Genomic DNA, 230,686 nt, shown 5'->3' with positions numbered 1-230,686 from the left:
GTGGCTGTGGCCGTCTTCGTGCTGCAGGCCTTCGCCGTTCAGCGTGGTCCGGCCAGCGGTGCCGCCGATCAGGAAGCCACGGGTACGGCTGTCGCCAGCGGCCCAGGCCAGGTCGCCGATACGCTGGAAGCCGAACATCGAGTAGAAGATGTAGAACGGCAGCATCGGCTGGTTGTGGCTGGAGTACGAAGTACCGGCGGCAATGAAGGAGCTCATGGCGCCCGCTTCGTTGATGCCTTCCTCGAGGATCTGGCCTTTCTTGTCTTCGCGGTAGAACATCACCTGGTCTTTATCGACTGGCTCGTAGAGCTGGCCGACGGACGAGTAGATGCCCAACTGACGGAACATGCCTTCCATACCGAAGGTACGGGCTTCGTCCGGAATGATCGGAACGATGCGCGAGCCGATTTCCTTGTCCTTGACCAGTTGCGCGAGGATCCGCACGAAAGCCATGGTGGTGGAGATTTCACGGTCGCCCGAGCCGTCCAGGATCGCCTTGAGGGTGTCCAGTGGCGGAGTCGGAACGCTGAAGCTCTTGGCGCGACGCTGTGGCACGAAACCGCCCAGTGCGGCACGGCGCTCGGCCAGGTAACGGGCTTCGGCACTGCCTTCTTCAGGTTTGAAGAACGGCAGGTTTTCCAGCTCGCTGTCCTTCACCGGAATGTCGAAGCGATCGCGGAACAGCTTCAGGCTGTCGACATCGACTTTCTTGGTGTTGTGCGCAGTGTTCTTCGCTTCGCCGGCACCGGTGCCATAACCCTTGATGGTCTTGGCCAGGATGACGGTCGGCTGTTCTTTGTGGTTGACCGCCTGGTGGTACGCTGCGTAGACCTTGTACGGGTCGTGGCCGCCACGGTTGAGTTTCCAGATCTCGTCGTCGGACAGATCGGCAACCATGGCCTTGAGTTCAGGGGTATTGAAGAAGTGCTCGCGGACGAACGCGCCGTCCTTGGCCTTGTAGTTCTGGTATTCGCCGTCGATGACTTCGTCCATGCGACGTTGCAGGATACCGTCGACGTCCTTGGCCAGCAGTGGGTCCCAGAAACGGCCCCAGATGACCTTGTTGACGTTCCACTGGGCGCCACGGAACACGCCTTCGAGTTCCTGGATGATCTTGCCGTTGCCGCGAACCGGGCCGTCGAGGCGCTGCAGGTTGCAGTTGATGACGAAGATCAGGTTGTCCAGCTTCTCGCGGCCGGCCAGGGAGATCGCCCCCAGGGATTCCGGCTCGTCGCACTCGCCGTCGCCCATGAAACACCAGACTTTCTGCTTGCCTGGCTGGATGAAGCCGCGGGCTTCCAGGTACTTCATGAAGCGCGCCTGGTAGATCGCCTGGATCGGGCCCAGACCCATCGAAACGGTCGGGAACTGCCAGAAGTCAGGCATCAGCCAAGGGTGCGGGTACGAAGACAGGCCGTTGCCGTCCACTTCCTGGCGGAAGTTGTTCATCTGATCTTCGGAGATACGACCTTCCATGAACGCACGGGCGTAGACGCCTGGCGATGCGTGACCCTGGAAGTAGATCAGGTCGCCGCCGTGTTCGTCGGTCGGGGCCTGGAAGAAGTAGTTGAAGCCGATGTCATACAGCGTCGCGCTGGAAGCGAAGCTGGAGATGTGACCGCCCAGGTCAGAATCTTTCAGGTTGGTGCGCATGACCATGGCCAACGCGTTCCAGCGTACCAGCGAGCGAATGCGGCGTTCCATGAACAGGTCGCCAGGCATGCGTGCTTCGTGGGTAACGGGGATCGTGTTGCGGTACGGCGTGGTGATGGCGTAGGGCAGTTGCGAACCGCTGCGGGTTGCGAGTTCGCCCATACGGGTCATCAGATAATGAGCACGGTCTTCGCCTTCTTTGTCGAGAACCGATTCCAGGGCGTCCAGCCATTCCTGGGTTTCGACGGGATCGAGGTCTTGCATGGCTTGCTCCAGGGCGGAAAGGCTACCAGAATCGGTTGCCTGAGTTTGCGACTGGCCTTGTGGGCAGACGGTATAAAATTCTTGGATTGCCGAAGGTTGTTTCGGCGGCGTGTAGTTTTACTACAAATCGTCGGCTGTTTCAGCCTCTCGGATGTATAGACGAGTAGTAAAACTACACATGAAAGGCTTTTGGCCCCTCGTTTCGTTGTGAGAATAATCGTTACTGTTGGTCTTTTGCTAACTCGAACAGGTAAAAACTTGATGGCGACTGCCAATAAAATCAGATTTTCAGCTATTTATCATCTTTGTTCGACAGTCAATCAGGTAGTGGCTTTTGAAAAAACACTACATCCAGCCTTTCCTGCGCCGATCAAGGATAGACCATGAGCCTGCCTCTGCTTGCCGAAATCCCGGCAATTCTCCAGTCATTGGTCAGCCGTGCCGAGCAGTCGTTCCGTGCGGCAGTTGCCTTGGTGGGCGACGATCTCGAGCTGTCCACCTGGACGCCTGATCGCTGGGAGGAGTTCCATCGCGTCGCGGCCGCCAGTGATTTTGTCATCGAGCAGAGCCTCCGTGAACCGTCGATGCTACTGGAACTGGTGCGCGGTGGCGAACTGGACCGCAGCCTGGCCGCCGGCGAAATGTGCGCGCAGATCGGTGCGGCGGTGCAGGCCGCCGAAAGTGAGGATGAACTGGGGCGCGTCCTGCGCCGCCAGCGTACCCGCCAGCAGGTGCGGATCATCTGGCGCGACCTGAACCGCAAGGCCGACCTCGTCCAGACTTGCCGCGATCTTTCGGACATGGCCGATGCCTGCATCGACCAAGCCTACCGATGGCTGTACCAGCGTCTCTGCCAGCAATTCGGCACGCCCACCGGCCGGCGCAGCGGCGCCCCGCAGCACATGGTCATCCTGGGCATGGGCAAGCTGGGCGCGGTGGAGTTGAACCTGTCGTCGGACATCGACCTGATCTTCGCCTATCCCGAGGGCGGTGAAACCGTTGGCGTGAAGCGGCCGTTGGATAACCAGGAATTCTTCATCCGCGTTGGTCAGCGCCTGATCAAGGCCCTGGACCTGATAACCGTCGACGGTTTCGTGTTCCGCGTCGACATGCGTTTGCGCCCCTACGGCTCGGCCGGTGCGCTGGTGCTGAGCTTCAACGCCCTGGAGCAGTATTACCAGGATCAGGGGCGCGACTGGGAACGCTACGCGATGATCAAGGCGCGGGTGGTGGCGGGCGACCAGGTGGCGGGTGCGCAGTTGCTCGACATGCTGCGTCCGTTCGTTTATCGCCGTTACCTGGATTTTTCCGCCATCGAAGCGCTGCGCACCATGAAGCAACTGATCCAGCAGGAAGTGCGGCGCAAAGGCATGGCCGACAACATCAAGTTGGGGGCGGGCGGTATCCGTGAAGTGGAGTTCATTGCCCAGGCGTTCCAGTTGATCCATGGCGGGCGCGACCTGAGCCTGCAACAGCGCCCGTTGCTGAAAGTGCTGGGCACCCTGGAAGGCCAAGGTTATCTACCTGCCAAAGTGATCGACGAGCTGCGTCAGGGCTATGAATTCCTGCGGTACACCGAGCATGCGATCCAGGCCATCGCCGACCGCCAGACCCAGATGTTGCCGGACAGCCCCCAGGATCAGGCGCGCATTGCATTCATGCTGGGCTTTGCCGACTGGCGGGCGTTCCACGAGCAATTGATGTATTGGCGTGGGCGCGTGGCCTGGCATTTTGGTCAGGTCATCGCTGATCCGGATGAAGAAGAGGGCAGCGAAAGCGAAGTGGTGGTGGGCGGTGAGTGGTTGCCGTTATGGGAAGACAGCCAGGACGAAGAGGCCGCGTGCCGCCAGTTGGAGGAGGGTGGTTTCGTCGATGCGCCCAAGGCGCTGAAGGCCCTGGCCGTCCTGCGCACCAGTCCGCAATTGCGCGCCATGCAGCGCCTGGGGCGTGAACGTCTGGATGCATTCATTCCGCGCCTGCTGGCCCAGGCGGTGGAACATGCCGATCCAAACCTGGTGCTTGAACGGGTATTGCCCTTGGTGGAGGCAGTGGCCCGTCGTTCGGCCTATCTGGTGCTGTTGACGGAAAACCCCGGCGCCCTGCGGCGCTTGCTGACGCTGTGCGCGGCGAGCCCGTGGATCGCCGAGCAGATCACCCGTTTCCCCTTGCTGCTGGATGAGTTGCTCAATGAAGGTCGTCTGTTCAAGCCGCCGTTGGCGCCGGAATTGGCGGCGGAGTTGCGCGAGCGCCTGACGCGGATTCCCGAGGATGACCTGGAGCAACAGATGGAGGCCCTGCGGCATTTCAAACTGGCGCACCGGTTGCGGGTGGCTGCGTCGGAAATCGCCGGCAGCCTGCCGTTGATGAAGGTCAGCGATTACCTGACCTGGCTGGCCGAGGCGATTCTCGAACAAGTCCTGGCCCTGGCCTGGCGCCAGACGGCGGCCAAGCATGGCGTACCGTCGCGCACGGACGGCAGCCTGTGCGATCCCGGCTTCATTATTGTCGGTTATGGGAAAGTCGGCGGTCTGGAATTGGGGCATGGTTCCGATCTGGACCTGGTGTTCATCCACGACGGCGACCCCCAGGCGGAAACCGACGGGGCCAAGCCCATCGACGGTGCGCAGTTCTTCACCCGGCTGGGTCAGCGGATCATCCATTTGCTGACGGCCCAGACCAACTCCGGTCAGCTATATGAAGTGGACATGCGCCTGCGGCCGTCCGGGGCGTCGGGGTTGCTGGTCAGTTCCCTTGGGGCATTTGCCCGATATCAGGAGAATGAAGCCTGGACCTGGGAGCACCAGGCACTGGTGCGGGCCCGGGTATTGGTGGGCAGCCAGGATGTGGGCCAGGCCTTCGAGAAAGTCCGGGCCCAGGTGCTGGGGCGCAAACGCGACCTGCCGACGTTGCGCCAGGAGGTCAGCGAGATGCGGGCCAAGATGCGCGATAACCTGGGTAGCAAGGCCACGGCCGCCGGGACCGCACCAAACGCTTTCGAGGCCACGGCACCCTTCGATCTCAAGCAGGATGCCGGAGGTATCGTCGATATTGAATTTATGGTGCAATACGCCGCCCTGGCGTGGTCCGAGGAACACCCATCGCTGGCGCGCTACACCGATAACATCCGTATCCTGGAGGGGTTGCAAGAGGTTGGCCTGATGCCGCCCGAAGATGCCACCCTGCTGCGCGAGGCCTATAAAGCCTACCGCTCCGCCGCCCACCGCCAGGCCTTGCAGAAAGAGGCCGGGGTAATTACCGGCGACCAGTTTGTGGATGAGCGCCGACAGGTATTGCGGATCTGGCGTGAGCTGGGATTGAGCTGAGTATTGAATGTGGGAGCGAGCCTGCTCGCGAAAGCGGAGTGTCAGGCGGCATTGATGTTGACGGTGCCGGCCTCATCGCGAGCAGGCTCGCTCCCACACTGGATTTGTGGTGTTTGATGTATTTGGGGTAGATGAAGACCCCTGTGGGAGCGAGCCTGCTCGCGAAGGCGGAGTGTCAGGCGGCATTGATGTTGACTGTGCCGGCCTCATCGCGAGCAGGCTCGCTCCCACAATGGATTTGTGATGTGTTGTAGATTGAAGGCAGAAGGCAACGACCTGGGCCACAGTGATTCTCGAGGCGGGGAGGCGTAGGCCTCCCCGTATCGTTTTTGGAAAACACATGAATATTCTGATCGTTGGGCCCAGTTGGGTCGGTGACATGGTGATGGCGCAGACACTGTTCCAGTGTCTGAAGCAGCTCCACCCGCAATGCGAGATCGACGTCCTGGCCCCCGAGTGGAGCCGACCGATCCTGGAACGCATGCCGCAAGTACGCAAGGCCTTGAGCTTTCCGCTCGGTCACGGTGTGCTGGAGCTGGCGACCCGCAGGCGCATCGGTAAGTCCCTGGCCGGTCAGTATGACCAGGCGATCCTGTTGCCCAACTCGTTGAAGTCCGCATTGGTGCCGTTCTTCGCCGGCATCCCCAAGCGTACCGGCTGGCGCGGCGAGTTCCGCTATGGCCTGCTCAACGATGTGCGTACGCTGGACAAAGACCGCTATCCGTTGATGATCGAGCGTTTCATGGCCCTGGCCTACGCGCCGGGTACCGAGTTGCCCAAGCCCTATCCGCGCCCCGACTTGCAGATCGACCCGGTGACCCGCGAAGCGGCGCTGGCCAAGTTCGGCCTGAGCCTGGACCGCCCGGTGTTGGCGCTGTGCCCCGGTGCCGAGTTCGGCGAATCCAAGCGTTGGCCGGCGGATCATTACGCCCAGGTGGCCGAAGCGAAGATCCGCGAAGGTTGGCAAGTCTGGCTGTTCGGTTCGAAAAACGATCACTCGGTGGGCGAAGACATCCGCTCGCGGCTGATTCCGGGCCTGCGGGAAGAGTCGGTAAACCTCAGCGGTAACACGTCTCTGGCGGAGGCCATCGACCTGTTGTCCTGCGCCGATTCGGTGGTGTCCAACGATTCCGGGCTGATGCACGTAGCCGCTGCCCTGAACCGCCCGTTGGTTGCCGTTTACGGCTCCACCTCGCCGGGCTTTACGCCGCCACTGGCTGACAAGGTCGAAGTCGTGCGCCTGGGCATCGAGTGCAGCCCGTGCTTCGACCGTACCTGCCGCTTCGGTCATTACAACTGTCTGCGTCAGCTCATGCCGCCGTCGGTGAACGATGCCCTGGCACGTTTGCAGGGCACCCCCGTGGAGGTCCAGTAAGTTGCGGGTATTGCTGATCAAGACCTCTTCGCTGGGCGATGTGGTCCACACGCTGCCGGCGTTGACCGACGCGGCGCGGGCGATTCCCGGTATCCGTTTCGATTGGGTGGTGGAAGAAGGTTTCGCCGAGATTCCGACCTGGCACCCGGCCGTGGGCAAGGTCATCCCGGTGGCGATCCGTCGTTGGCGCAAGAACCTCTGGCAAACCATCAAGAGCGGCGAGTGGCGACGCTTCAAGCAGAGCATGCGCGCCGAACGGTATGACCTAGTGATTGATGCCCAGGGCCTGCTGAAAAGTGCCTGGCTGACCCGCTACGTCAAGGCTCCGGTGGCCGGTCTGGATAAAAATTCGGCCCGTGAGCCCCTGGCGGCGCGCTTCTATTCCCGTCGCCTGGCGGTGGCGCGCGGTCAGCATGCGGTTGAGCGCGTGCGACAATTGTTCGCCGTGGCGCTGGGCTATGACTTACCCCAGACCCTGGGCAACTACGGCTTGAACGTCGATCGTCTGGTGGAGCTGCCGCGCGCCTATCCTTATGTGGTATTCCTGCATGGCACGACTTGGGAATCCAAACACTGGCCGGAGTTGTATTGGCGCCAGCTCACCGAGCGCATGGGCCAGTTCGGCGTGGTGGTGAAGTTGCCGTGGGGCAGTCCGCTGGAAAAAGCCCGGGCCGAACGTATCGCCAAAGGGCTGCGCAATGCCCTGGTGTTGCCGAAACTGAACCTGGGCGGGATGGGCAAGGTACTGGCCGGGGCCCAGGCTTGTGTGGCGGTTGATACTGGCCTCGGTCACCTGGCTGCCGCCTTGGACGTGCCGACTATCTCGCTGCTCGGTCCCACCAACCCGGTGTTGACCGGCGCCTATGGCAAGGGCCAGATCCATCTCGCCAGCGATTTCCCCTGTGCGCCCTGCATGCAGAAACAATGCACTTATCCGCCGACCGCCGAAGATGCCCGTCGGTTTGACCTGAAACGCGAGCAGCCCTTGTGCTTTACGCGACTGAACCCCGAGCGTGTTGCCAGCCACCTGAGCACGTTATTGGCTGAGGAGCCGCGCTGATGCAATTGGCTTTTGTCCTTTATAAATACTTTCCCTTCGGCGGCCTGCAGCGTGACTTCATGCGCATCGCCTTGGAATGCCAGCGGCGTGGTCATCAGATCCGTGTCTACACGCTGATTTGGGAAGGTGACGTCCCGCCGGGTTTTGAAGTGCTGGTGGCGCCGGTCAAGGCGCTGTTCAATCACCGTCGCAACGAGAAACTCAGTGCATGGATGGAAGCGGACCTGGCCAAGCGCCCGGTAGACCGTTTGATCGGCTTCAACAAGATGCCCGGCCTGGACGTGTATTACGCCGCCGACGGCTGTTTTGAAGACAAGGCGCAGACCCTGCGCAATTCCTTGTATCGACGCTGGGGGCGCTACCGGCATTTTGCCGAGTACGAGCGAGCGGTGTTCGCCAGGGACGCCAAGACAGACGTGCTGATGATTTCCGAAGTCCAGCAGCCGCTGTTCATCAAGCATTACGGCACGCCGCTGGAGCGCTTTCACCTGTTGCCGCCGGGCATTGCCCAGGACCGCCGCCGACCCGCCGATGCCGACGCGATTCGTGCCGAGTTCCGTGCCGAGTTCGAGCTGGCCGATGACGATCTTCTATTGGTGCAGATCGGGTCCGGGTTCAAGACCAAGGGCGTGGATCGCAGCCTCAAGGCGCTCGCCGCGCTGCCTGCCGAACTGAAAAAACGTACCCGGCTGTTTGTAATCGGCCAGGACGACCCCAAAGTATTCCAATTGCAGAGCGCCGCGTTGGGGCTCGGTGACAATGTTCGATTCCTCAAGGGGCGCAGCGATATCCCGCGTTTCCTCCTGGGGGCCGACCTGTTGATCCATCCGGCGTACAACGAGAATACCGGCACCGTGCTGCTCGAAGCGCTGGTGGCCGGGTTGCCGGTACTGGTCAGCGCGGTGTGCGGGTACGCCCATTACATCACCGAGGCCGACAGTGGGCTGGTGCTGGACGAACCGTTCGAACAGGCGCAGCTCACCGAATACCTGGAGCGGATGCTGAGTGATGCCGATGCGCGGGCGGCCTGGAGCCGCAATGGTCTGGCGTTCGCTGAAACGGCCGACCTCTACAGCATGCCGCAGCACGCGGCCGATGTGATATTGGCGGAGCACCCGTAATGAAATTGATGCTGGCCGAACCGTTCAAGAGCCTTTGGGCCGGGCGCGATGCGTTCGTCGAAGTCGAGGCGCTCAAGGGCGAGGTCTATCGTGAACTGGAAGCCCGGCGCACCTTGCGCACCGAGGTGGACGGTCGCGGCTTTTTCGTGAAGATCCACCGTGGCATCGGTTGGGGCGAGATCGTCAAGAACCTGGTCACCGCCAAGCTGCCGGTCCTCGGTGCGGGGCAGGAGTGGAAAGCCATCCAGCGCCTGCAGGAAGTCGGCGTGCCGACCATGACTGCCGTTGCGTATGGCGAAAAGGGCCAGAATCCGGCGGACCAGCACTCCTTCATCGTCACCGAAGAGCTGGCGCCGACCATCAGTCTCGAAGACTTCAGCATCGACTGGGTCAAGCATCCGCCGCAACCGGCGCTCAAGCGGGCCCTGATCGCCGAAGTGGCGCGCATGACCGGCATGATGCACCGTGCCGGGGTCAACCATCGCGACTGCTACATCTGCCATTTTCTGCTGCACACCGACAAACCGGTGACCCCTCAGGACTTCAAGCTCTCGGTGATCGACCTGCACCGCGCCCAGACCCGTCCGGCCATCACCACCCGCTGGCGCAACAAGGACCTGGCTGCGCTGTATTTCTCGGCGCTGGACATTGGCCTGACCCGTCGCGACAAGCTGCGCTTTTTGAAGGGCTACTTTCAGCAGCCGCTGCGCCGGATCCTTGCGCAAGAGGCTGCACTGTTGAGCTGGCTCGACGCCAAGGCCAACAAGCTCTATGCCCGCAAACAGCGGTACGGGGATGCGCTCTGATGTCGGGTTGGAAACTGGAACCGGCCTACGCCGAGCTGGCGGAGGATTTCGGCAGCCTCGACGCGGTGTTTGCCCTGCAAGGGGAGCGCTTGACCCGTGACCCGCTGTCGGAGGTGATCCGCGTGCAGCGCAATGGCGTGAACTATTACGTCAAGCGCTACGTTGGGGCCGGCAAGGGCCTGCGCCGTTACTTGGGCAAGCCGCGGGTCAAGTCCGAGTGGCAGAACCTCAAGCGCTTCGCCAAGTGGGGCATCCCCACGGCCGAGATCGTGGCCTGGGGTCTGGAGCGTCACGGTGCGGCCTATGCCCGGGGGGCGATGATCACCCGCGAACTGCCCCACACCGAAGACCTCTCGGCCCTGGCAGACCGTCACGACCCGCGACTGGCCGATCGCGCCTGGGTCGATGGGGTGAGCCGGCAACTGGCTGGCTACACGAGGACCATGCACGAGCATCGTTTCACCCATAACGATCTGAAGTGGCGCAATCTGCTGATCAACGACCAGTCGCGGCTGTTCCTGATCGACTGTCCGAACGGTGATTTCTGGCGTGGCTTCTGGCTCAAGTACCGCGTCACCAAGGACCTGGCGTGCCTGGACAAAGTCGCCAAGTATCACTTGTCGGCCACCCAGCGCCTGCGTTTCTACCTGCAATATCGCCAACGCGACCGACTTGATACGTGCGACAAGAAACGCATCCGTCACGTGGTGAGATTTTTCGAGGGGCGTGAATGACTGATTTCCTGGCCGGTGAAGACCGGCCATTGCTGGAGCGTCACGGTCTGGACAGTTTCGAGGCCCTGTGGGCGCGGCAACTGGACGCAGTGGACGAACCCAACACGTCGGGAGACGGCTGGAGCAGCGTGTTCCGGCTAGAGTTGGAAGGGCGGGGCTATTATCTCAAGCGCCAGAGCAATTACCTGACGCGGACCTTGTCCCACCCCTTCGGTGAGCCGAGTTTTTCCCGGGAGTTTCGCAACATCAGCCGTTATCGCCAGTTGGGGATTCCGGCCCTGCAAGCGGTGTTCTACGGCCAGCGCAAGATCGACGGCGAAGTGCGGGCGATCCTGTTGACGCGGGCCCTGGATGGCTGGGATGACCTGGATTCGCTGTTGCAGGACTGGCCGGCGCTGACGATGGCGCAACGTTCGACCATCCTGAAAGCCTGCGGTCTGTTGGCGCGGCGGCTGCATGGCATGCATCAGGTCCATGGTTGCTTTTATCCCAAGCACATCTTTCTGCAAGCGACTGCCGACGGCTATCAGGCGCAGTTGATCGACCTGGAGAAGACCCGCCCGCTGCTGTTCGGTCAGCGCGACAGGGTCAAGGATCTTGAGCCTTTGATGCGTCGCGCCTCAGTCTGGAATGAAGGCGAAGTCCGCCAGTTACTGGCTACCTACCTGGACCAGCCGCCGGACGCCGCCCTGGTCGATCGCTGGCTGGACCGCCTGACCGCTCGGCGCAGCCACAAGGAAGCCCGTTGATGCATTTGTCCGAATTGAAAAGCGCCGGTCGCAGTCCCGGCCTGCCCATGAGCCTGGAGCTGGCCGATGCCGCCGGTCCGGCTCAATTGCAGCTGCTGTCACTGTTACGGGTGTTGCCGGGGCAGCGTTATGTCGGCGCAGGCGTCTGGCGCGGCCGGCCGGTGCTGGCCAAACTGCTGGTCGGTAGCAAAGCGGCCCGGCATTTCCAGCGCGAACTGCAAGGCGTGCGCCTGTTGGCCGAACAGGGCTTGACGACGCCGTTGTTGTTGGCCGACGGCCTGAAGGACGGCGAGGGCGGTTGGTTGCTGTTCGAGTTCCTCGAAGGCGCTGAAAGCCTGGGGGATGCCTGGAAACAGGTCGAGCACCTGCCTCTGCTGGCCGACGAGCAAACGGCGGTGCTGGCCGAGGCCTTGGGAGCCATTGCACAACTGCATGGCAAAGGCTTGTGGCAGGAAGACCTGCACTTGGACAACCTGCTTCGCCACGACGGTAAGCTCTATTTGATCGACGGTGCCGGCATCCGTACCGAGACGCCGGGGCAACCCTTGTCGCGACAGAAAGTGCTGGAAAATCTTGGGGTGTTTTTCGCCCAGTTACCCAAGTCCATCGAGCCGTTCACCGAAGAGTTGCTGGTGCATTATCTGCTGAGCAACGCCGAACACGCGCTGCCCATGGAAGCGCTGCAAAAGCAGATCGACAAGGTGCAGGCCTGGCGACTGAACGACTTCATGGAAAAGGTCGGGCGCGAATGCAGTCTGTTCAACGTGCAGCGTGGGGCGTTCGGTCTGCGAGCGATCCGGCGCGACGAAGAGGCGGCCATGGTGCCAGTGCTGGAGCGGGCGGATGCCTTGCTGGATCAGGGCCACTTGTACAAGACCGGGGGGGCGGCGAGTGTCGGCAAAGTCGAGGTCGACGGTCGTACCCTGGTCATCAAGCGCTACAACATCAAAAACTTCGCCCATTGGCTCAAGCGCTTCTGGCGTCCGAGCCGTGCCTGGCACTCCTGGCGCGAGGGCCATCGCCTGGCATTTCTCGGCATCGCCACCCCCAAACCCCTGGCATTGCTGGAGAAGCGTTTCCTGTGGCTGCGTCGTGGTGCCTACCTGGTGACCGAGCATCTGTCGGGGCCGGACATCATCGAGCGTTTTGCTCCTTACGTGGAAAGCGGTGATGCACCGGAATCCGAGTTGCTGGCGCTGGACCGATTGTTCGCCGACCTGATCCGCGAACGCATCAGCCATGGCGACTTCAAGGGACACAACCTGTTCTGGCAGCATGATCGCTGGGCACTGATCGACCTGGATTCCATGTGCCAGCACCGCACCCTCGCGAGCTTCGCCCCTGCCTATGCCCGGGATCGGGCGCGATTCATGCGCAACTGGCCTGAGGGCAGTGCGTTGTATCGGGTGATAAATGGTCGACTACCAAAGATACGAGAATGAGTGAAGTTGGGCTGTGAAGATATGTCTTTGCCTGGGCTGACATCAACTTGGAGTTGTTTTTTGAATTTTCAGGGCGCTGCTTTTTTGCTTCAAAGTGTTACCTGTGGGGCATGTGCGATTCATAATCGAAGAATGGTTGCTGCGAAACGCTCGCAGCAGCCAAGGATGAAATAGGCGGCAAAGATATCAGGCATTGATCGAATGCCGTTTTTGAACGCATTGACGAGGGAGTGGCTGGAAAACATGGGCTACTTCTGGTCTTCTTAAAGATCTATCGTAAAGCAACTGATCCATCAATTCAGGTCCCACTCTAAATAGCTGCTCCCGTGGTCAGGCTCACAGGCATGAGATTCGGTAGCCGTCCCGCCAATAACTGATCGCATCGGTGGTCATGATTGGGGGGCTTGGTATCAGTAAGGTTGTCCTGTTGTGTTGGGTTTGTCCGGTTTTCAAACTTGCTACTGTCAATGTCGACAGTGGCGACGGACGGCTTTTCAAGTCTCGACATGGATATAAGAGTTAAAATATTTTTAACTATTGGAGCGCTGGTTGGGGTATATGAAGGGGGCGCCTTGAACGAAATGAATCAGTGGGCGATCTTATCTGTTGTACATCCAGGTAACCTGAATGGTCGGGTCATTTTTTAATGAGTGTGATGGACGGGGCCTTGCCGAACATGCTCACATCCTGTTTTTGCGGGCTAACGGACTGGCACCTAAAATCGTCAGCAACCCGTTGCAGGGCACACGGCCGGTGGTATTCAAATACTTACCGGTCTGTCTTCGCCGCTAGCGGCTTACCGACGCTTTTACGCTATAATCCCGCCCTTTAGCTGCCTAGCGCCCCGGCGAGTGGCACATCAATTTTTCGCGGCGCTTTTCGCCCGTATGCAGATATAAGAGGCTAGACCCTGTGGCATTGACGATTCTTGGCCTGTCCGGCGCCCTCAGCCATGATCCTTCCGCAGCGCTGTACATAGACGGAAAGCTGATCGCGGCGGCCGAGGAAGAGCGCTTCGTACGCGATAAGCATGCAAAGAACCGCATGCCCTATGAGTCGGCGAAGTTCTGCCTGGAGCAAGCTGGCATCAAGCCATCCGATGTCGATGTGGTAGCGATCCCGTTCGCGCCGATCAGCCTGTTCGGCGAAGCGCGCTGGCACTACGCCAAGCGCTACTGGTATGCCCCGGACCGTGCTCTCGACGCGATCCTGATGGGCAACCGTCGCTACAAGCGCTATCGCCGCAAGATCGTCTGGTGCCTGGAGCAACTGGGCTTCGATCCCAAGAAGATCAAGATCGAGCCGGTCGAGCACCACCTGGCCCACGCTTCCAGCGCCTATCACTGCTCGGGCTTCCAGGAAAAAACCGCGATCCTGGGCATCGACGGCAAGGGCGAGTACGCCACGACCTTCTTCGGCTACGGCGAAAACGGCAAGATCCACAAGATCAAGGAATTTTTCGACCCGGACTCACTGGGCGGCCTGTACGGTGCGATCACTGAATTCCTTGGCTTTGAAATGCTCGACGGCGAATTCAAGGTCATGGGCATGGCGCCCTACGGCGATGCCAGCAAGTACGATTTCTCGCGCCTGGCCTCGTTCGAGAACGGCCAGTTGGTGATCAACACCGACTACGCCAACGTGATCGGCCTGCGCCGCTATAAAGAGAAGGGCAAGGGCTTCTACTTCTCGCCGAAGCTGATCGAATGGCTCGGCCCCAAGCGCGAAGGCGATATCGCCGACGAGCCGTACATCCATTACGCGGCCAGCATGCAGGCGCTGTTCGAGAAACTTGCGCTGCAGATGATCGACCACTACCTGGGCGACGTGCTCAAGGAAACCGGCAAGCTGGCTTTTGCTGGCGGTTGCGCGTTGAACGTCAAGCTGAACCAGAAGATCATCGCCCGTGACGACGTCAAGGAGCTGTTCGTGCAACCGGCTTCCGGCGACGCCGGTACAGCCGTGGGCGCGGCCGCTTATGTGTCCCATGCCCGTGGCGTGCCCGTGGAGAAGATGGAACACGTCTACCTCGGCCCGGCCTACAGCAACGAAGACGTGATCGCCGCCTGTGCCCGTCATCCGAGCAAACCGGCGTGGCGCAAGATCGACAACACCCCTGAGCGCATTGCCAAAATCATGGTCGACGGTAACCCGGTGGCCTGGTTCCAGGGGCGCATGGAGTTTGGCCCACGAGCCTTGGGTGGTCGTTCGATCATCGGTTGCCCGAGCGCCAGCGGCGTTGCGGATCGCATCAACGAACAAATCAAGTTCCGCGAGCGCTGGAGGCCTTTCTGCCCGTCGATGCTCGACACCGTGGCGCCCCAGATGATCAAGGTCGATCATCCCGCCCCCTTCATGACCTTCACATTCGAAGTGGCCGAAGAGTGGAAAACCCGTGTCCCGGAAGTCGTCCACGAAGACGGTACTTCCCGGGCCCAGGTGCTCAAGCGCGAATACAATCCGCGCTACTACGACATGATGAAAGCTTTGGAAGTCCTGACAGGCAATGGTGTGTCCCTGAATACCTCACTCAACCGCCGCGGCGAACCGATGATCTGTTCGCCGACCGACGCGCTGAACATGTTCTATGGCTCCGATCTGCAGTACCTGATCATGGAAGACATTCTGGTGATCAAAGACGGCGTAGACGCTTATGACACGCTCGGCTGAGCGACATGTGCTGCAGTTCTGCCACGGTTATGACGGGCCGTTCCTCGACTGTGCCCGTCAATACGCCAGCCTGTTCTCGGGTACCGGCTATCGCGTGACCACGGTGTTTCTCACCGGGGTCGCCGATGCCGAGGTCGCTGCTGGTTGCGCCTCGGACGAGGTGCTGTTCATGGAGTACAGCTCCAGTGCCGTGAGAGGCCTGAAGCTGGGCGCCATTGGCGATCTGCGCAAGATCGCCGCTTCGCGCAATTTCAGTTTCTGTATTGCCCACCGTTTCAAGCCTATCTACATCGCCCTGCTCGGCACTGGGCTGCGGGTGATTGGCGTGCACCATGCCTTCGGCGATTACCGACGGCGTACTCGCCGGCTGTTCGCCCATGTTTTCCGCAAGCGCCTGAGCTTGCTCGGGGTCTCCGATGCGGTGCGCGACGACATGCGCCACTGTCTGCCGAATTGGCCGGTGGGCCGGATCCAGACTCTCTACAACCGCATCGACCTGGAAGCCGCTGAGGCTGGCCTGGTGTCCCGGGACGAGGCGCGGCATACCTTGGGGCTGGACGCGAACGCCTGGATCGTCGGCAACGTCGGCCGACTGCATCCGGACAAGGGACAGGCCACGTTGTTGCGGGGGTTTGCCGCGGCACTGGCGTATTTGCCCGACCACAGTCAACTGGCCATTCTCGGCCAGGGGCGTCTGGAGCAGGACCTGCGGGAGCTGGCGCTGGAACTGGGGATCGCCGACCGCGTGCTGTTTCTCGGCCTGGTGCCTGAGGCGCGCCGTTACTTTCGGGCTTTCGACGTGTTCGTCCTGAGTTCCGATCACGAACCGTTCGGCATGGTGTTGCTCGAAGCAATGGCCGCCGGCGTGCCGTTGCTGGCCACGGCCTGTGGCGGGGCGAAGGAAGTGGTCGAAGGCGTGGGTATTCTGTTTCCGCTGGGCGACGCCGAGCACCTGGCTCAGGGGCTGCAGCACCTGGCGGTCATGGATGATCTGCAGCGGCGTCAATGCGCCGAGCTGATGCTTGACCGCCTGCGTGAACGCTTCTCCGATCGTGCGGTGCGCGAGGCATTCTGGCGTTTGCCCCAAGTCACCGAACTGGCGCCGAGGGCTTGATGCTCAATCGATTCCAAGGTTGGCGTGAGCGCGGCTGGATGGCAACAGACGCTTCGGCTTATGCCCAGGCCTGGCAGCGCTTTGGTGGCAGTGTGGCGACCCATCCCCTGGTGATCGAGCGCCTGGCGGCCCTGGCCGGTATTCCCGTGCGTTACCTGGCATACGAACATCAGGGTGAGCTGAAGGCGGCCATTGCGACCTGGGGCCGGGATTTGGCGCTGTCCAAGGATGTGCTCAAGCGCAGCGGCAAGAAAGGCTTGTTCGACCTGGGCAATGCCGAGCTGATCCTGCCGGCGGCGCCCGATGCACAGGCGCCGTTGCGTCATCGCGGACGTTATCTGTCGGCCCTCAACGAAGGGCGTTTCAGCGGCCTGAAGGTTCAGCAGGAACAGCTGGCCATGGCGCGTACGCCGGAAGAGCTGTCCAAGAAGTTTCGCTACAACCAGCGTCGCGAGCTGCGTTTGCTGGAAGAGGCCGGTGGAGTGGTGCGCTCGGTCGATGAGTTTTCCAGCGCGGAACTGGCGTCGATCTACTGCGACCTGTTCCTGCGCCGTTGGGGTTTTGCGGCGACCGGTGCCGAGCGCATGGGCGAGGTGATCGAGCTGCTGCGCGAACTGCTGATCGGTTCGGTGATCTTTCTCAACGATGCCCCGATCGCTATTCAATTGGTGTATCGGGTCGAAGCGCCGGAGTGGATCAGCGTCGAGTACATCAATGGCGGCGTGGACCCGCAAACCCGCGAATTCAGCCCCGGTAGCGTGCTGAGTTTTCTCAATACCCAAAGCGCCTGGGAGCATGCCCGTGCCGCTGGCAAGCCGTTGCGTTTTTCGTTCGGCCGGGCGGACCGGGAATACAAGGACCGTTGGTGCAACCCTGTGCCGGTTTTTACCGTATGAGCCCACCGATGAATCGCAAACAGCAGTTGCTCAAGCGCCACCGTCGCAACAAGCGGGCAGGGTTGTTACTCGCCCTGATGGTGCTGGCCCTGCTCGGCGTGCTGGTAGCCTGGTGGTTGCCGTTGGTCCTGGCGGTAGTGGGCTGGGTCGCCCACGAAGCCTGGTTCGCAGATCATTTGTTCTACTCGCCCAGGGACGACTACCAATACAGCTTCCCGCCTTTCACCCAGCAACCTAAGGTGCATCTGGATGCCGGTCGGCTGCGGCTCGATGACGGGGTAATCCTGGACGATGGCGCGACGCTGGTTCTCGCGTTGCAGGTCAAGAGCCGGTGGTTGGGGCGTTTCATCGACCCGGTCGTCGAGCTGTTGGGTGGAGACCTCCCGGATCGACAAACCTTCGAGCGCGGCGTCAACGGCCTGCGCTACCTGAACCTCAGCGAGCAGGGGGCGACGCTATCCCGGGGCGAGCTGCGGCTGCGCGGGCGCTTCTGCCGTTTGCTGGGCGAGCCGACGCTCTGGTCCTTCAGCTCGCCGGAGGTGCAACAACAGCGGGTGATGGTCATCGCCCCTCATGCCGACGATGCGGAACTGGCGGCTTATGGGTTGTACAGCCGAGCCGACGAAGCGTGGATCGTGACACTGACCGCAGGCGAAATCGAAGCTGAACATTATCAGCAGATGGGGCTGGATCGCGTCGAGGCGGCGCGGCTCAAGGGCCGTCTGCGGGCTTGGGACAGCATCGCCGTACCGCGCTGGGCTGGGGTGCCGCAAGGCCATTGCATGCAATTGGGGTACTTCTGCCTCCAGTTGGCGGCCATGCAAGCCGCGCCCACCCAGCCTCAGGGGTCTCGTGAGGCAGACCTGAGCGATACACGGCCGTTCCGCCGGTTCAATCCTTTTGCCCTGCCCGGCGATGTCGATGGCGCACCGACCTGGAACAACCTGGTGGCCGACTTGCGCGCGTTGCTGCTGATGGCGCGTCCTGAAGTCATTGTGTTGCCGCATCCGACCCTGGATCCGCACCCTGACCATCTTTGCGCCCATCATGCCGTCCTGCAAGCCCTCGAAGGCCTGGAGTGGCAACCCGGCACATTGTTGGGTTACGCCAATCACCTGCACGATAATGACCGCTGGCCCATGGGTGATGCCGGTACGGGCATTGCGTTGCCGCCGTGTTTCGACCCGGACCGGCCGATGCATCCTGTCAGCCTGCCGTTGGCGCTGGCCGGCCAGCGCGACAAGGCCATGGCGTTGGGCATGATGCATGATCTGCAGCCGCGAGCGCCCTTCAAGCGTCGCCTGCGCCGTGCCATCCAGCGGCTGTTGGCGGGGCGCAAGGGCGCCGTGTATGGCGAGAATGAATTCTTTCGTAAAACGGTCAGGCGTCACGAACTTTTCTGGCTTTTGAAACGCTCTGAAGTACACATGAAGCCGAAATGACCCAAGTGGACTCCAGTGTCCTCGCCCAGATGGATGTGAGCTTGTCGTGATCAATTCTTGCCCGAGTATTCTTTTTATCATTCCGTATTTCGGGCGTTGGCCTTTCTGGATGCCTTTGTTTCTGGAAAGTTGTCGGCGTAACCCCGATATTGACTGGCTGTTATTCAGTGATTGTGGCGTGCCGCAGAATCTCCCTTCTAATGTGACTGTCGAGACCATCACATTCGAGGCGTACTGCCAGTTGGTTTCCGAGCGGCTACATATCGAGTTCAGGCCAACGCAGGCTTATAAGCTGTGTGATATCAAGCCTGCCCTTGGCTATATCCATGCGGATCGCCTCGAAGGTTACGATTTCTGGGGCTTTGGCGACATCGACCTGGTGTACGGTGACCTTCGGCAATACTTTACGGCCGAGCGCCTGGCGGCCCATGACTTGTTTTCAACCCATGAGCGACGCGTTGCGGGGCATCTGTGCCTGATACGCAACGTTGCGAGCATGCGTGAGGCGTTCAAGCTGATTAAGAGTTGGCAACATCGCTTCATGGATGATCAGCACCATGCCTTGGACGAAGGGGCATTCAGCCGTATTTTCATGTGGAGAAAGAACTTTCCCGAACCGCTGTTTTCCTTGGTCGGCAAGTTCAATCCATGGCGTCGACGCAGTGAGTTCACCGAGGCATTCAGCACGCCGGGCGGGTGCATAAAATGGCACGACGGTACTGAGGATTTTCCCCTTCGCTGGTTCTGGCGCAATGGTCGCCTGACCAATGATCGGGATGAGGACCGAGCGTTCCCCTATTTTCATTTCGTCTGCTGGAAACGTAACGACTGGTCGGCGCTGCCCGAGCCAGATCCTGTTTGGATGCGAAGGCTGGCGACAGAGTCGGCCTGGATGATCGACGCCACAGGTTTCCATCAAGGAGCACTATGAGCCCGCGTTTGAAAGTGCTGCAGTTGCAGCCGGACTACAACGTAAAGCAGCATGATTTCGCCGATCTGGCGGAGCAGATCGTCAAGGCCCTTCCGCGTGAGCGCTACGAGGTAACGGCGGCTTTTCTGCGCGGTCGCCCAGGGCCTGGCGAGGCGGTCAGTCGGGCCGATCGATCGGTTTATTTCGAGTTTTCGGACAAGTCACTCAAGGGCATACGCCTTCGTGCGATGTGGCGGCTGTACCAGTTCTGCCGCGCGGAAAAATTCGATGTCGTGGTGTGCAACCGCTTCAAGCCCGTCAACATGATGCTGCAGCTCAATCGATGGTTGAAAATCCCGTTGTGTATCGGCATTGCCCACGGGTTCGGAGAGTATGATCGGTTCTATCGCCGTCGCCAGACGCAGCGACAGGTGGACCAACACTGGCGGTTCGTCGGCGTATCGCCGGCCGTCAAGCAGTATCTCCTGGATTGTCATTGTGGATTCACCGAGTCCAATACTTACGCCATCACCAATGCCATCGATATCCAGCAGGCGGAAGCTTTGCAGCATTCACGCGAGCGCGCTCGCGAGATGCTGGGTATCGGCCCTTCGGTGAGACTGGTTGGCGCCTTGGGGCGATTGGTGCCCGTCAAAGGACATACCTACTTGCTGCAGGCTTTTGCCGCACTCAAGGACAAATACCCCACCACGCAGCTGGCAATCATCGGTGCCGGGCGTGAAGAGTCCCGTCTGGCCGCGCAGATCAAGCAATTGGGCCTGGCTGATCGCGCGCATCTGCTCGGTTTCAAGGAAAACGCCCTTCAATATGTCAGGGCCTTCGATATCTGGACCATGCCCTCCCTGGCCGAGGGCCTGGGCCTGGCGCTGCTGGAAGGAATGAGCGGACATCTACCGGTGATCGCTTCTGATGTGCCTGCAATGTTGCCATTGATTCAAGGTGCCGGAGGCTTGGCGGTAAAGCCTGGTGATGTGCCGAGTCTGATAACGGCGCTCGATACCTATCTGGGACTGTCGGATGCCGAACTCAAGGCCTGTGGCGAGCGAGCTTATCGCTACCTTGTTGAACAGCACGATATTGAAGTGTTCCGTCGGAAATACCTTGAGTTGATCGAGACCGGCCTGAATGAGACCTGTAAGGAGCAGCCATGAGTGCCGCACAGCCTGTCGTCACCGTGATCATCGCGTCCTACAACCATGGTCGCTACATTGAAGAATGCATTCTCAGTGTGCTGGGACAGACCTATCCGAACATCGAGTTGATGGTGATTGATGACGGCTCCACCGATGACAGCGTTGAACGTATCCAGCGTCTGCAGGCGGCCCATGGCTTCGACTTCCGGGTCCAGCAGAACCAGGGGTTGACCAATACGCTTAACGGAGCGATTGCACGCGCCACAGGCAGCCTGATTGTGCCATTTGGTTCCGACGACATCATGCTGCCCGAGCGAATTGCCACTCAAGTGGCCTACATGGATGGCAAGCCTGAAGTCGGCATTTGTGCAGGCAACATCGAGTTGATTGATGCCGAAGGGAATCTGTACCCTGAGAACCGCCAGAACCGCGACGTACCTTTTCGACGGCTCGATTTCGAAGATATGTTCATGGAGCGCAAGCCTTATCCGCCGGCACCGACCCTAATGATACGTCGCGAAGCGCTGGAGAAGGTTGGAGGGTTCGATCCGGAAATTCGCCTTGAAGATCTGTTGATTGAGCTGAAGGTGACCCGGGCCGGGTATTACATTGATGGCCTGAGTGTATTGATGGCGCGCTATCGCAAGCACGCTACCAACTCCTACAAGAATCATCGGTTCATGACCGATAGCATTCTGCGTACCTACGCCTTGTTCAGCGATCATCCGCTTTATGAACAAGTGCGCTACAAGTTCCTTAATTCCATGTTCCTGAAAATGTCGAACCGCGACCACGTGTTCGCTCGTGAACTACTGAGGCAGGTTCCTTTCAGGGCTTGGAACAAAAAAACCTGGCGTGGCCTGGGGCGCATGTTTTTTTGTCCGCTGGAAAAGCACTGAACCGCGCTCAAAGGGTCCGAGATGGCTGATATCGTCGTTCAATGTCGAACGACGGGATCATCACGCCCGGGCCGTTCTGTCTCTCGACAGAATGCGTTTTTGCAGGTCATCGACCGCCGGCTTCGAGGCGATCATGGCGTAACCATCAAGCAGCGCATCAAGGTGTTGCTCAAAAAGCCAGCCGTAATCCTCCGTATAGCGCTGCATATGGCGCAAGTTGCGCTGGCGAAGCGCGAGCCTGAGCGAAGACGGATATACGTACATGTCGGCAATATCGATCAGGCCGAATTCGCCGTTTTCCAGGACCAGTACATTGCCCATATGCAGGGATCGGAAGTAAACGCCTCGTTCATGCAATTGCGCGAGGAATCTTCCAAAGCCCTGGACCAGGGAGTGGCGTTGCGCAGGCGTCGCAGCGTCTTTCATCGCTTGGCGAACGGTCATTCCTGGCAAGGGGACGTAGTGCACTGCACTGCTGCCGTCGTTCAAATGGTACAGCGCGAGTATCGTCGGGCTCTGGATGCCCAGGTTTCGCAACAACTGACTGTTGACGATAAAGCGTTCGGAATAAGGATTGAAGCCGCCCGAGGTGTACCAACGACGTGCTCGGAACAGTTTGAGGAAATCTCCCCCGGACAAACGCAGGACCTTTGGGCCAAGCCCATCGGATTCAATCACCTGAGCACCCGCCGAGAGCGTTTCCAAGGCTTGCGGAGTCAACCTTTCCACAGGAGTATCCAGCAGGCGTCTGGCGCGGTAATTGATACTCAGGGCAGCGATCAGGGCCAGTGGAATCCACAGCAGGAACCAATGCTCCTTCGGCCTGGACAGGATGCCTCCGCCCTCTGTGAGCGCTGCGCTCATGCCGTATACCAGCCAAGTGGAGGCCACGATAAACAAGGGATGATTCCGGTAACGCCAACTGCTCAATAATCCCCAGGCCTGGAAGAAAATCCATGGTACCAGCCCGACGATTCCGACGTAGTACAACACGCCAAGGGCAAAGTTATGGGGTTCGGAGAGCATGTAGCCCAAGCCTGGATCAACCTCAAAGTCCGCCCCGTAACCGTGCCCAATCCAGGGATGCTGGGCGATCATTTGTAGGGCTATCTGCCAGATTTCCAGGCGAAATGAGTCTCCACGGGCAAAAATCATACTGTTGAACCATACGCTTGCGATGATTGCGCCCAGAGCTAGAAGCCCGAACAACGCCATCGAGCGACGATTCCAACACAGGATACCTATCCAGATAATGGCTGCGGTCAATGCGACCAAGGGCGTTCTTGAGCCAGTAGCGGCGACGGCTGCCAGCATGACTAGGGTGGCAGGCACAGAAAGCCAGAGTATCTGGCGATTTCTCCAGAGCATGCCCAGACTGATCCAGTAAACGCAAAAGAACCCGTACAGGTGAGAGCTGAGCAGCGGATTGTCGAGGGCGCCGGAGCCGATCAAGCGCATTCCCGGCTCATATATCCTGGCAAACATGTACAAATTATAGAGCGAGGCGACCAGGGCTATCGTCGCTGCGCCGAACAACAGAGGGTGAAGCAGGTCGCCGCGATAGCGCACCAGTAGATGACACCCGGCAAACAGTAGCAGGGTATGCAGTACTGTTTTGATCGGGCGCCCGATACTGTCGATCTCGGGCCCCCACGACAAGCTGATCAGCGCCCAGCTGACGAAAACGACCAGAGCGACGAAAATCGGCTCACGGGCCAGTTCTTTTAGCATGCTTGGCCTGAGGCACAAGGCTATCAGGGCAGGTATGCTGAACAACCCATAGAATAATTTATGGTGCTGGCTGCGCCCCGGCACAAAGAACAAGGCGCACAAAAGCAGCAGGAAGCCAAGCGGAAGAATCCACAGGCAGATGAAATCGAAAACCCTATGGGCGGGGGCGTAGTGCTTGGATAGCATGCTCAGGAATTCATTTTCGTAATCAAGTGGACCATTCACGGTGATGGCTATGGAGTATTTCGTAGCGGCGTAACAATAACAGCCTTACCGGTTTGCCAGAACACCGAAGAAGCTGTGTTAAAGTCAGCGACCTTTTTATCGACATTCGCGTGATATGGCCGATTCCAGTTCCCCAGCAAGCCCCTCAAGCTTGAAAGTCTATTTCCGCCTGCTCGGCTACGTGAAGCCTTACATCGGCTTGTTCGGGTTGAGTATCGTCGGGTTCCTGATTTTCGCGTCTACCCAGCCCATGCTTGGCTATATCCTCAAGTATTTCGTCGATGGCCTGTCCAATCCGAACGCGGTGCTGTTTCCGACGGTGCCATACCTGCGGGACCTGCAGTTATTACAGGCGGTGCCGCTGCTGATCATTTTGATTGCTGCCTGGCAGGGGTTGGGTTCGTATCTGGGCAACTATTTCCTGGCCAAGGTTTCGCTGGGACTGGTGCATGATCTGCGGGTGCAGCTATTCAACAACCTGCTCACGTTGCCCAATCGCTATTTCGACAAACATAACTCGGGTCATCTGATTTCCCGCATCACTTTCAACGTGACGATGGTAACCGGGGCGGCAACAGATGCGATCAAGGTCGTTATCCGTGAAGGCATGACGGTAGTTTTCCTGTTCGCCTCGCTGTTGTTCATGAACTGGCGCCTCACCCTGGTGATGGTGGCGATCTTGCCGCTGATTGCGGTCATGGTCCGCACCGCGAGCAAGAAATTTCGCAAGCAGAGCAAAAAAATCCAGGCGGCGATGGGGGATGTGACACATGTCGCCTCCGAGACCATCCAGAGCTATCGCGTGGTGCGCAGTTTCGGAGGTGAGGTCTATGAGCAGAAGCGCTTCCTCGAGGCCAGCCAGGGCAACACCGACAAACAGTTGCGAATGACGCGTACCGGAGCTATCTACACGCCATTGCTGCAACTGGTGATCTACAGTGCGATGGCCGCGCTGATGTTCTTGGTCCTGTTTCTGCGCGGCGATGCTTCGGCGGGCGACATGGTGGCCTACATTACCTTGGCTGGTCTGCTACCCAAGCCCATCCGCCAGTTGTCGGAAGTCAGCTCCACAATCCAGAAAGGCGTCGCCGGTGCGGAAAGTATTTTCGAACAACTGGATGTCACGCCGGAAACCGACACCGGTACCGTAGAGCGTGATGCCGTTAGCGGGCGGCTCGATGTGCGCCATTTGAGCTTCACCTACCCGGATACCGACAGGCAGGTGCTCGATGACATCAGCTTTTCGGTGGAACCAGGACAAATGGTTGCGCTTGTGGGGCGCTCGGGCAGCGGCAAGTCCACCCTGGCCAACCTGATCCCTCGCTTCTATCACCACAATGACGGTGAGATCCTGCTCGATGGCGTTGAAATCGAGCAGTACAAATTGTTGAACCTACGCCGTCATATTGCTCAGGTGACCCAGCACGTAACGCTGTTCAGCGACACGGTTGCCAACAATATTGCCTATGGCGACCTGGCCGGTGCGCCGCGCGTCGATATCGAGAGGGCAGCGCAAGACGCTTATGCCATGGACTTCATCAGGCAATTGCCTCAAGGCCTGGATACCCAGGTCGGTGAAAACGGTGTGCTGCTTTCCGGTGGTCAGCGTCAACGTCTGGCTATCGCCAGGGCTCTCTTGAAAAATGCTCCGCTGTTGATTCTCGACGAGGCTACTTCGGCCCTGGATACCGAGTCCGAGCGGCATATCCAGTCCGCACTGGATCAGGTCATGAAGGGCCGGACGACCTTGGTGATTGCCCACCGGTTGTCGACCATCGAAAAAGCCGACCTGATCCTGGTGATGGATCAGGGGCGCATCGTCGAACGTGGGACTCACGGCGAACTGCTGGCGCAGAACGGCTATTACGCACGCTTGAACGCCATGGGGCTGGATGTTCCGGGTCAGGATATTGCCTGAGCTGCAGGCTCGCTTTGACAGAGGGGGGCGTTTGAACCTCGTCTGGCTGGCCGTACGCAGCCTTGTGGGAAGCTATGCTTAGGGCGGGCCGTCAACTGATCCGGTGATCCGGCGGGTCCGCTCAAGTGACCATGAGATGCACGGCTATGGATGAGACGTCAAAGGTATGAAGCAACATTCACGGATACGCTCCCTTGCGTCAGCTGTCACGCCCCAGGATCGGGCCTTCATCAAAGCCCAGCGACCACGTTGCATCTGGCTGACCGGACTCTCGGGGGCGGGCAAGTCGACCCTGGCCAACGCCCTGGAAGTGCAGCTCAACCAGCGAGGCTTGCATACGTCGCTGCTGGACGGCGATAACTTGCGCCAGGGGCTGTGTCGAGGGTTGGGCATGGATGCCGAGTCCCGTAAGGAAAATATCCGGCGCATCGCTGAGGTGGCGCGCCTGATGGTCGATGCGGGGTTGATCGTCATCGTTGCCGCAATTTCTCCCTTTCGCGCAGACCGGGAAGCGGCCCGACAATTATTCTCCCAGGGCACCTTTGTGGAGGTTTATGTGAGCACGCCTTTCGGGGTTTGTGCCGAGCGCGATCCCAAGGGGCTGTACCGCGAAGCCCGTGCTGGGCGGATCAAGAATTTTACCGGGATCGACAGCCCTTACGAAGTTCCGCTTGAACCTGACTGCGAAATCAATACCGATGAGGTCGAGCTGGCTCAGGCTTGTCAGCGTCTATTGACCTTGCTGCTGGGCTGATCGAGCACGCGCACCGGGATCCTATTGCAGTCACGGATAAGTCTTCGTTCAACCCTGTGCTAATATCGCGCCCCTGTTCATTTTGTATGTGGGATGCTCCATGAAGTTGTCCATGCCGCGATTCGATCAAGCCCCTGTACTGGTGGTCGGCGATGTCATGCTCGACCGCTATTGGCATGGCGGTACCTCGCGGATCTCTCCTGAGGCGCCAGTGCCGGTGGTGAAGGTCGAGCACATTGAGGATCGTCCCGGCGGAGCCGCCAACGTTGCTCTGAACATCGCCGCCCTCGGCGCCCCGGCCTCCCTCGTGGGCGTGACCGGGGACGACGAGGCCGCCGACAGCCTGAGTAACAGTCTCAAGGGCGCGGGCGTGAGGGCGAAACTCCAACGCGTTGCGCACCAACCGACCATCGTCAAGCTGCGGGTCATGAGCAGGCACCAGCAACTTCTGCGGATCGATTTCGAAGAGCCTTTTGCCACCGACCCCCTGGCGCTGGTCGCTGATGTTGAAAGCCTGCTTGAAGGCGTCAAGGTGCTGGTGTTGTCGGACTACGGTAAAGGTGCCTTGAAAAACCACCGAGCGTTGATCGAGGCGGCCCGTGCCCGAAACATTCCGGTCCTGGCCGATCCCAAGGGAAAGGACTTTTCCATCTATCGTGGCGCCAGTTTGATCACCCCGAACCTCAGCGAGTTTGAAACCATCGTCGGCGGTTGCGCCGATGAGCACGAGCTGGTGAGCAAGGGCGCGCAGCTTATGCAGGAACTTGACTTGGGCGCGTTACTGGTGACCCGGGGCGAGCATGGCATGACCCTCCTGCGCCCTGGTAATCCTGCGTTGCACCTGCCAGCCCGCGCTCGAGAAGTATTCGACGTAACGGGCGCTGGTGACACCGTGATCTCGACCCTGGCTGCTGCCATCGCTGCCGGTGAGGAACTGCCCCACGCGGTGGCCCTGGCGAATCTGGCTGCGGGCATCGTTGTTGGCAAGCTTGGCACGGCCGCCATCAGCGCCCCCGAGCTGCGTCGCGCCATTCAACGCGAGGAAGGTTCCGAGCGCGGTGTGCTGGGCTTGGAACAACTGTTGCTGGCGGTTGACGACGCCCGTGCCCACAATGAAAAAATCGTTTTCACCAACGGCTGCTTTGACATCCTGCATGCCGGCCACGTGACCTACCTCGAACAGGCCAGGGCCCAGGGCGATCGCCTGATCGTAGCGGTCAATGACGATGCGTCGGTGAGCCGCCTAAAGGGGCCGGGCCGCCCGATCAATAGTGTGGACCGGCGAATGGCAGTCCTGGCCGGCCTTGGTGCGGTGGACTGGGTCATCAGCTTCAGCGAGGGTACACCGGAAAGCCTGCTGCGCCAGGTCAAGCCCGATGTGCTGGTAAAGGGCGGTGACTACGGGATCGATCAGGTCGTGGGGGCTGACATCGTCGCGGCTTATGGCGGTACCGTGAAGGTCTTGGGGTTGGTAGAAAACAGTTCGACTACGGCCATCGTCGAGAAGATTCGCGGTCGTTGAATTAAACCTGGATTCACCCCCGGAAGGCGCGAGCGGAGCGTCTGTCCACTCTGGACGATAGCCCCCGTCCATCCCCCTACCTTATTTTGTTTGTGGTCGATTAGTATGAAAGTCATGCTCTTGGTGATGGATGAACAGCGTGTGATCCTTGATCGCCTCTATGAGGTGGCACGGGAGAATTGCGACGACTGCGTCATCTATCGCTTGAGTAAACAGCAGCAGATGAATCTCGGCCCATTCCTGGCGTCGGTTAATTACCAGGACTTCGATCGGGTAGTGATTTTCTCGCGGGTCAAGCGTCTGGTCCGGCAGTTGAGCGTATTGAAGTGCATTCCGGGTCTGATCTTCCTCGAGCATGATGCTTATCAGAACTATATGCGCGAAAGTAAATACAGAAGCGTCTACTCACGTTTGTATCGTCGGTTGCCAAGTTGTCGTGCGTTGGTATCGGGTGCTGTAGTTGCCCGCCGGATGCAGGCCGAGGACATCGATGCGGTGTTCGTATCCAAGGGTTATGACGAACAGATGCTGCACAACACGGGCAGCGTTCGCGATATTCCCGTCGGGTTCCTCGGAAGTCTCAAGAGCACCGAATATGCCCAGCGTAAAACCTTGCTCGAGTCTCTGGCCAGGCGTACTGGCATGCTCGTGACGCGTACCGCATCGGGTCGCGAGTACCTGGAAACCCTCAATCGCATCAAGATCTTCGTCAGCGCCGACCTGGGCATGGGGGAGTTCATGATCAAGAACTTCGAGGCCATGGCCTGCGGGTGTGTGCTATTGGCCTGGAGCCAGGGTGAAGAGGATAAGTTGCTCGGTTTCGAGGACATGGAGAACGTGGTGTTCTACCATTCCGAGGGCGAAGCGGTGCAGAAGCTGGAGTTGCTGCAGCGTGAGCCGGAACTGGCGGCGCGGATCGCCAGCAAGGGCCAGGCCTTCGCCGAAAGCCGCTATTCATTCGCTCGCGTCGGGCAGGATCTGGCTGCAGAAATCCAGCGAGAGATGCGCCCTTGGCAGCCGCCCTCGGCGCTCATCCGCTGGTGGGTCAAGCTTCGCTATGGTATGCGGGTGCCGGGGTAGACGACATGGACAAGCGCGCTGCTCAATCCGGCGAGATGGCCCTTGACCGGCTGCCTGGTGGCGATCAGTCGGTATTCGACGCGATCCCTCAGGCATTGAAGGATTGCCTGGGCAAAGCATCACGAGTGCTGCTGGTGGCGAACAATCCGGCGATCACGGCGGCGGACTTCCAGGCGCTCGGTATCGGTAGTGACGATGTAGTCGTGACGTTCAACACCTGCCTGAACTCGGCGCTGCTCAACCGACAGAGCGTCAATGTGTTGGTGCATGGTTTCAACGCCCCCGATGCGTATTTCTTTGGTCTGCCGTACAAGCCCGAAGTGCAGCAATTATTCGAGCTGGCCGTGGCGCGCTGCTTCACGATGTTGGTGGGGTGCACGGCGCCCATGTCGCCGCTGCCGGGTGTCACCCTATATCGCGAGCGCATTCCGCTGCCTCCGTTGTGGAACTACCCGGTCGACAGGCCTGGCGGCAAGCGCTATGTCGGTCCTTCGACAGGCTTCAATGCGCTAGTGGTCTTTGATTGGTTGCGTGGGCATGCAGGCTATACCTATCAGTTGATGACCCTGGGTTTCTCCAACGAAGCAGGAAAACTCTGGGGCGGACACGCCTGGGATTATGAGCGGCAATGGCTGCTGGAAGCTGACGTGACGGTCGTGCCGTTGCAACGTAGCCGTTGGTGGCATCGGTGGTTCCGCCGTCGCTGAGTTCGGCGGGTCACGTCGAACCAGCTGATGCGCCGCTGCGGGCATTTTCTTCTTTATGGTCGGGACAGAACGCGTGTTGAAAGTTGCGGTGGCATTTTTTGGTATCCCGAGAAACTCGGCGATTTGCTTTCCCTCCATCCGGGAGAACGTCCTGGGGCAGATCCCCGCGGGAAGCGAAGTGCAGTGTTTCTACCACCTGTACAAAATCGATGAAGTGCACAACCCGCGTTCTGGCGAGCGGGGCGAGCTAAGTACCGACAATTATGCGCCGTTCAGCACCATGACCGGCCAGCTCCATTCCACCGAGGGGGTTCTGGAGCGTTGGGACTTCGAACGGGTCAAGGCCCTGGGCGACACCTGGGCAGACGAGTACGCTTCGCTCAGGAACCTGATCTATCAGCTCAACTCCCTGCACACCGTGACGGAAATGATGGAGTCGTTCGATCCGGATTTTGTCGTGTTCGTACGTCCCGACAATTTTTACCACACGGCGCTTCCGGCTTACGTGTTCGATCATTCTGTTGCCCGCAGGGCGAATGCCTATATCCCCGATTGGCAATGGTGGGGCGGTTTGAATGATCGTTTTTCGATCTGTGGGCGTGATGCCTACCGTGCCTACGGCAAGCGTATCGAGCACATTTTCGATTTTTGCCAGGCAACAGGCAGGAAGCTGCATTCCGAACGACTGCTCAAATATGCCCTGCAGCAGTCAGGGGTCAAGGTTTGCACCCTGCCAACCACCGCGTCACGAGTGCGAATCGACGGCGCCTTCGCCGAGGAATCGTTCTCGCCCAAGCGGGGCATGGGCAAGCGTGAAAATCGCTATTTCCATCTACTTGCCCGCTGGCGTACCTATATCGATAAACGACGTTCGGCGTGACGCTATTTTTGCAGCGTCCCGCGAACCATGCGCATGAGGCCCAGGGCCTTCTTGCGTAGTTTGGTCAGACCCTGGCGATGGGGAGGAGGGGAGGTCAGACCTTGCTGCGCGGTCCAGTCCTTCCAGCGGATGCGCTCTTCGCGAACCACCCAGCCTTCCTGGCTGGCGAAGCTTTCGGCCAGATGCAGGCCGCGTGTGCCGGCCGGAACCAGTTGATCGCGTTTGAGTGTGTAGAGCTCACCCGTTGGCTTGCCGTCTTCAAGGGGCATCAGGTAAAGGTCCGGCCGCTTGCGGTCCAGGCGCGCCACCAGTTGGTCGCCCTCCAGGCGTTCATCGACGTGAAACAGACTCAGTGACTTGGCTTCCTTGGGCACTTCCAGGCGCAAATCGTAGATCAGTTGCAGTGACGCCGTTGGCAGGTGCACATAAGCCCTTGGCCGCTCAATCAATTGCAGATTGGCGCTGCGTACCGGACGGGCCGAGCCCGACAGCGGTGTCAGCCGAAACGGCAATGCCTCGCGATAGTGCAAGGCCGTGGCATAGGGCGCTGGCAGCCAAGTGTCGTTGAATCGCCCGCCGAGCCAGCCTTCAGGGGTTTCCAGCAGGCATTCTTCGGCAATTTCACTGATGGCGGTGAGTAACGGCAGGTTCAGTTCGTGGGCCGGGACATAACCGGATATCAGCTTGAGCACCACGTCGCCGCGATCCTGCCGACGCTGGCGCACCAACACCCAATAGTCGCGGTTCTGCCACTGCAGGGTCAGGCGCACCGAGACCCCCAGGTTCGCCAGCTCCAGGGAAAAACGTTCGGCATCGGCCACCGTCACGGGGCGGCGGCGTTGCAAGGTCTGGGCGAAGTTCAGCGGCATCCCGACGCTCTGGTAAGTCAGGCCTTCGGGGGTCGCTTCGACGAACAGCGGCAGGGTCTTGAAGTTGCTCGGGTTCTTCCTGATGAGCGTGCGCGGCATATCGGCTCCTGCTAAAAACCGCGTGAAGCGGCGTCAGTTTTTACGTAGGACCTTGGCTACGGTCGCGACGTTATGGGCGAGGTGCAGCGGATTGATGGTGCCGACAATAGCACTGGCGATCCCTGGGTGCTCAAACAACAGCTCGAAGCTGGCCTGGACTGGGTCCACGCCTGGGCTCAGGCAGGCGTGACCACTGGCGAGGGCTTTCTTCACCAGGATGGCTTTGCCGTGCTCGGTAGCGTAGTCAATGACAGCGGTTTCGCTTCGTTCGTTCAGATTGTAGGTAACCATGGCGCAATCGCCCTGCTCGAGGGCCTTCAGGCCACCCTCGACTGTTTTGCCGGAGAAACCGAAGCCACCGATCTTGCCCTCGCGCTTGAGCGCCGCCAGGGTCGGGTAGACCTCGCTGCCGTTGAGTATCGCCAGGTCATTGCCGTCGGAGTGCACCAGTACCAGGTCGATATAGTCGGTCTCCAGGCGCTTGAGGCTGCGCTCCACTGAGAAACGGGTGTGGGCGGCACTGAAGTCGTGGCGCGACTGCCCGTCACTGAACTCTTCGCCGACCTTGCTGACAATCACCCAGTCCTGGCGCTGACCGCGCAACAGCGGGCCAAGGCGTTCTTCGCTGCGGCCATAAGCCGGCGCGGTGTCGATGAGGTTGATGCCCAGGTCACGCGCCAGCTTGAGTAGCATGCGTGCTTCGTCGTCATCGGGAATGCGGAAACCGCTGGGGTACTTGACCCCCTGGTCGCGACCAAGCTTGACGGTGCCCAGGCCCAGGGGAGAAACCTTCGGGCCGTGGGTGCCCAGGGAGCGATAGAAATCGTGCAGGGTCGGCTGGCTCATGGCAGCAACTGCTCCCACGCCGGCACGCCCATGGGCGGTTTCGGCAGGTCCAGTAGCGGGGCCGGGTGGCTGGGGGTGATACCGCTTTGTTGCAGTGCGGCAATCACCCGGTCGGAAAAGTCCGGGGCCAGGGCCAGCTTGGTCGGCCAGCCTACCAACAGGCGATCCTGCTCGGCGAGGAAAGCGTTGTCCGGGCGGGTCAGACCCGATTGCAGGGGTTCGGCGCGATCGACCCGCAAGGTGGCCCATTGTGCGGTGGTGAGGTCGACCCAGGGCAGCAATTGTCCGAGTTCCTTTTGCGCGGTGGCGATCTGCGCGGCGGGTTCGCGGGCCACGCCATCGGCTTCGGCGATGTCGCCGCCCAGGTACCAGACCCATTGGCCATCGGCGGCCGGGTGAGTGGTGACGGTGATGCGCGGCTTCGGCCCGCCCCCCAGGCAATGGGCATACAGCGGCTTGAGGCTCGGTCCCTTGACCAGCACCATGTGCAAGGGCCGACGCTGCATGGCCGGCTGGTCCAGGCCCAAGGCAGCGAGCAGGTCGGCGGTACCGGCCCCGGCACTGAGGACAATGCGCTGGGCACGGATCTCGCGACCGTCCACCTTCAGACCCACCAGTTCGCCGGCTTCGCGCAGCGGTTCGATGTGCTGGCCGGCGAGCAGGCTGTCGCCGGCCAGTTCCGCCAGGCGTTCGATCAGGCTGGGGACATCCACCACCAGTTCGGCCAGGCGATAGACCTTGCCTTTGAAACGCTTGTCCTGCAGGGCCGGTGGCAGTTGCTCACCCTTGACCTGATCGACCCGCCCGCGCACGGCCTTGCTGGCGAAAAAGCTGGTGAGATTGCCGGCCAGGGTGCCAGGAGACCACAGGTAATGGGCTTCGGACAGCAGGCGCACGCCGGACAGGTCCAGCTCGCCGTCGCCACCGAGCGCTTCACGCCAACGGCGCGGCATGTCAGCGATGGCTTCCGAGGCGCCGGTCAGGGCACCATGCAGCGCATATTTGGCGCCGCCATGGATGATGCCCTGGGATTTGACGCTCTGCCCACCGCCGAGGCTGGCACTTTCCACCAGCACGGTCGAATAGCCCAGGCGACGCAGGCGTGCATTCAGCCAGAGGCCGGCGACTCCTGCGCCGACAATCAGCACGTCGGTGGAAATTACGGATGGCATGCAGCGACCTCAGTGTTCAAGACGAAGGCGCAGTATACAGACTCGATGAACTGAGTTTGGCCACCCATTCAGGGGCAGCCGCCAAAACTGTGGCGAGGGAGATCCCCTGTGGCGAGGGGATTCATCCCCGCTGGGCTGCGCAGCAGCCCCAAGACCTGATAGCGCGGTGTGCCAGGTAGTTTGAAGGGGGGCGCTGCGCACCCCAGCGGGGCGGTGCGACGTTTCGCTAAATCCCCTCGCCACAATCGTATTTCATGCAGAGGTGTTTCGTGTTTCTTAGTGACCAGCAGTCTTGGAGAACAGCTGGATCACCACAACCCCCAGCACAATCAGCGCCATCCCCAGCATTGCCGGCACGTCGAGCTTCTGCCCGTAGATGAACAGCGCCGCGACGCTGACCATGACGATGCCCATCCCGGCCCAGACCGCATACGCCACGCCTACCGGGACGCTGCGCACCACCAGGGTCAACATCCAGAAAGCGATGCCGTAGCCCGCGATCACCAGTATCAGGGGCAGGGGTGTGCTCAAGCCTTTCACCGCTTTCATCGAAACGGTGGCAATCACTTCGGCGCAGATGGCGATAGCGAGGTAGTAGTAAGCGTTCATGGGCGTAACCTCTTTGACTGTTGCGTCTTTCGATGTCGCCATTCTAGTGCGCGGCTAGATGCGGTAAAGTCATTACCTATCTGTTAATGAGATAGGTTGGGTCATGAACGTTGAGTGGAATCTTGAGCAATTGCGACTGTTCGTGGGCGTCGCCGAACAGCGTTCGTTCTCCGCCGTGGCCCGGGATCAACGCAAGGCCCAATCGGCCGTCAGCAGCGCGATTGCCTTGCTGGAGGCGGATTTAGGCGTCAGCCTGTTCGAGCGCAGCAGCGGCCGTCAGCCGAAGCTCACGGATGCCGGCGAGGCATTGCTGGAGGAAGCGCGGGAGGTGTTGCGCCAGTGTGAGCGCCTCAATGGCCGGGCCCTGGCCTTGATGCGCGGGCAGGAGGCGTCGCTGCGCCTGGCTCAGGACGAGGCCATGCCCTATCAACCGGTCATCGACAGCCTGGCGGCGTTGGCCGAGCAATTCCCCACCCTTGAGGTGCAACTGGCCAGTGCCGCCCAGGGCGATGTGGCGCGCAAACTGGTGGAGCGTCGCGCTGACCTGGGCTTGTTGTTCTACCACGACCAGATCCCCGAAGCGCTGGAGCGCCGAGTGTTGGGCAGCGTCGAGATGGTCACGGTGTGTAGCAAAGGGCATCCGTTGGCCAACCACGACTACGTGTCCTGTCGGGAAATGGCCCGGCACCGGCAGTTGCTGATGGCGACCCAGTCCAGTGTCTATCCCGGCAGCGAGCAGGCCAGCCCGCAGGTCTGGCGTGCCGACAGCTTTTACGTCCTGGCCGAATGGCTGAGAAGTGGCCTGGGCTGGGCCTGGCTGCCGCGGCATGTGGTGCAATATCCGGCGTACCTGGGCGACATGGTCGAACTCAACAGCGAATGGACCCCGCCGGCCCTGGTGGTGGAGCTGGTCTGGCGTCGCGACGAACCCTTGGGCCCGGCTGCGCGCTGGCTGGCGGAACGTTTTGCCGTGCAGTTGCAGGCGATCGGCTGAAAAACCGATAAACTCCGCCGCCATGAACAGAACTCTCTATAGCGCATTGTTTTACCTGGGGCTGCCATTGGTGGCGATTCGGCTGTGGTTGCGGGCGCGCAAGGCGCCGGCGTATGCCCGGCGCATCGGCGAGCGGTTTTCCTGGGGCCTGCCGGTCATGGCCCAGGGAGGCATCTGGGTCCATGCGGTGTCGGTGGGCGAAAGCATCGCTGCCGCGCCGATGATTCGCGCCCTGTTGCAGCGTTATCCACAGTTGCCGATCACGGTGACCTGCATGACGCCCACCGGCTCGGAGCGGATCCAGGCGTTATTCGCCAATGAGCCGCGTATTCAGCATTGTTATTTGCCCTACGACTTGCCGTGCGCTGCCAGTCGTTTTCTTGATCGGGTGCGACCGACGCTGGCGGTGATCATGGAAACCGAGCTGTGGCCCAACCACATCCATCAATGCGCCAAGCGCGGTATTCCCGTGGCCTTGGCGAATGCGCGTTTGTCGGAGCGTTCGGCCCGGGGCTATGCCCGTTTCCCCAAACTCACCCGGCCGATGCTGGCCGAGATGAGCCTGTTTGCCGTCCAGACCGAAGCCGAGGCCGAACGTTTCCGCCAGTTGGGCGCCCGGGCCGAGACCGTCGAGGTCACCGGTTCCATCAAGTACGACCTGACCATCGACCCGCAACTGCTCGAACGCGCCAGTGCCCTGCGCAGCCAATGGCAGGCGACAGATCGCCCGGTCTGGATCGCTGCGAGCACCCATGAGGGCGAAGACGAGGTGGTGCTGGCCGCGCACCGTCGGCTACTCGACAGTTACCCTGATGCGTTGCTGATCCTGGTGCCGCGTCATCCCGAGCGTTTCGACACGGTGCACCGGTTGTGTGAAAGCGAAGGCTTTGCCACGGTCCGGCGTTCCAGCGCGCAGCCCGTTACCGCGCAAGTCTCGGTGTTGCTGGGCGACACCATGGGCGAGCTGCTGTTCCTCTACGCGTTGGCCGATAGCGCGTTCGTGGGCGGCAGCCTGGTGCCCAACGGCGGCCACAATCTGCTGGAGCCGGCGGCGCTGTCGAAGCCGGTGCTCAGTGGGCCGCACCTGTTCAACTTCCTCGAAATCGCCGCGCAACTGCGCAGCGCCGGGGCGTTGCAGGAAGTCGAAGATGCCGAGAGCCTGGCCTGGGCGATACAACGCCTGTTCGAACTGCCCCGGGATGCGCAGCGCATGGCCGAGGCGGGGTTGAAGGTGATGCGCACCAATCAGGGCGCGTTGCAGCGGTTGCTGGAGGGGTTGGGGCGGTTGATCTCCGAACGGTGATCATTGCTCTTGTGGCGAGGAGATTTATCTGTGGCGAGGGGATTTAGCGAAACGTCGCACCGCCCCGCTGGGGTGCGAAGCGCCCCCCCTTCAAACTACCTCACACACCGCGCTGGCAGGTTTTGGGGCTGCTGCGCAGCCCAGCGGGGATAAATCCCCTCGCCACAAGGGTTACTGTTGCTTACTGCGCCGGCCGCGAACGCAATTGCTGCTCCGCCGCCTGCGCCAGGTCTGGCGGCAGGAAGTCCCTGTCCGGGTTGTAGTCGGGCTTGAGGTAGCGTGACAGGTCCTGCAGGTCGGCGGGGCTGAGGGTGCCGGCGGCCTGCTTGAGGCGCAGGTTGTCGAGGATGTAGTCGTAGCGGGCGTTGTTGTAGTTGCGCACCGAGGTGTACAGCTGGCGCTGGGCATCCAGCACATCGACGATGTTGCGAGTCCCCACCTGATAACCGATCTCCGTGGCCTCTACCGCGCTCTGGTTGGAGATGATCGACTGGCGCCGGGCCTGGACCTGTTCCACGTCGGTATTCACCGCGCGGTGCAGGTTGCGGGTGTTCTCCACCACCTGCCGGCGCAGGCCTTCGCGCTGCTGCTCGGTCTGGGTGAGTTGCGAGTAGGACTCGCGCACCTGGGAGCTGGTCAGCCCGCCACTGTAGATCGGGATACTCAACTGCAGGCCGATGGTGCGCTGCTCGGCATCGCCACCGTAACGCTGGCCGGTCGGGCTCGGGTTGGTAAAGCCGAGGCCGTCGTTGTCGCCTTTCTTGTACTGGGCTATCGCGTCGAGCGTGGGTGCATGACCGGCTTTGCGTTGACGCAAGGTGTCTTCGGCGGCGTCGACGGCGTAGTTGCTGGCCAGCAGGTTGAGGTTCTGCTTGGCCGCGGTGTCGACCCAGGCCTTGGCATCATTCGGCACCGGCGGCAGGATCGGCAGCGTGTGGACGATGCCCTGGATCGAGTTGTACTGGCGGTTGGTCAGGGTGATCAATGCTTCGAACGCATCCTCGACCTGGCGCTGGGCAAGGATCCGGTTGGCGCGGGCAGTGTCGTAGCTGGCCTGGGATTGCAGCACGTCGGTCTTGTCCGACAGGCCCACGTCGAAGCGCTCGTTGGACTGGTCGAGTTGACGTTTGAAAGCCGCCTCCTCGGCCTTGGTCGAGGCCAGGTTGTCCTGGCTGCGCAGTACGTTGAAATAGCTCTCGGCGCTCTGCAGGATCATGTTCTGCTCGGTGGCCGACAGTTGCAGCGACGCTTGTTCGTTGACGGATTTTGCCGCCTGCAACTGGAACCAGCGGTCGGCCCGGAAAATGGGCTGGGACAACGTGGCCTGGTAAACCGTGGCGCTGCGGGTGGCGGTCAGCGCCGGTTGGTCGAGCTCGGTACGGGTGTTGTTCAGGTCGGCACCGGCCGACAGGTTGGGCAACAACCCGGCACGGGCCTGGGGCACCACTTCTTTCTGGGCACCGTACTGGGCGCGGGCAGCGGCCAGATCGGCGTTGTTATCCACCGCTTCCTGGTACACGCTCACCAGATCGGTCCGGGTGGATAAGGGCGCTTCGGCAGCCCAGGCCATTCCATTGGACGCACAAGACACGGCAAGGGCCAGTGAGAGTTTGCGCAGCATGAGGCGATCCCTACTTCTCAAATGATTGCGCACAAGAGGCGCGGCGTAGCGAGTGTAGTTGCGCACGGGCACGGCAACAATCCTGTATATGCGCCATTCATCACGCCTTTTGCTGCGGTGATGGCGTTCTGCGGTGGTTGTGTCTAGACTGGCCGGGTTCTTGTCGGGGTGCCTTGCTATGAGGCTGAGATCGAATAATTTCGGATCCCGTTGAACCTGATCAGGTTAAGGCCTGCGTAGGGAACAAGATTTCTCGTCACCCGGCGAGTCCTCTTGTGCTTCGTCCGGGATGTTGTTCGACCCTCGAACACACTCGTGCATCAAGCACAGCGTCCGCACTGTCGTGCAGGATTGCGTCCATTCGCTACAGGTTCGCTCCGACAAAAATCCACTGCCTGGATGTGTGTCTGGAGAACCCGTGATGACGACAAAATCAAAAAACGCGATCAACCTCAGTGATTCGGCCCAGGTCGATCAGCAATCGGTTCAGCCTTTTACCCGCTCGCAAAAAATCTATGTCCAGGGCAGCCGCCCGGATATCCGCGTGCCGATGCGCGAAATCAGCCTCGACGTGACGCCGACCGACTTCGGCGGCGAAATCAACGCGCCGGTGACGGTGTATGACACCTCGGGCCCGTACACTGACCCGAACGTGATCATCGATGTGCGCAAAGGCCTGGCCGACGTGCGTTCGCCCTGGATCGAGGCCCGTGGCGACACCGAGCGCCTGGCCGGCCTGAGCTCCAACTTCGGCCAGGAGCGCCTGGCCGACCCGGAGCTGACCAAGCTGCGCTTCGCCCACGTGAACAATCCACGTCGCGCCAAGCCCGGTGCCAACGTCAGCCAGATGCACTACGCGCGCAAAGGCATCATCACCGCCGAGATGGAATACGTCGCCATCCGCGAAAACATGAAGCTGGAAGTGGCCCGCGCCGCTGGCCTGCTGGACCAGCAACACGCCGGCCACAGCTTCGGCGCCAGCGTACCGAAGATCATCACGCCGGAATTCGTCCGTGACGAAATCGCCCGGGGCCGCGCGATCATCCCGGCCAACATCAACCACACCGAACTGGAACCGATGATCATCGGCCGTAACTTCCTGGTGAAGATCAACGGCAACATCGGCAACAGCGCGCTGGGTTCGTCCATCGAAGAAGAAGTGGCGAAGCTGACCTGGGGCATTCGTTGGGGTTCGGACACGGTGATGGACCTGTCCACCGGCAAGCACATCCACGAAACCCGCGAGTGGATCATCCGCAACTCGCCAGTGCCCATCGGCACCGTGCCGATCTACCAGGCCCTGGAAAAAGTCGGCGGCGTGGCCGAAGACCTCACCTGGGAGTTGTTCCGCGACACGCTGATCGAACAGGCCGAGCAGGGCGTCGACTACTTCACCATCCACGCTGGCGTGCTGCTGCGCTATGTACCGATGACCGCCAAGCGCGTCACCGGCATCGTCAGCCGTGGCGGTTCGATCATGGCCAAGTGGTGCCTGGCGCACCACAAGGAAAACTTCCTCTACACCCATTTCGAAGACATCTGCGAAATCATGAAGGCCTACGACGTCAGCTTCTCGCTGGGCGATGGCCTGCGTCCGGGCTCGATTGCCGACGCCAACGACGAAGCGCAGTTCGGTGAGCTGGAAACCCTCGGCGAGCTGACCAAGATCGCCTGGAAGCACGACGTGCAATGCATGATCGAAGGCCCGGGCCACGTGCCGATGCAACTGATCAAGGAGAACATGGACAAGCAGCTGGAGTGCTGCGACGAGGCGCCGTTCTACACCCTCGGTCCGCTGACCACCGACATTGCGCCGGGCTACGACCACATCACCTCCGGTATCGGTGCGGCGATGATCGGCTGGTTCGGCTGCGCCATGCTTTGCTACGTGACCCCGAAAGAACACCTGGGGTTGCCGAACAAGGATGACGTGAAGACCGGGATCATCACCTACAAGATCGCCGCCCACGCGGCCGACCTTGCCAAAGGCCATCCAGGTGCGCAGATCCGCGATAACGCCCTGAGCAAGGCGCGCTTCGAGTTCCGCTGGGAAGACCAGTTCAACCTCGGCCTGGACCCGGACACCGCTCGCTCGTACCACGACGAAACCCTGCCGAAGGACTCGGCCAAGGTCGCGCATTTCTGCTCGATGTGCGGGCCGAAGTTCTGCTCGATGAAGATTACCCAGGAAGTCCGCGAGTACGCGGCCAACCAGCGCATCGAGGCGGTGGATGTGGACGTCGCCCAAGGGATGGCGGAGCAGGCTGAGCGGTTCAAGCAGGAAGGCAGTCAGCTTTACAAGAAAGTGTGATCCGAGCTGATGGCGGCGGTGTTTTCACCGCCGCCATCGCGAGCAGGCTCGCTCCCACAGTGGATCGCGGTGTGCACAAATCCTGTGCCTGCCGCCGGCCCCTTGTGGGAGCGAGCCTGCTCGCGATAGCGGTCGCTAAAACAACAAATATCTCTCTGAGACAACCCCCTTGAACATCCAACCCAGCACCTACTCCCCCGACATCGCCGTCCCCACGGACAAACGTGTCTTCGGCGCGCGCGATCTCTTCTCCCTGTGGTTCTCCCTCGGCATCGGCCTGATGGTCTTGCAGGTCGGGGCCTTGCTGGCGCCGGGCCTGGGCCTGAGCGGTTCGTTGCTGGCGATTTTCCTCGGCACGCTGGTGGGCGTCCTGCTGCTAGCGGCCGTCGGGGTGATCGGCAGCGACACCGGCCTGTCGGCCATGGCCGCCCTCAAGCTCAGCCTGGGCAGCAAGGGCGCGAGCGTACCGGCGGTGTTGAATCTGCTGCAGCTGATCGGCTGGGGCTCGTTCGAGATCATCGTCATGCGCGACGCCGCCAGCCTGCTGGGCGCCCGGGCTTTCAGCGAAGGCAGCCTCGGGGCGAATCCGCTGCTGTGGACCTTGTTCTTCGGCGTCCTGGCCACCTTGCTCGCGGTGAGCGGGCCGCTGACCTTCGTGCGCAAAGTGTTGCGCAAGTGGGGCATCTGGCTGCTGCTGGCGGCGTGCACCTGGTTGACCTGGAACCTGTTCGCCAAGGCCGACCTGGCGGCGCTGTGGGCCCAGGCCGGCGACGGCTCGATGCCCTTGGCCGTGGGCTTCGATATCGCGATTGCCATGCCGTTGTCCTGGCTGCCGCTGATTGCCGACTATTCGCGCTTCGGCAAACGCGCCAGGAATGTCTTCGGTGGCACGGCGCTGGGGTTCTTCATCGGTAACTTCTGGCTGATGAGCCTGGGTGTCGCCTACACCCTGGCGTTCGCGCCGAGCGGTGAAGTCAACGCGCTGTTGCTGGCCCTGGCGGGCGCGGGATTGGGCATTCCCCTGCTGCTGATTCTGCTGGACGAGTCGGAAAACGCATTCGCCGACATCCATTCCGCAGCGGTGTCCAGCGGCATGTTGTCGGGGTTGAAGGTCGAGCATCTGGCGTTGGCGATCGGCGTCATCTGCACCCTGGTCGCCTGTTTCGCGCCGTTGGCGCAGTACCAGAATTTCCTGCTGCTGATCGGCTCGGTGTTCGCGCCGCTGTTCGGCGTGGTGCTGGTGGACCACTTCATCCTGCGTAAACGCCGCAGCCAGGTGGTATCCACTTCCTTGCGCTGGCCGGCGCTATTGGCCTGGCTGGGCGGGGTGAGCACTTACCACTTGCTGGCCAATTTCTACCCGGATATCGGCGCAACCCTGCCGTCACTGGTCCTGGCAGGGCTGCTGCAACTGTTGCTGGGCCGGGCTTTCAGCTACGGCCGGGAAACAGCTCGGGCTTGAGAATGCCATTGAGGCGCGGGTAAGCGATCTTCAGTTCGATGTGGCCCAGGGCGTAAGGTGCAATGGTGCTGGTTTCGTACTTGAGGATCACCCCGCCGTAGGTCAGCGCCACGTTCTGGGTTTTCTGGAAATGCCACTGCTTCAGGAACTCCGGCTCCTGATCCAGCTTGGTGCTGATCAGCCAGCTGTTATGAGCCACCTGAGCCGCTTTCCAGAAGGCTTCTTCCTGGCCCGGCAGCAGCATGTCCGACAGCGCCAGTACCTTGTGCTGCTGGCGCGAATAATTGATGAAACCGCGCCCCGGCGTGCCATGGGCGCCGCCGGTGTCCAGGTAACTGGACAGTTCGATGATCACCAGGCCGTCATGTTGCTCACGTACCTTGGCCTGCAAGTAGCTGCTGGTGCGCGGCGGGGCGCTGCGCAAGAACTGCTCGCGATACGCCGCCAGTGTAGGCGCCACCGGGGTGTCGGGTGTGGTGCGGGTCATTTGCAGCAGGCGCTTTTCGACGATACCGTCCAGGGCGGGTTCGGCCGGAAAGTGCACGGTGTCGATGTTCACCAAGGGGCAGTCGGCGCTGGCGCAGCCTGGTTGCAATTGCTCCGAGGCATCGCGGGTGGTGTCCAGTGGCGTGCGGTAGTTGGGTTGGAACAGGCTTTGGCAGGCACCCAGTGTCAGGGCAATGGCGGCCAGCGAAGCAATTCTGAAAAGCGACATGAGCGTCCTTCATGAAACAGGGAAAGGCAAAAAGTTACCCGCTTCGACTGTCAGCAGGGCAATCAGTTCGCCACTAAACTCATTAGAATTCTTTCACCTTCCGCCGTCCATCCCGATGATAGGAAAGGGGCTGCATCAAAGGGTACGGGCGCGTTAGGATGGCGCGAAGCCGAGGTAGGAACCTCGAATCGATTGCTCCAGACGAGGACTGCCATGACTGATTTCGCCAACGCCACACCGACCACCGTGGACATTATCAAGCGCGACAGCTGCTACCAGGGTTTCTACAAACTCGATCGCATCCGGCTGCGCCATGAATTGTTCGCCGGCGGCATGAGCCGTGAAATCAGCCGTGAGTTGTTCGTGCGCCATGACGCAGTGTGCGTCTTGCCCTACGACCCGCAGCGCGACGAGGTGGTGTTGATCGAGCAGTTTCGTGTCGGTGCCATGGGCAAGACCCCCAACCCTTGGCTGGTGGAGCTGGTGGCGGGCCTGATCGACAAGGACGAGCAACCGGAAGAAGTTGCTCATCGCGAAGCGCAGGAGGAAGCTGGGCTGGACTTCGCCGCGCTTTGGCCGATGACCAAATATTTTCCATCGCCGGGCGGCAGCGATGAATTCGTACATCTTTACCTGGGGCGTTGCGACAGCACGGGGGCCAGCGGCCTGCATGGGCTTGTGGAGGAAGCCGAAGACATTCGCGTGAAAGCCTGGGCTTTCGAGGATGCCTTGCAGGCGGTACGCGACGGGCGAATCTGCAATGCGGCCAGCATCATTGCCTTGCAATGGCTGGCCTTGAATCGCGATGAAGTGAGGGGGCTATGGTCTTAAGCAAGCTGCGCGATCGCTATCGCGTCGATCTGGTCGGGCTGCAAGCCGCCTGCGAGGCAAACTACGCCCGCCTGATGCGCTTGTTGCCGGACATGCGCAACGACCCGGCACCGCGCCGCATCGCCGTGACCCACGGCGACCAGATGCTCGGGGTGCTGGCGCTCGAAGTGCTGCAGACCTGTCCGTACACCACCACCTTGCAAGTGCGCCAGGAACACAGCCTGCCCTGGCTGCCGGTGCCGCAGCTGGAGGTTCAGGTCTATCACGATGCGCGCATGGCCGAAGTGGTGAGCGCCGAACATGCTAGACGCTTTCGTGGCATCTATCCTTACCCCAATGCCTCGATGCACCAGCCGGACGAAAAGGCCCAGTTGAATCTGTTCCTGGGTGAGTGGCTGAGTCATTGCCTGGCGCTGGGTCACGAGTTCGAAGTGGTTCGCTAGTGCAGTGCGCTGTCTGTGAACCGGTTCCGGTTCGCGGGTTTCCCCTTTCGATCAACCCCAGCATAATTGCGACTTCATCCAATGGCGTGATCGCGCCTGGGAGCGAGCGATTTGCCGAGCGTATCCACCCTGACCGCCGCCGATCCGGTGTTGCTGGTCCAACTGTCCGACAGCCACCTGTTCGCCGAGGCCGACGGCTCGCTGCTGGGCATGAACACCCGCGACAGCCTGCGGGCGGTCATTGACCTGGTCCTGAAGCAGCAGCCGAACATCGACCTGATGCTTGCCACCGGGGATTTGTCCCAGGACGGGACGCTGCAATCCTATGAAGCGTTCCACCAGATGAGCGCTCGGATCGATGCGCCGGCGCGTTGGATTCCGGGTAACCATGATGAGCCGCAGGTGATGCTCCAGGCAGCGGTCCAGAGCATGCTGCTCGATCCTGTGGTCGACATCGGGAATTGGCGCATCACCCTGCTGGACTCTGCGGTGCCGGGTTCGGTGCCGGGGTTCCTGGCGCCGGAGCAGTTGATCCTGTTGGCCAATGCTTTGAGCGAGGCGCCGGAGCGGCATCATCTGGTGTGTCTGCATCATCATCCGGTGTCGATCGGGTGTGAGTGGATGGCGCCCATTGGGTTGCGCAATCCAGATGCGCTGTTTGCGGTGTTGGATCGGTTTCCGCAGGTGCGGGGGGTGCTTTGGGGGCATGTGCACCAGGAGGTCGATCAGGTGCGTGAGGGGGTGCGTTTGTTGGCTTCGCCTTCTACCTGTATTCAGTTTGAGCCTGGGTCTGTGGATTTTGCGGTGGGTGAGCAGGCGCCGGGGTATCGGTGGTTGCGGCTTCTGCCGGATGGGCGGTTGGAGACGGGGGTTGAGCGGGTGGTTGGGTTTGAGTTTGTGGTTGATTATGGGGCTGAGGGGTATTGAGCTGTTGACTGAGTACATATCCGTTGCTGCGGTAACGGCTACTTACGGTTCCGCCCTTACGGCGGGTTACTTTTGGCAAACGCCCCAAAAGTAACCAAAAAGGCTTGGCCCCACCACTCGGCACCTCGCCCAGGCGAGGTGTTCCCTCACTCCGGCATTGCTCCGTGGGCCCGCCGCGAAGGGCCATCCATGGCCCAGCGCGGCTAACCCGGCATCCATGCCGGGTTGCCCACTACGCAATACCTGCGTTCGGCCGTCGTGGTTAACGGGGCCCAAAGATCAAAAGCAAAGCAAAGCAAAAGCAAAAGCAACGGCGAGGCGGCCTTGTGGCCGGCCTGTTCTTGCGGCTGACCTTGGTCCCCTGTGGGAGCGGGCTTGCCCGCGAAGGCGTCCTGAAGGCCGACCTGTCTCTTGGGCCATACCTCGTCCCCCTGTGGGAGCGAGCCTGCTCGCGATGGCGGCTTTACAGTCGACCTAAATCTGTGGGAATGGTCGGACATTCAGGTGGAATTTTCCGACGAGTTCTGGCGGTTGCCGGGTGGGAAGGGTTCTCGCTAACCTTTTTCGGTCGCTGCAATCAGCGACCGGGCCTGGAAAACCCGAAGAGTAAAAGGCGTAACAGTGCACCACGTGAGATACTGCCGTGCTTTAGCTGTGCAGTTCTGCGTTATGGCGGCTGTGCGTGGGAGACTTTCGAGTCTGCCGGGTTTTCCTTTTACCTCGGTTTTTCCAGCCCTCGCATAGCTGCCACCTCTCGACTGGAAAACGAGACGTGGCGGTTCCACTTGGTAAAAGGAACCTCACCATGTTCAAAGTTACCCCCAATCCCCCAAAAACCGATCCCACCGCACCCCACACCGGCCTCGACGCCAAAAAACTCGACGAAGCCGCCGAACGCGCCCTCAACTTCTACCTCGCCCCAGAACCCCAGGCCAAAAAGAAACCATCCCCCGGCCAGCTATTCACCGTCGTCGAAGACCTGGACAGCGAAACCCTCCTGGCCAACCTCAGCGAAACCCTGGCCTCGGCCAATGCGATGCTCAACGACCTGGCCTTCAACCTCGAAGGCTCCAACCGGCATATAGCCTTCGGCGTCCAGCAGATGGTCGAACTCAGTGAGCTGCTGGCAAACCGAGCACTTGACGTCGTCGATCCCCGATAAGTCAGCACTCCCTGTGGCGAGATCTAGCGAAACGTCGCTTTTTGCTTTTGCTTTTGCTTTTGCTCTGTTTTTGATCTGAAGGCCCCATTAACCACGCTGGCCGAACGCAGGCATTGCGTAGTGGGTAACCCGGCATGGATGCCGGGTTAGCCGCGCTGGGCCATGGATGGCCCTTCGCGGCGGCCCACGGAGCAATGCCGGAGTGAGGGCACACCGAGCGTAGGCGAGGTGCCGAGTGGTGGGGCACAGACCTTTGGTTACTTTGGGGCGTTTGCCAAAGTAACCCGCTGTAAAAGCGGAACCGTAAGCCGCCGTTACCGCAGCAATGGATATGTACCCAATAAGGCCGCCATCGCGAGCAGGCTCGCTCCCACAAAAAGCAGGTATAAATACCTTGTACGGAAAGCATGTCCCCCAAACACCCCCAATCTCCCTGTAAACTCCGGCCTTTGCCCTCAAACCCAGGGAGTTGGCATGTCGGCTTCGATCCTCTACATCCACGGCTTCAACAGCGCCCCAGCCTCAACCAAGGCCCGTCAACTCATCGACGTGATGACCCGCCTGGGCCTGGGCGATCAGCTGCAGGTGCCAGCCCTGCACCACCACCCCCGCGAAGCCATGGCCCAATTGGAACAAGCAATTGCGCAACTGGGACGGCCGCTGCTGGTCGGCAGCTCGCTCGGCGGCTACTATGCGACTCACTTGGCCGAGCGCCACGGCCTCAAGGCGCTGTTGATCAACCCTGCGGTCAGCCCCCATCGGATGTTCGACGGCTACCTGGGCACGCAAAAGAATTTATACACCGATGAAACCTGGGAATTGACCCACGACCACGTCACGGCCCTGGCTGCATTGGAAGTGCCGGCGCCCCAGGATCCACAGCGGTATCAGGTATGGTTGCAAACCGGTGACGAAACGCTGGATTATCGCCACGCCCAGCAGTACTACCGTGCCTGTGCCTTGCGCATCCAGGCCGGCGGCGACCACAGTTTCCAGGGGTTTGCCCAACAGTTGCCGGCGCTGTTGAGTTTTGCCGGCATTGGCGCCGATTTGTACCAGGCGATCGACTTCACCTCGCTGTGAGCCATCGCCCCTTTTTCATTCGAACACTGACGACGAGACCCCATGGCCACTCCCAGCGCTAGCTCCTATAACGCAGACGCCATCGAAGTCCTCTCGGGCCTCGACCCGGTGCGCAAGCGTCCCGGCATGTACACCGACACCAGTCGGCCGAACCACCTCGCCCAGGAAGTCATCGACAACAGTGTCGACGAAGCCTTGGCCGGGCACGCCAAATCGGTGCAGGTCATCCTGCACGCCGACCATTCGCTGGAGGTCAGCGATGACGGCCGTGGCATGCCGGTGGACATTCACCCCGAAGAGGGGGTGTCGGGCGTCGAGCTGATTCTCACCAAGCTCCACGCGGGCGGTAAGTTTTCCAACAAGAACTACCAGTTCTCCGGCGGTCTGCACGGGGTGGGTATTTCCGTGGTCAACGCCTTGTCGACCCAGGTTCGGGTGCGGGTCAAGCGTGACGGCAACGAATACCAGATGACGTTCGCCGACGGCTACAAGGCCACCGAGCTGGAAGTGGTCGGCAGCGTCGGCAAGCGCAACACCGGCACCAGCGTGTATTTCGCGCCGGATCCGAAGTATTTCGACTCACCGAAATTTTCCGTCAGCCGCCTCAAGCATGTGCTCAAGGCCAAGGCCGTGTTGTGCCCGGGGCTGTCGGTCAGCTTCGAGGACAAGGCCACCGGCGAGAAAGTCGAGTGGCATTACGAAGATGGCCTGCGCTCTTACCTGGTGGACGCGGTCAGTGGTTTTGAGCGCCTGCCCGACGAACCGTTCTGCGGCAGCCTGGCCGGCAACAAAGAGGCGGTCGACTGGGCGCTGTTGTGGTTGCCCGAGGGGGGCGAGAGCGTCCAGGAAAGCTACGTCAACCTGATTCCCACGGCCCAGGGCGGTACCCACGTCAACGGGTTGCGCCAGGGCCTGCTCGATGCGATGCGTGAGTTCTGCGAATTCCGCAACCTGCTGCCCCGTGGGGTGAAGCTGGCGCCGGAGGACGTGTGGGAGCGCATTGCCTTCGTGCTGTCGATGAAGATGCAGGAGCCGCAGTTCTCCGGGCAAACCAAGGAGCGCTTGTCGTCCCGTGAAGCGGCGGCGTTTGTGTCCGGTGTGGTCAAGGATGCGTTCAGCCTGTGGCTCAATGCCAACCCGGAAACCGGTCTGGCCCTGGCGGAGTTGGCGATCAGCAACGCCGGCCGTCGTCTCAAGGCCAGCAAGAAGGTCGAGCGCAAGCGCATCACCCAGGGGCCGGCGTTGCCGGGCAAGCTCGCCGATTGCGCGGGGCAGGACCCTATGCGTTCCGAGCTGTTCCTGGTGGAAGGTGATTCTGCCGGTGGCTCGGCCAAGCAGGCTCGAGACAAGGAATTCCAGGCGATCCTGCCGTTGCGGGGCAAGATCCTCAACACCTGGGAAGTGGACGGCAGCGAAGTACTGGCCAGCCAGGAAGTGCACAACATCGCCGTGGCCATCGGGGTCGATCCGGGCGCGGAGGACATGAGCCAGTTGCGTTACGGCAAGATCTGCATCCTCGCTGACGCCGACTCCGACGGCCTGCACATCGCCACCTTGCTGTGCGCCTTGTTCGTCCAGCATTTCCGTCCGCTGGTGGACGCCGGTCACGTCTACGTCGCGATGCCGCCGCTGTATCGCATCGATTTGGGCAAGGAAATCTACTACGCCTTGGACGAGGCCGAGCGAGACGGCATCCTTGACCGGTTGGTGGCCGAGAAGAAGCGCGGCAAGCCACAGGTCACCCGATTCAAGGGTCTGGGCGAGATGAACCCGCCGCAGCTGCGCGAAACCACCATGGACCCGAACACCCGTCGCCTGGTACAGCTGACCCTGGACGATTTCGCCGCGACGTCGGAAATGATGGACATGCTGCTGGCGAAGAAACGTGCCGGCGATCGCAAGTCCTGGCTCGAGTCCAAGGGCGATCTGGCCGAGGTGTTGGCCTGATGCGCAACGGTTTCGCCCTGGCGCTGTTGCTGTGGGCGGGGGCCGTGTTCGCTGGGCCTGCACCGGAATTGAAGTTGCTGTCCGAGCACGCTGTCGACGGCATGCGCGGCGGCAATCTGTCCGGGCTGGCCCTCTGCGGCGATGAGATGTGGACGGTGTCGGATCGCGACGATGACCGCATTTATCGCCTCGACACCTCCGGTGATGGGGCCTGGCCTGCCCAGGCGTTGATCATCGACGTGCCGCAGGCGCCGGACAGCGGTTTGCCCTGGGGGCTGAGGTCGCGTACCTGGGCGGCGTCGTTCCTGCGCGGTGGCGAGCTGGATTTCGAAGGCATCAGCTGCGACAGCGCTGGCAATCGCTATGTGGTCAGCGAATCCCATGCCGCCGTGCTGCAGGTGCCGCCGCTGGGCGAAGTGTCCTGGTTGAAGATTGCGCCGACAATGATCCGCGAGGCCCGTGCCAGCGGTATGTTGCTGCATTTCAATGCATTGTTTGAAGGCCTGGCGGTGAACCCGGCCGGCGACCGGCTGTGGCTGGCGGCGGAACGGGAGCGACGTGGTGTGCTGTTGATCAAGCGTCAGCAAACGGTGTGGGACTGTGATGGTCATTGTGTGCTGTTGAGCGAAGCCGGGCAGGAAATGCAGCCAGCGCAGTTTCCCAATGCCAAGGCGGTATCTCGGGATTTTGCCGACCTGTCCCTGTTCGACGGCAAGCTGTTCACCCTGGAGCGCAACGCCTTTCAGATCTGCCGCCGCGACCCCCAGACCGCTGAAGTCGAGCGCTGCTGGTCGTTTGCCGCCGAGGCCTTGCAGGACAATCGTCGCTATTCCCAGGCCTACGGGCTGGCCGAGGCCCTGGTAGTGGACGCCAAGGGCGCCTGGGTTGGCCTGGACAACAATGACGGGCCGCGGGCCGACGGCGAAGAACGGCCGATCATCTGGCGCTTCGCTGCACCCGATGGTGGCTGGAGCGCCTCGCCATGAGCCGGCCACCCCTGAACCTATTTGAATCTACCCAGCGCGATGGCAGCATGCCGTTGCGCCAGACAACGAACTGATGAGGCCCGCATGAGCGACATTCTTGCAGACAGCTTGGACGGCGTAGAGCGCCGATCGCTGGCTGACTTCACCGAAAATGCCTACCTCAATTACTCCATGTACGTGATCATGGACCGCGCCCTGCCGCACATTGGCGACGGCTTGAAGCCGGTCCAGCGGCGGATCGTCTATGCCATGAGTGAGTTGGGACTGGACGCCGATTCCAAGCACAAGAAGTCGGCGCGGACCGTCGGTGACGTGCTCGGCAAGTTCCACCCCCACGGCGATTCGGCCTGCTACGAAGCCATGGTGCTGATGGCCCAGCCGTTCAGCTACCGCTACACCTTGGTGGATGGCCAGGGTAACTGGGGGGCGCCAGACGATCCCAAGTCGTTCGCGGCCATGCGTTACACCGAGGCGCGGCTGTCGCGTTATTCCGAGGTGCTGCTCAGCGAGCTGGGTCAGGGCACGGCGGACTGGGGGCCGAACTTCGATGGCACCCTCGATGAACCTCTGGTTTTGCCGGCACGTTTGCCGAATATCCTCCTCAATGGTACCACCGGCATCGCCGTGGGCATGGCCACTGACGTACCGCCCCACAACCTGCGGGAAGTGGCCACGGCGTGCGTGCGTCTGCTGGACGAGCCGAAAGCCACGGTGGAGCAGCTCTGCGAGCACATCCAGGGCCCGGACTATCCGACCGAAGCGGAAATCATCACCCCGCGCGCCGATTTGCTGAAAATCTACGAGAGCGGCCGCGGTTCGGTGCGCATGCGCGCCGTGTATCACATCGAAGACGGCGACATCATCGTCACCGCGCTGCCACACCAGGTCTCCGGGGCCAAGGTGCTGGAGCAGATTGCCGCGATGATGCAGGCAAAACCTTCGAAAGCGCCGCAAGTGGCCGACTTGCGTGACGAGTCGGACCATGAGAACCCATGCCGCATCGTGATCATTCCAGTCAACAGCCGGGTCGACCACGACGCGTTGATGCAGCACCTGTTCGCCAGCACCGATCTGGAGTCTAGCTACCGGGTCAACATCAACATCATTGGCTTGGACGGCAAGCCGCAGTTGAAGAACCTGCGGGCGCTGTTGGTGGAATGGCTGGAATTCCGTGTCAAAACGGTGCGCAGACGTCTGCAGTTCCGCCTGGACAAGGTCGAGCGGCGCCTGCACCTGTTGGACGGTTTGCTGATTGCTTACCTCAACCTGGACGAAGTGATCCACATCATCCGCACCGAGGAGCATCCGAAGGCGAGCCTGATCGAGCGTTTTGCCTTGAGTGAAATCCAGGCCGACTACATCCTCGACACCCGCCTGCGGCAATTGGCGCGGCTGGAAGAGATGAAATTGCGTGCCGAGCAGGATGAATTGCTCAAGGAACAGGCCAAGCTGCTCGCCTTGCTGGGTAGCGAGGCCAAGCTCAAGAAGCTGGTGCGCACCGAGCTGCTCAAGGACGCCGAAACCTATGGCGACGACCGTCGTTCGCCAATCGTGGAACGTGCCGAAGCCAAGGCACTCAGCGAACACGATCTGCTGCCGAACGAGAAAGTGACCGTCGTGCTGTCGGAAAAAGGCTGGGTGCGCTCTGCAAAGGGTCACGACATCGACGCGGCAGGGCTTTCCTACAAGGCCGGGGACGGTTTCAAGGCTCTGGCACCAGGGCGCTCGAACCAGTTTGCGGTGTTTATCGACTCCACCGGGCGCAGTTATTCGGTGGCGGCTCATACCCTGCCATCGGCTCGCGGCCAGGGAGAACCGCTGACCGGTCGTCTGACGCCACCACCGGGTGCAACTTTTGAGTGCGTGCTGATGCCTGATGATGACGGGCTGTACGTTATTGCGTCGGACGCCGGCTACGGGTTCGTCGTCAAGGGTGAGGATCTGCAAGCCAAGAACAAGGCGGGCAAGGCGTTGTTGAGCCTGCCAAACAACGCCAAGGTCATTGCGCCGCGCCCGGTCTTCGACCGCGATAACAACTGGCTTGCTTCGGTGACGACCGAAGGGAGGCTGCTGGTGTTCAAAATCAGCGATCTGCCACAATTAGGTAAAGGTAAAGGGAATAAGATCATCGGGATTTCTGGCGAACGGGTCGCCAGCCGTGAGGAATATGTCACGGATATTGCAGTGTTGCCGGAGGGTGCCACGCTTGTGCTGCAAGCTGGAAAGCGTACGCTCTCACTCAAAGCAGACGATCTTGAGCATTACAAAGGTGAACGTGGTCGGCGGGGCAACAAGCTTCCAAGGGGTTTTCAGCGGGTCGATGCACTGCTCGTCGAAAACCTCAATTAAGCGTGCTAGACAGCTCGGTCTGCGATTAAAAGCCGCAGATCGATGCTTTCGCGCTGGAGTCGGAACGCATATTCACGGATGATAGGCCCTTTCAAGCGCCGGCGTGGCCGAGCGTTCTTCATAATGACCGAGTACTTTTTCACTGTGGTAAGCCTTGTGGCCGCCACCTGGATGGAACGATGACTGCTCTGCGCCTTCCTATTCTATGGCTCGCCGGCCTGCTTGGCCTGGCGGGTTGCAGCGTCCATCAACCAGTGTCGCTGTATCAGCTCGACAGTGGCAACCCGGCCCAACCTGCGCAAAGCACAGGCATGGCTGTATTGCTGGGCCCGGTGTCGATCGCCGACTACCTGCAACGCGAAACCCTGCTGCAACGCCAACCTGACGGTAGCCTGCAGGCTGCCACTGACGGTCGCTGGGCCGGCAGCCTCTCCTCGGACATCGACCAGTTGCTGCTGCGCCAAGTGGCCGGGCACCTGGACAGCCAGCGCGTGGTATTGGCGCCGGCCACCCAGGGTTTCACCCCGGATGTCCAGGTGCTGCTGTCGATCACCCGCCTGGATTCGGGCGAAGCGCAACCGGCGGTGCTCGATGCTCAATGGCGGTTGATCGACCGTCGCGGCAAAGTTCGTGAGAACCGCATCGTTCATCTGCAGGAGCAACATACCGGCGGTACTGCTGCACAGGTCCAGGCTCAGGGCGTTCTGCTGCAGCGTTTGGCCGAGCAGCTGTCTGTCGCGCTCAAACCATTGGCCAACCAGCCTCCGCTGGTCGAGGCCGCACCGCGCAAGTCGGCACCTGCCCAGGCCAAGCCTGTGGAACCGGAGAAGTCGCCAAAGATCCCGATGGCCTTGCCGATTCGTACCGACATGGAAGTGTTCAGGTTCTGATCACCAGACTGGATGCAAGACAAAGCCCGCATTGATGCGGGCTTTGTTGTTTCTGCGGGATAGAACTTTGGCGCCTGGGCTGGCCTCATCGCGAGCAGGCTCGCTCCCACAGGTCCAGAACCACAGATATCCCTCACAGGTTCAGCGCTGTCCTTGTGGGAGCGAGCCTGCTCGCGATGAGGCCAGCGAAGGCCACAAAAAAGCCCGCAGACAATCACTCATCTGCGGGCTCAGTCATTCCAGCGATCGGGACTCAGGCCTGGCGCTCATGCATACGCGCCAGCTGCCGCTCCAGCATCGAAGGGTACGGCTCCATCAAGCGCTCCACGCAGCATGCGCCTTCGGGGCTGGCGATGGGGCGGATGCGGGTGCGCTGGCGAATCAGGGCATCGTCGTTGATCTTGCGCTCCACCAGCAGCAGGTTGCGGCTGTGTTGCGACAAGGCCAGGGCGTCCTGGGCGGTTTCGGTCAGCAGCAGGTCGATCTGGCTCAGGCCGAACAGGCCGTCGCCCAGGGTCAGGCCCAATTGCAGTTGCAGGGTGATGCCGCTGTCGGCGACTTCGATCTGTAATTGATGACCCAGGGCCCGCAGCAGTTCACCGCAGCAAATGGCGTTGGTCAGGTAATCGTCGCCGCTGTCTTCGGTATGGAACAGCATCAGGGTGCTGCCGTCGTTCAGGGTGTGCAACTCGCCCTGGTAGAGCGAGGCGGCCTGGTCGAGGCAATCGCGGTAGCGTTCGAGCAGTTCCTTCAGGCGGGCCTGGGGCAGGCGACGCAGTTGGTCCTGGGCGCCCAATTGCACGGCCAGCACGGCGCTGTGCTGTGGCTGGTTCGAGGCGGCAGGCCTGGCGAGCGGTTGCGGTTGCCCGGCAATCGACTCGTCTCGCAGGTCGGCGAAGGCGTCGTCATCTTCTTCGTCTTCAACCGCCCGTACCACATGGCGAGGCGCGGGCCTGGACGTCGGCATCGGCTGGCTTTCGTCGAAGCCGGGATCGCGCAGGTTGCGCACCTCGAACTCCGGTTCGGCCTCATCGTCGACGTAGTCGATGTCCTCGGGCTCCGGCACGGGCGCAGGTTCCGGTGCGAAGCTGGCGTGCAGCTGCCGCGCCAGATCGCCGATTTCGTCCTGGCGCTGGGTGGCCGGGGTGTGTTCGTCGATGTCTCGCAGCCAGACCCGTAGCTGCAGGAGTGGCGTGGAGAGGTGCCGCCCCAGGCGCAGGCTCAAGGCCAGCGCCAGTGCCAGCAGTATCGCGCTGAGGATGCCCATGCTTTGCAGGCTGATGGTCATCGGTTGCTGGAACTGGTCCATGTCCAGGCTGATGCGCAGTTGTCCGGCGGTCACGTCCTGGAAGGTGATCTTGCTCTGGTACATGCCGCCGGACTCGCCCAGCAGGCCCGGCTTGGGACGCTGGCCGGCCTCGGCGAGGATGCGGTTGTCCACGCTGTAGATGGCGGCGTGGGCCACCAGCTTGTTCTTGGTCAGGTTGTTGAGCAGCACGTTGAGGCTGAGGATGTCGTTGGACACCAGCAGCTCGGTGGCGGACGTGGCGGTCTGGGTGGTCAGGCTTTCCCCCAGGGCATCGGCCTGCTCGTGCATCGCCTGCTTGAATTGCAGGCCCATTACACAGGCATAGATGACCAGGGCCAGGGCGACCAGGATCACGTTATGGCTGGCAATGCGCAATGCAATCGGCACGCGACGATGGCGCAGTGCACGGAAGATCAGCAGGAAGAAGTTGTCGGTTTTGACTGGCGTGGGCCGGTTCACTGAGCTCGGCTCTTTGTCCGTGAAATTGACGCGCAGTATAGCGACAGCCCCATGACCGGCAAAGCACTGGCGGTGCCCGATGGTCACTGAAAGTGGGTAGAATGCGGTTTTTTTCCACCTGCGGGGGTGCGCCTTGCGCGAAATCGTCCTGATAAACATCACTGGCAGCGACCGTCCGGGTCTGACTGCGGCCATTACCGGCGTTCTGGCCCAGGGTGGTGTGAACATTCTCGACATCGGTCAGGCGGTGATCCACGACACGCTGTCGTTTGGCATCCTGGTTGAAATCCCGGACGCCGAACAGAGCAAGTCGGTGCTCAAAGACATCCTGTTCACCGCTTACAAGCTCGATCAACAGGTCCGTTTCACGCCGGTGTCCGAAGCGGACTACCAGCACTGGGTGGCTGGCCAGGGCAAGAAGCGTCACATCGTTACCCTGTTGACCCGCAAGGTCACCGCCGAGCAATTGCAGCGCGTCAGTTCGATCACCGCCCAATACGGCCTGAACATCGATCACATCGACCGCTTGTCCGGGCGCATGCCGCTGGACACCCCGGCGGACAAGGGCAAGGGTTGCATCGAGTTTTCCGTGCGCGGCGAGCCGGCTGATCCCCAGGCGTTGCGTGCCGAGTTCCTGAGCGTGGCCCAGGAACTGAACGTCGACATCGCATTCCAGGAAGACTCGCTGTTCCGGCGTAATCGGCGCCTGGCGGTGTTCGACATGGATTCGACCTTGATCGAAGCCGAAGTCATTGATGAATTGGCCAAGGCTGCCGGCGTGGGCGACAAGGTGTCGGCCATCACCGAGCGGGCCATGGCCGGCGAGCTGGACTTCCGCGCCAGTTTCAAGGAGCGCCTGGCGTTGCTGCAAGGCCTGGACGTCAGCGTGCTGGACGCCATCGGCGCCTCCCTGCGTCTGACGGAAGGTGCCGAAACTTTGTTCGCCGAACTCAAGCGCCTGGGCTACAAGACGGCGATCCTGTCCGGTGGCTTTACCTACTTCGCCAAGCAGTTGCAGGCCAAGCTCGGCATCGACTACGTGTTCGCCAACGAGCTGGAAGTGGTGGACGGCAAGGTCACCGGCGTGGCCGTCGAACCTATCGTCGATGCCCAGCGCAAAGCGGACTTGCTACGGGAACTGGCCGAAAAAGAAGGCCTGCGCCTGGAGCAGACCATCGCCGTGGGTGACGGTGCCAACGACCTGCCGATGCTGGCGATAGCGGGCCTGGGCGTGGCATTCCGGGCCAAGCCGCTGGTCAAGCAATCGGCCAGGCAGGCGATCTCCACCCTGGGGCTGGATGGGGTGTTGTACCTGCTCGGTTTCAGGGATCGCGACGGGCAGCTCTGAACCAGGGCCTGTGACTTCTTTCTTTTGTGGCGAGGGGATTTAGCGAAACGTCGCCCCGCCCCGCTGGGCTGCGCAGCAGCCCCAATTTAGGTACACGGTCAACCTGGCGCACCGAGGACTCAGGCTTTAGGGCTGCTGGGCAGCCCAGCGGGGATAAATCCCCTCGCCACAAAGTTGCTTGGTTGTCTGTTAAAGCGACTTCCACAACGAATCGAAATCCCCTTCCTGATCACCGCCACCCCCGGTGGGGCCGGCATCCTCCTGATGATAGGCAAACTGGTTGAAGCTGTGGGTGCTGGTCACCCGCCGGTCCAGGCCCGCCCGGAGCTCCCGGCCGTTGGTGTTGATCAGGACTTGCTGACCTTCCTGGAACGGTAGGCGCGGGGCGATCATTGTCGCGGGAAGTTCGATGGCGCTGATCTCTGGCAACAATAACCCTCGCAGGTAATGGCTGGATTCGTTCTTCTCCCGGAGCAATTGCACGCCGCAAGGCTGGGCATAGGGGGCGACCAGCTCGATGCCCATCTGCATGGCACCGCCGCGAACCTGGCGGATCCAGCGTACCACCGCGACACTCCAGGCTTGATCATTGGTGTCCCGAATGCCGATCATTTCCCCGGCCTGAAGTTGTTCCGGTACATCTTTCGGCCAGCCCAGGCAGTAACCGCCGGGGCTGTGATTGACGATTGGCAGTTCGTAGGTGGGAAAGTGATGCTGGTTATCCGACCCTCCACCCTCTTCGTCGGCCGGGTTGACCGGGTATTCGATCTCTTCGTAGGGCAGCATGTCGCTGTCCCCCGTGGGTGCGGCATCGAAGGCTTGCTTCCAGGTATCGTTGGTCTTGCTGGCCGAGGCTTCGAAGCGGGCCTTGCGGGTGACGGGGGCCTTCAGGATTTCGCTGAAGGAGCGTTCGCCGCCTAGGTAGTAGTGCAATGCACTCATGCCTACGCAAATGGTCAACGTGCCATTGCCTTCGGTGCGCTGGAAGCTGCGTTCGACGGCTTCACCCCAGGCGGCTTGCAGATGCTGCAAAGTATCGGTGCTCATGCCGCCAGGTACCGGCAGGGTGTTCTCGGCAGGCCGCTCCAGATGAGTGGTGATCGCGCGCACCAGCGGTTCGAGGTCGACACCCAGCAGGCCCGGTTGTTGCTCGGCCCTGAACTTGGAACGGTAGCGCGGCCCGACATCCAGCTCCGGCGCAACGGCGAACAGGCTGGCGGCGGTGCTGGTCGGGTCCAGCTTGATCCGCTGGCTCCAGGCTTCCAGCACTTCGGCCAGTCGTGCGATCTGGCCCTGACGCAGTTGGTTGCTGCGTGCTGCGCCCAGCAGCAGGGCCACGACGTAGGTTTGCTCGGCGCTCAGTTGCTGGACCTGGCTGACCAAGTCGTCGCCGATACTCTGGTGTTGCAACCGGTACTGGCAGGCGATCCGGTACAGCTGGTGCAGATCGAGCCATAGACCTTCCGGCACCGGGCTGTACAACTCGGTGGCGCGCAGCAGCGGACCGTTGAGGGCATGTATCGCCCGTTGCAGTGCGGTGCTCAGCAGGCGGGCCCGGTCCTTGGTGAACTTCGGTGCGATGCGCGCCACGATCTGCTTGTAGCCCATTGCCAGGTGACTTTGCAGGGCCTGGCACAGGTTGACGATCTTGCGCGAGCGCTCATCGAGCACGATGGCCTGTTGCAGGAAGTGCCGCTCCAGGTGCTTGCAGACGTAATACACCTCGGGTCGCAGCAGTTCGAGCAGTTGCAGGCGATTCTCGCTGGGGGTGAGCAGCAGGTTGAGTTCGCCGATGGCCTGGTACAACAGGCGAGCCGTTTCGCCGATGTTGGCCTTGGGCAAGTTGGCAATCCAGCGCTTGAGATCCCGTGGCGTAGCCTCGCAGAACGACAGGCGTGATTGCGTCGGAGTGGAAACGCGCAACAGTGGGAGAGGGCTGGTCTCATTCATGCCGTGGACGGCTCCGGCTGGAAATGAAAGGGATGTTTCCAACTCTAGCAGGTGTGGCCGAAAGAAGTGCCCGATCTGTAGGAGCGGGCTTACTCGCGAGGGCGGTGGATCAGTTATTACAGAGGTGACTGGCCTGACGCTATCGCGAGCAGGCTCGCTCCCACAGAGGATCAAGGCTGCACAGACGACCCGCAAGCGCCACGAAACAATTGTGGGAGCGAGCCTGCTCGCGATGATGGCGGATCAGTCGGTATGGATCTGACTGACCTGACGCTATCACGAGCAGGCTCGCTCCCACAGGGGATCAAGGCTGAACAGAGGACCCGCAAGCGCCACGAAACAATTGTGGGAGCGAGCCTGCTCGCGATGATGGCGGATCAGTCGGTATGGATCTGACTGACCTGACGCTATCACGAGCAGGCCCGCTCCCACAGGGAGGGCAGTGGCCTTAGGCCTTGGGCAGTGCCAGGCCCTGGCCCATCCGCACCGGCGAGCCGGCCACCAGTTCCTCGGCCCATTTCACCTGGTCTGGCCCGAACAGCACGATGGCGGTCGAGCCCAGTTTGAAGCGGCCCAGTTCGGCGCCTTTTTCCAGGTGGATCGGCGCGCGGGCGGCTTCGTCGTAGCGGAAGGTCTTCAGTTCGCGCTTGGGTGGCGTGACCAGCCCGGCCCAGACGGTTTCGATGGAGGCCACGATCATCGCGCCCACCAGCACCACGGCCATCGGCCCGCGCTCGGTGTCGAAGATACACGCCACGCGTTCGTTGCGGGCGAACAGCTCTGGAACGTTCTCGGCGGTGGTCTGGTTGACCGAGAAAATACGGCCCGGAATGTAGACCATCTCCCGCAAGGTGCCGGCCAGCGGCATATGCACGCGGTGATAGTCCTTGGGAGACAGGTAGATGGTCGCAAAATCGCCGCCCATGAACGGTGCGGCGTTGGCCGAGTCGCCACCCAGCAGTTCCAGCACGCTGAAGCTGTGGCCCTTGGCCTGGAAGACACGGCCGTGCTCGATGGGGCCGAGCTGACTGACGGCGCCGTCGGCAGGGCTGAGGATCGCGCCCGGTGTTTCATCCAGTGGCCGCGCGCCTTCTTTCAGGGCCCGGGTGAAGAACGCGTTGAAGTGTTCGTAGGCGGTCAGGTCTTCCACCAGGGCTTGGGACATATCCACTTGATAACGCTTGGCGAACCACTGGGTGAACGCATTCTTGAACCAGCGTACGCGGCATTCGGCAATACAGCCGGCCAGCCGTGACAGCAGGTGGTGGGGCAGCAGGTACTGAGTGATGATGAACAAACGGTTTTTCATTAAATGTCCTTAGGAACCTTCAAATCTCGATCGGGGTGTCGGGGTGGTTGCCCCATTCGCCCCAGGAACCGGCGTAGCCCTTGACCCGTGGGTAACCCAGCGCCTTGGCCACCAGATAGGTGAAGCCGGAGCGGTGGTGAGTCTGGCAGTGGGTGATGACCTCTTTGTCGGGCGTGATGCCCAGTTGTTCGAGGATCTGCGGCATGTCCTGGCGGATACGCAGGCTGCGCGTCTTGTCCATGCCGGCAGTCCATTCGAAATTGACCGCGCCGGGAATGTGACCGCCCCTGGCCGCCACGACTTTCTCGCCGGAATATTCCAGCGGGCCGCGTGCATCCCAGATCGCCAGGTCGGCGGCACCGAGGCGGCTTTGCAGGTATTCGCGGGTGGCGGTGGGTTCGTCCCGCAGCGTCAGTTGCACAGGGGCGCCGACGGCGGTCGGTACATCGGTGCTCACCGGCAGGCTTTCGTCCAGCCACGACAGCAGGCCGCCGTCGAGGTAGTGGTACTTCGAGTGGCCGATCACGTCCAGCAGCCAGATAAAGCGTCCGGCCCAGCCGCCACCTTCGTCGTCATAGACCACGTAGACCGCATCCGGGTTGTGCCCGAGTTCGCCGAACAGTGCCTCGAGATCGGCTTTGGCCGGCAACAGCCCCGGTGCTGGCGGCTGACCCAACTGCGTGCGCTTGGGATCGACAAAGCGTGCGCCAGGAATGTGGCCGGTGCTGTAGCGCGCGGCGCTGGTCAGGTCCACCAGAATCAGTTCGCGGGCGTCGAGACGCGGGAGCAGATCGCTTGGCTCGATCACCAGCGGCAAGCCAGAGAAGTCAGGCATGTCAGGTCTCCAAGGGCGCAAAAGGAAGGGATTGTAGCAAGTTCAGCGGCCACGGTTGGTAAAGGTGTGCAGGGCCCGTTCGATGCACTGAACGGTCCTGCCGAAGGCTTGCACCGTTATATCCGCAAAGGGCCCGCCGCCCTGGTCCACGGCCACCAGCATGATCACCCGGCCATTGCAGGTCAGGGAGCGCAACAGCATGTGCTCGCCCTTGAACAGGGCGCGCAGGCCCGGCGGCAGCAGGGCCGAGAACTGTGCATTGTTCTCCGGGTTCAGGCGAACCTGTGCCTGCTGCGCCAGCAAGCGCTGCAACACTTTGCTCTGGTTGATGGAGAAACTCATGGCCGCTGCCTCAGGGGGCAGGCCGGCGATCTGGTGCACGCGTACGCTGGTCTGGCTGCGGTCGGCCATCAGGATCATCACCCGGCGCATGCCGCACGCCACCAGTGCGTCTCGTGCCGAGGTGGTCAGGTGCATGGCGTTGCTGAAGGGGCTTGGTTCTACCAACAGCGCAGCGCATCGTTTGCGCCACAGGGTCAGGTCTTCGGTGCTCGGTTGGGCGACGGAGGGCCCTGCAATCTGGACCCGACGGCTGCCCGGAGGCCAGAGCAGCGCCACGGCCGGGTGCCAGAGGTCTGGCATGGCATGGTGGCGGGCGCTATGGGCGGCCTGTTGGTGCAACTGTTGCTGAAGCTCATCCATGGGCATCTGCAGGTACAGGCTGGTGAGGTACTGCCAGCGGATGCTGTGGGGGCAGTCCCAGGCCTGGTGAGCCGAAAGTGCCAGGCCATTGGCCAGTAGCACGGTGTTGGCTGGCTGGTTGAGCCAGCGGCGCAGGGTCGGGTCATCGTCCAGGCGATTCTGCTGGCGCAGCGGGTGTTCACTGTCCCGGGCGATGCGCAGCACCTTCACCAACTCACGGCGCTCGTTGAGCAGCAGGCGGTAGCCTTGCGCCACCCAGATCGGCAAGCGCCAGGCTTCCACCACGGCGAGACAGATCTTCAGCAGGCTGACGCCGAACAATTCGCGTTCCACCTTGCTGGCCGACTGGCCTTGGTGGATCACCCGCATTTCCCATTCTCCCAGCAACCGCGGGTGCGTCAGGGCCAGGGGCCAGAGCGGCGACAAGAACAACAGGCTGCCCCAGTGGATGTCCTGCCACAGCCGTGCCAGGCGGCTGGCAAAAAAACCATTGGCCTGCTGCGTGGCGTGCTGGCTGATCAGCTGCAACTGGCGCAGGGCGACGGGTATCTCCTGCTCCGGCAGCGAGGGCAGGCGGGCGAGCAATTCCTCGGTGCGCTTGAGGCCGAGGCGGTTGATGGCCACTTCGAGGTTTTCCGCCGGTTCGGTGAGGCTGCCATGGGTGTGATGGTTGGCTTCGCGGATGACGCTCAGGGCCAGGGCAGGGCTGTCCTGCATGAGCTCTGCGATGTCGCGCAACGAGCGGCGGCTGTCGGCAATGGCCTTGCAGACCTGGTCATGACTGGCCTGGGGTACCGGCAAATGCACGCCCTCGAGCAGCTTTACCCAGCCTTCGAGCGTGGTCGGTCGTGGGGTTGGAACCTTCGTTTCGTTAGCCATGGCTGGACGTGATCATCACATGCTGCAACGGGGCAAACTGGCTTTTCGCCAGAACTGGCTATAGTCTGGCGCAGTTTTGCCGATAAGTAGAAGAAGAGATTTTCCAGCTTCCGAATATGACCTTGAACCCGACTTAAATAAGTACTTTCAATCTATGGCTAAAATTATCGGCATCATTGTCGTGTTCGCGAGCGTACTCGGCGGATACGTGCTCTCCCATGGCAAGATTGCCGCCCTGATCCAGCCCTTCGAGGTGATGATCATCGGTGGCGCGGCCCTTGGCGCATTCCTGCAGGCCAACCCCGGCTATATGACGATGCACGTGCTCAAGAAGTCCCTGGGCATGTTCAGTTCGCGCTTCAGCCACACCTTCTATCTCGAGGTGTTGGGACTGATCTACGAGATCCTGAACAAGAGCCGCCGCGAAGGCATGATGGCGATCGAGGGTGATATCGAAGACGCCGCCGCCAGCCCGATCTTCGCCAAGTATCCTGCGGTGCTCAAGGACACCCGCATGACGGCGTTCATCTGTGATTACCTGCGCATCATGTCGTCCGGCAACATGGCCCCCCATGAGCTCGAAGGCCTGTTCGACATGGAACTGTACAGCCTCAAGGAAGACCTGGAGCATCCGTCCCACGCCGTGACCGGCATCGCCGACGCCATGCCCGGCTTCGGTATCGTCGCCGCGGTACTGGGTATCGTGGTGACCATGGCTTCCCTGGGTGATGGCGACCAGAAGTCCATCGGCCTGCACGTGGGTGCGGCACTGGTCGGTACCTTCTTCGGTATCCTGGCCGCGTATGGTTTCTTCGGCCCTCTGGCCCATTCTCTGGCCCATGATGCCAAGGAAGAACTCAACACCTACGAGGCCATCAAGGCCTCGCTCGTGGCCTCGGCCTCGGGCATGCCGCCTTCGCTGGCGGTAGAGTTCGGCCGCAAGGTCCTGTACCCGGCGCACCGTCCAAGCTTTGCCGAGCTGGAACAAGCGGTTCGCGGTCGTTAAGTTATGGAAAATAACCAGCCGATCATCATCAAGCGTGTCAAGCGCATAGCCGCTGGACACCACGGGGGCGCCTGGAAAATCGCCTTCGCCGACTTCGCGACGGCGATGATGGCGTTCTTCCTGGTGCTGTGGCTGCTGTCCACCGCGACCCCGGAACAGAAGATCGCCATCGCCGGTTACTTCAAGGATCCGGTTGGCTTCACTGAAAGCGGTACGCCCTACATCATCGACCTGGGCGGCTCACCGACCCTGGCGCCCGAGACGACCCTCAACCCCGAGGTCAAATCCCAGCCGCAGCCCGACAAGGTAACGGTGGATTCCGAGCAGGTCGAAGGCATGGCCGAGCAGGTCGAGCGCGAGCGCCTTGAGTTGCTGCTGCAAGAGTTGCAGAACAAGGTCGACGAGAACCCGCAGCTGCAGAAGTTCAAGGATCAGATCCTGTTCGAAATCACGCCGAATGGCTTGCGCATCCAGATCACGGATGCCGAGAACCGGCCGATGTTCGATTCCGGCAGCGCCCGCCTGAAGCCTTATTTCGAGGACATCCTGCTGGCCATGGCCGACACCATCAAGGCGGTGCCGAACAAGATCAGCATCAGTGGTCATACCGACGCCAAGCCGTATATCGGCAAGGGTGATTTCGGCAACTGGGAACTCTCGGCCAACCGCGCCAACGCGGCACGTCGCGCCCTGGTGGCCGGCAGTTATCCGGACGAGCAGGTGGCACGGGTGGTCGGTTACGCCTCCTCGGCGTTGTTCGACCGCAAGGACCCTTTCAACCCGGTCAACCGGCGTATCGATATCGTGGTGTTGACCAAGAAGGCCCAGAAGGCCATCGAAGGTTCGCAGACCGACGACCCGGCACCCGATCCGGTCCAAGGCCAGGGTGCCCCGGGCGAAGCACCGGCGACGCCGCCGGATGCTGCGGCCGATCCGAATGCCTTGCCGGCCGATCAGCAACCGGTGCCGGCCCACGAGTTGCGCGAACGTCTGAACCTGTTCGACGACGCCGCGCCGAAACCGCCGGGAACGCCTGCGCAGTGATTGGGCTCGTGGGAGCAAAGCTTGCTCGCGATGCAGGCGACACGATTCAGCTGCAAGACCGAGTCAACGTTCATCGCGGGCAAGCCTTGCTCCCACAGGCGGGAGCAAGCTCCCTCGCCACAACAGTGTTCGGCCGTTCAATCGCCCTGAATCAATAACTGCTTTCCGGCAAGCTGGCGATGATCGAGCGATAGCTGTTCATCCGTTGCTGCTGCACGCGGCCGTCTTCCAGTGCCTTGAGCAAGGCGCAGCCGGGTTCGCGGTCGTGCTTGCAGTCGCGGAAGCGGCAGGTGCCGATCAGGTCGTTGAACTCGATGAACCCGGCCTCCACGTCGGCCCGGCTGACGTGGCCCAGGCCGAATTCACGGATGCCGGGCGAATCGATCAGCTCACCGCCGCCGGGGAAGTGGAACAACCGCGCGGTGGTGGTGGTGTGGGTACCCTGGCCGGACAGCTCGGACAGCGGCCCGACACGGGTTTCGACCTCCGGCAGCAGGCTGTTGACCAGCGAAGACTTGCCGACACCGGACTGGCCGACGAACACGCTGATGCGCCCGTCCAACTGCCGTTGCAGTTGTTCCATGCCATTGCCATGGTGGGCGGAGACTTCCAGCACCGGGTAACCCAGTTGTCGATAGACCGCCAGCAAGGCATTCAGCGCCGGGGCATTCTGCTCATCGATCAGGTCGAACTTGTTGAGCAGCAACAACGGGCGGATACCGGCATGCTCGGCCGCCACCAGATAACGGTCGATCAGGTTGGCATGGGGCTCTGGCAGCGGGGCGAACACGATGACGATCATGTCGACGTTGGCTGCCACGGGTTTGAGCTGGCCCCGGCTGTCCGGACGACACAGCTCGGTGTGGCGCGGCAACTGTGCCACGATCACGCCAATACCCTGGTTACCGGCACGCCAGACCACCTGGTCGCCGGTGACCAGCGCCGGCAGGTTCGCGCGCAGGTGGCAACGGAAGACCTGGCCGGCCAATTCGCCTTCACGGGCCTCGACCTCGACCTGCACCCCGAAGTGCGCGATCACCAGGCCGGTCTGTTCAGGGCCCAGGTCGCCGCCTTCCAGGGCTTGCACCGCACTGGATTCGCGTTTGGCGGCGCGGGCGGCGCGCTCGCCCTGGATCTTTTCGATGCGCCAGTTCTGACGACGATTGAGTTGGCGTTTGGCCATGGGTGTTCCGTATGAAAAAATGCGGCGAATAGGTAAAACGGCGGCGAGTTTAGCACGCCCGGAGGTCTGCCTAGGCTAAACTGCGCAGCTACTCCGAGGAGCCCTTCGTATGCAAAATTCGCAGAACCTGATCTGGATCGACCTGGAAATGACCGGTCTGAACCCCGACACCGACGTCATTATCGAAATGGCCACCATCGTCACCGACAGTGACCTCAACACCTTGGCCGAAGGCCCGGTGATCGCGATCCATCATAGCGACGAGATCTTGGCTGGCATGGACGAGTGGAACACCCGCCAGCACGGCGGCTCGGGCCTGACCCAGCGGGTACGCGAGAGCAAGATCAGCATGGCCGAGGCCGAGGCCCAGACCATCGCCTTTCTCGAGCAGTGGGTACCAAAGGGCAAATCACCGATCTGCGGTAACAGCATCTGCCAGGACCGGCGTTTCCTCTATACCCACATGAAATCCCTGGAAAGCTATTTCCACTACCGCAACCTGGACGTCTCCACCCTCAAGGAACTGGCCGCCCGCTGGGCGCCTGAAGTGCGTGACAGCTTCCAGAAGGGCGGCAGCCACCTGGCCTTGGACGACATTCGCGAGTCCATTGCCGAGCTGCAGCATTACCGCAAGCATTTCATCAAGTTCTGATCGTGCTGTGGCGCGGGATTCGTGGGAGCAAGGCTTGCCCGCGATGAACGATGACGCGGTCCAGCAGTGAGTGGTGTTGCCTGCATCGCGAGCAAGCTTTGCTCCCACGGATCCCCTCGCCACAAGTTTGTATGTGGCAGGGGAAGCGGTCGCCCTCTTTTGGTGCTGCTCCGAACTGGCTAGACTGCGCGCCTTCCTGCAAGGACCGTCATCATGTTGTTGATGCTTTATCTGATCGCCATTACCGCCGAAGCCATGACCGGCGCCCTGTCTGCCGGGCGGCGGGGCATGGACTGGTTTGGCGTGGTGCTCATCGCCTGCATCACGGCGCTGGGTGGCGGTTCGGTGCGCGACGTCTTGCTCGGGCATTACCCGCTGACTTGGGTCAAGCACCCGGAATACCTGGTGCTGACCACGGCGGCGGCGATGCTGACGGTGTTCCTGGCGCGCTGGATGCGTCATCTGCGCTCGTTGTTCCTGGTGCTCGACGCCGCGGGCCTGGTGGCATTCACGCTGATCGGCTGCATGACGGCCCTGGAAATGGGCCATGGCATGTTGGTGGCGTCGGTCAGTGGGGTGATTACCGGCGTGTTTGGCGGGATCCTGCGGGACATCTTCTGTAACGATATTCCGCTGATCTTCCGTCGCGAGCTGTATGCCAGCGTCTCGTTTGCCGCCGCATGGTGTTATCTGCTGTGCGTCTACCTGGCCTTGCCCAGTGAACAGGCCGTGCTCATCACCTTGTTTGGCGGTTTCCTGCTGCGGCTCCTGGCGATCCGCTTCCACTGGGAAATGCCGAAGTTCGTCTATAACGACGAGGTCTGACGCTGCGCATGCTGGCGCAGCGCCCACTCCACATGCTCACGCACCAGGTCGGAGGGGTGATCGCGCCGTGCCTCCAGCGCCTGCAGCACCGGAATGGTTGAAGGGGCATTGCCCAGGCCGACCGCCAGGTTGCGCAACCATCGCTCATAGCCGGCGCGGCGCAGCGGTGAGCCTTCGGTGCTCTTGAGGAAGGTTTCCTCGTCCCACAGGAACAGCTCGGCCAGCCCGGCATTGTCCAGGTTGTGTCGTGGCTTGAAATCATTCTCTCCGGACGGCCGGGCGAAACGGTTCCATGGACAAACGATCTGACAGTCGTCACAGCCGAACACCCGGTTGCCGATCAAAGAGCGCAGTTCTTCAGGAATGGCGCTTTTCAGCTCGATGGTCAGGTAGGAGATGCAGCGGCGGGCGTCCAGTACGTAGGGGCCGATGAATGCGTTGGTCGGACAGATGTCCAGGCACGCCGTGCATTTGCCACAGTGTTCGCTGGCGTGGGGCGGATCCACCGGCAGTGGCAGGTCGACAAACAGTTCGCTCAGGAAGAAATAACTGCCGGCCTTGCGGTTCAGCACCAGGGTGTTCTTGCCGATCCAGCCGAGCCCGGCCTGTTCGGCGATGGCTTTCTCCAGGACCGGTGCGCTGTCGACAAAAGCGCGGTAGCCGAAGGGGCCGATGACCGCCTGGATTTTTTCTGCCAGTTGCTGCACGCGTTTACGGATCAATTTGTGGTAATCGCGGCCCAACGCATAGCGCGAGACGTAGGCTTTTTCCGGTTGGCCGAGCATCTGCGCCATGTGCGTGTCGCCCGGCAGGTAGTCCATGCGCAGGGACACCACCCGCAGCGTGCCCGGCACCAGCTCCTCGGGGTGCGAGCGCTTGCTGCCGTGGGCGCCCATGTAGTCCATTTCGCCGTGGTAGCCCGCTTCGAGCCAGCGCTGCAGGTGTTGCTCATGCTCGCCAAGGTCCAGTCCGCTGATGCCGACTTGCTGGAAACCCAGCTCGCGGCCCCAGTCCTTGATGGATTGGGCGAGGGCGGGAAGATCGGTGGGAATGGCAGGCATGAGGCGAGAGAAACCGGAGCTGAGATGCGTATAATTCTGCCAGACATCGGAGCCCGAAGACGCATGCCGCACACTAAAGATGATTTTCCCGACGCACTGTACAGTGCCGCGCAGGTCCGGGCCCTCGACGCACAGCTGATTGCGGCGGGCACCACCGGCTTCGAGTTGATGCAACGAGCGGCCCGCGCCACCTGGCGAGCGATCGTCCGACGCTGGCCTGATGCCGGCGAACTGACCGTACTCGCCGGCCACGGCAACAACGCCGGCGACGGTTACCTGGTGGCCACCCTGGCCCGGCGTGCCGGTTGGTCGGTGCGGGTCCTGACGGTGGGCGAGCCCCGTCGTCTGCTGGGAGACGCTGCCAACGCCCATGCCGAAGCCGTTGCGGTCGGTGTGCCGGTGGAACCTTGGTCCGACGAATCCGAATTGCGTGGCGTGCTACTGGATGCTTTGCTCGGTACGGGCTTGAGCGGCGAAGTGCGCGAGCCTTATATCCGGGCCATCGATACGATCAACGTCAGTGACCTTCCGGTCGCCGCGGTGGATATCCCCTCGGGGCTGTGTGCCGATACCGGCCGGGTGTTGGGCACCGCGGTGACTGCCGATTTGACCGTGACCTTCATTGGCCTGAAGCTGGGCCTGTTCACCGGCGATGCCGCGGACCGTGTCGGTGAATTGGTCTTCAACGATCTCCACGCCGATCCTGACATCGTTGAAGCGACACCGATCAGTGCCCGATTGCTCTTACCCCATAATCTTCCGCGTCTGACACCTCGCCTCCTTGCTTCCCACAAAGGTTCGTTCGGGCATGTCCTGTTGATCGGCGGCGACCGTGGGTTTGGCGGCGCTATCCAGATGAGTGCCGAAAGCGCCCTGCGTTGCGGTGCGGGCATGGTGTCCATGGCGACCCGCAGTGAGCATGTCTGCGCTGCGTTGACCCGTTTGCCGGAAGTCATGGTGCAGGGCACTCATTCGGCGAACCAATTGATGGGGTTACTCAAGCAGGCTGGTGTATTGGTGGTCGGGCCCGGGTTGGGCCAGGCGGCCTGGGGCCGCAGTCTGTTGTCGGCGGCGGCCAATGCGCCGTTGCCGCAGGTGTGGGACGCCGATGCATTGAATCTGCTGAGTGTCGGAGCGGTCAGACTGCCCGAAGGCTGTGTGATCACGCCGCATCCGGGCGAGGCAGCACGGCTTTTAGAGATTTCCACTGCCCAGGTGCAGGCCGATCGCCCGGCGGCTGCCCAGGCGTTGAGCAAAAAATATACAGCGACGGTGATTCTCAAAGGTGCCGGCAGTCTGATTGCCAGCCCGGACGGTCGCCTGGCTGTCTGCGGTCAGGGCCATCCAGCGATGGCTGCTGCTGGCCTGGGGGACGTGCTGGCCGGGGTGGTCGGTGCCTTGCTCGCCCAGGGGCTGGAGGGCTTCGAGGCAGCGTGCCTGGCGGTGTGGCTGCACGCCAACGCCGGTGCGCAAGCCGGTCGTTCGGGCCGGGGGCTGGCGGCGACCGATCTGATCCCGGCCATTCGTCAGTTGTTGGAGGAGCAATCACCTTGTCTGAAGTAACCCTGTACATGGCTGACGAACAAGCCATGACGGCATTCGGTGCCCGTATCGCGAGTATCACGGCGGGCCACGGCCTGGTTTTCCTGGTCGGCGACCTCGGCGCGGGGAAGACCACCTTGTCCCGGGGCATCATTCGCGGCCTCGGACACGTCGGCGCGGTGAAAAGCCCTACCTTCACATTGGTCGAGCCCTACGAGATCGGCGACATTCGCGCCTTCCATTTCGACCTGTATCGGTTGGTGGACCCCGAAGAACTGGAATTCCTCGGTATCCGCGATTATTTCGAAGATGACGCCTTGTGCCTGATCGAATGGCCCGACAAGGGTGCAGGCTTTTTGCCAAAGCCTGACCTGACCATTACCATTGGCGCGCAGAACGGCGGGCGTTCGCTGAAACTGACACCGCAAGGCTCGCGAGGCGAGTCGTGGTGTGCCGCGTTGGCACTGGAAAACTAATTGATGATGGGGTTTGGTATGCGCTTTCGCGCGGTGGTTGCTGTCGTAGGACTGTTGCTTACGGCACTGGCCGTCGATGCTGTGGCTGAGACAAAGGTCAACAGCGTTCGCCTTTGGCGTGCGCCGGACAATACTCGGCTGGTGTTCGACCTGACAGGGCCGGTGCAGCACAGCGTATTCACCCTGACGGCCCCGGATCGCCTGGTGATCGACATCAATGGCGCATCCCTTGGCGCGCCGCTGAACGTGGCCACCGCCAACACGCCGATTACCGCGATGCGTTCGGCCCAGCGTACGCCGACCGACCTGAGGGTGGTCATCGACCTGAAAAAAGCCGTGACCCCGAAAAGTTTCACCCTGGCCCCGAATGCCCAGTACGGCAACCGGCTGGTGGTGGACCTGTTCGACAACCCGGCCGACGCCGCGCCGCCCCCACCGGCGCCGACCAATGTCGCCACGGTGCCGGCGGTGCCGGTCACGCCGACCGAACCTGCGATCAAGCTGCCACCGGCCCCGGCCGGCAAGCGCGACATCATTGTGGTGATCGACGCCGGTCACGGTGGCGAAGACCCGGGTGCCTCCGGCTCGCGGGGTCAGCATGAAAAAGACGTGGTGCTGTCCATCGCCCGCGAGCTGCAGCGCCAGGTCAACGGCATGAAAGGCTTCCGTGCCGAACTGACCCGTACCGGCGACTACTTCATTCCGTTGCGCGGTCGCACCGAAATCGCCCGCAAGAAGGGCGCTGACCTGTTCGTTTCCATTCACGCCGACGCGGCCCCTTCGGCGGCGGCTTTCGGTGCTTCGGTGTTCGCCCTGTCCGACCGTGGCGCGACTTCCGAGACCGCCCGTTGGCTGGCCGACAGCGAAAACCGTTCCGACCTGATCGGCGGTGCCGGCAATGTCAGCCTCGATGACAAGGACCGGATGTTGGCCGGTGTGTTGCTCGATTTGTCCATGACCGCCTCGCTGACGTCGAGCCTGAACGTCGGCCAGAAGGTCTTGAGCAACATTGGCCGTGTCACGCCCCTGCACAAGCAGCGCGTCGAACAGGCCGGGTTCATGGTGCTCAAGTCCCCGGACATCCCGTCGATCCTGGTGGAGACCGGCTTCATCTCGAACTCCAACGAGGCCTCCAAGCTGTCCTCGTCCAGCCATCAGCAAGCGCTCGCCCGTTCCATCAGCAGCGGCGTGCGCCAGTTCTTCCAGCAGAATCCACCGCCGGGCACCTACATTGCCTGGTTGCGCGATTCCGGCAAGATCGCCCAGGGGCCGCGGGACCATCGGGTCAGCGCCGGCGAAACCCTGGCGATGATCGCCGTGCGCTACCAGGTGTCGCCCGCGACCCTGCGCAGTGTCAACAACCTCAAGAGCGATGAGCTGAAGATCGGCCAGACCCTGACCATTCCCGGCAACGAAGTGGCGTCCAAGCAATGAGCGATGAAGTGATCGGCAGTAACGCGCGCATCGAACTGCTCAGCCCCCGGCTGGCGAACCAGATCGCCGCCGGTGAGGTGGTGGAGCGCCCGGCGTCGGTCATCAAGGAATTGCTGGAGAACAGCCTCGACTCCGGGGCCAAGCGCATCGATGTGGATGTCGAGCAGGGTGGCGTCAAGTTGCTGCGGGTGCGCGATGACGGTGGCGGTATTTCTTCCGACGACCTGCCGCTGGCCCTGGCGCGTCACGCCACCAGCAAGATCCGCGACCTGGAAGACCTCGAGCGGGTCATGAGCCTGGGGTTTCGTGGCGAAGCGCTGGCCTCCATCAGTTCGGTGTCGCGCCTGACACTCACCTCCCGTACCCGTGATGCCGAGCAGGCCTGGCAGGTCGAGACCGAAGGTCGGGACATGGCGTCCCGCGTCCAGCCCGCGGCCCATCCGGTGGGCACTTCGGTGGAAGTGCGCGACCTGTTCTTCAATACCCCGGCCCGCCGCAAGTTCCTCAAGGCCGAAAAGACCGAATTCGATCATCTTCAGGAAGTCATCAAGCGCCTGGCCCTGGCGCGTTTTGATGTAGCGTTCCATTTGCGCCATAACGGCAAGACCATCCTCAGCCTGCACGAGGCCCGTGACGATGCGGCCCGGGCCCGCCGTGTAGGAGCGGTGTGCGGCGCAGGCTTCCTGGAGCAGGCATTGCCCATCGAGGTGGAGCGCAATGGCCTGCACCTGTGGGGTTGGGTCGGGTTGCCGACCTTTTCCCGCAGCCAGGCGGACTTGCAATATTTCTACGTGAATGGCCGGGCGGTGCGCGACAAATTGGTGGCCCATGCGGTGCGCCAGGCCTATCGCGACGTGTTGTTCAACGGCCGGCACCCGACCTTCGTGCTGTTTTTCGAAGTCGACCCGGCGGTGGTGGACGTCAACGTGCACCCGACCAAGCACGAAGTGCGCTTCCGCGATGGGCGCATGGTGCACGATTTCCTCTACGGCACCTTGCACCGCGCCTTGGGCGACGTGCGCCCGGAAGACCAGCTCGCGGCGCCCGCTGCGGTGGCGGGGATGGTGCGTCCAACCGGCCTGGACGCCGGCGAATTCGGGCCCCAGGGTGAAATGAGCCTGGCGGCCAATGCCTTGCTCGAACAACCACAGGCCCAGCCGACCTATAGCAGAGCAGGCTCCGGTGCTGGCAGCGGCTATCAGTACCAGTACACGCCGCGCCCGCAATCGAACGTACCGGCGGCGGAGGCCCAGGCGGCCTATCGAGAGTTCTTCAAGCCTTTGCCGGAGACCGGGGCGGCGGCATTGCCCGACGGCCAGGGGGATATCCCGCCGCTGGGCTATGCCCTGGCGCAGCTCAAAGGCATCTATATCCTTTCGGAAAATGCCCAGGGCCTGGTCCTGGTGGACATGCACGCGGCCCACGAGCGGATCATGTATGAACGGCTGAAGATTGCCATGGCCAGCGAAGGCCTGAGCGGCCAGCCATTGTTGGTGCCCGAATCCCTGGCGGTCAGCCAGCGCGAAGCCGATTGCGCCGAAGAGCACGTGAGCTGGTTCCAGCGCCTGGGCTTCGAGCTGCAACGCCTGGGCCCTGAAACCCTGGCGATCCGACAGATCCCGGCGTTGCTGAAGCAGGCCGAGGCCAATCGACTGGTCAGTGACGTGCTGGCAGATCTGATGGAGTACGGCACCAGCGACCGTATCCAGGCGCACCTGAACGAATTGCTCGGCACCATGGCCTGCCACGGCGCGATCCGCGCCAACCGACGCCTGGCCCTGCCGGAAATGAACGGTTTGCTGCGGGACATGGAAAACACCGAGCGCAGTGGCCAATGCAACCATGGCCGGCCGACCTGGACCCAATTGGGGCTGGACGACCTGGACAAACTGTTCCTGCGTGGTCGTTGATGAGCCAGCTACCCCCCGCGATTTTCCTGATGGGGCCGACCGCCGCTGGCAAGACCGACCTGGCCATCGAGCTGACCAAGGTCCTGCCTTGCGAGTTGATCAGCGTCGATTCGGCACTGGTCTACCGGGGCATGGACATCGGCACGGCCAAACCGTCAAAAGAGCTGCTGGCGGAATTCCCGCATCGGCTGATCGACATCCTGGACCCGGCCGAAGCCTACTCGGCTGCGGATTTTCGCCGTGATGCCCTCCAGGCCATGGCCGACATCACCGCGCGGGGCAATATCCCGCTGCTGGTGGGCGGGACGATGCTGTATTACAAAGCCTTGATCGATGGGCTGGCCGACATGCCGGCGGCCGATCCCGAGGTGCGCGCGCAAATTGAAGAAGAGGCCGGGCGCCTTGGCTGGCAGGCCCTGCACGAGCAATTGGCGGTCATCGACCCGGAGTCGGCGGCGCGAATTCACCCCAACGATCCGCAGCGCCTGAGCCGGGCCCTGGAGGTTTACCGGGTCAGCGGCCAGAGCATGACGGCCCTGCGCCAGCGACAATCTGCGCAAAGTACTGAAGCAGCCGCTTCGGGACTGCAACAATTACCCTATACTGTCGCGAATCTGGCCATCGCCCCGGCGAACCGGCAAGTGCTGCACCGTCGAATTGAACAAAGATTCACATTGATGTTGGAACAGGGGTTCATCGACGAGGTCGTAGCCCTGCGTGAGCGAAGTGACCTGCATGCCGGGTTGCCGTCTATACGTGCGGTGGGTTATCGACAAGTCTGGGATTACCTGGACGGCAAGCTGACGTCAGCCGAGATGCAGGAGCGTGGGATCATTGCCACGCGCCAGTTGGCGAAGCGCCAGTTCACCTGGTTGCGCAGCTGGACTGACTTGCATTGGCTCGACAGCCTTGATTGCGACAATCTGCCACGCGCCTTGAAATACCTGGGGACCGTCTCCATATTGAGCTGAGTCCTTGCAATTTGCCGTCTATCCTTGGGGGTGTGACGGCCGAAGCCATCTGATTCCGATTTTTATTATTGATCCTTAAAGGAGTGCGGCACATGTCAAAAGGGCATTCGCTACAAGACCCTTACTTGAACACTTTACGTAAAGAGAAAGTTGGGGTGTCCATCTATCTGGTCAACGGGATCAAACTGCAAGGCACGATCGAGTCTTTCGACCAGTTCGTCATCCTTCTGAAAAACACCGTCAGCCAGATGGTCTACAAGCACGCTATCTCGACAGTCGTGCCGGTTCGTCCAATTCGTCTGCCAAGCGCAACCGAATCCGAAGGCGGTGACGCTGAACCGGGTAACGCCTGATAGGAGTCTCCTTTGTTCTTTGAGCGCCACGGTGGTGGTGAGCGGGCCATTCTCGTTCACCTGGATGGACAGGACCCTGAGGCGCGCGAAGACCCGCAGGAGTTTCAGGAGTTGGCACTTTCGGCCGGCGCCGAGACCGTCGCGTTTTTCAACGTGCCGCGTCATCGGCCAACCGCCAAATTCCTGATCGGCAGCGGCAAGGTCGAGGAGTTGCGCGACCTGGTCAAGGCCGAAGAAGCCGATCTGGTGATCTTCAATCACATCCTCACGCCCAGTCAGGAACGTAACCTCGAACGCGTATTCGAGTGTCGCGTGATCGACCGTACGGGCCTGATTCTCGATATCTTCGCCCAGCGCGCCCGTACCCATGAAGGCAAGCTCCAGGTCGAACTGGCCCAGCTCGAGCACATGAGCACGCGGCTGGTGCGTGGCTGGACTCACCTTGAGCGGCAGAAGGGCGGTATCGGTCTGCGCGGTCCGGGTGAAACCCAGCTGGAAACCGACCGGCGCCTGTTGCGGATTCGCCTGCGCCAGATCAAGGGGCGCCTGGAAAAGGTCCGCAGCCAGCGCGAGCAGTCGCGGCGCGGCCGCAAGCGCGCGGACATCCCGACGGTTTCCCTAGTGGGCTATACCAACGCCGGCAAATCGACGCTGTTCAATAACGTGACCCAGTCGGACGTCTATGCCGCCGACCAGTTGTTCGCCACGCTCGACCCGACCTTGCGCCGGCTCGACCTGGACGACCTCGGGCCGATCGTGCTGGCCGACACCGTGGGCTTCATCCGTCACCTGCCGCATAAACTGGTCGAGGCTTTCCGAGCTACGCTCGAAGAGTCGAGCAACTCCGACCTGCTGCTGCATGTGATCGATGCCGCCGAGCCGGACCGGATGCTGCAGATCGAGCAGGTCATGGTGGTGCTCGGCGAGATTGGAGCCCAGGACTTGCCGATCCTGGAGGTATACAACAAACTCGATTTGCTCGAAGGCGTGGAGCCGCAGATCCAGCGCGATGCCGATGGCAAGCCGCAGCGGGTCTGGTTGTCGGCCCGGGACGGTACTGGCCTCGAGCTGCTCGAGCAGGCCGTGGCGGAGCTGTTGGGCAGCGACCTGTTTGTCGGCACCCTGAAGCTGCCGCAACGGTTCGCCCGCCTGCGTGCCCAGTTCTTCGAGCTGGGCGCGGTGCAAAAAGAAGAACATGACGAAGAAGGCACTTGCCTGCTGGCGGTTCGCCTGCCGCGGTCGGAGCTGAATCGGCTGGTCAGTCGTGAAGGGCTGAAACCGATGGAGTTCATCGAGCAACACACTTTGCAATAAAAGCCTGAGAAAGCTGTGTCAGGCATTCTGTAGCATTGGCCGGCGCGCCGTGGGTGCGTCTTTGCTTTATCAGATGGAGAGCGCTATGGCTTGGAATGAGCCGGGTGGCAACTCGAATAACCAGGATCCCTGGGGCGGCAAGCGTCGTAACAACGGCGACCGCAAGGGGCCACCGGATCTCGACGAGGCCTTCCGCAAGCTGCAGGAAAGCCTGAACGGTTTGTTCGGTGGCGGTAAGAAACGCGGTGACGACGGCAGTGGTCGTCCGGGCAAGGGCGGCGGTTTCGGCCTGCTCGGCATCGGTCTGGTCGTGCTCGCGGCGATCTGGCTGTACAGCGCGGTCTATGTCGTGGACGAGCAGGAGCAGGCCGTGGTGCTGCGCTTCGGCAAGTACTACGAAACCGTCGGCCCGGGCCTGAACATCTATTTCCCGCCGATCGATCAGAAGTACATGGAAAACGTCACGCGTGAGCGTGCCTACACCAAGCAGGGCCAGATGCTCACGGAAGACGAAAACATCGTCGAAGTGCCGCTGACCGTGCAGTACAAGATCACCAACCTGCAAGACTTCGTACTGAATGTCGACCAGCCGGAAGTCAGCCTGCAGCATGCCACCGAGAGTGCGCTGCGCCATGTGGTGGGTTCCACCGCCATGGACCAGGTGCTGACCGAGGGCCGTGAGTTGATGGCCAGCGAAATCAAGGAGCGCCTGCAGCGGTTCCTCGACACCTATCGCACCGGCATCACCGTCACCCAGGTCAACGTGCAGAGCGCCGCGGCGCCGCGTGAGGTCCAGGAAGCCTTCGACGATGTGATCCGCGCCCGTGAAGACGAGCAGCGTTCGCGCAACCAGGCCGAAACCTATGCCAACGGCGTTGTGCCGGAAGCCCGTGGCCAGGCCCAGCGCATCATCGAGGATGCCAACGGTTACCGCGACGAAGTGGTCTCCCGTGCCAAGGGTGAGGCCGATCGCTTCACCAAGCTGGTGGCCGAGTATCGCAAGGCCCCTGAGGTGACCCGCGAGCGTCTGTACCTGGACACCATGCAGGAAGTCTTCAGCAACACCAGCAAGGTCCTCGTGACCGGCAACAAGAACGGCCAGAGCAATCTGCTGTACCTACCGCTGGACAAGATGGTCGAGAGCGGTCGCAACACCAGCACGCCGCCGGCCAGCACGTCGTCTTCCAGCAATGAAGCGAATGCTCGCGCTGCGGTGGAGCAGCAACAGCAAGCACGTACCAGGGAGAGTCGCTGATGAGCAATAAATCGCTGATCGCCCTTATTGTTGGCGTCGTCGTAGCGATCGCTGCCTGGAACTGCTTCTACATCGTGTCCCAGACCGAGCGTGCGGTGTTGCTGCAGTTCGGTCGCGTGGTCGAGACGGATGTCCAGCCAGGGCTGCATGTGAAAGTGCCGTACGTCAACAAGGTGCGCAAGTTCGACGCGCGCCTGATGACGTTGGATGCACCGACGCAACGCTTCCTGACACTGGAAAAGAAAGCGGTCATGGTCGATGCCTATGCCAAGTGGCGCGTGAAGGATGCCGAGCGCTTCTACACGGCCACCTCGGGTCTCAAGCAGATCGCCGACGAACGCCTGTCCCGCCGCCTGGAGTCGGGTTTGCGTGACCAGTTCGGTAAGCGCACCCTGCATGAAGTGGTGTCCGGTGAGCGTGATGCGCTCATGGCCGACATTACCCGTTCGCTGAACACCATGGCGGAAAAGGAACTGGGTATTGAAGTGGTCGATGTCCGGGTCAAGGCCATCGATCTGCCAAAGGAAGTGAACCGCAGCGTGTTCGAGCGGATGAGCACCGAGCGCGAGCGTGAAGCCCGCGAGCATCGCGCGAAGGGTAACGAGCTGGCCGAAGGCATCCGTGCCGACGCCGATCGTCAGCGTCGCGTGTTGCTGGCAGAAGCCTATCGTGAATCGGAAGAAGTTCGCGGTGACGGCGATGCCCAGGCTGCGGCGATCTATGCCAAGGCCTATGGCCAGGACCAGGAGTTCTACGCGTTCTACCGTAGCCTGCATGCCTACCGTGAAAGCTTCGCGCACAAATCCGACGTGTTGGTCCTGGACCCGAGCAGCGACTTTTTCCGCTACCTGGAAAAGGCCAAGCCTTGATGCAACGTTGACCTGAGACACTCCGCCCGGCGGCTAAAACGTCTGGCGGGGTGATCCTTTGGGAAAACGGGTGTATGATGCGGCAGCCGGGAAATTCCCGGCTTTTTTGCGTCTGCACGTTCGATTGCGGTTTTGGTTGCAGGCGTCGGGTCGAACGACTCGACAGGTTTTTCGAGGAAAGTGCTGGACGAGGCCGTTTCCGGGCCATTCGTCACGTCGCCCTTGCGCGCTTTTTGCGCAGAGCGTGGGCGCTTTCTGCTTCACTCAAGGCTTGCCCGAAGGCTGGCCGCCCGGACCATAGGGGAATGGCGTAATGGCAACGGTAGACCGCTGGCTGCTGCCAGATGGCATCGAAGAAGTACTGCCACCGGAAGCTGCGCGTATCGAAGTAGCGCGTCGGCAGGTGTTGGATCTGTTCCAGAGCTGGGGCTACGAGTTCGTCGTCACCCCGCATATCGAGTACCTGGAATCCCTGCTGACCGGCGCGGGCCAGGACCTGGATCTGCGCACCTTCAAGGTCGTCGACCCGCAGTCGGGCCGGCAGATGGGTTTTCGTGCCGACATCACGCCCCAGGTAGCGCGTATCGACGCCCATACCCTGCGCCGTGAAGGTCCCAGTCGCCTGTGCTACGCCGGCAGTGTGCTGCACGCCCAGCCGCGCGCCCTGTCGTCCTCGCGCAGCCCGATCCAGCTGGGGGCCGAGTTGTACGGCGATGCCAGCCCGAGCAGCGACGTGGAAGTCATCAGCCTGATGTTGGCCATGCTGCAACTGGCGGACGTGCCGGATGTCCACATGGATCTGGGCCACGTTGGCATCTATCGTGGCCTGGCCCGTGCGGCCGGTCTGTCCGGTGAAGTGGAGCAACAATTGTTCGATGCCTTGCAGCGCAAGGCCATCGATGAAGTCATCAGCCTGACCGAAGGCTTGCCGGCCGACCTGTCCGACATGCTGCGGGCGTTGGTGGATCTGTGTGGCGGCCGTGAAGTACTGGCGGCAGCGCGTGATCGCCTGGCTCATGCGCCAGCGCCTGTACTGGCGGCGCTGGACGACCTGCTGGCAATCGCCGAGCGTCTGTCGGTGCGCTTCCCTGAGTTGCCGTTGTATTTCGACCTGGGCGAGTTGCGCGGCTACCACTACCACACCGGCGTGGTGTTCGCCGTGTTCGTCCCTGGCGTGGGCCAGTCCATCGCCCAGGGCGGTCGTTACGACGATATCGGCGCCGACTTCGGTCGTGCCCGTCCGGCGACCGGTTTCTCTACCGATCTGAAAACCCTGGTGACCCTGGGGCGTGCTGAAATCGAGCTACCGTCCGGCGGTATCTGGATGCCTGACAGTACGGATGCGGCACTCTGGCAGGCTGTCTGCCAGTTGCGCAGCGAGGGTCAGCGTGTCGTCCAGGCCTTGCCTGGGCAGCCTTTGGCCGCCGCCCGTGAAGCGGACTGCGACCGGCAATTGATTCAGCAGAACGGGCTTTGGCAAGTATTGCCGCTGGCTTCTTGAGTTTTCCCGCCGGCCGCGGCCGGCACCAAGTTTGCGCGAATGAGGACAAGTGTTATGGGTAAGAATGTCGTAGTCCTGGGCACCCAATGGGGTGATGAGGGCAAAGGCAAGATCGTTGATCTGCTGACCGAACATGCTGCCGCCGTAGTGCGCTACCAGGGTGGCCACAACGCCGGTCACACGTTGGTGATCGACGGTGAAAAAACCGTTCTGCACCTGATTCCGTCGGGCGTGCTGCGCGAAGGCGTGCAGTGCCTGATCGGTAACGGTGTCGTGGTTGCCCCCGACGCTCTGCTGCGGGAAATCGTCAAGCTGGAAGAGAAAGGCGTACCGGTGCGCGAGCGCCTGCGTATCAGCCCGTCCTGCCCGCTGATCCTGTCCTACCACGTTGCGCTGGACCAGGCCCGTGAAAAGGCCCGTGGCGAGATGAAGATCGGCACCACCGGTCGCGGCATCGGCCCGGCCTACGAAGACAAGGTGGCCCGTCGTGGCCTGCGCATCGGTGATCTGTTCCACCGCGAGCGTTTCGCCGCCAAGCTGGGCGAGTTGCTGGACTACCACAACTTCGTCCTGGTCAATTACTACAAAGAGCCGGCCATCGACTTCCAGAAGACCCTGGACGAGTGCATGGAATACGCCGAGCTGCTCAAGCCGATGATGCTCGACGTCACCGCCGAGCTGCACGAGCTGCGTCGCGCGGGCAAGGACATCATGTTCGAAGGCGCCCAGGGTTCGCTGCTGGACATCGACCACGGTACCTACCCGTACGTCACCAGCTCCAACACCACCGCCGGCGGCATCGCCACGGGTTCGGGTTTCGGTCCGATGTACGTGGACTACATCCTCGGCATCACCAAGGCCTACACCACTCGCGTGGGCTCGGGTCCGTTCCCGACCGAGCTGTTCGACGACGTCGGTGCTTTCCTGGCCAAGCGTGGTCATGAGTTCGGTGCCACCACCGGTCGTGCCCGTCGTTGCGGCTGGTTCGATGCCGTCATCCTGCGTCGCGCCATCGACGTCAACAGCATCTCGGGCCTGTGCCTGACCAAGCTGGACGTGCTGGACGGCCTGGAAACCATCAACATCTGCGTAGGCTACAAGAACCAGGACGGCGCGGTCATCGACGCACCGACCGATGCTGACAGCTACATCGGCCTGGAGCCAGTGTACGAGCAGATGCCGGGCTGGACCGAGTCGACCGTGGGCGTCAAGGCCCTGGAAGAGCTGCCTGTGGCTGCCCGCAACTACATCAAGCGCCTCGAAGAGCTGGTCGGTGCGCCGATCGACATTATTTCGACGGGGCCGGACCGCAACGAAACCATCGTTCTGCGTCATCCGTTCGCCTGATAAGTTACTGATGTAAAAGACAAAGGACCCTGATTTGGGTCCTTTGTCGTTTCTGCCTGCCGACGGCACAACACTTGCTACGCAACTCCATTACTGGCATCTCTTGACGAGTGCCATCAATTTAATGGCGTTCGTAGAGGGATTTTCCGTGTCGGCCGTTCTCTCACTGTTACAAAGCCGTTTACTACGGCCTGTGTTCGTTACCCTTGGTATCGCCCTTTTGGTGCAGGTGTTGGTGGCGGTTGCGCTGACCCGCAGCACGGTCACGGCGCTTGAAAGCGACTTGGGCACACGCCTGGGGGCTGACAGCCAGAAGCTCTCCGGTGAGCTGGAGCAGGCTGGGCGGGAGGTCACGTCGAGCCTGGACAGCTTGTCTGCCAATACCCGTCAGCGATTGAATGCAGGTCTGTCCGCGCGCCTGAAAGATGAGCAGTCGCAATTGCGGACGACGCTGGAAAAAGCGCTCAAGGACTCCGCCAATGATATGGCGCAGCTCCTGGCTTCCGTTGCGCCCCGCGCCATGTGGGACAGCGACATACCGACACTCTCCGAATTCGCCCGTCGGGCCCAGCGCAACCCCAACGTATTGTTCGTCATCTATGACGACGCCAACGGTGAGCACCTGACCCGCTACCTGAACCGGGATAACGCGATCAACAAGGCCTTGCTGGAGAAGGGCAAGGGCGAGCGGGCCTTGGACAAGGTGCTGGACGCTGCGAAGACCGATCCGTCGGTGTACTACCTTGAGGCATCGATCAATCCCAATGGGGTGGAAATCGGTAAGGTATTGATGGGGGTCTCCACCGCTTCGGTGGAGTCCGATCTGAAGGCGCTGGACCAGCGCTTCTCGGCATTGATCGCCAGCAGTGACCAGTTGGTCGGTGACAGCCTCAAGGGGGCCGCCGCCGACAGTGCCGCTGCCATGCGCGGTCGTCTGCAGTCGGCACAGACCACAGCTACGCAGATGCAGACCAACACTTCCAGTACGGTGCAGGAAGCGGCAAGTACCTTGCGCTGGCGGATCGGCCTCGGCCTGGCGCTGGTCGGCTTCGGCGTGCTGCTGTTGTTGGCCGTGGTGCTGGGGCGTCGGGTGGTCAATCGCTTGAAGCTGCTGATCGCGGCCATGAACGATCTGGCGGCGGGCGAGGGTGACCTGACCAAGCGTGTGCAGATCAACAGCAAGGATGAAATTGGCGACATGGCCTCGGCGGTCAATCGCTTTGTGGATAAGTTGCAGCCCATCGTGCGGGAGGCGGGCGATGTCGCCCAGCGCACCGGCGTGGAGATCGGTGCAATGACCTTGCGCAACTCCGGTGCCGATGCGGCGGCCGGGATGCAGCGCGATGAGGTGGCTGAGAGCTTGCGTGCGCTGTCGCAAATGGCTGACGAAGCACAGTCGGAAAGCCAGGCGATGCAGGCGGCCTTGCAGCAGGTGGTGGAGATCCGTCAGGCCACCGATGAAAACACCCGTACCTCGGCCAAGGTCAGCGGTCTGATCGAGGCGCTGGCCGGGCAGGTTGATACCGGGGCGAAGGTGATCGAACGACTGGCGCAGCAGAGCGAACAGATCGAAGTGGTGCTGACGGTCATTCACGGCATCGCCGAGCAGACCAACCTGCTGGCCTTGAACGCGGCCATCGAAGCGGCGCGGGCCGGGGAGACCGGGCGTGGTTTTGCGGTGGTGGCGGACGAAGTGCGGGCGCTGGCGAGCAAGACCCAGAGTTCGACCGGTGACATCCAGGCCCATATCGTGGCGTTGCAGCAGGGCGCTCGCGAGGCGGTGGCTGCGATCGGCCAGGCGGGGCGGCAGGCCAGTGAGGGGCTGCTGGTGCTGCGCGACAGTGCTCGTTTGCAGCAGTCGGTGCAGGCGTCCGTAGAGCAAGTGCATGCGGCCATTGGTCTGGCGACTCAGGCGGCGGCTCATCAGGCCCAGGGGGCGCAGGCGGTGCGTGGGCGGGTCGAGACCATTCACGTCCAGGCCGAGAAAGCGGCTCAAGCCGTGGTCGAGACGACGGCGAGCGGCAAGGTGCTGGATAATCTGGCGGCGCAGTTGAAGGCGAGTCTGGGGCAGTTCAGGGCCTGACAGCCGACCAGCCTTTTGAGCGTGCGCGTTTCCCTGTGGGAGCGAGCCTGCTCGCGATGGCGGCCTGACAGCCGCCTCATCCCTTGCGGCCTGCCGCTTCAGGAATTCCCAGTCAAAAACGCAAAAAACCCGCTTTCGCGGGTTTCTGTGAGATTCAAGGCCTTGTCTTGAAGCTTGAATTGGTGCCCAGAAGAAGACTCGAACTTCCACGACCTTGCGGTCACCAGCACCTGAAGCTGGCGTGTCTACCAATTTCACCATCTGGGCAGCATCTTCAGCGTTGCCGCTGTTGATGTGGCGCACTATACGGAGCGCGTTTTGATCTGTAAACCCCTGTTTTTGTTTTAGTAATTGCGAAAGCGGATTTCAGGAGGGTAGAAATGCAAAAACCCGCTTTCGCGGGTTTTTGGGAGAGCCTGCAGATCATTGATCTGTCGCTCGAAATTGGTGCCCAGAAGAAGACTCGAACTTCCACGACCTTGCGGTCACCAGCACCTGAAGCTGGCGTGTCTACCAATTTCACCATCTGGGCAGTATCGGCAACGTGTGTGCGTCGTCGATGGCGCGCACTATACGGAGCGTGTTTTTAACTGTAAACCCCTCTTGATAAAAAAAACGGGAAATTTCACGAGTGGTGTCTTTTCCTGCTTGATGAACGGGGTAAAAGACATTTAGAAAGGGCTTCGGATGCCTGAAATTTCCCGTTTCATTACGCCTATGCCAAACTAACCCGCATATAGACAAGGTGAAAACTCTCTAATGGCCGATTGGCAGTCCCTCGATCCCGAGGCCGCTCGTGAAGCGGAAAAATATGAAAACCCTATTCCCAGCCGCGAACTGATCCTGGCGCATCTCGCCGACCGGGGTTCGCCTGCCAGCCGTGAAGAGCTGGTCGAAGAGTTCGGGCTGACGACCGAAGATCAACTCGAAGCCCTGCGCCGCCGTCTGCGAGCCATGGAGCGCGATGCTCAATTGATCTACACCCGGCGCGGAACCTACGCGCCGGTGGACAAGCTCGACCTGATCCTGGGGCGTATCGCCGGTCACCGCGATGGCTTCGGCTTCCTGATTCCCGATGACGGCAGCGACGACCTGTTCATGAGCCCGGCGCAGATGCGCCTGGTGTTCGACGGTGACCGGGCGTTGGCCCGTGTGTCTGGCCTGGACCGCCGCGGTCGCCGTGAAGGCGTGATCGTCGAAGTGGTCTCCCGTGCCCACGAAAGCATCGTCGGCCGTTACTTTGAAGAGGGCGGCATCGGCTTTGTTGTCGCGGACAACCCGAAGATCCAGCAGGAAGTGTTGGTCACCCCGGGCCGCAACGCCAACGCCAAGGTCGGTCAGTTCGTCGAGGTGAAGATCACCCACTGGCCAACCCCGCGCTTCCAGCCGCAAGGCGATGTGGTGGAAGTGGTCGGCAACTACATGGCGCCGGGCATGGAAATCGACGTTGCCCTGCGTACCTATGACATTCCCCACGTCTGGCCTGAAGCGGTCCTGAAAGAAGCCGCCAAGCTCAAGCCGGAAGTGGAGGAAAAGGACAAAGAGAAGCGCATCGACCTGCGTCACCTGCCGTTCGTCACCATCGATGGTGAGGATGCGCGGGACTTCGACGACGCGGTCTATTGCGAAGCCCGGCCGGGCAAGCTGCGCCTGTTCTCCGGCGGCTGGAAGTTGTACGTCGCGATTGCCGACGTTTCCAGCTACGTGAAGCTCGGTTCGGCACTGGATGCCGAAGCCCAGGTGCGTGGCAACTCGGTGTACTTCCCCGAGCGCGTCGTGCCGATGTTGCCCGAGCAACTGTCCAACGGCTTGTGCTCGCTCAATCCCCATGTCGACCGCCTGGCCATGGTCTGCGAGATGACCATCTCCAAGTCCGGCGAGATGACTGACTACTGCTTCTACGAAGCGGTGATCCATTCCCACGCCCGCCTGACCTACAACAAGGTCAGCGCAATGCTGGAAACGCCGAAGCTCGCCGAGTCGCGCAAGTTGCGCGGGGAGTACAACGAGGTGCTGCCGGATCTCAAGCAGCTCTATGCGTTGTACAAGGTGCTGCTGGGCGCGCGTCATGTGCGTGGCGCCATCGATTTTGAAACCCAGGAAACCCGGATTATCTTCGGTTCCGAGCGCAAGATCGCCGAAATCCGTCCGACCGTGCGCAACGATGCGCACAAGTTGATCGAGGAATGCATGCTGGCGGCCAACGTGGCCACCGCCGAATTCCTGAAGAAGCACGAAATCCCTGCGCTGTACCGGGTCCACGACGGTCCGCCGCCGGAGCGCCTGGAGAAACTGCGCGCCTTCCTCGGTGAGCTCGGCCTGTCCCTGCACAAGGGTAAGGAAGGTCCGTCGCCCAAGGATTACCAGGCGTTGCTGGCCAGTATCAAGGATCGTCCGGATTTCCACCTGATCCAGACCGTCATGCTGCGCTCCTTGAGCCAGGCGGTGTACAGCGCCGATAACCAAGGCCACTTCGGCCTGAATTACGAGGCCTATACCCACTTCACCTCGCCGATCCGTCGCTACCCCGACCTGCTCACGCACCGGGCCATCCGCAGCGTGATCCATTCGAAGATGAACACCCCGCACGTCAAGCGTGCCGGTGCGATGACCATCCCCAAGGCGCGCATCTATCCGTACGACGAGGCGGCCCTGGAGCAGTTGGGCGAGCAGTGCTCGATGAGCGAACGTCGCGCCGACGAAGCGACTCGCGACGTGGTGAACTGGCTCAAGTGCGAGTACATGAAGGATCGCGTGGGTGAGTCGTTCCCAGGCGTGATCACCGCCGTGACCGGTTTCGGCCTGTTCGTCGAGCTGACCGATATCTACGTCGAAGGCCTGGTGCATGTCACCGCGCTGCCGGGCGATTACTACCACTTCGACCCTGTGCATCACCGTCTGGCGGGCGAGCGCACCGGGCGCAGTTTCCGTCTGGGCGATACCGTCGAAGTGCGGGTGATGCGCGTCGATCTCGACGAGCGCAAGATCGACTTCGAGATGGCGGAAAAGACCATCGACGCGCCGATCGGACGCAAGAAGCGCGGTGCCGAAACGTCTGCACCTTCGGCCAAGGCCGCAGCTGAGCCGGCCTCGACCAAGTCCGGTCGTCGTGGCCCGGCCAAGGAAAAAGCCAGTGAAGCCTATCGCCCGAGCGATGCCGCGGCGAAAAATGCCGAAGTGCGCAAGAGTCGTGAAATGAAGCAGGCATTGCTGGCCGAAGCCAAGAAAGGTGGTAAGGCCGCGTCGGGAGGAAAGACCGGGCGGTCGGCCCCCGAAAGCGCAAGCAGCAAACCGAGCAAACACCGTAAAGGCCCGTCGAAAGCGGGCTCGGCCCCGGCTAAAAGTGGCGGCGCCCGTAAACCCAAGGCCAAGTCATGAGTCAGTTGGAAAAAATCTACGGCGTGCATGCCGTGGAAGCGCTGTTGCGTCATCACCCCAAGCGGGTCAAGCAGATCTGGCTGGCGGAAAGCCGCAGTGAGCCCCGGGTCCAGACCCTGGTCGAGCTGGCCAACGAAAATCGCGTCGCGGTCGGCCAGGCCGAACGGCGTGAGATGGACGCTTGGGTCGAAGGCGTGCACCAGGGCGTCGTGGCCGAGGTGAGTCCGAGCCAGGTCTGGGGCGAGGCGATGCTCGAGGAATTGCTTGATCGCACCGAAGGCGCGCCTTTGCTGCTGGTGCTGGACGGCGTGACCGATCCTCACAACCTCGGCGCCTGCCTGCGTTCGGCGGATGCGGCCGGGGCATTGGCGGTGATCGTTCCCAAGGACAAGTCGGCAACCTTGACGCCGGCCGTACGCAAAGTCGCCTGTGGCGCCGCGGAAGTGATTCCGCTGGTGGCCGTGACCAACCTGGCGCGCACCCTGGAAAAACTCCAGCAGCGTGGCTTGTGGGTGGTCGGCACGGCAGGCGAGGCCGAACAGGACCTGTATCAGCAGGACCTCACCGGCCCGACGATCCTGATCATGGGAGCAGAAGGCAAAGGCATGCGTCGCCTGACCCGCGAACATTGCGACTATCTGGTCAAGCTGCCGATGGCCGGCAGCGTCAGCAGCCTCAACGTCTCGGTCGCGACCGGCGTGTGCCTGTTCGAGGCACTGCGTCAGCGTAGCGTCAAGGCTGCCGCCAAAAAGTAAGGCATAGGCAAGTCCTGTGGGAGCGAGCCTGCTCGCGATAGCGATGTATCAGTCGGCATTCGTGCTGGATGACCCACCGCTATCGCGAGCAGGCTCGCTCCCACATTGTTATGTGTTGTAGTGGTTGTTCAAATAATCACCAATTGCCTTGCGCCTGTCTCGACCCTTCTCTACAATTGCGCCCCTTGCTGTGATGGCAGGCACTTATGTGTCTAGCGTCCACAAGTCCATAAGTGTCATTCACTCCTTGTCTGACCGTTTTTAAGCGGCAGGCTACAACCCGTAAGGAGCATTCATGCGTCATTACGAAATCATCTTTTTGGTCCACCCGGATCAAAGCGAGCAAGTCGGCGGCATGGTTGAGCGTTACACCAAGCTGATCGAAGAAGACGGCGGCAAAATCCACCGCCTGGAAGACTGGGGCCGTCGTCAACTGGCCTACGCAATCAACAATGTTCACAAGGCTCACTACGTGATGCTGAACGTTGAGTGCACCGGCAAGGCCCTGGCCGAGCTGGAAGACAACTTCCGCTACAACGATGCAGTGATCCGTAACCTGGTCATCCGTCGCGAAGAAGCCGTTACCGGCCAATCCGAGATGCTCAAGGCTGAAGAAAACCGCAGTGAGCGCCGTGAGCGTCGCGACCGTCCTGAGCACTCTGACAGCGCCGATGGCGATGACAGCGATAGCGACAGCGACAACAGCGATAACGCTGACGAGTAATCCACGGACCTTTTAAGGAGCCAATCACATGGCACGTTTCTTCCGTCGTCGTAAATTCTGCCGCTTCACCGCTGAAGACGTGAAAGAGATCGATTACAAAGATCTCAACACTCTGAAAGCCTACGTATCCGAGACCGGCAAAATCGTTCCAAGCCGCATCACCGGTACCAAAGCTCGTTATCAGCGTCAGCTGGCCACCGCTATCAAGCGCGCCCGCTTCCTGGCCCTGCTGGCCTACACCGACAGCCACGGCCGCTGAGACCGGGCAGTCGACAAGTAGCAAAGGATTGAATGCATGCGCGCCATAGCTGAGTTCATCATGCGCGGCCGTATGCAGGCCACTCTGGTAGTGGCCGGATGTGCGGCATTGCCGTTGTTGTATTGGTTGGGTGCTGCCGCCGGGAGCCTTGTGCTCCTGCGGCGCGGATTGAGGGACGCCTCTAGCGTTCTTGCTCTGGGACTGCTGCCGGCCTTGCTCTGGTGGTTGTACGCCTCGGACCCGCGGGCACTGATGGTGCTTCTGGGGTCTTCGGCGCTGGCGTTGGTGTTGCGCGCCAGCGAATCCTGGAACCGCGTGCTGCTGGTCAGCATAGCGATAGGGGTGGTGTTTTCAGTGGTGCTCGGGGTGGCTTTCGCGCCCCAGATCGAGATGCTGTCGCAGGCTTTGGTAAAAATCCTGCCCGAGGCCCTCGGTGATCTCTACCGGCAGATGTCGGCAGAGGAGCAGGCGCGTTTCGCGTCCCTGATCGCACCGGTCCTGACCGGCCTGATTGCGGCCTTGTTGCAAATCGTCAGTGTGCTGAGCCTGATTGTCGGGCGCTACTGGCAGGCGTTGTTGTACAACCCGGGTGGTTTTGGTCGCGAATTTCGCGCCATCCGTTTCCCGCTTGGGCTGGCGATGTTGCTGCTGGCGGGCATGCTTCTGGGACCGAACTTCGGTCCGCAGATGGCCATGCTCACGCCGTTGTGCAGCGTACCGCTGGTCTTCGCTGCCCTGGCCCTGATTCACGGGCTGGTGGCGCAAAAGCGACTGGCCAGGTTCTGGCTGGTGGGGTTGTACGTCACGTTGTTGCTGTTCATGCAGCTGATCTATCCGTTGCTGGTGGTCCTGGCCATCGTCGACAGCCTGATTGATTTTCGCGGTCGTATGGCGTCGAAAGACGCCGACAGCGCGAACGGTGAAGGTTAAAAGTTAGAGGATTTTCACATGCAACTGATCCTTCTGGAAAAAATCGCCAACCTGGGCAACCTGGGCGACAAAGTAAACGTTAAGGCCGGTTACGGCCGTAACTACCTGCTGCCTTTCGGCAAGGCTACCGCTGCGACCGCTGCCAACCTGGCTGCGTTCGAAGAGCGTCGCGCCGAGCTGGAAAAAGCCGCCGCAGACCGTAAGGCATCGGCTGAAAGCCGTGCTGCCCAACTGGCCGAGCTGGAAGTGACCATCACTGCCACCGCTGGCGACGAAGGCAAGCTGTTCGGTTCGATCGGTACTCACGACATCGCTGACGCACTGACCGCCTCCGGCGTTGAAGTTGCGAAGAGCGAAGTTCGTCTGCCGAACGGCACCATCCGCAACGTAGGCGAATTCGACGTGGCCGTGCACCTGCACGCCGAAGTTGAAGCCACCGTACGCGTTGTCGTGGTAGCAGCCTAAGCTTTGTACGAAAAGTCGCCGAGCGGCGATCAGGCAAGGCGAAAACAGGCGAGGAAGCGGAGTTTACTGGTTGTAAATGAGCATTCCGAGCCTGTTTTCAACGCAGCATGATCGACGCGCAGGCACTTTAATACCTGTCGGCTGGCACCCTTGGGTGCTAGCCGGTAACATCGGGCACGATCCTGTTTACAGGTCGTGCCCTTTGTCTTTCTGCAATTCCTGATTTTCATAACCCCCTGGGTTTCCCAAAGAATCAAGTGGCCATGAACGAAATCACCGCTCCCGAGCAATACGATCTGCAAACCGCTGCCCTGAAGGTGCCGCCGCATTCCATCGAGGCCGAGCAGGCCGTGCTCGGTGGTCTGATGCTGGACAACAACGCCTGGGAACGCGTGCTCGATCAAGTCTCCGACGGCGATTTCTACCGACATGACCACCGCCTGATCTTCCGTGCGATCGCCAAGCTGGCCGATCAGAACATGCCGATCGACGTGGTCACCCTGTCCGAGCAACTGGACAAGGAAGGCCAGACCTCCCAGGTCGGCGGCCTCGGCTACCTGGGTGAGTTGGCGAAAAACACGCCGTCCGTCGCCAACATCAAGGCCTATGCGCAGATTGTCCGCCAGCGGGCGACGTTGCGTCAGTTGATCGGTATCAGCAACGAAATCGCTGACAGCGCCTTCAACCCCGAAGGCCGTACCGCCGAAGAGATCCTCGACGAAGCCGAACGGCAGATCTTCCAGATCGCCGAAGCCCGGCCGAAAACCGGCGGTCCGGTGGGGGTCAACGAGTTGCTGACCAAGGCCATCGACCGTATCGACACCCTGTTCAACACCGACAATGCCATCACCGGCTTGTCGACCGGCTACACCGACCTCGACGAGAAGACCAGTGGCCTGCAACCGGCCGACCTGATCATCGTCGCCGGCCGTCCTTCCATGGGTAAGACCACCTTTGCGATGAACCTGGTGGAAAACGCCGTGCTGCGCAGCGACAAGGCGGTGCTGGTGTATTCCCTCGAGATGCCAGGTGAATCGCTGATCATGCGTATGCTGTCGTCCCTGGGGCGTATCGATCAGACCAAGGTCCGTTCCGGCCAACTGGAAGATGACGACTGGCCGCGCCTGACCTCGGCGGTCAACCTGCTCAACGACCGCAAGCTGTTCATCGATGACACCGCCGGCATCAGCCCGTCGGAAATGCGCGCCCGGACCCGCCGCCTGGTGCGCGAGCACGGTGATATTGCGCTGATCATGATCGACTACCTGCAGTTGATGCAGATCCCGGGCTCCAGTGGTGACAACCGAACCAACGAGATTTCCGAAATCTCCCGTTCCCTCAAGGCCCTGGCCAAGGAGTTCAACTGCCCGGTCGTGGCCTTGTCCCAGTTGAACCGCTCCCTGGAACAACGTCCCAACAAGCGTCCGGTGAACTCCGACTTGCGGGAATCCGGAGCGATCGAGCAGGACGCCGACGTCATCATGTTCGTGTACCGCGACGAGGTGTATCACCCCGAGACGGAGCACAAGGGCATTGCCGAAATCATCATCGGCAAGCAGCGGAACGGCCCGATCGGCTTTATCCGCCTGGCGTTCATCGGTAAGTACACGCGGTTCGAGAACCTGGCGCCGGGCAGCTACAACTTCGATGATGATGAGTAAGTTCGTCGTTGCCTGATCTGGCCTCATCGCGAGCAGGCTCGCTCCCACACGAGATTGCATTGCCCTGTGGGAGCGAGTCTGCTCCGGGCGGCGATCCGACGATGGGCCGCTGCCGATTTCCGACCATGGCCGTCGGAATTGGCTATTTTTTGTGCTATATTCCGCCCCCGCGATTTTTCATCTTTTATACCGGTCATCGACATGCAAGCAGCCAAGCCGTTATTTGACTATCCCAAGTACTGGGCCGAATGTTTCGGCCCGGCGCCGTTCCTGCCCATGAGCAGGGAGGAGATGGATCAGCTCGGCTGGGATTCGTGCGACATCATCATCGTGACCGGTGATGCTTATGTCGATCACCCGTCGTTCGGCATGGCCATTATCGGCCGGCTGCTGGAAGCCCAGGGCTTTCGCGTCGGGATCATTGCCCAGCCGAACTGGCAGTCCAAAGACGACTTCATGAAACTCGGCGAGCCGAACCTGTTCTTCGGCGTCGCGGCCGGCAACATGGACTCGATGATCAACCGCTACACCGCCGACAAGAAAATCCGTTCCGATGACGCTTACACGCCGGGCGGTCTGGCGGGCAAGCGGCCGGACCGTGCGAGCCTGGTCTACAGCCAGCGCTGCAAGGAAGCCTACAAGCATGTACCCATCGTGCTGGGCGGCATCGAGGCGTCCCTGCGCCGCATCGCCCATTACGATTACTGGCAGGACCGGGTGCGCAACTCGATCCTGATCGACGCCAGCGCCGACATCCTGCTCTATGGCAACGCCGAGCGGGCGATTGTCGAGGTTGCCCAGCGCCTGTCCTACGGCCACAAGATCGAAGACATCACCGATGTGCGCGGCACCGCGTTCATCCGTCGCGACACGCCGCAAGGCTGGTATGAGGTGGACTCCACCCGTATCGACCGTCCGGGCAAGATCGACAAGATCATCAATCCGTATGTGAACACCCAGGACACCGCGGCCTGCGCCATCGAACAGGAAAAAGGGCCGGTTGAGGACCCGAGCGAAGCCAAGGTCGTGCAGATCCTGGCGAGCCCGAAAATGACCCGTGACAAGACCGTGATCCGCCTGCCGTCGGTGGAGAAGGTCCGTAACGACGCGGTGCTGTATGCCCACGCCAACCGCGTGCTTCACCTGGAAACCAACCCAGGCAATGCCCGGGCCTTGGTGCAGAAACACGGTGAGGTCGATGTCTGGTTCAACCCGCCGCCCATTCCGATGACCACTGAGGAAATGGACTACGTGTTTGGCATGCCTTACGCACGTGTTCCGCACCCGGCGTACGGCAAGGAAAAGATTCCGGCTTACGAGATGATCCGTTTCTCGGTGAACATCATGCGCGGCTGCTTCGGCGGCTGTACGTTCTGCTCCATCACCGAGCACGAAGGCCGGATCATCCAGAACCGTTCCGAAGAGTCGATCATTCGCGAGATCGAGGAGATCCGCGACAAGGTCCCGGGGTTCACCGGGGTGATTTCCGACCTCGGCGGCCCGACCGCGAACATGTACCGCATCGCCTGCAAGAGCCCGGAGATCGAATCCGCGTGCCGCAAGCCGTCCTGCGTGTTCCCTGGCATCTGCCCGAACCTGAACACCGACCATTCCTCGCTGATCCAGCTGTACCGCAGCGCCCGCGCGTTGCCTGGGGTGAAGAAGATCCTGATCGCCTCCGGCCTGCGTTACGACCTGGCCGTCGAGTCGCCGGAGTACGTCAAGGAGCTGGTGACCCACCACGTCGGCGGTTACCTGAAGATTGCCCCGGAGCACACCGAGGAAGGCCCGCTCAACCAGATGATGAAACCGGGTATCGGCACTTATGACCGGTTCAAGCGGATGTTCGAGAAGTACACCAAGGAAGCCGGGAAAGAGCAGTACCTGATTCCGTACTTCATCGCCGCTCACCCGGGCACCACCGACGAAGACATGATGAACCTGGCGCTGTGGCTCAAGGGCAACGGTTTCCGGGCTGATCAGGTGCAGGCGTTCTATCCGTCGCCGATGGCCACCGCCACGGCCATGTACCACTCGGGCAAGAACCCGCTGCGCAAGGTCACCTACAAGAGCGACGGGGTGACCATCGTCAAGAGCGAAGAGCAGCGCCGCCTGCACAAGGCCTTCCTGCGCTATCACGACCCCAAGGGCTGGCCGATGCTGCGTGAGGCGTTGACCCGCATGGGCCGTGCCGACCTGATCGGGCCGGGCAAGCACCAGTTGATCCCGCTGCACCAGCCGGCGACTGACAGCTACCAGAGTGCCCGTCGCAAGAACTCGACGCCGGCCGGCAGCCATAAGGTGGGCAAGGACACCACCCGGATCCTGACCCAGCACACCGGCCTGCCGCCACGTGCCAGCGACGGCGGCAACTCGTGGGACAAGCGCGAGCAGGCCAAGGCCGCCGCGTTCGCCCGCAACCAGCAGGCGGCCAAGGAGCGCAAGGACGCCGCCAAGGGCAAAGGGCCGAAGCCGGCGCGCAAGCCGGTCGTGCCGCGCTGATCGCCCAAACCCTGTCGCAAACGCCAGCCTAAGTGCTGGCGTTTTGCTTTCTAGCGGCAGTGCTACTCCTTTGCTATCGTGGCGCCCGCCACCGTTCAGTGCTGCCCACAACTTGACTTATAGACTCCAAGGACGACCCATGAGCACCCCGTTACCCGGCATCGGCATGGACTACAGCCCCTCCCAGTTCATGGCCCGCCAACGCATCGAAAGCCAGATCAACCTGCCAAAACTGTTCGCTGCCATTGACGCCGATCCCGGCATTGTCGGCGCTGGCGTGGTGTATATCGATGCAGAGTTCAACGTGGTGACCCTGCGGGAATTCAAGCCGATCTGCAGCATCAAGCCCAAGCGGATCATTTTGCGCGAGGCGCAGAAGTACATAACGCCGGAGCAGTTCGCCCAACAGGTGCAGAGCAATCCTCGCGAATCGCGCCTGGTCATGGAAGCGGTAAACACTACTCTGTCCTGTGCGGGTGCGTTGATCAGTTGGTCGGTGATCGCCAGCGGAACGCTGCTGATCCCCTTCAGTGCCGGTGCCAGTGGCGTCATGGTCGCAGTTGCCTGGACGGCGGCGGGGGCCAGCAGTCTGCAATGCGTCAACGGCCTTGCTCGCACCACGCTTGAAGTTGCCAAACCCGAAGTGAACGACTGGCTGGACAGCGAAGGCTGGTACCAGAATGTCTCGATAGGTCTGGATGCGGCTTCGCTGGTGGGCGTGGGGGCTTCGGCATTGACGACGATCAAATTGGTGCGGGTCGCCAAAGCGTCGACGGGCAAGACCATGCGGGAAGTCCTGAGGGGGTTGAACAGGCAGGAACGGGCCAAGTTGACCAAAGAGCTGCTGAGCATCAACGATCCGCGCCTGACGTCAAAGATGCTCAAGCTGAAGCAGCTTGCGGGCTCCTTGCCCAAGCGATATACGACCGCAGAACTCAGGCACGGCACCATCACCCAGATCAAGGACTCCCTCGGGGCCGCTATCGGGCTGACCGGGAGTGCGTTATCGGGCAATGTCAAAACCATTGCCATTGGTCTGTATGAAGAGTTCGATGAATGAACAAGGAACTGACGCTCCGGGTGTTCTTCCAGCGGCACTTCCTTGCCTTCATCGCGGCCATCTTCACCGCCTACCTTTCCGTTGCCTTGGCGCTTGCGCTGGCGTTTGTCACCTATTTCCGAGCATGGCCGCTGGAGGACAGCGGCATCTACATCATGCTGGCTGGTGCCGTGGTCACCCTGCTGGTGGCCCACGGTAACCTGATGGTCCTGTGGGGACGACCGCGCTGGGTGTGGCTGCTGGTGGGGGTGTTTGTTGCCTGCCTGGCGTTTGTGCTGCCGATGATTTACTTCGCCCCTCATCAAGTGCTTTATGGGCTGGCTGTGTTGTTTCCGCTATTGGGCTTGCTGTTGCTCAACAGCAAACGCCACCGTGAAATGCGCAGCAAACTGGTCGAAATTCGCCATCAGCGTGAACGCCTCTCTCAAGCGATAAAGACCTCACGCTCGCGCCGCTGAGTCGATTCGCTACGATCCCCGCCACATTTATGTGCACCTCTGTGCACGGGAAGTCGGGCATCGTTCCGTTTTAGTGCTCTACTGCCTTGAGTAGACGAAGAAAGTGTCCGGCCAGCCTGCATGGCATAAGTCTTGCGCCGCTTTCTATTCCGCCCAGGTTTGCAGGAGGCACGCCGTGTCGATCCATGTCGCATTGCATCACGTCACGCATTACCGTTACGACCGTGCCGTCGAGCTCGGCCCGCAGATCGTTCGCTTGCGCCCCGCGCCCCACAGCCGTACGCGGATTCTTTCCTATGCATTGAAAGTTTCGCCTGAGCAGCACTTCATCAACTGGCAGCAGGATCCCCAAGGCAATTACCTGGCGCGCCTGGTGTTCCCCGAAAAAACCAAAGAGCTGCGGATCGAGGTCGATCTGCTGGCGGAAATGGCGGTGTTCAATCCGTTCGACTTTTTCCTCGAACCCTACGCCGAAAAGATTCCATTCACCTACGGGGCCGATGAGAAACACGAGCTGATGCCGTACCTGGAGACGTTGCCGCTGACGCCGAAACTCAAGGCGTACCTGGATGGCATCGACCGCACGCCGCTGCCGGCGGTGGATTTTCTGGTGGCGCTCAACCAGCGCCTGCACGACGACATCAGCTATTTGATCCGCATGGAGCCCGGTGTCCAGACCCCGGAACACACCCTGGAACAGGCGTCCGGTTCCTGCCGCGACTCGGCCTGGTTGCTGGTGCAACTGTTACGTCACCTGGGCCTGGCCGCGCGGTTCGTCTCCGGTTACCTGATCCAATTGACCGCCGATGTGAAAAGCCTCGACGGTCCGTCCGGTACCGAAGTGGACTTCACCGACCTGCATGCCTGGTGCGAGGTCTACCTGCCCGGCGCCGGCTGGATCGGCCTGGATGCGACGTCCGGCCTGTTTGCCGGCGAAGGGCATATTCCGCTGGCGTGCAGTCCTGATCCTTCATCGGCGGCGCCGATCACGGGCCTGGTGGAGCCGTGCGAATGTGAATTCAGCCACGAAATGTCCGTGGAGCGGGTATGGGAAGCGCCGCGGGTGACCAAGCCCTACACCGAAGAGCAATGGCTGGCGATCCAGGCATTGGGCCGGCAAATCGACGCTGACCTGCTGGAAGGCGATGTTCGGCTGACCATGGGCGGCGAGCCGACCTTCGTCTCCATCGATGACCCTGACGGCGCCGAGTGGAATACCGCAGCGCTCGGCCCGGACAAGCGTCGGCTCTCCGCCGAGTTGTTCCAGCGCATGCGCAAGCACTACGCGCCCCAGGGGCTGGTGCATTTCGGCCAGGGCAAGTGGTACCCCGGCGAACAGTTACCGCGCTGGTCCCTCAACTGCTACTGGCGGCGTGACGGCGTGCCGATCTGGCATAACAGCAGTTTGATCGCGGACGAGCAGCAGGATTACGGTGCCGATGGCGAGATGGCCGGGCGTTTTCTGACTAGCGTCGCTGAACGTTTGAACATTCCCGCGCGCTTCGTGTTTCCGGCCTACGAAGACAACTTCTATTACCTCTGGCGCGAAGGCGCGTTGCCTTCGAATGTCAGCGCCCAGGACCCACGCCTGGACGATGCCCTGGAGCGGGCGCGGTTGCACAAGGTTTTCAGCCAGGGCCTGGACAAAGTGATCGGCCAGGTCTTGCCACTGGCCCGCACCGCCAAGGGCGATCAATGGCAGAGCGGTCGCTGGTACCTGAGGGATAACCACTGCCGATTGGTGCCGGGGGATTCGCCCCTGGGCTATCGCTTGCCGCTGGCGTCCCAGCCGTGGGTGACGGCAGCCGAGTATCCATTCATTCACCCGACCGACCCTAATCAGGATTTACCTGAGCTGCCCGGCGCCGAAAAGCTGGCCCGTCACGGCGAGGCGCTGATCGAAGAGGATCGCGTGCCGGAAATCGACGTGTCCGCCGACTGGCTGACCCGCACCGCATTCTGTGCCGAGGCCCGCGAAGGTCGGCTGTATCTGTTCATGCCGCCGCTGGAGCGGGTCGAGGATTACCTTGAACTGGTCAGTGCCATCGAGGCCACCGCCGAGGAGCTGCAGTGCCCGGTGTTGTTGGAGGGCTACGAGCCGCCGAGCGATCCACGGCTGGGTAACTTCCGCATCACGCCCGATCCGGGCGTGATTGAAGTGAACGTGCAGCCGTCGGCGTCTTGGGATGAATTGGTCGAGCGCACCGAATTCCTCTACGAGCAGGCACGGCAAACCCGGCTGACCACCGAGAAGTTCATGATCGATGGTCGGCATACCGGCACGGGCGGCGGTAACCACTTCGTCCTCGGCGGTGCGACGCCGGCTGACTCACCGTTCCTGCGACGCCCCGATCTGCTGCGCAGCCTGATCAGCTACTGGCATAACCATCCGTCGTTGTCCTATCTGTTTTCCGGATTGTTCATCGGCCCGACGTCCCAGGCGCCCCGGGTGGACGAAGCGCGTAACGATGCGCTGTACGAACTGGAAATCGCCTTTGCGCAGATGCCGGAGCCAGGCGAGGCATGCCCACCCTGGTTGGTTGACCGGTTGTTGCGCAACCTGTTGATCGACGTGACCGGCAACACTCATCGTGCCGAATTCTGCATCGACAAGCTGTATTCGCCGGACGGCGCGACAGGGCGTCTCGGCTTGCTGGAATTGCGCGCCTTTGAAATGCCTCCCCACGCCCGCATGAGCCTGGCCCAGCAATTACTATTGCGGGCGCTGGTGGCGCGGTTCTGGCGCGAACCTTATGCGCCGGCCAAACTGGCGCGCTGGGGCACCGAGCTGCATGACCGGTTCCTGTTGCCCCACTTCATCGAGCAGGACTTCGCCGATGTCATCGAAGAACTGAATACCGCCGGTTACCCGCTGCGGGCCGAGTGGTTCGCCGCGCACCTGGAGTTCCGCTTCCCGAAAGTGGGCGATTACGCGGCGGGCGGTATCGAGCTGCAATTGCGCCAGGCCCTGGAACCCTGGCATGTGCTGGGCGAGGAGGGCGCAGTCGGTGGCACCGTGCGCTATGTGGATTCATCCCTGGAGCGCTTGCAGGTCAAGCTCAACGGCCTGGCCCCGCAACGGTATCTGCTGACGTGCAACGGTGTGCCGGTGCCGCTGCAACCCACCGGCCGGGTCGGAGAGTTTGTCGCCGGGGTGCGTTTCCGTGCCTGGCAGCCCGCCAGTTGCCTGCAGCCAACCATCCCGGTCCACGCGCCGCTGGTCTTCGATCTGCTCGACACCTGGATGCAGCGTTCCGTGGGCGGTTGCCAGTACCACGTGGCACACCCGGGCGGGCGCAACTACGACAGCCTGCCGGTGAATGCCAACGAGGCCGAGAGCCGGCGGATGGCGCGTTTCTTCCGTCTGGGACACACTCCTGGGAAACTGCCGATACCCAATCTGGAGGTGGCTGACGAGTTCCCACTGACACTCGACCTGCGGCGTTTTCAGGGGGCCCTGAACAAAGGAAACTGAAGAGGTTTACCTGTGGCGAGGGGATTTTCTGTGGCGAGGGGATTTATTGTGGCGAGGGGATTTATCCCCGTTGGGGCGAAGCCCCCCCATAATTGATGCCCGCTACACCGCAGTGCCTGGATTGGGGCTGCTGCGCAGCCCAGCGGGGATAAATCCCCTCGCCACAGAAAACCTCCTCCCACCAGAGGTACTGCGTCGGTCAAACCGTTCACATGCCAAGCCATGACATCTATCCGGGCATCATGCCCTTGCGCTAGTCTCACCTTTCACTGCCGTCTGCCGAGCTTTCCATGCCTGACCTGCTTGACCGTTACCCGCTGACAACGGGCACCTATCACGAACTGCTGGACGACAGCGGTGCGGTACGCCCGCACTGGCGGCGGCTGTTCGACCAGTTGCAGCGCAGCACGCCGGCCCAGTTGATGCAGCGTCAGGCCTTGCTGGCGCGACAGATCCAGGAAAATGGCGTCACCTATAACGTCTATGCCGATCCGAAGGGCGCCGACCGGCCGTGGGAGCTGGACTTGCTGCCCCACGTCGTCGATGCGCAGGAATGGAAGCAGCTGTCGGCCGGTATTGCCCAGCGCGCACGGTTGCTCAACGCGGTGTTGGCCGACCTCTACGGGCCGCAACGACTAATCAGCGAAGGTCTGCTGCCGGCGGAGCTGGTGTTCGGACACAACAACTTCCTCTGGCCCAGCCAAGGCATCAGCCCGCCGGACGGGATTTTCCTGCATTTGTATGCCGTGGATCTGGCGCGAGCGCCCGATGGACGCTGGTGGGTCACGGCGGATCGGACCCAGGCCCCCTCCGGGGCCGGTTATGCGCTGGAAAACCGCATGATCGTCTCCCGTGCCTTTCCGGATCTCTATCGCGACCTGAAGGTCCAGCACCTGTCCGGTTTCTTTCGCACCTTGCAGGAAACCCTTGCCCGGCAGGCCCCCAGCGATGGGGAGCCGCCGCTGGTGGTGTTGTTGACGCCGGGGCGTTTCAACGAAAGCTATTTCGAACACCTCTATCTGGCGCGCCAGCTTGGCTACCCGTTGGTGGAGGGGGGCGACCTGACCGTTCGCGACGCCACGGTCTACCTCAAGACCCTCAGCGGGCTCCGTCGGGTCCACGCGATCATGCGCCGGCTCGATGATGATTTTTGCGATCCGCTGGAGCTGCGTACGGATTCGGCCCTGGGTGTGCCGGGCCTGCTGGAGGCGGTGCGCCAGGGCCGGGTGCTGGTGGCCAACGCCTTGGGTAGCGGCGTGCTGGAATCGCCAGGCTTGTTGGGGTTCCTGCCGAAGATCTGCCAGTTCCTGTTCGGCGAAGACCTGTTGCTCCCCTCCATCGCCACCTGGTGGTGCGGCGAGCCACCGGTGCTGGCCCAGGCCCTGGAAAAGCTGCCACAGCTGTTGATCAAGCCGGCGTTCCCTTCCCAGAGCTTCAGGCCGGTGTTCGGCCGTGACCTGAGCGAGGAGCAGCGCGACCGTCTGGCGGCGCGGATCCAGGCGCGGCCCTACGCGTATGTGGCCCAGGAGCTGGCGCAGCTGTCCCAGGCCCCGGTCTGGCAAGCCGAGGACGGGCTATTGCAGCCACGGGCCATTGGCATGCGCGTGTATGCGGTGTCCGGTGAGGACGATTACCGGGTGCTGCCGGGCGGCTTGACCCGCGTGGCGGCCGAGGCCGACGCCGAAGTGGTGTCGATGCAGCGCGGCGGCGCCAGCAAGGACACTTGGGTGCTGGGAGAACAGGCACCTGGCAGTGAACAATGGAAGGCCCAGCGTACCGTGGGCGTTCACGACCTGGTTCGGCGGGATCCGTACTTGCCATCCCGGGTGGTGGAAAACCTGTTCTGGTTCGGCCGTTATTGTGAACGCTGTGACGATAGCGCGCGCCTGCTGCGGATCATGCTGGCGCGTTATGTCGATGGCGACGATCCGCAGGCCCTGCAATCGGCGGTGTCCCTTGGTGAAAGCCTGATGCTGCTGCCCGAGGAGGGCGAACTGCCGGAGCGTCTGCTGGTCGCGTTGCTGGGCGACGATTGGTCGTTCAGCCTGCGCTCCAACCTGCAGCGCCTGCAGTGGGCGGCCTCGCAGGTGCGGGGCAAATTGTCCCGAGAGAACTGGCAGGCGCTGGTGGAGCTTCAGCGCGAGGCGCTGGAGCTGGAAACCGACGAAGCGGATTTCGGCGAGCTGCTGGATTTCCTCAACCGGCTGGTGATGTCCCTGGCGGCGCTTTCCGGCTTCGCCCTGGACGACATGACCCGCGACGAGGGGTGGCGCTTCCTGATGATCGGTCGGCGCCTGGAGCGCCTGCAATTTCTCAGCAGCAGTCTGGCCGCGTTCCTGCGAGGCGAGGCGGTGTTCGATCAGGCCGGGCTGGAATGGCTGCTGGAACTGGGCAACAGCAGCATCACCTACCGCTCGCGTTACCTGGCGGTCGCCCAGTTGATCCCGGTGCTCGACCTGTTGCTGCTGGACGAGCAGAACCCCCATGCGGTGCTTTTCCAGTTGAAACTGGTGACCCGTACCCTCAAGCGCCTGAACGATGACTTTGGCGCGCCCAGGGAAACCGCGTTGCCGGAGTTGGTGACGCGCCTGTCGCGCTTTGACCTGCGTTGCCTGGAGAATCCACTGTTTGGCGAAGCCAGCCTGCGCGCAGCGCTTGATGGCCTGGCCGATCTGTTGCAGGAAGTGGCCGATGTCAGCGGCCAGGTGTCGGATCGCCTGGCCTTGCGTCATTTTGCCCACGTCGATGACGTCAGCCAACGCACGGTGTCCGTATGATGAGCGCCCGCTACCAGATTCTCCACGACACCCACTACCACTATGACAGCCCGGTGTCCCTGGCCCAGCAGCTTGCTCACTTGTGGCCGCGGTCCTGTGATTGGCAGCGTTGCACCGATCAGCAGCTATTGATCAGCCCTGAGCCGACGACCCGTCGGGATGAACTGGATGTCTTCGGTAATCCACTGACCCGGCTGGCATTCGAACGGCCCCATGACGAGTTGTTGGTCAACGCCCGCCTGAGCATCGAGGTCCTGGCCCGCCCCGCGCTGGATTTCAACCTGTCGCCGGCCTGGGAGGCGACCTGCCAGGCACTGACCTACAGCAGCCGGCCGCTGTCCGAGGCGGTGCTGGGTGCGTGTCGCTACCGTTTCGAGTCACCCTACGTGCACCTCAAGCGCAGCTTCGTCGAGTTTTCCGAAAGCTGCTTCCCGCCGGGACGCCCGTTGATGTTGTGCATTCGGGCGTTGATGGAGAAGATTTTCGACGAGTTCACGTTCGATGCCGAGGCAACCCAGGTGGCGACGCCGCTGGTGGAGGTGCTGGAGCGACGGCGGGGCGTCTGCCAGGACTTTGCCCACCTGATGCTGGCCTGCGTGCGCTCCCGTGGGTTGGCGGCGCGCTACATCAGCGGCTACCTGCTGACCCAGCCACCGCCCGGCCAGCCTCGGCTGATTGGCGCCGATGCGTCCCATGCCTGGATCTCGGTGTTTTGCCCGGAGCTGGGCTGGGTGGATTTCGACCCGACCAACAACGTACAGCCCGCCCTGGAGCACATCACCCTGGCCTGGGGCCGGGACTTCTCCGACGTGTCGCCGTTGCGTGGGGTGATCCTGGGGGGCGGTAATCACGATCCCGAGGTTCGCGTGACAGTGATGCCGCTGGAGTAATACAGGGTTTGGTCTGAGGGAAGGCTGCGGGAGCATGGCTTGTCCTGTGGGAGCAAAGCTTGCTCTGTGGGAGCAATGCTCCCACAGGAACTGCGTGCTTCCATGGGGGCCACATGGTTCATAGGCGCTGTGATTTATTGGAGGGCGATATGTTCCCGGTTTCCATCAAAGGCGTGCTGCAATCCCCCGAAGGCCTGATCGTGCTCATGCTCAACGAGCGGGATGAGTGGGAATTGCCCGGCGGGCGAATCGAATTGGGCGAAACGGCACCGCAATGCCTGGCCCGGGAAATCATCGAGGAACTCGCGGTGGAGGTGAGCGTAGGGGAACCGCTGGATTCCTATCTGTTCGAGGTCATCCCCGGCAAACACGTATTCATCTCCACTTACCGCTGCCAATTGGTGGGCGGCTTCGTGCCGATCGTCAGCCATGAACACAAGGAGATCGGACTTTTCGAGCCGGGCCAGCTACCGGCCAACCTGCCCGAAGGTTATCGCGCCTCGATTGCCAAAGCCTTGCGCGGGTGAGGGCCCCAGAGCCCTCACGCCGGTTCTCAGAGGGTTTTCTGCTCAGCCCATTTCGGCTGTACCGAGGGTTGCCATTCATCCAGCGCATCGAGCAGGTCATGCGCTGACTCGCTCACTTGCAGCATGTCGCGATGGGCTGCACGGACGAAACCTTCGTCGACGATATGGTCGAGGAAAGCGGTGAGTTTGCTGTAGAAACCATTCACTTCCAGCAGGCCCAGCGGCTTGCCGTGGTAGCCGAGCTGACCCCAGGTCCAGACTTCGAACAATTCCTCCAGGGTGCCGAGGCCGCCGGGGAGGGCGATGAAGGCGTCGCTGAGTTCGGCCATGCGCGCCTTGCGGGCATGCATACCGTCCACCACCTCCAGGCGGGTCAGGCCGCCGTGGCCGATTTCCTTGTCCTTCAGGCTTTGCGGAATGATGCCGATGACCTCGCCCCCGGCCGCCAGGGCCGCGTCGGCAACGATGCCCATCAGGCCGACGGCGCCGCCGCCATAGACCAGGGTGAGCTTGCGTTCGGCCAATGCTCGCCCCAGGGCTTGCGCCGCTTCACGGTAGGCGGGATTGGAGCCGGTGCTGGCGCCGCAAAATACACAAACAGACGCGATGGACATGCTTTACTCCAGAGTCGGTAACCGCTGCAGAGTAAAGCCTGGCCGCTGCCGTGTGCAAAGGGCGCAAGGGCATCAAGCCTCGCGTGCAGGTTTTTCGTAGGTGCCGCTGGCGCCGCAGGCGTAGGCGGCGAGCAGGCTGCATAACAGGCTGTTGAGGTTCATGACAGGCGCTCCATTGAGGTGATGAGGCCGATCATAGGCGGACATCGTGCGTCTGGCCGGTTGATTGTATCCATCAGGCTGATAGCCTTAAGTTGTATACAATTTTTGATTCAGGTCATAGGAACTTGTCTGAAATTAGGGCAGTCTTCCCCTTTGAAGGAATTTTCTAACCATGCCTTGGAGATTCATGATGTTTGCCAAACTTGTAGCAGTATCCCTGTTGACACTGGCTAGCAGCCAACTGATGGCAGCGGAGTGCAAGACCACCATCGACTCGACTGATCAGATGTCCTTCAGCACCAAGGCCATCGAGATCGACAAGAGCTGCAAGACCTTCACCGTTGAGCTGACCCATTCGGGCAGCTTGCCAAAAAATGTCATGGGCCATAACTGGGTGTTGAGCAAAGAGGCTGACATGCAGCCGATTGCGACCGATGGCCTGGGCGCCGGGATCGACAAGAACTACCTCAAGGAAGGTGATGCACGGATCATCGCCCACACCAAGATCATCGGCGCCAATGAGAAAGATTCGGTGACCTTTGACGTATCGAAGCTCGATGCCGCCGAGAAGTACGGTTTCTTCTGCTCGTTCCCTGGCCACATCTCGATGATGAAAGGCACCGTGACGCTGAAGTAATCCTTCAAGCACAAAAAAGCGCCCCGTGCAGGGTAATGCCAGTCAGTTAAGGATCAAACGGTACAACCCTGTGGGAGCAAAGCTTGCTCGCGATAGCGACAGATCAGTCAACATTGTTGCTGACTGACTTACCGTAATCGCGAGCAAGCTTTGCTCCCACAGGCTTTTCGGATCGGCTATGGGGCGTACGGCAACACCCGCTTGTGCTCGGTCTTGCGATAGGTCTCGCAGATGATCCGGGCCGCTTCTTCGCGAATTGTCTGGCCGTGCAGGAAAGCATCGATTTCCCCATAGGTCACGCCGTGAGCGGCCTCGTCGGGTTTGCCCGGGGAGAGGTCCTCGAGGTCGGCGGTGGGGACTTTTTCCACCAGCGATTCCGGCGCTCCGAAGTCACGGGCGATGGCCCTGACCTGATTCTTCACCAGGCCGCTCAGGGGCGCCAGGTCACAGGCGCCGTCACCGAACTTGGTGAAGAAACCCATCACGGCTTCAGCCGCATGATCGGTACCGACCACCAGGCCTTGCTCGGCACCGGCGATGGCGTACTGCGCCACCATGCGCATCCGCGCCTTTGAATTACCCAGCACGAAATCCCGCGAGCCTGGCGTCTTGCCTTCGAATGCCAGGATTTCATTGGCCAGGGCCTTGACCGCCGGGCCGATGTTGACGGTGTGGCGTTCGTCCGGCTCGATGAAGTCCACGCAGGCTTGTGCTTCGTGCTCATCGAACTGGGTTTCGTACGGCAGGCGCACGGCGATGAACTTGTAGGCCGGGTTACCGGTTTTTTCCCGCAACTCGCGCATGGCGCGCTGGGCCAGCAGGCCGGCAGTCAACGAATCGACCCCGCCACTGATCCCCAGCACCAGGCTCTTGAGTCCGGAATTGACGAGGCAGTCCTGGATGAAGCTAACCCGGCGAGCGATTTCGGCCTTGAGGGCGGCCTCATCGGCGAACGGTGGCTGGACCTTGAGCTGTTCAGCAATCTCACGCTGTACGGCTTGCATGAATTCACTCCTTGCTTGATATGCCAGAAAGGGTGGCAGGTACTTGGAAAACGTGTCGCATGTAGGCGACGAAATTCGGATCCTTGCAGTGGGTCTTGCCGGGCTCGTCTGAAATCTTGGCCACGGGTTGCCCGTCACAGCTGATCATTTTAAGCACAATACTCATGGGCTCGACGCCCGGGATGTCGCAGGTCAGGTTAGTGCCAATACCGAAGCTGACATTGATGCGACCACGCAACGCACGGAAAATCTCCAGGCATTTGGGCAAGGTCAGACTGTCGGAGAACACCAGGGTCTTGCTCATCGGGTCGATCCCCAGCTTGTGGTAGTGGGCGATGGCTTTCTCGGCCCAGGTCACCGGGTCACCCGAATCATGGCGCAGGCCGTCGAACAGCTTGGCGAAGAACAGATCGAAGTCCTTCAGGAAGGCGTCCATGGTGATGCAGTCGGTCAGCGCGATCCCCAGCAGGCCCCGGTACTCGCGCACCCAGCAATCGAGGGCGGCGATCTGGCTGTCGATCAGCCGCGGGCCCAGTTGCTGGTGGGCCATGATCCACTCATGGGCCATGGTGCCCAGGGGTTTCATGTCCAGTTCCCGGGACAAATGCACATTGCTGGTGCCGACGAAGCGCCCTGGGAAATCGTGCTTGAGCACGTTCACCACTTCTTCCTGGGTGCGGTAGGAGAACCGGCGGCGGGTACCGAAGTCCGCCACTTGCAGCTCGGACAATTCCTCGCTGCTGGCGTTGGCGCTCAGCCAGTCGAACTTGCGATACAACTGCTCCCGTGCCTGCTCCAGGATCACCTCGCGGTAGCGATAGCGATTGCGCACTTCGCTGACAATGGCCAGTAGCGGCACTTCGAACAGGATCACATGCAGCCACGGCCCGCGCAGGCGGATGAACAGCTCACCATTTTCGATGCCGGTGTACACGTAGCGCAGGTTGAAGCGAAACAGGCCCAGGAAGCGCAGGAAATCCGGCTTCAGGAAGCTGATGCGCTCCAGGAAACCCAGCTGATCGGCGCTCAGGTTGAGCTCGGCCAGGCGTTCGATCTGGAAGCGGATCTCTGCCAGATAAGGGCGCAGGTCTTCGCTGTTGCGGCAACGAAACTCCCATTCGACTTCGACGTTGGGGTAGTTGTGCAGGACTGCCTGCATCATCGTCAACTTGTAGAAGTCGGTGTCGAGCAGGTTCTGCACGATGCGATCGGCAAACACACTCTCGCTCATGACGGGTATCTCCAGACAGTTCGCTGCAGCGGGCAGCGTCGGACAGCGGTTTGTGATGAAGGGGCTAGTGGCGCATAACCTTTGGGGTGATTGCCAGTGTTTTTTGGACACGGAGCTTTTGTGGCGAGGGGATTTATCCCCGCTGGGCTGCAAGGCAGCCCTGAAACCGGGCAACTCGGTATATCAGGCAGATTGAGTTGTCAGTATTGGGGCTGCTTTGCAGCCCAGCGGGGATAAATCCCCTCGCCACAGGGCTTTGTGTCGGTAGCTCTTACTGTGGTGCATCAGGATTAGCCATCTGCTCCAACATCCACTCCACAAAGTATCTGACCTTGGGCACCTCTGCCGAATGCTCAGGATAAGCCATGTAATAGGCGTTGGTGCTGGGCATGGCGTGCTGCCATGGAATGATCAGCTTGCCGTCTGCCAGTTCTTCCTCCACCAGAAAGCGCGGCAGCAGGGCGACGCCGCAACCGACCTGGGCGGCGCGGATGCACATGTAGAACGTTTCGAAGCGCGGCCCGTGGTAGCTGTGTTCGGTGTGAAAGCCTTGGTCGGCGAACCAGTCATGCCAGGCCTGGGGGCGTGATGCGTTCTGCAACAGCACCAGGTCGGCCAGTTGCGTCGGGTCGGTAAAGGGGGTATCCGGCAGGCAGCCCGGCGCGCAGACCGGCACCAGTTCTTCGCCGAACAGTTCCAGGGATTCGGTGCCAGGTCGAGAACCCTGGCCGAAGTAGAACGCCATGTCGCTGCGCCCTTGCAGCAAATCGTCGGGCTCCTGCTCGCTGCACAGGTCCAAGTGGATCTTCGGATGCCGCAGGCGCCAGCCTTTGAGGCGCGGCACCAGCCAACGTGCACCGAAGGTCGGCGGCGTGGAGACTCGCAGGACTTCCGTGTCGCCACCGTAGGAGCGCAGGTAATGGGTGGACATTTCGACCTGGGTGAGAATTTTCCGCACTTCCCCCAGGTACAAGTCGCCGGCCGGCGTCAGTTGCAAGCGCCGACGCACGCGGCGGAACAGCAGGTGCTGCAAGAGCTCCTCGAGCTGCGCGACCTGCTTGCTGACGGCGCTTTGGGTCAGATGCAATTCTTCGGCGGCACGGGTGAAGCTCAGGTGACGGGTCACCGCTTCAAAACATTGCAGCGCCGTAATCGACGGTAAATAGCGTTTATTGAGCATCGGTGAGGCCTATTTGCGGTGGCTCGATGTATCCGTTCACGGGCAGCATGAATAAACGGAATGATATCTCGCTTAAAGGTCGTTTGTTGGCAAGACTCGGGCCAGCTACAACTACAGTCCTGATCAGCCGTGATCGTCCGGCTGCCGTTTTTTGTCTTTCGCTTGAGGAATTGACCATGGTTGCTGCATTGCTTGATCGCCTGGGGGTAGCCCCGGCCCTGTACCAGAACGGCACACAGCCGGTGCATTCGCCTATCGACGGCAGTCGTATCGGCGCGGTGAATTGGGAAGGCGCGGCCGAAGTCGAGCAGCAGGTCAGCCGTGCTCAACATGCTTTCGATCTGTGGCGCCAGGTCCCAGCCCCGCGTCGCGGCGAGCTGGTGCGCCAGTTTGGTGACCTGCTACGTGAATACAAGGCCGATCTCGGCGAGCTGGTGTCATGGGAAGCCGGCAAGATTACCCAGGAAGGCCTGGGTGAAGTGCAGGAGATGATCGACATCTGCGATTTCGCCGTCGGCCTGTCCCGTCAACTGTATGGCCTGACCATCGCCTCCGAGCGCCCGGGTCACCACATGCGTGAAACCTGGCATCCGCTGGGCGTGGTCGGGGTGATCAGTGCGTTCAACTTCCCTGTCGCGGTCTGGGCCTGGAACACCACGCTGGCTCTGGTGTGCGGCGATTCGGTGATCTGGAAACCTTCGGAAAAGACCCCGCTCACCGCCCTGGCGTGCCAGGCGCTGTTCGAGCGTGCATTGAAGAACTTCAGCGATGCGCCGGAATATCTGTGCCAAGTGATCATCGGCGGTCGCGATGCCGGTGAGGCGTTGGTAGATGACCCGCGCGTGGCATTGATCAGCGCCACCGGCAGCACCCGCATGGGTCGGGAAGTGGCGCCGAAAGTCGCCGCGCGCTTTGCCCGCAGCATCCTCGAACTGGGTGGCAACAACGCGATGATCCTGGCGCCGAGTGCCGACCTGGACATGGCCGTGCGCGCCATCCTGTTCAGTGCCGTCGGTACCGCCGGCCAGCGTTGCACTACCCTGCGCCGCCTGATCGCCCATGAGTCGGTGAAAGAAGAAATCGTCACCCGCCTCAAGGCCGCCTATTCGAAAGTGCGCATCGGCCATCCGCTGGAGGGCAACCTGGTCGGGCCGCTGATCGACAAGCACAGCTTCGACAACATGCAGGACGCCCTCGAGCAGGCCTTGAGCGAAGGTGGTCGCGTATTCGGCGGCCAGCGCCAGCTCGAAGACCAGTTCCCGAATGCCTATTACGTGTCGCCGGCCATCGTCGAGATGCCGGAGCAGAGCGACGTGGTCCGCCACGAAACCTTCGCCCCGATCCTGTATGTGATCGGCTACAAGGACTTCGCCGAGGCCCTGCACCTGAACAACGCCGTGCCCCAAGGCCTGTCGTCCTGCATCTTCACCACGGACGTGCGTGAAGCCGAGCAGTTCATGTCCGCGGTGGGCAGCGATTGTGGCATCGCCAACGTCAACATCGGCCCGAGCGGCGCGGAAATCGGCGGCGCCTTCGGCGGTGAGAAGGAAACCGGCGGCGGTCGCGAATCCGGCTCCGACTCGTGGCGCGCCTACATGCGTCGCCAGACCAACACCGTCAACTACTCGCTGGAGTTGCCGTTGGCCCAGGGGATTACGTTCGACTGAGGTTGAGTGAAGCGGATCTTCCTTTCATGAAGATCCCTGTGGGAGCGAGCCTGCTCGCGATGGCGGTCGATCAATCGACATCAGTGTTGAATGAGCGTCGCCATCGCGAGCAGGCTCGCTCCCACCCTTGAAAGGTGTGATGGTTGGGTTTCATTTCCGGAGTCTGGCAATGCCGTTACGCGAAGAATGTCTGTGGGAAAAACTGACGCCGCAAAGGCCTGAAAACACTGCGCTCACCGGTGAGGTCACGGTGGACGTCTGCGTGATTGGCGCAGGCTTTACCGGGTTGTCGGCGGCGGTGCATTTACTGGAACAAGGCAAGCGCGTCGCGGTGCTGGAGGCTCATCGGACCGGACACGGCGGTTCGGGGCGCAATGTCGGGCTGGTGAACGCGGGCCTGTGGATTCCGCCGGACGATATCGAGGCCGGCTTCGGCGAAGCCGTCGGCAGCCAGCTCAATCGCATGCTGGGCGCAGCTCCAGCGTTGGTGTTCAGCCTTGTCGACAAGTACAACATCGATTGCCAGTTGCGCCGCGAAGGCACGCTGCACATGGCCCATAACGCCCGGGGCGAGGCGGACCTGCGCAGTCGTGAAGAACAATGGAAACGCCGTGGCGCCCCGGTGGAGCTGCTTACCGGCCAAGCCTGCGTCGAAGCCACAGGCACGTCGAAAATCGCTGCGGCTTTGTTGGATCGACGCGCCGGTACGCTCAATCCTATGGCCTATGTCAGCGGATTGGCCAAGGCGGCGGCGGACCTGGGCGGACAACTGTTTGACCACTCCCCCGTGACCCGCCTGGAACGCCAGGGCCAGCGCTGGTCGGTACAGACGGCCCAGGGTTCGGTACTGGCCGAGCAGGTGGTGATCGCCTCCAATGCCTACACCGAAGGCGAATGGACCGAGCTGCGGCGCAATTTCTTCCCCGGCTATTACTACCAGGTGGCTTCCGTCCCGTTGACCGACGAGGCGGCACAACGCATCTTGCCTGGCGGCCAGGGGTCGTGGGACACCCGTCAGGTGTTGAGCAGCATTCGCCGCGACAAGGACGGTCGTTTGTTGCTGGGCAGCCTGGGCAATGGCAACCGCAAGCCCACCTGGTTCCTCAAGGCCTGGGCGGATCGGGTACAGCAGCACTACTTCCCGTATCTCAAGTCGGTGGAATGGGAGTCCACCTGGACCGGTTGCATCGCCTTCACCCCCGACCATCTGATGCGCCTGTTCGAGCCGGCGCCCGGATTGGTGGCGGTCACCGGCTACAACGGGCGGGGCGTGACCACCGGTACGGTGGTGGGCAAGGCCTTTGCCGATTACCTGTGCCATGGCGACGCGAAAGCGTTACCGATTCCCTTTGCGCCGATGCAACCCGTGACCGGGGCGGGGGTGCGCAGCTGCTTGTATGAGGCGGGCTTCTCGCTGTATCACGCGGGCCAGTGCCTGCGGATCGTCATTTGAGTGTGGAAAAATGTTGCCGGAACCGGCGTTTTCCGGCGAAGCGTCTAGCCTGTAATGGTGCGGGTTGTAGCAGTTGTGCACCGACAGTGTGCAGTTCGGTGACGCAGGTTGTTACAGGCTGGTTGCACGTACTTTCCTGCGATGGTTGCAATGATGGCTCAAAGAGGGTTGTACTCGGCTAGGCAAAAGGTTGCACCTCGTGCGATTTAGACGGTTGCACGCCCTGTGAAAAAGGGCCCGAAACAGTCGAAATAACAATAAAGCAGCGACTTTTTTCAGAATAAAAAACCGATGGCACGGCCCTTGCTCTGAGCTTTTCAGTGAAGTCGCAGTGCCAACTAAAAAAAACCTTGGAGCACCACCTCATGTCCCAGACGTTTTACAAGAAAGGCTTTCTGGCCCTCGCCGTTACAGCAGCGATGGGTGTTTCCGCGTTTGCCCATGCAGACTTCAAGATCGGTGTAGCGGGTCCCATGACTGGTGCCAACGCAGCGTTTGGCGAGCAGTACATGAAAGGGGCGCAGGCGGCGGCGGACGAAATCAACGCCAAGGGCGGCGTGAACGGCGAGAAGATCGTGCTGGTGAAAGGTGACGACGCCTGCGAGCCGAAGCAGGCCGTGGCCGTGGCCAACCGCTTCGTCGACCAGGACAAGGTGAACGCCGTGGTCGGTCACTTCTGCTCCTCGTCGACCATCCCGGCTTCCGAAGTCTATGGTGACGCCGACATCATGGCCATCACCCCAGGTTCCACCAACCCGGCCGTTACCGAGCGTGGCCTGAACGCGATGTTCCGTATGTGCGGTCGTGACGACCAGCAGGGCATTGTCGCCGGCGACTACATTGTCGACGTGCTCAAGGGCAAGAAAGTCGTGGTGTTGCACGACAAGGACACCTACGGCCAGGGCCTGGCGGATGCCACCAAGGCCCAGCTGACCAAGCGCGGCGTGACCCCGGTACTGTACGAAGGCCTGACCCGTGGTGAGAAAGACTTCAGCGCCGTGGTCACCAAGATCCGTGCCGCTGGTGCCGACGTGGTCTACTTCGGCGGCCTGCACCCGGAAGCCGGCCCGCTGGTTCGCCAACTGCGTGAGCAAGGCCTCAAGGACGTGAAATTCATGTCCGACGACGGCATCGTGACCGACGAACTGGTGACCACCGCCGGCGGCGCGCAATACGTCGATGGCGTGTACATGACCTTCGGTGCCGACCCACGCCTGCTGCCAGACAGCAAGTCCGTGGTCGACGCATTCCGTGCCAAGGGCACCGAGCCGGAAGGCTACACCCTGTATGCCTACGCTTCCGTCCAGACCCTGGCGGCCGCTTTCAACGGTGCCAAGTCGAGCAAGACCGACGCTGCGGCCGAGTGGCTCAAGACCAACCCGGTCCAGACCGTAATGGGCAAGAAGGAATGGGACAAGAAGGGTGACCTGAAGGTCTCCGACTACGTGGTCTACCAGTGGGACAAGGACGGCAAATACCATCAGTTGGAAAAACAGAAGTGATTTGAAGGGATAACGGCGTGTGGCGAGGGAGCGTGCTCCTTCGCCACGCAACCCGTGATCGCCCTTCCCGGGCTGGTATCAGCCAGGACCCACCTGTCTTTTCTCCCGAAAGCTGTGCGCCCACCGTGTAGCCTCGGCGGCTGAACCCCGGTCCGTCGCTGCGGTGCGCGTGCAGTCTTTCAAATGCGTGAGATTGCGTTATGGATGGTATTTTCCTGCAGCAACTGATCAATGGCCTGACCCTCGGGTCGGTCTATGGTCTGATCGCCATCGGCTACACAATGGTCTACGGCATCATCGGCATGATCAACTTCGCCCACGGCGAGGTTTACATGATTTCCGCGTACCTCGCGGCAATCAGTCTGGCTCTGCTGGCTTACTTCGGTATTGAATCCTTTCCGCTAATGATCCTCGGCACCCTTGTGTTCACGGTTGTGGTCACCGGGGTATACGGCTGGGTCATCGAACGCGTCGCCTACAAACCGCTGCGCAACTCCACCCGCCTGGCACCGCTCATCAGTGCCATCGGCATTTCGCTGATCCTGCAGAACTATGCACAGATCAGCCAGGGCGCTCGCCAACAGGGTGTGCCGACACTGCTTGAAGGCGCCATGCGCGTCGACATCGGCACCGGCTTCGTCCAGCTCACCTACACCAAGATCTTCATCCTGGTCGCCGCGTTCGCCGGGATGGCCTTGCTGACCTACATCATCAAGTACACCAAGCTGGGGCGCATGTGCCGTGCCACCCAGCAAGATCGCAAGATGGCCTCGATCCTGGGGATCAACACCGACCGGGTGATTTCCTACGTGTTCATCATCGGCGCGGCCATGGCGGCCCTGGCCGGTGTGCTGATCACCATGAATTACGGCACGTTCGACTTCTATGCCGGCTTCATCATCGGCATCAAGGCGTTCACCGCAGCGGTCCTCGGTGGCATCGGTTCCCTGCCTGGGGCGATGCTCGGCGGGATCATCCTCGGGATCTCCGAGTCGCTGTTCTCCGGACTGATCAACTCCGACTATAAAGACGTGTTCAGTTTCTCCCTGCTGGTGATGATCCTGATTTTTCGTCCCCAAGGCCTGTTGGGTCGCCCACTCGTGGCGAAGGTATAAGTATGTCTGCTGCCAATAAACCGATTGATATCAAACAGAGCGTCATTGACGCGATCCTGGCGGGCCTGATCTCGCTGATCGTATTCGGGCCGATTGTCGGCGTGGTGCTCGACGGCTACAGCTTCAACCTGCAACCGGCCCGCGTCGGCTGGCTGGTGGCGATCGTGATGATCGGGCGCTTTGCCTTGAGCCTGTTCCTGCAAACGTCCAAGGGCCTGAAGGTGCTCCAGGGCTTTGAAAACCCGGGTTCCGGCGTGCACGTCCTGCCACCGGACTACAAGTCGCGCCTGCGCTGGATCATCCCGGCGCTGATCGTGATTGCCATCGTGTTTCCGTTTTTCGCCAACAAATACGTGCTCACGGTAGTCATCCTCGGGCTGATCTACGTGCTGCTCGGCCTGGGCCTGAACATCGTGGTCGGCCTGGCGGGCCTGCTCGACCTGGGTTATGTGGCGTTCTACGCCATCGGTGCCTATGGCCTGGCGCTGGGCTATCAGTACCTGGGACTGGGTTTCTGGACCGTGCTGCCACTGGCGGCGCTTGCGGCAGCGCTGGCGGGATGCATATTGGGCTTCCCGGTGTTGCGAATGCACGGCGACTACCTGGCGATCGTGACCCTGGGCTTCGGTGAAATCATCCGACTGGTGCTCAATAACTGGCTGTCGTTCACCGGCGGGCCAAACGGCATGCCCGTGCCGTCGCCGACCTTCCTCGGTCTGGAGTTCGGTCGCAAGGCCAAGGATGGAGGGGTGCCATTCCACGAGTTCTTCGGCATCGACTACAACCCGAACCTGAAATTCCTGTTCATCTACATCGTGTTGTTCATCGTTGTGCTGCTGGTGCTCTACATCAAGCACAGGTTGACGCGCATGCCGGTCGGGCGCGCCTGGGAAGCCCTGCGTGAAGACGAGATCGCCTGCCGTTCCATGGGCCTGAATCACGTACTGGTCAAGCTTTCGGCGTTCACCCTCGGTGCATCCACCGCCGGCCTGGCCGGGGTGTTCTTCGCCAGCTACCAGGGGTTCGTCAACCCGTCGTCGTTCACATTCTTCGAATCGGCGCTGATCCTGGCGATCGTGGTCCTGGGCGGCATGGGCTCGACAGTGGGCGTGGTGATCGCGGCATTCGTACTCACCATTACGCCAGAGCTGCTGCGCAGCTTCTCCGAATACCGCGTGCTGCTGTTCGGTGTGCTGATGGTGTTGATGATGATCTGGCGACCTCGCGGCCTGATCCGCATCAGCCGTACCGGTGTGAGGCCGCGTAAAGGTGTCATAGCGCATGAGGGAGGGCAGCGCCATGAGTGAAGTCGTACTCCAGGTCGAAAACCTGATGATGCAATTCGGTGGCATCAAGGCCCTCAGCGATGTCAGCCTGCAGGTCAAGCGCAACTCGATCTTCGCCCTGATCGGCCCCAATGGCGCGGGCAAGACCACGGTGTTCAACTGCCTGACCGGTTTCTACAAAGCCTCCGGCGGCAAGATCGAACTCAACGTGCGCGGCGAGCGGACCAACGTCATCAAACTGTTGGGCGAAGCGTTTCGCCCCACCGACTTCGTCTCGCCGAAATCCTTCGCCAGCCGGCTGTACTACAAGATGTTCGGGGGGACCCACCTGGTGAACCGCGCCGGCCTGGCCCGTACCTTCCAGAACATTCGCCTGTTCCGGGAAATGTCGGTGCTGGAAAACCTCCTGGTGGCCCAGCACATGTGGGTCAACCGCAGTCTGGTGGCCGGCATCCTCAACACCAAGGGTTATCGCAAGGCCGAAAGCGACGCACTGGATCATGCCTTCTACTGGCTCGAAGTCGTGGACCTGGTGGACTGTGCCAACCGCCTGGCGGGTGAGCTTTCCTATGGTCAGCAGCGCCGCCTGGAAATTGCCCGGGCCATGTGCACCCGTCCGCAGGTCATCTGCCTCGACGAACCGGCCGCCGGCCTCAACCCTCAGGAAACCGAAGCGCTGAGCGCGATGATCCGACTGCTGCGCGACGAGCACGATCTGACCGTGGTGCTGATCGAACACGACATGGGCATGGTAATGAGCATTTCCGACCACATCGTGGTGCTGGACCACGGCAACGTGATCGCCGAGGGCGGCCCGGAGGCGATTCGCAACGATCCGAAGGTGATCGCGGCCTACCTGGGTGCCGATGAAGAGGAACTGGTATGAGTGAACCGATCCTCGAACTCAAGGAGCTGGACGTGTTCTACGGGCCGATCCAGGCCCTGAAGAAAGTCTCGATGCACATTGGCAAAGGCGAGACGGTGAGCCTGATCGGCTCCAATGGCGCTGGCAAGTCCACGCTGCTGATGTCGATCTTCGGCCAGCCGCGCGCAGCCAGTGGGCAGATCATCTACCAGGGTGTGGACATCACCCATAAGTCGTCCCACTACATCGCGTCCAACGGCATCGCCCAGTCGCCGGAAGGCCGGCGGGTGTTCCCCGACATGACCGTCGAGGAGAACCTGCTGATGGGCACCATCCCCATCGGCGACAAGTACGCCAGCGAAGACATGCAGCGCATGTTCGAACTGTTCCCGCGGCTCAAGGAGCGGCGCAACCAGCGGGCCATGACCATGTCGGGTGGCGAGCAGCAAATGCTCGCCATTGCCCGGGCGTTGATGAGCCGGCCGAAGTTGTTGCTGCTCGATGAGCCGAGCCTGGGGCTGGCGCCAATCGTGGTGAAACAGATCTTCGCCACCCTGAGGGAACTGGCGTCCACCGGGATGACCATCTTCCTGGTGGAGCAGAACGCCAACCACGCCCTCAGGTTGTCGGACCGGGCCTATGTGATGGTCAACGGCGAAATCCGCCTGACCGGCACCGGCAAGGAGCTGCTCGCCAACGAAGAGGTGCGCAACGCGTACCTGGGCGGGCACTGACGCCGATATGGCAATAAAGAAACCGGCGAGTGATCGCCGGTTTTTTTATCTCTCCTGAACATCACCAACCCCTGTGGGAGCGAGCCTGCTCGCGATAGCGATGGAACAGTCGGCATCTCTGTGCCTGATCCACCGCTATCGCGAGCAGGGGAAATTCATGTGGCCGAAGAATTGTGGACAACAATCCTCAACCCTTAGCAAACCGCGACATAAAGTCGCCGCAAACAGTTGTTTTGTTACGGTTTTGACTTGTCCCCGTTTGCTGTGGAACCGGCTGTGGGTAACGTGGGAGTAGCTGGCTGGACGCCTTTAAATACGTGGCTTGCAGGCCGGCGATCGTTTTTTGATCAGGCATTTTCAGGCGAGCATGAGTCTAGGTTGTCAACACTTTTTTAAGCGCGGGATAGGCCGGAAAATCTGTGGGCAATCCTGTGGATAAGTCTGTGACTAAACTCTGGAAAGACCGCTCTGAGGGCCGTGGTTACTGGCTTCGAGCCATCGCCCCTATGGATCGTGGTTTATAGCAGAGAATCCGATCTGCACAAGCTCACATGCAGGGTCAAGGGAAAAAATTTTCCAGATGCCTCGCAAAGCCTTATGCACAGCGGGCTGGAGCGTTTTCACTTGCCCCCGATTACTGTGGACGTGCCTGTGGATAAGGTGCGGGCAACAGGCTGCACCCCCTATCCTGCAAGGGTTGGCGCGGTTTGATCATTTTATGATCAGTCCGACCCGAATCAACATCCACGGTGGGCAGTTGCCGCTCGCGGTCGGGCCGGGCATGCTGTGGGCCGATCCCATTCAATGGCTGCCTCAAGCCCATTCAAGGAGAACATGATGTCCAACACCCTGTTTATCACCGGGGCGACGTCCGGATTTGGCGAAGCCTGTGCCCGTCGTTTTGCCGAGGCCGGTTGGAAACTGGTGCTGACCGGGCGCCGTGAAGAGCGCCTCAGTGCACTGTGTGCCGAGCTGTCGAAACAAACCGAAGTCCATGGCCTGGTATTGGATGTGCGCGACCGCACGGCCATGGAGGAGGCAATCGCCAATCTGCCGCCGTCCTTCGCTACATTGCGTGGCTTGATCAACAACGCTGGACTCGCCCTGGGGGTCGATCCGGCGCCCAAGTGCGACCTCGACGATTGGGACACGATGGTCGACACCAACGTCAAAGGGCTGCTCTACAGCACGCGCCTGCTGCTGCCGCGCCTGATTGCCCATGGCCGCGGTGCAGGGATCATCAACCTGGGCTCCATCGCCGGCAACTACCCCTACCCGGGTAGCCACGTGTATGGCGCGACCAAGGCGTTCGTCAAACAGTTCTCGCTGAACCTGCGTTGTGACTTGCAGGGTACGGGTGTGCGGGTCAGCAACATCGAGCCAGGGCTGTGTGAGAGCGAGTTCTCACTGGTGCGCTTCGGCGGTGACCAGGAACGCTACAACGCGACCTATGCCGGGGCCGAGCCGATCCAGCCGCAGGACATTGCCGAAACCATTTATTGGGTGCTCAACACGCCAGCCCACATCAACATCAACAGCCTGGAACTGATGCCGGTAAGCCAGACCTGGGCCGGATTTGCCATTGAGAGAAATCACAAGGGATAGGACCGCGTTATCGTTCATCGCGGGCAAGCCTTGCTCCCACGGAAAGCTCAGTACCGTGGGAACAAGCTTTGCTCCGGGAATGACTCGAACCTGTGGGAGCAAGGCTTGCCCGCGATAGCAATTGACCGGTCAGCCCAGGTAATCGGCCAAGCCGCGATAGCAGGTCATCAGGTGATAGGGGGTGGTGGAGGGCATGTCCCGACGGCTGACGACGCCGTCGGCATCAAGGCATTCGTTCCACCCCTTGGCATGCAGGAAATGCTGTTGCAGAGCCTGTAGCTGACGCAGCAACACGTCCTGGCTTCCCGGGCGCAGGGTGAGGGCGCGCAGGTATTCGGCCTGGGCCCAGATGCGCTGGGTGGCGTCGCGCGCGATAGCGTCCGGCGCCGGGCCCAGCATGGCGCATACCGCGCCGGACTGCAGGTTCACGCCTTGTTGCTCGGTATAGCCGAAGCTTTGTTCCAGGGCCGCATGCAACTTGCCGCCCTGCAGCAGGGGAGACGAGGCCAGCAGGAAATACCACTCGAACTGGTGTCCCGGCTCAAACCAGTTATCCACAGCCTTGAGCGGTTTCTCCATCATCACGCCCAGCTTCGGTTCAATGAAACGCTTGAACATTCCATCACACAGGCTCAGCAATGCCTGGCGAGTGCTGGCGTCTTCGCGAACCGAGAGGGTGGCGAGGAAGGCTTCGGCCAGGTGCATCAGGGGGTTCTGCAACGGGCCGGATCCGAGCGTTGACCAGTCGCGCTTGAGACCGGCCTCGTAGAGACCGTCGCCAGTGGCAAAGCGCCGGGCAATGACTTCCAGGGCAGCGTTGAGCACCGATTCCACCAGCGGCTCGCGAACTTTGCCCCAGTAGTGGGCGCAGGCAAACAGGATGAAGGCGTGGGTGTAGAGGTCTTTGCCGGTGTCCAGCGGGGTGCCTTGCGGGTCGATGCTGTAGAACCAGCCGCCGTGTTCGGCATCGTGGAAGTGCCGCTGCAGCGAGCGGAACAGCGCCGCGGCCCGTTCTTCGGCCCCTGTCACTTCGCCGATCAGACTGGCGAACACATACAACTGTCTGGCGCAGGCCATCGCGCGGTAACGCTGGGGCGGCAACGGCGTGTGGGTGGCATCCAGGGATTCGTAGGGCAGTGCCAATTCGGCATTCCAGCCCGGGCCCTGCCACATGGGCACGATCACCTCGTGAAAATGCTGGCGCACTGTTGCGAACAGGGCGATCAATTCAGGCGAAGGAGCGGGGCGGGAAGCATCGGGCATGGGCGGACGTCGTCACGGCAGGGGCGATTGCGCGACATGGTAGCAGAGTGACCGACTTCAGATAGGTAGCGCTTGCAAGTCTGCCATCGCGAGCAGGCTCGCTCCCACAGTTGTTGGGCGTACGCCGTTCATGTGGGAGCGAGCCTGCTCGCGATGAGGCCCGTACGGGCACTAATAAATCAACCCGCCAACAACCAGACCCCAACCCCCGCCGAAGCCGCCCCCGCCAGTCGCACCAAAGGCGCTGCGGCTCGCGGCAACGCGCGAACCAGGGCGAAACCTGCGCCATGCAGCGCCGCTGTCGCTGCGACGAACCCGGCCGCATACGCCCATGGGCTCGACATGTCCGGCAGCTCCAACCCATGGGCCACGCCATGGAACAGCGCAAACAATGCCGTCGCGACAACCGCCAGGCTCAATGGCGGACGCACGGCCAGCGCCACCGCCAGGCCCAGGGCCAGCACCGAGGCGGCAATCCCGCTTTCCAGTGCCGGCAACTGCAGGCCTTCGAAACCGAACAAGCCACCGATCAGCATGGTGCCGATGAACGTGCATGGCAGCGCCCAACGTGCGGTGCCTTGTTGTTGTGCCGCCCACAAGCCGACTGCGAGCATGGCGAGCAAATGATCCAGGCCGCCGACAGGGTGCCCGAGGCCGGCGATCAGGCCATTGTCGCCATGGCCGGGGTGGGCGAAGGCCAGGGTCGGGGCCAACAGCAGGGCGAGGGCGCCGAGAATGCGTTTGAGTGTCATGAAAAGGCTTCCTTGTTGAGAGTTCGAAAAATCAGGCCGCAGTCAGCAGGCCCTGGCGCTCGATGAACGCGATGATTTCGTCCAGGCCCTGGCCAGTTTTCTGATTGCTGAACACGAATGGCTTGCCGTTGCGCATCCGCCGGGTGTCGCTGTCCATCATCTCCAGGGAGGCGCCTACCAGTGGTGCCAGGTCGATTTTATTGATCACCAGCAAGTCGGACTTGCAGATGCCCGGCCCGCCCTTGCGGGGCAACTTGTCCCCGGCCGATACATCGATCACGTAGAGGGTCAGGTCCGACAGTTCCGGACTGAAGGTCGCCGAGAGGTTGTCGCCGCCGGACTCCACCAGGATCAGATCCAGCCCCGGGAAGCGCCGGTTCAACTGGTCTACCGCTTCGAGGTTGATCGAGGCGTCTTCGCGAATGGCTGTGTGCGGGCAACCACCGGTTTCGACACCAATGATCCGCTCCGGCGCCAGGGCTTCGTTGCGGACCAGGAAGTCGGCGTCTTCGCGGGTGTAGATATCGTTGGTGACCACCGCCAGGTTGTAGCGCTCGCGCAGGGCCAGGCACAGGGCCAGGGTCAGGGCGGTCTTGCCAGAGCCCACCGGGCCGCCGATGCCGACGCGCAGGGGTTGTGTGTTCATGTTGGTCTCCTAGGAACGGAACAGACGGCTGTACTGGCGCTCATGGGCCATACACGCCAGGGACAGGCCAAACGCGGCGCTGCCGTAATGCTCGGGGTTGATGTTCGAGGCGTTGTGCTGGGCCTGTTGCAGCAGCGGCAGCAGTTCGCTGGTCAGGCGCTGGGCGGCTTGCTGGCCGAGGGGAAGGGTTTTCATCAGCACCGCCAGTTGGTTTTCCAGCCAGCTCCACAGCCAGGCGGCGAGCGCGTCCTGGGGCGCGATGTCCCAGGCGCGGGCGGCCAGGGCCCAGCCCAGGGCCAGGTGTGGTTCGCTACGTTGCTCGAGAAATTGTCGGGCGGCACCGTCGAGTTCCGGCAGGCCGCCGAGCAGTTGCTGCAACGAATAGCCCATCTGCCGGCTCTCCTGATACAGCTCGCGGGTTTCCCGGCTGGCGCGGTGTGCTTCGTAGTGTTGCTCCAGGGTGGCCCAATCGTCAGCCGCGGCGGCGGTGCAATGGGCGAGCAGCAGGGGCGCTTCGAAGCGTGCCAGGTTCAGCAGCAATTGATCGCCGATCCATCGGCGTGCGTCGTCGGCGGTCTTGACCAGGCCGTTATCCACCGCCATCTCCAGCCCTTGGGAATAGCTGTAGCCGCCGATGGGCAACTGCGGGCTGGCCAGACGCAACAGCGCCCAGGCCGGGTTCATGTGCGCACGCCGAACTGGTGCAGGCGCGGTGCGTAGTTGAAGTCTTCGTCGCCGTGCCGTGAATGGTGATGGCCGCCGCCATAGGCGCCGTGTTCCGGTTGGAAGGGGGCTTCGATGGGGGTGACGCTGGCGCCCAATTGTTCGAGCATCGCCTTGAGCACGTAATCGTCCAGCAGGCGCAACCAGCCATCGCCCACTTGCAGGGCCACATGGCGATTGCCCAGGTGATAGGCCGCACGCGTCAGCTCGAAGCCATTGGCGCAGGTGACATGCAGCAGTTGTTCGGGGCGGGCGCAGACGCGCACGATACGTCCGTCTTCGGCCTGGAGGTATTCGCCGTCGTAAAGCGGCGGCTGGCCCCGCTCCAAAAACAATCCCACATCTTCGCCCTCGGCACTGAAACAGCGCAGGCGACTTTTGCTGCGGGCATCAAAAGTCAGATGAAGCTCCGCATCCCAGCGGGGTTGAGTGTCGATTCTGCGGTGAATCACCAGCATCGGAGTGCTTCCAGCAATGAACGGTGCTGTGTTTAGAGCAAGGGGCTTGCCAATCGAAGATGGTGTAGGAAATGGGCGTGGGATGCTTGGCGCAGCCTTTCAGGTCGCTCCGAACCAGTGCGCGCGACGAGAGGTGCGCACTGTTTTGTAGCGTTCGGCGGACCTGTGGGAGCGAGCCTGCTCGCGATGGCGGCGCATCAGACACATAGAGGTTGACTGATCCACCGCCATCGCGAGCAGGCTCGCTCCCACAGGGGGATTACTCTGTGCTGCCCAACCCTTGCCAATGCTTGAGGCCGATAAAGATAAACCGCAGTTGCTGGGTGATCTTCGCCTGAGGCGTGAGGTGGTCGGGGGGCGCTTCGGCGGGAGGGTCGATGATGTCGGGCAGGGTGGCGAACACGCTCTTGACGATGAGATCGGCCATTACGCTCAGCCCGGCCAGATCCAGATGCTGCAGTTTCGGCATCAACGCGAGGTCGGCGGCCAGGTCAGAGCTGATGGCTTCGCGCAGTTGTGCGACGGCCTGGCGTACTGGAAGGGAGCCGCCGTACTGTTCGCGGGCTAGAAACAGAAACTGCGATCGGTTGGCTTGCACCACGTCGAGGAAAATTCGCACCGACGCGTCGATGATGCCGCCCATGACGAATTCATTGTGACGCACCAGCCGGATGGTTTCGCGGAAGGTCTGGCCCACTTCGCTGACCAGCGCCAGGCCCAGTTGGTCCATATCGTCGAAATGTCGATAGAAACCGGTGGGTACAATGCCCGCTGTCTTGGCCACTTCGCGCAGGCTCAGGCTGCCGAACCCCCGGCCGGACTCCATCAAATGACGGGCCGCATCCATCAGGGCAATTCGGGTTTGTTGTTTCTGTTCGGCGCGGGGCAGCATCGCAGGACTGACTTCCGAGTCATGGGAGCGACGCACTTTAGCAAATCGGCTTTGCCGACGTCGAACGGTAGAGGGGGATTACGCGGGGACGCGGGGTGCATGAAAAGCAAAAGCCCGATTGCAGGAATCGGGCTTTTTTCCGGGCCACCATGGGCTCAGCTCACTTTGCTGTTGCGTTCGAGGGCTCGCTCACTGCCGTCTTCAACCAGGCCTTTTTCTTCCAGACGCTGGCGACCGCCTTCAGCGAGTTGGCCCTGAGGGGTGTTGTTGTAGCCATCTTCAGCGAGTTGGCCCTGAGGGGTATTGTTGTAGCCATCTTCGGCGAGTTGGCCCTGAGGGGTGTTGTTGTAGCCATCTTCGGCGAGTTGGCCCTGAGGGGTGTTGTTGTAGCCATCTTCGGCGAGTTGGCCCTGAGGGGTGTTGTTGTAGCCGTCTTCGGCGAGCTGGCCCTGAGGGGTGTTGTTGTAGCCGTCTTCGGCGAGCTGGCCCTGAGGGGTGTTGTTGTAGCCGTCTTCAGCGAGTTGGCCTTGGCGGGTTTGGTTATAACCGTCTTCGGCAACAGTCTGGCTATACACGGAGTGGCTGTCCTTGACCTGTGGTGTAGCCTGTTCGGAAGCTGGCAGGGCGAAAGCGGTGGAGGCCAGCAGTGAAAGGGAAAGACTCATCAGTAATTGGCGTTTCATGATCGTTGCTCCTCGGGAGGGCTAAAAAGTGGGTACGAGGGCAATGCTACTCTCGATAAGTCGATATAAAAGTTCCTAAACGCAATGGTAATAATCAACGGAATTGATTGTTCTATGGGAAGGCTCTAGAACGGGCGTTTCCGAGGGGCGGTTTTGCACCATGGTGGGTATTTCGTACCCATCGGCGCCACGCAAATGTGCGGGGGCGGTAACAACTTGCTGGCGGATCGGTCAGGTTTTTCGCCCTGTAGGGTAAACCTGTTGCTCGTTTCACCAGTCTCACTCATATAACGAACCGACTACAGGTTCGGTTTTCAGGTGTTGCGGTACGGACGCCGATTTGTCATCAGGAGCCTTGTGCATGACACGCACTTCAAAAATCCTTGCCTGGAGCTTGGCCAGCCTTGCTGTCCTGCTGGCCGTGTTGGTGCTGGTCATCGTGTTCTTCGATTGGAACCGGATCAAGCCGACGCTCAACGCCAAGGTCTCCGAGGAACTGCATCGCCCGTTTGCCATCAACGGCAACCTGGCCGTGGTCTGGCAACGTGAGCCCGAAGAGGGCGGCTGGCGGGCCTGGGTACCGTGGCCCCATGTGGTAGCCGAGGATTTGAGCCTGGGCAACCCCGATTGGTTGAAGAAACCGCAGATGGCCACGCTCAAGCGTGTCGAGTTGCGGATATCCCCCCTGGCCCTGCTGGCTCGGCGAGTGACGATTCCCCGGATCGACCTGACCGAACCCGACGCCAACCTGCAACGCCTGGCTGATGGACGTGCCAACTGGACCTTCCAGTTCGATCCGAAGGACCCGGACGCCAAACCGTCGAGCTGGGTGATGGACATCGGCGCCATCGGCTTCGACAAGGGGCACGTCACGCTTGACGACCAGACCTTGAAGACCCGACTCGACCTGCTGATCGACCCGCTGGGGAAATCCATTCCATTCAAGGATATCGTCGGCGAAAAGGCCGCGAAAAAGGTTCAGGACCAGGGCGCGACGCCTCAGGACTATGGGTTCGCCTTCAAGGTCGACGGGCAGTATCACGGACAGGACCTCAGTGGTTCCGGCAAGGTCGGCGGTCTGCTGGCCTTGCAGAATGCATCGCAACCCTTTCCCTTGCAGGCCCAGATCAAGACCGCCAATACTCGTGTCGAACTGGCCGGCACCCTCACCGACCCGATGAATCTCGGCGCCCTGGACCTGCGGCTGAAACTGGCCGGCACCAGCCTTGCTCATCTGTACCCACTGACCGGCGTGACCTTGCCGGATTCGCCGCCCTATGAAACTGACGGTCATCTGATCGCCAAGCTCCATGAGCCGGACGGGGCGCTGTTTCGCTATGAGGCATTCAACGGAAAGATCGGCGACAGCGACATCCACGGTGACTTGGCCTACGTCGCCAGCCAGCCACGGCCAAAACTCAGTGGCACGCTGGTATCCAATCAGCTGTTGTTCAGCGATCTGGCGCCGCTGATCGGCGCCGATTCCAACACCGAACAGAAGGCCCGCGGCAGCGCCAGCAAGCAGCCATCGGAAAAGGTGCTGCCCGTGGAGGAGTTCCGCACCGAGCGCTGGAGCGCGATGGACGCCGATGTGGAGTTCACCGGCAAGCGCATCGTCCACAGTGCGCAGTTGCCGTTCACCGACCTCTACACGCACCTGGTGCTCAACGACGGACAATTGAGCCTTGAGCCCCTGCGTTTCGGCGTCGCCGGTGGCCGACTCGATGCGCAGATCCGCCTCAACGGGCAGGCCCATCCCCTGGAGGGCCAAGCGAAGTTGACGGCGCGAGGATTCAAGCTCAAGCAGCTATTCCCCGGCTTCGAACCGATGAAAACCAGTTTCGGCGAGCTCAACGGCGATGCCGATATCAGCGGGCGCGGCAATTCGGTCGCGGCGTTGCTGGGTACTTCCAACGGTACGCTGAAAATGCTCATCAACGACGGTGCCATCAGCCGCGAGCTGATGGAGCTGGCAGGGTTGAACGTGGGTAACTACGTGATGGGGAAAATCTTTGGCGACAAGGAGGTGAAGATCAACTGTGCAGCGGCGGACTTCGACATCAAGACCGGCCTGGCAACCACCCGCCTGTTCGTATTCGACACGGAAAACGCAATTATCTACATCGACGGCACGGCGAACATGGCCACGGAGCAACTGGACCTGACCATTTCTCCGGAATCCAAGGGCTGGCGGCTGATTTCCCTGCGCTCGCCCTTGTATGTGCGGGGCAAGTTCGCCAAGCCCTCCGCCGGGGTCAAGGCCGTGCCGCTGATGTTGCGCGGTGCCGGGATGGTGGCGCTGGGTGTGATCGCCGCGCCGGCGGCCGGCTTGCTGGCCCTGGTGGCCCCCAGCGGTGGCGAGCCGAACCAGTGTGCGCCGCTGCTGGAGCAGATGAAGGCGGGCAAGGCGCCGGTGACGGTCAAGCCGACACGGTAATTCGGAGATTTGCGGTGAGGCGGCTGGTCTCATCGCGAGCAGGCTCGCTCCCACATTGAGGGTGTACACCTATCGAATGTGGGAGCGAGCCTGCTCGCGATGGGGTCTTACAAGTCGGCCAGAATATCGGCCATGTCATCGGCGTGTTCTTCTTCCTGGGCCAGGATGTCCTCGAAGATACGCCGGGTGGTCGGGTCCTTATCGCCCATGTACTGGATGATTTCCCGGTAGCTGTCGATGGCGATCCGCTCGGCCACCAGGTCCTCGTAGACCATTTCCTTGAGGGTGTTGCCTGCCACGTATTGTGCGTGGGAGTTGCGGGTCAACAGATCGGGGTTGAACTCCGGCTCGCCGCCCAGTTGCACGATGCGCTCGGCCAGTTTGTCGGCATGTTCGGCTTCCTGGTTGGCGTGTTCGAGGAATTCGCTGGCCGCCACGCTGGCCTTGAGGCCGGTGGCCATGAAGTAATGGCGCTTGTAACGCAGTACGCACACCAGCTCAGTGGCCAGTGCTTCGTTGAGCAGGCGCACGACTTCCTGTCGATCGGCGTTGTAGCCCTCGGTCACCGCGCCGTTCTGCACGTTTTGCCGCGCACGTTCGCGCAGGGTCGTCACATCGGATAAGTGCATGTCGCTCATCTCGTTCTCCTGGAGGCTGATCCGGTTGGGGGGCGTCGCGCTCTCGAGGCGCGATCGCTTACAAGGTTGGGAGTGATGAGCGAGGCAAAAGTTTTATGGGATGTGTCAGCTCTTACAATGATGACCAGGCGTCATGAAGGGCGCCTAGACTGCTCTTCAACCCCATCATCGATCACAAGGACGTCCATATATGTCGCAACGCTGCGCCACTCGCTACCCGCTGGTGCTGGTCCCTGGCATGCTCGGGTTCATCCGCCTGGTGTTGTATCCATACTGGTATGGGATCGTTTCGGCGTTGCGCCGGGGTGGCGCGGTGGTGGTGGCGGTGAAGGTCTCGCCGCTGCATTCGTCCGAGGTGCGCGGCGAACAATTGCTGGCGCGGATCGAGGAGGTCCTGCGGCAAACCGGCGCGGCCAAGGTCAACCTGATCGGCCACAGCCAGGGCGCCCTCAGTGCCCGTTATGCGGCGGCCCGGCGCCCGGACCTGGTGGCCTCCGTCACGTCGGTGGCCGGTCCCAACCACGGTTCCGAACTGGCCGACTACCTGCTGGCCCACTATCCGCCGAACAGTGCCAAGGGGCGCATGCTCAGCGCGGTGCTGCGGTTGATCAACGCGCTGATGAGCCTGCTCGAAACCGGCTATCGCGGGCCGAAGCTGCCGGTGGACCTCCATGCTTCCCATGAATCCCTCACCACTGCCGGAGTGGCGCGCTTCAATGAGCGTTATCCACAGGGGTTGCCTGAAACCTGGGGCGGGCAGGGGGCTGAAGAGGTCGACGGCGTGCGTTATTACTCCTGGTCCGGGATCCTGCAACCCGGCAAGACGGACAAGGGGCGCAACCTCTTCGATGGCACGAACCGCAGTTGCCGCCTGTTCGCCCGGACTTTCGTACGTGAGGCGGGGCAGTGCGATGGCATGGTCGGACGCTTTAGCTCGCACCTGGGTACGGTCATCGGTGATGACTACCCACTCGACCATTTCGATATCGTCAATCAGTCCTTGGGGCTGGTGGGCAAGGGGGCCGAGCCGATCCGGTTGTTTGTCGAGCATGCAGAGCGCTTGAAAGCGGCCGGTGTCTAGGCTCTGTACGAAGAACCTTGATGCTCGTTCATGCTGCGTTGAAAACAGCCTCGCCTGACCTTCGTCTCAAGACTTTTCGTACAGAGCCTAGGGCTGCGTTGTCTACACTGGATTCATCGCCGTCACGGTCGTGCGGCATTCAGGAGAAAACGTCATGAAGATGTTGCGTGTCCCTTTGTTGATGATCGGTTTGCTGCTGTGTTCCCAAGGCTTCGCTGCGACGGCCCAACAGACCAAGATGACCACCTGCAACGCCGATGCCACCGCCAAGGCGCTCAAGGGCAATGAGCGCAAGGCCTTCATGAGCACCTGCCTGAAGACCAAGCCGCCTGAAGTACGGGCAACGCCGCAGGAGCGCATGAAAACCTGCAACGCCGACGCGACCACCAAGGCGCTCAAGGGCGACGAGCGTAAAGCGTTCATGAGCAATTGCCTGAAGAACAAGTAACGCAGTGTCTGTCGCGAGTTTCTGTGGGAGCATGGCTTGCCCGCGATGCAGGCGCCTCGGTTTACGTTGAGACCGAGGTGACCCTGTCGCGGGCAAGCCATGCTCCCACAGGGCCCTCACGGCTACTGCAAAATCCCCTGAACCCCGACCAAAGTCGGCCGATACAATCCCTAGTGCTGTCGGCGGAAGGCTGGCAGACTGCCGATCCTTTCACGCCGTTTTTGGTTCTGAGGCTGTATGCCAACGTTTTCTCAGCGTCATGTGTTGTTGGTGATCAGTTGGGTGATCATTTTTGGTGGGTTGCTGCTGGTGTTGCCGCTACGCCTGTTGCCAAGCCTGATGGCCGGGCTGCTGGTGTTCGAGCTGGTCAACATGCTCACCCCACAGTTGCAGCGATTGATCGAAGGCCGACGTGCCCGCTGGCTCGCGGTAGCGTTGCTGGGCACCCTGGTGGTCAGTGTGCTGTCGTTGATCTTCGCCGGTGCAATCAGCTTCCTGCTGCATGAAGCGGAAAACCCCGGTGCATCCCTGGACAAGTTCATGGCCGTGGTCGACCGCGCCCGCGGACAGTTGCCCCCCTTCATCGACGCCTACCTGCCGGCCAGCGCCGCCGAGTTCCGGGTAGCGATTGGCGACTGGATGAGCAAGCACCTGAGCGACTTGCAACTGGTGGGCAAGGACGCGGCGCACATGTTCGTGACATTGCTGATCGGCATGGTGCTGGGGGCGATCATTGCCTTGCAGCGCGTCCCCGACCTGACCAAGCGCAAGCCCCTGGCCGCCGCACTGTTCGATCGCCTGAGCCTGTTGGTCAAGGCGTTCCGCAACATTGTCTTCGCCCAGATCAAGATTTCCCTGCTCAACACCTTCTTCACCGGGATTTTCCTGGCGGTGGTGCTGCCGCTGTTCGGCATCAAGCTGCCGCTGACCAAGACCCTGATCGTGATGACCTTCCTGCTGGGTTTGCTGCCGGTCATCGGCAACCTGATGTCCAATACTCTGATCACCATTGTCGGCCTGTCGCTATCGATCTGGGTTGCCGTGGCGGCACTGGGTTACCTGATCGTGATCCACAAGCTCGAATACTTCCTCAACGCCCGCATCGTGGGTGGACAGATCAGCGCCAAGTCCTGGGAACTGCTCATGGCGATGCTGGTGTTCGAAGCGGCGTTCGGCCTGCCGGGGGTGGTGGCGGGGCCGATTTACTATGCGTATCTCAAGAGCGAGTTGAAGCAGTTGGGGATGGTCTGATTCCGGGAATGCATTGTCTGATCCGGTCCCTTCGCGAGCAGGCTCGCTCCCACAGGTGACCGAGTCTCTTCAGCAAGCACCCGGTGCAATGTGGGAGCGAGCCTGCTCGCGAAGGCCGCCCCGCAATATCAGGTCAGGCCTGGGTCCCGTAGCGCTTCATCGCCTCGATCGCCAACCCGCTGCCAATGCTCCCGAAGATGTTCCCTTCCACATGCCGCGCCTTGGGCAGCATGGCCGAGACGCTGTTGCGCAGGGCCGGGATGCCACTGGAGCCGCCGGTGAAGAACACCGTGTCGACCTGATCGACGCCAACGTTGGCGTCGCTGAGCATTTGCGTGACGCTGGCGCGAACCCGCTCCAGCAGACCGTCGATAGCCGATTCGAACAATGCGCGGCTCAGGTCCACGCTCAAGCCCGGTTCGATCCGGTCCAGGGCCACGTGGCGCTGGTCGGCGTGGGTCAGCTGGATCTTGGTTTCTTCCACTTCCATCGCCAGCCAATGCCCGGCGCGCTGTTCGATCAACTTGAACAGTCGGTCGATGCCGCCGGTGTCTTCGATGTCGTAGCGCATGCTGTTCAGGGCCAGGGTGGATTTCTGCGCGTACACCGCGTTGATGGTGTGCCAGGTCGCCAGGTTCATGTGGTGGCTGGTGGGCATGTAGGCGCCGCTTTTCATCCGGCTGCCATAGCCGAACAGGGGCATCAGGCCCTGTAGGCTCAGTTGCTTGTCGAAGTCGGTCCCACCGATGTGCACGCCGCCGGTGGCGAGGATGTCGGCGTGGCGGTTGTCGTGGTTGCGGCGTTCGGGAGACAGGCGTACCAGGGAGAAGTCCGAAGTACCGCCGCCGATGTCGACGATCAGCACCAGCTCTTCTTTTTCGATGGTCGATTCATAATCGAATGCCGCAGCGATGGGTTCGTACTGGAACGAGACCTCCTTGAAGCCGATGGCGCGAGCCACCTCCACCAAAGTGTTTTCGGCCTCCTGGTCCGCCAGCTCATCGTCATCGACGAAAAACACCGGGCGGCCCAGCACCACTTCCTCGAACTCCCGACCAGCGGTCGCCTCGGCGCGTTTCTTCAACTGGCCGATGAACAGGCCGAGCAAGTCCTTGAATGGCATCGCCGTGCCCAGCACGCTGGTGTCGTGCTTGATCAGCTTGGAACCGAGCAGGCTCTTGAGCGAGCGCATCAGCCGGCCTTCGTAGCCTTCCAGGTATTCGTGCAGGGCCAGTCGGCCGTAGACCGGGCGGCGCTCCTCCAGATTGAAAAATACCACCGAGGGCAGGGTGATCTTGTCGTCCTCCAGCGCGATCAGCGTTTCCATGCCGGGGCGCAGCCAGCCGACGGTGGAGTTGGACGTGCCGAAGTCGATGCCGCAGGCACGGGCTGGGGATGCGTTTTTCATGTCTTTCAGGTTCCGGTCGAAAAAACGGCCGCGCAGTGTATGCCAGTGCGGCGCGGATTCGAAGGCCGGTTATCCGCTAATTCGCACTCTCAGCCTTGAAAGACAGCGTTGGACCCCCAAACTTGTCGGCATGAGACTGGCAGCCACAGGGCGGACACAAGAACCGCCACCGGTTGCCGATAAACTTCTGAAGCGCCGCCAGGTCCCAATCTTGAGATGGATCAACCCGGTGCCCGCTGATCGGGGCATGCTGTGGACGGTGGTGCGACATCGATAACGGGTGGTGATGCTTAGATGGACTTCAAAGACTATTACAAGATCCTGGGTGTGGAACCGACGGCTGACGACAGCACGATCAAGGCTGCCTATCGCAAACTCGCGCGCAAATACCACCCGGATGTCAGCAAGGAAAAAGACGCCGAGACCAAATTCAAGGATGTCTCCGAAGCCTATGAAGCGCTGAAAAGCGCCGACAAACGCGCCGAGTACGACGATCTGCGTCGATATGGCCAGCACGGCCAGCCGTTCCAGGGGCCGCCGGGCTGGCAGAGCCGCGGTGGTTTCGGGGGCCAGGATACCGGGGATTTTTCAGACTTCTTCAGTTCGATCTTCGGCAATCGCGGGCCAGGATTCGGGGGCGCACAGTCAGGTCGCAGCGCCGGCCGTCGGGGGCAGGACGTGGAGATGGAATTACCGATTTTCCTGGAAGAAGCCTTGTCGAATGAGTCGAAAAAGGTCAGCTTCCAGGTGCCGCAGTACAACGCGGCGGGCCAGCACGTCAGCAACACCAGCAAAAGCCTGAACGTGAAGATCCCGTCAGGCGTGACCGACGGCGAGCGGATCCGCCTCAAGGGCCAAGGCGCGCCGGGTATTGGTGGCGGGGCCAATGGCGACTTGTACCTGACCATTCGCTTTGCCCCGCACCCCAAATTCGATGTCGAAGGCCAGGACCTGATCATCACCCTGCCGCTGGCGCCCTGGGAGTTGGCGCTGGGCACCGAGGTGGCCGTCCCGACCCTCACCGGCAAGATCAACCTCAAGGTCCCGGCCGGCAGCCAGAACGGCCAGCGCATGCGCGCCAAGGGTCATGGCCTGCGCAACAAGGCCGGTGAGCGCGGCTACCTGTTCATCCAGCTCAAGGCCGTGATGCCCAAGTCCAACGACGAAGCGGTCAAGGCTTTGTGGGCAGAGCTGGCGAAGAAAGCCGCATTCGATCCACGGGAGAATTTCTGACGGCGGGGCCTTTGCCAGCCCTGCCCTATCAAGGTATTGGGAGAAGCACACCATGAGCAACCCGATCATTGAACTGAGCCTGACGGAGTTCTGCGAGGCCGCCGCGTTGCAGGATGTCCATGTGATAGAAATCGTCGCCCATGGCATCCTCGAACCCCACGGCGCGGCCCCGACGGACTGGCGGTTCACCGACTACGAGCTGGTCCTGGCCCGTCGTGCCGCCAAGCTGCGCCGCGAGCTTGAACTGGAATGGGAAGGCGTCGCCCTGGCGCTGGATCTGTTGGAAGAAGTGCAACAACTGCGCACCGAGAACCGCATGCTCAAGCAGCGGTTGGGGCGGTTGGTGGAGTGATGCAGTTCATTGGGCGAAGGGAGCAGGCTTTGTGTGGGAGCAAGGCCTGGTGTTGGAGCAAGGCTTGGTGTTGGAGCAAGGCTTGCCCGCGATGAATACAACGCGGTTTCCCTGATGTCGAGTTGCTTGTATCGCGAGCAAGCTATGCTCCCACGGAGTTTCTTCGCCACTCAGTCAAAACAGAAAATACCGCTGCGCCATCGGCAGCGACTCGGCCGGTTCGCACCACAGCAACACACCGTCGGCCTTGACCTGATAGGTCTGTGGATCGACGTCGATGTCCGGCAGGTAGTCGTTGTGGATCAGGTCGGTTTTCTGCACACCCCGGCAACCCTTGGCCACCGCGATTCTTTTCTTCAGGCCTAACTGTTCCGGCAGGCCCGCATCGGCGGCCGCCTGGCTGATGAAGGTCAGGCTGGTGGCATGTCGCGAGCCGCCGAAGCTTGCGAACATCGGTCGGTAGTGCACCGGTTGCGGTGTCGGGATCGAGGCGTTGGCGTCGCCCATCAGGCTCGCGGCAATCGCTCCGCCCTTGAGGATCAGCGTCGGCTTGACGCCGAAGAACGCCGGGCGCCACAGCACCAGGTCGGCCCACTTGCCCACTTCGATGGAGCCCACTTCATGGCTGATGCCATGGGTGATCGCCGGGTTGATGGTGTATTTGGCGATGTAGCGCTTGATGCGGAAGTTGTCGTTGCCTTCGCCGTCGCCGGGCAGGGCGCCGCGTTGTTTCTTCATTTTGTCCGCAGTCTGCCAGGTGCGCAGGATGACCTCGCCGACGCGGCCCATGGCCTGGCTGTCGGAGCTGATCATCGAGAACGCGCCGAGGTCATGGAGGATGTCTTCGGCGGCGATGGTTTCGCGGCGGATTCGGCTTTCTGCGAACGCCACGTCTTCGGCGATGCTTGGGTCCAGGTGGTGACAGACCATCAGCATATCCAGGTGTTCGTCGATGGTGTTGCGGGTGAACGGCCGGGTCGGGTTGGTAGAGCTGGGCAACACGTTAGGGAAACCACAGGCCTTGATGATGTCCGGCGCATGACCGCCGCCGGCGCCTTCGGTGTGGTAGGTGTGGATGGTACGCCCCTTGAAGGCGCCCAGGGTGGTTTCCACGAAGCCGGACTCGTTGAGGGTGTCGGTATGGATCGCCACCTGCACGTCGTACTGGTCGGCCACGTTCAGGCAGTTGTCGATGGCTGCCGGGGTGGTGCCCCAGTCTTCGTGCAGCTTCAGGCCGATGGCGCCGGCCTTGACCTGTTCGATCAAGGGCTCCGGTAGGCTGGCATTACCCTTGCCGGTGAGGCCGATGTTCATCGGGAAGGCGTCGGCGGCCTGGAGCATGCGCGCCAGGTGCCATGGGCCGGAGGTGCAGGTGGTGGCGTTGGTACCGGTGGCTGGGCCTGTGCCGCCGCCGATCATGGTGGTGACGCCGCTCATCAAGGCCTCTTCGATCTGCTGTGGGCAGATGAAGTGGATGTGGGTGTCGACGCCGCCAGCCGTGAGAATCATGCCTTCGCCGGCAATCACTTCGGTGCTGGCGCCGATGGCGATGGTCACATCGGGTTGGATGTCCGGGTTGCCAGCCTTGCCGATGGCCGCGATGCGTCCGTCCTTGAGGCCGACGTCGGCCTTGACGATGCCCCAGTGGTCGATGATCAGCGCGTTGGTGATCAACGTGTCCACCACCTCCGCGGCCAGCAGCTGGCCCTGGCCCATGCCGTCGCGAATCACCTTGCCGCCGCCAAATTTCACTTCTTCACCGTAGGTGGTGAAGTCCTTTTCCACTTCGATCCACAGCTCGGTATCGGCCAGGCGGACCTTGTCACCGACGGTGGGGCCGAACATGTCGGCGTAGGCTTGTCTCGAGATCTTCATGTGCTTTCCTGATCGTTCCCATGCTCTGCGTGGGAATGCCGCCATGGACGCTCTGCGTCCGCTTGTGGGACGCGGAGCGTCCCGAGATGCATTCCCACGCAGAGCGTGGGAACGAACTGCGACCTAGAGGTCGCCCATGACCCGCCCGGCAAACCCGAACACCCGGCGATGCCCGGCCAGGTCCACCAGTTCCACCTCGCGGCTCTGGCCCGGCTCGAAGCGCACGGCGGTGCCGGCCGGGATGTTCAGGCGCATGCCGCGGCTGGCGGCGCGGTCGAAGGTCAGGGCGTCGTTGGTTTCGAAGAAGTGATAGTGCGAGCCGACCTGGATCGGCCGGTCGCCGCTGTTGGCGACGGTCAGCGTCACGGTACGGCGGCCGACGTTGAGTTCGATGTCGCCGGGCTGGACCTGGTATTGGCCTGGAATCATTGCGGTTGTCCCAAAAGCTTGTAGTAGATGGCGGTCGGGGTGTACGTCCCGTCCGGGCTCTGGCAGTAGTCGGGCAGTTCACCGACACGGGTGTAGCCCATGGCGCGGTAGAACGCCTCGGCCTCGGAGCCGGCCTCGGTGTCGAGGTACAACAGGCCACGCTTGTGCTGGCGGGCGCCGAGCTCCAGGGCACTCATCAGCTGCTGGCCCAGGCCCCGCCGGCGGGCCTCGCCTCGGACCAGCAGTTTCTGCACTTCGGCGCGGTTCAGGCCGTTGGGCTTCTGACATAGGGCAAGCTGGACGCTGGCCTGCACCTGTTCGTCCTTGACCACGACCCACAACAACAGACTGCCCTGATTGAGGCTGGTCTGGACTTCGTCGAAGTAGGCGCGGGCCTGGACCGCATCGAGATCGGCCATGAAGCCGACACTGGCGCCGTACCCCACGGCGTCGAGCAACAGATCAATCAGGCCTTGGCGGTAATGCGCAAAGCTTTCGGCGTGGACTCGACGCAACTGGGCGGCGTTCATCTGATGTCACTCCTTGTTGGAAACAGGCGCAGGTGCCCCGGGATTGAGGATCAACTGCATGAAAGTCAGGTCCAGCCAGCGACCGAACTTGGTCCCCACCTGGGGCATCTGCCCGGTGATGACGAAACCGGCCCGCTCGTGCAAACGAATCGAAGCCGCGTTGCCGCTTTCAATGGCGGCGACCATGACGTGTTTGCCACACGCCTTTGCGCGCTCGATCAACACCGTCATCAACCGTGGGCCGAGGCCATTGCCACGCTGGTCGCTGCGCACGTACACCGAATGCTCCACGGTGTGCCGGAAGCCGTCGAAGGGGCGCCAGTCGCCGAAGGCAGCATAGCCGAGTACATGTTCTTCGCCGTCGACGATCACCAGCACCGGGTAGCCCTGGGACTGCCGTGCATCGAACCATGCCTGGCGGTTGCCCAGGTCCACGGCCTGTTCGTTCCAGATCGCCGTGGTGTTGAGCACCGCGTCGTTGTAGATGTCGCGGATGGCGGGCAAGTCCGCCGGGAGCGCGTCACGAATCCGATACGTCATGGCACGGTCCTCAGGCGATCGGCTGATGGACGGTGACCAGCTTGGTGCCGTCGGGAAAGGTTGCCTCGACCTGGATCTCCGGGATCATTTCCGGGATGCCTTCCATCACCTGTTCGCGACTCAGCAGGGTGGTGCCGTAATGCATCAACTCGGCCACGGTCTGACCGTCGCGGGCGCCTTCGAGCAGGGCCGCGGAAATGTAGGCCATGGCCTCCGGGTAATTGAGTTTCAAGCCGCGGGCCAGTCGCCGCTCGGCGACGAGGCCGGCGGTGAAGATCAACAGCTTGTCTTTTTCGCGTGGGGTCAGGTCCATGTGCAATCCATAAGAGGCAGATAAATAATTCGCGCTAAGCTCAACCCTTGGATGGGAACCCGTGGGAGCAAAGCTTGCTGGCGATAAACGATAACGCGGTCTTTTTCTGTGTCGAGGCGCCTGCATCGCGAGCAAGCTTTGCTCCCACAGAACTCAGTACTCCCACAGAAAAGCAATTCAGGTACTCCAGATTCTCGGTGGCACGGCTTCTCGCCCCAACACCGCCGGGCGCAGCAGTCGCCACAACTCAACCAGCCACCCCCGCGCGAGCAAGGCCTCGCTCGCCAGGCACCGCGCCACGACCAGCCCCGGCAACTGCGTCAGGTCCCCACGCACCGCGTGGCCCAGGGAGCGACACTGCTCCAGCAGTTCACTGTCGATCTCGCCCGTCACCAGCAGCGTCGCAAACACCGGGTCGCCGCCCAGCCCGATGGGTGAGTCCAGTAAACCGTCGCCACCGACGATGCGCTGGCGCTCATGCCACAACAACTGTCCGTCGCGGCGAATGTCCAGCCGCGATTGAAAGTGTCCCAGGTCGAAGCGCTCGCCGCTGGCGGGGCGGCCGAGGGCAACCATGTCCCAATAAAACAGGCGCCCGTCGCCCTGCAAGTCGATGGACGTGCCGAGTTCGGCCTGGGCGGCGCTGAAAACAATGGTCTCCTGGGGCAACCACTCCAGTGTCGCCCCGGCTGCCACGCTCAGGCTCAGTTGCTGACAGGCAGGCGCCGTGGCGCGGTACCACTTGGCCGCGCCGGGGCTGGTCAGCTGTGCCCAGGCGCCGGGGCCGACGTGAGCCGAGATCGCCAATCGGTCACCGCCAGCAATGCCCCCAGGCGGGTGGACAATGATGTGTTGGCACACCTCGGGCCCTTCGGCATACAAATGTTTTTGCACCCGCAGCGGGCCTTTATGGCGGCGTTGTACCGGGCGCGTGCTGTCGCCAAAGCGGGCGTAGGCCAGCTCCAGCTCGGCGTGCCAGCAGGGCGTGAACAGGGCAGGTGCAGAGAGAGGTAGATTCATGATTTCTGATTATTGTCCGGACGCTACAGACTAGATCGTAACCAGTCCGCGCACACCCTCGGCTTCCATGTTTTCTCCGCGCCCCTGCTGCACGATCTCGCCCCGGGACATCACCAGGTATTGATCGGCCAGCTCGGCGGCGAAGTCGTAGAACTGCTCCACCAGCAAAATCGCCATGTCGCCCCGGGCCGCCAGTTGCTTGATGACCGCGCCGATTTCCTTGATGACCGACGGCTGGATGCCTTCGGTGGGCTCGTCGAGAATCAACAGGCGTGGGCGACTGGCCAACGCCCGGCCAATGGCGAGCTGCTGTTGCTGGCCGCCGGACAGGTCACCGCCACGGCGCTGTTTCATTTGCAGCAGCACCGGGAACAACTCGTAGATGAACGCCGGAACTTCCCGCGCCTCGGATGCGGGAAAACGCGACAGGCCCATCAGCAGGTTTTCTTCCACCGTCAGCCGTCCGAAAATCTCCCGACCCTGGGGCACATAGGCGATGCCGGCGTGAACCCGCTGATGTGGCTTGAACGCGGTGATGGTTTTGCCTTCCCAATTCACTGCCCCTTCCCTGGCCGGCAGCAGGCCCATCAGGCATTTGAGCAGGGTGGTCTTGCCCACGCCATTGCGACCTAGCAGGCAGGTTACTTCGCCGACCTTCACGTCAAACGACAGGCCCCGCAGGATGTGACTACCGCCGTAGTATTGGTGGAGCTTGTCGACTTGCAGCATGGTTTGAATTCCCCTCAAATCCTCTGTGGAGCAATGGCTTTCTGTGGGAGCAAAGCTTGCTCGCGATAGCAGCACCTCGGTCCAGCAGAAGACCGCGTTATCGTTCGTCGCGAGCAAGCTTTGCTCCCACAGGCCCTATCCCATAGAGGTAATGTGTTCACAGCTCTACCGACCGAGATACACCTCGATCACCCGCTCATTGTCCTGGACCTGCTCCAACGACCCTTCGGCCAGCACACTGCCCTGGTGCAGCACGGTAACGTGGTCGGCGATGGTGCCGACGAAGCCCATGTCATGTTCCACCACCATCAGCGAATGCTTGCCCGCCAGGGATTTGAACAGCTCGGCGGTGAAGTCGGTTTCGGCGTCGGTCATGCCCGCCACGGGTTCGTCGAGCAATAGCAATTGCGGGTCTTGCACCAGCAGCATGCCGATCTCCAGGAACTGCTTCTGTCCGTGGGACAGCAGCCCGGCCGCGCGATTGACCGATGGCGTGAGGCGGATGGTCTCCAGCACTTCATTGATACGGTCGTGCTGCTCGCCGGTCAGCTTCGCCCGCAGGCTGGCCCATACCGACTTGTCGGTTTTCAACGCCAGTTCCAGGTTCTCGAACACGCTCAGGGCTTCGAACACTGTGGGCTTCTGGAACTTGCGGCCGATACCGGCCTGGGCGATCTGCACTTCGCTCATGCCGGTCAGGTCGAGGGTCTCGCCGAACCAGGCGTTGCCGTGGCTGGGGCGGGTCTTGCCGGTGATCACGTCCATCAGCGTGGTCTTGCCCGCGCCGTTGGGGCCGATGATGCAACGCAGTTCGCCCACGCCGATGTACAGGTTCAGATCGTTCAGGGCCTTGAAACCGTCGAAGCTGACGCTGATGTCTTCCAGGGTCAGGATCGTGCCGTGACGGGTATTCAGGCCTTCGCCGGCGGCCCGGCCGAGGCCGATGGCGTCGCGGCTGCTGCCGGCGTCCTTGTTGGGTTCGGTTGGAAAAAAAGCTGGCTCGAGCATGAATTCGGCACTCGCTGTGATTCTCATTGTTCGCCTCGTTTCTTCAGCAGGCCCACCACGCCCTTGGGCAGGTATAGGGTCACCACGATGAACAGCGCGCCCAGGAAAAACAGCCAGTACTCCGGGAAGGCCACGGTGAACCAGCTCTTCATGCCGTTGACCACGCCGGCGCCCAGCAGCGGCCCGATCAGTGTGCCGCGCCCGCCGAGCGCCACCCATACGGCGGCCTCGATGGAGTTGGTCGGTGACATTTCGCTGGGGTTGATGATGCCCACCTGTGGCACATACAACGCCCCGGCCAGACCGCACAGGACCGCGCTCAAGACCCAGACGAACAGCTTGAAGCCCCGGGGATCGTAACCGCAGAACATCAGGCGGTTTTCCGCGTCCCGCAGGGCGGTCAGCACCCGGCCGAACTTGCTGCGGGCCAGTCGCCAGCCGATGAACAGGCTCGCCACCAGCAACAGCACAGTGAGCAGGAACAGCACGGCTCGGGTGCCGGGTTCGGTGATGCCGAAACCCAGGATCGAGCGGAAATTGGTGAAGCCGTTGTTGCCGCCGAAGCCGGTTTCGTTGCGGAAGAACAGCAGCATTCCGGCGAATGTCAGGGCCTGGGTCATGATTGAGAAATACACGCCCTTGATCCGCGAACGAAAGGCGAAGAAACCGAACATCAACGCCAGCAGCCCCGGCGCCAGGACCACCAGGCACAAGGCCCAGAGAAAACTGTCAGTGCCGGTCCAGTACCAGGGCAATTCGGTCCACGACAGGAACGTCATGAACGCCGGCAAGCCATCACCGGCCGCCTGGCGCATCAGGTACATGCCCATGGCGTAGCCGCCCAGGGCGAAGAACAGGCCATGGCCCAGGGACAGCAAGCCGGCGTAGCCCCAGACCAGGTCCAGCGCCAGGGCAACGATGGCGTAGCAGAGAATCTTGCCCACCAGCGTCAGGGTGTAGGCCGAGACATGCAGTGGATGGTCCGCCGCCAGCAACGACAGCAGTGGCAGGCTCAACAGTACGGCCAGGATCAGTGCACCGACGGCGAGGGTGACTTTAGGCCCGGCCTTTTGCGTGGCCGTGAGCATCAGGGGCTGGTTCATCAGTCGATTACCCGTCCTTTGAGCGCGAAGAGGCCTTGCGGACGCTTCTGGATGAACAGAATGATCAGCGCGAGGATGAGGATCTTGCCGAGCACGGCGCCGATCTGCGGTTCGAGAATCTTGTTGGCGATGCCCAGTCCGAACGCGGCGGATACGCTACCGGCCAACTGGCCGACGCCGCCGAGCACCACCACCAGGAACGAATCGATGATGTAGCTCTGGCCCAGGTCCGGGCCGACGTTGCCGATCTGGCTCAGGGCCACGCCGCCCAGCCCGGCAATGCCCGAACCGAGGCCGAAGGCGAGCATGTCCACGCGCCCGGTGGGTACCCCGCAGCAGGCCGCCATGTTGCGGTTCTGGGTGACGGCCCGCACGTTCAGGCCCAGGCGGGTCTTGTTCAGCAACAACCAGGTCAGCAACACCACGAACAGTGCGAAGGCGATGATGACGATGCGGTTGTACGGCAGCACCAGGTTCGGCAACACCTGGATCCCCCCCGACAGCCAGGCCGGGTTGGCCACTTCGACGTTCTGCGCGCCGAATACCAGGCGCACCAGTTGGATCAGCATCAGGCTGATGCCCCAGGTGGCGAGCAGGGTTTCCAGTGGCCGTCCGTAGAGATGGCGGATCACCGTGCGTTCCAGGGCCATGCCGATGGCGGCGGTGATGAAAAATGCCACCGGCAGGGCGATCAGCGGGTAGAACTCGATGGCGTTCGGCGCGAAGCGCTGGAACAGCATCTGCACGACGTATGTGGAATAGGCGCCGAGCATCAGCATCTCGCCGTGGGCCATGTTGATCACCCCCAGCAGGCCGAAGGTGATGGCCAGGCCGAGGGCCGCGAGCAACAGGATCGAGCCCAGGGACATGCCGCTGAACGCCTGGCCCAGCAGCTCGCCCACCAGCAGTTTGCGCTTGACCTGGGCGAGACTGGTCTCGGCGGCGGTGCGCACGCCCGCATCGGTTTCGGCGCCAGGTTCGAGCACGCCTTCGAGACGGGTGCGGGCCAGCGGGTCGCCGGTTTCCCCCAGCAACCGGACGGCCGCCAGGCGCACGCTTGGATTGGCGTCCACCAATTGCAGGTTTGCCAGGGCCAGGCTCAGGGCGGCGTGGACATCTTCGTCTTGCTCGCCGGCCAGCTGCCGGTCGAGAAAAGCCAGCTGCGCCGGGCGCGCGCTTTTTTGCAGCTGTTGCGCTGCGCCCAGGCGCATGCGGGGATCACTGGCAAGCAGTTGGTGACTGGCGAGGGCGGTTTCGATCAGCCCCCGCAAGCGATTGTTCAGGCGCAAGGTCTTGGGCTGGCCGTCGACGGTCAACTGGCCTTGCTGCAAAGCGTTGAGCAGTTCGACACGCCCGGGCTCGGGCTGCGCCGCCCAGGTTTCCAGCAGTTTGGCCTGCAGGGTCGGGTTGGCGGCGACGAAGTCTTCGGCGTCGCCCGCGTGGGCGCCCAGTGGCAGTAACATCACCAGGGCGAGAATCAGACGGTAAAGGGCGGTGGGCATATGCTCGGCCTTGCGCAGTGCTTTTTGTGGGAGCGAGCCTGCTCGCGATAGCGGCGTACCCGTCACGTTTGCGCTGACTGATCCAGCGCTATCGCGAGCAGGCTCGCTCCCACAGGAGTCGTGTGTCGGTCCCGGGATCCGGGGCCGACACCCATGGGCTCAGTTACCCTTCACCGCATAGTCGGGCTTCTTGTCGTTGCCGGCGATGAACGGGCTCCACGGCTGGGCGCGGACCGGACCCTCGGTTTGCCAGACCACGTTGAACTGACCATCGGCCTGGATCTCGCCGATCATCACCGGCTTGTGCAGGTGGTGGTTGGTCTTGTCCATGGTCAGGGTGTAGCCCGACGGCGCGGCGAAGGTCTGGCCGGCCAGGGCTTCGCGAACCTTGTCGACGTCGGTGGACTTGGCCTTTTCTGCCGCTTGGGCCCACATGTGGATACCGACATAGGTGGCTTCCATCGGGTCGTTGGTCACGGCCTTGTCGGCGCCCGGCAGGTTCTTGGCCTTGGCGTAGGCTTTCCAGGCATCGACGAATTTCTTGTTCGCCGGGTTATCCACGGATTCGAAGTAGTTCCATGCCGCCAGGTTGCCCACCAGCGGTTTGGTGTCGATGCCACGCAGCTCTTCTTCGCCCACCGAGAACGCCACCACCGGTACGTCGGTGGCTTTCAGGCCCTGGTTGGCCAGTTCCTTGTAGAACGGCACGTTGGAGTCGCCGTTGACCGTGGAGATGACCGCGGTCTTGCCGCCGGCAGAGAACTTCTTGATGCTCGCCACGATGGTCTGGTAATCGCTGTGGCCGAACGGGGTATAGACCTCTTCGATGTCCTTGTCCGCCACACCCTTGGAGTGCAGGAACGCCCGGAGGATCTTGTTGGTGGTGCGCGGGTAGACGTAGTCGGTGCCCAGCAGGAAATAGCGCTTGGCGCTGCCACCTTCTTCGCTCATCAGGTATTCCACTGCCGGAATCGCCTGCTGGTTCGGCGCGGCGCCGGTGTAGAACACGTTAGGCGACATCTCTTCGCCTTCGTATTGCACCGGGTAGAACAGCAGGCCATTGAGTTCTTCGAACACCGGCAGCACGGATTTGCGCGACACCGACGTCCAGCAGCCGAACACCACGGCGACCTTGTCCTGGGTCAGCAACTGCCGGCCTTTTTCCGCAAACAGTGGCCAGTTCGAGGCCGGGTCCACGACCACCGCTTCGAGCTGCTTGCCGTTCACACCGCCCTTGGCATTGATTTCGTCGATGGTCATCAGCGCCATGTCCTTGAGGGACGTCTCGGAAATCGCCATGGTCCCGGACAGCGAATGCAGGATGCCGACCTTGATGGTCTCGGCGGCCTGGACGGTCCAGGCCATGCCCATCGCGGCAATGCTGGCCGAGAGGGTAAAAGCCTTGATCAAGCTACGACGTTTCATGGTGCGATCTCCGTGAATTGGTGTTTTTTTCGAGGGCAGATGCAGACGCTGAACAGGGCTTTTGCAAGGGGTGTGCCCGGTCGTGGCAAGGCCGGGAAATGTGGGGGCGATGCGCTGGGGAGCGCAGGGCAACGCACCACGAGCGACCGTCGCTTGTGCGCTGGTGCGATCAGATGCGCCACATCGGTGCGCAGAAATCGCAGGCCTCGAATGCCTTGATGTGGGGGCGAGCCTGCTCGCGATAGCGGTGGGTCAGCCAGAGACGATGAGACTGATCCACCGCTATCGCGAGCAGGCTCGCTCCCACAAGGAGGCTACTGTGGACAGAGGATTCTGGGGCTCAGCGCCGGCGCATCAGGCCGATGAAAAACAGCCCGCCAATGGCTGCCGTCGCCACGCCAATCGGCAGGTCCTCCGGTGCGATCAGGGTCCGGGCGGCCACGTCCACCCACACCAGGAACAGGCTGCCCAGCAGTACACAGGCCGGCAGCAAGCGACGATGCTCGGCACCCACCAGGCGCCGGGCGATGTGCGGCACCATCAGCCCGACGAAACCGATCGAACCGCTGATGGAGACCAGCACGCCGGTCATCAGCGACGCGATCAGGAAGATCCACAACCGCACCTTCGCCGCGTTCAGGCCCAGGGTCACCGCGGTCTGTTCGCCCGCCATCAGGGCGTTCAACGGCCGAGCCATGCCCAGCAGCAGGACCAGTCCCAGCAGGACACTGGCGGCGGGCACCGCCAGCAGTTCCCAGCGCGCCAGGCCCAGGCCGCCGAGCATCCAGAACATCACCGCGGAGCTGGCGCGATGGTCACCCAGGAACAGCAGCAGGTTGGCCGCCGCCATCATCACGAATGACACCGCCACGCCGCACAGCAACAGACGATCGCTTTCCAGGCGACCCTGGCGGCTGGCGATCGCCAGCACCAACAGCATGCTCAGCAGCGCGCCGATGAACGCGGCGAGGGGCAGGGTCAGCAGGCCGACGATTTCCCCGACATGCAGCACCACGATGACCGCCCCGAGGGTCGCGCCGGAGGTGACCCCGAGCAGGTGCGGATCGGCCAGTGGGTTGCGGGTGACCGCTTGCAGCACCGCGCCGATCAATGCCAGCCCGGCGCCCACCAGCGCGCCGAGCAGCAGGCGCGGCACGCGGATCAGCCAGACGATGTGTTCCTGGCCGGCCGTCCAATGGACCTCTCCCATACCGAAGGCCTTGTTCAACAAAATATCCCAGACCACGGCCACCGGTACCCGCGCCGGCCCGAAGCCCAGGGACACCACGCACGACAGCAGCATCAGCGCGCCGAGGAAGATCAGCAGTCCGGCATAGCGACGAGGGTTCATCGGTGCTGGAAACCCTGCGCCAGGGTTTGTACCGCCAGCACGTTGTCGATGCCCGGTGTGGCCTGGACGTAGGGAATCACGATGAAGCGTCGGTGCCTGATCGCATCCACTGATTGCAAGGCCGGATTGCTCAGCAGGAATTGCTGTTTCTGCTCGGCGCTGACTTCGCCGTAATCGACGATCACGATGACCTCGGGGTTGCGCTCGACCACGTTCTCCCAGTTCACCCGGGTCCAGCTGGTTTCAACGTCGTCCAGGATATTGCGCCCGCCCGCCGCGTCGATCAGGGCCTGGGGCATGCCCAGCCGGCCGGAAGTCATGGCCCGGTCTTCACCGCTGTCGTAGAGGAACACCCGGGGCCGATTGGCTGGCAGGTCTTTGCGGACTTCGGCCACCTGGGCCTGCATCGCGGCGATCAGTGCATCGGCGCGATCCTGGACGTCGAAAATCTTCCCGAGATTGCGCAGGTCGTTGTAGGTGTCCTCCAGCGAAGCCGCCGGGCGTTTCATCACGAACGCACAGGATTCGGTCAGTTCGTAGACAGGGATACCCAGCGGTTGCAGGGTCTGTGGCGTCAGGTCACCGCCCACCCGCATGCCGTAGTCCCAGCCGGCGAAGAAGAAGTCCACGTTGGCGTTGAGCAGGGTTTCCACCGAGGGGTATTTGGCCGCCAGTTCCGGCAGGCCATCGAGAATCTTCGCCATCTCCGGCGTCACCGATTTCCAGCCGCTGATGCCGCTGTAGCCGACCATGCGCGATTTGAGCCCGAGGGCGAGCATCATCTGGGTCATGTTGATGTCGTGACTGACGGCATGCCGGGGTGCTTCGTTGAACACCACCTGGCGGTTGCAGCTCTGGATCGTCAATGGATAGCGGGTGGCTTCGGCCAGGGCGTGGGCGCTGCACAGCAGCAGCGGCAGGAGCAGCAGGGAACGCAGGGTCATGGTTGGGTTATCCAGGTGATTCGTGGGTAGCCAGCGAGGGGATGTTCATCCACCAGGGCTTCGACGCCGAAGACGTCGTGCAGCAGCGTGGTGGTCAGTACATCCTTGGGGGCACCGCTGGCGACGATGCGGCCGTGTTCGATGACATAGAGTCGGTCACAGAAGGCGGCAGCCAGGTTCAGGTCGTGGATGCTGGCGAGGGTGCCGATCCCCAGGCGCTTGATCAGTTGCAGCAGTTCGAGTTGATAGCGCGGGTCGAGGTGATTGGTCGGTTCGTCGAGGATCAGCAGTTGCGGTTGCTGAGCCAGGGCCCGGGCCAGGATCACCCGCTGTTTTTCACCGCCCGAGAGGGTGGCGAAGGCATGTTCGCCGAAGCCTTGCAGCCCTGCCGCTTCCAGGGCCTGGATGACCAGGCGCCGGTCCTCGTGGTTATCGCCATCGAACAGGCCTTTGTGAGGCGTGCGGCCCATGGCGACCACTTCCTCGACCGTCAGGCCAAAGGCGTCGGGAAATTCCTGCAGTACCACGGCGATACGTTGCGCGCACCAGCGTGATGACTGGCGCCAGACGTTGTGGTGGTCGAGTTTCACCTCACCGCTCTCCGGCGGGTTGAACCGATAGGCGCAACGCAGCAGGCTGGTCTTGCCACTGCCGTTGGGCCCGATCAACCCGACGAACTCCCCGGCCGCCACCTGCAACGTGGCGTCACGCAGTTGGAACTGGTGATGGCAGTGACCATGGCCCAGGGGTGTCCAGGCGAGGTGGGAGAGGGTCAGCGAGGTCATGCGGGTACTCAAATGATCGGGTTAAGACACAATCCCTGTGGGAGTGAGCCTGCTCGCGATAGCCGTGGATCAGGCGCCTCTGTGCTGGCTGATCCAGCGCTATCGCGAGCAGGCTCGCTCCCACATTTGCGGGTTTTGTCTACAGTTCGGCAGCGGGCGCGATTGTAGAGGTTTCGCGCCGCCTTCCGTTAACGCACTGTCTTCAACTTGAAGATGAAGCCACTTCAGCCTGGCGGTTGAAACGGGTGAAGAGCCGATCGAACAGCCACACCACCACCAGCGACGCCCCCACCAAGGGAAACACCACGGCCAGGGTCAGCATGATGACCACCCCGGTTTTCCACGTTGGCAGGTCGTGACGCAGGGGCGGTACGCCGAACTTGCCCTGTGGCCGGCGCTTCCACCACATCACCATGCCGCTCACCGCGCTGAGCAGGATCATCAGGCAGATCAGCAGCACGACGATCTGGTTCGCCGGGCCGAACATCTTGCCTTCGTGCAACATGACGCCGGTTTCGGTGGCGCGGGCGACGACGCTGTAATCGGCCCAGCGCACATCGGCCAGGACCTTGCCGGTGTACTGGTCCACGTGAAGAGTCGCGTCATTGCGCGGATCGTCGGCGAACACGGCAATGGTAAACACTCCCGTGGCTGTGGTCGGCAGGGTGATGCTGTAGCCCGGCGTGACCTTGTGTTCGGCGGCGATGTCCTGCACCGCTTGCAGGCGGATGGTCGGCGCCGCGGGGCCCTCGTGCATGCCACCGTGGGCCATGTGTTCGGCATGATCGCCGGACATCGGCATCGGTGTGTTCTCCACGGCCCAAGGCACGGTCTGGCGGTGGGCGTTGTTGAGGCTGCCGGCTTCGACGTCGGACTTGGGCATGTCGTTCCACATCGCAGCCGGGAAGCGATTCCAGAGCTCGGCGTACTGCTTGCCCCAGAAGCCGGTCCAGGTCATGCCGCTGAGCAGCATCACCAGCAGCAACGCCGCGCCCCAGAAGCCGACGACCACATGCAGGTCGCGCCAGAACAGCCGACCGCGAGCGTTCCAGCGCGGCCACAGGACCCCGGCCGAGGATTGCCCGCGGGGCCACCACAGGTACAGCCCCGACACCACCAGCACCACGCCCCAGCCGGCGGCCATTTCCACCAGCCGATCACCGACGGTGCCGATCAGCAGTTCGCCGTGGATGGCCCTGGCCATGGCTTGCAGGTTGTTCTTGGCGTCCTGTTCGCCGAGGACGTCACCGTGATAGGGATCGATGAAGACGTTCAGCTCCCGACCCTTGTCGATCACCACGAACTGCGCGCTGCGCTCGGCGTCGGCCGGTGGCAGGTACTGTTTGACCCGCGCTTCGGGGTAGGCCCGGCGGATCTGTTGGAGCAAGTCGTCCGCGGCCATCGTGTGATGACCGGCCGGTACGTTCAGCAGGCTGCCGTACATCAGTGGATCGAGTTGCGGTTTGAACAGGTAAATGATGCCGGTCAAGGCCAGCATCACCATGAACGGCGCGACGAACAGCCCGGCATAGAAATGCCAGCGCCAGGCCAGGTTGTAGAAATTCGGTTTCGGTTGGCTCATCGAAAAGCGCTCCGCTTGGCAAATGTGTTTGTTATGTAGTCGCTGTGCGACCGAGCGCGGGCAAGCCTTGCTCCCACAGGGTTGGGTAGTGCCTGTGGGAGCGAGGCTTGCCCGCGATGTTGTCAGAAACTCATGTCCACCTTGGTCCAGAGCGTGCGCCCCGGTTCGTTGATGGCTTGGGGATCACTGGCCGGATAGCCGAATCCGGCGTTGCCGGCCAGGTTCAAGTGTTCCGCGTAGGCTTTGCCGAACAGGTTGTCGACGCCGCTGCTGACCTTCCAATGCGTGTTGATGCGATAGGCGCCGTTGAGGGAGAAGACCCCGAAGCCCGAGCTCGTGCCGTAGTCCTTGCCCACCACGTTGCCCCTGTTCTCATCGACCCGGTGCTGCGCCGCCACCACGCGCCACAAGGCTCCGGCGCTCCAGCGGTCGGCGCTGTAGGTCAGGCCCAGGCGCGCATCCAGCGGCGGCATCTGTGCCAGGGCACTGCCGTCGCTGCTGTTCTTGCCCCAGGCATAGGCCAGGGTGGCGTCGGCCTTCCAGCGTTCAGTCAGTTGGTAGGCCGCCCCCAATTCGCCGCCCATGATCCGTGCGTCGATGTTTTCGGCCCGAGAGGTACTGCCCATCATGCCGGGCGTGTAGTCGAACAGGATGTAGTCGCGCACCTGCCCGACATAACCCGAGGCCCAGGCTTCGAGGGTTTCGGTCTTGTACTGCAGGCCGAAGTCGAGCTGGGTGGTTTTTTCCGGCTTGATCGAATCGAAGGCATTCAGCGAGCCGGTGGGTCCTTTATCCGGCGAGAACAGCTCCCAGTAGTCAGGGAAGCGTTGCGCGTGGCCCAGGCCGGCATAAACCGTCGTGGGACTGTCGGCCAGATCGTGCTCGTAGCGGACGAAACCGCTGGGCAGGGTATCGGCGCGGGTCTCGTCGGCAGTGGGGTTGGGCTGGACCATCATGCCGGAGCCGACGCTCTGCCGGTAATCCTTGGCCGAGGCCCGGTCGAGGCGGGCGCCGGTAACCAACCTGTCGCGGTCGGCGGCGTACCAGGTCAGTTCACCAAAGACACCGTAGTTGTGAAAGTCGGCGTCCTTGGTGCGCGGCAGTTCCTTGTAGGTATCGATCCCCATGCTGCTGCGTTGGCGATGTTCGTTGGTCTGGGCATCCAGGCCGCTGATCAATTGCACATCGGCCCAGCGCCAGGTGGCCTTGATGCGTGCGCCAAGCGTGCGTCGGTCGACGTTGGACGCCATGGGCCCGGCCATCATCCCGGTGCCCGAAGGCGTGCGCAGCGTGTAGTTGTCCATCACGTGGTCGGCGTAGTTGTAGTAGACCTGTGCCTCGATCTTATCCAGCACTTCGCCGAGGTTCGACCGTTCGAAACGCAGCCCTAGGCTTTCACGCTTGAACTGTGCGCCGTCCATGCCTCGCCCGGCATAGCGCGCCTCGCCGTCGCCCTTGCCGGCGGTCAGCTCCAGCAGCGTATCGGTATCCGGCGTCCAGCCAAGGGTGACGTCACCGTTCCACTTGTCGTAGCGCGACGGCACCGTGTCGTTATTGCCATCGCGGTAATCGTCCGAATGAGCGGTGTTGCCGATCACTCTTACGTAGCCCAACGACCCGCCCGCAGCAGCATCCAGCACTTTGTCGAAACGACCGTTGGAGCCGGCCAGCACACTGGCATTGACCCTCGTGCCCAGTTCTCCGAACTGTTCCGGCTTGCGGTCGAACAGGATGGTTCCGGCCGAGGCGCCGGGGCCCCACAGCACGGTTTGCGGGCCCTTGATCACCGTGAGCTGATCGTAGGTCTCCGGTGAGAGGTAGGAGGTGGGCGCATCCATCCGGCCGGGGCAGGCGCCCAGCAGCGTGCTGCCGTTGGTGAGGATATTCAGCCGCGAGCCGAACATGCCTCGCAGCACCGGATCGCCATTGGTGCCGCCGTTGCGCACCAGGGCGAAGCCGGGAATGGTCTTGAGGTAGTCACCGCCGTCACTGGCCGGGACCGGTTGGCGCGGGTCCTTGGGGTTGGTGACCACGGTCAGAGGGGAGCTGGGCGCGATGGCGGTGATGACCGTCGGGCTCAGTTCCTCGACTTGGCTTTCATGATGGTCGTGCTCATCGGCCAGCGCTTGAGACGTGAGCAACAGGCCGCACACGGCGGCGACGGCAGGGTGAAAACGCACCCGTGCCTCATTTGGAGGGCAACTGGCCTGGGCAGTGCCCAAAGCGATGCCGGCAGGAAACCTGGACATGATGATTCCATCGAACAAACGTAGGCGACACGGTCGGGCAGCCTGGGGCTGTCTTGTGCGACCGGGTTGGTAAGTGTCGGGTTTACGCGTCGAGGGGCGGTGCGCGGGGACGGGCGCCCGGGAAGAAGGCCGGCCGGGCATGGCCCAGACGTGGTGAAGGGCTGGTGAAGGTGTTGGCCGTCGGGGAGTCGAAAACGGCGAGGGACTGCCCTCCGGGCAAGGCCGGGCAGTTGAACAGCAGGCTGCAATAGCCGCATTTTTCCCACAGCGCGTGGTGCTCGTTCTGGGGCGGGCAGTGTTCGGCTGCCGTTGCCTCATCTCCGGCGTGAGCACCTGCGGACATGTCCATGCTCATGTCCATATCCATGGTCATAGGCATGGACGAAGACATGCGTTGATCCATCGGCATCGACTGAGAAATCAGTGGACCGATAAAGATCATCAGCATGGCGAACAGGCTGATCCAGCTGCCGCGTGCCAGTCTCATCGGCTGGCGGCGGGGCATGTCAGGCCTGGCGCGGAGAAGACCCATGGCCGGCTATCAGTGCATGTGGGCTTCGGTCAGGGTGCCGTCGGGGGCTTTTTTCTGCACCGCTACGTCGACCGTGACATCCCCGGCTTTCTCGAAATGCAGGGTCATGGCGAAGCGCTTGCCGTCGCTCAGCAGGCTACGGTCCTTCAGGTCCAGCAGCATGACGTGGTAAGCCATGGGGGCAAAAGTGACGGTAGCGCCAGGAGCAATCGCAACCACAGGCACGGGCTGCATCTTCATCAGGTCGTCCTGCTTCACGTGTTCGTGGAGCTCGGCCTTGCCGGCAATCGGAGTGTCGACGCTAAGCAGTTTGTCCGCCGTTGCCCCGGTGTTGTGGATCACGAAATACGCGGCCACGGTGGGCGCGTTGGGCGGCAATTCCTGGGACCAGGGATGGGCGATTTCGAGGTCGCCAACCTTGTACTGATGAGCGTGAGCGAAGCCGACGGGAAGCAGCAGGGCAGCCAGCAGGATGAGTCTGTTCAACATGGGTGATTCTCCGGAACGATTCAGGACGCAATTGTTTTTATGCGGTGGGAATCAGACCAGAGGCGAGGCGCGGGGGTTGAGACTCGGCCATTGTTGGCGTGGCGTGGGGCTGTCGAACGCCAGGTGGACAAGGCCGTGATGGGCAGGCTGTGGAGTCAGATACAGCCGCGGAGCCTGTCCAGTGAGCGCCACCAACGACGCCGAGCCTGCGCAGCACCAGCAATGCTGCATGGTCGAATGGTCGTCGTTGCGGGGCGTGCCCTGTTCGAGCTTGCCCAGGGAAATCGCCACCAGCTTCGTGCCACTGGAGGAGCAGAAACTGCCCCACAACAGCTGCTCGACCGGCGAGTTTTTCTGCACTGCCCCGCTGCCGGAAAGCGGCATGGCAAGCATGTTGAACAGCACTGCGAAGCAGGCGATCCAGGCAAATGCAAGCCGTTGTCGGGACATGGGCGAATCCGCTCGGTTGGGCGATCAGGTGGCGGTATTTAGCCTGATCGCAGGCTGGAAGTAAAAAAGCCATGTGCGGTGTAGGGTCGCAGGGCTGGGGTTAACAATAGCAACAGATCGCCAGATGAGCGCTGTCGTGGCGAGATATCAGTCGACGTTCAATTGGTCACCATCCGCATCGAGGGCAATTGGCGTCATGTCTTTTGCTCGAGCGATATCGTCGAGAGCCGCTCGTACCAGTACGCCGTCGCCATCGTCCTCGTCGAAACAGGCATCCAGATACGGAGTCATTTCCTCAGGCGTTTTGAGATAAATAGCAGCATCGAAGCGTGTGAATGTTCCGGTCATTGAGGGCGCCTCCTCCAACAGTAGCTGAGCAAACTCAGGGTCACGCCTGGTGCGTTCGACAATCGTGTGTTTGTAGTTTCGTGTGAGGGCCATGGGACTACCTTCAAAGACTCCAATAGCTGGTGAGTATTTGTGGCGAGAAGATTTATTCCCCGTTGGGCTGAGTAGACACTGTGGGAGCAAGGCTTGCCCGCGATGAAGCCGACGCGGTTTATCTTGGAACCGAGTCGCGTTCATCGCGGGCAAGCCTTGCTCCCACAAAGCGCAGTGGTGTGACGTTTCGCTAAACCCTCCTCGCCACCGCAACGGCTTCGCGACTAAACGAAGGGAGGCGGCTGTACGCAGGTTAGTCGACCGGGGAGTTCAGCATTACCGGCGCGCCCGAGGGCGCCCTGCGCACAACCACCATCAAGTGCAGGTTGAATACCTGACTGGACGGAGCTTATGAACCAGCTGAAAGCCACGGGCGACTAAACTCGATCACTGAGGGGCAGTGACGGAGTCCAAGCTACCGATGCGCTCCCAGGTCCACAAGCCGGCGGATTCTGGCGCAGTTGTAGGCAGCGGCGCAAGGCGATGTAGTCTGGGTTCGTAGTCTCAGTGCGGCCGGATCGTGAAGGTCGGTAGAGTTACATCGACAGCGCCGACAACATCTCATCCAGCGTCCAGAATTCCCGATCCACCCCCGCCAACACCGGCCGCCTCAACACCAACACCGGCACCCCACGCTCCCGCGCCACCTCCAGTTTCGGCTCGGTCGCGGTGCTGCCACTGTTCTTGCTGACCAGCACATCGATCTGCCGCCGCTCGAACAGCGCCCGTTCGCCGTCGATATGGAACGGCCCTCGCGCGCCGATGACTTCGCAGCGTTCGTTGCCGGGGTACACGTCCAGGGCGCGCAGGGTCCAGAATTGCTCCGGGGGAATTTCATGCAGATGTTGCAGTGGTTCGCGGCCGAGGGTGAAGAGGGGGCGGTGGAAGGGTTTCAGGGCCTGGATCAGTTCGGCCCAGTCGGCCACTTCGCGCCAGTCATCGCCATGGCGGGGCTGCCAGGCCGGGCGGCGCAGGGCCCAGCAGGGGACGCCACAGGCGCGGGCGGCGCGGGCGGCGTTCTGGCTGATCTGGGCGGCGTAGGGGTGGGTGGCGTCCAACAGCAGGCTGATGCCCTGGTCGCGGATGAATTGCGCCAGGCCCTCAGCGCCGCCGTAGCCGCCGACGCGTACCTGGCAGGTCAGGTCAGTGGGGACACGGCCTACGCCCGCCAGGCTGTAGATGTGTTCAGGGCCGAGTGTGCGTGCGATGGCCAAGGCTTCGGTGACGCCGCCCAGCAGCAGGATGCGTTTCATGTAAAGGCTCCGGCGTGGCCGACGATCCCGCCTTGGCGGTCGATGGCGAAGACTTCGACTTGAACCTGGGGCGGCACGACGCTACGGGCGAAGGCCAGGGCGTGCTCGCACACCGCATCGCCGAGGGCGATGCCTGCGGCACTGGCCATCGCCAGGGCCTGTTGGCTGGTGTTGGCCTCGCGGATACCTTTCTGCAAGACTTCGCCGGCGCCGATTGCGGCGGCCCAGTCGGCCAGTTGTGGCAGGTCGATGCTCGAATGGCGGCTGTGCAGGTCCATGTGACCGGCGGCGAGTTTGCTGATCTTGCCAAAGCCGCCGCAGAGGCTGAGCTTGTCCACTGGAACCTTGCGCACATGCTTGAGCACGGCCCCGACGAAGTCGCCCATTTCGATCAAGGCGATTTCCGGCAGGTTGTAGACCCGGCGCATGGTGTCTTCGCTGGCATTGCCGGTACAGGCCGCGATGTGCAGGTAACCGTTGGTTTTCGCCACGTCGATGCCTTGATGGATCGAGGCAATGTAGGCCGCGCAGGAGAAGGGCCGGACAATGCCGCTGGTGCCGAGGATCGACAGTCCGCCGAGGATGCCCAGGCGTGGGTTCATGGTCTTCAAGGCCAGGGCTTCACCGCCCTCGACGTTGACCGTGACTTCGAAACCGCCGGTATAGCCGGTTTCTTCGGCCAGCCGGTCCAGGTGATCGCCGATCATTTTGCGCGGCACCGGGTTGATCGCCGGCTCACCGACCGCCAGCACCAGGCCCGGTCGCGTCACTGTGCCGACGCCGCGCCCGGCAATGAAGCGCACCCCCGGTTCGGCGGTCAGCCGCACCTGGGAAAACAGCAACGCACCGTGGGTCACGTCGGGGTCGTCGCCGGCGTCCTTGATCGTCCCGGCCTCGGCGCCCTGGCCGGTCAACCGGCAGAACTCCAGGCGCATCTGCACCTGTTTGCCCTTGGGCAACACGATCTCCACGGCATCGGCGCAATGACCTTGCAGCAACAGGCGCGCCGCCGCCAGGCTGGTGGCCGTGGCGCAGCTGCCGGTGGTCAGGCCGCTGCGCAGGGGCGCGGGTTGTTCGGCGGTTTCGTCACGCATCGAGGGGCTTTACCAGGTCCAGCAGGGTAATCGGCAACGCCTGGCGCCAGGTGTCGAACTCGCCCAATGGTTGGGCCTGGGCAATGTGGATGCGGGTCAGTTCGCCGCCATGGAGTTCGCGCCAGTTCATGAGCGTCATCTCGCTTTGCAGGGTCACGGCATTGGCGACCAGCCGACCGCCGGGCTTGAGTTGGGCCCAGCAGGCTTCCAGCACGCCTTCACGGGTAACGCCGCCGCCAATGAATACGGCGTCCGGTCGCTCCAGTCCCTCAAGGGCCTGGGGCGCTCGTCCGCGAATCAGTTGCAGGCCGGGCACGCCGAGGGTATCGCGGTTACGTTCGATCAACCCTTGGCGGCCTTCGTCGGCTTCGATGGCCAGGGCTCGGCAGGCCGGGTGCGCGCGCATCCATTCGATGCCGATGGAGCCGCTGCCTGCGCCAACGTCCCAGAGCAATTCGCCGGGCATCGGGGCGAGACGGGCCAGGGTGATGGCGCGCACATCGCGCTTGGTCAATTGGCCGTCATGTTCGAACGCGGTGTCCGGCAAACCGGCCAGGCGTGACAGGCGCAACGCCGCAGGGTCGGCCCGGCACTCGACGGCGATCAGGTTCAGGTCGGTGACGTCTGGCTCGGACCAGTGTGCTGCGCAGCCTTCGATCCGCCGTTCTGCCGGGCCGCCAAGGTGTTCCAGCACAGTCATGGGGCTGGGGCCGAACCCGCGCTCGCGCAGCAATGACGCCACTGCACCGGGACTGTGGCGGTCATTGCTCAGCAACAACAACCGGACGCCTGTGGATAAATGGGCATTGAGCGCTGCCAGAGGACGCGCCACCAGCGACACCGTGACCACCTCCTGCAGCGGCCAACCCATGCGCGCCGCCGCCAACGAACATGACGATGGGGCCGGGATGACCAGCATCTGGTCGCTTGGCAGGTGTTTGGCGAGGCTGGCGCCGACGCCATAGAACATGGGGTCGCCGCTGGCCAGCACACACACCGGCTCGCCCCGTCGCGCCAACAGTGGTTCCAGGGAAAACGGGCTTGGCCACAGCTCCCGTTCGCCGCGGATGCACACCGGCAATAACGCCAGTTGGCGAGCGCTGCCGAGAATGCGCGTCGCTCGCAACAGGGCATGGCGAGCCGTTCGGCCCAGACCCTTGAAGCCGTCTTCGCCGATGCCCACTACGGTCAGCCAGGGGGTCATCTCTGTTCCTCGAATGGGTAGGGTTGCTCGACGGGCACATCAGTCCCGCGAACCGGGCCGCCATCATACCGCGCCGGTGGGAGCAAGGCTTGCCCGCGATGGCAGTGTTCCGTTCAACATCATCATCACAGACGGCCCGCTATCGCGAGCAGGCTCGCTCCCACATTTGAGTGAGGTTGCCCCCTTAATTTGTGCCAGCCGCGGATCCTTTGTGGGAGCAAGGCTTGTCCGCGATGGCGGTGCCCATTCAACATCACCGTCACAGACAGACCGCTATCGCGAGCAGGCTCGCTCCCACATTTGAATGAGGTTGCCCACTTAATTTGTGCCAGCCGCGGATCCTCTGTGGGAGCAAGGCTTGCCCGCGATGGCGGTGCCCATTCAACATCACCGTCACAGACAGACCGCTATCGCGAGCAGGCTCGCTCCCACATTTGAATGAGGTTGCCCACTTAATTTGTGCCAGCCGCAGATTCCCTGTGGGAGCGAGCCTGCTCGCGATGGCGTCGGACCATTCAGCCCCACCTTGCCAGCCAGACCGCTATCACCAGCCAGCTCGCGCCTCGCATTCCTGGCGACGCTGCACATAATCCGACGGGCAAGCTTTTCATGCCCCCCGGCAAAGCAGGCATAATGGCGGTCCTTCGCCGATGCTGACCGGTTTTCCCTTGAACGAACGTCCATCCTCCAACGCCATACGCCCCTCGGGTTGCCCGGGGTTGCTGCGTGTCGTCCAGGCGCTGGACGGGGGCATCTGCCGGATCAAGCTCGATGGCGGTGCGATCCAGGCGGATCAGGCCGAAGCCGTGGCGTTGGCGGCCGAGCGGTTCGCCGGTGGCGTGATCGAGGCGACCAACCGAGCCAATCTGCAGATCCGCGGGATCGGCCCTGAGCACGCCGCGTTGATCGAGTCATTGCTGGCCGCCGGACTCGGCCCGCACACGCCGGCCGGCGACGATGTGCGCAACCTGATGCTCAGCCCCACGGCCGGCATCGACCGGCAGATGCTGCTGGACACCCGCCCGTTGGCTGCGCAGATCCTGCTCAGCCTGCAGACCCACGAACGATTCCATGAACTGTCGGCCAAGTTCGCCGTGCAACTGGACGGCGGCGAGGCGCTGGCGATGCTCGATCATCACCATGACCTGTGGTTGTCGGCGTTCATGCGTCACGGCGAGCCCTGGCTGGCGTTCGGGTTGGCGGGCTCGCCCCTGGATGAGCCGGCAGGCGCGGTCCCCCTGGCCGAAGGACATGGGTTGGTGCTGGCGGTGCTGGAGCTGTTTCTCGACCTGGCCCGCCCAGACCAGACACGCATGCGTCACCTGCTGGCAGAGCTTCCTGACACTGGATTCAGCCAGCCACTGGCCCGCCGGGTCTCGCTGCAACCGTGTTCCGGTTGGCAGCGCGAGGGGGCCATCGATGGATTGCACCTCGGCATCCAACCCCAACATGACGAACGTGTCTACGTGGGCGCCGCGGCGCCCCTTGGCCGACTCGACGCCGTCATGCTGCGAGGCCTGGCGCAACTGGCCCGGGAGAAGGGTGACAGCAGCCTTCGTTTCACCCCATGGCAAAGCCTGTTGTTGCCCAACGTACACCGCGAGGACGCGGATGAAGTGCTGGCGCGGCTCGAAGGGTTGGGCCTGCTGTGTTCGGCGGAACAACCGTTGGCACATCTCATCGCCTGCACGGGCTCCAGTGGCTGCGGCAAGGCGCTGGCCGACACCAAGGCCGATGCCCGGCGCCTGGCCGACGTGCTGCAACGCCAGGGCCACGGGATGAAAGTCCATTTATCCGGGTGCCCGCGCTCATGCGCGGCGGCCCATATCGCGCCCGCCACCTTGCTGGCGGTCGCTCCCGGTCGTTACGACCTCTATTTTCGCGATGCCACGCAGCCAGGTTTTGGCGCGTTGCAGGCGCACAATCTGACTATTGAAGCGGTCGGCCAATGGCTCGACGCTCGCCCCCGGAGCCCCCTTTGATGCTTGATTACATCCGCGACGGTCAGGAGATCTATCGCAACTCCTTCGCGATCATTCGCGCCGAGGCCAACCTGGCGCGCATTCCGGCCGATCTGGAAAAACTCGCGGTACGGGTCATCCACGCCTGCGGCATGGTCGAGGCGGTCGATGGGCTGCAGTTTTCCGAGGGCGCGGGCACGGCCGGGCGTCAGGCCCTGGCTGCCGGTGCGCCGATCCTGTGCGATGCACGGATGGTCAGCGAAGGCGTGACCCGTGCACGCTTGCCGGCCAACAACCCGGTGATCTGTACCTTGCGCGACGAGAGCGTGCCGCAGTTGGCCCGCGACTTGGGCAACACCCGTTCGGCGGCGGCCCTGGAGCTGTGGCGCCCACATCTGGAAGGCAGCGTCGTGGTGATCGGCAATGCGCCCACCGCGCTGTTCTACCTGCTGGAAATGCTCGACGCCGGCGCCCCGAAACCCGCGTTGATCCTGGGCTTCCCCGTGGGGTTTGTCGGCGCCGCCGAGTCCAAGGCAATGTTGGCGGCCAACAGCCGTGGCGTGCCGTTCGTGATCATGCAAGGCCGACTCGGCGGTAGCGCCATGGCTGCGGCTGCCGTCAATGCCCTCGCTACGGAGATTGAATGATGCAGCAGCGTGGACGTCTGATCGGCCTCGGCGTGGGCCCCGGTGACCCGGAACTGATTACCCTCAAGGCCTTGCGCCTGCTGCGCGAGTCCCCCGTGGTGGCGTACTTCGTCGCCAAGGGCAAGAAGGGCAACGCCTTCGGGATCATCGAAATGCACCTGCAAGAAGCGCAGACGCTGATGCCGCTGGTGTATCCGGTCACCACCGAAGTGCTGCCGGCGCCGCTGTCCTATGAGCAGGTGATCGCCGACTTCTACGACACCGCCGCCGAACAGGTGGCCGTGCATCTGGATGCCGGTCGCGACGTGGCCGTGATCTGCGAGGGCGATCCGTTCTTCTACGGTTCGTATATGTACCTGCACGATCGCCTGGCCGAGCACTACGACGCCGAAGTCATTCCCGGCGTCTGCTCGATGCTGGGCGGTGCCTCGGTGCTCGGCGCGCCGCTGGTGTACCGCAACCAGAGCCTGTCGGTGCTCTCCGGTGTGCTGCCCCATGACGAACTCAAGCGCCGGCTGGCCGATGCCGATGCGGCAGTGATCATGAAGCTGGGGCGCAATTTCCCCAAGGTCCGCCAGGTGCTCGGGGAACTGGGCCTGGATGGCCGGGCGTTGTACGTCGAACGGGCGACCATGGCCAACCAGAAAATCGTGCCGCTGGATGAAGTCGAGCCAATGTCCTCGCCGTATTTCTCGTTGATCATCGTGCCGGGCGAACGGTGGCAGGGATGACGTTCAAGGCACCGGCAATCGTCATCCTCGGCCCGGGCAGCCTCGCAACGGCCCGGCGGGTCCAGCAGTGCTATCCCGATGCCTTGATCCACGGCCTGGCCGGGCGGGTCGAGGGCGTGGACCGTCACTACCTGGAGTTCGGCGCGACGCTGCGCGAGCTCTATCAGCAGGACACCCCCATCATCGCCCTGTGCGCGGCGGGCATCGTCATCCGCACCCTGGCGCCGCTGTTGCTGGAAAAAGGCGTCGAGCCCGCCGTGCTGGCGGTGGCCGAAGACGGCAGTGCCGTGGTGCCATTGCTCGGTGGCCTGGGCGGGGTCAACGTCATGGCCCGGGACATCGCGACCGCCCTGCAAGTCGCCCCGGCGATCACCACCAGCGGCGAATTGCGTTTCGGCACTTGCCTGCTCAATCCGCCGAGTGGCTACCGTCTCGACGATCTGGAGCAGGGCAAGCGCTTCGTCTCCGATCTGCTGGCCGGTGAGCCGGTGCGCATCGAAGGGGCCGCGCCGTGGCTGGATCAGGCGCACTTGCCCCAGGACCAACAGGCGCGCCTGGCCATCCGTATCGACAGCGCTGCCGGTGTGCCCGCCGTTGATGAGTTGCGTATCTATCCACGCAATGTAGCCGTGGCGCTGGACGTCGGGATGACGGACATAGCGGTCGCCATTGGCGATGCCCTGGGTCAGGCCGGCCTCGCGGTGCAGTCACTGGCCTGCCTGGTGGCGGCGGACAGCGACATGACCCGTCCGGAGTTACACGAAGCCGCTGCGGGCCTGGGCGTGCCGCTGCGCTTCGCTTGCGCCAGCGGCGACATCGCCGGATGGTTGAGCGAGACCCTCGGCCAGCCGGCCTCGATTCGGCTCATGGGCAGCCTGGCCATCGCGGTGACCGAACAGCCCCTGGATCCGCAACGGATCGGCCGTCCACGGGGGCGCCTGGCGGTGATCGGCCTGGGCCCGGGGGCAGCCGAGTTGATGGTGCCGGCGGTGCGCGCCGAACTCGACCGCGCCAACGACGTGCTGGGCTACGAAACTTACGTGCGCATGGCCGGGCCGTTCCGGGCCGATCAGGTGCAACACTGCACCGACAACCGCGAAGAGCTGCAACGCGCCCGCCATGCTTTCGAACTGGCGGCCCAGGGACGCTCCGTGGTGGTGGTGTCGTCCGGCGATCCGGGGGTGTTCGCCATGGCCGCGGCGGTGCTGGAAGCGCTGCATGAGTCGACGAATGCCCATTGGCACGCTGTCGACCTGCAGATCCTGCCAGGCGTCTCGGCTTCCCTGGCCACGGCTGCCCAGGCCGGCGCGCCGCTGGGTCATGACTTCTGCGTGCTGTCGCTGTCGGACAACCTCAAGCCCTGGTCGATCATCGAGAAGCGCCTGGATCTGGCGGCACAAGCGGATCTCGCGCTGGCCTTCTACAACCCAATCTCCCGTTCCCGGCCCTGGCAACTGGGACGGGCGCTGGAGATCGTCGCCCAGCATCGAACCGCGCAGACGCCGGTGGTCCTGGGGCGTGACATCGGCCGTCCGGGCCAGACCCTGCGCGTCACGACGCTGGGGCAGTTGACCCCGGACCAGGTCGACATGCGCACCATGGTCCTGGTCGGGTCTTCGACCACCTGCGTGTTTCCCCGTGCCGACGGCGGCGAGTGGGTGTACACGCCGCGCTGGTATGGCAACAAACCGCTCTGATACAACCCGGCAGTCCGCTCGGGCTGCCGTCGTTTCTCGAAACTGCTAGTAGCCTGTGTGGCTAATTCGTTTACTCAAATTAACCGTACAGGCCACTAGTTGCTGATGGTCTTTGGTTATATATGGCCGGTCTTTGCTCTCAAGTTGCAGGTATGCTGCGCCTGTAACATGAAGTTTGTTTTTATTTGGAAATTTATTGGATTGCTTATTAGTTGAGCCGTAACCGGGTGCTAGGTTACTTTTATTCGCGCTTATCGAGAGCGTTGCATTCTTTAAAGTTTAATGCCCAGGTGCCTGGATGCACGGGTGGGCTGTCGTTGCCTGAAAATGGCTTCGGCTATTCATATATGATAAATGGAAGTGTTGTTATGAGTGAGAGCGGGTTTTCATCGACGGCGGGTTATGTCGATTTCAAGGGTGTACTGAAACTAAAGGATCTTGAACAGGCGTTAGCGCCCTACAAGGGCGATGATCAATATGATGCGGTGCTCCGATATTACTCCGGCTGTATCGCCGTGCAGGATGCATCATACCTGTTGGAACCGCTGGGGCTGCTCAAGCAGGCGTTGACGGTATTGCAGGGCAGTCGTCGGCGCCGTGCGGCAGAACTGACGCCAACTGGCGGCTCCATTGCTGGGGATCTGGCGCACATTCAAAACCAGGTAGAGGATTTTGAAGCGCGCCTGCAAAACAGTCTCGATCAATTGAAAGTAGCGGCCACGGAAGTACCGAAAAAATTGCACTTTGCCTGGCTCGGCGGAGGTATTGGCAGTATTCAGCGCGACTACATCAATATCTGGAAGCACGTGATGGGCGCTGCCGACCATCAACTTTATCTTTGGTATGACAGTGATGCACTGCTGGCCTATGAAACCAACCGGATTATTGTCGAAGCCGCCAAGGCGGATGCCATGTCCAACGGTGGGAAGGGCAGTACCGATGCATCTGAATTGGGTGACCTTTATGAAGAACGTGCCATCGTCCTCAAGCAACAGATGTATGCCCATATCAAGAAGGCGGTGGAAAACGGCGGCAGTGCCGATGCTGCGAGAGTGGACCTGCTGGTTCGAGCTTATGGCCAGGACAAGGCGCGACTCGATACCCTGAAGGCCGATAACCGGCGCAGCCTCCAGGCATTGGCCGAAGGGAACTTGGCGCTGCGTGATCTGGCCCGGGGTGAAGGGCTTCAACTGAAGGATATCTACGAACGCGAGATCAGCCTGCGTGGCAATTTTGCCTCAGCCTCCGATGTCGTGCGCGCCGAGGCGCTGCTCATGGAGGGCGGCCGATATGCCGACGTCGACTGTCTGCCACCCTTGCTGGAGAAACTGGGGTCAGTCGATATTCGCGGGTTCAAGACCGATGCGCTTCTGGGCACGCTGCAGCTGCTGCTTGATCGCAATCCCGACTGGATGCCGGGTCGCCAGGCCTTGCGCAACCAGTACATGGACTACCTGGAGCAGATTCCATTGGAAAGTCGTGAGGCTCTCAAGAGCTTCGCGGACAGCAAACCCGAGTTGGAGCGCGTTTTTCGCATGCCGGTGGAGCGCTTGGCTCGCCCATACGAGCTGCGCGCCGTTGTGGTACGGAACTCGCTGAGCAACGCATTTCTGATGGCCCACCCGGGGTCGGCGATGCTCAAGGCCGTGCTCGATCGTTTCAGGCTCAACTATGAAATCGTCGATGCCACTGCCCGCCTGGCCGATGAGCAGAACGTCGCCTTTACCGATGTCGACGCCATGGCTCATGTTGCAAAGCAGGCGGCGACCCAGGTGTTTGGTGCTTTGCATGAGTTGCCACCGGAAGTGGAAATGACCACGTCTTTGCTGGTTCAGGCTGCCGCCACCTACTACAGCGATGGAATCCGCCCCCAGAGCGAAGTGACGATCTACCTGACCGGACCTGGCGCCATGCTCGAGGGCATGGCGGCCCACCTGAGGGCGCATTTCACGCCTCGAACGGCTGAACGGTGGCGAGCGGAAGCCGCCATCCCGGCGGTCACCAGCGTTAACCTGGCCACCGAGGAAGAGCAGGACCATTCCTGGAAAGAGAACGAAAGTGACACCACCCAGTGGCTCGACAACGAGAAAAAGCGCTGGAAGGAAGGCCGCTTCAAGGCCCGTTATGCCGGTGACATGGCAGAGCTGCTCAAGTACCGCTCGCTGCAGTTCGACGAAGGCTGGCCGCTGCTGGAAGGGCGTCATGTGTTATCCACCGAGCTGCTGCAGCGTCTGGCTGATGAGCTGGGCGACACCTTCATGAGCACGATGAATCGCAGTCATACCGGCGTGGTGACTTTCGATAAGGCCATCGTGTTGAGTTTTGCAGAGCGCCAGTCGATCCGCGACCAGAGCGCGAAGTTGCTGCCCCCGGCCTCCTTGAGCGATGCGCAGACCCAGCGCTTGTCTATCGCTGAACTGTTGGGCCGTCTGGCCAAGGGCAGTTTCGAAGTGGCTCAACTGAGCCCGTTGCAACGCCTGCTGGTAGGGGCGTTGATCGGCGCGCAGGCGCTGGATAACCGCAGCTTCGAGGCGGCTCGCCCACAATTGGACAACCTGGCCAACAACCTCGACGAGCGCGGCATCGCGGGCAACTACGCGACGATCGAGCGTGTCCTGTTCAAGCTTCAGGCGCCGGCTTTCCAGGCCGGGTTGGCCGACCCGAGCGGTGAGCCGCCCGGGCATTCCGAAACCGCCCTGGGCTTGAAGAAGCAGGCGCTGGAGCAGCCCCTGACACTGCGCCAGTGGGGGCGGCACGTTGCCCGGATCCAGCAGGTGGCGAAGCTTGAGTACCGTGACCGGATCACCGAGCGCCTGGCGACTGTCCTGGACGGCTTCGAGGCCGACACGATCAAGCTTGTCCCCCAGGATTTGCTGCTTCAGGGCGAAGGTGACAGGGTGGGTGGGCGCTGTTATCCACTGGCCCTGGTCATGGCGGCGGCCATGACATCGGGGAAGGCGGCGGTCAACACCCTGCGCGAACGCTTCTACCTGGGTGCCATCGAGCCTGAGGCAGGCGATTGCGTGACGTTTCTGCAAGGTGTGGAAGCGTTGCGTGAAGTGCAGCTCAGTGACGTCGGCAATGCCTTGGGGCGCTCGGATCTGAAGCGGGTCGTAGAGACGCTGCAAGCCAGGACAACCACCGGCACGTTGATGCTCAATTCCGACAACCACGCCATGCTGGTGGCCAGGACCTTCGACGGTGAGTGCAGCACCTATCACTTCTACGATCCGAATTTCGGCGTCTTCGAGTTCGAGCATGCCACTCGATTCAGGCAGGCGCTGGAGCGGTTCTTTATCCAGCAGGAAATGGCCGTTCACTATGCGGCGTATGGGGAGGCGGCCCGTCCGACGTTCGAGCTGATCGAGCTGGACGGTGAGCGCGTTTCGAAAGCCTCATTGCCCGGTTCGATCCGGGTCTCGGAACTGCTGCAACCGGGTGCCTTGCCTGGACATTCGCAACCCCCAGTCAGCCAGCGCTGGGCCAGTGCCCGCGGGCAATCGCTCATGAACAATTCTCGACTCGGCAGCAGTCTGTTGGCCCTGGATGGTCACTGGTGGGGACAACGCATTGCGGAGGTCACGACCCAACTCCGGCAGCAGAACCAATTGGCGCCGCAACTTGTGCCGTTGTTCGAAACCCTGGAAATCACCTCGGACGGGTCGTATCGGATCAACCTGATCGATCCGAAAAAACCCGGGCAACTGGTGCGGGTCATGTCCGACGACCATCGACTCCTGCGAATCAAGAACTACCTCTCGGAGCGTTTTCTGGCCTTGGCCAACAAACCCTTGGTCCCGAGCGAGCCTGCCGAAGTGGGCAGCGTTCACACCCTCAATGCCGGTTTCAGCATACAGGCGCTGATGTCCGCGTTGACTGAGCGGGAAGGGCCGGACCGTCCTCTGTCCCTGGCGGTGCGGCTGCATGTCTATGTCAATTACGCACAACTGGTGCATGGCAACGTAACCGATGTGGCAGGCTTGGTAGGCCTGGTCCGGCAGGCGTTGGCGGAAGAGAAGTTGATTGCCCGCACGGTTGCGCCAGTGGTCAAGGCGGCGGTGGGTTCCAGCGTGAGCGAGGCGACCGGAGGCGTGCTGCAACTGGCGAATGTCGGGTTCGATATCTATCAGTTGTTGACCGCGTCCAATGAGATCGAACGTACCCGGTTCGGCACTCAACTGGCTTTCGATTCGGCCGGGCTGATGTTGTCGGCGGGAGCGCTCACGGTCGGCGCCACCACTGCCGGAGCGTTTCTTGGCGGGGCTGCCGTGATCCTGGGCGGCTTGGCGGTAGGGGTGACGGCCGTGGCCCAGGGGTTCGCCGCCATTGCCGAAGAGGCCAGGCAGGTCGGGCTGTTCTTCGACGAACTGACCAAGGCCCATCTCCAGGCCTACCGGTTTGACGCTCGCAGCGACGCCTGGTTGCCACGTCCGTCACTGATTGTCGGCACGTTGGATCTGGTCCGCGGCGAACTCGCCCTGGACAGCCCGAGGCTGTATCCGTTGCGGGATCATTTCGGCGTGCCGACGTTCGATGACGATTATGACCGGGCGATCGATATCCGTTGGGAGCTGCGCCTGACCGAGCGAGTCAAGTTCACCCCGTCCGCCGGCCAGGCCATCGTACTGCCTTGCGTGCCGAGAACCTGTTACCGCTATGAGTACAAGGCGCTGCCATTCGCGGGGTTGCGCCATGACACCGGGTTCGACACGGCACGGCGACTGGAGAAAAAGAAGGCGGATGGTGGATGGCTGTTCCTGTTTTCGTTCTATTCGTTTCCGAGCGACTACATCCTGTACCGCATGCTCCCGGATTACCGGCCAACCGTGATCGACGTGTTGCTCGATGAGACCGAGCGTTCGCTGGTGGTGCCGGTGCTCCCAACGGTGTGGCACGGAAAAGTCAGCTACCGGATCCGAGGCGCGGGCAAGCGTTGCGCAGTGGGCCTCAATCCCGGCGTGAGCCTCACACTCGAGTCGTTGAACCGACAGCGCTCGGGTTGGGTGCTGGATGCGCCCTGGGCCACTGAGGGCGATATCCGGATCGAGCGCTACGCGAAACTGTTCGTGGGCGCCGTCCAGGTGAGCTTCACGGGAACGGGCTTTCATGACGTGCTGCTGCGGATCGCTGGCAACCAGGTGTTCCAAGTCGAGCTGAGCGAACGCAAACTCACGCTTATCGAGCAGGACGTGCCTGCGGGCATGGATCGACAGGCGTTGCAGCCACACCTCAAGCGCCTGGCGCAAGGTCACCGCCTGGCGATGCCCTACACGCCGGTCCACCGCTACCTGATTCCCTTCGAGAAGCCCGACGAGCCCCGTTACGTCACGGCCTGGTATGACGCGAAGGAGGACCGTTTCCTGTACATCCGTAACGAGATCCCCGGTACCGATGACGCACTGCTGGGGGCGGTGGCAGGCGACAGTGCCTATTTCCATGAACCGGAGGGCCTGATCATCTGGCAGGTCGATGCGAACACTGGACTGTTGAGCCATCGCTATTGGCTACGGGGCGCAAAGAATGCGGCGACCAGCATCCGCAGCGTCGAGGCCGACGCCCAGGGGGTGATTCATGTCGCACAGCAAATCACCCGTGCGGACCAGACCCGCGATGTGCTGGTCTATGTCATCCATGATGGGCAATTGCTGCTGAGTTCGGTGACTCGGGAGGAAGGGCCGGCGCTGGAATCGGTCTTCAGTGCCAGCGAAACACTGGCCGACTGGAGCCAGGTTCTGGGCAGCGGTTACCCCTCTACACCGTATGTCGATAATGAGGCGACTTACGCCACCGTCGATTGGCAGCCGGCCCCCTTTGTGTCGGTCTGCTGGAAAATCGACGCGCAGTGGCGGGACATGGCCTGGGTTCGCCGCAGTGACCAACTGATCATCCGCCCCGCGCCGAAACACAACCATCTGCGTGGCTGGCCGGACTCGATCAAGAACATGACGGATCTGACGTTGCTCACGCCGGAGGACGGCAGCGATGTGTTCATCGTGTACGACAGGCTCAGAAAGGAACTGTGCCGTCGGCGACGGACCCTGGTGGCCGGTAAGTGGCAGTGGTCGAGCAAGTGGAAGCAGTACGAGAAGTTGGAAAATATCATCGCCATCGACGGAGGCTACCTGGTGCTGACTTCCAATGGGTTGTTCTACACCCTCACGGACCAGGGTGAACTGAGCCTGGGGGGCATGAACGCGCCCTGGTTCAAGAATCGGGCGCATTGGTGGTCTGCATTGGAGCCGCTGGCCCGACGACACGACACCGAGCGTCTGGCCCTTGTCGGCCTGACCAGCTTCAGCGGTGACGCGACGTTGTGTGCCTGGTACATCGGCAGCAGGCTGCTGCTGGCTGAACCGGGGCATGGGAAGGAAATGCGCCTGCTGAGCGTCACTCCGGATGGCGAGGCGGCCTGGCTGTTCGATGTATCCGAGGGGGAAGTCCATCGTCAGGCGTTCATCGATCCGCAGCAGCTTGAGTCGGTCTTTGGACTGGGCACGCAAGTGTTGCAGGCCGACGCGTTACCCAAGGCGCAGCGTGAATGGGCACCCTGGCGATTTGTCGAGGTGACGGTCGACGGTATCGGACTGCGTGGCGTGACGCCCGAAGGTGTCGTGGTTTCGTTGCGGAGTCGGGAGCCAGCGTTGATCACGGGTGTGACTCGTGAGTGGGTCATTGCCCAGGATGGCCGGAAGCAGGAGATGCTCGAGCAATTGGCGAACCAGCCGTTTCGTAACGCGTTGCTGACTGTGGAGGATCCTGGCGACCTGCAATGGTTCGTCACTGAGCGTAAGCGCTTGATTCGGGTGCCCAGGACCGAGGTTCCAGGGGCCTTCGATTTACTGGGGACCCAGCGGCAGGACAACGTGCTGCTTCATGAGCACAGTAATGGCAAGTTGTTGAGCTACCCGGCCATGGTAGAGGCGGGGCCCCTCGGTTACGTCCGGCGTGATGGCGAGGTACTGGTTGTCGGCGGGGAAAAGATGAAGATCGACGATCTGCTACCGGACGATGTCACGACCTTGGTCCTGTGCCTGGGGCAGGGAAGCGTGAGTTACCGGCTGACGAAGGCGGCCTGGTTGAGGCTCGAATCGGTCGTCCTCAACTGCCGGCCCTCCCTGGACGGCGTGTCTGCAGAACCTGGCAAGTTGATCTGGGAGCTGGATGACCCAGACCGGTTGTTGCTGAGCATTGTCGATGAGCACTTGGTGATCATTGATCCTGATAGTGGACACAGTGTGATTATTCGTGAGGTGTATGCCAGCGATATCAACTTGCGGGGTGAGGTCTTGCTCAGTTTCGAGGGGCATCGACGTTATGCCGTTTCAAAGTTGATACGGCGCTTGGACGCCCAGCCGAATCCCCGCAATAGCATCTTGCTGAAAGATCTGCTGAGCGTTTCGAAGAAGTTGGAAAGTAATGCGGTGGATTAATCAGGTCGCTCAATAAAGCGGAGCCGATTATTGAACGCTCATGGGGCGATTCCTTTTCAAGTTGAATCGCCTCATGAGATGTTCGTCCAGCTTCTTCTTTATGAGGGTTCTTTTATTGTTCAAATGAATCCTGTCCAGTTTGAAGAATGCCTGTTGCTGGATGATTTTTGCCGAGCGCTTTTCCCAGTCCCAAAATAGAAAGTTGTGTTTTTTTATATCCACGCTCAGTTCGAGCTTGTAGACGGCGATATGGACGTCGTTCCGCGAGTCGTAGCGGGCCGGGATGATCTGAAACGTTTCGCCGTGCCGGGTTTCCTTGTCGAAGGACAGCATCGCCGGCTGATCGGCTTTCAGGGCATCGAGGGTATCGATCATTGCGTTCGCCTGCCGTGAATCCTTCATGGCCTGGGCGCCCTGAACCAGGAAGTCCGCCACCGAGCCGGAGACGAGGTGCCGGGTACGGGTGAAGATGGTGTCGTCATACAGCGACCAGCCGAGGAAATTCAACGTGCGTACATACTCTTCGAACCAGCCTTTCGAATCGGTATAGCGGTGATGACCAAGGTCGGCTGAGCGGGTGGCAATGTTATTGCAGTCCGCGATGTCGTTGTGATCCTGCAGGGAAAGTGTCTCGATATAGGAGAGCAGGTTAGGACCTGTGACCAGGCCGGTCAGCGATGGGTTGTTCATGGGTGAGTCTCCGTAGAAGTTGTCTTTTATAAATACAATGGTGGTCGGTGGATTCAAGTAAGTAAATGAGTTGATTTAAATCAGAATGTTGTTGGGAGGCCGAGGCCAGGAAGGCTACATATGTTGTAATGGGCCTGAAGTTGCAGTTTTACTAAAGGGTAAATTAGATTGCAGCTTGTCCGCAGGAGCGGTCATTACATAACCAAGGAAGTTATATGGAACAGTTTGAAAGTGAAGTGAGTATTGAACAGAGCATTGAGCTGATCGGCGCGCGCATCAACAGGCGCAAGGCGCTGGTTTCTCCCAGTCTGCGTGTGCGTCGATCCGCAGCACTACTGGACAGCCCGACCAGGGATCTGGACGCGCTGATGTTGGGAAACGCGCTGGTAGGCTACGGCAGCAACATGTCGCTCACCAACATGGCGATCATGGAGAATCTGATGACCATGGCCATCATGGAGGCCAACTTTGAAGTGCCGGGCGGCAAGAACACCTTGGCGTGGTACGACGCATTTATCCGGTGCCTGCATGACCTCGGATGTTTCGTGGCCGATGACGGCTATGCCCGCTACTCCGAGAGTTCCCAGCGCGTGGACATGGACTTCGTGATCAGCGATATCGTCAAGGGGATCATCGATGGCGTGAAGGCCAGTGTCCCGGCAGCATCGGTGCTCGGTGCTGTGGTGAACACCACGATCGACGGGCTGAAGCAGGATAAGCAAACCATCAATCTGTTCAACAGCCAGGTCAAGACACCCGAGGGCGCTCGCCTCTCCGTCATTCCCTGCGAGCAGTTGGCCAACGGCATCCTGATCGCATCGTCCGCCTCGATCAGGCAGACCGGCACTTCGAATAACGGCGGTGTCCTTTTCGTGAACTGGCAATCGTCGGCGCGGGACATCTTTCGCGGTAAATCCTTCGTGACGTTCAACCCGGCTCGTTACGAAGAGTTCAGGTCGGACATCGAGGAGTACCTGGGGGAACATCGCAGGGAAGTGCTGCGAAAGCGCTTCAACCGCCGCAAGCAAGGCTGACAGGTCAGTGGTGTTATGGCACCAGGTAGCCTTTCACGCCGGTAAAGATGATCTGTGCCGCCAACGCACAGACGAATAAGCCCATCAGGCGGCTGACGATCTGCAAGCCCTGGTCACCCAGGATCCGTTCGATGCGGCTGGACAGGTAGAGCACGACACCGACGGTGAAGCTGGCCAGGGCGATGCTGATGATAGCCATGAGTTTGTCGTCCCAGTGCGGCTGGCTCACGCCCATCACCAGCAGCGCGCCGATGGTGCCGGGGCCGACAGTCAACGGAATGGTCAGCGGGACGATGGTTACGTCCTGCTGGACATTGTCGGTCTGCACAGCCGACTTGCCTTGGGCCATGCCCAGCGCCGAAATGAACAGCACGCTGCCAGCGCCGATACGGAACGCATCCACGGTGATGCCGAACACAGTGAAAATCACCCGCCCGAACAAATACAGCAGGACGCTGGAGATCAGTGTTGCGATCGCGACCTTCCAGGCCAGGCGTCGCTGCTCCTTGCGCGAATAGCCACGGGTCAGGCCGATAAAGCACGACAATACGAAGAAGGGGCTGTAGAGCACCAGCATCTTCAGGTAAACGCTGAACAGCACATGGAGCATGGTCGGGGCTCAAGGCGGAGAAAGAGGACGGAAGTCTATCAGGCAGTGTGACGTCTGTCGGCTCAGGACGTTTGCGCCGTGCGGTTCTGTTGTTCGCGTTGGGCCACCCAGTGCTCGATCAGCTCGCGCAGTTGCGACAACTCCACCGGTTTGGCCATGTGGCCGTCCATCCCGGCCTGACGGGCCCGCTCCTTGTGCTCGGCCAGGATGTGGGCCGTGAGCGCCACGATGGGCGTGCGGGTTCGCTGGTTACCCATTTCCCAGGCTCGCAGCTGCTGGGTGGCGGAAAATCCATCGAGGATCGGCATTTCGCAATCCATCAGGACCAGGTCGTAGCGCCGTTCCTTCATGGCCTTGAGGGCTTCCTCACCGTTGCTGGCGGTGTCGGGTTGCAGGTTGAGCTTGCCGAGCATGCCGCGGATGACTTTGGTGGAAATGCTGTTGTCTTCGGCCACCAGGATGCGGAAGTCGCTGGGGACTTTCACCGGCACGGCGGGACCGGCATTCAATGGGACATTGGGGGCATGGCCTTTGTTGCGCTGGTTCAGTTCGTCCGCGAGGGTGGTCTTGAGGGTATAGCCGGCCACCGGCTTGGCGAGGATGCGCTTGACCCCGCTGTTGCGCGCCACGATCTTGCTCGGTGCGTTGCTGATGCCGGTGAGCATGATCAACAGGATGTCGTGGTTCAGGCTTGGGTCTTCCTTGATCTTGGCCGCCAGCTGCATGCCGGTCATGCCAGGCATGTTCTGGTCCAGCAGCACCACGTCGAAATAATCCCGCAGGTGGGCCTTGGTGCGCAGCAGCGCCAGGGCTTCCTTGCCCGATGGCACCGCGCTGACATTCAAGCCCCAGGCGCTGCATTGCTGCACCAGCACCTTGCGGCAGGTCTCATTGTCATCGACGACCAGCACCCGCGCGCCTTGCAACGGACTGTCGAGATCGGAGGTCGGGTGCTCCAGGCGATCCGGATCCAACGGCAGGGTCAGCCACAAGGTGCTGCCCTGGTTGCTTCCACTCTTGATGCCGAACTCGCCGTGCATCAGCATGATCAACTGGCGGGCGATGACCAGGCCCAGGTTGCCGCCCAAGCGCGTGGCCGACAGGAAGTTCTTGCTGTGCAGCTCGGCGTGCATGAGCGTGTCGCGCTCTTCGGCGTCCATGGGCACGCCGCTGTCTTGTACGGCAATGCGCAGGCGCGGTTCGCTGCTGCGCTCGTCAAGGGCCACGACGATCAGCACCTCGCCTTCGTCGGTCTTCTTCAAGGCGTTTTCCAACAGGCTCAGCAACGCCTGGCGCAGCCGCGTCGGGTCACCGCTGATCACCCGCGGTACCTGGGGCTGGATGAAACTGATCAGTTCGACATTCTGCTGCTCGGCCTTGGCGCGGAAGATGCTCAGGCAATCCTCGATCAAGGCATTGAGATCGAACTGCACATCGTCCAGTTCGATCTGACCGGATTCGAGCCGGGAAATGTCGAGGATCTCATTGATCAGCGTCAGCAGCTCGTTGCCGGCGCTGTGGATGGTCTGCACGTAGTCGCGCTGCTTGACCGACAGCGGCGTACCCAGCAGCAGCTCGGTCATGCCCAGCACGCCGTTCATCGGGGTACGGATCTCGTGGCTGATCTTGGCCAGGAATTCCGCCTTGGCATTGATCTCGGCATTGCTCGCCGCCAGGTCGCGACTGATGCTGAAACGGCTTTCGTTGATGGAGCGCTGGCGTTCGCCCAGGGCGACGCTCATCAGCAGGCCGCTGATGCAGATGAACACCAGCAGCGTGACGATCAGGCCTTGGGGCGCGACTTCCGTGAGGCCTTGCAGGGCGGGCAGGATGATCAGCGTACCCAGGTTGAAAACCACCATGGCCGCGACAAACAGCCGTGCGGGGCGGTAGCCCTTCTGCCAGTGCCAGGCGCTGACGAACAGCATGCTCAGGCCGGCCAAGGCCACCAGCGCATAGGTCATGATGTTGAGCGGCAGGGTGTTGACGAACAACAGCAACAGACTGCACAGCATGATGAACACGATGCCCCCCAGCAGCAGCCGGTTCAGCGGGTGTGGTCCCAGGGGGGCAAAAAAGCGGTAGGCGAGCATCAGGCCGCATGGCGCGGTCAGCAGCAGGGCCAGATAAGCACCAGGAGTCTGCACCGCCGGCCAGTCGGGTAACCAGCCCCCCGCCAGGTTCAGCAGCAATGCCAGGCTGAGCATCAGCAGCCCCTCACAAGCCGCCAACCACAGGCAACTGCGTGAGCGGGTGTAGGCGTAGCGGGTGAGGTTGTGCAGGATCAGCATGGCGATGCAGCCGAACAACCAGCCATAGATCAGGGTCTGGTTCTGATCCGCCGCGGCCACGATTGCCGGCTGCAGGGTGATGTGCGGGCGCAGCTCATGCCGGGATGCCAGTCGCAGGTAGACGTCCAGCGGTTTATCGCTGCGGGGCAGGGCCAGCATGAAATCGCTGCTGGGCACCGAATGCTCGCTGCGGGGCAGGGCATTGCCGGTGATCTGTTGATCGATCAGGGCGTCGCCGTCCAGCACATAGAGATTCAAGCGCGACAGGTCGGGCGCAAAGATGCGCAGGATCTGCTCATGCTTGTCGGGTGCCAGCCGGAAGCGCAGCCACAGCGCGCCATCAGGCTCGGCGGCGCGGATACGGTCGAGGTCGATGGGGCTGAATTGGTTGGTGTAGCGGGCGGAGCGGATGTCGCTCAGCTTCAGGTCGCCCTGTTCGTCGAGCAATACCGCCCAGCCACTGCCTGGCGCGGCCTGGGCCGAAAGCATGCAGAGCAGCGTAAGCAGGGTGACGGTAAAGCCTATGGCAATCCTGAGCCAGCGCACGGCGAAATCCCTTCTTAGGTTGATGCCAGATTATAACTATGCGCGGCGCCCGGACAGACAGGCAAGGGCCACGGAGCCCTGCCTGGCTGAAAGGCCGGGTTATTCCAGATTTTCGCCACGCTCGCGGGCAATGGCACGATAACCAATGTCCTTACGGTAGAAGCAACCTTCCCAATCGATCTCGGCGGCAAGCTTGTAGGCCTGCTGCTGAGCGGCGTCGACACTGGCTCCCATGGCGGTGGCGCACAGCACGCGACCGCCGGCGGTGACGACCTGGCCGTCCTTCAGCGCGGTCCCGGCGTGGAAAACCTTGCCTTCCAACTGGGCCGCGGCCTCCAGGCCACGGATCGCGCTGCCCTTGGCGTAGTCGCTCGGGTAGCCGCCGGCCGCCAATACGACACCAACGCTTGGGCGCGGATCCCACTGCGCTTCGACCTTGTCCAGCGCCTGGGCCAACGCGGCTTCGACCAGCAGGACCAGGCTCGATTGCAGGCGCAACATCACCGGCTGGGTCTCAGGATCGCCGAAACGGCAGTTGAATTCGATGACTTTTGGGTTACCAGCCTTGTCGATCATCAGGCCAGCATAGAGGAAACCCGTGTAAACGTTGCCTTCCTCAGCCATTCCGCGCACGGTTGGCCAGATCACCTGGTCCATGACACGCTGGTGCACCTGGGCGGTGACGACTGGGGCCGGGGAATAGGCACCCATGCCGCCGGTGTTCGGGCCGCTGTCGCCGTCGCCGACGCGCTTGTGGTCCTGGCTGGTGGCCATCGGCAAGACGTTCTTGCCGTCCACCATGACGATGAAGCTGGCTTCTTCGCCGTCGAGGAATTCTTCGATCACGACCCGAGAGCCGGCGTCACCGAAGGCATTGCCGGCCAGCATGTCGCGCACGGCGTCTTCGGCTTCGGCCAGGGTCATGGCCACGATCACGCCTTTACCGGCCGCCAGGCCATCGGCCTTGATCACGATAGGGGCGCCTTTCTCCCGCAGGTAGGCCAGGGCCGGCTCGATTTCGGTGAAATTCTGGTAGTCGGCGGTCGGAATCTTGTGCCGGGCCAGGAAATCCTTGGTGAAGGCTTTCGAGCCTTCCAACTGTGCGGCGCCGGCGGTCGGACCGAAGCAGTCCAGGCCACGGGAGCGGAACAGGTCGACGACACCGGCGACCAACGGCACTTCCGGACCGACGATGGTCAGCGAGACATTCTTCTCGGCGAAGTCGGCCAATTGTTCCAGGGCCAGCACGTCGATGGCGACGTTCTCGCACTTGGCTTCGATGGCGGTACCGGCATTGCCCGGCGCCACGAAAACCTTCTCCACGCGCGGATCCTGGGCCACTTTCCAGGCCAGGGCGTGTTCACGGCCACCGCTGCCAATGATCAAAACATTCATTTCAAAAACCTCGGATGACGCTGATTCTGTATGCAGCGCTGAAGCTGCTCTTCTGTGGAAGCGAGCCTGTGTGGGAGCAAGGCTTGCCCGCGATGCAGGCAACTCGGTTTATCAGGCGCACCGAGGTGATGCTATCGCGGGCAAGCCTTGCTCCCACACAAACTCAGCTTCCACATCGATCGATGTTAGTGACGGAAATGGCGCATGCCCGTAAAGACCATCGCGATGCCTGCTTCGTCGGCGGCGGCAATCACTTCATTGTCACGCATCGAACCACCCGGTTGGATGACGGCGGTGATGCCGACCTTGGCCGCGTTGTCGATACCGTCGCGGAACGGGAAGAACGCATCGGACGCCATGACCGCGCCCTGGACCTGCAGGCCGGCGTGCTCGGCTTTGATGGCGGCGATACGGGCCGAGTTCACGCGGCTCATCTGGCCGGCGCCGACACCGATGGTCTGGCGGTTCTTGGCGTAGACGATGGCGTTGGACTTGACGTACTTGGCGACTTTCCAGGCGAAGATCAGGTCGTTGATTTCCTGCTCGCTCGGGGCGCGCTGGGTCACGACTTTCAGGTCGGCGCTGCCGATCATGCCGATGTCGCGGCTCTGTACCAGCAGGCCGCCGTTGACGCGCTTGTAGTCCCAGGCCGGAGCACGGTCGGCCGACCATTGGCCGCAGGCCAGCAGGCGCACGTTGGCCTTGGCGGCCACGATGGCGCGAGCTTCTTCGCTGACCGAAGGCGCGATGATCACTTCGACGAACTGACGCTCGACGATGGCTTTGGCGGTCTCGGCATCCAGTTCACGGTTGAAGGCGATGATGCCACCGAAGGCCGATTCGGTGTCGGTGGCGTAGGCCAGCTCGTAGGCCTGGCGGATACCGCCCTCGGCGTCCGGGCTCACGGCCACGCCGCACGGGTTGGCGTGCTTGACGATCACGCAGGCCGGCTTGACGAAGCTCTTCACGCACTCCAGCGCGGCGTCGGTGTCGGCCACGTTGTTGAACGACAGTTCCTTGCCTTGCAGCTGGGTGGCGGTGGCGATGCCGACTTCGGCAGGCTTGGCTTCCACGTAGAACGCCGCGCTCTGGTGCGGGTTCTCGCCATAGCGCATTTCCTGGGCCTTGACGAACTGGGTGTTGAAGGTGCGCGGGAATTCGCTGCGGCCTTCGGTCGACAGGGTTTCAGCGGCCTGGTTCACGGTGCCCATGTAGTTGGCGATCATGCCGTCGTAGGCGGCGGTGTGTTCGAAGGCCTTGAGCATCAGGTCGAAACGCTGGGCGTAAGTCAGGCCGCCGGCCTTGAGGTTTTCCAGCACATTGGCGTAGTCGCTGGCGTTGACCACGATGGCCACGTCTTTGTGGTTCTTGGCCGCCGAGCGGACCATGGTCGGGCCGCCGATGTCGATGTTCTCGATGGCGGTCGGCAGGTCGCAGCCCGGCTTGTTGATGGTGGCTTCGAACGGGTAGAGGTTGACCGCCACCAGGTCGATCGGCTTGATGCCGTGTTCGTTCATGATGGCGTCGTCGATGCCGCGACGGCCCAGGATCCCACCGTGGATTTTCGGGTGCAGGGTCTTGACCCGACCGTCCATCATTTCCGCAAAACCGGTGTAGTCCGCGACTTCCACTGCGGCGACGCCATTGTCCTGCAGCAGCTTGAAGGTCCCGCCGGTGGAGAGGATCTCGACACCCAGCTGTTGCAGCTCGCGGGCGAATTCGAGGATCCCGGTCTTGTCGGAGACGCTGATCAAGGCGCGGCGGATCGGCAGGCGGGTGGTCTGGTCGGTCATTTCAATTTCCATCAAAAGCAAGGGAAGTCAGCAAAAAAGGCGACCGTTTTTTATGCGGGCGCCTTTCTGGTTTGATTGAATGCTTACAGCAGATCGTACTGCTTGAGTTTCTTGCGCAGGGTACCGCGGTTCAGGCCCAGCATCTCGCTGGCCTTGGTCTGGTTGCCCTTGACGTAGTTCATCACGCTTTCGAGCAGTGGCGCCTCGACTTCGGAAAGCACCAGGTTGTACACATCCGTGACGGCAGCGCCCTCAAGGTGGGCGAAATAATTGTGCAGCGCCTTCTCGACACTCCCGCGAAGGGTCTGACCCTCTTCGCTAGGCGTATTGAGGTGCTGTTTCAAATTCACGTTGTCGCTCACGGGTGTTATTCCACTCACTAAAGTCTCGGTCATCATCGTCATGCGGCCACCCCTTCGTCCCCTGTCAGGCTCTTGTAACGTTCAGCGAAGAAGGCCTGAACGTCGGCGCATTGTGCTTGCGTACCATCCAAACGATTGAAGCGGGCGCGAAACTCCCTGGCGCCCGGCAGGGTTGCGAGATACCAGCCCACATGCTTGCGCGCGATGCGTACGCCCATGACTTCTCCGTAGAAGGCATGCAGCGCGGCCAGATGCTCCAGCAGAATTCGTTCCACCTCGGACATTTGCGGCGCAGCGAGCTTTTCGCCAGTGCGCAGGAAGTGTTCGATCTCACGGAAAATCCAGGGCCGCCCCTGGGCGGCCCGGCCGATCAACAGGCCGTCGGCACCGGTTGCGTCCAGCACATACTGGGCCTTCTCTGGCGAGTCGACATCGCCATTGGCAAACACCGGTATCGACACCGCCTGCTTGATCGCGGCGATGGTGTCGTACTCGGCCTCGCCGGTGTACAGGTCGGCACGGGTGCGGCCATGGACCGCCAACGCCGTGATTCCCGCCTGTTCGGCGATCTTCGCCACCGTCAGGCCATTCCTGTTCTCCCGGTCCCACCCGGTGCGGATCTTCAAGGTCACCGGCACATCGACTGCGGCGACGACCGCCTGCAGGATCTCGGTAACCAGGGCCTCATCCTTCAACAGCGCCGAGCCGGCAGCCTTGTTGCAGACCTTCTTTGCCGGGCAGCCCATGTTGATGTCGATGATCTGTGCCCCCAGCGCCACATTGGCCCGGGCCGCCTCTGCCAGCATCTGTGCATCGCCACCGGCGATCTGTACCGAGCGGGGCTCGGGATCGCCTTCGTGGATCATGCGCAGACGCGACTTGCGGGTGTTCCACAGGCTCATGTCGCTGGTGACCATTTCCGAAACCACAAGACCGGCGCCCAGCCGTTTGCATAACTGACGAAAGGGCTGATCGGTGACGCCCGCCATGGGGGCGAGAACCAGACCGTTCTGCAGTGTGTATGGGCCGATGCGTACCGCCGACATAGGACTTCCCTGAAGTGGGGCCGGATCATGAGACTTCGAAAAAGGGTTGGCATGATACCCGCTCTCGATGACTGGATAAAGATCGAATTGGATAAAATCTGAACAGCTATTTTGTTATCGCCAGCGGTTTGGTCCGGCTGGGGTGGGTCAGAAAGCTGCCGTCAATCGACTGGCCCCCGGTGGCTTCACTCGGGCGAGTGGAAGCTCAAACTGTAGTTCACCGCTTTGGGGCCCGGATCCAGAATGTCCAGGGCGATATGAATAGGGGTCTGCGGCGGCATTTCCCCCAGGCCTTCCAGATCGCCGCCCAGGTATTCTCCGGGCTTGAAGCGACGGCTGGCGATCAAGTGCCCGTTAAGGTCGGCGAAGCGCAGTTCCAGCAGCGGAAAAGGCTGGGAGAAGGGCGCACGATTGTAGATGATCGCGTCCACCACCAGGGCGCCGCTGAAGTCCGGATGACTGCGCACCACCAGGTTGCTGCTCTTGATCTTGGCGATGTCGACTTTGGATGGCACGTCGCAGCCAATGGTCGGGCAAATCTGCAGGAACCACGGGCGGTACTGGTCCTGGCGGGCCAGTTCGTCGAAATGATAGGCGATGTACTGGCCTGCCAAGGCCCCGGCGGCGAGCAGGATCAACAGGCTCCACAGCAGGCGCCGCCCCCAGGGCGAGCGGCGCTTGCGCCAGTCCAGTTGCAACGGATCGTCGTCAAGGTCCTGAAGGACTTCGGCGCGTATTCCAGGCTCCTGGCGTTCGCGTTTCCTGCGGGACTGGACCGGCTCTTCGTCGGCGTCGTCGATATCGTCGGTGGCGGACAGGCGCTCGAGGCGTTCGTCGGGCTCATCGTCCGGCGCCAGGTGCAGCGGCGCGCCAGGTTCATCGTCCGGGTCCAGTGGTTCCAGCGTCAGAGGTAGGGACAGGGACGGCTCGGTGCGTGGTGGCCGGACGGGCTCATGGGGCGCGAACGGTTCGATAGGGACTTGGGCCACTGCTTCCGCGCGCTCAGCGGGAGACTCGCTGTACAGGCTGTCGGACCAGGGTTCCTGCTCGTCGGAAAGGTGGTCCCGCTGTGCGCTCAGGTTATCTTCGCGGCGTCGGCCGAAGGAGTCCGGTGCCCGTTTGTCGCGTCGCTCCAGGCGAGCCAGTTCCTTGTCCAGGTCATCCAGGTCCAGCTCCGCGGCGGTCCACTGCTTCTGGCTGATCGCCCGGGGCGGTGCTTCGACGACGGCAGGCCGAATGGGCGCGGGAGGGGCGGGAGCGGGTTCCCTGGCTGTCCGTTGTTCCAGCAGTTGCCGTGCGGCATTGAAGACTTGCAGGCACGAGCCGCAGCGAACCACCCCGCGGGCCACGCTCAATTGAGCATGGCTGACGCGAAAACTGGTGTGGCAATGCGGGCACTGGGTGACGAAACTGTCGGTCATGCGGCTATCCGGTGGATACAAGCGGCCATTCTAGCGCCGACGGCCGGTGATGCGCACCCAGCCATCACGATTGGCAATAGGGTCCAGGTCAAAGTCGGCGGCATAAGCGGCGGCGACTTCCTCGCCCTGTTCGGCCAGGATGCCCGACAGCGCCAGTCGTCCACCCGGCTTGACCAGGCCCGACAGTTGCGGCGCCAGGGAGACCAACGGTCCGGCGAGGATATTGGCCACCAATACGTCGGCCTGGACCTGGGGCAGGTCCTGCGGCAGATAGAGTGGGAACAGTGCTTCGGCAATGTTATTGCGCCCGGCGTTGTCGCGGGACGCTTCCAGGGCCTGGACGTCGATGTCGGTGCCGACCGCTTCCTTGGCGCCCAGCAGCAGCGCGGCAATGGCCAGGATGCCCGACCCGCAGCCGAAGTCGAGTACGTCGCAGCCCTTGAGATCCTGACCGTCGAGCCATTCCAGGCACAGCGCGGTGGTCGGGTGGGTGCCGGTGCCGAACGCCAGGCCCGGGTCCAATAGCAGGTTGACGGCGTCCGGCTCCGGCGCCGCGTGCCAGCTCGGAACGATCCACAGCCGCTGGCCAAAGCGCATCGGCTGGAAATTGTCCATCCAGCTGCGTTCCCAATCCTGGTCTTCGATCACTTCGCTGTGATGTTCGGGCAACGGGCTGCCGGTCAGCAGTTCCAGATGGGCCAGAACGCTGGCCGCTTCGGTGCCACCTTCGAACAAGGCCAGCAGATGGGTGTGGGACCACAGCGGGGTGGTGTTCAGTTCCGGCTCGAAGATCGGCTGGTCTTCGGCGTCCATGAAGGTGACCGATACGGCGCCTACTTCAAGAAACGCATCTTCGTAGGTTTCGGCTTGTTCCGGGCTGATGGCCAGACGTACTTGCAGCCAAGGCATGGCGGGCACCTTTGGAAATAAATCTACAGGAAGCAGGCTTAGTGACCTGCGTGGCTAATTTGAGTAGCCGAATTAGCCACGCAGGTCACTAGGCTGCGAAAGCTGCGCAGTGTACGCCAGGTCGCCGTCAAAGTGGATAAGCCCGGTGGCCCGTGGCAGGCCGCGGCTGCCGTCCGGCGTGGTGTTTCGATATATATATGTATGACATGGAGGTGTTGTACGGCGGATAAGGTGAGGGTCCACACAACAGGGAGGAACGTGATGGACAACACTGCCGAGGGGCAAAGCAAGGTGAAGGGCGCAGGACCGGTATCTGTTCCGCAAGCGGAAACCGCACACGCCGTTCTGGAAAGACTGACACGCTGGAAGGCCGTTATCGACACGCGACTACAAACCCAGATGACCTTGCTGGAGGTGCTGGAGGAGTATCTGTTGGTCGAACTGCGTACCCGTTACCGGGAAGGCAACATCGATCCGTATTTCATCGGCACCCTGCTGGACACCGTGCTGCAACGGATGATCGATGACAGGCCGATTGCGCCTGACGAGGAATACGACGTGGCGTTCCGTTGGCCTGGCGGGCCCGACTCGGGTTTTACGGACGAGCGTCGGGAGGTCATTGTCCAGGTGGTGGAGTCCGTCGCCTGGGGGGGCATTCAGCACTACAAGGACTACCTGCGTCGTTATTGGCGGATGACTGCTGGTGACGCCTCGCTCGAGGGCGTGGTCCAGCGCAAACTTAATGAACACATGGCGGCCATCGACAGGATTTTTCAGCCTGACCAGCTGGCAGGCCTGGACGTCGAGGCGCTGCGGGAGCGCATCGAAACGCTCCAGGATGCCTGGCGTCGCGTAAGTGAAGCGACTGCGCTGGCCACTGAGCAGGAGCGCCGGGATCTCGATGCGTTGGCACGCTTGCAACTGCCTCATTGGCTGCGGGTGTTGGATGAACCCGGGCGAGCATCGCTACGGCTGCTTCAGGAGCGGACTCAGCAGGCGCAGGCGCTGGTCGATGAGTTGCTCGATGGCGTGGGCTCGTTGCGGGCCTTCGCCCGGCAACAGGCCAAGGCGTATATCAGGCATGAGCTGGACATGGACGTCGAGCCGGACAATGTTCGGGTGACGTTGCAATGGAGAGCGGTCGTTGATCAGCCCATACAACGTTACAGCCTGAGTGACCTGCTGGTGGCGGGGCCGGTAAGGTCGGATGCCGTGTCGGTACTGTTGGTGGAAAACGGCGCGATGCTGCGCAATCAGCCCCTTTCATCGGCGTTCGTCAGCCGTTTGTTGGCGGATGTGGATGCGCCTGCCGGGTACTTGCAAGCGCTGACCGATCGATATGGTCGGGCTGATCTGAAGCCCGCCATGTTCGATTGGCTGACGGCCCGACTGCAGCAAAGCGCATTCATTGCGCGTTGCGCGGGTCATCTGAAGGCGGTCAATCATGACGCGGTCAAAGCCCTCTGGGACGGCGAGGCGTCGGTCCTGTCCGCCAGCCCGCTGCATGTCACCGGCCTGGCACTGCCAAACGGCTTGCGATGCGCCGATCTGCTGCTGTTTTTCCGCGACGACATGCAGGGTGACCTATTGCTGTATGCGCCCGCCAAGCCCGATGGCCAGGAGTGGATCGAGTTGCCGTCGCTGTGGGCCGTGAGTGTGGAAATCGGCGCATGGACCCGAAATGAGGCAGGGCGCGAATACCTGGTGCAGCAGCTGTCCCCGAATGATCGCGATGTGGCTCGGGAATACTTTGCCCGTGTGATGGACAAGCCGATTTCATGGGACATGGGCAAGGATCTAAGGGCCGGAGCGACGGGATTCAGGGCGTGCCTGGAAGACGCCGTGGCCATGGGGTTGGCCCATAACCTGGCGCAGGTGCAGTTGGACGAGTCGCCTCGCTGGTACGCTGCACTGCCGCTTGATTCCCGTCGAAACATCAGCAGTTTGAGTCAGGAGCTCCTGCTGCATCAGCGGGCATTCAACGAGCTGCTTGCGGACTTCGAAGTCTTCGTGGACTTCGCCAAGCGCACCGTCGCCCAGGCGATCACGCCTTACCTGCGCAGCAGGGGCGTACTTGAGTCGGTGGATCCCGCGACGATCCTCATCGACTACAGCCCGGGGCTCGCGGGCCGTAACACGAAGACCGCGAGCCTGCTGGATCTGGTCATCCATGGATACGACGATAACTCGGGTATCGACGACCCTCGCAAAGGTGTGCGTTCCTCTGTCGGGCAGGACCTGGGGCAGGTCCGCAGTGCCGAGCTGGCGCTCTATATCCGACGGGCTTATGTGGGCGAGCGCTATGGGGCAGAGACCCGCGCCAGGTTCCTCGACGTCGATTCGCCTGCCTACATCAAGCGCCGCAATACCTACCGCCACATGCTGCTGATCCGAATGGACCGTGACCTGCGCGTCGCGAAGGGGATGGGCCTGTTGAACGATTCGGAATTCTGGTGGCTCACCCGGCAAGTCACCCTGCTGGGTGAGTTGGTGGCAGTGTCGGGCCCTGAATATCCGGGGACGCTGGTGAGGCGCGAGGGCGTGGTCAGGTTTACTGTCGATGGGCATGTCGTATTGGGCGTTTACGTTTTCACCTACTTCGATCCGAAACGTGCATCCTGGCTGTACACGCCAGACGCGCCGGACGGCGTTACCTTTCGCCGGTATCGGGATTTTTCCGGAGGGGTCGCTGCACGACTGCATGATTATGTCGTGGGGCGGGTGGCGCTCACGGCCAGGGAAAAGGTAAGGCGTTCGCTGGTGGCCCTGGCGACGACGAGTGCTCGCGTCGATGCGTTGCGCGAACTCAATCGGGTGATCGACATCCGGGCCGAGTTCGATGCCTATATCGAGCGCAGCATCACTGATGTGGAGGATGTCACCACCAGCCGTATCGAAGTGATCGAGGGCCAGGTCATCAAGGGCCTACTCTTTGCGTCTGCGCCGGTATGCATGGTGTATCCCCCTTTTGTCCTGCTGCTGGATATCGCCCTCATTACCGTCAGTTCCGGGCAGGCCATCGAGGCGCATGTCCAGGGCGACACGGAAAGCGCGCTGTGGCATTGGATGTTCGCGACCTGGGGAGCGTTGTTCGCCGCGTTTGGGCTACAGATCGTGGGCGCTGTCAGGCGTCTGGGGCAGGTGGTGAAGCCTGCATCGTTGTCGGCCCGGCGCTTGAGGCATGCAGCCCCCGCCGCCAAAGAGACTGATCCAACGCTACGACCCATACGCTTCAAGGCGCATCAGTCCATCAGGAAAGTGCCTGCAAATCTGGTGGAGGTGACTGAGGAGGGCATTTTCAAGGGCACCTGGCGTAGCCCGTCCAGTGTTTCACAGCCGCGGGACACCTACTTTATCAAGCATAAAGGCAGGTACTACCAAGTGAAGAAACATCCCTCTCTTGACGGTCTGCGCCTGGTGGATGCCAGGAATCCCGGGGCGCTTTATCAAGAGCCCCTGCGCAGGATGTCGAATGGCAAGTGGGTCTACGATAAGCCGGGCTTGCTGGGTGGAAACGGCGAGGTGGCTTATCTTGGGCGAGTGGATGACTTGCGGGCGGCGTTTCCTGGGCATGTCTTCCCGGATGTCTCAAGGGGCGCGTTGCAGGGCGAGGCGGTAGTGGCGAGGTTCAGCGAGGCCGTCGCAGACAATTATCTGTTCTCCCTGAACGCGCAGACCTGCGTGATCGCTTCGCTGCACAACCCGACCACCGGAATGGGCGCTGTCATTCACTTTGATCACAATATCCGCGCGCTGATCGAACGCTGTCTGCGGGACATAACGCAGCGTCTGGGCGGAGTGGCTAAGGATATCCGTGCCACCCTGGTGGGTGGGGATTGGCTGACTGGCACTGACATCGGCGGGCGGGTCAGGTCGGCGATGCGGCGCCAGGGCCTGCAACCCACGTGGGATTACTGGTCGTACTCTTCTTGTTTTGGCAGTACCTATGGTGTCGCGCTGGACCTGCGCAGTGGTGTGACGTCGGTGTTCAAGACAGGGCGCGGCCAAGTCGAACGCTACTACATACCGGTGCTGGCGCGAGCGAAAAAGAGCTCCGATCCGGTGTCGGTACGGGCACGGGGGTTCATGAGGCGCGTGCGAAACGAGCCCCTGGTCGCCAATCCCAGCGGTGCCATCAGCACTGGGCAGGGGAGGCCGGTGACTTCGGCGCAGATCGAAGCGCAAGCTTTCTCGACGGTGCTGCTGAGCTGATCGGTCGGCAGGCAAAAAAAGACCCCGGCCAACGGACCGGGGTCTTTTTACATCACTTGGGACATCAAGCCTCGTGGGCCAGTTTGTGCTCCAGGTAATGGATGTTGACGCCGCCTTCGCAGAAGCCTTTGTCACGTACCAGATCGCGGTGCAGCGGGATGTTGGTCTTGATCCCGTCAACCACGATTTCTTCCAGCGCATTGCGCATACGCGCCATGGCTTCATCGCGGGTCGCCCCGTAGGTGATCAGCTTGCCGATCAACGAGTCGTAGTTCGGCGGAACGGCATAACCGCTGTACAGGTGCGAGTCGACGCGAACGCCATTGCCGCCCGGTGCATGGAAGTGCTTGACCGTGCCTGGGCTTGGCATGAAGGTTTTCGGGTCTTCGGCATTGATCCGGCATTCCAGCGCGTGACCGCGGATGACCACGTCATCCTGGGTGAACGACAGCTTGTTGCCGGCGGCGATGCTGAGCATCTCCTTGACGATGTCGATACCGGTGACCATTTCCGAAACCGGGTGCTCCACCTGAACACGGGTGTTCATTTCGATGAAGTAGAAGCGACCGTTCTCGTACAGGAACTCGAAGGTACCGGCACCGCGGTAGCCGATGTCGATGCAGGCCTTGACGCAACGAGCCAGGACTTCCTGGCGGGCCTTCTCGTCGATGCCCGGTGCCGGCGCTTCTTCGAGGACCTTCTGGTGACGACGTTGCAGCGAGCAATCGCGGTCGCCCAGATGGATGGCCTGGCCTTGGCCGTCGGACAGCACCTGGACTTCGACGTGGCGTGGGTTGGTCAGGAATTTTTCCAGGTAGACCATCGGGTTGCCGAACGCCGCGCCTGCTTCGGAGCGGGTCAGTTTCGCCGAGGAAATCAGGTCTTCTTCCTTGTGTACCACGCGCATGCCGCGACCACCGCCGCCGCCGGCGGCCTTGATGATCACCGGGTAACCGACTTCGCGACCGATGCGCAGAGCGGTTTCTTCGTCTTCAGGCAGCGGGCCGTCGGAACCCGGAACGGTCGGTACGCCGGCTGCGATCATGGCGTGCTTGGCCGAAACCTTGTCGCCCATCAGGCGGATGGTCTCGGCTTTCGGGCCGATGAAGGCAAAACCGGAATTCTCGACCTGTTCGGCGAAGTCGGCGTTTTCCGCCAGGAACCCGTAGCCTGGGTGAATGGCGGTGGCGCCGGTCACTTCGGCAGCGGCAATGATCGCCGGGATGTGCAGGTAGGAGTGCGCGGCAGAAGCCGGGCCGATGCAGACGGACTCGTCTGCCAGGCCCAGGTGCATCAGCTCTTTGTCGGCCTTGGAGTAAACGGCGACGGTCTTGATGCCCATCTCTTTGCAGGCACGCAGGATCCGCAGAGCGATCTCACCGCGGTTCGCGATCAGGACTTTTTCCAGCTTCGCAGTCATCAAAGGCTCTCCGCGGTTCAAACGATGGTGAACAGCGGTTGGTCGTACTCAACCGGCTGGCCGTCTTCAACGAGGATGGACTCGATCACACCGCTGGTTTCAGCTTCGATGTGGTTCATCATCTTCATGGCTTCGACGATGCACAGGGTGTCGCCTTTCTTCACGGTCTGGCCCACTTCAACGAAGGACGGCGAGGTTGGCGAAGACTTGCGATAGAAAGTACCTACCATCGGCGAACGGGCCACGGTGCCGTTGAGCGCTGGAGCGGCGGCAGCGGCTGGAGCAGCGGCGGCGGCAGCAGGTGCGGCTGGCGCTGGAGCGGCGGCCGGAGCCTGCATCGGTGCCGGAGCGTAGAACTGCTGGGCTGGCGTCTTGCTGTGGCGGCTGATACGTACGGACTCTTCGCCTTCCTTGATCTCAAGCTCGTCGATGCCGGACTCTTCCAGCAATTCGATCAGTTTCTTAACTTTACGGATATCCATGAATCATCAACTCCCAAGGGTCGGTCAGGGGCGTTTAACGCTTGTTGTTCAAGCTGTTGCCTGTTTTTCAAGCTGCTCTAGGGCGGCCTCCAGGGCCAGTCGGTAACCGCTGGCGCCAAGGCCGCAGATCACTCCCACCGCTACATCGGAGAAGTAAGAGTGATGGCGGAAAGGTTCGCGTTTGTGCACGTTGGACAAATGCACTTCGATGAATGGGATGCTCACCGCCAGCAACGCGTCACGTAATGCGATACTTGTATGTGTAAAAGCTGCTGGATTGATCAAAATGAAGTCCACGCCTTCGCCACGGGCGGCATGAATGCGGTCGATCAATTCATATTCGGCATTGCTTTGCAGATAGAGCAAATGATGGCCTGCGGCGCGGGCTCGCTGCTCCAGGTCCTGGTTGATCTGGGCCAGTGTCACGGCCCCATAGACGCCCGGTTCACGGGTGCCCAGCAGGTTCAGGTTGGGTCCGTGCAGGACCAAAAGGGTCGCCATCTGCTGTTCCTTGTTATCTGTGAGCAGGTATCAGAACCCGGCGACTATGCCGCAAAGCCTTAATGACTGTCCAGTTCTCGGCAATAGCCAGCACGATGAGCGATGTTTGCGAGAAATTTGTGACCATGTCTAAAGATCCGGTCACCCATGCCGGCGCAGACCATCCTGAACCTGTGGAGGCACCCCGGACTAGGGTGGGAGCGAGCCTGCTCGCGAAGACGGCGGTACATCCAACATCCATGCAAGCTGACCCACCGCTTTCGCGAGCAAGCCCGCTCCCACACGGGGTTGTCGCTGGCAATCAAACACGAAACGCTTGTACTGCCGTATGCAGGCGCCCACCCAGCACCAGCAGATTTTCGCCCTGTTCCCGTCCCTGGCCGATACGCAGCAGGTTTTCCCCACCCAGTTGGTGAATCCGCTCGCTGTGATCGCGGATTTCGCTGACGGCACCGCTCTGTTGGGCGGTGACTTCGGCGATGCGCACGGCGGTGTCGGCGATGGTCTGGATGGCATCGACGATTTTATCCAGCGCGCCGTCGGCCGCTTGTGCCTGGTTGGCGGTGGCTTCGGCGTGTTCGACTTGGGCGCGCATGCCATCGACTGACTGGCGCGCGGCCAATTGCAGACGAGCGATCAAGGTCTGGATTTCGGCCGTGGCCCCTGCCGTGCGTTGGGCCAGGGAACGGACCTCCTCGGCCACGACCGCAAAACCCCGGCCCATCTCCCCGGCGCGGGCGGCTTCGATGGCGGCGTTGAGGGCCAGCAGGTTGGTCTGGTCGGCAATCGAGCGAATCACCGTCAGCACGCCGCCGATGGTGGCCGATTCTTCGGCCAGTTGTTCGATCATCTGCGCGTTGCCTTGTACTTCGCCCACCAGTGCGTGCAGTCCGGTGAGACTCAGGCCGATGACTCTCTGCCCTTGTTCCACGGCATGCCCGGCGCTGCGGCTGGCGTCGGCGGCCTGGCTGGCATCGCCGGCCACTTGCTGAATGGTCGCTTCAAGCTCGCCCAGGGAGTCGCGGATCAGCGCCGTGTCGTCGGCCTGATACTCCGCGCCGCTGTGCATCTCCGCGCTGAGTTCGGCCAGGGTCCGGCTGCTGCCAGCGACCTGTTCGGCGTTCAGGTGAATGGTCCCCACCAGGTCCGCCAGATAGGCTCGCAGCCGATTGAGTGACGCTTCGATGTCCTGCAGCTCGCGGTTGCTGGCGCCTACATGGATATCTCGGCTGAAGTCGCCTTCGGCCCAGGTCGACAGGGCCGGCGCCAGATGCGTCAGGGTCCGGGCCAGGCGTCGTTGCAAGGTGTCGATGAGTAGTGCGATCAACAGAATCAAGCCGATCATCACACCCTGGATCAAGCGGACCTCGCCCTGGATCTGCCCGTGTTGGGCACGCACCACGGGCTCCAGGGCATCGATCGCCTGCTGCACATCCGCGGTTTTCACATGGGTGGCATTGCTCAGTTCGGTGCGCTTCTGGATCAGTTCGCGGGTGCGCGCCAGCTCCGCAGGGTAGCGTCCGAGCAGGCTGTTGAGCTCGCGCTTGAGAGCGATGCCGGCGTCTTCGGCGACGGCTTTTTCCTGATTTTCCAGACCCATCAGCGCGGCGAAATCGTCGCCAGCGGAATCGCTGCTGGCTGTCACGCCCAACAGCGGCAGGCGGTCCAGTTGTTCGGCCTGCGCGCGGATGCTTGCCAGTTCCCGCTCGACATCGGCGGCCAATTCGCTGCGCCCGCTGCTGACCAGCTTGTCCCGCGCAAGGGACAGTCGCCCCAAGTGCTGCGATGCGCTGAACAACAAAGGCAGGTAACTCGGGGCCCCGTTGGCATATTGGGCGAGCTGGTCCAGGTTGGCGCCCAGTTCACGTTCGGCCTGCAACAGCAGGGCCTGGGGGTCGCCGGCCAGCTTGCCGGCGGCCAGCAGGTCGGTCTTGCTGAAGTCATCCAGGCTCGACAGGCTCGGCCTGAGCGTGTGGGCCAGTTGCCCAGGGAACTGATCCAGTTCTGTCTGCAGAGTGTCGAGGGCCTGGCTGGCGGCGCTGAGGCGCAAGGCGTCGCCGCTGGCCAGGTAATCCTCGATGTTGCGCGTGACCTCGCCCTGAAATTGCCGTGACAGACCCAGGTAGCGCTCCATCAACAGATAAGGACGTTCCAGGGCGGCCTGGGACCACCAGAGCGTGGCGCCCAGGCCCAGGCACACGGCCAATAAAAGCAGGGTATTGAGGTTGGTCAGCAGTTTCAGGCGCATCGAAGGTCTACCGGGGGCAGAATCGTAAGTGCCTGAATTTATTGCGCTTGAGTTACAGGTTTATGACTGTGTCAGTCGTTTCTGAAGAAAAAGTGGCACTTTGCCTTGCGCTTTGTACCCGGTTGCGACCGGCATGCTTGGCGCGATACAGCGCTTCATCCGCCTCGCTGGCCATCATCAGGCTGTCGGCGTCCTCGCTCATCTCCACCAGGCCGGCACTGAACGTGCACCACAGGTCATGGGGCTGGGCCGGATAGTGGATTTCGGCAAAGCGTTGGCGGATTTCATCCAGCACCGCGCAGGCGTCGTTGATGTTGGTGTCCGGCATGACAATGGCGAATTCTTCGCCGCCATAACGGCCGATGAAATCGGTCTTGCGCAGGCGCTGCTTGAGAAACAGCGCCAGGCTCTTGATCACCCGGTCGCCCATGGGGTGGCCGTGGCTGTCGTTGACCCGTTTGAAATGGTCGATATCCAGCATGGCGAAGCTCAGGGGCTTGCCTTCGCGGCGGGCGCGGAAGCAGCAGTCTTCGAGCAGTTGCAGGATATGGGTGTGGTTGTACAGGCCGGTGAGGCTGTCACGCACCATCCGCGCCTTGAGGTTACGGGCCCGGGCCGCACGGTTGCGCACCGTAGTGATCAGGTGGCGAGGCTTGATCGGCTTGGTCAGGAAGTCATCGCCACCCTCGCTCATGGCATCGAGCTGCTTGTCCAGGTCATCCTCGGCGGACAAGTAGATGATCGGTACGCTGACGTAGCGGTCATTGTGGCGGATCACCTTCGCCAGCTCCGTACCGGTGCAGGCGGGCATGTACATGTCGAGAATGATCAGGTCCGGCTGGAAATCGGCCAGCTCGGCCATGGCCTGGATCGGATCGATCAGCGTGCGGGTCACGATGCCGGCACTGTTGAGCAGGCGCTCGGTGTGCAAGGCCTGGGCGCGAGAGTCATCGATGATCAGCACTTTATAGGGTTCGTACTGGGCGACGCAGGTCAGCACCTCGATCTTTTCCAGCAGGCTCGAGGCCTCGAGGGTGCCGGTAAGGAACTCCTGTCCGCCGGCGCGCACGGCCGCCAGACGTGTCGGGGTATCGGTCTCCAGCAGGCTGAAGAACAACAGGGGCAAGGGCTGTTCCAGGCCTTGCTGGGCTTCGGCCGCCAGTTTCAGGCCGATGCCGGGGCCACTGAAATCCACATCCATGACAATCGCCGCCGGCAAACGCTCGATCATCGAGGCGCGGAATGCCGCGACACTCTCCAATGCCTGGGCGCTGAGGCCGAAGAACTCCAGTTGCTTGGCCAGCCGCTCGGCGCGGTCATGGTCTTGCAGCAACACATAGATGGGTTTGCGCAACGGCGGCAGGAAGGTTTGTTCGAGCTGGTCCCCATGGCGCAGGCCGGTACGGGACAGGCGCTGCATCAGGCGATTGATTTCGGTGATCAGTTGGCTGCTCAACCGCCCGCGATTGGCGTCCACCGCTTGCAGTGACTGGCTGATGCCCTGGGCCAGTTGGGAATGCTCGGGCTGTTCGAAGCGCTCGGCGAAACGCAGCAGGCGCAGATTGGCTTCGCTGAGCTCCGACAGATCGGTGCTGGACCACTCACTGCGTTGCAGGCGCTGCCATATCTCCAGGATCTGACGAGCCTGATGAATTACCCGCTGGGCAAAGTGGTGCTTGAGGCGCTCACGGCTGGGGTCTTCTGGCTCGGTCATATCCTGACTACTAGGTTAGTGGTCTGTGTGCATGCTGAGGTCGACTGGTGGCTCTATGCTAGCACCTCTTTTCATGCCCATGAGTGTCGTGCGTCAATAATCTGCCCAATAGCGACATTCAGTTTGTGACCGGTCGGTTTCGTAGGCCGATTGCCGCGCTTCCTTTATAGTTGCCATCCGACTGCTCCGCCTGGGCCGGAATGATCTGAGCAGGATTTATCGCGTTTCAAATCAGGCACGATGGCGTAGGGTTGTGGTCGAACCGTGAACTCAAGTGATTGAAGGAACATCGCCATGCTGGACTGGAAAAACCGCGCGGGCAGCGCACCTGAACGTGCCGCCGAGCCGAAATCGGACACCCGCAGCTACCTGGGTGGGCTGTTTTTCAGCCGCGCGCTGGCCACGCTGATCGGCCTCTACCTGCTGGTGACCATTGCCATCGGCTGGTACTGGAGCCAGGAGCCCGCCCTGTTTCCCGTGCAGCAGAATGCCCAGGCGGCGGCCGAGAGGGACGGCCGGCAAATGGTGGTCGGCTATACCACCGTCGAGACGCTCAAGACCGTGGCTGGGACCCTGCTGACCAAGCCGGGCGGCTACATCTCCAACGACCGTTTTCCGCCAGGCCTGTGGATGGACAACATGCCAAGCTGGGAATATGGCGTGCTGGTGCAGGTCCGCGACCTGAGTCGTGCCTTGCGCAAGGACTTCGCCCGTTCCCAGTCCCAGTCCGCCGAGGACGCCGACCTGGCCAAGGCCGAGCCGCGTTTCAACTTCGATAACCGCAGCTGGGTGCTGCCCTCCAGCGAATCGGAGTATCAGGAAGGCATCAATTCCCTGAGCCGCTATCAGGCGCGCCTGTCCGATCCCGCTCAGAAAAGCGCGTTGTTCTACGCCCGCGCCGACAACCTGAACAACTGGCTGGGCGACGTCGGTACTCGTCTGGGTTCGCTGTCCCAGCGCCTGTCGGCCAGTGTCGGCCGGGTCAAGCTCAACACCTCGCTGAAAACCGAAGTCCCGGCTCCGGGCCAGGTACCGCAGGTGGATGAAGAAGTCGTCGAGACCCCGTGGTTGCAGATCGATAACGTATTCTACGAAGCGCGCGGCCAGGCCTGGGCCTTGTCCCACCTGTTGCGCGCCATTGAAGTGGACTTCGCCGATGTGTTGGCGAAGAAGAACGCCACGGTCAGCGTGCGGCAGATCATTCGTGAGCTGGAGGCCTCCCAGGAACCGGTCTGGAGCCCGATGATTCTCAATGGCAGCGGCTTCGGTGTATTGGCGAACCACTCCCTGGTCATGGCCAACTACATCTCCCGGGCCAACGCGGCGGTGATCGACTTGCGGCAATTGCTGAACCAGGGCTGATCCATGAGCGAAAGTCACCGGGAGGCCGCTCACCGAGTGGCCTCGGATGCCGAGCTGATCGCTTGGGTCGATGAACACGACAACCTGCTTGGCAGCCTGGTGCGTTCGGACCTGCGCGAGCGTGGCCTGATCGGGCGTGGCACCTACATCATGCTGTTCAACTCGGCGGGTGAACTGTGCGTCCACCGCCGAACCCTGAGCAAGGCGATCTATCCGGGCTTCTGGGACGTGGCGGCGGGCGGGATGGTGCAGGCCGACGAGACCTATGCCGAGTCGGCGGCCCGTGAGCTGGAAGAGGAACTGGGGGTGAGCGGTGTGCCACTCACCGCCCATGACCATTTTTACTTCGAAGACCCTGGCAGTCGCCTGTGGTGCTCGGCGTTTTCGGCGGTGTGGGACGGCCCCCTGGTATTGCAGCCCGAAGAGGTGCTCGAAGCGCGTTTCATGCCGATCGAACAGGTACTGGATGAAATCCGGTACAAACCTTATTGCCCGGACTCGTTGGCGGCGCTTGAGCGTTATCTGCGTGGTGTCGCAAAGAAGCTGTAAATTGGCGCGGATTGGCCCTTAGCAAGTCTGCTTTTTGCCGTTACACTGCGCGACTTTTCAAGCTGAACCGACGTCTGCGGTTCAGTAGCGCTGCCCCTGCCTGAGTGGGGCTTCGCGGTCGAGGCACTCCCCGACCAGTCTTTGTCCTCCCGAGAGGATTGCCGGTGGCCAAAAAAGCCGCATCCTTCGCCGCCCTGGGCGGCCTGGTATTTTCTACCGACGCCGGTCGTCATTGCCCCGATTGCCGTCAGCCGGTGGATGCCTGCATCTGCAAACAGACCGTCATCCCTGCCGGTGACGGTGTGGCCCGTGTGCGCCGTGAAAGCAAAGGGCGCGGCGGCAAGACGGTGACCACGATCACCGGCGTGCCGTTGGCCGAAGACGCGCTCAAGGAACTGGCCACCACGTTGAAGAAACGCTGTGGCACCGGTGGCGCGTTGAAAGACGGCGTCATCGAGATCCAGGGTGATCACGTCGAGCTGTTGCTGGCGGAACTGGTCAAGCACGGCTTCAAGGCAAAAAAATCCGGCGGCTAGCAGCCTCTGTGAAAACCACTCCGGCTTGATCCGAACCCGATGTTCGAGGTCGCCCATAGGGTTTTCACAGAGCCTGTTCTGAACGGGTTTCTAAACTCAGCGTTGCAGGCAGGGTCTACCCTGCTTGCAGGCAAATCGTCATTTCCATTCTCTAGACTGCGCCAGCCTCCGACCGGATGGTGCATTTTGACTTCTTTATAGGGGACTTCGATGTCCGTACGACGCACACGCAAAGACGATGGCAGCCAATGGACAGTTGCGGACAGCCGCAGTGTTTACGGGATTCGCCATTGGGGGGCCGGGTATTTCGCGATCAATGACGCCGGTCGCGTCGAAGTTCGTCCGAACGGTCCCGATAGTTCGCCCATCGATCTGTTCGAACAGGTCGATCAACTGCGCCAGAGCGGTCTGTCGTTGCCCTTGCTGGTGCGCTTCCCCGATATCCTGCAAGACCGCGTACGCCAGCTCACCGGTGCGTTCGACAGCAACATCGCGCGCCTGGAGTATCAGAGTCAGTACACCGCACTCTACCCGATCAAGGTCAACCAGCAGGAAGCGGTGATCGAGAACATCATCGCCACCCAGAACGTCTCCATCGGCCTGGAAGCCGGCTCCAAGCCCGAGCTGCTGGCGGTGCTGGCCCTGGCGCCGAAGGGCGGGACCATCGTCTGCAACGGTTACAAGGACCGTGAGTTCATCCGCCTGGCGCTGATGGGCCAGAAGCTGGGCCACAACGTCTTCATCGTGATCGAGAAAGAATCCGAAGTCGGCCTGGTGATCGAAGAAGCTGCTTCGCTCAAGGTCAAGCCACAGGTTGGCTTGCGGGTGCGCCTGTCCTCCCTGGCGTCGAGCAAATGGGCCGACACCGGTGGCGAGAAGTCCAAGTTCGGCTTGTCCGCTGCACAGTTGCTGTCGGTGGTCGAGCGTTTCCGCGCTGCTGGCCTGGACCAGGGCATTCGCCTGCTGCACTTCCACATGGGCTCGCAGATCGCCAACCTGGCGGACTACCAGCACGGCTTCAAGGAAGCGATCCGTTACTACGGCGAACTGCGCAACCTCGGCCTGCCGGTGGATCACATCGACGTCGGCGGTGGCCTGGGCGTGGACTACGACGGTACACATTCGCGCAACGCCAGTTCGATCAACTACGACATGGACGATTACGCCGGTGTCGTGGTCGGTATGCTCAAGGAATTCTGCGATGCCCAGAGCCTGCCGCATCCGCACATCTTTTCGGAAAGCGGTCGCTCCCTGACCGCGCACCACGCGATGCTGGTGGTGCAGGTGACCGACGTGGAGCGACACGTCGACGACATGCCGGTGATCGACAACAAGCAGGAGCTGCCTGAAACCGTGCAGTGGCTGGTTGACCTGTTGGGCCCGACCGATATCGAGATGGTCACCGAAACCTACTGGCGCGCCACCCACTACATGAGCGACGTGGCCACCCAGTACGCCGACGGCAAGCTGACCCTGGCGGAAAAAGCCCTGGCCGAGCAGTGCTACTTCGCCGTGTGCCGTCGCCTGCACAACTCGTTGAAGGCCCGCCAGCGTTCCCATCGCCAAGTGCTGGATGAACTCAACGACAAGCTCGCCGACAAGTACATCTGCAACTTCTCGGTGTTCCAGAGCCTGCCGGATACCTGGGCCATCGGCCAGGTGCTGCCGATCCTGCCGCTGCACCGTCTCGACGAGGAGCCGATGCGCCGCGCCGTGTTGCAGGACCTGACCTGCGACTCCGACGGCAAGATCAAGCAGTACGTCGACGAGCAGAGCATCGAGACCAGCCTGCCGGTCCATGCGCTCAATCCCGGAGAGGACTACCTGCTGGGGATCTTCCTGGTCGGCGCCTACCAGGAAATCCTTGGCGACATGCACAACCTGTTCGGTGATACCGACTCGGTGAACATCTACCAGAACGCCGACGGCAGCGTGTACCACGCCGGTATCGAAACCCACGACACCATCGAGGACATGCTGCGCTACGTGCACCTGTCGCCAGAGGAGTTGATGACCCACTACCGCGACAAATGTGCCAGCGCCCGTATCAGCGCCGCCGAGCGCACCCAGTTCCTCGATGCCCTGCGCCTGGGATTGACGCGTTCGTCGTACTTGTCGTCCTGATGCGCAGATGAAAGCCGTTTGAGCACGGGGCTCTGCGGCTGATGCCAGTCAGTTAAGGATCAAACGGCACAAACCCTGTGGGAGCAAAGCTTGCTCCCACAGGTTTGTGGCTTGACTGATCGGCATCAGGGCTCTGTGGCAGCTCTTTGATCGATCGACATCGCCCTCCGGGGCTGTCAGAAAATTCATCGCGCATTGCGAGTTTTTTCAGATAGTTCCGGAGGGCGTTCTTATTTGTGCCGCTGTTAATTCCGAGCGTTGGGTCATTTCCTCAATACTGTCCTCATTTCATGTAGTCCCTTTCCTAACTTGTACTTGGGCTCTCTACTCCGCCATGGCTCTCAGCGAGAATCCCCGGCCGCCCCTCCTGTAGAGATACGCCGATGTCCGATCCAGCCAACGAGCCATCATTTCGTCTGGAGATAGCCGGTCTGCCCGAACCCTTTGTCGTGTCGGCCTTCATGGGTAGCGAAGCCATCAGCGAGCCTTTTGCCTATGAGGTGGAGTTGTCGCCCGGCGACACGCCGCCGGACCTGGCGGGCTTGTTATACCGCAGCGTCTGGCTGAGTTTCGGGGAGGCGGGCGGGGAGATTCACGGGCAGCTTCTCGCGCTTGTGCAGCAGCGTCCCGACGCCGGCTGTCGCCTGCGTATCGGGCCGAAGCTGGCTGGCCTGGCGCAGCGCTTCAACCAGCGGGTACTGAGCGACTGCACGGTGCCGCAGATCATCCGCCAGGTGCTCAAGGGCCATGGCATCGGCGGCCGCCAGCTGTGCCTGGACTTGAAGGGGGATTACCCTCCGCAGGATTTCTGTACCCAGTACCGCGAGTCGGATCTGCAATTTCTCCAGCGGGTGTGCGCCCAGGCGGGCATTCACTTCTATTTCGAACAGGCTCGGGACGGGCGCTGCCTGGTGTTCGCCGATAACGCGGGCGGCTTTTCTCCAGTTGACGAGGTTGCCTACGGGACGGCTCCGGGTGTTCAGGCTTTCAACGTGCAAACCACGGCCTCGGGGGAACAGCTCGCCCAAGGCAGCAGTGACCTGATGGGGTTGTACAGCGGGCAGGTACTGTTGCTCACGGCGCATCCTTTTAGCGATTGGAACCAGCGCTGGCTGCTGACAAAGGTCGAGCATCGCGCGGATGCCTGGGGGTATGGCAACCATTTCCAGGCCGTTCCCTGGGGGTTGCCATTCGTGGCGACCGGGCTCCCTGCCAAGCCGCGCATGGTGGGCCGGCAGCGTGGATGGGTCGTGGAAGTGGACGAACCGGCGTTGCAGATGGCCGGGCGCGTGGCGGTGCAGTTCGATTGGGTGTATCAGGGCGAGGGGGCCAGCCCCAGTCATTGTTGGCTGCCGTTGGCGCCCGAGTTGGCCGCCTGCGCGATGGGCACCTTCGGTGCGGGCACCGAGGTGTTGGTGAGTTTCTGCGAGGGCGACCCGGATCGCCCCATGATCAGCGCGCTCCTTGATACGCCGGCTACTGCGGTAATGGCCGATGCGGCGCCGTCGGACGCGACGACTCACGAAGCACCCTGGCCGTCCGGAGCCGATCCAGCGTTGTTGTCCGCGATCCAGGCGGCCGAGCCGCTGGTGTTGCTTTGCCTGCTGCCCGGCGGGGGCAGCTTCAGTGCCTGTGACCAACCGGTATGTACCTGCCGGCTGGTTACCCGGCGCGACGTGGGTGCCGCGCCATGAGCGCTGCATCTCTGTCCGGAACCACGCCTCAGTGGTTGCTGCTCGACCTACCCGGCGTTCCCAAGGCGGCGCAGCGACTACAAGAGCAGTTTGCAGAAGCGCGGTGCTTTGCCTTGTTCGAAGACACCGAATGGCATGGGCTCAAGGAGCACGGCCCGCTGCTGGTGGACTTGCAGCAATCCCCAGCGCTGGCGAGCCTGTGTCATGTCGACGCGGGTGCCTGGCCGGGACTGTTGTTGGTGAGCGAGTCACCGCCTACGCAATTGCTGGCGCATCTGCGACGCATGCTGACGGTGACCGTGGGTCCTCACTACAAGGCGTTGTTGAGCTATTACAACCCTCACACCGCCAGCTATTTCTTCGACGGCTGCGACCCAGGGGAGCTCAGTTGCTGGCTAGGGCCCATTCGCTTGCTGCGTTGGTTCGGCGGCACCTGGGCCGACCGGGCCATCGGCAGCCAGGGCTGGCAGCAACTGTCCAATCCGGGGTTGCCCGTGGCGCCACTGGAGAACGAGCACAGCCTCAGCGATCGACAGCAGCGCAAATTGCAGCAATGCCTGCTGGAGCGTCATGCCTGGCATTGGTCCCGTGCCACCGGGCGTGATTATCGCGCGCTCTGGGATTGCCTGGAGCAGGGCTTGAAACTGGGGTTTACCGAACGGGAAGTGCTCGACGGCTGGCTGTGGCTGCGCCTGCAATACCCCGACGCCCGGCCAACACCAGCGCTGGCCGGCGGCTCTCAGCGCGAGCGGCTCGAGCATCTGCGGCGGTTGTGGCAAGGCGATGAAGAATAAAGCATCACTCGGCGCGGACTGCGAGCCAGCGGTCCTGCCGATCCAGGTGCCAGGCGAAACCACCGAGGGTCAGGCTGCGCAACGCCATGAACAACAGGAAGGTGATCCACAGGCCATGGTTGCCCAACCCTTGCAGCGCCCAGGCAAAGGGCAGCACCAGCAAGAGGGTCAGTAACATGCCGTTGCGCATTTCCCGGGCGCGGGTGGCCCCGATGAACAAGCCATCGAGCACATAGCTCCAGACCGCAATCAGTGGCAGGGCGGCGAGGTAAGGCAGGTAGCGGTAGGCGGTCTCGCGCACATCGGGGATGTCGGTCTGCATGTTGATGAACAGGTGCCCGGCGAGCAGGAACAACAGCGCAAACCCGATGCTTGCAATCAGCGACCAACCGCAGGCCACTACCAGTGAGCGACGTAGCGCCAAACGGTCGCGAGCGCCAATGGCGTGTCCGCACAGCGCTTCGACGGCGTGGGCGAGGCCGTCCAGGGCATGGGCCGTCAGCAACAGCCCGTTGAGCAGCAGCGCGTTGGCCGCAACGGTTGCGTCCCCCAGGCGCGCGCCTTGTACGGTGATCAGGAAAAACACCGACTGCAGGGCCAGGCTGCGAATGAAAATGTCCCGGTTCACCGCCAACAGCGGCCGCCAGCTCTGCCACAGCCCCAGAGTCGCCCAGACAATCTGTCCGGGCCAGGCCCGCAGGGTTTTGTGGGCCAGGGCCAGGCCGACCAGTGCCCCGGTCCATTCGGCGATCACCGAGGCCCGGGCCGAACCGGCCACGCCCCAGTCCAGGCCGAGCACGAACCACAGGTTCAGGACGATGTTCACCAGATTGGTGGTCAGCAAAATCGCCAGCGGTGCCCGGGCATTCTGGGCCCCGAGAAACCAGCCCACCAGCGCATAGCTGGCCAGCGCCGCCGGAAGGCCGAAGAGCCGTGTGTAGAAGAAATCCCGGGTCAACTGGTTGAGTTCGGCGGACGGCTGCATGAAATGCAACGCCACGTTACTCAATGGCACCCCGACGATTCCGAGCGCCACAGCCAACCCTATCGCCAGCAGCAGGCCTTGCAACAACACTTGCCGCAATGCCGCGCCATCACCCCGTCCGGCCGCCTGGGCCGCGAACCCGGTGGTGCCCATGCGCAGGAAACCCACGGCCCAGGCCAGCACCGTATACAAACTCGCCCCGACCGCCACCGCACCCAACTGATGGGCATGGGGCAAATGGCCGATGACGGTACTGTCCACCAATGCCACCAGCGGCACGGAAATGTTCGAAAGAATCATCGGCGCGGCCAACGCCCAGACCCGACGATGGGTGAGACGGTCGCGCCAGTCGGCGAGCAGGTTGGACATGGGGGCTCCTTGGTGGAGCGCCATTGTAGCGGGTTCTCTGAGTGATCGTTTCCAGTGCGTGCCGAACACGCGAGATGCTCCGAATTCAGTGTGGCGAGGGGATTTATCCCCGCTCGGCTGCGCAGCAGTCGTAAACCCGGCTGACGCGGTTTACCTGATGCACCGCAGAGCCTGGTTTTGGGGCTGCTGTGCAGCCCAGCGGGGATAAATCCCCTCGCCACAAAGGTGATGTGTTGCTTCGGTTAGCGTGGGTCGACGTTGTCCAGCGCCCGGTTGGCCAGTAAGCCACCCAGCTCGATTAGCTGCTGGATGCCCAGGGCAACGTGGCGTCGCGAACCATCTAGATCGAAGGCCAGGTCACAGGCCATGGCGTTGGCCGAGGCCAGGGTTTCGCTGAGGTTGGCGAGCAGGCATTCGGTGTCGATGCCGTTCGCAACGGTGAACAGTTGGTCTGGTTGGGCTTCAGGCGGTTCGGGCTTGAGGTAGAAGTCGAGGGCGCGTTTGGCGGCTTTGTCAAAGGCTGTCGAGTCGGTGGGGTCGTTGGAGGATGCGGGATTGGTGGCCGGTGGGTTGGGGGTGACCTTGAACATGGTGAATCTCCTTGATGAGTGGAGCCGTCATCCTTCGCTGCTAAACGAGTTGGGTGGCGGCTGTACGCGGGTTAGCAGACCAGGCATCAAGGAACCCGGCGCACCGAAGTGCCCCACGCATAGCCGCCATAGTGCTGACAATCCGATGCGGATTGGCTGTTCTGATGGCGACACTGGCGTGCCTTGATGTTATCCGAGCTGCTAAACCCGATCGCTGATTTGTCAGCGACGGAGAAACAATAGAACCCGGCCCCAAGGCGCACAAGCCGGCGGATTCTGGCGTAGTTGTAGGCAGCGGCGCAAGGCGGTGTAGCCAGGACCTACACCTGAAGGAATGGAATAAACAGAGGGCTTTTGTGGCGAGGGGATTTATCCCCGTGGGACTCTGTAGGAGCTGTCGAGCGGAGATAAATCCCCTCGCCACAGAGACGCGCGATTCTAGTGAATGATCCAACTCAACAACCACAACCCCAACACCAGCCAGATGATCCCCAGCACAATCGAGGCACGCATGAAGGCGCGGATCGCCGAGTACAGCAACATCAGCCCGAGGATCAGCGCGATGATGCTGATGATCGAGGTGTCCATGCCCAGCGCCCGTGACAGGCCGTCGACAAAGTTGCCGCCGGCGTTGGCCAGGGTGTTGAACAGGCCGCTCAGCAGGTCGACGATGAAACGGATTATCGAGCCGAGTGCCTGGCCGAGCCATTCGAAAAAGCTTTCTACATGCATGTTTGCATCCTGATGGAAGAGAATCGAGTCGAGCCTTGGGTTCCTGATTGTAGGAGCTGTTGGCGCCGCGATCGTTCGATTATGAGGCAAATTGCCGCTTCGTATCGAGACGCTTGCCTTCCCCCGTCATCCCCCGGAAGCTATGGGCATCCAGGAGAGCCCGATGAACCTTGTTGAACTGACTGAACGCCTGCACGCCATTCGTGATCGCAACGATTGGCGGCCATTCCACAGCCCGAAAAACCTTGCCATGGCCGCCAGTGTGGAGATGGCCGAGCTGGTGGAGATTTTCCAGTGGTTGACCGAGGACCAGTCGCGCCAGCTGCCGGCCGACAAACTGGCCCACGCCGGGCAGGAAGTTGGAGACATCGTCTTGTACCTGTTGCTGCTGTGCAGCGAATTGGGCTTGGACATGGACGCCGTGGTGCGCAGCAAACTGGCCGACAGCGAGCGGCGGTTCGGCCAATGAGCGACCGTCATTTCGATCAGTTGGCCACGCGCTTTGCCGAAAAAATCTATGGCGGGGCCAAGGGCGCGATCCGCCTGGCGGTGCTCCAGGCCGACCTGCTTGAAGTATTGCCGGAACGCCCGTTGCGTGTGCTCGACATCGGCGCCGGCCTGGGCCATATGTCGTTGTGGCTGGCCGAGCGCGGTCATCAGGTCACCCTGGCGGAACCGGCCGCGCCCATGCTCGAAGGCGCCCGCCAGCGGTTTGCCGACGCCGGCCAGGAGGCAACCTTCATCCAGGCGCCGTGGCAGGCACTGCCGGGCCAGCTCACCGAGCCGTACGACCTGGTGCTGTGTCATGCGGTGTTGGAGTGGCTGGCGGAGCCTCACACGATCCTGCCGGTGCTGCATCAACTCACGGCGCCCGGCGGCTGGCTGTCGCTGGCGTTCTACAACCGCGACGCGCTGGTTTATCGCAACTTGCTCAAGGGGCATTTCCGCAAGCTGCGCAACAACGACATGGCCGGTGAAAAACAGAGCCTGACGCCGCAACAACCTCTTGATCCGCGCGAGTTGGCGGCGCAACTTGAGGGGGTGTGGCAGGTCGAAAGCCAGAGTGGCGTGCGGGTTTTTCACGACTACATGCCGGTAGAGTTCCAGAGCCGGGTAGAGCTGGCGCAGTTGCTGGACATGGAGCTGGCCCACCGTCGCCATCCCGCGTTTGCCGGGCTGGGACGTTATCTGCACTGGATCTGCCGTCCCCTCTGATCGGAGAGCGAAATGCAAGGCCGTACAGGGTTACTGATGTTATGTCTGGCGCTGGCGGCCTGCCAGGGTCCCAACCCCTATGTCGCCACCTCCAGGCCGCTGCCGCCGGCCCCGCCCGAGGCCGCCACGGTGTTCGACCGTAGCGCATACCCGGCGGCACCCCGTGACTATGGGCGCTATCGCAGTTGGGCCTGGCTCAACGGACGCCTGCCGGCGGGTACCGCGTGGGCGGACTCGGCTCAGGTGGCCGAGGCGGTGAGCAACGCCCTGGACCAGCGCGGCCTGCGTCCGCTGCATGACAACCGACCGGCCGACCTGTTCGTCAGCGCCGACCTGCGACTGGAGACCCGCCTGCGCCAGGTTCGGGAAGATTATGATTCAGGCTACTACGGCGGCTACAACCGCTACGGTCCTGGCTACGGCATGTACAACACCGTGCCGGTCGTGCGCACGTACCAGGAGCAGGTCGTGGTGGTTCGCGTCGACCTGTTCGATGCCCGCAACGGTCAACCGGTATGGAGTGCCAGTGCCGAAACCCCTCAGGCTGGCCGTCCGGGCGATAACACCGATGCCATTCGCGAGGCGGTGGAAAAAGCCATGTCGGCCTATCCGCCCAGTTGATTACGCAACAGGAGAAGCGTGATGTTCCGTCGTCTTGCTCTACTGGGCCTTGCCCTGCTGCTCGGTGCCTGTGCGACCAACCAGGTCAATCATGATTTCGATACCAGCCGCGACTTTGCAGCCTATCGAAGCTGGAGCTGGAAAGAGCCGGCGTTGCAATACCGCCCCGATGATCCGCGGATCAGGAGTGACCTGACAGAACAGCGCATCCGTCAGGCCGTAGCCGATCAACTCGACCAGCGCGGCCTGCGCCCTGCCGCCGGAGGGCACGGCGATGTCCTGGTCCAGGCCTACCTGATCGTCGAGGATCGCCAGCAACAAGTGACCACCAACTATGGCGGCGGTTGGGGCGGGCCCTGGAATGGTTACTGGGGTGGACCGATGTACAACGAAACCCGCAACGTCAGCTACAAGGTCGCCACGGTGCAGATCGATTTGCTCGATGGCAAGGACGGCAAGCTGGTCTGGCGTGGCAGCGACGAGCAACTGCTCAGCAGCTCCCCCAACCCCGCTGACCGCGACAGCGCGGTGCGTGAGACGGTCGGGCGTATCCTGTCCAATTATCCGCCGCGGTGACCACCGCTATCGCGAGCAGGCTCGCTCCCACAGGAGATTTGTGTCGAGCACAGATGTTTGGTCACCGCAGATCCAATGTGGGAGCGAGCCTGCTCGCGATGACGGCAGTCCAGTCAACATGGATGCTGGCTGAGCCACCGCCTGGCTCAGGCAATCGGTCGCCAGCTTCCTACCATGTGCTCCAGATCTCCCGACCCCACCAACCGCAAATCCCCACTGGACCCCGCCGCGCTCGCCAGCAGCGTCACTTCGCTGGGCAGGCGTACCGGCTTCTTGAAGGTCACCGCGATTTCAAGGTTGGCTTCGGGCAGGTGATCGTCCAATGCCGCCAGGGTCCGGGCTTTGTTCCACAGGCCATGGGCAATGGCAGTGGGGAAACCGAACATTCGCGCACTGATGGCACTCAGGTGGATAGGGTTGTAGTCGCCGGACACCTTGGCGTATTGCCGGCCGATATCCGCAGGGGCTGTCCAGCGCGTGACTTCGGTCAGCGCCGGAGCCATCTGCGGTGGCGGCTCCACCAGCACACCCTCAAGTTGCACGCCCTTGCAGAGCATTTCGCTCTCGGCTTCCCACAACGGCCCCAGTTGATCCTCGATGCGGGTCACGAGGTTGAACACCGCGCCCTTGGGGTGAGGCTGCAGTTGTTCGACATTGACACTGGCCCGTACCTGGCTGACGCCACCCATGGGGCGGAGCACGCGGATGCGGTTGCTCAGGTGGATCAACCCCAGCAGTGGGAACGGGAAGTCCCGGGCGGTGAGCAATTGCATCTGCAGGGCGAACGCCAGTACATGGGGGTAGGTCGGTGGCAGCAGACCGTTGTCGACAAAACCACAAACCTTGCGATAAGCCGCCAGGCGCTGCTGATCCACCTGGAGCATCTGGCGCAACCCAGTCTCCGGCAAGGTCTTGCCGGTGATCTTGCGACGTGTCGCGGCTTTCGCGTAGAGCCCCGACATACTCGGCGCGCTGCTGACCTCATGCCATTGGATCGTCATGGTCAGGCTCCCAAGAGGCTTTGTCCGCAGACCCGCAGGGCCTGCCCGGTGACGGCCCCGGTGCCCGGCTGCGCGAGCCAGGCCACGGCTTCGGCGACGTCCTGGGGCAAGCCACCCTGGCCCAGGGAGCTCATGCGCCGTCCGGCTTCGCGCAGGGCGAAGGGGATTTCGGCGGTCATGCGGGTCTCAATGAAGCCGGGGGCCACGGCGTTGATGCTGATGCCCCGCGTCTGCAACAGCGGCGCCCAGGCCTGGGCCAGGCCGATCAGCCCCGCTTTGCTGGCGGCGTAGTTGGTCTGGCCGCGATTGCCGGCGATACCGCTGATGGAAGCCAGCAGAACGACTCGGCCATTGTCCCGCAGGGTGCCGCTGTCGAGCAGGGCCTTGGTCAGCACCTGCGGTGCGTTGAGGTTGACCGCCAGCACCGCATCCCAGAACTCCGGCGTCATGTTGGCGAGGGTCTTGTCCCGGGTGATGCCGGCGTTATGCACCACGATGTCGACGCCGTCTGGCAGGTGTTCGATCAACTGGCTGGCGGCGTCTTCGGCGCAGATGTCCAGGGTCACGGCGCGCCCGCCCAGGCGTGCGGCAAGGGCTTCGAGATCGGCCTTGGCCTGGGGAACGTCCAGCAGGATCACGTCGGCACCGTCACGGGCCAGGGTTTCGGCGATGGAGGCGCCAATTCCGCGGGCCGCGCCGGTGACCAGCGCCTTGAGCCCGGTGAGTGGTCGCGTCCAGTCCTGGACCTGGGTCTGGCATGCATTGAGGCGAATGACCTGCCCGGAAACGAAGGCGCTCTTGGGCGACAGGAAGAACCGCAGCGCTCCCTCCAGCTGGGTTTCGGCGCCGTCACCGACGTACAACAGTTGCAAGGTCCCGCCATGGCGCAACTCCTTGGCCAGGGAGCGGCTGAAGCCCTCCAGCGCTCGCTGGGCACTGGCGGCGAAGGGATCCGTGAGACTTTCCGGGGCTCGACCGAGGATGACGACATGGGCGCTGCGGTCGAGATTCTTCATCAACGGCTGGAAAAATTCCCGCAGCTGCTTGAGCTGATCGGCCTGGGTCAGATGGCTGGCGTCATACACCACGGCCTTGATTTTCGGGCCGTGGCCGGGGATCCACTCGGTGGCCAGGGTCGGTTCGGCGCCGTAGACGAAAATCGCGTCGGTCAGGCGCTTGGCGAACGCACCGATCGGTTCGATCAGCGGCCCGCCGCCCAGCAACAGCGCGCCCTCGATTGGCCGCAGCCGCCCGGCCTGCCAGCGTTCCAGACGTACCGGCGATGGCAGGCCGAGGGCTCCGACCAGGCGCAGGCCAATGGGCGAATTGGCGAAGTCGATATAACGGTCAGACATGGAACGTACTCCGGCGGATGAGCTCCCAAGTGTGGACCATGATCGGCAATCAGTCGTTCGATTGGCGAGATAAAGCCTAAGCTTGTGCGCAGGTAGTATTTTTTTCGGGATCGCCAGCGCATTGCAATCTACTCGGGGAGTTCTTCATGACACAGCTACGCCGCGTCGCGATCATCGGTGGTAACCGCATTCCTTTTGCCCGTTCCAATGGGGCTTATGCCAGCGCCAGCAACCAGGCACTGCTGACGGCTGCCCTTGAGGGGCTGATCGAGCGCTATAACCTGCATGGTCTGCACATCGGCGAAGTGGCCGCCGGCGCGGTGCTCAAGCATTCCCGGGAGATGAACCTGAGCCGTGAATGCGTGCTCGGCTCGCGGCTGGCACCCACCACTCCTGCCTATGACGTGCAACAGGCCTGCGGCACGGGACTGGAGACCGTGCTGCTGGTGGCCAACAAGATTGCCCTGGGCCAGATCGACAGCGCGATTGCCGGCGGCGTGGACACCACCTCGGACGCGCCCATCGCCGTCAACGAAGGACTGCGCCGGATCCTGCTGCAAGCCAATCGCGCCAAGACCACTGCCGAAAAGCTCAAGGTATTCCTGCAACTGCGTCCCCAACACCTCGTCCCCGAACTGCCGCGCATCAACGAGCCGCGCACCGGCCTGAACATGGGGCAGCACTGCGAGCTGATGGCCCAGACCTGGCAGATTCCCCGGGAGGAACAGGACCAACTGGCCCTGGAAAGCCATCAGAAAATGGCAGCGTCCTACGCCGAAGGCTGGCAGAACGATCTGATGACGCCGTTTCTCGGCCTGACCCGGGACAACAACCTGCGCCCGGACCTGACCCTGGAAAAACTTGCCTCGCTCAAACCGGCCTTCGAAAAGAGCGCCAAGGGCACGATGACCGCCGGCAACTCCACGCCACTGACCGACGGCGCGTCGTTGGTGCTGCTGGGCAGCGAGGAATGGGCCAAGGCGCGGGGGTTACCGATTCTGGCGTACCTGCGTGACGGCCAGACCGCGGCGGTGGATTTCGTCAATGGCGCCGAAGGACTGCTAATGGCGCCGGTCTATGCCGTGCCCCGGCTGCTGGCGCGCAACGGGCTGACGCTGCAGGACTTCGATTACTACGAAATCCATGAAGCATTCGCCGCCCAGGTGCTATGCACGCTCAAGGCCTGGGAGGATGCGGACTACTGCAAGACCCATCTGGGCCTCGACGCGCCGTTGGGCGCGATAGATCGCAGCCGGTTGAATGTGAAAGGCAGCTCTCTGGCCGCCGGTCACCCGTTTGCCGCCACGGGTGGGCGTATCGTGGCCAATCTTGCCAAGTTGCTCGATGCCGCAGGGCGGGGCCGGGGGCTGATCTCCATCTGCGCGGCCGCCGGCCAGGGTGTGACGGCGATTATCGAGCGTTGAGCAGCGTTTCGTTCTGCCGGGTGACCGACGCTCGCTGACGGCTGGCGTACCGCTCGGCCAGGATCGAGCAGACGATCAACTGCATCGGGTGGTAGATCATGATCGGCAGCAGGATCAGCCCCAGGCCTGGGTTGTTGCCGAAGATCAGCGCCGCCATCGGCACCCCGGCGGCCAGGGATTTCTTGCTGGCACAGAACACCGCGGCGATTTCATCGGCGTTGTCGAACCCCAGGGTACGGGCGGTGCGGGTGGTCATCCAGAGGATGATTGCCAGCAGCACGGCGCTGCCGAGCACGGCACTGAGCAGCACACCGTTGCCTTGCTGTTGCCAGATCCCGGACACCATGGAATTGCAGAACGCTGCGTAGACCAGCAGCAGGATCACCAGCTTGTCGATGATGCTGGTGTAGCGTTTGTAGCGGCCGAAAAAACCGGCCAGCCAGCGCCGCAGAAACTGCCCGAGTACCAGCGGCAGCAGCAACATCAGGCACAGATCGAGCAGGGTCGAACCCAGGTCGATACCACCATCGCCGCGACCGACCACGAGACTGACCAGCAGCGGTGTCAGGAATACCCCCAGCACGCTGGACAGGCTCGCGTTGAGAATCGCCGCTGGCACGTTACCCCCTGCACTGCCGGTGAGAGCCACCGAGGAGGAAATGGTCGAGGGCAGGGCACACAGGTAAAAGAACCCCAGCATCAGCAGTGACGGCACATGACTGCCCAGCAGCTTGTTGCTGGCGAGCCAGATCAAGGGGAACACGACGAAGGTAAACACCTGCACCATCACGTGCAGCCGGGTGTTCTTCAGGCCGTGCCGGATCTGTTCGCCGGACAGGTTGACCCCGTGCAGGAAAAACACCACGAAGATGCCGATATTGACGACCCACTCGGCATGCATGGCGCCGCCGGTGGCGCCAAAGCCCGGGAAGAAATACGCCAGCAATGTGGCGAGCAACATGCCGCACAGGAACCAGTCGGTCACCATGCGCTTGAGGTGTCTGAAAATAGCCATAGGGCACCGCAGGTTGTCAGAAGAGGTGACTTAGCCTAACGTCGGTCCTGACAGTCGTCTTGCGACATAAGGCCAATCAATGCCGACTAACGGACATCAGCAGCTCGAACGTCGTATTCCTGACCTGACGCAACTGCCCAGGCCGTTGTATGCCCGTGTCGAGAGCTTGAGCGCCGGTTCGTGGACCCAGGCCCATCGGCATGACTGGGTGCAGTTTTCCTACGCCATCAGTGGCGTTCTCGGCGTGCACACCGCCGCCGGCAGTTTCTTCGCGCCGCCGCAGTGGGGCATCTGGATCCCGGCGGACCTGGAGCATCAGGTCGTGACATCGATGCGGGCGGAAATGCGCAGCCTGTATATCCACCGCGACAGTTGCCCATGGGCCGATGATCGCTGCCGGGTGCTGGAGGTCACGCCGCTGGCCCGGGAGTTGATCAAGGCGTTTTGTCAGTGGCCGGCCGATTATCCACAGGGCGATACGCAAGAGGCACGGCTGGTGCAGGTGTTGCTGGATCAGTTGGCGTTGCTGCCGGAAGTGGGCTTCTCCCTGCCGTTGCCACGGCACGATCGGCTGCTGGGGTTGTGTAACGAGTTGATCGAACAACCTGAGCGGAACGTTACCCTGCAAATGTGGGCCGAACGAATGGGCACCTCGGAAAAAACCCTGATGCGCCTGTTCCAGCGTGAAACCGGCCTGAGCTTTCGTGCCTGGCGTCAGCGCATGCGGTTGCTGTCGTCACTGAGATTGCTGGAGGATGGCGAGAGCGTGACCGGTGCGGCGCTGTCGTGTGGGTACGATTCCACGTCGGCTTTTATCGCGGCGTTCAAGGGGATGTTCGGGGTTACGCCGGGGGAGTTGTTCAAGCCCTGAATCCGCTCACCGGGTTTCAGCCCGGCGTAAATTTTGTCGCAAATACAGACGCATCCAAATGCCAACGGCGTCGCGGCTGTCAGCTATGATTCGGCTTGGTCGATTATCGGCACAGTGTGTGCATCGAAGGTTCATAGGTCGGCAACCCCTCCCCGTGGAGGAAGGATTGCCGTATAACGGCTGTCATTCGCGTGTTTGGTCATAAAGGACCCAGAATAAAAGCTGATGAAGACTCCAAAACGCATTGAACCCCTGATCGAAGACGGTCTGGTCGACGAAGTGCTGCGCCCACTCATGAGTGGTAAAGAAGCAGCTGTTTATGTGGTGCGCAGCGGCAATGAGCTGCGTTGCGCCAAGGTCTACAAGGAGGCGAACAAGCGAAGTTTTCGTCAGGCGGCCGAGTATCAGGAAGGCCGCAAGGTCCGCAACAGTCGCCAGGCCCGCGCCATGGCGAAAGGCTCGAAGTTCGGGCGCAAGGAGACCGAGGATGCCTGGCAGAACGCCGAAGTGGCGGCGCTGTTCCGCCTGGCCAACGCGGGTGTGCGAGTGCCCAAACCGTACGACTTCCTCGAAGGCGTGCTGCTGATGGAGCTGGTGGCCGACGAGTACGGCGATGCCGCACCGCGCTTGAACGATGTGGTGCTGGAGCCGGATCAGGCCCGTGAATACCACGCGTTCCTGATCTCCCAGATCGTGCTGATGTTGTGTACCGGTCTGGTGCACGGAGACCTGTCGGAGTTCAACGTGCTGCTCACCCCGACAGGTCCGGTTATCATCGATCTGCCACAGGCCGTGGATGCGGCCGGTAACAACCATGCCTTCAGCATGCTGGAGCGGGACGTGGGCAACATGGCTTCCTACTTCGGCCGGTTTGCACCGGAGCTCAAGCGCACTCGGTATGCGAAGGAGATGTGGGCGCTATACGAGTCGGGCACCTTGCATCCGGCCAGCGTGTTGACCGGCGAGTTCGACGAGTCGGAAGAACTGGCGGATGTCGGCGGGATCATGCGCGAGATCGAGGCCGCTCGCCTCGACGAGGAACGGCGCCAGGCCGTACGCGCGGCGGACGACGCTCCCCCCGGCAAAACCGAAGAACCGCCTCCGCCCTGGATGCAATAATCGGTTGACCCGAAACCCGGCCAAGGCCGGGTTTTTTGTGAGCCCACCATGGGGCTCGGCGGTGTCGACGGACTATCGGTTTGCCACAGGCCCTGTGGGAGCGGGCTTGCCCGCGAAAGCGGCGGGTCAGTTGGCATGGATGTTGACTGTGCCGCCGTCTTCGCGAGCAGGCTCGCTCCCACCCTGATCTGGGGCTAGCACACCATCGATACTCACCACAGTCCCTTGTGGGAGCGAGCCTGCTCGCGATAGCGGTGGGTCAGCTTGCATGGATGTTGACTGTACCGCCGCCATCGCGAGCAGGCTCGCTCCCACCCTGATCTGGGGCTGGCACACCATCGATACTCACCACAGTCCCTTGTGGGAGCGAGCCTGCTCGCGATAGCGGTGGGTCAGCTTGCATGGGTGTTGACTGTGCCGCCGTCTTCGCGAGCAAGCCCGCTCCCACCCCGGATCTTGGGTGAATAGAACATCCGTGTTCACCGCCAATTCCTGTGGGAGCTGGGTGTCAGGCGTTGGCCGTTTCCTTGCAACACCCCGACGCCAGTTCCTTGAGGATCGGGCAGTCCGGGCGGTGGTCGCCGTGGCAGTGTTCCACCAGGTCCTGGAGGGTGTCGCGCAGTTCGGCCAGTTCGCGGATTTTCTGGTTCAGTTCGTCGATGTGTTGCCGGGCCAGGGCCTTGACGTCGGCGCTGGCCCGTTGCCGGTCCTGCCAGAGGGTCAGCAGCTTGCCGACCTCTTCCAGGGAAAAGCCCAGGTCCCGGGAGCGCTTGATGAAGGCCAGTGTGTGCAGGTCATCGGCGCCGTAGATCCGGTAGCCGCTGTCGGTGCGATGGGCCGCCTTGAGCAATCCGATGGATTCGTAGTAGCGGATCATCTTCGCGCTCAGCCCGCTCTGGCGCGCCGCTTGGCCGATGTTCATCGTTTGTCCTCCAGGTGCTCGGGGGTCCAGAATTTCAACAATAACGCATTGCTCACCACGCTGACGCTCGACAACGCCATGGCCGCGCCGGCCAGCACCGGGTTGAGCAGGCCGAAGGCCGCCAACGGGATGCCGATCAAGTTATAGACGAATGCCCAGAACAGATTCTGACGGATCTTGGCGTAGGTCTTGCGGCTGATGTCCAGTGCGGCCGGCACCAGTCGCGGGTCGCCGCGCATGAGGGTGATGCCGGCGGCGTGCATCGCCACGTCGGTGCCGCCACCCATGGCGATGCCGATGTCCGCGGCGGCCAGGGCCGGGGCGTCGTTGATACCGTCCCCGACCATCGCCACCACGGCGTTTTTCTTCAGTTCAAGGACAATGGCGGACTTGTCCCCTGGCAGCACTTCGGCGTGCACGTTGACGATTCCCAAGGCCTGGGACACCACCTGGGCGCTGCCCCGGTTGTCGCCAGTGAGCAAGTGGCTGGCGATGTGGCGCTCATCCAAGGCTTGCACGGTCGCGAGAGCGCCAGATTTGAGGGTGTCGCCGAAAGCGAACAGGCCCAGCACCCGCGGCGTCGCGCCTTGTTCAAGCAGCCAGGACAAGGTCCGGCCTTCAGCTTCCCAGGCCTGCGCCGATTCGGCCAGCGAACCGGCGTCCAGGTCCGACTCATCCAGCAGGCGCCGATTGCCCAGGGCCAGGCGGCGTCCATCGAAGTTGCCGGCAATGCCGCGTCCGGGCAGGGCCTGGCTGTCGCTGACATCCGGCACGTTCAGGCCATGCTCGGCGCAGGCATCCAGCACGGCTTTGGCGAGGGGGTGCTCACTGCCGCGTTGCAGGGCGCCGGCGATTTGCAACAGCCTGGCTTCGTCACCGTCCAGGGCTTTTGAATGAGCGATGCGCGGCGTGCCGGAGGTCAGGGTTCCGGTCTTGTCGAACACCACCGTATCCACTTCATGGGCGCGTTCCAGTGCCTCGGCGTCCTTGATCAGGATCCCGTGGCGCGCCGCCACGCCCGTGCCGGCCATGATCGCCGTGGGGGTCGCCAGGCCCAGGGCGCAGGGACAGGCGATCACCAGTACGGCGACGGCGTTGATCAGCGCGGTTTCCAGCGGCGCACCGTAAAGCCACCAGCCGATCAGCGTCGCCAAGGCCAGCATCAGCACCACCGGTACAAAGACCTGGCTGACTTTATCAACCAGTTTCTGGATTGGAGCCTTGGCCGCCTGGGCGTCTTCCACCAGGCGGATGATGCGCGCCAGGACTGTTTCGGCGCCGAGGGCCTGGGTACGCACCAGCAGGCGTCCTTCGCCGTTGATGGCGCCACCGGTGACCTTGTCGCCGGGCTGTTTGGGCACCGGCAGGCTCTCGCCGCTGATCAGCGCTTCGTCGGCGTGGCTCTGGCCCTCCAGCACTTCGCCGTCCACCGGAAAGCGCTCACCGGGCTTGACCAGCACCAGATCGTTTACGCGCAGGGCACTGATGGCGACATCCCTTTCCTCGCCATCGACCACCTGGGTCGCCCGCTCCGGCCGCAAGGCTTCGAGGGCGCGAATGGCGCTGGCGGTCTGGCGCTTGGCGCGGCTTTCCAGGTATTTGCCCAGCAAGACCAGGGCAATCACCACCGCCGACGCTTCGAAATACAGGTGCGGCATGCTGCCGGGGCGGGCAATGACCCATTCATACAGGCTCAAGCCGTAGCCGGCGCTGGTGCCCAGGGCCACCAGCAGGTCCATGTTGCCGGCCCCGGCCCGCACGGCTTTGAAGGCCGCGACATAGAAGCGCGCACCGAAGATGAATTGCACCGGTGTCGCGAGGGCGAACTGCGCCCAGGCCGGGAGCATCCAGTGCACACCCAGCGGTTGCAGCAGCATCGGCAGCACCAAGGGTACGGACAGCAGGATCGCCAGCGCCAGGATCAGGCGCTCACGATTCAGCTGATGGGGCTGAGTGTCATGGGGCTGCTCGGTCTGCCAGACGCTGGCTTCGTAGCCCGCGCGTTTCACCGCATCGATCAGGATTTGCGGATCGACCTGTCCGAGCAGTTCGAGGTGGGCCCGCTCATTGGCGAGGTTGACGCTGACGCGGTTAACACCGGGGATTTTGCCCAGGGCGCGTTCGACTCGACCCACGCACGAGGCGCAGGTCATCCCCCCGATGCTCAGCTCCAGGGTTTGGACAGGAACATGGTAGCCGGCTTGTTCAACGGCCTCTATCAAGGCTGGCAGGCTCTGTTCGGAGGCCTGGACTCGCGCCTGCTCGGTCGCCAGGTTCACACTGACGGCACGGGTTCCGGCGACTTTACTCAAGGCCCGCTCGACCCGTCCGGCGCAGCTGGCGCAGGTCATGCCGGCAATCGGCAGGTCGAAAGTGGTGGATTCGGACATGGGTCGGGCTCCCTGTAGTGAATGACTACAGGATCAACCTTGCCATGCTGGTAAGGTCAAGCGCCAATCCAAAAGACCTTCGCTGATCCTTGTGGGAGCGAGCCTGCTCGCGATAGCGTTTTGTCAGGCAGCACGTTATTCACTGATATACCGCTATCGCGAGCAGGCTCGCTCCCACAAGGGATCCGGGTGAGGTCAGTAACCGAGCCCTGCCTGCTTGAGGTACATCCCTTGCTCATTCATGGCGATACGGTATTTCAGGATGTCACCGGCCCTGATCGTAATCTCCTGGGAACCCGGTGCGAGCATGCCCGGATTGCAACCCGGTGCCTGGCCAGGCAACAACTTCAGGCGCAAGGAGAACTGGCCCGGAGGCAAGTTGAAGGAGGTGCTGTCTTCCTGGAAGAGCCGGGCGGTGAGCTGATCCTGGATGTAGATGCCGATCTCGCAGGACGTCGACACTTCCAGTCGTTCCCGGGAAATGATCAGCACACCGTAATCTTCGCCGGCGGCCGATGCCTGGGGGGCCATCGCTGATAAACCTAACATGCAAAACAGGCTGAACGCTGACCAGCGCATGGCCGAACCTCCGGTGTGGAATCCTTGATAGTGGCAGCTTGGCCGAGCGCGACGGCAATTGCCAGCCCGGCAGTTTTTATCAGAACTTGACCTTGCCATGATGGCAAGCTTGAAACTGCCGGCAACGTCCATTCTCAAGGAGTCACCTGATGCAAACTTTCAATGTCCAGGGTATGTCCTGTGGTCACTGCGTCAAGGCCATCACCCAGGCTGTACAGACCAGGGATCCGGCCGCCGATGTACAGATCGACCTGGGCGCCAAGACCGTCCGGGTCCAGAGTTCGTTGCCGGCCAACACCCTGATCGAGGTTATCCAGGAAGAAGGCTACGAGGTCAGCCCCACTTGAATATTTTTAATCGTTAGCGACCTATCGGAATGTTCAAGAGCGCCCGGCAGGGCTAGACTGTCGGGCTGCTGACTGATGCCCGACGGACGCCCGATGAACCTTCGTACGATTCTGATTCTTGGCGCCTTGAGCGCTTTCGGTCCCTTGGCGATCGACTTCTACCTGCCTGCCTTCCCGGCCATGGCAACCGCCTTCGGCACGGACGAAAAACATATCCAACTGACCCTGGCCGCCTATTTCCTCGGGCTGTCCATCGGGCAGCTGGCCTACGGGCCGGTGGCGGATCGCTTCGGGCGACGGATTCCACTGCTGGTCGGGGTCGGCTTGTTCACCCTGGCCTCCCTGGCCTGCGCCTACGCGCCGAGCCTTGAATGGCTGATCGGCGCACGCTTCGTACAGGCCCTGGGTGGATGTGCCGGGATGGTGATTTCCCGGGCCGTGGTCAGCGACAAATGCGATGCGGTAGGGTCGGCCAAGGTGTTCTCGCAGTTGATGCTGGTGATGGGCCTGGCGCCGATTCTCGCGCCGATGCTTGGCGGGTTGCTGGTGAACCTGTATGGCTGGCAATCGATTTTCATCGCCCTGACCCTGTTCAGCGCCATGGCGGCAACGGCCGTGGCCCTGTGGCTGCCCGAGAGCCTGCCGGCCCACGTACCTCGACCACCGCTGTCGGGGGCGTTGCGCCAGTACGGCAGGCTGCTGACCGACTCGGTTTTCCTGGGACATGCCCTGACGGGCGGGATTGCCATCGCCGGGATGTTCGCTTACATCGCCGGCTCGCCTTTCGTGTTCATCAAGCTTTATGGCGTACCGGCCGAACACTTCGGCTGGCTGTTCGGTACCAACGCGGCTGGCTTCATCCTGGTGGCGCAGGTCAACGCGCGGTTGTTGTCCAAGCGTGGCCCGGCTTTCCTGCTGAGCCGTGCAGTGTGGGTCTATTTCACGGCGGGGTTGTGCCTCCTGGCCGTCAGCGCCTTGCACCCCGAACGTCTATGGCCATTGCTGATTCCATTGTTCATCTGCATCGCCAGCCTGGGCTGCATTCTTCCCAACGCGTCCGCCTGCGCCATGAACGGGCAGGGTGCCCGGGCCGGCAGTGCCTCGGCGATGCTGGGAAGCCTGCAGTTTTCCGTGGCCGCCGGGGCCGCCGCGCTGGTGGCGGCATTGCATGACGGCACCGCGGTGCCCATGGCGATGGTCATCAGCCTGTGCGGACTGTTGGTGGTGAGCGCAGCCATGCTGACCCGCCGCCTGCAAAATGCCCGGGCGCTGGCACAAGCCAGCCGCCAGGGCTGATTCAGCAGGCCGCGCGTTGTTGCTGTTCGGGGAAGTGGTGCGGCGCATGGATGCGCGCTTGCAGCGTGGTAGCGAAGGCTTTGGCTTCGGCCTCGGTGCGGAAGGTGACGGCGTGCTGGTCAAGACGCACTTGCCATTGGGATTTTGCCACTTCTTTTATCAGGATCTTCATTGCTGACCTCCTCACGTAAAAGATTGCGTTGCAAAGGCCTCGAGTGTAGACCGGAATGCGATCGCAATTGTGACAATGGTCAACTCTCGGACTGACGGTCCGATCTTTTTTCAGTAACCGTTGTGGCGAGGGGATAAATCCCCTCGCCACAGGCTATCTCTTGAGGCTGAGTGCCAGGTCAGAAACCTTCGAGCACGATCTTGCCCTTGGCCGTCCCACTTTCCAGCAGCGCGTGAGCCCGGCGCAGGTTCTCGGCGTTGATGGTGCCGAAATGCTCGCCAACGGTGGTCTTCAAGGTGCCGGCGTCAATCAGTTCGGCAACCCGGTTGAGCAGGTTGTGTTGCTCGATCATGTCGGCCGTCTCGAACAGCGAGCGGGTGTACATGAACTCCCAATGCAAGGACAGGCTCTTGCGCTTGAGCTTGGTCACGTCCAGGGACTTGGGATCATCGATCAGTGCCAGTTTGCCTTGGGGCGCCAGGGCCTCGACCAACTGATCCAGGTGCTGGTCGGTCTGGGTCAGGCTGGCGACGTGAGTGACCTGGGGCTGGCCTGCTTCCTTCATGACCACGCTCAGTGGTCGGCTGTGGTCGATCACCAGGTCGGCGCCCAGGCTTCGCACCCAATCCTGCGTCTGCGGACGGGAAGCGGTGCCGATGACTTTCAGCGCGGTGAGCTGGCTGGCCAATTGGGTCAGGATCGAGCCTACACCGCCGGCGGCGCCGACGATCAACAGGCTCTGGTCCGAAGCGTCCTGGCTTTCCTGGATCTGCAGCCGCTCGAACAACAGCTCCCAGGCGGTAATGGCGGTCAGTGGTAATGCGGCCGCTTCGGCGAAACCGAGGGTCTTGGGCATGTGGCCGACAATGCGCTCATCCACGACATGCAGTTCGCTGTTGCCACCCGCGCGCGCAATGGAGCCGGCATAGAACACCTTGTCACCGGCCTTGAACAGGGAGACTTCGCTGCCCACTGCCTTGACCACGCCGGCCACGTCCCAACCCAGCACTTTGGCTGCGCCGCCTTCGGGCTGGACGTTCTGACGGACCTTGGTGTCTACCGGGTTGACCGAAATGGCTTTGACTTCTACCAACAGGTCGCGCGGACCGGCGACGGGCTCCGGTAATTCGACATCCTGCAGCGATTGCGGGTCGGTGATCGGCAAGGAGTGGTAGTAGGCGATGGCTTTCATGAAACGGGCTCCGTGAGGTGAGTTCGATGGCATCCATGTTTAGCTATTTATCACCGCGATAAAACCCGCTAAAAGAACAGGCTCTTTCAATATTTTTTTGTTAATGGAGTCGCCATGCTTCGATTCGATGACCTGCAGCTGTTTGTCCGGGCGGCAGATCTGGGCAGTCTTTCTGCCGCTGCCAGGGTCATGGATCTGTCGGCGGCGGTGGCCAGTGCCGCGTTGAAACGGATCGAGCAGCACCTCGGTGCCCGCCTGCTGGCGCGCTCCACCCGCAGTCTGCGCCTGACCGCCGAGGGGGAAGGCTTTCTCGAATATGCCCGGGCGGCGTTGGGCAGTCTGGATGAGGGGCGACGGCTGTTGACCCGCGGGCAGGACCAGGTCAGCGGTGTCTTGCAGTTGTCCGCGCCGTCGGACCTGGGACGCAACCTGCTGCTGCCCTGGCTGGATGACTTCCAGCGCGAGCACCCCCGGCTTACGGTGCGGCTGTTGTTGGGCGACCGCATTGCCGACTTGTTCAAGCAGCCGGTGGATATCGCGCTGCGTTACGGCGATCCGGAGGATTCGAGCCTGGTGGCCTTGCCTGTCGCGGCGGACAACCGTCGGGTGCTGTGTGCCTCGCCGGATTATCTGGCCCGTCATGGAGAACCCCATCAGCTTGAGCAACTGACTCAACACAATTGCCTGTTGTACATGCTCGGCACCCGGGTTCATGACCGCTGGTGCTTTCATGACGGCAAGCGGGAAGTGAGCCTCACCGTCAGCGGTGACCGCTTCAGTGACGATGCCGATGTGGTGCGGCGCTGGGCAGTGGCCGGTGCTGGAATTGCCTACAAGTCGTGGATGGACGTGTCGACCGATGTGCTGGCCGGACGTTTGAAGATCCTTTTGCCGCACCTGCACTGCGAGCGAGCGCCGCTCAATCTGTTGTGCGCTCATCGGGCGCAGTTGAGCAAGCCCGTCAAGCTGTTGCGGGAGATGCTCCAGGCCCGTTGTGGTGAATTGACGGCGCAATTTCCGCTCTCGACGGCAGTCGGCCAATAGTCGCGGGTAAATAGAGAATTTTCCCTCACGAACAATCGCCTCCAAAGGTTTCCGGAGGACAGGAAAGCTTGATCTGCACGCTTATACTAGCGGCCGCCTGAATCGGCGCGGCATCGCGTACGGCTGCAAGACCGGCTTGAAGCCCACTGTCCCGTCGATGCATCGATGCCGCCCGTTCCGGTGGTCGAGCCGCTTTTGGGCGGCGCCTCATGACGGGTGACTATGCCCAAGAGCAGTAGACGAATGATTCAACAGGGAGTGAATACATGGAACATGCACCTTGCATCAGCCAGATCGCCACGCTGCTGGCCGACCCCAAGCGCAGCTCAATGATGTGGGCCTTGATGGACGGCACGGCCCGGCAGGCTGAAGAACTGGCCTTGCTGGCCGGGTTGTCGCCATCCTCGGCCAGCGCCCATCTGGGACGCCTGTCCGCCGGTGGCCTGTTGAAAGTGGAAGCCAGGGGGCGCAAGCGGTTTTTCCGTCTTGCCGCGCCGGAGATCGGCGCGGCTGTCGAAGCGCTGGCCAGCGCGACCCTGGCCAGTGCACCACGGCAGATTCCGGATGTCTTCAAGCGCGGCGTCATATCGAACAAGGCGCCGTCGGCCCCCGCCTCGTTGTTGCGAGCCCGGCTCTGCGACGATCACCTGGGCGGCACCCTGGCGGCCGATCTGTACCAGCGCCTGTTGGACGCCGGGTGGATCGAACAATGCGAGCAGCGGGTGATCGTCACCCACAAAGGCGCAAGCCAGTTGGCCGGGCGAGGGTTGTTTATCCAGGCCCTGGCCCATCGCAATGCCCGCATCGCCTGCGCGTGCCCGGATTGGAGCGAGCGCCGCCCGCACCTGGGGGGCGCGCTGGGGGCTGCCTTGCTGCAACTGTTCATGCAGTCTGGCTGGCTGAACCTGCCCAACGACTCGCGGGCCTTGCAGGTAACCGTGCTCGGCCAGCAGGAAATCCATCGATTCGCCCGGCAGGATTCATTGGAAATGGCGCTCTAGGCCTGTCGACAGGTCGCATTCAGCAATAGCCACCCGCAAGGTTCGCGCACACTCGCCCGAGAAACTATCGGACTGGGGGGATGCAACATGGACAATCACGGGTACAGCGCGGCCGAACGCCTGGAGCGGCTGCCCATCAGCGGCTATCACCGGGTCATCTTCATCATTATCGCCCTGGCGTTCTTCTTCGACTCCATGGACCTGGCGATGATGACGTTCCTGCTCGGCTCGATCAAAACCGAGTTTGGCCTGAGCACGGCCCAGGCAGGTTTGCTGGCCAGCTCCAGCTTTTTCGGCATGGTGGTGGGCGCTTCGCTGTCGGGCATGCTGGCGGATCGGTTCGGACGTAAACCGGTGTTCCAATGGAGCATCGTGCTGTGGGGGATCGCCAGTTATCTGTGTTCGACGGCCCAGGACGTCGAGACACTGACGCTGTTTCGCATCCTGCTGGGTATCGGCATGGGCATGGAGTTTCCGATTGCCCAGTCGATGCTTTCGGAACTGATCCCGGCCAAGCGTCGGGGCCGTTACATCGCCTTGATGGACGGGTTCTGGCCGCTGGGCTTCGTCGCGGCGGGCGTGCTCTCGTATTTCCTGCTGCCGGTGGTTGGCTGGCGCGACATCTTCCTGGTCCTGGCGGTGCCGGCGGTGTTTGTCCTGGCGATTCGTTTCTTTATCCCCGAGTCACCGCGTTGGCTGGAGCAGGCCGGGAGGAATGACGAGGCGGATGCCGTGCTGCGCCGGATCGAAGACAAGGTCCGGGCCTCGCTGGGAAGCCAGCACCTGCCGGAGCCGGTTCGCCTGCCGAGGCTGGCGACTACGCCGGGCACGTTCTTTTCGGCGCTGGGACAGATCTGGTCGCCGTTGTATCGCCAACGCACGATGATGATCTGGAGCGTCTGGTTCTTTGCCTTGCTCGGCTTCTACGGGCTGACGTCCTGGCTCAGCGCGTTGTTGCAGCAGTCGGGGTTTGCCGTGACCCAGTCGGTCTATTACACCGTGCTGATTTCCCTGGGCGGGATTCCCGGTTTCCTGATGGCTGCCTGGCTGGTGGAGCGCTGGGGCCGTAAGCCGGTGTGTGTCATCACCCTGTTGGGTGGCGGCGCGATGGCCTTTCTATATGGGCAGAGCGCGGTGTTCGGCGGCAACGTCGGGCTGCTGATCGGTAGCGGATTGCTGATGCAGTTTTTCCTCTTCGGCATGTGGGCGGTGCTCTACACCTACACACCGGAGCTGTATCCCACCTCGGCACGGGCAACGGGTTCGGGTTTCGCCTCGGCGATTGGTCGCATCGGTTCGTTGCTGGGGCCTCTGGTGACCGGGCTGGTATTTCCCATCACCGGGCAAGGCGGCGTGTTTGGCCTGGGCGCACTGTGCTTCGCGGTGGCGGCTGGCGTGGTCTGGTTGTTTGGGATGGAGACGCGGGGCAAGACGCTGGAGGAGTTGAGCGAAGGCGTGGGCGGTTAAACACCATCCCCTTGTGGGAGCGAGCCTGCTCGCGATAGCGGTGGGTCGGTGGACACTTGTCTCACTGACATACCGAAATCGCGAGCAGGCTCGCTCCCACAGGGATAGTTGATGAAAGCTAAGGCTTCACCAACCGCGCATCCAGGCTGTTCTGGGCCAAGCGTTTGGCCTGGTCCTGGGTCATGCCCAGGTGGGTGTGCAGGGCGTGGAAGTTTTCGGTGACGTAGCCGCCGAAGTACGCCGGGTCGTCGGAGTTCACCGTCACCTTCACACCGCGTTCGAGCATGTCGAGGATGTTGTGCTGCGACATGTCGTCGAACACGCACAGCTTGATGTTGGACAACGGGCATACCGTCAACGGGATCTGCTCGTCGATGATCCGCTGCATCAGTCGCTCGTCTTCGATGGCCCGGACACCGTGATCGATGCGCTGGATCTTCAGCAGGTCCAGGGCTTCCCAGATGTATTCGGGTGGACCTTCTTCGCCGGCGTGGGCGACGGTCAGGAAACCTTCGTTGCGGGCCCGGTCGAACACCCGCTGGAACTTGCTGGGCGGATGGCCCATTTCCGAACTGTCCAGGCCGACGGCGACAAAGGCATCGCGGAACGGCAGCGCCTGGTCGAGGGTTTTCTCGGCCTGTTCTTCGCTCAGGTGGCGCAGGAAGCTCAGGATCAGGCCGCTGGTGATGCCCAGTTGCTGTTCTCCGTCCTTGAGGGCGGCGGCGATGCCGTTGAGGACCACTTCGAATGCAATGCCGCGGTCGGTGTGAGTCTGAGGGTCGAAGAACGGTTCGGTGTGGATCACGTTCTGCGCCTTGCAACGCAACAGGTAGGCCCAGGTCAGGTCGTAGAAATCCTGGGAGGTGCGCAACACGTCGGCGCCCTGGTAATACAGGTCGAGGAATTCCTGCAGATTGTTGAAGGCGTAGGCCTTGCGCAAGGTGTCGACGTCGTTCCACGGCAGGGCGATTTTGTTGCGCTCGGCCAGGGCGAACAGCAGCTCGGGCTCCAGCGAACCTTCCAGGTGCAGGTGCAGTTCTGCCTTGGGCAGGGCGTTCAGCCAGTCGTACATGTGCTTTTCTCATCAGTGAATCGATGGTGGGCATTCTACAGGGGCTGACCGCAATGTCTGGAAAAACCTGACCGGCCGATCCACTGTGGAAGCAGAACCGGCCCGCGAAGAGCCCTGGGCCGATCCATAAGGGGACGTCACAGCAGACGAAACGTTCACGGCCCTCTACAGTCTAGTAGGTCATACCCCCGTGCACGGTTATAGGCCTGTGATGTTCACATTGATCAAGCAAGAAAAGCTGCTGGTGCTGGCCCTGCTCGCCGCCGTAGTCGCCTACCCGCTGGAGCACTGGCTGTTGGGCAGTGGGCAGGTCGTGGCGTTGGTCGGTGGCTTGCTGCTGATTGGCTTCATCGTCGCGGCCTCGATGCGCGTGGCTCATCACGCCGAGTTGCTGGCGGAAAAAGTCGGCGATCCTTACGGCACGATGATCCTGACCCTGTCGGCAGTGTTGGTCGAGGTGGTGATCCTGGCGATCATGATGAGCAACGAAGCATCGCCGACCCTGGTGCGCGATACGATCTATTCGGCGGTGATGCTCGACATCAATGGCATTCTCGGGCTTGCCGCGCTGATGGGCGGGCTCAAACATGGCGAGCAGGTCTACAACGATGATTCGGCGCGCAGCTACAGCGTGATGATCCTCACCGCCATGGGCGTATCGATGGTGGTGCCGGAGTTCATTCCCCAGGAACACTGGAAGCAATATTCGGCGTTCACCATTGGCGCGATGCTCGTGCTGTATACGCTGTTCCTGCGTATGCAGGTGGGTCCCCACAGTTACTTCTTCAGCTACAGCTATCCGGAAAAACGTCGCCGTAAAGAGTCGGTGGAGACCGAGCCGAAGCCCATCAGCCTGGCGTTTTCCATCGGTGCGCTGGTGTTTGGCGTGGTAGTGATCGGCGCGCTGGCTGAAGTCATGTCCAAGGCCATCGACCTGGGGCTGGAGGGCTCGGGAGCGCCGCCGGTGGTCACGGCCATCCTGGTGGCGGCCATCTCCGCGGCACCGGAAATTCTCACCGCCCTGCGCGCCGCCCTCGCCAATCGCATGCAGTCGGTGGTGAACATCGCGCTGGGGGCGTCGCTGTCGACGGTGATCCTGACGGTGCCGGTGATGGAAGCCATGGCGCTTTACACCGGCCAGCCTTTCCAGATGGCCATGACGCCGGTGCAGACGGTGATGATCTTCATCACCCTGATCGTCAGCGCGATCAATCTCAATGACGGCGAGACCAATGCCATTGAAGGCATGACCCACTTCGTGCTGTTTGCGACGTTTATCATGTTGTCGCTGCTCGGCCTTTAGAAGCGCATCGCGGGCAAGCCTTGCTTCCACAGATGTGTCCTGATACCCGTGGGAGCAAGGCTTGCCCGCGATAGCATCCGATCAGACGCCCGCGATCAATTCCCGCGCCGCCTGGCTGTGATTGGCAATCAGCCCCTTCAAATCCAAGCCTTCGATCTGACCATCGATCACCCGCCACTGCCCAGCGACCATCACCCGATCCGCTCGATCCGCGCCACACAACAACAGTGCTGAAACCGGATCGTGGCTGCCGGAGAAGCGCAGCTCATCGAGCTTGAACAGCGCCAGATCGGCCTGTTTGCCGACTGCCAACTCGCCGATATCGCTGCGCCCAAGCAATGTTGCCGAGCCCTGAGTTGCCCAGCCCAGTACCCGTTCCGGTGTGATCGCTTGCGCGCCATAGTGCAGGCGTTGGATGTACAGCGCCTGGCGGGTTTCGAGGATCATGTTCGAGGCATCGTTGGAGGCCGAGCCGTCCACGCCGAGGCCCAGCGGGGCACCGGCGGCAGTCAGTTCGAGGGTGGGGCAAATGCCCGAGGCCAGGCGCATGTTGGAGCTTGGGCAATGACAGATACCGGTGCCGGCAGCGCCGAGGCGGGCGATCTCCTCGGGGTTGAAGTGAATGCCGTGGGCCAGCCAGGTACGCGGACCGAGCCAGCCGACGCTGTCCAGGTAGTCCACGGTGCGCAAGCCGAAGCGTTGCAGGCAGAAATCTTCTTCGTCGAGGGTTTCGGCCAGGTGGGTGTGCAGGCGGACGTCCAGTTGATTTGCCAGCGCGGCGCTGGCCTGCATGATTTCGGGGGTGACCGAAAACGGCGAGCAGGGCGCCAGGGCTATCTGGATCTGCGCACCGTCGCCGCGTTCATGGTAGCGGTCGATCAACCGCTGGCTATCGTCGAGAATCACCTGGCCTTGCTGCACGGTCTGCTGTGGCGGTAGGCCGCCGTCGGCTTCGCCCAGGCTCATGGAGCCGCGGGTCAGCATCGCTCGCATGCCCAGTTCGCGCACACTTTGTACCTGCACATCGATGGCATCTTCCAGGCCTTCGGGAAACAGGTAATGGTGATCGGCCGCCGTGGTGCAGCCCGACAGGAGCAGTTCGGCCAAGGCCACTTTGGTCGCCAGGGCGAGTTTCTCCGGCGTCAGCCGCGCCCACACCGGATAGAGGGTTTTCAGCCACGGGAACAGCGGTTGGTTCACCACTGGTGCCCAGGCTCGGGTCAGGGTCTGATAGAAGTGGTGATGGGTATTGATCAGCCCGGGAAGAATTACATGCTCACGGGCGTCGAAGACGTGGTCACAAGGTTGGGCGGGGCGCTGGCCGATGCTCAGCAGCTCGGCAATGACGCCATCCTGCAGCACCAGACCGCCACGGGCGTCGAGACCGTTGGCAGTAAAAATGGCGAGGGGGTTTTTTAACCAGGTACGGGTCGCAGGCATGGTGGCCGGCTCCTCTGAAAGTGGGTTCAGGTTAGCCAGCTCAGTGATGCCCTGTCTGCTGATCCAGGGTCGCCGTGGGGGGCGAGGTGCAGAGTTTACTCAGGTTGCGGCGCACATATCCAGTGCTCCAATTGAGTTCAAATGTGGGAGCGAGCCTGCTCGCGAAGGCGATGTATCAGTCGACAGGGCGGTTGAATGACACTCCGCTTTCGCGAGCAGGCTCGCTCCCACAGGTTGTGCGTGGAATTACCAGGGAATCGTCTCACCCTTGTAGTTGACGAAGTGATGGCCACCCCGGCCGGCAAAGGCATTGACCTGGTCGATCAAGCCGCGGGTACTGGTTTCGACATCGATGTCCGCTCCTTCACCCCCCATGTCGGTCTTCACCCAGCCCGGATGCAGCGACAGGACGGTCAATGTCTGGTCGCCCAGTTGGGTGACGAAGCTGTTGGTCATGGAATTGAGGGCCGCCTTGCTTGCCTTGTACAGCGCCAGTTCCGGCGCGTCGGGCATGGTCACGCTGCCCAGCACCGAACTCATGAACGCCAGGACGCCGCTGCCGTCGCGGATCTGCCCGACGAATCGCTGAGCCAGGTTGATCGGCGCCACCGCGTTGGTGAAGAACAACTGGCCGACCTCGGCCAGGGTCGCGCCGTCGGGAGCCTGGTTATCGGGGCCTTTGACACCGGCGTTGACGAATAACAGGTCGAAGGTTTCGCCCTTGAGTTGTTGGCTCAAGGCAATGACGGCTTGCTGGTCGCCCATGTCGAGTTTCTCGATCCGTACCGGGCCCAGCGCCTTCAATGCCTCTGCGTTCTGCAAGTTGCGCACGGTGGCGATCACGTTCCAGCCATCGCTCAGCAATGTCTTCACCAGGCCAAGGCCCAAGCCCCGGGAGGCGCCGATGATCAATGCGTTTTTTGCCGAATTCATGGAAGGTATCCTTGAAAGAAGGGTCACGGATTTAATGGACAGCGTCGCCCGAGCCGTTGTTTCAGCTCATGACGCAACGCGTCGAGCTCGGTCATGCGGGTTTCGATCAGGTTCAGTTTGTTCAGCAGCAGCTGAGCCACGGCGTGGTCCGGGTCGGGTGCCTGCTGCACGGAGGCGACACTGCTGCCGATCTCGCCGAGGGTAAAGCCCAGGCGTTGGGCTGTCTTGATATAGAGCACCAGTTGCACCATGTCTTCGGGGTAGTCGCGATACCCATTGGCGCTGCGTCCCGCCGCAATCAGCCCGAGCTGCTCATAGAAGCGCAGCGTGTCGCGGCTGACGGCACAGGCCTGGGCTAGTTCACCGATCCGCATGGCAATCTCCAGAAAGCTTGACCTTGGAGCATACCCCAGGCTTTAGTCTTTTTGCTCCTTGATTAGATGGAGCAATGCCTATGTGGACTTCACCGCAATATCGTCGCGTGGTGCTCGGTAGCGCCTGGTACGACCTGATCGTAACCGCAGCGTTTGCCACACCATGGAGTTTCGCCGCCCTGCACGGCTGGTTGCTGGGTGTGACCCAAATGCTCGACCTGCCTGGCGAGCTGCCAACGTTTGCGCCTATGCATCTGTTGATGGCCAATCTGCTGGGCTCGATCGTTTGCATATGGGCGGTGCTGCGGATTCGGGATCCGCGCCCCCTGTATGGGCGGTATGACGCGGCAGGGCGGTTCCTGTTTGCGTCCTGGATGTTTTACGCGCTGCTGCACGGCGCCAGTGCGCTGGTGTGGATATTTCTGTTCCTCGAGCTGGTGTGGGGTGTTGTCCAACTGCTACCCGTGCGTGGCGAGAACACGGGTTCAAGCTGGAAGCGTGAGCAGTCGTTAACGAATGGTTAAAAAATGAACAAGCGCCTGGGAGCCATGCTCTCCTTGGGGTCGCGTGAGCCATGAACGGGTTATCCACAGCTTGCTCCACAGTTATTGTGCGCAAGCCGCAAACTCGGGCATAAGCGCGGGGCGACTTTCTTCCAAAGGTGATAACTCGCTGCAAGCGTTTGTTTTGCTGGCTTATTTAGCCGACAGGCGAGGCTTTGGACGAAAAATGAGCAACCCCCGCAAAGCCGCATGACAGAAGGGTTACAGGCGGATGTGCTCAGGTTATCCACAGCCGGGTGCACAGCAGGTGTGGGCAAATAAAGGTTAACGCTCCAGCAGGATCCGGCCGCGACTCAAATCGGCCAGTTGCTTTTGCAGCGTATCGATCTGACCTTCACCCACCGCCAACTGCAATTCCACGCCGTTGGCGGTAAACCCTTCCGTATTGACCAGGCCACCGCACTCGGCAACCCGCAGTTTCACCAGGGGCAGTTCCGCGAACCCGCAAGTGCAATGCAGGGGCACGCGACTGATCAGTTCCAGCTTCTCGGCACTTTGCAGGCACTTGTTCGCACCACCGCCATAGGCCCGGGCCAGTCCGCCGGTCCCTAGCTGGATACCGCCATACCAGCGGATCACCAGCACTACGACCTGGTCACAGGCTTGGGCTTCAATGGCCGCCAGGATCGGGCGTCCGGCGGTGCCCCCCGGTTCGCCATCGTCGTTGCTGCGGTATTGATCGCCCAGCTTCCAGGCCCAGCAGTTGTGCGTGGCGTTCAGGTCGCTGTGCTGTTCGATAAAGGCCTGGGCATCGGCGGGGCTGGTGATGGGGGCGGCGAAGGTGATGAAGCGGCTTTTACGAATTTCTTCGCGGTATTCGCAAAAGCCAACGAGAGTAAAAGGCATGAGCGTCTTAGAGGGTGGGTGTCAGGCCGCAGCCTTTGAGAATAATGCGGATCAGGTTGTCGCCAGCATCGATCATGTCTTGCTTGCTCAATTTGCTGCGACCGGTCACGCGGCAGATCTGGGTGGCGAAGTCGGCGTAATGCTGGGTGCTGCCCCAGAGCAGGAAGATCAGGTGCACGGGGTCGATCGGGTCCATCTTGCCAGCGTCGATCCAGGCCTGGAACACCGCCGCGCGGCCGTTGAACCAGGCGCGGTAGTCCTGGTTGAAGTACTCGGTCAGGCACTCGCCGCCACTGATCACTTCCATGGCGAAGATCCGCGACGCCTGGGGTTGGCGACGGGAAAACTCCATCTTGGCGCGGATATAGCGAGTCAACGCCTCGGCCGGGTCATCCTCGGCGGTGAGGGTGTTGAAGGTGCTGTCCCACAACTCGATGATGTTGCTCAGCACCGCCACGTATAGCCCGAGCTTGTTGGTGAAGTAATAGTGCAGGTTCGCCTTGGGCAGCCCGGCGTTCAGTGCGATGGTATTCATGCTGGTGCCTTTGAATCCGTGACGAGCGAATTCATCTTCAGCAGCCTTGAGGATGGTCTCTTCGTTCTTCTGACGAATGCGGCCAGTGGGCTTGCCACCGTGTGCTGGGACTTCAAAGGTCATGGACGTTTCCGGGCTGGGTCTGTGGGCAAGCAAATGCGTTGATAGCGCACCGGCACCGATCCGACAAGTGCTGTTGCCACAAAAGGCGAATGCATTAGCGGGTCGCGGCCAGACTCTCGAGAAAACTCTCCAGCACCAGATGAGGACGACGGCCCTTGCGCGTTACCGAAGCCAGGCTCAGGTCATAGAATCGCGTCGTGGGTTTCAGGGCTCGTAGTCGGCCTTGCTGGACCCAGAGGTTGGCGTAGTGATCCGGCAGGTAGCCGATGTAGCGACCGGTGAGAATCAGGAATGCCATGCCTTCGCGGTCCGATGCACTGGCGGTGCAGTTGAGCGCCTGGTAATGGGCCTGGATGTCGACCGGCAGGCGAAAGGTGGGGGCGATGGCGTCCTGGCTGTTGAGGCGGGTTTCGTCGAGCTGCAAGTCGTCCACATAAAACAGGGGATGTCCGACCGCGCAATACAACAATGAACGTTCGCTGTAGAGCGGCTGGTACTCCAGCCCGGAAAGGGCGCTGGCCTGAGGGACCACGCCGACGTGCAGGCGGCCGTCGAGAACACCTTGTTCGACTTCATTGGGAGCGATCATGCGAATCTGGATTTGCACGTCGGGCCCGCGCTCCTTCAATTGAGCCAGGGCATGGGTGATGCGCATGTGGGGGAGAGTGACGAGATTGTCGGTCAGGCCGATGTTCAGTTCGCCGCGCAAGTGTTGATGCAGGCCGTTGACCTCGGTGCGAAAACTTTCCAGCGCGCTGAGCAGTTGCAGGGCCGACTGATAGACCTCACGACCTTCTTCCGTCAGTGAGAACCCCGCGCGTCCACGCTGACACAGACGCAGGCCCAGGCGCTGTTCAAGATCGCTCATCTGTTGGCTGATGGCCGAGCGACCGATGCCCAGCACCGTTTCCGCCGCGGAGAATCCCCCACATTCCACTACGCTACGAAAGATGCGCAGCAGACGAATATCGAAGTCGCTGACCTGGGCCAGTGGATCGGGGCGGCGAGCACTCATAGTTTAGTGGTCCACTGACTGAAGGTTAGAAAAGTTGGATTTCACCGACTTTATCGTCGTGGCAACTTAGCCGCAACTAGGCTTTTCGCCCCGATACCGTTCATATCTTGCGAGGTTTTGTCGATGAACATGCCCGAACACGCGGCCAGTTCCCTGGCCAGTCAGCTCAAGCTCGATGCCCACTGGATGCCGTACACCGCCAACCGCAACTTCCAGCGCGACCCGCGTCTGATCGTCGGTGCCGAAGGCAGTTGGTTGATCGATGAACACGGACGCAAGGTGTATGACTCGCTGTCGGGGCTGTGGACCTGCGGAGCCGGGCACACTCGCAAGGAAATCCAGGACGCGGTCGCCAAACAGCTGGGCACCCTCGATTATTCGCCGGGCTTCCAGTATGGCCATCCGCTGTCGTTCCAACTGGCGGAAAAAATCACCAGCCTGACGCCAGGCAACCTCAATCATGTGTTCTTCACCGACTCCGGTTCCGAGTGCGCCGATACGGCGGTGAAGATGGTGCGCGCCTACTGGCGTCTCAAGGGCCAGGCCACCAAGACCAAAATGATCGGCCGTGCTCGCGGCTACCATGGCGTGAACATCGCCGGGACCAGCCTGGGCGGCGTGAGTGGCAACCGAAAACTGTTCGGCCAGGCGATGGCGGACGTCGATCACCTGCCTCATACCTTGTTGGCGAGCAATGCCTATTCCCGTGGCATGCCGAAGGAAGGTGGCATTGCCTTGGCCGACGAGTTGCTGAAGCTGATCGAACTGCACGACGCTTCCAACATCGCGGCCGTCTTCGTTGAGCCGATGGCCGGGTCCGCCGGGGTGCTGGTTCCGCCTGAGGGCTATCTCAAGCGCCTGCGGCAGATTTGCGACCAGCACAATATCCTGCTGGTATTCGACGAAGTAATCACCGGTTTCGGCCGCACGGGTTCGATGTTCGGTGCAGACAGTTTCGGCGTGACACCTGATTTGATGTGCATCGCCAAGCAAGTTACCAACGGTGCGATTCCCATGGGGGCGGTCATTGCCAGCACCGAGATCTACCAGACCTTCATGAACCAGCCGACGCCTGAGTACGCGGTGGAATTTCCTCACGGCTATACCTATTCGGCGCACCCGGTGGCGTGCGCGGCGGGGCTGGCGGCGCTGGATCTGCTGCAGAAGGAAAACCTGGTGCAGAGCGTGGCCGAAGTCGCGCCACATTTCGAGAAGGTTCTGCATGGGATCAAAGGCGCGAAGAACGTGATCGACATCCGCAACTTTGGCCTGGCCGGCGCGATCCAGATCGCACCGCGAGACGGCGATGCGATCGTCCGTCCGTTCGAGGCCGGCATGGCGTTGTGGAAGGCCGGATTCTATGTGCGCTTCGGTGGCGACACGCTGCAGTTCGGACCAACGTTCAACAGCAAGCCACAGGATCTGGATCGTCTGTTCGACGCGGTCGGTGAAGTGTTGAACAAGCTCGACTGACTGCCTCCCTATCACCTTCAACGACAGGCGTCCGGTCGCGGGCGCCTGTGGATAAAAATTCTGGAGTCCCCATGAGTCTCATCCCGCATCTGATCAATGGCGAACTGATAAGCGACAACACGCGTACGGCGGACGTTTTCAATCCATCCACTGGCCAGGCCATCCACAAGGTGTCGCTGGCCGATCGCGCGACCGTGCAACAGGCCATCGATGCCGCCACCGCAGCGTTCCCGGCCTGGCGCAAGACACCGGCGGCCAAGCGTGCCCAGGTGATGTTTCGTTTCAAACAGTTGCTGGAGCAGAACGAGTCGCGTATTGCGCAAATGATCAGCGAGGAGCACGGCAAGACCCTGGAGGATGCCGCCGGTGAGCTCAAACGGGGTATCGAGAACGTCGAGTTCGCCTGTGCGGCTCCGGAAGTTCTGAAGGGTGAATACAGCCGCAACGTAGGGCCGAACATCGATGCCTGGTCGGATTTCCAGCCGTTGGGCGTCGTGGCGGGTATTACCCCGTTCAACTTCCCGGCGATGGTTCCACTGTGGATGTATCCGCTGGCGATCGTTTGCGGCAACTGCTTCATTCTCAAGCCATCCGAGCGTGACCCGAGCTCGACACTGCTGATTGCACAATTGCTGCTGGAAGCCGGATTGCCCGAGGGCGTGTTGAGTGTCGTGCATGGTGACAAGGTTGCCGTGGATGCGCTGATCGAGGCGCCGGAAGTGAAGGCGCTGAGTTTTGTCGGCTCGACACCGATTGCCGAATACATCTACGCCGAGGGGACCCGTCGCGGTAAACGCGTCCAGGCATTGGGCGGGGCGAAGAACCATGCGGTGCTGATGCCGGATGCCGATCTGGACAACGCAGTCAACGCGTTGATGGGGGCGGCCTATGGTTCATGCGGCGAACGTTGCATGGCGATTTCGGTGGCTGTCTGTGTGGGCGATCAGGTAGCGGATGCGCTGGTAGCCAAGCTGGTGCCGCAGATCCAGGCGTTGAAAATCGGTGCCGGTACTTCTTGCGGTCTGGACATGGGGCCGTTGGTGACCGGTCAGCATCGCGACAAGGTCAGCGGCTATATAGAAGACGGTGTTTCGGCGGGTGCTTCGCTGGTAGTCGATGGCCGTGGCTTGAGCGTGGCGGGTCACGAAGACGGTTTCTTCCTGGGGGGTTGCCTGTTCGATCGTGTGACGCCGCAGATGCGCATCTATAAAGAAGAGATCTTTGGCCCAGTACTGTGCATTGTCCGGGTCAACAGCCTGGAGGAGGCCATGCAACTGATCAACGATCACGAGTATGGCAACGGCACCTGCATCTTCACCCGCGATGGCGAAGCGGCGCGCTTGTTCTGCGATGAGATTGAAGTGGGCATGGTGGGCGTCAACGTACCGCTGCCTGTACCTGTGGCTTATCACAGCTTTGGCGGTTGGAAGCGTTCGTTGTTTGGCGACCTGCACGCCTACGGCCCGGATGGCGTGCGCTTCTATACCCGTCGCAAGGCCATTACCCAGCGCTGGCCACAACGCGCCAGCCATGAAGCTTCGCAGTTCGCGTTTCCCAGTTTGTAATGGATAAACAAAGAGGCCGGCGCTTAAGCGCCGGCCTCTTTGTTTATGGGGTTTTTTGACCGATATGACAGAAACATGAAAATAGGTGTTGACGGCAGATTCTGAGTCTCTATAATTCGCCCCACTTCCGGCGCAGTCGAAACGGAAAACTCCTTGAGTTTCAATGAGTTAGACGATTTAAGGTGGCGCAGGGCTTCAGTTCATCGAAGTCCGGAAGGAGTTGGCAGGGCGTGTTGTTTGGTCCCGTTGACGGTTCGATCTTCTCGGT

General features: G+C 61.8%; 193 protein-coding genes, 2 tRNA genes, 1 pseudogene and 1 riboswitch (1 of these 197 cut by a window edge). Of the genes and pseudogenes, 111 read left to right on the top strand and 85 right to left on the bottom strand.

Translation table 11 applies throughout. From position 1 onward, the window contains the following. Nucleotides 1–1,917 carry the 5' portion of a pyruvate dehydrogenase (acetyl-transferring), homodimeric type gene (gene aceE / locus FGE05_RS17410; RefSeq protein ID WP_047700433.1) on the bottom strand. It extends 729 nt beyond the left edge of the window, so the window shows 1,917 of its 2,646 coding nt (coding positions 1–1,917); its start codon is at nt 1,915–1,917; its stop codon lies beyond the left edge, outside the window. 383 nt (nt 1,918–2,300) lie between these two features. On the opposite strand from aceE, the gene glnE reads away from it, so the two are divergent. From glnE to FGE05_RS17330, 15 genes are all read left to right on the top strand, one after another. Beyond that, nucleotides 2,301–5,240, top strand: a complete 2,940-nt coding sequence (gene glnE, locus FGE05_RS17405) for a bifunctional [glutamate--ammonia ligase]-adenylyl-L-tyrosine phosphorylase/[glutamate--ammonia-ligase] adenylyltransferase (protein ID WP_139646852.1) — start codon at nt 2,301–2,303, stop codon at nt 5,238–5,240. A gap of 340 nt (nt 5,241–5,580) precedes the next feature. After that, nucleotides 5,581–6,615 (top strand): lipopolysaccharide heptosyltransferase II, encoded by a 1,035-nt coding sequence (gene waaF / locus FGE05_RS17395; RefSeq protein ID WP_139646851.1) that lies wholly within the window; start codon nt 5,581–5,583, stop codon nt 6,613–6,615. Nucleotide 6,616: 1 nt separating this feature from the next. After that, nucleotides 6,617–7,675: a lipopolysaccharide heptosyltransferase I gene (gene waaC, locus FGE05_RS17390; protein WP_139646849.1), complete on the top strand. Its 1,059-nt coding sequence runs from the start codon at nt 6,617–6,619 to the stop codon at nt 7,673–7,675. Then, complete coding sequence (locus tag FGE05_RS17385) at nt 7,675–8,796, top strand: glycosyltransferase family 4 protein (protein ID WP_139646847.1); 1,122 nt, start codon at nt 7,675–7,677, stop codon at nt 8,794–8,796. Before waaC ends, FGE05_RS17385 begins: the two co-directional genes overlap by 1 nt. Beyond that, nucleotides 8,796–9,602, top strand: a complete 807-nt coding sequence (rfaP, locus tag FGE05_RS17380) for a lipopolysaccharide core heptose(I) kinase RfaP (protein WP_139646844.1) — start codon at nt 8,796–8,798, stop codon at nt 9,600–9,602. The genes FGE05_RS17385 and rfaP overlap by 1 nt, the downstream gene beginning before the upstream one ends. Then, nucleotides 9,602–10,336 carry a lipopolysaccharide kinase InaA family protein gene (locus tag FGE05_RS17375; RefSeq protein ID WP_139646842.1) on the top strand — a complete coding sequence of 245 codons (735 nt, stop codon included), beginning with the start codon at nt 9,602–9,604 and terminating at the stop codon, nt 10,334–10,336. Before rfaP ends, FGE05_RS17375 begins: the two co-directional genes overlap by 1 nt. After that, nucleotides 10,333–11,085: a lipopolysaccharide kinase InaA family protein gene (locus FGE05_RS17370; RefSeq protein ID WP_139646841.1), complete on the top strand. Its 753-nt coding sequence runs from the start codon at nt 10,333–10,335 to the stop codon at nt 11,083–11,085. Before FGE05_RS17375 ends, FGE05_RS17370 begins: the two co-directional genes overlap by 4 nt. Then, the gene (locus tag FGE05_RS17365) at nt 11,085–12,527 is read left to right on the top strand and encodes a lipopolysaccharide kinase InaA family protein (protein WP_139646839.1); all 1,443 of its coding nucleotides are present in this window, start codon (nt 11,085–11,087) and stop codon (nt 12,525–12,527) included. The genes FGE05_RS17370 and FGE05_RS17365 overlap by 1 nt, the downstream gene beginning before the upstream one ends. Before the next feature lie 912 nt (nt 12,528–13,439). Further along, nucleotides 13,440–15,197, top strand: a complete 1,758-nt coding sequence (locus tag FGE05_RS17360) for a carbamoyltransferase (RefSeq protein ID WP_139646837.1) — start codon at nt 13,440–13,442, stop codon at nt 15,195–15,197. Then, nucleotides 15,181–16,311, top strand: coding sequence for a glycosyltransferase (locus tag FGE05_RS17355; RefSeq protein WP_139646834.1), 1,131 nt, complete (start codon nt 15,181–15,183; stop codon nt 16,309–16,311). The genes FGE05_RS17360 and FGE05_RS17355 overlap by 17 nt, the downstream gene beginning before the upstream one ends. Beyond that, nucleotides 16,311–17,207, top strand: a complete 897-nt coding sequence (locus FGE05_RS17350) for an antimicrobial resistance protein Mig-14 (protein ID WP_139646832.1) — start codon at nt 16,311–16,313, stop codon at nt 17,205–17,207. The genes FGE05_RS17355 and FGE05_RS17350 overlap by 1 nt, the downstream gene beginning before the upstream one ends. An 8-nt stretch (nt 17,208–17,215) precedes the next feature. Next, on the top strand, nt 17,216–18,649 hold the full coding sequence (locus tag FGE05_RS17345; RefSeq protein ID WP_139646830.1) for a PIG-L deacetylase family protein: 1,434 nt from the start codon (nt 17,216–17,218) through the stop codon (nt 18,647–18,649). Nucleotides 18,650–18,695: 46 nt separating this feature from the next. Beyond that, nucleotides 18,696–19,580, top strand: coding sequence for a DUF6625 family protein (locus FGE05_RS17340; protein ID WP_139646828.1), 885 nt, complete (start codon nt 18,696–18,698; stop codon nt 19,578–19,580). Continuing rightward, complete coding sequence (locus FGE05_RS17335) at nt 19,577–20,731, top strand: glycosyltransferase (RefSeq protein WP_139646924.1); 1,155 nt, start codon at nt 19,577–19,579, stop codon at nt 20,729–20,731. The genes FGE05_RS17340 and FGE05_RS17335 overlap by 4 nt, the downstream gene beginning before the upstream one ends. After that, entirely contained in the window at nt 20,728–21,612 is an 885-nt protein-coding gene (locus tag FGE05_RS17330) for a glycosyltransferase (protein ID WP_139646826.1), read from the top strand. Before FGE05_RS17335 ends, FGE05_RS17330 begins: the two co-directional genes overlap by 4 nt. 60 nt (nt 21,613–21,672) lie before the next feature. Here the strand turns inward: FGE05_RS17330 and FGE05_RS17325 are convergent, their stop codons facing one another. After that, nucleotides 21,673–23,529 carry a bifunctional O-antigen ligase/aminoglycoside phosphotransferase family protein gene (locus tag FGE05_RS17325; protein WP_139646824.1) on the bottom strand — a complete coding sequence of 619 codons (1,857 nt, stop codon included), beginning with the start codon at nt 23,527–23,529 and terminating at the stop codon, nt 21,673–21,675. A gap of 154 nt (nt 23,530–23,683) precedes the next feature. Between FGE05_RS17325 and msbA the strand changes: the two genes are divergently transcribed. From msbA to FGE05_RS17295, 6 genes are all read left to right on the top strand, one after another. After that, complete coding sequence (gene msbA / locus FGE05_RS17320) at nt 23,684–25,486, top strand: lipid A export permease/ATP-binding protein MsbA (protein ID WP_139646822.1); 1,803 nt, start codon at nt 23,684–23,686, stop codon at nt 25,484–25,486. A 166-nt stretch (nt 25,487–25,652) separates the two neighbouring features. Then, nucleotides 25,653–26,240: an adenylyl-sulfate kinase gene (cysC, locus tag FGE05_RS17315; protein ID WP_139646821.1), complete on the top strand. Its 588-nt coding sequence runs from the start codon at nt 25,653–25,655 to the stop codon at nt 26,238–26,240. A 100-nt stretch (nt 26,241–26,340) separates the two neighbouring features. Next, a complete protein-coding gene (gene hldE / locus FGE05_RS17310; RefSeq protein WP_139646820.1) occupies nt 26,341–27,762 on the top strand; it encodes a bifunctional D-glycero-beta-D-manno-heptose-7-phosphate kinase/D-glycero-beta-D-manno-heptose 1-phosphate adenylyltransferase HldE in 1,422 nt (473 codons plus the stop codon). 105 nt (nt 27,763–27,867) lie between these two features. After that, nucleotides 27,868–28,842 carry a glycosyltransferase gene (locus FGE05_RS17305; RefSeq protein WP_139646818.1) on the top strand — a complete coding sequence of 325 codons (975 nt, stop codon included), beginning with the start codon at nt 27,868–27,870 and terminating at the stop codon, nt 28,840–28,842. Between the two features lie 5 nt (nt 28,843–28,847). After that, nucleotides 28,848–29,549 (top strand): hypothetical protein, encoded by a 702-nt coding sequence (locus FGE05_RS17300; protein WP_139646816.1) that lies wholly within the window; start codon nt 28,848–28,850, stop codon nt 29,547–29,549. A gap of 73 nt (nt 29,550–29,622) precedes the next feature. After that, complete coding sequence (locus FGE05_RS17295; RefSeq protein ID WP_139646814.1) at nt 29,623–30,429, top strand: hypothetical protein; 807 nt, start codon at nt 29,623–29,625, stop codon at nt 30,427–30,429. A gap of 2 nt (nt 30,430–30,431) precedes the next feature. On the opposite strand, the gene FGE05_RS17290 is transcribed toward FGE05_RS17295, so the two are convergent. The 4 genes from FGE05_RS17290 to FGE05_RS17275 all read right to left on the bottom strand — a co-directional run bounded on the left by FGE05_RS17290 (nt 30,432) and on the right by FGE05_RS17275 (nt 34,024). Further along, nucleotides 30,432–31,397 (bottom strand): metal ABC transporter ATPase, encoded by a 966-nt coding sequence (locus FGE05_RS17290; protein ID WP_139646812.1) that lies wholly within the window; start codon nt 31,395–31,397, stop codon nt 30,432–30,434. 33 nt (nt 31,398–31,430) lie between these two features. Then, nucleotides 31,431–32,243 (bottom strand): aldo/keto reductase, encoded by an 813-nt coding sequence (locus tag FGE05_RS17285; protein WP_139646810.1) that lies wholly within the window; start codon nt 32,241–32,243, stop codon nt 31,431–31,433. Then, on the bottom strand, nt 32,240–33,415 hold the full coding sequence (locus tag FGE05_RS17280) for an FAD-binding oxidoreductase (protein WP_139646808.1): 1,176 nt from the start codon (nt 33,413–33,415) through the stop codon (nt 32,240–32,242). The genes FGE05_RS17285 and FGE05_RS17280 overlap by 4 nt, the downstream gene beginning before the upstream one ends. A 276-nt stretch (nt 33,416–33,691) precedes the next feature. Next, nucleotides 33,692–34,024, bottom strand: coding sequence for a multidrug efflux SMR transporter (locus tag FGE05_RS17275; protein ID WP_139646806.1), 333 nt, complete (start codon nt 34,022–34,024; stop codon nt 33,692–33,694). Between the two features lie 103 nt (nt 34,025–34,127). Here FGE05_RS17275 and FGE05_RS17270 point away from each other — a divergent pair, with 103 nt between their 5' ends. After that, the gene (locus FGE05_RS17270; protein ID WP_139646804.1) at nt 34,128–35,018 is read left to right on the top strand and encodes a LysR family transcriptional regulator; all 891 of its coding nucleotides are present in this window, start codon (nt 34,128–34,130) and stop codon (nt 35,016–35,018) included. Nucleotides 35,019–35,040: 22 nt separating this feature from the next. Continuing rightward, entirely contained in the window at nt 35,041–36,321 is a 1,281-nt protein-coding gene (waaA, locus tag FGE05_RS17265) for a lipid IV(A) 3-deoxy-D-manno-octulosonic acid transferase (protein WP_139646802.1), read from the top strand. A 181-nt stretch (nt 36,322–36,502) separates the two neighbouring features. Here waaA and FGE05_RS17260 read toward each other — a convergent pair whose 3' ends face one another. Then, on the bottom strand, nt 36,503–37,942 hold the full coding sequence (locus FGE05_RS17260) for a TolC family outer membrane protein (RefSeq protein ID WP_139646800.1): 1,440 nt from the start codon (nt 37,940–37,942) through the stop codon (nt 36,503–36,505). 154 nt (nt 37,943–38,096) lie between these two features. Then, nucleotides 38,097–38,202: riboswitch (TPP riboswitch) on the top strand. A 161-nt stretch (nt 38,203–38,363) separates the two neighbouring features. Here FGE05_RS17260 and thiC point away from each other — a divergent pair. Then, entirely contained in the window at nt 38,364–40,253 is a 1,890-nt protein-coding gene (gene thiC / locus FGE05_RS17255) for a phosphomethylpyrimidine synthase ThiC (RefSeq protein ID WP_024781424.1), read from the top strand. Between the two features lie 169 nt (nt 40,254–40,422). Then, complete coding sequence (gene cytX / locus FGE05_RS17250; RefSeq protein WP_139646798.1) at nt 40,423–41,715, top strand: putative hydroxymethylpyrimidine transporter CytX; 1,293 nt, start codon at nt 40,423–40,425, stop codon at nt 41,713–41,715. On the opposite strand, the gene FGE05_RS17245 is transcribed toward cytX, so the two are convergent. Further along, nucleotides 41,684–42,430 carry a DUF3298 domain-containing protein gene (locus FGE05_RS17245; protein WP_139646796.1) on the bottom strand — a complete coding sequence of 249 codons (747 nt, stop codon included), beginning with the start codon at nt 42,428–42,430 and terminating at the stop codon, nt 41,684–41,686. The two genes, cytX and FGE05_RS17245, sit on opposite strands and share 32 nt — an antisense overlap. Before the next feature lie 213 nt (nt 42,431–42,643). On the opposite strand from FGE05_RS17245, the gene FGE05_RS17240 reads away from it, so the two are divergent. The 9 genes from FGE05_RS17240 to FGE05_RS17200 all read left to right on the top strand — a co-directional run bounded on the left by FGE05_RS17240 (nt 42,644) and on the right by FGE05_RS17200 (nt 53,048). Continuing rightward, nucleotides 42,644–43,261, top strand: coding sequence for an NUDIX domain-containing protein (locus FGE05_RS17240; protein ID WP_139646794.1), 618 nt, complete (start codon nt 42,644–42,646; stop codon nt 43,259–43,261). After that, entirely contained in the window at nt 43,252–43,704 is a 453-nt protein-coding gene (locus tag FGE05_RS17235) for a DUF1249 domain-containing protein (RefSeq protein WP_024781420.1), read from the top strand. The genes FGE05_RS17240 and FGE05_RS17235 overlap by 10 nt, the downstream gene beginning before the upstream one ends. Nucleotides 43,705–43,815: 111 nt before the next feature. Continuing rightward, nucleotides 43,816–44,631, top strand: a complete 816-nt coding sequence (gene cpdA / locus FGE05_RS17230) for a 3',5'-cyclic-AMP phosphodiesterase (protein ID WP_139646792.1) — start codon at nt 43,816–43,818, stop codon at nt 44,629–44,631. An 805-nt stretch (nt 44,632–45,436) separates the two neighbouring features. Next, nucleotides 45,437–45,793: a DUF6124 family protein gene (locus FGE05_RS17225; RefSeq protein ID WP_055128695.1), complete on the top strand. Its 357-nt coding sequence runs from the start codon at nt 45,437–45,439 to the stop codon at nt 45,791–45,793. Between the two features lie 474 nt (nt 45,794–46,267). After that, a complete protein-coding gene (locus FGE05_RS17220; RefSeq protein ID WP_047700387.1) occupies nt 46,268–46,876 on the top strand; it encodes a YqiA/YcfP family alpha/beta fold hydrolase in 609 nt (202 codons plus the stop codon). 42 nt (nt 46,877–46,918) lie between these two features. Continuing rightward, nucleotides 46,919–48,823 carry a DNA topoisomerase IV subunit B gene (parE, locus tag FGE05_RS17215; protein ID WP_139646790.1) on the top strand — a complete coding sequence of 635 codons (1,905 nt, stop codon included), beginning with the start codon at nt 46,919–46,921 and terminating at the stop codon, nt 48,821–48,823. Beyond that, nucleotides 48,823–49,809: an esterase-like activity of phytase family protein gene (locus FGE05_RS17210; protein ID WP_139646788.1), complete on the top strand. Its 987-nt coding sequence runs from the start codon at nt 48,823–48,825 to the stop codon at nt 49,807–49,809. Before parE ends, FGE05_RS17210 begins: the two co-directional genes overlap by 1 nt. An 84-nt stretch (nt 49,810–49,893) precedes the next feature. Further along, on the top strand, nt 49,894–52,158 hold the full coding sequence (gene parC, locus FGE05_RS17205; protein ID WP_041022085.1) for a DNA topoisomerase IV subunit A: 2,265 nt from the start codon (nt 49,894–49,896) through the stop codon (nt 52,156–52,158). A gap of 179 nt (nt 52,159–52,337) precedes the next feature. Next, nucleotides 52,338–53,048: a membrane integrity-associated transporter subunit PqiC gene (locus FGE05_RS17200; protein WP_139646786.1), complete on the top strand. Its 711-nt coding sequence runs from the start codon at nt 52,338–52,340 to the stop codon at nt 53,046–53,048. Between the two features lie 253 nt (nt 53,049–53,301). Here the strand turns inward: FGE05_RS17200 and FGE05_RS17195 are convergent, their stop codons facing one another. Next, nucleotides 53,302–54,816 (bottom strand): AhpA/YtjB family protein, encoded by a 1,515-nt coding sequence (locus FGE05_RS17195; protein ID WP_041022087.1) that lies wholly within the window; start codon nt 54,814–54,816, stop codon nt 53,302–53,304. A 133-nt stretch (nt 54,817–54,949) separates the two neighbouring features. On the opposite strand from FGE05_RS17195, the gene serB reads away from it, so the two are divergent. Next, on the top strand, nt 54,950–56,164 hold the full coding sequence (gene serB / locus FGE05_RS17190) for a phosphoserine phosphatase SerB (RefSeq protein ID WP_041022088.1): 1,215 nt from the start codon (nt 54,950–54,952) through the stop codon (nt 56,162–56,164). A gap of 189 nt (nt 56,165–56,353) precedes the next feature. Here the strand turns inward: serB and FGE05_RS17185 are convergent, their stop codons facing one another. Then, nucleotides 56,354–58,114: a molecular chaperone gene (locus FGE05_RS17185; protein ID WP_139646784.1), complete on the bottom strand. Its 1,761-nt coding sequence runs from the start codon at nt 58,112–58,114 to the stop codon at nt 56,354–56,356. 252 nt (nt 58,115–58,366) lie between these two features. On the opposite strand from FGE05_RS17185, the gene FGE05_RS29880 reads away from it, so the two are divergent. Then, nucleotides 58,367–58,510 (top strand): hypothetical protein, encoded by a 144-nt coding sequence (locus FGE05_RS29880; protein ID WP_176563017.1) that lies wholly within the window; start codon nt 58,367–58,369, stop codon nt 58,508–58,510. A gap of 52 nt (nt 58,511–58,562) precedes the next feature. On the opposite strand, the gene asd is transcribed toward FGE05_RS29880, so the two are convergent. From asd to FGE05_RS17170, 3 genes are read right to left on the bottom strand one after another with little or no spacing between them, the layout of a single operon-like run. Then, nucleotides 58,563–59,423 carry an archaetidylserine decarboxylase gene (gene asd, locus FGE05_RS17180; RefSeq protein ID WP_139646782.1) on the bottom strand — a complete coding sequence of 287 codons (861 nt, stop codon included), beginning with the start codon at nt 59,421–59,423 and terminating at the stop codon, nt 58,563–58,565. Nucleotides 59,424–59,442: 19 nt separating this feature from the next. Next, a complete protein-coding gene (locus FGE05_RS17175) occupies nt 59,443–60,258 on the bottom strand; it encodes a rhodanese-like domain-containing protein (protein ID WP_139646780.1) in 816 nt (271 codons plus the stop codon). 42 nt (nt 60,259–60,300) lie between these two features. Continuing rightward, complete coding sequence (locus FGE05_RS17170) at nt 60,301–61,839, bottom strand: HDOD domain-containing protein (RefSeq protein ID WP_139646778.1); 1,539 nt, start codon at nt 61,837–61,839, stop codon at nt 60,301–60,303. Between the two features lie 154 nt (nt 61,840–61,993). Between FGE05_RS17170 and motA the strand changes: the two genes are divergently transcribed. Beyond that, complete coding sequence (gene motA / locus FGE05_RS17165; protein ID WP_139646776.1) at nt 61,994–62,845, top strand: flagellar motor stator protein MotA; 852 nt, start codon at nt 61,994–61,996, stop codon at nt 62,843–62,845. A 3-nt stretch (nt 62,846–62,848) separates the two neighbouring features. Then, nucleotides 62,849–63,889 (top strand): flagellar motor protein MotB, encoded by a 1,041-nt coding sequence (motB, locus tag FGE05_RS17160; protein WP_139646774.1) that lies wholly within the window; start codon nt 62,849–62,851, stop codon nt 63,887–63,889. 151 nt (nt 63,890–64,040) lie between these two features. Here the strand turns inward: motB and rsgA are convergent, their stop codons facing one another. Next, nucleotides 64,041–65,072 (bottom strand): small ribosomal subunit biogenesis GTPase RsgA, encoded by a 1,032-nt coding sequence (rsgA, locus tag FGE05_RS17155; protein WP_041020802.1) that lies wholly within the window; start codon nt 65,070–65,072, stop codon nt 64,041–64,043. A gap of 109 nt (nt 65,073–65,181) precedes the next feature. Between rsgA and orn the strand changes: the two genes are divergently transcribed. Both orn and FGE05_RS17145 read left to right on the top strand, forming a co-directional pair. Continuing rightward, nucleotides 65,182–65,724: an oligoribonuclease gene (gene orn / locus FGE05_RS17150; RefSeq protein WP_139646772.1), complete on the top strand. Its 543-nt coding sequence runs from the start codon at nt 65,182–65,184 to the stop codon at nt 65,722–65,724. 210 nt (nt 65,725–65,934) lie between these two features. Then, nucleotides 65,935–66,549 (top strand): trimeric intracellular cation channel family protein, encoded by a 615-nt coding sequence (locus tag FGE05_RS17145; protein ID WP_175364030.1) that lies wholly within the window; start codon nt 65,935–65,937, stop codon nt 66,547–66,549. Here FGE05_RS17145 and queG read toward each other — a convergent pair. Next, nucleotides 66,531–67,610, bottom strand: a complete 1,080-nt coding sequence (gene queG, locus FGE05_RS17140) for a tRNA epoxyqueuosine(34) reductase QueG (protein WP_139646768.1) — start codon at nt 67,608–67,610, stop codon at nt 66,531–66,533. The two genes, FGE05_RS17145 and queG, sit on opposite strands and share 19 nt — an antisense overlap. Nucleotides 67,611–67,673: 63 nt before the next feature. Here queG and FGE05_RS17135 point away from each other — a divergent pair, with 63 nt between their 5' ends. From FGE05_RS17135 to FGE05_RS30450, 13 genes and pseudogenes are all read left to right on the top strand, one after another. After that, entirely contained in the window at nt 67,674–69,173 is a 1,500-nt protein-coding gene (locus tag FGE05_RS17135) for an NAD(P)H-hydrate dehydratase (RefSeq protein ID WP_139646766.1), read from the top strand. After that, the gene (gene tsaE / locus FGE05_RS17130) at nt 69,161–69,628 is read left to right on the top strand and encodes a tRNA (adenosine(37)-N6)-threonylcarbamoyltransferase complex ATPase subunit type 1 TsaE (protein WP_139646765.1); all 468 of its coding nucleotides are present in this window, start codon (nt 69,161–69,163) and stop codon (nt 69,626–69,628) included. The genes FGE05_RS17135 and tsaE overlap by 13 nt, the downstream gene beginning before the upstream one ends. Before the next feature lie 3 nt (nt 69,629–69,631). After that, on the top strand, nt 69,632–71,062 hold the full coding sequence (locus FGE05_RS17125; RefSeq protein ID WP_041024052.1) for an N-acetylmuramoyl-L-alanine amidase: 1,431 nt from the start codon (nt 69,632–69,634) through the stop codon (nt 71,060–71,062). Continuing rightward, nucleotides 71,059–72,972 carry a DNA mismatch repair endonuclease MutL gene (mutL, locus tag FGE05_RS17120; protein WP_139646763.1) on the top strand — a complete coding sequence of 638 codons (1,914 nt, stop codon included), beginning with the start codon at nt 71,059–71,061 and terminating at the stop codon, nt 72,970–72,972. Before FGE05_RS17125 ends, mutL begins: the two co-directional genes overlap by 4 nt. Further along, entirely contained in the window at nt 72,972–73,943 is a 972-nt protein-coding gene (miaA, locus tag FGE05_RS17115) for a tRNA (adenosine(37)-N6)-dimethylallyltransferase MiaA (protein WP_139646761.1), read from the top strand. Before mutL ends, miaA begins: the two co-directional genes overlap by 1 nt. 92 nt (nt 73,944–74,035) lie before the next feature. After that, nucleotides 74,036–74,296: an RNA chaperone Hfq gene (gene hfq / locus FGE05_RS17110; protein WP_003186419.1), complete on the top strand. Its 261-nt coding sequence runs from the start codon at nt 74,036–74,038 to the stop codon at nt 74,294–74,296. Nucleotides 74,297–74,308: 12 nt separating this feature from the next. Then, on the top strand, nt 74,309–75,610 hold the full coding sequence (gene hflX / locus FGE05_RS17105; protein WP_055128699.1) for a ribosome rescue GTPase HflX: 1,302 nt from the start codon (nt 74,309–74,311) through the stop codon (nt 75,608–75,610). Between the two features lie 85 nt (nt 75,611–75,695). After that, nucleotides 75,696–76,865, top strand: a complete 1,170-nt coding sequence (gene hflK, locus FGE05_RS17100) for an FtsH protease activity modulator HflK (protein ID WP_055128700.1) — start codon at nt 75,696–75,698, stop codon at nt 76,863–76,865. Next, a complete protein-coding gene (gene hflC, locus FGE05_RS17095; protein ID WP_041024057.1) occupies nt 76,865–77,734 on the top strand; it encodes a protease modulator HflC in 870 nt (289 codons plus the stop codon). Before hflK ends, hflC begins: the two co-directional genes overlap by 1 nt. Before the next feature lie 313 nt (nt 77,735–78,047). Beyond that, the gene (locus FGE05_RS17090) at nt 78,048–79,235 is read left to right on the top strand and encodes an ATP phosphoribosyltransferase regulatory subunit (protein ID WP_139646760.1); all 1,188 of its coding nucleotides are present in this window, start codon (nt 78,048–78,050) and stop codon (nt 79,233–79,235) included. A 54-nt stretch (nt 79,236–79,289) separates the two neighbouring features. Next, entirely contained in the window at nt 79,290–80,582 is a 1,293-nt protein-coding gene (locus tag FGE05_RS17085) for an adenylosuccinate synthase (protein WP_041024059.1), read from the top strand. A gap of 124 nt (nt 80,583–80,706) precedes the next feature. Continuing rightward, a pseudogene (locus FGE05_RS30455) lies at nt 80,707–81,759 on the top strand (methyl-accepting chemotaxis protein); the annotation flags it as partial. A gap of 21 nt (nt 81,760–81,780) precedes the next feature. After that, nucleotides 81,781–82,665 carry a methyl-accepting chemotaxis protein gene (locus FGE05_RS30450; RefSeq protein WP_373682506.1) on the top strand — a complete coding sequence of 295 codons (885 nt, stop codon included), beginning with the start codon at nt 81,781–81,783 and terminating at the stop codon, nt 82,663–82,665. A 180-nt stretch (nt 82,666–82,845) separates the two neighbouring features. Here the strand turns inward: FGE05_RS30450 and FGE05_RS17075 are convergent. After that, nucleotides 82,846–82,932 (bottom strand) — tRNA-Leu (locus FGE05_RS17075). Between the two features lie 178 nt (nt 82,933–83,110). Next, nucleotides 83,111–83,197, bottom strand: a tRNA-Leu gene (locus FGE05_RS17070). 227 nt (nt 83,198–83,424) lie between these two features. Between FGE05_RS17070 and rnr the strand changes: the two genes are divergently transcribed. From rnr to FGE05_RS17000, 14 genes are all read left to right on the top strand, one after another. Continuing rightward, a complete protein-coding gene (gene rnr, locus FGE05_RS17065) occupies nt 83,425–86,043 on the top strand; it encodes a ribonuclease R (protein ID WP_139646756.1) in 2,619 nt (872 codons plus the stop codon). Further along, nucleotides 86,040–86,798: a 23S rRNA (guanosine(2251)-2'-O)-methyltransferase RlmB gene (rlmB, locus tag FGE05_RS17060; protein ID WP_041024061.1), complete on the top strand. Its 759-nt coding sequence runs from the start codon at nt 86,040–86,042 to the stop codon at nt 86,796–86,798. The genes rnr and rlmB overlap by 4 nt, the downstream gene beginning before the upstream one ends. Before the next feature lie 295 nt (nt 86,799–87,093). Then, nucleotides 87,094–87,522 carry a 30S ribosomal protein S6 gene (gene rpsF / locus FGE05_RS17055; RefSeq protein ID WP_003186395.1) on the top strand — a complete coding sequence of 143 codons (429 nt, stop codon included), beginning with the start codon at nt 87,094–87,096 and terminating at the stop codon, nt 87,520–87,522. Between the two features lie 28 nt (nt 87,523–87,550). After that, the gene (gene rpsR, locus FGE05_RS17050) at nt 87,551–87,781 is read left to right on the top strand and encodes a 30S ribosomal protein S18 (protein ID WP_002551829.1); all 231 of its coding nucleotides are present in this window, start codon (nt 87,551–87,553) and stop codon (nt 87,779–87,781) included. A 36-nt stretch (nt 87,782–87,817) separates the two neighbouring features. Further along, nucleotides 87,818–88,711 carry a hypothetical protein gene (locus FGE05_RS17045; RefSeq protein WP_139646754.1) on the top strand — a complete coding sequence of 298 codons (894 nt, stop codon included), beginning with the start codon at nt 87,818–87,820 and terminating at the stop codon, nt 88,709–88,711. A gap of 18 nt (nt 88,712–88,729) precedes the next feature. Then, nucleotides 88,730–89,176, top strand: a complete 447-nt coding sequence (gene rplI / locus FGE05_RS17040) for a 50S ribosomal protein L9 (protein WP_003186385.1) — start codon at nt 88,730–88,732, stop codon at nt 89,174–89,176. Between the two features lie 263 nt (nt 89,177–89,439). Continuing rightward, nucleotides 89,440–90,837 (top strand): replicative DNA helicase, encoded by a 1,398-nt coding sequence (gene dnaB, locus FGE05_RS17035; protein WP_024779176.1) that lies wholly within the window; start codon nt 89,440–89,442, stop codon nt 90,835–90,837. Between the two features lie 201 nt (nt 90,838–91,038). After that, on the top strand, nt 91,039–93,339 hold the full coding sequence (locus FGE05_RS17030; RefSeq protein WP_139646752.1) for a YgiQ family radical SAM protein: 2,301 nt from the start codon (nt 91,039–91,041) through the stop codon (nt 93,337–93,339). A gap of 139 nt (nt 93,340–93,478) precedes the next feature. Further along, complete coding sequence (locus FGE05_RS17025) at nt 93,479–94,399, top strand: NAD synthetase (protein WP_139646750.1); 921 nt, start codon at nt 93,479–93,481, stop codon at nt 94,397–94,399. Further along, complete coding sequence (locus FGE05_RS17020; protein WP_139646748.1) at nt 94,396–94,857, top strand: hypothetical protein; 462 nt, start codon at nt 94,396–94,398, stop codon at nt 94,855–94,857. Before FGE05_RS17025 ends, FGE05_RS17020 begins: the two co-directional genes overlap by 4 nt. Nucleotides 94,858–95,032: 175 nt before the next feature. Beyond that, the gene (locus FGE05_RS17015; protein ID WP_139646746.1) at nt 95,033–98,332 is read left to right on the top strand and encodes a DUF2126 domain-containing protein; all 3,300 of its coding nucleotides are present in this window, start codon (nt 95,033–95,035) and stop codon (nt 98,330–98,332) included. A gap of 290 nt (nt 98,333–98,622) precedes the next feature. Beyond that, entirely contained in the window at nt 98,623–101,109 is a 2,487-nt protein-coding gene (locus FGE05_RS17010) for a circularly permuted type 2 ATP-grasp protein (RefSeq protein ID WP_139646745.1), read from the top strand. After that, entirely contained in the window at nt 101,109–101,999 is an 891-nt protein-coding gene (locus FGE05_RS17005; protein WP_139646742.1) for a transglutaminase family protein, read from the top strand. Before FGE05_RS17010 ends, FGE05_RS17005 begins: the two co-directional genes overlap by 1 nt. Before the next feature lie 149 nt (nt 102,000–102,148). After that, nucleotides 102,149–102,526, top strand: a complete 378-nt coding sequence (locus tag FGE05_RS17000) for an NUDIX domain-containing protein (RefSeq protein ID WP_139646740.1) — start codon at nt 102,149–102,151, stop codon at nt 102,524–102,526. Nucleotides 102,527–102,552: 26 nt separating this feature from the next. On the opposite strand, the gene FGE05_RS16995 is transcribed toward FGE05_RS17000, so the two are convergent. Next, nucleotides 102,553–103,140 carry a TIGR00730 family Rossman fold protein gene (locus FGE05_RS16995; RefSeq protein ID WP_139646738.1) on the bottom strand — a complete coding sequence of 196 codons (588 nt, stop codon included), beginning with the start codon at nt 103,138–103,140 and terminating at the stop codon, nt 102,553–102,555. A gap of 352 nt (nt 103,141–103,492) precedes the next feature. Here FGE05_RS16995 and azu point away from each other — a divergent pair, with 352 nt between their 5' ends. Beyond that, the gene (gene azu / locus FGE05_RS16990) at nt 103,493–103,939 is read left to right on the top strand and encodes an azurin (protein ID WP_139646736.1); all 447 of its coding nucleotides are present in this window, start codon (nt 103,493–103,495) and stop codon (nt 103,937–103,939) included. A 176-nt stretch (nt 103,940–104,115) separates the two neighbouring features. On the opposite strand, the gene nadE is transcribed toward azu, so the two are convergent. From nadE to FGE05_RS16975, 3 genes are all read right to left on the bottom strand, one after another. Next, on the bottom strand, nt 104,116–104,943 hold the full coding sequence (gene nadE / locus FGE05_RS16985; protein WP_139646734.1) for an ammonia-dependent NAD(+) synthetase: 828 nt from the start codon (nt 104,941–104,943) through the stop codon (nt 104,116–104,118). Nucleotides 104,944–104,947: 4 nt separating this feature from the next. Further along, nucleotides 104,948–106,174 carry a nicotinate phosphoribosyltransferase gene (gene pncB / locus FGE05_RS16980; protein WP_139646732.1) on the bottom strand — a complete coding sequence of 409 codons (1,227 nt, stop codon included), beginning with the start codon at nt 106,172–106,174 and terminating at the stop codon, nt 104,948–104,950. A 271-nt stretch (nt 106,175–106,445) separates the two neighbouring features. Beyond that, complete coding sequence (locus FGE05_RS16975) at nt 106,446–107,354, bottom strand: LysR family transcriptional regulator (protein ID WP_055129145.1); 909 nt, start codon at nt 107,352–107,354, stop codon at nt 106,446–106,448. A gap of 176 nt (nt 107,355–107,530) precedes the next feature. On the opposite strand from FGE05_RS16975, the gene FGE05_RS16970 reads away from it, so the two are divergent. From FGE05_RS16970 to FGE05_RS16930, 8 genes are all read left to right on the top strand, one after another. Further along, nucleotides 107,531–109,021 (top strand): aldehyde dehydrogenase family protein, encoded by a 1,491-nt coding sequence (locus tag FGE05_RS16970; protein ID WP_055129146.1) that lies wholly within the window; start codon nt 107,531–107,533, stop codon nt 109,019–109,021. 169 nt (nt 109,022–109,190) lie between these two features. After that, nucleotides 109,191–110,474: an FAD-binding oxidoreductase gene (locus FGE05_RS16965; protein ID WP_139646730.1), complete on the top strand. Its 1,284-nt coding sequence runs from the start codon at nt 109,191–109,193 to the stop codon at nt 110,472–110,474. Between the two features lie 365 nt (nt 110,475–110,839). Further along, nucleotides 110,840–111,976 carry a branched-chain amino acid ABC transporter substrate-binding protein gene (locus tag FGE05_RS16960; RefSeq protein ID WP_139646728.1) on the top strand — a complete coding sequence of 379 codons (1,137 nt, stop codon included), beginning with the start codon at nt 110,840–110,842 and terminating at the stop codon, nt 111,974–111,976. 200 nt (nt 111,977–112,176) lie between these two features. After that, nucleotides 112,177–113,091, top strand: coding sequence for a branched-chain amino acid ABC transporter permease (locus tag FGE05_RS16955; RefSeq protein ID WP_024779191.1), 915 nt, complete (start codon nt 112,177–112,179; stop codon nt 113,089–113,091). 2 nt (nt 113,092–113,093) lie between these two features. Next, nucleotides 113,094–114,398: a high-affinity branched-chain amino acid ABC transporter permease LivM gene (gene livM, locus FGE05_RS16950; protein ID WP_139646725.1), complete on the top strand. Its 1,305-nt coding sequence runs from the start codon at nt 113,094–113,096 to the stop codon at nt 114,396–114,398. Beyond that, a complete protein-coding gene (locus tag FGE05_RS16945) occupies nt 114,391–115,263 on the top strand; it encodes an ABC transporter ATP-binding protein (RefSeq protein ID WP_041023534.1) in 873 nt (290 codons plus the stop codon). Before livM ends, FGE05_RS16945 begins: the two co-directional genes overlap by 8 nt. Beyond that, complete coding sequence (locus tag FGE05_RS16940) at nt 115,260–115,976, top strand: ABC transporter ATP-binding protein (protein ID WP_139646723.1); 717 nt, start codon at nt 115,260–115,262, stop codon at nt 115,974–115,976. The genes FGE05_RS16945 and FGE05_RS16940 overlap by 4 nt, the downstream gene beginning before the upstream one ends. Nucleotides 115,977–116,813: 837 nt before the next feature. Continuing rightward, entirely contained in the window at nt 116,814–117,581 is a 768-nt protein-coding gene (locus FGE05_RS16930) for an SDR family oxidoreductase (protein WP_139646721.1), read from the top strand. A 129-nt stretch (nt 117,582–117,710) separates the two neighbouring features. On the opposite strand, the gene FGE05_RS16925 is transcribed toward FGE05_RS16930, so the two are convergent. The 7 genes from FGE05_RS16925 to FGE05_RS16895 form a co-directional block, all read right to left on the bottom strand. After that, on the bottom strand, nt 117,711–118,844 hold the full coding sequence (locus FGE05_RS16925; RefSeq protein ID WP_139646720.1) for an AGE family epimerase/isomerase: 1,134 nt from the start codon (nt 118,842–118,844) through the stop codon (nt 117,711–117,713). Nucleotides 118,845–119,023: 179 nt separating this feature from the next. Beyond that, nucleotides 119,024–119,596 (bottom strand): HupE/UreJ family protein, encoded by a 573-nt coding sequence (locus tag FGE05_RS16920; RefSeq protein WP_139646718.1) that lies wholly within the window; start codon nt 119,594–119,596, stop codon nt 119,024–119,026. 31 nt (nt 119,597–119,627) lie between these two features. Beyond that, complete coding sequence (gene ureG / locus FGE05_RS16915; protein WP_041020088.1) at nt 119,628–120,242, bottom strand: urease accessory protein UreG; 615 nt, start codon at nt 120,240–120,242, stop codon at nt 119,628–119,630. A 9-nt stretch (nt 120,243–120,251) separates the two neighbouring features. Continuing rightward, on the bottom strand, nt 120,252–120,926 hold the full coding sequence (locus FGE05_RS16910; RefSeq protein WP_139646717.1) for an urease accessory protein UreF: 675 nt from the start codon (nt 120,924–120,926) through the stop codon (nt 120,252–120,254). Then, a complete protein-coding gene (ureE, locus tag FGE05_RS16905) occupies nt 120,923–121,423 on the bottom strand; it encodes an urease accessory protein UreE (protein WP_139646715.1) in 501 nt (166 codons plus the stop codon). The genes FGE05_RS16910 and ureE overlap by 4 nt, the downstream gene beginning before the upstream one ends. A 259-nt stretch (nt 121,424–121,682) precedes the next feature. After that, nucleotides 121,683–122,315, bottom strand: a complete 633-nt coding sequence (locus FGE05_RS16900; RefSeq protein ID WP_139646922.1) for a TetR family transcriptional regulator — start codon at nt 122,313–122,315, stop codon at nt 121,683–121,685. 155 nt (nt 122,316–122,470) lie between these two features. Beyond that, entirely contained in the window at nt 122,471–122,998 is a 528-nt protein-coding gene (locus FGE05_RS16895) for a hypothetical protein (RefSeq protein ID WP_139646713.1), read from the bottom strand. Nucleotides 122,999–123,359: 361 nt separating this feature from the next. On the opposite strand from FGE05_RS16895, the gene FGE05_RS16890 reads away from it, so the two are divergent. Then, nucleotides 123,360–125,435, top strand: coding sequence for an AsmA family protein (locus FGE05_RS16890; RefSeq protein WP_139646711.1), 2,076 nt, complete (start codon nt 123,360–123,362; stop codon nt 125,433–125,435). Between the two features lie 107 nt (nt 125,436–125,542). Here FGE05_RS16890 and FGE05_RS16885 read toward each other — a convergent pair whose 3' ends face one another. Then, the gene (locus FGE05_RS16885; protein ID WP_139646709.1) at nt 125,543–126,073 is read right to left on the bottom strand and encodes a bacterioferritin; all 531 of its coding nucleotides are present in this window, start codon (nt 126,071–126,073) and stop codon (nt 125,543–125,545) included. A gap of 190 nt (nt 126,074–126,263) precedes the next feature. Here FGE05_RS16885 and FGE05_RS16880 point away from each other — a divergent pair, with 190 nt between their 5' ends. From FGE05_RS16880 to FGE05_RS16870, 3 genes are all read left to right on the top strand, one after another. Continuing rightward, nucleotides 126,264–127,154: a triacylglycerol lipase gene (locus tag FGE05_RS16880; RefSeq protein ID WP_139646707.1), complete on the top strand. Its 891-nt coding sequence runs from the start codon at nt 126,264–126,266 to the stop codon at nt 127,152–127,154. A 154-nt stretch (nt 127,155–127,308) separates the two neighbouring features. Further along, nucleotides 127,309–127,602, top strand: a complete 294-nt coding sequence (locus FGE05_RS16875; RefSeq protein WP_139646705.1) for a PsiF family protein — start codon at nt 127,309–127,311, stop codon at nt 127,600–127,602. A gap of 237 nt (nt 127,603–127,839) precedes the next feature. After that, nucleotides 127,840–128,853 carry an AI-2E family transporter gene (locus tag FGE05_RS16870; RefSeq protein WP_139646703.1) on the top strand — a complete coding sequence of 338 codons (1,014 nt, stop codon included), beginning with the start codon at nt 127,840–127,842 and terminating at the stop codon, nt 128,851–128,853. Nucleotides 128,854–128,986: 133 nt separating this feature from the next. Here FGE05_RS16870 and FGE05_RS16865 read toward each other — a convergent pair whose 3' ends face one another. Continuing rightward, nucleotides 128,987–130,261, bottom strand: coding sequence for an Hsp70 family protein (locus FGE05_RS16865; RefSeq protein ID WP_139646701.1), 1,275 nt, complete (start codon nt 130,259–130,261; stop codon nt 128,987–128,989). Nucleotides 130,262–130,555: 294 nt separating this feature from the next. On the opposite strand from FGE05_RS16865, the gene FGE05_RS16860 reads away from it, so the two are divergent. Together FGE05_RS16860 and FGE05_RS16855 are read left to right on the top strand one after the other, a co-directional pair. Further along, nucleotides 130,556–131,494 (top strand): DnaJ C-terminal domain-containing protein, encoded by a 939-nt coding sequence (locus FGE05_RS16860; RefSeq protein WP_139646699.1) that lies wholly within the window; start codon nt 130,556–130,558, stop codon nt 131,492–131,494. 52 nt (nt 131,495–131,546) lie between these two features. Further along, a complete protein-coding gene (locus FGE05_RS16855; RefSeq protein ID WP_139646697.1) occupies nt 131,547–131,846 on the top strand; it encodes a chaperone modulator CbpM in 300 nt (99 codons plus the stop codon). A 174-nt stretch (nt 131,847–132,020) separates the two neighbouring features. Here FGE05_RS16855 and ureC read toward each other — a convergent pair whose 3' ends face one another. From ureC to cbiE, 23 genes are all read right to left on the bottom strand, one after another. Next, the gene (ureC, locus tag FGE05_RS16850) at nt 132,021–133,721 is read right to left on the bottom strand and encodes an urease subunit alpha (RefSeq protein WP_139646696.1); all 1,701 of its coding nucleotides are present in this window, start codon (nt 133,719–133,721) and stop codon (nt 132,021–132,023) included. 123 nt (nt 133,722–133,844) lie between these two features. Next, nucleotides 133,845–134,150: an urease subunit beta gene (locus tag FGE05_RS16845; RefSeq protein ID WP_139646694.1), complete on the bottom strand. Its 306-nt coding sequence runs from the start codon at nt 134,148–134,150 to the stop codon at nt 133,845–133,847. After that, entirely contained in the window at nt 134,147–134,680 is a 534-nt protein-coding gene (locus FGE05_RS16840; protein ID WP_139646692.1) for an N-acetyltransferase, read from the bottom strand. Before FGE05_RS16840 ends, FGE05_RS16845 begins: the two co-directional genes overlap by 4 nt. 6 nt (nt 134,681–134,686) lie before the next feature. Continuing rightward, nucleotides 134,687–135,220 carry a GNAT family N-acetyltransferase gene (locus FGE05_RS16835; protein ID WP_139646690.1) on the bottom strand — a complete coding sequence of 178 codons (534 nt, stop codon included), beginning with the start codon at nt 135,218–135,220 and terminating at the stop codon, nt 134,687–134,689. Nucleotides 135,221–135,230: 10 nt separating this feature from the next. Further along, nucleotides 135,231–135,533 carry an urease subunit gamma gene (gene ureA, locus FGE05_RS16830; protein WP_003197350.1) on the bottom strand — a complete coding sequence of 101 codons (303 nt, stop codon included), beginning with the start codon at nt 135,531–135,533 and terminating at the stop codon, nt 135,231–135,233. A gap of 177 nt (nt 135,534–135,710) precedes the next feature. Then, nucleotides 135,711–136,553, bottom strand: coding sequence for an urease accessory protein UreD (locus FGE05_RS16825; protein ID WP_139646688.1), 843 nt, complete (start codon nt 136,551–136,553; stop codon nt 135,711–135,713). 30 nt (nt 136,554–136,583) lie between these two features. Next, nucleotides 136,584–137,282 carry an urea ABC transporter ATP-binding subunit UrtE gene (gene urtE, locus FGE05_RS16820; protein WP_047700267.1) on the bottom strand — a complete coding sequence of 233 codons (699 nt, stop codon included), beginning with the start codon at nt 137,280–137,282 and terminating at the stop codon, nt 136,584–136,586. A gap of 165 nt (nt 137,283–137,447) precedes the next feature. Beyond that, nucleotides 137,448–138,317 (bottom strand): urea ABC transporter ATP-binding protein UrtD, encoded by an 870-nt coding sequence (urtD, locus tag FGE05_RS16815; protein WP_139646686.1) that lies wholly within the window; start codon nt 138,315–138,317, stop codon nt 137,448–137,450. Further along, the gene (gene urtC, locus FGE05_RS16810; RefSeq protein ID WP_139646685.1) at nt 138,314–139,393 is read right to left on the bottom strand and encodes an urea ABC transporter permease subunit UrtC; all 1,080 of its coding nucleotides are present in this window, start codon (nt 139,391–139,393) and stop codon (nt 138,314–138,316) included. Before urtC ends, urtD begins: the two co-directional genes overlap by 4 nt. Beyond that, nucleotides 139,393–140,895 (bottom strand): urea ABC transporter permease subunit UrtB, encoded by a 1,503-nt coding sequence (gene urtB / locus FGE05_RS16805; RefSeq protein WP_139646683.1) that lies wholly within the window; start codon nt 140,893–140,895, stop codon nt 139,393–139,395. Before urtB ends, urtC begins: the two co-directional genes overlap by 1 nt. Before the next feature lie 159 nt (nt 140,896–141,054). Next, nucleotides 141,055–142,320, bottom strand: coding sequence for an urea ABC transporter substrate-binding protein (gene urtA / locus FGE05_RS16800; protein ID WP_024779220.1), 1,266 nt, complete (start codon nt 142,318–142,320; stop codon nt 141,055–141,057). A gap of 340 nt (nt 142,321–142,660) precedes the next feature. Further along, entirely contained in the window at nt 142,661–143,671 is a 1,011-nt protein-coding gene (locus FGE05_RS16795; protein WP_139646681.1) for an iron ABC transporter permease, read from the bottom strand. Then, nucleotides 143,668–144,615 carry an ABC transporter substrate-binding protein gene (locus tag FGE05_RS16790; RefSeq protein ID WP_139646679.1) on the bottom strand — a complete coding sequence of 316 codons (948 nt, stop codon included), beginning with the start codon at nt 144,613–144,615 and terminating at the stop codon, nt 143,668–143,670. Before FGE05_RS16790 ends, FGE05_RS16795 begins: the two co-directional genes overlap by 4 nt. Next, complete coding sequence (locus FGE05_RS16785) at nt 144,612–145,400, bottom strand: ABC transporter ATP-binding protein (RefSeq protein WP_139646677.1); 789 nt, start codon at nt 145,398–145,400, stop codon at nt 144,612–144,614. The genes FGE05_RS16790 and FGE05_RS16785 overlap by 4 nt, the downstream gene beginning before the upstream one ends. A gap of 202 nt (nt 145,401–145,602) precedes the next feature. After that, nucleotides 145,603–146,982 carry a PepSY domain-containing protein gene (locus FGE05_RS16780; protein ID WP_139646675.1) on the bottom strand — a complete coding sequence of 460 codons (1,380 nt, stop codon included), beginning with the start codon at nt 146,980–146,982 and terminating at the stop codon, nt 145,603–145,605. Nucleotides 146,983–147,104: 122 nt separating this feature from the next. Further along, nucleotides 147,105–149,231, bottom strand: coding sequence for a TonB-dependent copper receptor (locus tag FGE05_RS16775; RefSeq protein ID WP_139646673.1), 2,127 nt, complete (start codon nt 149,229–149,231; stop codon nt 147,105–147,107). A gap of 82 nt (nt 149,232–149,313) precedes the next feature. Next, nucleotides 149,314–149,718 carry a DUF2946 domain-containing protein gene (locus tag FGE05_RS16770; protein ID WP_139646920.1) on the bottom strand — a complete coding sequence of 135 codons (405 nt, stop codon included), beginning with the start codon at nt 149,716–149,718 and terminating at the stop codon, nt 149,314–149,316. 54 nt (nt 149,719–149,772) lie between these two features. After that, a complete protein-coding gene (locus FGE05_RS16765) occupies nt 149,773–150,252 on the bottom strand; it encodes a copper chaperone PCu(A)C (RefSeq protein ID WP_139646671.1) in 480 nt (159 codons plus the stop codon). A 51-nt stretch (nt 150,253–150,303) separates the two neighbouring features. Beyond that, nucleotides 150,304–150,702, bottom strand: coding sequence for a DUF2946 domain-containing protein (locus tag FGE05_RS16760; RefSeq protein WP_139646669.1), 399 nt, complete (start codon nt 150,700–150,702; stop codon nt 150,304–150,306). Nucleotides 150,703–150,849: 147 nt separating this feature from the next. Beyond that, the gene (locus tag FGE05_RS30125; protein ID WP_257225662.1) at nt 150,850–151,143 is read right to left on the bottom strand and encodes a DNA-binding protein; all 294 of its coding nucleotides are present in this window, start codon (nt 151,141–151,143) and stop codon (nt 150,850–150,852) included. 536 nt (nt 151,144–151,679) lie between these two features. Then, nucleotides 151,680–152,396: a cobalt-precorrin-6A reductase gene (locus FGE05_RS16750; RefSeq protein ID WP_139646666.1), complete on the bottom strand. Its 717-nt coding sequence runs from the start codon at nt 152,394–152,396 to the stop codon at nt 151,680–151,682. Then, nucleotides 152,393–153,490 (bottom strand): cobalt-precorrin-5B (C(1))-methyltransferase, encoded by a 1,098-nt coding sequence (locus FGE05_RS16745; RefSeq protein WP_139646665.1) that lies wholly within the window; start codon nt 153,488–153,490, stop codon nt 152,393–152,395. The genes FGE05_RS16750 and FGE05_RS16745 overlap by 4 nt, the downstream gene beginning before the upstream one ends. After that, nucleotides 153,483–154,694 carry a precorrin-6y C5,15-methyltransferase (decarboxylating) subunit CbiE gene (gene cbiE, locus FGE05_RS16740; protein ID WP_139646663.1) on the bottom strand — a complete coding sequence of 404 codons (1,212 nt, stop codon included), beginning with the start codon at nt 154,692–154,694 and terminating at the stop codon, nt 153,483–153,485. Before cbiE ends, FGE05_RS16745 begins: the two co-directional genes overlap by 8 nt. Before the next feature lie 668 nt (nt 154,695–155,362). On the opposite strand from cbiE, the gene cobG reads away from it, so the two are divergent. The 5 genes from cobG to FGE05_RS16715 all read left to right on the top strand — a co-directional run bounded on the left by cobG (nt 155,363) and on the right by FGE05_RS16715 (nt 167,160). Beyond that, the gene (gene cobG / locus FGE05_RS16735; RefSeq protein WP_306669523.1) at nt 155,363–156,676 is read left to right on the top strand and encodes a precorrin-3B synthase; all 1,314 of its coding nucleotides are present in this window, start codon (nt 155,363–155,365) and stop codon (nt 156,674–156,676) included. Beyond that, on the top strand, nt 156,676–157,302 hold the full coding sequence (locus FGE05_RS16730; RefSeq protein WP_047700231.1) for a precorrin-8X methylmutase: 627 nt from the start codon (nt 156,676–156,678) through the stop codon (nt 157,300–157,302). Before cobG ends, FGE05_RS16730 begins: the two co-directional genes overlap by 1 nt. Then, nucleotides 157,302–158,033 carry a precorrin-2 C(20)-methyltransferase gene (locus FGE05_RS16725; RefSeq protein WP_175363115.1) on the top strand — a complete coding sequence of 244 codons (732 nt, stop codon included), beginning with the start codon at nt 157,302–157,304 and terminating at the stop codon, nt 158,031–158,033. The genes FGE05_RS16730 and FGE05_RS16725 overlap by 1 nt, the downstream gene beginning before the upstream one ends. Continuing rightward, nucleotides 158,030–159,730, top strand: a complete 1,701-nt coding sequence (gene cobJ, locus FGE05_RS16720) for a precorrin-3B C(17)-methyltransferase (protein WP_139646657.1) — start codon at nt 158,030–158,032, stop codon at nt 159,728–159,730. Before FGE05_RS16725 ends, cobJ begins: the two co-directional genes overlap by 4 nt. A 368-nt stretch (nt 159,731–160,098) precedes the next feature. Continuing rightward, nucleotides 160,099–167,160 (top strand): TcdA/TcdB pore-forming domain-containing protein, encoded by a 7,062-nt coding sequence (locus FGE05_RS16715; RefSeq protein WP_139646655.1) that lies wholly within the window; start codon nt 160,099–160,101, stop codon nt 167,158–167,160. Between the two features lie 27 nt (nt 167,161–167,187). Here the strand turns inward: FGE05_RS16715 and FGE05_RS16710 are convergent, their stop codons facing one another. After that, the gene (locus FGE05_RS16710; RefSeq protein ID WP_139646653.1) at nt 167,188–167,850 is read right to left on the bottom strand and encodes a hypothetical protein; all 663 of its coding nucleotides are present in this window, start codon (nt 167,848–167,850) and stop codon (nt 167,188–167,190) included. A 215-nt stretch (nt 167,851–168,065) separates the two neighbouring features. Between FGE05_RS16710 and FGE05_RS16705 the strand changes: the two genes are divergently transcribed. Continuing rightward, nucleotides 168,066–168,884, top strand: coding sequence for a hypothetical protein (locus FGE05_RS16705; RefSeq protein ID WP_139646651.1), 819 nt, complete (start codon nt 168,066–168,068; stop codon nt 168,882–168,884). 13 nt (nt 168,885–168,897) lie between these two features. On the opposite strand, the gene FGE05_RS16700 is transcribed toward FGE05_RS16705, so the two are convergent. From FGE05_RS16700 to prmA, 8 genes are all read right to left on the bottom strand, one after another. After that, the gene (locus FGE05_RS16700; RefSeq protein ID WP_139646649.1) at nt 168,898–169,494 is read right to left on the bottom strand and encodes a MarC family protein; all 597 of its coding nucleotides are present in this window, start codon (nt 169,492–169,494) and stop codon (nt 168,898–168,900) included. Nucleotides 169,495–169,556: 62 nt separating this feature from the next. Next, nucleotides 169,557–172,331, bottom strand: a complete 2,775-nt coding sequence (locus FGE05_RS16695; protein WP_139646647.1) for a hybrid sensor histidine kinase/response regulator — start codon at nt 172,329–172,331, stop codon at nt 169,557–169,559. A 99-nt stretch (nt 172,332–172,430) separates the two neighbouring features. After that, the gene (gene purD / locus FGE05_RS16690; RefSeq protein WP_139646646.1) at nt 172,431–173,726 is read right to left on the bottom strand and encodes a phosphoribosylamine--glycine ligase; all 1,296 of its coding nucleotides are present in this window, start codon (nt 173,724–173,726) and stop codon (nt 172,431–172,433) included. A 185-nt stretch (nt 173,727–173,911) separates the two neighbouring features. Next, nucleotides 173,912–175,519 carry a bifunctional phosphoribosylaminoimidazolecarboxamide formyltransferase/IMP cyclohydrolase gene (purH, locus tag FGE05_RS16680; protein WP_139646642.1) on the bottom strand — a complete coding sequence of 536 codons (1,608 nt, stop codon included), beginning with the start codon at nt 175,517–175,519 and terminating at the stop codon, nt 173,912–173,914. Nucleotides 175,520–175,602: 83 nt separating this feature from the next. Then, entirely contained in the window at nt 175,603–175,923 is a 321-nt protein-coding gene (gene fis, locus FGE05_RS16675) for a DNA-binding transcriptional regulator Fis (RefSeq protein ID WP_024781407.1), read from the bottom strand. Next, nucleotides 175,920–176,927 carry a tRNA dihydrouridine synthase DusB gene (gene dusB / locus FGE05_RS16670; RefSeq protein ID WP_139646641.1) on the bottom strand — a complete coding sequence of 336 codons (1,008 nt, stop codon included), beginning with the start codon at nt 176,925–176,927 and terminating at the stop codon, nt 175,920–175,922. Before dusB ends, fis begins: the two co-directional genes overlap by 4 nt. Nucleotides 176,928–177,112: 185 nt before the next feature. Beyond that, nucleotides 177,113–178,348 carry a DUF3426 domain-containing protein gene (locus FGE05_RS16665; protein WP_139646638.1) on the bottom strand — a complete coding sequence of 412 codons (1,236 nt, stop codon included), beginning with the start codon at nt 178,346–178,348 and terminating at the stop codon, nt 177,113–177,115. A 30-nt stretch (nt 178,349–178,378) separates the two neighbouring features. Continuing rightward, the gene (gene prmA / locus FGE05_RS16660; RefSeq protein ID WP_139646636.1) at nt 178,379–179,257 is read right to left on the bottom strand and encodes a 50S ribosomal protein L11 methyltransferase; all 879 of its coding nucleotides are present in this window, start codon (nt 179,255–179,257) and stop codon (nt 178,379–178,381) included. Between the two features lie 261 nt (nt 179,258–179,518). On the opposite strand from prmA, the gene FGE05_RS16655 reads away from it, so the two are divergent. After that, on the top strand, nt 179,519–183,469 hold the full coding sequence (locus FGE05_RS16655; RefSeq protein ID WP_139646635.1) for a dermonecrotic toxin domain-containing protein: 3,951 nt from the start codon (nt 179,519–179,521) through the stop codon (nt 183,467–183,469). Nucleotides 183,470–183,533: 64 nt separating this feature from the next. Here the strand turns inward: FGE05_RS16655 and accC are convergent, their stop codons facing one another. The 5 genes from accC to FGE05_RS16630 form a co-directional block, all read right to left on the bottom strand. Next, complete coding sequence (accC, locus tag FGE05_RS16650; RefSeq protein ID WP_024781402.1) at nt 183,534–184,889, bottom strand: acetyl-CoA carboxylase biotin carboxylase subunit; 1,356 nt, start codon at nt 184,887–184,889, stop codon at nt 183,534–183,536. A 17-nt stretch (nt 184,890–184,906) separates the two neighbouring features. Then, the gene (gene accB / locus FGE05_RS16645) at nt 184,907–185,371 is read right to left on the bottom strand and encodes an acetyl-CoA carboxylase biotin carboxyl carrier protein (protein ID WP_041022523.1); all 465 of its coding nucleotides are present in this window, start codon (nt 185,369–185,371) and stop codon (nt 184,907–184,909) included. A 48-nt stretch (nt 185,372–185,419) separates the two neighbouring features. Beyond that, on the bottom strand, nt 185,420–185,872 hold the full coding sequence (aroQ, locus tag FGE05_RS16640) for a type II 3-dehydroquinate dehydratase (RefSeq protein WP_139646633.1): 453 nt from the start codon (nt 185,870–185,872) through the stop codon (nt 185,420–185,422). Between the two features lie 301 nt (nt 185,873–186,173). Further along, nucleotides 186,174–186,722, bottom strand: coding sequence for a methyl-accepting chemotaxis protein (locus tag FGE05_RS30445; RefSeq protein ID WP_373682505.1), 549 nt, complete (start codon nt 186,720–186,722; stop codon nt 186,174–186,176). A 1,450-nt stretch (nt 186,723–188,172) separates the two neighbouring features. Further along, the gene (locus FGE05_RS16630) at nt 188,173–189,834 is read right to left on the bottom strand and encodes a diguanylate cyclase (protein ID WP_139646629.1); all 1,662 of its coding nucleotides are present in this window, start codon (nt 189,832–189,834) and stop codon (nt 188,173–188,175) included. A gap of 294 nt (nt 189,835–190,128) precedes the next feature. Between FGE05_RS16630 and FGE05_RS16625 the strand changes: the two genes are divergently transcribed. From FGE05_RS16625 to FGE05_RS16600, 6 genes are all read left to right on the top strand, one after another. Next, entirely contained in the window at nt 190,129–191,196 is a 1,068-nt protein-coding gene (locus FGE05_RS16625) for a DUF2333 family protein (RefSeq protein WP_139646627.1), read from the top strand. 3 nt (nt 191,197–191,199) lie between these two features. Beyond that, nucleotides 191,200–191,745 (top strand): NUDIX hydrolase, encoded by a 546-nt coding sequence (locus FGE05_RS16620; RefSeq protein WP_139646625.1) that lies wholly within the window; start codon nt 191,200–191,202, stop codon nt 191,743–191,745. A 164-nt stretch (nt 191,746–191,909) separates the two neighbouring features. Further along, nucleotides 191,910–192,281 (top strand): translation initiation factor Sui1, encoded by a 372-nt coding sequence (locus tag FGE05_RS16615; RefSeq protein ID WP_041022529.1) that lies wholly within the window; start codon nt 191,910–191,912, stop codon nt 192,279–192,281. A gap of 210 nt (nt 192,282–192,491) precedes the next feature. Next, nucleotides 192,492–194,405, top strand: a complete 1,914-nt coding sequence (gene speA, locus FGE05_RS16610; RefSeq protein ID WP_041022530.1) for an arginine decarboxylase — start codon at nt 192,492–192,494, stop codon at nt 194,403–194,405. A gap of 383 nt (nt 194,406–194,788) precedes the next feature. Then, entirely contained in the window at nt 194,789–196,099 is a 1,311-nt protein-coding gene (locus tag FGE05_RS16605; RefSeq protein ID WP_139646623.1) for a type VI secretion system Vgr family protein, read from the top strand. Next, entirely contained in the window at nt 196,096–196,893 is a 798-nt protein-coding gene (locus tag FGE05_RS16600; RefSeq protein WP_139646621.1) for a DUF4123 domain-containing protein, read from the top strand. Before FGE05_RS16605 ends, FGE05_RS16600 begins: the two co-directional genes overlap by 4 nt. A gap of 4 nt (nt 196,894–196,897) precedes the next feature. Here the strand turns inward: FGE05_RS16600 and FGE05_RS16595 are convergent, their stop codons facing one another. From FGE05_RS16595 to FGE05_RS16585, 3 genes are all read right to left on the bottom strand, one after another. Continuing rightward, a complete protein-coding gene (locus FGE05_RS16595) occupies nt 196,898–198,247 on the bottom strand; it encodes an MATE family efflux transporter (protein WP_139646619.1) in 1,350 nt (449 codons plus the stop codon). A gap of 242 nt (nt 198,248–198,489) precedes the next feature. Continuing rightward, complete coding sequence (locus FGE05_RS16590; protein ID WP_139646617.1) at nt 198,490–198,837, bottom strand: DUF6124 family protein; 348 nt, start codon at nt 198,835–198,837, stop codon at nt 198,490–198,492. Between the two features lie 438 nt (nt 198,838–199,275). Next, nucleotides 199,276–199,569 carry a hypothetical protein gene (locus FGE05_RS16585; RefSeq protein WP_139646616.1) on the bottom strand — a complete coding sequence of 98 codons (294 nt, stop codon included), beginning with the start codon at nt 199,567–199,569 and terminating at the stop codon, nt 199,276–199,278. Between the two features lie 163 nt (nt 199,570–199,732). On the opposite strand from FGE05_RS16585, the gene FGE05_RS16580 reads away from it, so the two are divergent. From FGE05_RS16580 to FGE05_RS16565, 4 genes are read left to right on the top strand one after another with little or no spacing between them, the layout of a single operon-like run. Beyond that, on the top strand, nt 199,733–200,038 hold the full coding sequence (locus FGE05_RS16580) for a MazG-like family protein (RefSeq protein WP_024780720.1): 306 nt from the start codon (nt 199,733–199,735) through the stop codon (nt 200,036–200,038). Then, nucleotides 200,035–200,784 (top strand): methyltransferase domain-containing protein, encoded by a 750-nt coding sequence (locus tag FGE05_RS16575; protein WP_139646614.1) that lies wholly within the window; start codon nt 200,035–200,037, stop codon nt 200,782–200,784. Before FGE05_RS16580 ends, FGE05_RS16575 begins: the two co-directional genes overlap by 4 nt. 12 nt (nt 200,785–200,796) lie before the next feature. Continuing rightward, on the top strand, nt 200,797–201,405 hold the full coding sequence (locus tag FGE05_RS16570; protein ID WP_139646612.1) for a DUF4136 domain-containing protein: 609 nt from the start codon (nt 200,797–200,799) through the stop codon (nt 201,403–201,405). Between the two features lie 21 nt (nt 201,406–201,426). Then, the gene (locus tag FGE05_RS16565; protein WP_139646610.1) at nt 201,427–201,981 is read left to right on the top strand and encodes a DUF4136 domain-containing protein; all 555 of its coding nucleotides are present in this window, start codon (nt 201,427–201,429) and stop codon (nt 201,979–201,981) included. Nucleotides 201,982–202,127: 146 nt separating this feature from the next. On the opposite strand, the gene FGE05_RS16560 is transcribed toward FGE05_RS16565, so the two are convergent. Together FGE05_RS16560 and FGE05_RS16555 are read right to left on the bottom strand one after the other, a co-directional pair. Beyond that, nucleotides 202,128–202,982 carry a MaoC/PaaZ C-terminal domain-containing protein gene (locus FGE05_RS16560; RefSeq protein WP_139646608.1) on the bottom strand — a complete coding sequence of 285 codons (855 nt, stop codon included), beginning with the start codon at nt 202,980–202,982 and terminating at the stop codon, nt 202,128–202,130. Nucleotides 202,983–202,984: 2 nt separating this feature from the next. Then, the gene (locus tag FGE05_RS16555; RefSeq protein WP_139646603.1) at nt 202,985–204,337 is read right to left on the bottom strand and encodes a 3-oxoacyl-ACP reductase; all 1,353 of its coding nucleotides are present in this window, start codon (nt 204,335–204,337) and stop codon (nt 202,985–202,987) included. Between the two features lie 146 nt (nt 204,338–204,483). On the opposite strand from FGE05_RS16555, the gene FGE05_RS16550 reads away from it, so the two are divergent. After that, nucleotides 204,484–205,761 (top strand): acetyl-CoA C-acetyltransferase, encoded by a 1,278-nt coding sequence (locus FGE05_RS16550; protein WP_139646602.1) that lies wholly within the window; start codon nt 204,484–204,486, stop codon nt 205,759–205,761. On the opposite strand, the gene FGE05_RS16545 is transcribed toward FGE05_RS16550, so the two are convergent. Next, nucleotides 205,748–206,776, bottom strand: a complete 1,029-nt coding sequence (locus FGE05_RS16545; protein WP_139646600.1) for a bile acid:sodium symporter family protein — start codon at nt 206,774–206,776, stop codon at nt 205,748–205,750. The genes FGE05_RS16550 and FGE05_RS16545 overlap by 14 nt on opposite strands. 79 nt (nt 206,777–206,855) lie before the next feature. Between FGE05_RS16545 and FGE05_RS16540 the strand changes: the two genes are divergently transcribed. Both FGE05_RS16540 and FGE05_RS16535 read left to right on the top strand, forming a co-directional pair. Then, nucleotides 206,856–207,647 (top strand): helix-turn-helix domain-containing protein, encoded by a 792-nt coding sequence (locus FGE05_RS16540; RefSeq protein ID WP_139646598.1) that lies wholly within the window; start codon nt 206,856–206,858, stop codon nt 207,645–207,647. A 225-nt stretch (nt 207,648–207,872) separates the two neighbouring features. After that, nucleotides 207,873–208,766 (top strand): PA4780 family RIO1-like protein kinase, encoded by an 894-nt coding sequence (locus FGE05_RS16535; RefSeq protein WP_139646596.1) that lies wholly within the window; start codon nt 207,873–207,875, stop codon nt 208,764–208,766. 508 nt (nt 208,767–209,274) lie between these two features. On the opposite strand, the gene cueR is transcribed toward FGE05_RS16535, so the two are convergent. From cueR to FGE05_RS16515, 3 genes are all read right to left on the bottom strand, one after another. After that, complete coding sequence (gene cueR, locus FGE05_RS16525) at nt 209,275–209,688, bottom strand: Cu(I)-responsive transcriptional regulator (protein ID WP_139646594.1); 414 nt, start codon at nt 209,686–209,688, stop codon at nt 209,275–209,277. Further along, on the bottom strand, nt 209,685–212,078 hold the full coding sequence (locus FGE05_RS16520) for a heavy metal translocating P-type ATPase (RefSeq protein ID WP_139646592.1): 2,394 nt from the start codon (nt 212,076–212,078) through the stop codon (nt 209,685–209,687). Before FGE05_RS16520 ends, cueR begins: the two co-directional genes overlap by 4 nt. Before the next feature lie 195 nt (nt 212,079–212,273). Further along, the gene (locus FGE05_RS16515) at nt 212,274–212,657 is read right to left on the bottom strand and encodes a hypothetical protein (protein ID WP_139646590.1); all 384 of its coding nucleotides are present in this window, start codon (nt 212,655–212,657) and stop codon (nt 212,274–212,276) included. A 149-nt stretch (nt 212,658–212,806) separates the two neighbouring features. Here FGE05_RS16515 and FGE05_RS16510 point away from each other — a divergent pair, with 149 nt between their 5' ends. Continuing rightward, nucleotides 212,807–213,004: a heavy-metal-associated domain-containing protein gene (locus FGE05_RS16510; RefSeq protein WP_139646588.1), complete on the top strand. Its 198-nt coding sequence runs from the start codon at nt 212,807–212,809 to the stop codon at nt 213,002–213,004. Between the two features lie 93 nt (nt 213,005–213,097). Further along, nucleotides 213,098–214,300, top strand: coding sequence for a multidrug effflux MFS transporter (locus tag FGE05_RS16505; RefSeq protein ID WP_139646585.1), 1,203 nt, complete (start codon nt 213,098–213,100; stop codon nt 214,298–214,300). A gap of 1 nt (nt 214,301) precedes the next feature. On the opposite strand, the gene FGE05_RS29870 is transcribed toward FGE05_RS16505, so the two are convergent. Both FGE05_RS29870 and FGE05_RS16500 read right to left on the bottom strand, forming a co-directional pair. Continuing rightward, nucleotides 214,302–214,472, bottom strand: a complete 171-nt coding sequence (locus tag FGE05_RS29870; protein WP_167355722.1) for a hypothetical protein — start codon at nt 214,470–214,472, stop codon at nt 214,302–214,304. Between the two features lie 178 nt (nt 214,473–214,650). Next, nucleotides 214,651–215,664, bottom strand: coding sequence for a zinc-binding alcohol dehydrogenase family protein (locus tag FGE05_RS16500; protein WP_139646583.1), 1,014 nt, complete (start codon nt 215,662–215,664; stop codon nt 214,651–214,653). A 114-nt stretch (nt 215,665–215,778) separates the two neighbouring features. On the opposite strand from FGE05_RS16500, the gene FGE05_RS16495 reads away from it, so the two are divergent. The 3 genes from FGE05_RS16495 (at nt 215,779) to FGE05_RS16485 (ending at nt 219,176) form a co-directional block, all read left to right on the top strand. Then, on the top strand, nt 215,779–216,708 hold the full coding sequence (locus FGE05_RS16495) for a LysR family transcriptional regulator (RefSeq protein WP_139646581.1): 930 nt from the start codon (nt 215,779–215,781) through the stop codon (nt 216,706–216,708). 266 nt (nt 216,709–216,974) lie between these two features. Beyond that, nucleotides 216,975–217,709 (top strand): helix-turn-helix transcriptional regulator, encoded by a 735-nt coding sequence (locus tag FGE05_RS16490; protein WP_139646578.1) that lies wholly within the window; start codon nt 216,975–216,977, stop codon nt 217,707–217,709. A gap of 87 nt (nt 217,710–217,796) precedes the next feature. Then, nucleotides 217,797–219,176: an MFS transporter gene (locus FGE05_RS16485; RefSeq protein WP_139646576.1), complete on the top strand. Its 1,380-nt coding sequence runs from the start codon at nt 217,797–217,799 to the stop codon at nt 219,174–219,176. A 118-nt stretch (nt 219,177–219,294) separates the two neighbouring features. Here FGE05_RS16485 and FGE05_RS16480 read toward each other — a convergent pair whose 3' ends face one another. After that, a complete protein-coding gene (locus FGE05_RS16480; RefSeq protein WP_139646574.1) occupies nt 219,295–220,248 on the bottom strand; it encodes an adenosine deaminase in 954 nt (317 codons plus the stop codon). Between the two features lie 211 nt (nt 220,249–220,459). Between FGE05_RS16480 and FGE05_RS16475 the strand changes: the two genes are divergently transcribed. Then, nucleotides 220,460–221,551, top strand: coding sequence for a calcium:proton antiporter (locus FGE05_RS16475; protein WP_139646572.1), 1,092 nt, complete (start codon nt 220,460–220,462; stop codon nt 221,549–221,551). An 81-nt stretch (nt 221,552–221,632) separates the two neighbouring features. On the opposite strand, the gene FGE05_RS16470 is transcribed toward FGE05_RS16475, so the two are convergent. From FGE05_RS16470 to FGE05_RS16455, 3 genes are all read right to left on the bottom strand, one after another. Further along, nucleotides 221,633–222,991, bottom strand: coding sequence for an 8-oxoguanine deaminase (locus tag FGE05_RS16470; RefSeq protein WP_139646570.1), 1,359 nt, complete (start codon nt 222,989–222,991; stop codon nt 221,633–221,635). Nucleotides 222,992–223,237: 246 nt separating this feature from the next. Beyond that, nucleotides 223,238–223,924, bottom strand: coding sequence for an SDR family oxidoreductase (locus FGE05_RS16460; RefSeq protein ID WP_139646566.1), 687 nt, complete (start codon nt 223,922–223,924; stop codon nt 223,238–223,240). A 23-nt stretch (nt 223,925–223,947) separates the two neighbouring features. Next, a complete protein-coding gene (locus FGE05_RS16455; protein ID WP_139646564.1) occupies nt 223,948–224,298 on the bottom strand; it encodes a MerR family transcriptional regulator in 351 nt (116 codons plus the stop codon). Nucleotides 224,299–224,378: 80 nt separating this feature from the next. On the opposite strand from FGE05_RS16455, the gene FGE05_RS16450 reads away from it, so the two are divergent. Next, entirely contained in the window at nt 224,379–224,822 is a 444-nt protein-coding gene (locus tag FGE05_RS16450) for a hypothetical protein (protein ID WP_139646562.1), read from the top strand. Between the two features lie 303 nt (nt 224,823–225,125). Here FGE05_RS16450 and FGE05_RS16445 read toward each other — a convergent pair whose 3' ends face one another. The 3 genes from FGE05_RS16445 to FGE05_RS16435 form a co-directional block, all read right to left on the bottom strand. Continuing rightward, a complete protein-coding gene (locus FGE05_RS16445; RefSeq protein ID WP_139646559.1) occupies nt 225,126–225,707 on the bottom strand; it encodes a YigZ family protein in 582 nt (193 codons plus the stop codon). A 7-nt stretch (nt 225,708–225,714) separates the two neighbouring features. Next, nucleotides 225,715–226,365, bottom strand: a complete 651-nt coding sequence (locus tag FGE05_RS16440; RefSeq protein WP_139646558.1) for a TetR/AcrR family transcriptional regulator — start codon at nt 226,363–226,365, stop codon at nt 225,715–225,717. A gap of 94 nt (nt 226,366–226,459) precedes the next feature. After that, a complete protein-coding gene (locus FGE05_RS16435) occupies nt 226,460–227,380 on the bottom strand; it encodes a LysR family transcriptional regulator (protein WP_139646556.1) in 921 nt (306 codons plus the stop codon). A 123-nt stretch (nt 227,381–227,503) separates the two neighbouring features. Between FGE05_RS16435 and FGE05_RS16430 the strand changes: the two genes are divergently transcribed. Then, nucleotides 227,504–228,853: an aspartate aminotransferase family protein gene (locus FGE05_RS16430; protein WP_139646555.1), complete on the top strand. Its 1,350-nt coding sequence runs from the start codon at nt 227,504–227,506 to the stop codon at nt 228,851–228,853. 71 nt (nt 228,854–228,924) lie between these two features. Next, entirely contained in the window at nt 228,925–230,418 is a 1,494-nt protein-coding gene (locus tag FGE05_RS16425; RefSeq protein ID WP_024779065.1) for a CoA-acylating methylmalonate-semialdehyde dehydrogenase, read from the top strand. The last annotated feature ends 268 nt before the right edge of the window (nt 230,419–230,686 follow it).

The sequence above is a fragment of the Pseudomonas sp. ICMP22404 genome (assembly GCF_006227205.1).
GTDB lineage: Bacteria > Pseudomonadota > Gammaproteobacteria > Pseudomonadales > Pseudomonadaceae > Aquipseudomonas.
The sequence above is the reverse complement of the archived record's forward strand: the minus strand, read 5'-3'. Positions and strand labels throughout refer to the sequence as shown.

What these genes read in the sequence shown, in the direction of transcription:
- glnE (WP_139646852.1), top strand. Translation starts at nt 2,301, where the DNA reads ATGAGCCTGCCTCTGCTTGCCGAAATCCCGGCAATTCTCCAGTCATTG.
- waaF (WP_139646851.1), top strand. Translation starts at nt 5,581, where the DNA reads ATGAATATTCTGATCGTTGGGCCCAGTTGGGTCGGTGACATGGTGATG.
- FGE05_RS17385 (WP_139646847.1), top strand. Translation starts at nt 7,675, where the DNA reads ATGCAATTGGCTTTTGTCCTTTATAAATACTTTCCCTTCGGCGGCCTG.
- rfaP (WP_139646844.1), top strand. Translation starts at nt 8,796, where the DNA reads ATGAAATTGATGCTGGCCGAACCGTTCAAGAGCCTTTGGGCCGGGCGC.
- FGE05_RS17375 (WP_139646842.1), top strand. Translation starts at nt 9,602, where the DNA reads ATGTCGGGTTGGAAACTGGAACCGGCCTACGCCGAGCTGGCGGAGGAT.
- FGE05_RS17370 (WP_139646841.1), top strand. Translation starts at nt 10,333, where the DNA reads ATGACTGATTTCCTGGCCGGTGAAGACCGGCCATTGCTGGAGCGTCAC.
- FGE05_RS17365 (WP_139646839.1), top strand. Translation starts at nt 11,085, where the DNA reads ATGCATTTGTCCGAATTGAAAAGCGCCGGTCGCAGTCCCGGCCTGCCC.
- FGE05_RS17355 (WP_139646834.1), top strand. Translation starts at nt 15,181, where the DNA reads ATGACACGCTCGGCTGAGCGACATGTGCTGCAGTTCTGCCACGGTTAT.
- FGE05_RS17350 (WP_139646832.1), top strand. Translation starts at nt 16,311, where the DNA reads ATGCTCAATCGATTCCAAGGTTGGCGTGAGCGCGGCTGGATGGCAACA.
- FGE05_RS17345 (WP_139646830.1), top strand. Translation starts at nt 17,216, where the DNA reads ATGAATCGCAAACAGCAGTTGCTCAAGCGCCACCGTCGCAACAAGCGG.
- FGE05_RS17335 (WP_139646924.1), top strand. Translation starts at nt 19,577, where the DNA reads ATGAGCCCGCGTTTGAAAGTGCTGCAGTTGCAGCCGGACTACAACGTA.
- FGE05_RS17330 (WP_139646826.1), top strand. Translation starts at nt 20,728, where the DNA reads ATGAGTGCCGCACAGCCTGTCGTCACCGTGATCATCGCGTCCTACAAC.
- FGE05_RS17325 (WP_139646824.1), bottom strand. Translation starts at nt 23,529, where the DNA reads ATGCTATCCAAGCACTACGCCCCCGCCCATAGGGTTTTCGATTTCATC.
- msbA (WP_139646822.1), top strand. Translation starts at nt 23,684, where the DNA reads ATGGCCGATTCCAGTTCCCCAGCAAGCCCCTCAAGCTTGAAAGTCTAT.
- cysC (WP_139646821.1), top strand. Translation starts at nt 25,653, where the DNA reads ATGAAGCAACATTCACGGATACGCTCCCTTGCGTCAGCTGTCACGCCC.
- hldE (WP_139646820.1), top strand. Translation starts at nt 26,341, where the DNA reads ATGAAGTTGTCCATGCCGCGATTCGATCAAGCCCCTGTACTGGTGGTC.
- FGE05_RS17305 (WP_139646818.1), top strand. Translation starts at nt 27,868, where the DNA reads ATGAAAGTCATGCTCTTGGTGATGGATGAACAGCGTGTGATCCTTGAT.
- FGE05_RS17300 (WP_139646816.1), top strand. Translation starts at nt 28,848, where the DNA reads ATGGACAAGCGCGCTGCTCAATCCGGCGAGATGGCCCTTGACCGGCTG.
- FGE05_RS17290 (WP_139646812.1), bottom strand. Translation starts at nt 31,397, where the DNA reads ATGCCGCGCACGCTCATCAGGAAGAACCCGAGCAACTTCAAGACCCTG.
- FGE05_RS17285 (WP_139646810.1), bottom strand. Translation starts at nt 32,243, where the DNA reads ATGAGCCAGCCGACCCTGCACGATTTCTATCGCTCCCTGGGCACCCAC.
- FGE05_RS17280 (WP_139646808.1), bottom strand. Translation starts at nt 33,415, where the DNA reads ATGCCATCCGTAATTTCCACCGACGTGCTGATTGTCGGCGCAGGAGTC.
- FGE05_RS17275 (WP_139646806.1), bottom strand. Translation starts at nt 34,024, where the DNA reads ATGAACGCTTACTACTACCTCGCTATCGCCATCTGCGCCGAAGTGATT.
- FGE05_RS17270 (WP_139646804.1), top strand. Translation starts at nt 34,128, where the DNA reads ATGAACGTTGAGTGGAATCTTGAGCAATTGCGACTGTTCGTGGGCGTC.
- waaA (WP_139646802.1), top strand. Translation starts at nt 35,041, where the DNA reads ATGAACAGAACTCTCTATAGCGCATTGTTTTACCTGGGGCTGCCATTG.
- FGE05_RS17260 (WP_139646800.1), bottom strand. Translation starts at nt 37,942, where the DNA reads ATGCTGCGCAAACTCTCACTGGCCCTTGCCGTGTCTTGTGCGTCCAAT.
- thiC (WP_024781424.1), top strand. Translation starts at nt 38,364, where the DNA reads ATGACGACAAAATCAAAAAACGCGATCAACCTCAGTGATTCGGCCCAG.
- FGE05_RS17245 (WP_139646796.1), bottom strand. Translation starts at nt 42,430, where the DNA reads ATGTCGCTTTTCAGAATTGCTTCGCTGGCCGCCATTGCCCTGACACTG.
- FGE05_RS17240 (WP_139646794.1), top strand. Translation starts at nt 42,644, where the DNA reads ATGACTGATTTCGCCAACGCCACACCGACCACCGTGGACATTATCAAG.
- FGE05_RS17235 (WP_024781420.1), top strand. Translation starts at nt 43,252, where the DNA reads ATGGTCTTAAGCAAGCTGCGCGATCGCTATCGCGTCGATCTGGTCGGG.
- FGE05_RS17225 (WP_055128695.1), top strand. Translation starts at nt 45,437, where the DNA reads ATGTTCAAAGTTACCCCCAATCCCCCAAAAACCGATCCCACCGCACCC.
- FGE05_RS17220 (WP_047700387.1), top strand. Translation starts at nt 46,268, where the DNA reads ATGTCGGCTTCGATCCTCTACATCCACGGCTTCAACAGCGCCCCAGCC.
- parE (WP_139646790.1), top strand. Translation starts at nt 46,919, where the DNA reads ATGGCCACTCCCAGCGCTAGCTCCTATAACGCAGACGCCATCGAAGTC.
- FGE05_RS17210 (WP_139646788.1), top strand. Translation starts at nt 48,823, where the DNA reads ATGCGCAACGGTTTCGCCCTGGCGCTGTTGCTGTGGGCGGGGGCCGTG.
- parC (WP_041022085.1), top strand. Translation starts at nt 49,894, where the DNA reads ATGAGCGACATTCTTGCAGACAGCTTGGACGGCGTAGAGCGCCGATCG.
- FGE05_RS17200 (WP_139646786.1), top strand. Translation starts at nt 52,338, where the DNA reads ATGACTGCTCTGCGCCTTCCTATTCTATGGCTCGCCGGCCTGCTTGGC.
- FGE05_RS17185 (WP_139646784.1), bottom strand. Translation starts at nt 58,114, where the DNA reads ATGAATGAGACCAGCCCTCTCCCACTGTTGCGCGTTTCCACTCCGACG.
- FGE05_RS29880 (WP_176563017.1), top strand. Translation starts at nt 58,367, where the DNA reads ATGGATCTGACTGACCTGACGCTATCACGAGCAGGCTCGCTCCCACAG.
- asd (WP_139646782.1), bottom strand. Translation starts at nt 59,423, where the DNA reads ATGAAAAACCGTTTGTTCATCATCACTCAGTACCTGCTGCCCCACCAC.
- FGE05_RS17175 (WP_139646780.1), bottom strand. Translation starts at nt 60,258, where the DNA reads ATGCCTGACTTCTCTGGCTTGCCGCTGGTGATCGAGCCAAGCGATCTG.
- FGE05_RS17170 (WP_139646778.1), bottom strand. Translation starts at nt 61,839, where the DNA reads ATGGCTAACGAAACGAAGGTTCCAACCCCACGACCGACCACGCTCGAA.
- motA (WP_139646776.1), top strand. Translation starts at nt 61,994, where the DNA reads ATGGCTAAAATTATCGGCATCATTGTCGTGTTCGCGAGCGTACTCGGC.
- motB (WP_139646774.1), top strand. Translation starts at nt 62,849, where the DNA reads ATGGAAAATAACCAGCCGATCATCATCAAGCGTGTCAAGCGCATAGCC.
- rsgA (WP_041020802.1), bottom strand. Translation starts at nt 65,072, where the DNA reads ATGGCCAAACGCCAACTCAATCGTCGTCAGAACTGGCGCATCGAAAAG.
- orn (WP_139646772.1), top strand. Translation starts at nt 65,182, where the DNA reads ATGCAAAATTCGCAGAACCTGATCTGGATCGACCTGGAAATGACCGGT.
- queG (WP_139646768.1), bottom strand. Translation starts at nt 67,610, where the DNA reads ATGCCTGCCATTCCCACCGATCTTCCCGCCCTCGCCCAATCCATCAAG.
- FGE05_RS17135 (WP_139646766.1), top strand. Translation starts at nt 67,674, where the DNA reads ATGCCGCACACTAAAGATGATTTTCCCGACGCACTGTACAGTGCCGCG.
- FGE05_RS17125 (WP_041024052.1), top strand. Translation starts at nt 69,632, where the DNA reads ATGATGGGGTTTGGTATGCGCTTTCGCGCGGTGGTTGCTGTCGTAGGA.
- mutL (WP_139646763.1), top strand. Translation starts at nt 71,059, where the DNA reads ATGAGCGATGAAGTGATCGGCAGTAACGCGCGCATCGAACTGCTCAGC.
- miaA (WP_139646761.1), top strand. Translation starts at nt 72,972, where the DNA reads ATGAGCCAGCTACCCCCCGCGATTTTCCTGATGGGGCCGACCGCCGCT.
- hfq (WP_003186419.1), top strand. Translation starts at nt 74,036, where the DNA reads ATGTCAAAAGGGCATTCGCTACAAGACCCTTACTTGAACACTTTACGT.
- hflK (WP_055128700.1), top strand. Translation starts at nt 75,696, where the DNA reads ATGGCTTGGAATGAGCCGGGTGGCAACTCGAATAACCAGGATCCCTGG.
- hflC (WP_041024057.1), top strand. Translation starts at nt 76,865, where the DNA reads ATGAGCAATAAATCGCTGATCGCCCTTATTGTTGGCGTCGTCGTAGCG.
- FGE05_RS17090 (WP_139646760.1), top strand. Translation starts at nt 78,048, where the DNA reads ATGGCAACGGTAGACCGCTGGCTGCTGCCAGATGGCATCGAAGAAGTA.
- FGE05_RS17085 (WP_041024059.1), top strand. Translation starts at nt 79,290, where the DNA reads ATGGGTAAGAATGTCGTAGTCCTGGGCACCCAATGGGGTGATGAGGGC.
- FGE05_RS30450 (WP_373682506.1), top strand. Translation starts at nt 81,781, where the DNA reads ATGGCCTCGGCGGTCAATCGCTTTGTGGATAAGTTGCAGCCCATCGTG.
- rnr (WP_139646756.1), top strand. Translation starts at nt 83,425, where the DNA reads ATGGCCGATTGGCAGTCCCTCGATCCCGAGGCCGCTCGTGAAGCGGAA.
- rlmB (WP_041024061.1), top strand. Translation starts at nt 86,040, where the DNA reads ATGAGTCAGTTGGAAAAAATCTACGGCGTGCATGCCGTGGAAGCGCTG.
- rpsF (WP_003186395.1), top strand. Translation starts at nt 87,094, where the DNA reads ATGCGTCATTACGAAATCATCTTTTTGGTCCACCCGGATCAAAGCGAG.
- rpsR (WP_002551829.1), top strand. Translation starts at nt 87,551, where the DNA reads ATGGCACGTTTCTTCCGTCGTCGTAAATTCTGCCGCTTCACCGCTGAA.
- FGE05_RS17045 (WP_139646754.1), top strand. Translation starts at nt 87,818, where the DNA reads ATGCGCGCCATAGCTGAGTTCATCATGCGCGGCCGTATGCAGGCCACT.
- rplI (WP_003186385.1), top strand. Translation starts at nt 88,730, where the DNA reads ATGCAACTGATCCTTCTGGAAAAAATCGCCAACCTGGGCAACCTGGGC.
- dnaB (WP_024779176.1), top strand. Translation starts at nt 89,440, where the DNA reads ATGAACGAAATCACCGCTCCCGAGCAATACGATCTGCAAACCGCTGCC.
- FGE05_RS17030 (WP_139646752.1), top strand. Translation starts at nt 91,039, where the DNA reads ATGCAAGCAGCCAAGCCGTTATTTGACTATCCCAAGTACTGGGCCGAA.
- FGE05_RS17025 (WP_139646750.1), top strand. Translation starts at nt 93,479, where the DNA reads ATGAGCACCCCGTTACCCGGCATCGGCATGGACTACAGCCCCTCCCAG.
- FGE05_RS17020 (WP_139646748.1), top strand. Translation starts at nt 94,396, where the DNA reads ATGAACAAGGAACTGACGCTCCGGGTGTTCTTCCAGCGGCACTTCCTT.
- FGE05_RS17010 (WP_139646745.1), top strand. Translation starts at nt 98,623, where the DNA reads ATGCCTGACCTGCTTGACCGTTACCCGCTGACAACGGGCACCTATCAC.
- FGE05_RS17005 (WP_139646742.1), top strand. Translation starts at nt 101,109, where the DNA reads ATGAGCGCCCGCTACCAGATTCTCCACGACACCCACTACCACTATGAC.
- FGE05_RS17000 (WP_139646740.1), top strand. Translation starts at nt 102,149, where the DNA reads ATGTTCCCGGTTTCCATCAAAGGCGTGCTGCAATCCCCCGAAGGCCTG.
- FGE05_RS16995 (WP_139646738.1), bottom strand. Translation starts at nt 103,140, where the DNA reads ATGTCCATCGCGTCTGTTTGTGTATTTTGCGGCGCCAGCACCGGCTCC.
- azu (WP_139646736.1), top strand. Translation starts at nt 103,493, where the DNA reads ATGTTTGCCAAACTTGTAGCAGTATCCCTGTTGACACTGGCTAGCAGC.
- nadE (WP_139646734.1), bottom strand. Translation starts at nt 104,943, where the DNA reads ATGCAAGCCGTACAGCGTGAGATTGCTGAACAGCTCAAGGTCCAGCCA.
- pncB (WP_139646732.1), bottom strand. Translation starts at nt 106,174, where the DNA reads ATGAGCGAGAGTGTGTTTGCCGATCGCATCGTGCAGAACCTGCTCGAC.
- FGE05_RS16975 (WP_055129145.1), bottom strand. Translation starts at nt 107,354, where the DNA reads ATGCTCAATAAACGCTATTTACCGTCGATTACGGCGCTGCAATGTTTT.
- FGE05_RS16970 (WP_055129146.1), top strand. Translation starts at nt 107,531, where the DNA reads ATGGTTGCTGCATTGCTTGATCGCCTGGGGGTAGCCCCGGCCCTGTAC.
- FGE05_RS16965 (WP_139646730.1), top strand. Translation starts at nt 109,191, where the DNA reads ATGCCGTTACGCGAAGAATGTCTGTGGGAAAAACTGACGCCGCAAAGG.
- FGE05_RS16960 (WP_139646728.1), top strand. Translation starts at nt 110,840, where the DNA reads ATGTCCCAGACGTTTTACAAGAAAGGCTTTCTGGCCCTCGCCGTTACA.
- FGE05_RS16955 (WP_024779191.1), top strand. Translation starts at nt 112,177, where the DNA reads ATGGATGGTATTTTCCTGCAGCAACTGATCAATGGCCTGACCCTCGGG.
- livM (WP_139646725.1), top strand. Translation starts at nt 113,094, where the DNA reads ATGTCTGCTGCCAATAAACCGATTGATATCAAACAGAGCGTCATTGAC.
- FGE05_RS16945 (WP_041023534.1), top strand. Translation starts at nt 114,391, where the DNA reads ATGAGTGAAGTCGTACTCCAGGTCGAAAACCTGATGATGCAATTCGGT.
- FGE05_RS16940 (WP_139646723.1), top strand. Translation starts at nt 115,260, where the DNA reads ATGAGTGAACCGATCCTCGAACTCAAGGAGCTGGACGTGTTCTACGGG.
- FGE05_RS16930 (WP_139646721.1), top strand. Translation starts at nt 116,814, where the DNA reads ATGTCCAACACCCTGTTTATCACCGGGGCGACGTCCGGATTTGGCGAA.
- FGE05_RS16925 (WP_139646720.1), bottom strand. Translation starts at nt 118,844, where the DNA reads ATGCCCGATGCTTCCCGCCCCGCTCCTTCGCCTGAATTGATCGCCCTG.
- FGE05_RS16920 (WP_139646718.1), bottom strand. Translation starts at nt 119,596, where the DNA reads ATGACACTCAAACGCATTCTCGGCGCCCTCGCCCTGCTGTTGGCCCCG.
- ureG (WP_041020088.1), bottom strand. Translation starts at nt 120,242, where the DNA reads ATGAACACACAACCCCTGCGCGTCGGCATCGGCGGCCCGGTGGGCTCT.
- FGE05_RS16910 (WP_139646717.1), bottom strand. Translation starts at nt 120,926, where the DNA reads ATGAACCCGGCCTGGGCGCTGTTGCGTCTGGCCAGCCCGCAGTTGCCC.
- ureE (WP_139646715.1), bottom strand. Translation starts at nt 121,423, where the DNA reads ATGCTGGTGATTCACCGCAGAATCGACACTCAACCCCGCTGGGATGCG.
- FGE05_RS16900 (WP_139646922.1), bottom strand. Translation starts at nt 122,315, where the DNA reads ATGCTGCCCCGCGCCGAACAGAAACAACAAACCCGAATTGCCCTGATG.
- FGE05_RS16895 (WP_139646713.1), bottom strand. Translation starts at nt 122,998, where the DNA reads ATGAAACGCCAATTACTGATGAGTCTTTCCCTTTCACTGCTGGCCTCC.
- FGE05_RS16890 (WP_139646711.1), top strand. Translation starts at nt 123,360, where the DNA reads ATGACACGCACTTCAAAAATCCTTGCCTGGAGCTTGGCCAGCCTTGCT.
- FGE05_RS16885 (WP_139646709.1), bottom strand. Translation starts at nt 126,073, where the DNA reads ATGAGCGACATGCACTTATCCGATGTGACGACCCTGCGCGAACGTGCG.
- FGE05_RS16880 (WP_139646707.1), top strand. Translation starts at nt 126,264, where the DNA reads ATGTCGCAACGCTGCGCCACTCGCTACCCGCTGGTGCTGGTCCCTGGC.
- FGE05_RS16875 (WP_139646705.1), top strand. Translation starts at nt 127,309, where the DNA reads ATGAAGATGTTGCGTGTCCCTTTGTTGATGATCGGTTTGCTGCTGTGT.
- FGE05_RS16870 (WP_139646703.1), top strand. Translation starts at nt 127,840, where the DNA reads ATGCCAACGTTTTCTCAGCGTCATGTGTTGTTGGTGATCAGTTGGGTG.
- FGE05_RS16865 (WP_139646701.1), bottom strand. Translation starts at nt 130,261, where the DNA reads ATGAAAAACGCATCCCCAGCCCGTGCCTGCGGCATCGACTTCGGCACG.
- FGE05_RS16860 (WP_139646699.1), top strand. Translation starts at nt 130,556, where the DNA reads ATGGACTTCAAAGACTATTACAAGATCCTGGGTGTGGAACCGACGGCT.
- FGE05_RS16855 (WP_139646697.1), top strand. Translation starts at nt 131,547, where the DNA reads ATGAGCAACCCGATCATTGAACTGAGCCTGACGGAGTTCTGCGAGGCC.
- ureC (WP_139646696.1), bottom strand. Translation starts at nt 133,721, where the DNA reads ATGAAGATCTCGAGACAAGCCTACGCCGACATGTTCGGCCCCACCGTC.
- FGE05_RS16845 (WP_139646694.1), bottom strand. Translation starts at nt 134,150, where the DNA reads ATGATTCCAGGCCAATACCAGGTCCAGCCCGGCGACATCGAACTCAAC.
- FGE05_RS16840 (WP_139646692.1), bottom strand. Translation starts at nt 134,680, where the DNA reads ATGAACGCCGCCCAGTTGCGTCGAGTCCACGCCGAAAGCTTTGCGCAT.
- FGE05_RS16835 (WP_139646690.1), bottom strand. Translation starts at nt 135,220, where the DNA reads ATGACGTATCGGATTCGTGACGCGCTCCCGGCGGACTTGCCCGCCATC.
- ureA (WP_003197350.1), bottom strand. Translation starts at nt 135,533, where the DNA reads ATGGACCTGACCCCACGCGAAAAAGACAAGCTGTTGATCTTCACCGCC.
- FGE05_RS16825 (WP_139646688.1), bottom strand. Translation starts at nt 136,553, where the DNA reads ATGAATCTACCTCTCTCTGCACCTGCCCTGTTCACGCCCTGCTGGCAC.
- urtE (WP_047700267.1), bottom strand. Translation starts at nt 137,282, where the DNA reads ATGCTGCAAGTCGACAAGCTCCACCAATACTACGGCGGTAGTCACATC.
- urtD (WP_139646686.1), bottom strand. Translation starts at nt 138,317, where the DNA reads ATGAGAATCACAGCGAGTGCCGAATTCATGCTCGAGCCAGCTTTTTTT.
- urtC (WP_139646685.1), bottom strand. Translation starts at nt 139,393, where the DNA reads ATGAACCAGCCCCTGATGCTCACGGCCACGCAAAAGGCCGGGCCTAAA.
- urtB (WP_139646683.1), bottom strand. Translation starts at nt 140,895, where the DNA reads ATGCCCACCGCCCTTTACCGTCTGATTCTCGCCCTGGTGATGTTACTG.
- urtA (WP_024779220.1), bottom strand. Translation starts at nt 142,320, where the DNA reads ATGAAACGTCGTAGCTTGATCAAGGCTTTTACCCTCTCGGCCAGCATT.
- FGE05_RS16795 (WP_139646681.1), bottom strand. Translation starts at nt 143,671, where the DNA reads ATGAACCCTCGTCGCTATGCCGGACTGCTGATCTTCCTCGGCGCGCTG.
- FGE05_RS16790 (WP_139646679.1), bottom strand. Translation starts at nt 144,615, where the DNA reads ATGACCCTGCGTTCCCTGCTGCTCCTGCCGCTGCTGCTGTGCAGCGCC.
- FGE05_RS16785 (WP_139646677.1), bottom strand. Translation starts at nt 145,400, where the DNA reads ATGACCTCGCTGACCCTCTCCCACCTCGCCTGGACACCCCTGGGCCAT.
- FGE05_RS16780 (WP_139646675.1), bottom strand. Translation starts at nt 146,982, where the DNA reads ATGAGCCAACCGAAACCGAATTTCTACAACCTGGCCTGGCGCTGGCAT.
- FGE05_RS16775 (WP_139646673.1), bottom strand. Translation starts at nt 149,231, where the DNA reads ATGTCCAGGTTTCCTGCCGGCATCGCTTTGGGCACTGCCCAGGCCAGT.
- FGE05_RS16770 (WP_139646920.1), bottom strand. Translation starts at nt 149,718, where the DNA reads ATGAGACTGGCACGCGGCAGCTGGATCAGCCTGTTCGCCATGCTGATG.
- FGE05_RS16765 (WP_139646671.1), bottom strand. Translation starts at nt 150,252, where the DNA reads ATGTTGAACAGACTCATCCTGCTGGCTGCCCTGCTGCTTCCCGTCGGC.
- FGE05_RS16760 (WP_139646669.1), bottom strand. Translation starts at nt 150,702, where the DNA reads ATGTCCCGACAACGGCTTGCATTTGCCTGGATCGCCTGCTTCGCAGTG.
- FGE05_RS30125 (WP_257225662.1), bottom strand. Translation starts at nt 151,143, where the DNA reads ATGGCCCTCACACGAAACTACAAACACACGATTGTCGAACGCACCAGG.
- FGE05_RS16750 (WP_139646666.1), bottom strand. Translation starts at nt 152,396, where the DNA reads ATGAAACGCATCCTGCTGCTGGGCGGCGTCACCGAAGCCTTGGCCATC.
- FGE05_RS16745 (WP_139646665.1), bottom strand. Translation starts at nt 153,490, where the DNA reads ATGCGTGACGAAACCGCCGAACAACCCGCGCCCCTGCGCAGCGGCCTG.
- cbiE (WP_139646663.1), bottom strand. Translation starts at nt 154,694, where the DNA reads ATGACCCCCTGGCTGACCGTAGTGGGCATCGGCGAAGACGGCTTCAAG.
- FGE05_RS16730 (WP_047700231.1), top strand. Translation starts at nt 156,676, where the DNA reads ATGCTTGATTACATCCGCGACGGTCAGGAGATCTATCGCAACTCCTTC.
- FGE05_RS16725 (WP_175363115.1), top strand. Translation starts at nt 157,302, where the DNA reads ATGCAGCAGCGTGGACGTCTGATCGGCCTCGGCGTGGGCCCCGGTGAC.
- cobJ (WP_139646657.1), top strand. Translation starts at nt 158,030, where the DNA reads ATGACGTTCAAGGCACCGGCAATCGTCATCCTCGGCCCGGGCAGCCTC.
- FGE05_RS16715 (WP_139646655.1), top strand. Translation starts at nt 160,099, where the DNA reads ATGAGTGAGAGCGGGTTTTCATCGACGGCGGGTTATGTCGATTTCAAG.
- FGE05_RS16710 (WP_139646653.1), bottom strand. Translation starts at nt 167,850, where the DNA reads ATGAACAACCCATCGCTGACCGGCCTGGTCACAGGTCCTAACCTGCTC.
- FGE05_RS16705 (WP_139646651.1), top strand. Translation starts at nt 168,066, where the DNA reads ATGGAACAGTTTGAAAGTGAAGTGAGTATTGAACAGAGCATTGAGCTG.
- FGE05_RS16700 (WP_139646649.1), bottom strand. Translation starts at nt 169,494, where the DNA reads ATGCTCCATGTGCTGTTCAGCGTTTACCTGAAGATGCTGGTGCTCTAC.
- purD (WP_139646646.1), bottom strand. Translation starts at nt 173,726, where the DNA reads ATGAATGTTTTGATCATTGGCAGCGGTGGCCGTGAACACGCCCTGGCC.
- purH (WP_139646642.1), bottom strand. Translation starts at nt 175,519, where the DNA reads ATGACCGACCAGACCACCCGCCTGCCGATCCGCCGCGCCTTGATCAGC.
- fis (WP_024781407.1), bottom strand. Translation starts at nt 175,923, where the DNA reads ATGACGATGATGACCGAGACTTTAGTGAGTGGAATAACACCCGTGAGC.
- dusB (WP_139646641.1), bottom strand. Translation starts at nt 176,927, where the DNA reads ATGTCGGCGGTACGCATCGGCCCATACACACTGCAGAACGGTCTGGTT.
- FGE05_RS16665 (WP_139646638.1), bottom strand. Translation starts at nt 178,348, where the DNA reads ATGACCGACAGTTTCGTCACCCAGTGCCCGCATTGCCACACCAGTTTT.
- prmA (WP_139646636.1), bottom strand. Translation starts at nt 179,257, where the DNA reads ATGCCTTGGCTGCAAGTACGTCTGGCCATCAGCCCGGAACAAGCCGAA.
- FGE05_RS16655 (WP_139646635.1), top strand. Translation starts at nt 179,519, where the DNA reads ATGGACAACACTGCCGAGGGGCAAAGCAAGGTGAAGGGCGCAGGACCG.
- accC (WP_024781402.1), bottom strand. Translation starts at nt 184,889, where the DNA reads ATGACTGCGAAGCTGGAAAAAGTCCTGATCGCGAACCGCGGTGAGATC.
- accB (WP_041022523.1), bottom strand. Translation starts at nt 185,371, where the DNA reads ATGGATATCCGTAAAGTTAAGAAACTGATCGAATTGCTGGAAGAGTCC.
- aroQ (WP_139646633.1), bottom strand. Translation starts at nt 185,872, where the DNA reads ATGGCGACCCTTTTGGTCCTGCACGGACCCAACCTGAACCTGCTGGGC.
- FGE05_RS30445 (WP_373682505.1), bottom strand. Translation starts at nt 186,722, where the DNA reads ATGATCGAACAACTGGCCGAAGAATCGGCCACCATCGGCGGCGTGCTG.
- FGE05_RS16630 (WP_139646629.1), bottom strand. Translation starts at nt 189,834, where the DNA reads ATGACCGAGCCAGAAGACCCCAGCCGTGAGCGCCTCAAGCACCACTTT.
- FGE05_RS16625 (WP_139646627.1), top strand. Translation starts at nt 190,129, where the DNA reads ATGCTGGACTGGAAAAACCGCGCGGGCAGCGCACCTGAACGTGCCGCC.
- FGE05_RS16620 (WP_139646625.1), top strand. Translation starts at nt 191,200, where the DNA reads ATGAGCGAAAGTCACCGGGAGGCCGCTCACCGAGTGGCCTCGGATGCC.
- speA (WP_041022530.1), top strand. Translation starts at nt 192,492, where the DNA reads ATGTCCGTACGACGCACACGCAAAGACGATGGCAGCCAATGGACAGTT.
- FGE05_RS16605 (WP_139646623.1), top strand. Translation starts at nt 194,789, where the DNA reads ATGTCCGATCCAGCCAACGAGCCATCATTTCGTCTGGAGATAGCCGGT.
- FGE05_RS16600 (WP_139646621.1), top strand. Translation starts at nt 196,096, where the DNA reads ATGAGCGCTGCATCTCTGTCCGGAACCACGCCTCAGTGGTTGCTGCTC.
- FGE05_RS16595 (WP_139646619.1), bottom strand. Translation starts at nt 198,247, where the DNA reads ATGTCCAACCTGCTCGCCGACTGGCGCGACCGTCTCACCCATCGTCGG.
- FGE05_RS16590 (WP_139646617.1), bottom strand. Translation starts at nt 198,837, where the DNA reads ATGTTCAAGGTCACCCCCAACCCACCGGCCACCAATCCCGCATCCTCC.
- FGE05_RS16585 (WP_139646616.1), bottom strand. Translation starts at nt 199,569, where the DNA reads ATGCATGTAGAAAGCTTTTTCGAATGGCTCGGCCAGGCACTCGGCTCG.
- FGE05_RS16580 (WP_024780720.1), top strand. Translation starts at nt 199,733, where the DNA reads ATGAACCTTGTTGAACTGACTGAACGCCTGCACGCCATTCGTGATCGC.
- FGE05_RS16575 (WP_139646614.1), top strand. Translation starts at nt 200,035, where the DNA reads ATGAGCGACCGTCATTTCGATCAGTTGGCCACGCGCTTTGCCGAAAAA.
- FGE05_RS16570 (WP_139646612.1), top strand. Translation starts at nt 200,797, where the DNA reads ATGCAAGGCCGTACAGGGTTACTGATGTTATGTCTGGCGCTGGCGGCC.
- FGE05_RS16565 (WP_139646610.1), top strand. Translation starts at nt 201,427, where the DNA reads ATGTTCCGTCGTCTTGCTCTACTGGGCCTTGCCCTGCTGCTCGGTGCC.
- FGE05_RS16560 (WP_139646608.1), bottom strand. Translation starts at nt 202,982, where the DNA reads ATGACGATCCAATGGCATGAGGTCAGCAGCGCGCCGAGTATGTCGGGG.
- FGE05_RS16555 (WP_139646603.1), bottom strand. Translation starts at nt 204,337, where the DNA reads ATGTCTGACCGTTATATCGACTTCGCCAATTCGCCCATTGGCCTGCGC.
- FGE05_RS16550 (WP_139646602.1), top strand. Translation starts at nt 204,484, where the DNA reads ATGACACAGCTACGCCGCGTCGCGATCATCGGTGGTAACCGCATTCCT.
- FGE05_RS16545 (WP_139646600.1), bottom strand. Translation starts at nt 206,776, where the DNA reads ATGGCTATTTTCAGACACCTCAAGCGCATGGTGACCGACTGGTTCCTG.
- FGE05_RS16540 (WP_139646598.1), top strand. Translation starts at nt 206,856, where the DNA reads ATGCCGACTAACGGACATCAGCAGCTCGAACGTCGTATTCCTGACCTG.
- FGE05_RS16535 (WP_139646596.1), top strand. Translation starts at nt 207,873, where the DNA reads ATGAAGACTCCAAAACGCATTGAACCCCTGATCGAAGACGGTCTGGTC.
- cueR (WP_139646594.1), bottom strand. Translation starts at nt 209,688, where the DNA reads ATGAACATCGGCCAAGCGGCGCGCCAGAGCGGGCTGAGCGCGAAGATG.
- FGE05_RS16520 (WP_139646592.1), bottom strand. Translation starts at nt 212,078, where the DNA reads ATGTCCGAATCCACCACTTTCGACCTGCCGATTGCCGGCATGACCTGC.
- FGE05_RS16515 (WP_139646590.1), bottom strand. Translation starts at nt 212,657, where the DNA reads ATGCGCTGGTCAGCGTTCAGCCTGTTTTGCATGTTAGGTTTATCAGCG.
- FGE05_RS16510 (WP_139646588.1), top strand. Translation starts at nt 212,807, where the DNA reads ATGCAAACTTTCAATGTCCAGGGTATGTCCTGTGGTCACTGCGTCAAG.
- FGE05_RS16505 (WP_139646585.1), top strand. Translation starts at nt 213,098, where the DNA reads ATGAACCTTCGTACGATTCTGATTCTTGGCGCCTTGAGCGCTTTCGGT.
- FGE05_RS29870 (WP_167355722.1), bottom strand. Translation starts at nt 214,472, where the DNA reads ATGAAGATCCTGATAAAAGAAGTGGCAAAATCCCAATGGCAAGTGCGT.
- FGE05_RS16500 (WP_139646583.1), bottom strand. Translation starts at nt 215,664, where the DNA reads ATGAAAGCCATCGCCTACTACCACTCCTTGCCGATCACCGACCCGCAA.
- FGE05_RS16495 (WP_139646581.1), top strand. Translation starts at nt 215,779, where the DNA reads ATGCTTCGATTCGATGACCTGCAGCTGTTTGTCCGGGCGGCAGATCTG.
- FGE05_RS16490 (WP_139646578.1), top strand. Translation starts at nt 216,975, where the DNA reads ATGGAACATGCACCTTGCATCAGCCAGATCGCCACGCTGCTGGCCGAC.
- FGE05_RS16485 (WP_139646576.1), top strand. Translation starts at nt 217,797, where the DNA reads ATGGACAATCACGGGTACAGCGCGGCCGAACGCCTGGAGCGGCTGCCC.
- FGE05_RS16480 (WP_139646574.1), bottom strand. Translation starts at nt 220,248, where the DNA reads ATGTACGACTGGCTGAACGCCCTGCCCAAGGCAGAACTGCACCTGCAC.
- FGE05_RS16475 (WP_139646572.1), top strand. Translation starts at nt 220,460, where the DNA reads ATGTTCACATTGATCAAGCAAGAAAAGCTGCTGGTGCTGGCCCTGCTC.
- FGE05_RS16470 (WP_139646570.1), bottom strand. Translation starts at nt 222,991, where the DNA reads ATGCCTGCGACCCGTACCTGGTTAAAAAACCCCCTCGCCATTTTTACT.
- FGE05_RS16460 (WP_139646566.1), bottom strand. Translation starts at nt 223,924, where the DNA reads ATGAATTCGGCAAAAAACGCATTGATCATCGGCGCCTCCCGGGGCTTG.
- FGE05_RS16455 (WP_139646564.1), bottom strand. Translation starts at nt 224,298, where the DNA reads ATGCGGATCGGTGAACTAGCCCAGGCCTGTGCCGTCAGCCGCGACACG.
- FGE05_RS16450 (WP_139646562.1), top strand. Translation starts at nt 224,379, where the DNA reads ATGTGGACTTCACCGCAATATCGTCGCGTGGTGCTCGGTAGCGCCTGG.
- FGE05_RS16445 (WP_139646559.1), bottom strand. Translation starts at nt 225,707, where the DNA reads ATGCCTTTTACTCTCGTTGGCTTTTGCGAATACCGCGAAGAAATTCGT.
- FGE05_RS16440 (WP_139646558.1), bottom strand. Translation starts at nt 226,365, where the DNA reads ATGACCTTTGAAGTCCCAGCACACGGTGGCAAGCCCACTGGCCGCATT.
- FGE05_RS16435 (WP_139646556.1), bottom strand. Translation starts at nt 227,380, where the DNA reads ATGAGTGCTCGCCGCCCCGATCCACTGGCCCAGGTCAGCGACTTCGAT.
- FGE05_RS16430 (WP_139646555.1), top strand. Translation starts at nt 227,504, where the DNA reads ATGAACATGCCCGAACACGCGGCCAGTTCCCTGGCCAGTCAGCTCAAG.
- FGE05_RS16425 (WP_024779065.1), top strand. Translation starts at nt 228,925, where the DNA reads ATGAGTCTCATCCCGCATCTGATCAATGGCGAACTGATAAGCGACAAC.